This is a genomic window from Thauera sp. GDN1 (assembly GCF_029223545.1).
GTDB lineage: Bacteria > Pseudomonadota > Gammaproteobacteria > Burkholderiales > Rhodocyclaceae > Thauera.
Genome location: NZ_CP097870.1, coordinates 1517763 through 1741317, shown reverse-complemented (window position 1 = coordinate 1741317; position 223555 = coordinate 1517763). Strand labels below are relative to the sequence as shown.

Annotated in this window: 205 protein-coding genes, 8 tRNA genes, 1 pseudogene and 1 riboswitch (2 of these 215 only partly in view); of the genes and pseudogenes, 86 read left to right on the top strand and 128 right to left on the bottom strand. The window is 67.2% G+C overall.

Annotated elements, in window-relative coordinates; all coding sequences use genetic code 11:
- Positions 1-254: the 3' portion of an NADH:flavin oxidoreductase/NADH oxidase gene (locus CKCBHOJB_RS08000; RefSeq protein ID WP_281051442.1), read on the top strand. 844 nt of this gene lie to the left of the window's left edge; 254 of the gene's 1098 nt are visible here — the last part of the coding sequence; the start codon falls outside the window, past its left edge; the stop codon is at positions 252-254.
- Positions 255-619: 365 nt separating this feature from the next.
- On the top strand, positions 620-1807 hold the full coding sequence (locus CKCBHOJB_RS07995; RefSeq protein WP_281051441.1) for a GGDEF domain-containing protein: 1188 nt from the start codon (positions 620-622) through the stop codon (positions 1805-1807).
- 56 nt (positions 1808-1863) lie between these two features.
- Here CKCBHOJB_RS07995 and CKCBHOJB_RS07990 read toward each other — a convergent pair whose 3' ends face one another.
- Positions 1864-3054, bottom strand: coding sequence for a class I SAM-dependent methyltransferase (locus tag CKCBHOJB_RS07990; RefSeq protein WP_281051440.1), 1191 nt, complete (start codon positions 3052-3054; stop codon positions 1864-1866).
- A 102-nt stretch (positions 3055-3156) separates the two neighbouring features.
- The gene (locus CKCBHOJB_RS07985) at positions 3157-4626 is read right to left on the bottom strand and encodes a PLP-dependent aminotransferase family protein (RefSeq protein WP_281051439.1); all 1470 of its coding nucleotides are present in this window, start codon (positions 4624-4626) and stop codon (positions 3157-3159) included.
- 93 nt (positions 4627-4719) lie between these two features.
- On the opposite strand from CKCBHOJB_RS07985, the gene CKCBHOJB_RS07980 reads away from it, so the two are divergent.
- Positions 4720-5364: a pyridoxamine 5'-phosphate oxidase family protein gene (locus tag CKCBHOJB_RS07980; RefSeq protein ID WP_281051438.1), complete on the top strand. Its 645-nt coding sequence runs from the start codon at positions 4720-4722 to the stop codon at positions 5362-5364.
- Positions 5365-5403: 39 nt separating this feature from the next.
- Here the strand turns inward: CKCBHOJB_RS07980 and CKCBHOJB_RS07975 are convergent, their stop codons facing one another.
- The gene (locus CKCBHOJB_RS07975; protein WP_281051437.1) at positions 5404-5904 is read right to left on the bottom strand and encodes a hypothetical protein; all 501 of its coding nucleotides are present in this window, start codon (positions 5902-5904) and stop codon (positions 5404-5406) included.
- 254 nt (positions 5905-6158) lie between these two features.
- Between CKCBHOJB_RS07975 and CKCBHOJB_RS07970 the strand changes: the two genes are divergently transcribed.
- Entirely contained in the window at positions 6159-7430 is a 1272-nt protein-coding gene (locus CKCBHOJB_RS07970) for a bifunctional O-acetylhomoserine aminocarboxypropyltransferase/cysteine synthase (protein WP_281051436.1), read from the top strand.
- An 83-nt stretch (positions 7431-7513) separates the two neighbouring features.
- Positions 7514-7963: a D-aminoacyl-tRNA deacylase gene (gene dtd / locus CKCBHOJB_RS07965; protein WP_281051435.1), complete on the top strand. Its 450-nt coding sequence runs from the start codon at positions 7514-7516 to the stop codon at positions 7961-7963.
- Here dtd and CKCBHOJB_RS07960 read toward each other — a convergent pair whose 3' ends face one another.
- Positions 7964-8716, bottom strand: a complete 753-nt coding sequence (locus CKCBHOJB_RS07960; RefSeq protein WP_281051434.1) for a class I SAM-dependent methyltransferase — start codon at positions 8714-8716, stop codon at positions 7964-7966.
- A gap of 344 nt (positions 8717-9060) precedes the next feature.
- On the opposite strand from CKCBHOJB_RS07960, the gene gstA reads away from it, so the two are divergent.
- Positions 9061-9666: a glutathione transferase GstA gene (gene gstA, locus CKCBHOJB_RS07955; RefSeq protein WP_281051433.1), complete on the top strand. Its 606-nt coding sequence runs from the start codon at positions 9061-9063 to the stop codon at positions 9664-9666.
- A gap of 253 nt (positions 9667-9919) precedes the next feature.
- Here the strand turns inward: gstA and CKCBHOJB_RS07950 are convergent, their stop codons facing one another.
- Together CKCBHOJB_RS07950 and CKCBHOJB_RS07945 are read right to left on the bottom strand one after the other, a co-directional pair.
- Positions 9920-10468: a sterol desaturase family protein gene (locus tag CKCBHOJB_RS07950; RefSeq protein WP_281051432.1), complete on the bottom strand. Its 549-nt coding sequence runs from the start codon at positions 10466-10468 to the stop codon at positions 9920-9922.
- Positions 10461-10673, bottom strand: a complete 213-nt coding sequence (locus tag CKCBHOJB_RS07945) for a hypothetical protein (RefSeq protein WP_281051431.1) — start codon at positions 10671-10673, stop codon at positions 10461-10463. Before CKCBHOJB_RS07945 ends, CKCBHOJB_RS07950 begins: the two co-directional genes overlap by 8 nt.
- Before the next feature lie 195 nt (positions 10674-10868).
- On the opposite strand from CKCBHOJB_RS07945, the gene CKCBHOJB_RS07940 reads away from it, so the two are divergent.
- From CKCBHOJB_RS07940 to CKCBHOJB_RS07900, 9 genes are all read left to right on the top strand, one after another.
- Complete coding sequence (locus tag CKCBHOJB_RS07940; protein WP_281051430.1) at positions 10869-11429, top strand: SUF system Fe-S cluster assembly regulator; 561 nt, start codon at positions 10869-10871, stop codon at positions 11427-11429.
- Positions 11429-12904 carry a Fe-S cluster assembly protein SufB gene (sufB, locus tag CKCBHOJB_RS07935; protein ID WP_281051656.1) on the top strand — a complete coding sequence of 492 codons (1476 nt, stop codon included), beginning with the start codon at positions 11429-11431 and terminating at the stop codon, positions 12902-12904. Before CKCBHOJB_RS07940 ends, sufB begins: the two co-directional genes overlap by 1 nt.
- Positions 12905-12924: 20 nt before the next feature.
- Positions 12925-13713, top strand: coding sequence for a Fe-S cluster assembly ATPase SufC (gene sufC / locus CKCBHOJB_RS07930; RefSeq protein WP_281051429.1), 789 nt, complete (start codon positions 12925-12927; stop codon positions 13711-13713).
- Positions 13710-15098: a Fe-S cluster assembly protein SufD gene (gene sufD / locus CKCBHOJB_RS07925; RefSeq protein WP_281051428.1), complete on the top strand. Its 1389-nt coding sequence runs from the start codon at positions 13710-13712 to the stop codon at positions 15096-15098. The genes sufC and sufD overlap by 4 nt, the downstream gene beginning before the upstream one ends.
- A 20-nt stretch (positions 15099-15118) precedes the next feature.
- A complete protein-coding gene (locus CKCBHOJB_RS07920) occupies positions 15119-16366 on the top strand; it encodes a cysteine desulfurase (RefSeq protein WP_281051427.1) in 1248 nt (415 codons plus the stop codon).
- Positions 16363-16827 (top strand): Fe-S cluster assembly sulfur transfer protein SufU, encoded by a 465-nt coding sequence (sufU, locus tag CKCBHOJB_RS07915; RefSeq protein ID WP_281051426.1) that lies wholly within the window; start codon positions 16363-16365, stop codon positions 16825-16827. Before CKCBHOJB_RS07920 ends, sufU begins: the two co-directional genes overlap by 4 nt.
- A gap of 25 nt (positions 16828-16852) precedes the next feature.
- Entirely contained in the window at positions 16853-17422 is a 570-nt protein-coding gene (gene sufT / locus CKCBHOJB_RS07910) for a putative Fe-S cluster assembly protein SufT (protein ID WP_281051425.1), read from the top strand.
- A gap of 152 nt (positions 17423-17574) precedes the next feature.
- A complete protein-coding gene (locus tag CKCBHOJB_RS07905; protein WP_281051424.1) occupies positions 17575-18084 on the top strand; it encodes a DUF3617 family protein in 510 nt (169 codons plus the stop codon).
- Positions 18081-18272: a hypothetical protein gene (locus tag CKCBHOJB_RS07900; protein ID WP_281051423.1), complete on the top strand. Its 192-nt coding sequence runs from the start codon at positions 18081-18083 to the stop codon at positions 18270-18272. Before CKCBHOJB_RS07905 ends, CKCBHOJB_RS07900 begins: the two co-directional genes overlap by 4 nt.
- Positions 18273-18324: 52 nt before the next feature.
- Here CKCBHOJB_RS07900 and CKCBHOJB_RS07895 read toward each other — a convergent pair whose 3' ends face one another.
- Complete coding sequence (locus tag CKCBHOJB_RS07895) at positions 18325-22092, bottom strand: DUF748 domain-containing protein (RefSeq protein ID WP_281051422.1); 3768 nt, start codon at positions 22090-22092, stop codon at positions 18325-18327.
- A gap of 138 nt (positions 22093-22230) precedes the next feature.
- Between CKCBHOJB_RS07895 and CKCBHOJB_RS07890 the strand changes: the two genes are divergently transcribed.
- On the top strand, positions 22231-23484 hold the full coding sequence (locus CKCBHOJB_RS07890; RefSeq protein ID WP_281051655.1) for an NAD(P)/FAD-dependent oxidoreductase: 1254 nt from the start codon (positions 22231-22233) through the stop codon (positions 23482-23484).
- A 39-nt stretch (positions 23485-23523) separates the two neighbouring features.
- Here the strand turns inward: CKCBHOJB_RS07890 and CKCBHOJB_RS07885 are convergent, their stop codons facing one another.
- Both CKCBHOJB_RS07885 and CKCBHOJB_RS07880 read right to left on the bottom strand, forming a co-directional pair.
- Entirely contained in the window at positions 23524-24144 is a 621-nt protein-coding gene (locus tag CKCBHOJB_RS07885) for a hypothetical protein (protein WP_281051421.1), read from the bottom strand.
- 94 nt (positions 24145-24238) lie between these two features.
- Positions 24239-24751 (bottom strand): annotated as a pseudogene (locus CKCBHOJB_RS07880) (MFS transporter); the annotation flags it as partial.
- Positions 24752-24931: 180 nt separating this feature from the next.
- Between CKCBHOJB_RS07880 and CKCBHOJB_RS07875 the strand changes: the two are divergent.
- From CKCBHOJB_RS07875 to CKCBHOJB_RS07845, 7 genes are all read left to right on the top strand, one after another.
- Complete coding sequence (locus CKCBHOJB_RS07875; protein WP_281051654.1) at positions 24932-25387, top strand: hemerythrin domain-containing protein; 456 nt, start codon at positions 24932-24934, stop codon at positions 25385-25387.
- Positions 25384-25602 (top strand): DUF2249 domain-containing protein, encoded by a 219-nt coding sequence (locus CKCBHOJB_RS07870; RefSeq protein WP_281051420.1) that lies wholly within the window; start codon positions 25384-25386, stop codon positions 25600-25602. Before CKCBHOJB_RS07875 ends, CKCBHOJB_RS07870 begins: the two co-directional genes overlap by 4 nt.
- Positions 25599-26870: a hypothetical protein gene (locus CKCBHOJB_RS07865; protein ID WP_281051419.1), complete on the top strand. Its 1272-nt coding sequence runs from the start codon at positions 25599-25601 to the stop codon at positions 26868-26870. Before CKCBHOJB_RS07870 ends, CKCBHOJB_RS07865 begins: the two co-directional genes overlap by 4 nt.
- Before the next feature lie 69 nt (positions 26871-26939).
- Positions 26940-27016: transfer RNA gene (locus CKCBHOJB_RS07860), tRNA-Pro, on the top strand.
- 27 nt (positions 27017-27043) lie between these two features.
- A tRNA-Arg gene (locus CKCBHOJB_RS07855) sits at positions 27044-27120 on the top strand.
- 43 nt (positions 27121-27163) lie between these two features.
- Positions 27164-27239, top strand: a tRNA-His gene (locus CKCBHOJB_RS07850).
- Positions 27240-27545: 306 nt separating this feature from the next.
- A complete protein-coding gene (locus tag CKCBHOJB_RS07845) occupies positions 27546-27752 on the top strand; it encodes a hypothetical protein (protein WP_281051418.1) in 207 nt (68 codons plus the stop codon).
- A gap of 16 nt (positions 27753-27768) precedes the next feature.
- On the opposite strand, the gene CKCBHOJB_RS07840 is transcribed toward CKCBHOJB_RS07845, so the two are convergent.
- Positions 27769-28686, bottom strand: coding sequence for a LysR substrate-binding domain-containing protein (locus tag CKCBHOJB_RS07840; RefSeq protein WP_281051417.1), 918 nt, complete (start codon positions 28684-28686; stop codon positions 27769-27771).
- 93 nt (positions 28687-28779) lie between these two features.
- On the opposite strand from CKCBHOJB_RS07840, the gene CKCBHOJB_RS07835 reads away from it, so the two are divergent.
- Positions 28780-29721, top strand: coding sequence for an AEC family transporter (locus CKCBHOJB_RS07835; RefSeq protein ID WP_281051416.1), 942 nt, complete (start codon positions 28780-28782; stop codon positions 29719-29721).
- A 30-nt stretch (positions 29722-29751) separates the two neighbouring features.
- Entirely contained in the window at positions 29752-30960 is a 1209-nt protein-coding gene (locus CKCBHOJB_RS07830; protein WP_281051415.1) for a methyltransferase, read from the top strand.
- A 17-nt stretch (positions 30961-30977) separates the two neighbouring features.
- Here CKCBHOJB_RS07830 and CKCBHOJB_RS07825 read toward each other — a convergent pair whose 3' ends face one another.
- From CKCBHOJB_RS07825 to CKCBHOJB_RS07775, 11 genes are all read right to left on the bottom strand, one after another.
- Complete coding sequence (locus CKCBHOJB_RS07825) at positions 30978-32237, bottom strand: Hsp70 family protein (RefSeq protein WP_281051414.1); 1260 nt, start codon at positions 32235-32237, stop codon at positions 30978-30980.
- A gap of 269 nt (positions 32238-32506) precedes the next feature.
- Positions 32507-32956, bottom strand: a complete 450-nt coding sequence (locus CKCBHOJB_RS07820; protein ID WP_281051413.1) for a hemerythrin domain-containing protein — start codon at positions 32954-32956, stop codon at positions 32507-32509.
- A gap of 39 nt (positions 32957-32995) precedes the next feature.
- Positions 32996-33568, bottom strand: a complete 573-nt coding sequence (locus CKCBHOJB_RS07815; protein WP_281051412.1) for a hemerythrin domain-containing protein — start codon at positions 33566-33568, stop codon at positions 32996-32998.
- 31 nt (positions 33569-33599) lie between these two features.
- Entirely contained in the window at positions 33600-34313 is a 714-nt protein-coding gene (locus CKCBHOJB_RS07810; RefSeq protein ID WP_281051411.1) for an ABC transporter ATP-binding protein, read from the bottom strand.
- Positions 34306-35082 carry an ABC transporter ATP-binding protein gene (locus tag CKCBHOJB_RS07805; RefSeq protein ID WP_281051410.1) on the bottom strand — a complete coding sequence of 259 codons (777 nt, stop codon included), beginning with the start codon at positions 35080-35082 and terminating at the stop codon, positions 34306-34308. The genes CKCBHOJB_RS07810 and CKCBHOJB_RS07805 overlap by 8 nt, the downstream gene beginning before the upstream one ends.
- Entirely contained in the window at positions 35079-36044 is a 966-nt protein-coding gene (locus tag CKCBHOJB_RS07800) for a branched-chain amino acid ABC transporter permease (protein ID WP_281051409.1), read from the bottom strand. The genes CKCBHOJB_RS07805 and CKCBHOJB_RS07800 overlap by 4 nt, the downstream gene beginning before the upstream one ends.
- A gap of 4 nt (positions 36045-36048) precedes the next feature.
- Positions 36049-36915 carry a branched-chain amino acid ABC transporter permease gene (locus CKCBHOJB_RS07795; RefSeq protein ID WP_281051408.1) on the bottom strand — a complete coding sequence of 289 codons (867 nt, stop codon included), beginning with the start codon at positions 36913-36915 and terminating at the stop codon, positions 36049-36051.
- A 107-nt stretch (positions 36916-37022) separates the two neighbouring features.
- Positions 37023-38195 (bottom strand): ABC transporter substrate-binding protein, encoded by a 1173-nt coding sequence (locus tag CKCBHOJB_RS07790; protein ID WP_281051407.1) that lies wholly within the window; start codon positions 38193-38195, stop codon positions 37023-37025.
- Between the two features lie 122 nt (positions 38196-38317).
- A complete protein-coding gene (locus CKCBHOJB_RS07785; protein WP_281051406.1) occupies positions 38318-39247 on the bottom strand; it encodes a catechol 2,3-dioxygenase in 930 nt (309 codons plus the stop codon).
- Between the two features lie 127 nt (positions 39248-39374).
- Complete coding sequence (locus tag CKCBHOJB_RS07780; RefSeq protein WP_281051405.1) at positions 39375-39698, bottom strand: 2Fe-2S iron-sulfur cluster-binding protein; 324 nt, start codon at positions 39696-39698, stop codon at positions 39375-39377.
- 1 nt (position 39699) lies between these two features.
- Positions 39700-43242, bottom strand: a complete 3543-nt coding sequence (locus tag CKCBHOJB_RS07775; RefSeq protein WP_281051404.1) for an indolepyruvate ferredoxin oxidoreductase family protein — start codon at positions 43240-43242, stop codon at positions 39700-39702.
- A 278-nt stretch (positions 43243-43520) separates the two neighbouring features.
- Here CKCBHOJB_RS07775 and benA point away from each other — a divergent pair, with 278 nt between their 5' ends.
- From benA to CKCBHOJB_RS07745, 6 genes are all read left to right on the top strand, one after another.
- Positions 43521-44861: a benzoate 1,2-dioxygenase large subunit gene (benA, locus tag CKCBHOJB_RS07770; protein ID WP_281051403.1), complete on the top strand. Its 1341-nt coding sequence runs from the start codon at positions 43521-43523 to the stop codon at positions 44859-44861.
- A gap of 15 nt (positions 44862-44876) precedes the next feature.
- Positions 44877-45365 (top strand): benzoate 1,2-dioxygenase small subunit, encoded by a 489-nt coding sequence (gene benB, locus CKCBHOJB_RS07765; protein ID WP_281051402.1) that lies wholly within the window; start codon positions 44877-44879, stop codon positions 45363-45365.
- Between the two features lie 64 nt (positions 45366-45429).
- A complete protein-coding gene (gene benC, locus CKCBHOJB_RS07760) occupies positions 45430-46440 on the top strand; it encodes a benzoate 1,2-dioxygenase electron transfer component BenC (RefSeq protein ID WP_281051401.1) in 1011 nt (336 codons plus the stop codon).
- A gap of 27 nt (positions 46441-46467) precedes the next feature.
- Entirely contained in the window at positions 46468-47244 is a 777-nt protein-coding gene (locus tag CKCBHOJB_RS07755) for a 1,6-dihydroxycyclohexa-2,4-diene-1-carboxylate dehydrogenase (RefSeq protein WP_281051400.1), read from the top strand.
- 301 nt (positions 47245-47545) lie between these two features.
- Positions 47546-48520 carry an AraC family transcriptional regulator gene (locus CKCBHOJB_RS07750; RefSeq protein WP_281051399.1) on the top strand — a complete coding sequence of 325 codons (975 nt, stop codon included), beginning with the start codon at positions 47546-47548 and terminating at the stop codon, positions 48518-48520.
- A 126-nt stretch (positions 48521-48646) separates the two neighbouring features.
- On the top strand, positions 48647-49876 hold the full coding sequence (locus CKCBHOJB_RS07745) for a benzoate/H(+) symporter BenE family transporter (RefSeq protein WP_281051398.1): 1230 nt from the start codon (positions 48647-48649) through the stop codon (positions 49874-49876).
- Positions 49877-49930: 54 nt separating this feature from the next.
- On the opposite strand, the gene CKCBHOJB_RS07740 is transcribed toward CKCBHOJB_RS07745, so the two are convergent.
- From CKCBHOJB_RS07740 to CKCBHOJB_RS07715, 6 genes are all read right to left on the bottom strand, one after another.
- Positions 49931-50500: an antibiotic biosynthesis monooxygenase gene (locus tag CKCBHOJB_RS07740; protein ID WP_281051397.1), complete on the bottom strand. Its 570-nt coding sequence runs from the start codon at positions 50498-50500 to the stop codon at positions 49931-49933.
- A 228-nt stretch (positions 50501-50728) separates the two neighbouring features.
- Positions 50729-51655 (bottom strand): transporter, encoded by a 927-nt coding sequence (locus tag CKCBHOJB_RS07735; RefSeq protein ID WP_281051653.1) that lies wholly within the window; start codon positions 51653-51655, stop codon positions 50729-50731.
- A gap of 101 nt (positions 51656-51756) precedes the next feature.
- A complete protein-coding gene (locus tag CKCBHOJB_RS07730; protein WP_281051396.1) occupies positions 51757-51948 on the bottom strand; it encodes a 2-hydroxymuconate tautomerase in 192 nt (63 codons plus the stop codon).
- A 123-nt stretch (positions 51949-52071) separates the two neighbouring features.
- On the bottom strand, positions 52072-53103 hold the full coding sequence (dmpG, locus tag CKCBHOJB_RS07725; protein WP_281051395.1) for a 4-hydroxy-2-oxovalerate aldolase: 1032 nt from the start codon (positions 53101-53103) through the stop codon (positions 52072-52074).
- 26 nt (positions 53104-53129) lie between these two features.
- A complete protein-coding gene (locus tag CKCBHOJB_RS07720; RefSeq protein WP_281051394.1) occupies positions 53130-54053 on the bottom strand; it encodes an acetaldehyde dehydrogenase (acetylating) in 924 nt (307 codons plus the stop codon).
- Positions 54054-54178: 125 nt separating this feature from the next.
- Positions 54179-54616 carry a heme-binding protein gene (locus tag CKCBHOJB_RS07715; protein WP_281051393.1) on the bottom strand — a complete coding sequence of 146 codons (438 nt, stop codon included), beginning with the start codon at positions 54614-54616 and terminating at the stop codon, positions 54179-54181.
- Positions 54617-54777: 161 nt separating this feature from the next.
- On the opposite strand from CKCBHOJB_RS07715, the gene CKCBHOJB_RS07710 reads away from it, so the two are divergent.
- Positions 54778-55506: an FCD domain-containing protein gene (locus tag CKCBHOJB_RS07710; RefSeq protein WP_281051392.1), complete on the top strand. Its 729-nt coding sequence runs from the start codon at positions 54778-54780 to the stop codon at positions 55504-55506.
- 67 nt (positions 55507-55573) lie between these two features.
- On the opposite strand, the gene CKCBHOJB_RS07705 is transcribed toward CKCBHOJB_RS07710, so the two are convergent.
- The 7 genes from CKCBHOJB_RS07705 to CKCBHOJB_RS07675 form a co-directional block, all read right to left on the bottom strand.
- Positions 55574-56503, bottom strand: a complete 930-nt coding sequence (locus tag CKCBHOJB_RS07705; protein ID WP_281051391.1) for a catechol 2,3-dioxygenase — start codon at positions 56501-56503, stop codon at positions 55574-55576.
- 135 nt (positions 56504-56638) lie between these two features.
- Positions 56639-57694, bottom strand: a complete 1056-nt coding sequence (locus CKCBHOJB_RS07700) for a phenol 2-monooxygenase domain-containing protein (protein WP_281051390.1) — start codon at positions 57692-57694, stop codon at positions 56639-56641.
- A gap of 78 nt (positions 57695-57772) precedes the next feature.
- A complete protein-coding gene (locus CKCBHOJB_RS07695; protein WP_281051389.1) occupies positions 57773-58132 on the bottom strand; it encodes a phenol hydroxylase subunit P4 in 360 nt (119 codons plus the stop codon).
- A 62-nt stretch (positions 58133-58194) separates the two neighbouring features.
- Positions 58195-59748, bottom strand: a complete 1554-nt coding sequence (locus CKCBHOJB_RS07690) for an aromatic/alkene/methane monooxygenase hydroxylase/oxygenase subunit alpha (protein ID WP_281051388.1) — start codon at positions 59746-59748, stop codon at positions 58195-58197.
- 20 nt (positions 59749-59768) lie between these two features.
- Positions 59769-60038 (bottom strand): MmoB/DmpM family protein, encoded by a 270-nt coding sequence (locus CKCBHOJB_RS07685; protein WP_281051387.1) that lies wholly within the window; start codon positions 60036-60038, stop codon positions 59769-59771.
- Between the two features lie 12 nt (positions 60039-60050).
- Positions 60051-61046 carry an aromatic/alkene monooxygenase hydroxylase subunit beta gene (locus CKCBHOJB_RS07680; protein WP_281051386.1) on the bottom strand — a complete coding sequence of 332 codons (996 nt, stop codon included), beginning with the start codon at positions 61044-61046 and terminating at the stop codon, positions 60051-60053.
- A 32-nt stretch (positions 61047-61078) separates the two neighbouring features.
- Positions 61079-61345 (bottom strand): phenol hydroxylase subunit, encoded by a 267-nt coding sequence (locus CKCBHOJB_RS07675; RefSeq protein ID WP_281051385.1) that lies wholly within the window; start codon positions 61343-61345, stop codon positions 61079-61081.
- Positions 61346-61967: 622 nt separating this feature from the next.
- On the opposite strand from CKCBHOJB_RS07675, the gene CKCBHOJB_RS07670 reads away from it, so the two are divergent.
- Complete coding sequence (locus tag CKCBHOJB_RS07670; RefSeq protein ID WP_281051384.1) at positions 61968-63635, top strand: sigma-54-dependent Fis family transcriptional regulator; 1668 nt, start codon at positions 61968-61970, stop codon at positions 63633-63635.
- Positions 63636-63675: 40 nt separating this feature from the next.
- Complete coding sequence (codA, locus tag CKCBHOJB_RS07665) at positions 63676-64935, top strand: cytosine deaminase (protein WP_281051383.1); 1260 nt, start codon at positions 63676-63678, stop codon at positions 64933-64935.
- A gap of 140 nt (positions 64936-65075) precedes the next feature.
- Here codA and CKCBHOJB_RS07660 read toward each other — a convergent pair whose 3' ends face one another.
- Positions 65076-67070: an NUDIX domain-containing protein gene (locus CKCBHOJB_RS07660; RefSeq protein WP_281051382.1), complete on the bottom strand. Its 1995-nt coding sequence runs from the start codon at positions 67068-67070 to the stop codon at positions 65076-65078.
- Between the two features lie 122 nt (positions 67071-67192).
- Here CKCBHOJB_RS07660 and CKCBHOJB_RS07655 point away from each other — a divergent pair, with 122 nt between their 5' ends.
- On the top strand, positions 67193-68164 hold the full coding sequence (locus tag CKCBHOJB_RS07655) for a YafY family protein (protein ID WP_281051381.1): 972 nt from the start codon (positions 67193-67195) through the stop codon (positions 68162-68164).
- A gap of 84 nt (positions 68165-68248) precedes the next feature.
- Here the strand turns inward: CKCBHOJB_RS07655 and CKCBHOJB_RS07650 are convergent, their stop codons facing one another.
- From CKCBHOJB_RS07650 to CKCBHOJB_RS17975, 3 genes are all read right to left on the bottom strand, one after another.
- A complete protein-coding gene (locus CKCBHOJB_RS07650; RefSeq protein WP_281051380.1) occupies positions 68249-69046 on the bottom strand; it encodes an ASCH domain-containing protein in 798 nt (265 codons plus the stop codon).
- A 61-nt stretch (positions 69047-69107) separates the two neighbouring features.
- Positions 69108-69395 (bottom strand): hypothetical protein, encoded by a 288-nt coding sequence (locus CKCBHOJB_RS07645; protein ID WP_281051379.1) that lies wholly within the window; start codon positions 69393-69395, stop codon positions 69108-69110.
- A 49-nt stretch (positions 69396-69444) separates the two neighbouring features.
- Positions 69445-69546, bottom strand: coding sequence for a hypothetical protein (locus CKCBHOJB_RS17975; RefSeq protein ID WP_348634867.1), 102 nt, complete (start codon positions 69544-69546; stop codon positions 69445-69447).
- On the opposite strand from CKCBHOJB_RS17975, the gene CKCBHOJB_RS07640 reads away from it, so the two are divergent.
- Complete coding sequence (locus CKCBHOJB_RS07640) at positions 69521-69739, top strand: hypothetical protein (protein WP_281051378.1); 219 nt, start codon at positions 69521-69523, stop codon at positions 69737-69739. The genes CKCBHOJB_RS17975 and CKCBHOJB_RS07640 overlap by 26 nt on opposite strands.
- Before the next feature lie 13 nt (positions 69740-69752).
- Here CKCBHOJB_RS07640 and CKCBHOJB_RS07635 read toward each other — a convergent pair whose 3' ends face one another.
- The gene (locus CKCBHOJB_RS07635; RefSeq protein WP_281051377.1) at positions 69753-72233 is read right to left on the bottom strand and encodes a VIT and VWA domain-containing protein; all 2481 of its coding nucleotides are present in this window, start codon (positions 72231-72233) and stop codon (positions 69753-69755) included.
- On the bottom strand, positions 72230-72727 hold the full coding sequence (locus tag CKCBHOJB_RS07630) for a helix-turn-helix domain-containing protein (RefSeq protein ID WP_281051376.1): 498 nt from the start codon (positions 72725-72727) through the stop codon (positions 72230-72232). The genes CKCBHOJB_RS07635 and CKCBHOJB_RS07630 overlap by 4 nt, the downstream gene beginning before the upstream one ends.
- Positions 72728-72926: 199 nt before the next feature.
- On the opposite strand from CKCBHOJB_RS07630, the gene CKCBHOJB_RS07625 reads away from it, so the two are divergent.
- The 3 genes from CKCBHOJB_RS07625 (at position 72927) to CKCBHOJB_RS07615 (ending at position 75847) form a co-directional block, all read left to right on the top strand.
- On the top strand, positions 72927-73403 hold the full coding sequence (locus CKCBHOJB_RS07625; protein ID WP_281051375.1) for a TIGR02281 family clan AA aspartic protease: 477 nt from the start codon (positions 72927-72929) through the stop codon (positions 73401-73403).
- Positions 73404-73578: 175 nt separating this feature from the next.
- Positions 73579-73657: riboswitch (SAM riboswitch) on the top strand.
- Positions 73658-73837: 180 nt separating this feature from the next.
- Positions 73838-74005 (top strand): hypothetical protein, encoded by a 168-nt coding sequence (locus tag CKCBHOJB_RS07620; RefSeq protein ID WP_281051374.1) that lies wholly within the window; start codon positions 73838-73840, stop codon positions 74003-74005.
- Positions 74006-74275: 270 nt separating this feature from the next.
- Positions 74276-75847, top strand: coding sequence for a DNA cytosine methyltransferase (locus CKCBHOJB_RS07615; RefSeq protein WP_281051373.1), 1572 nt, complete (start codon positions 74276-74278; stop codon positions 75845-75847).
- A gap of 428 nt (positions 75848-76275) precedes the next feature.
- Here the strand turns inward: CKCBHOJB_RS07615 and CKCBHOJB_RS07610 are convergent, their stop codons facing one another.
- The 7 genes from CKCBHOJB_RS07610 to CKCBHOJB_RS07580 all read right to left on the bottom strand — a co-directional run bounded on the left by CKCBHOJB_RS07610 (position 76276) and on the right by CKCBHOJB_RS07580 (position 87995).
- Positions 76276-78054, bottom strand: a complete 1779-nt coding sequence (locus CKCBHOJB_RS07610; RefSeq protein ID WP_281051372.1) for an AIPR family protein — start codon at positions 78052-78054, stop codon at positions 76276-76278.
- Complete coding sequence (locus CKCBHOJB_RS07605) at positions 78051-79058, bottom strand: PD-(D/E)XK motif protein (RefSeq protein ID WP_281051371.1); 1008 nt, start codon at positions 79056-79058, stop codon at positions 78051-78053. The genes CKCBHOJB_RS07610 and CKCBHOJB_RS07605 overlap by 4 nt, the downstream gene beginning before the upstream one ends.
- Positions 79042-81927, bottom strand: coding sequence for a Z1 domain-containing protein (locus tag CKCBHOJB_RS07600; RefSeq protein WP_281051370.1), 2886 nt, complete (start codon positions 81925-81927; stop codon positions 79042-79044). The genes CKCBHOJB_RS07605 and CKCBHOJB_RS07600 overlap by 17 nt, the downstream gene beginning before the upstream one ends.
- Complete coding sequence (locus CKCBHOJB_RS07595) at positions 81924-83366, bottom strand: ATP-binding protein (RefSeq protein ID WP_281051369.1); 1443 nt, start codon at positions 83364-83366, stop codon at positions 81924-81926. The genes CKCBHOJB_RS07600 and CKCBHOJB_RS07595 overlap by 4 nt, the downstream gene beginning before the upstream one ends.
- Positions 83367-83449: 83 nt before the next feature.
- Complete coding sequence (locus tag CKCBHOJB_RS07590) at positions 83450-86137, bottom strand: sigma-70 family RNA polymerase sigma factor (RefSeq protein WP_281051368.1); 2688 nt, start codon at positions 86135-86137, stop codon at positions 83450-83452.
- 4 nt (positions 86138-86141) lie between these two features.
- Positions 86142-86825, bottom strand: coding sequence for a WYL domain-containing protein (locus CKCBHOJB_RS07585; RefSeq protein WP_281051367.1), 684 nt, complete (start codon positions 86823-86825; stop codon positions 86142-86144).
- Between the two features lie 273 nt (positions 86826-87098).
- Positions 87099-87995: a WYL domain-containing protein gene (locus CKCBHOJB_RS07580; RefSeq protein WP_281051366.1), complete on the bottom strand. Its 897-nt coding sequence runs from the start codon at positions 87993-87995 to the stop codon at positions 87099-87101.
- A gap of 119 nt (positions 87996-88114) precedes the next feature.
- Between CKCBHOJB_RS07580 and zorA the strand changes: the two genes are divergently transcribed.
- The 4 genes from zorA to CKCBHOJB_RS07560 are packed head-to-tail and all read left to right on the top strand — an operon-like array spanning position 88115 to position 95999.
- Positions 88115-90286: an anti-phage ZorAB system protein ZorA gene (zorA, locus tag CKCBHOJB_RS07575; RefSeq protein ID WP_281051365.1), complete on the top strand. Its 2172-nt coding sequence runs from the start codon at positions 88115-88117 to the stop codon at positions 90284-90286.
- Between the two features lie 6 nt (positions 90287-90292).
- Complete coding sequence (locus CKCBHOJB_RS07570) at positions 90293-91006, top strand: flagellar motor protein MotB (RefSeq protein WP_281051364.1); 714 nt, start codon at positions 90293-90295, stop codon at positions 91004-91006.
- On the top strand, positions 90991-92709 hold the full coding sequence (locus tag CKCBHOJB_RS07565) for an EH signature domain-containing protein (protein ID WP_281051363.1): 1719 nt from the start codon (positions 90991-90993) through the stop codon (positions 92707-92709). The genes CKCBHOJB_RS07570 and CKCBHOJB_RS07565 overlap by 16 nt, the downstream gene beginning before the upstream one ends.
- A 5-nt stretch (positions 92710-92714) precedes the next feature.
- Entirely contained in the window at positions 92715-95999 is a 3285-nt protein-coding gene (locus tag CKCBHOJB_RS07560) for a DEAD/DEAH box helicase (RefSeq protein WP_281051362.1), read from the top strand.
- A 76-nt stretch (positions 96000-96075) separates the two neighbouring features.
- Here the strand turns inward: CKCBHOJB_RS07560 and CKCBHOJB_RS07555 are convergent, their stop codons facing one another.
- The 5 genes from CKCBHOJB_RS07555 to CKCBHOJB_RS07535 form a co-directional block, all read right to left on the bottom strand.
- Positions 96076-97029, bottom strand: a complete 954-nt coding sequence (locus CKCBHOJB_RS07555) for an HNH endonuclease (RefSeq protein WP_281051361.1) — start codon at positions 97027-97029, stop codon at positions 96076-96078.
- Positions 97029-97415 (bottom strand): HIT family protein, encoded by a 387-nt coding sequence (locus tag CKCBHOJB_RS07550; RefSeq protein ID WP_281051359.1) that lies wholly within the window; start codon positions 97413-97415, stop codon positions 97029-97031. The genes CKCBHOJB_RS07555 and CKCBHOJB_RS07550 overlap by 1 nt, the downstream gene beginning before the upstream one ends.
- Positions 97416-97468: 53 nt before the next feature.
- Positions 97469-99094 carry a nuclease-related domain-containing DEAD/DEAH box helicase gene (locus CKCBHOJB_RS07545; protein ID WP_281051358.1) on the bottom strand — a complete coding sequence of 542 codons (1626 nt, stop codon included), beginning with the start codon at positions 99092-99094 and terminating at the stop codon, positions 97469-97471.
- A 133-nt stretch (positions 99095-99227) separates the two neighbouring features.
- Positions 99228-99321: transfer RNA gene (locus CKCBHOJB_RS07540), tRNA-Ser, on the bottom strand.
- 59 nt (positions 99322-99380) lie between these two features.
- Positions 99381-100613 carry an aspartate kinase gene (locus CKCBHOJB_RS07535; protein WP_281051357.1) on the bottom strand — a complete coding sequence of 411 codons (1233 nt, stop codon included), beginning with the start codon at positions 100611-100613 and terminating at the stop codon, positions 99381-99383.
- A 275-nt stretch (positions 100614-100888) separates the two neighbouring features.
- Between CKCBHOJB_RS07535 and CKCBHOJB_RS07530 the strand changes: the two genes are divergently transcribed.
- Complete coding sequence (locus CKCBHOJB_RS07530) at positions 100889-101182, top strand: helix-turn-helix domain-containing protein (protein ID WP_281051356.1); 294 nt, start codon at positions 100889-100891, stop codon at positions 101180-101182.
- A 17-nt stretch (positions 101183-101199) separates the two neighbouring features.
- Here CKCBHOJB_RS07530 and CKCBHOJB_RS07525 read toward each other — a convergent pair whose 3' ends face one another.
- Entirely contained in the window at positions 101200-102090 is an 891-nt protein-coding gene (locus CKCBHOJB_RS07525; RefSeq protein WP_281051355.1) for a radical SAM protein, read from the bottom strand.
- 87 nt (positions 102091-102177) lie between these two features.
- Here CKCBHOJB_RS07525 and queD point away from each other — a divergent pair, with 87 nt between their 5' ends.
- On the top strand, positions 102178-102621 hold the full coding sequence (gene queD, locus CKCBHOJB_RS07520) for a 6-carboxytetrahydropterin synthase QueD (protein WP_281051354.1): 444 nt from the start codon (positions 102178-102180) through the stop codon (positions 102619-102621).
- 52 nt (positions 102622-102673) lie between these two features.
- Here the strand turns inward: queD and CKCBHOJB_RS07515 are convergent, their stop codons facing one another.
- The 3 genes from CKCBHOJB_RS07515 to CKCBHOJB_RS07505 form a co-directional block, all read right to left on the bottom strand.
- Positions 102674-103306, bottom strand: coding sequence for a trimeric intracellular cation channel family protein (locus CKCBHOJB_RS07515; RefSeq protein ID WP_281051353.1), 633 nt, complete (start codon positions 103304-103306; stop codon positions 102674-102676).
- 149 nt (positions 103307-103455) lie between these two features.
- Positions 103456-104613, bottom strand: coding sequence for a M20 aminoacylase family protein (locus CKCBHOJB_RS07510; RefSeq protein ID WP_281051352.1), 1158 nt, complete (start codon positions 104611-104613; stop codon positions 103456-103458).
- Positions 104614-104712: 99 nt separating this feature from the next.
- Entirely contained in the window at positions 104713-106122 is a 1410-nt protein-coding gene (locus CKCBHOJB_RS07505; protein ID WP_281051652.1) for an MFS transporter, read from the bottom strand.
- Positions 106123-106381: 259 nt separating this feature from the next.
- Between CKCBHOJB_RS07505 and CKCBHOJB_RS07500 the strand changes: the two genes are divergently transcribed.
- Positions 106382-107272, top strand: coding sequence for a LysR substrate-binding domain-containing protein (locus CKCBHOJB_RS07500; protein ID WP_281051351.1), 891 nt, complete (start codon positions 106382-106384; stop codon positions 107270-107272).
- A gap of 31 nt (positions 107273-107303) precedes the next feature.
- On the opposite strand, the gene CKCBHOJB_RS07495 is transcribed toward CKCBHOJB_RS07500, so the two are convergent.
- From CKCBHOJB_RS07495 to CKCBHOJB_RS07470, 6 genes are all read right to left on the bottom strand, one after another.
- A complete protein-coding gene (locus tag CKCBHOJB_RS07495; RefSeq protein ID WP_281051350.1) occupies positions 107304-108473 on the bottom strand; it encodes a fatty acid desaturase in 1170 nt (389 codons plus the stop codon).
- A gap of 179 nt (positions 108474-108652) precedes the next feature.
- Complete coding sequence (locus tag CKCBHOJB_RS07490) at positions 108653-109213, bottom strand: phospholipase D family protein (protein WP_281051651.1); 561 nt, start codon at positions 109211-109213, stop codon at positions 108653-108655.
- Between the two features lie 43 nt (positions 109214-109256).
- On the bottom strand, positions 109257-110597 hold the full coding sequence (locus CKCBHOJB_RS07485) for an RsmB/NOP family class I SAM-dependent RNA methyltransferase (RefSeq protein ID WP_281051349.1): 1341 nt from the start codon (positions 110595-110597) through the stop codon (positions 109257-109259).
- Between the two features lies 1 nt (position 110598).
- On the bottom strand, positions 110599-111354 hold the full coding sequence (locus CKCBHOJB_RS07480; protein ID WP_281051348.1) for a DUF3108 domain-containing protein: 756 nt from the start codon (positions 111352-111354) through the stop codon (positions 110599-110601).
- Positions 111354-112019 (bottom strand): phosphoribosylglycinamide formyltransferase, encoded by a 666-nt coding sequence (gene purN, locus CKCBHOJB_RS07475; RefSeq protein WP_281051347.1) that lies wholly within the window; start codon positions 112017-112019, stop codon positions 111354-111356. The genes CKCBHOJB_RS07480 and purN overlap by 1 nt, the downstream gene beginning before the upstream one ends.
- A gap of 59 nt (positions 112020-112078) precedes the next feature.
- On the bottom strand, positions 112079-112819 hold the full coding sequence (locus CKCBHOJB_RS07470) for a hypothetical protein (protein WP_281051346.1): 741 nt from the start codon (positions 112817-112819) through the stop codon (positions 112079-112081).
- A gap of 133 nt (positions 112820-112952) precedes the next feature.
- Between CKCBHOJB_RS07470 and CKCBHOJB_RS07465 the strand changes: the two genes are divergently transcribed.
- Both CKCBHOJB_RS07465 and CKCBHOJB_RS07460 read left to right on the top strand, forming a co-directional pair.
- On the top strand, positions 112953-114158 hold the full coding sequence (locus CKCBHOJB_RS07465; RefSeq protein WP_281051345.1) for an MFS transporter: 1206 nt from the start codon (positions 112953-112955) through the stop codon (positions 114156-114158).
- Between the two features lie 25 nt (positions 114159-114183).
- A complete protein-coding gene (locus tag CKCBHOJB_RS07460; protein WP_281051344.1) occupies positions 114184-114420 on the top strand; it encodes a hypothetical protein in 237 nt (78 codons plus the stop codon).
- Positions 114421-114441: 21 nt separating this feature from the next.
- Here the strand turns inward: CKCBHOJB_RS07460 and CKCBHOJB_RS07455 are convergent, their stop codons facing one another.
- The 3 genes from CKCBHOJB_RS07455 to CKCBHOJB_RS07445 all read right to left on the bottom strand — a co-directional run bounded on the left by CKCBHOJB_RS07455 (position 114442) and on the right by CKCBHOJB_RS07445 (position 118195).
- A complete protein-coding gene (locus CKCBHOJB_RS07455) occupies positions 114442-115314 on the bottom strand; it encodes a UDP-2,3-diacylglucosamine diphosphatase (RefSeq protein ID WP_281051343.1) in 873 nt (290 codons plus the stop codon).
- Positions 115314-116546, bottom strand: a complete 1233-nt coding sequence (locus CKCBHOJB_RS07450; RefSeq protein ID WP_281051342.1) for a glycosyltransferase family 1 protein — start codon at positions 116544-116546, stop codon at positions 115314-115316. Before CKCBHOJB_RS07450 ends, CKCBHOJB_RS07455 begins: the two co-directional genes overlap by 1 nt.
- Before the next feature lie 89 nt (positions 116547-116635).
- Positions 116636-118195, bottom strand: a complete 1560-nt coding sequence (locus tag CKCBHOJB_RS07445; RefSeq protein WP_281051341.1) for a L,D-transpeptidase family protein — start codon at positions 118193-118195, stop codon at positions 116636-116638.
- Between the two features lie 148 nt (positions 118196-118343).
- Here CKCBHOJB_RS07445 and CKCBHOJB_RS07440 point away from each other — a divergent pair, with 148 nt between their 5' ends.
- Positions 118344-118910, top strand: a complete 567-nt coding sequence (locus CKCBHOJB_RS07440; RefSeq protein ID WP_281051340.1) for a DUF882 domain-containing protein — start codon at positions 118344-118346, stop codon at positions 118908-118910.
- Between the two features lie 13 nt (positions 118911-118923).
- Here the strand turns inward: CKCBHOJB_RS07440 and CKCBHOJB_RS07435 are convergent, their stop codons facing one another.
- Together CKCBHOJB_RS07435 and CKCBHOJB_RS07430 are read right to left on the bottom strand one after the other, a co-directional pair.
- Positions 118924-119292 carry a diacylglycerol kinase gene (locus CKCBHOJB_RS07435; RefSeq protein ID WP_281051339.1) on the bottom strand — a complete coding sequence of 123 codons (369 nt, stop codon included), beginning with the start codon at positions 119290-119292 and terminating at the stop codon, positions 118924-118926.
- Between the two features lie 65 nt (positions 119293-119357).
- Positions 119358-120611: a PQQ-dependent sugar dehydrogenase gene (locus CKCBHOJB_RS07430; protein WP_281051338.1), complete on the bottom strand. Its 1254-nt coding sequence runs from the start codon at positions 120609-120611 to the stop codon at positions 119358-119360.
- Positions 120612-120703: 92 nt separating this feature from the next.
- Between CKCBHOJB_RS07430 and CKCBHOJB_RS07425 the strand changes: the two genes are divergently transcribed.
- The 4 genes from CKCBHOJB_RS07425 to CKCBHOJB_RS07410 all read left to right on the top strand — a co-directional run bounded on the left by CKCBHOJB_RS07425 (position 120704) and on the right by CKCBHOJB_RS07410 (position 124051).
- Entirely contained in the window at positions 120704-121063 is a 360-nt protein-coding gene (locus CKCBHOJB_RS07425) for a VanZ family protein (protein WP_281051337.1), read from the top strand.
- 114 nt (positions 121064-121177) lie between these two features.
- Complete coding sequence (locus tag CKCBHOJB_RS07420; RefSeq protein WP_281051336.1) at positions 121178-123136, top strand: U32 family peptidase; 1959 nt, start codon at positions 121178-121180, stop codon at positions 123134-123136.
- A 155-nt stretch (positions 123137-123291) separates the two neighbouring features.
- Positions 123292-123561: a hypothetical protein gene (locus tag CKCBHOJB_RS07415; RefSeq protein WP_281051335.1), complete on the top strand. Its 270-nt coding sequence runs from the start codon at positions 123292-123294 to the stop codon at positions 123559-123561.
- 79 nt (positions 123562-123640) lie between these two features.
- On the top strand, positions 123641-124051 hold the full coding sequence (locus CKCBHOJB_RS07410; protein ID WP_281051334.1) for a thioredoxin family protein: 411 nt from the start codon (positions 123641-123643) through the stop codon (positions 124049-124051).
- Between the two features lie 10 nt (positions 124052-124061).
- Here the strand turns inward: CKCBHOJB_RS07410 and CKCBHOJB_RS07405 are convergent, their stop codons facing one another.
- The 4 genes from CKCBHOJB_RS07405 to CKCBHOJB_RS07390 all read right to left on the bottom strand — a co-directional run bounded on the left by CKCBHOJB_RS07405 (position 124062) and on the right by CKCBHOJB_RS07390 (position 129300).
- The gene (locus CKCBHOJB_RS07405; RefSeq protein WP_281051333.1) at positions 124062-125552 is read right to left on the bottom strand and encodes a type IV pili methyl-accepting chemotaxis transducer N-terminal domain-containing protein; all 1491 of its coding nucleotides are present in this window, start codon (positions 125550-125552) and stop codon (positions 124062-124064) included.
- Between the two features lie 83 nt (positions 125553-125635).
- The gene (locus tag CKCBHOJB_RS07400; protein ID WP_281051332.1) at positions 125636-127348 is read right to left on the bottom strand and encodes a nitrite reductase; all 1713 of its coding nucleotides are present in this window, start codon (positions 127346-127348) and stop codon (positions 125636-125638) included.
- 175 nt (positions 127349-127523) lie between these two features.
- Entirely contained in the window at positions 127524-128747 is a 1224-nt protein-coding gene (gene sstT, locus CKCBHOJB_RS07395; protein ID WP_281051331.1) for a serine/threonine transporter SstT, read from the bottom strand.
- Positions 128748-128823: 76 nt separating this feature from the next.
- The gene (locus CKCBHOJB_RS07390; protein ID WP_281051330.1) at positions 128824-129300 is read right to left on the bottom strand and encodes a CreA family protein; all 477 of its coding nucleotides are present in this window, start codon (positions 129298-129300) and stop codon (positions 128824-128826) included.
- Positions 129301-129550: 250 nt separating this feature from the next.
- Between CKCBHOJB_RS07390 and CKCBHOJB_RS07385 the strand changes: the two genes are divergently transcribed.
- Together CKCBHOJB_RS07385 and CKCBHOJB_RS07380 are read left to right on the top strand one after the other, a co-directional pair.
- On the top strand, positions 129551-130078 hold the full coding sequence (locus CKCBHOJB_RS07385) for a cytochrome c oxidase subunit 3 family protein (protein ID WP_281051650.1): 528 nt from the start codon (positions 129551-129553) through the stop codon (positions 130076-130078).
- 10 nt (positions 130079-130088) lie between these two features.
- On the top strand, positions 130089-130382 hold the full coding sequence (locus CKCBHOJB_RS07380; RefSeq protein WP_281051329.1) for a cytochrome C oxidase subunit IV family protein: 294 nt from the start codon (positions 130089-130091) through the stop codon (positions 130380-130382).
- A 13-nt stretch (positions 130383-130395) separates the two neighbouring features.
- On the opposite strand, the gene CKCBHOJB_RS07375 is transcribed toward CKCBHOJB_RS07380, so the two are convergent.
- A complete protein-coding gene (locus CKCBHOJB_RS07375) occupies positions 130396-130596 on the bottom strand; it encodes a SlyX family protein (protein WP_281051328.1) in 201 nt (66 codons plus the stop codon).
- Positions 130597-130670: 74 nt separating this feature from the next.
- Positions 130671-131771 carry a tRNA epoxyqueuosine(34) reductase QueG gene (queG, locus tag CKCBHOJB_RS07370; RefSeq protein WP_281051649.1) on the bottom strand — a complete coding sequence of 367 codons (1101 nt, stop codon included), beginning with the start codon at positions 131769-131771 and terminating at the stop codon, positions 130671-130673.
- A gap of 15 nt (positions 131772-131786) precedes the next feature.
- On the opposite strand from queG, the gene tsaE reads away from it, so the two are divergent.
- From tsaE to ispH, 7 genes are all read left to right on the top strand, one after another.
- Positions 131787-132317: a tRNA (adenosine(37)-N6)-threonylcarbamoyltransferase complex ATPase subunit type 1 TsaE gene (gene tsaE, locus CKCBHOJB_RS07365; protein ID WP_281051327.1), complete on the top strand. Its 531-nt coding sequence runs from the start codon at positions 131787-131789 to the stop codon at positions 132315-132317.
- On the top strand, positions 132257-133639 hold the full coding sequence (locus CKCBHOJB_RS07360) for an N-acetylmuramoyl-L-alanine amidase (protein ID WP_281051326.1): 1383 nt from the start codon (positions 132257-132259) through the stop codon (positions 133637-133639). The genes tsaE and CKCBHOJB_RS07360 overlap by 61 nt, the downstream gene beginning before the upstream one ends.
- An 81-nt stretch (positions 133640-133720) precedes the next feature.
- Positions 133721-134665 (top strand): bifunctional riboflavin kinase/FAD synthetase, encoded by a 945-nt coding sequence (locus CKCBHOJB_RS07355; protein ID WP_281051325.1) that lies wholly within the window; start codon positions 133721-133723, stop codon positions 134663-134665.
- Positions 134666-134722: 57 nt separating this feature from the next.
- Positions 134723-137539, top strand: a complete 2817-nt coding sequence (ileS, locus tag CKCBHOJB_RS07350) for an isoleucine--tRNA ligase (RefSeq protein WP_281051324.1) — start codon at positions 134723-134725, stop codon at positions 137537-137539.
- A gap of 61 nt (positions 137540-137600) precedes the next feature.
- Positions 137601-138089, top strand: a complete 489-nt coding sequence (gene lspA / locus CKCBHOJB_RS07345) for a signal peptidase II (RefSeq protein WP_281051648.1) — start codon at positions 137601-137603, stop codon at positions 138087-138089.
- Positions 138086-138514, top strand: coding sequence for an FKBP-type peptidyl-prolyl cis-trans isomerase (locus CKCBHOJB_RS07340; RefSeq protein WP_281051323.1), 429 nt, complete (start codon positions 138086-138088; stop codon positions 138512-138514). Before lspA ends, CKCBHOJB_RS07340 begins: the two co-directional genes overlap by 4 nt.
- A 32-nt stretch (positions 138515-138546) precedes the next feature.
- Positions 138547-139485 carry a 4-hydroxy-3-methylbut-2-enyl diphosphate reductase gene (ispH, locus tag CKCBHOJB_RS07335; RefSeq protein WP_281051322.1) on the top strand — a complete coding sequence of 313 codons (939 nt, stop codon included), beginning with the start codon at positions 138547-138549 and terminating at the stop codon, positions 139483-139485.
- Positions 139486-139634: 149 nt separating this feature from the next.
- Here the strand turns inward: ispH and CKCBHOJB_RS07330 are convergent, their stop codons facing one another.
- Positions 139635-140741: an aromatic ring-hydroxylating dioxygenase subunit alpha gene (locus CKCBHOJB_RS07330; RefSeq protein WP_281051321.1), complete on the bottom strand. Its 1107-nt coding sequence runs from the start codon at positions 140739-140741 to the stop codon at positions 139635-139637.
- Between the two features lie 125 nt (positions 140742-140866).
- Between CKCBHOJB_RS07330 and CKCBHOJB_RS07325 the strand changes: the two genes are divergently transcribed.
- From CKCBHOJB_RS07325 to mltF, 10 genes are all read left to right on the top strand, one after another.
- Positions 140867-141124 carry an exodeoxyribonuclease VII small subunit gene (locus CKCBHOJB_RS07325; protein WP_281051320.1) on the top strand — a complete coding sequence of 86 codons (258 nt, stop codon included), beginning with the start codon at positions 140867-140869 and terminating at the stop codon, positions 141122-141124.
- The gene (locus CKCBHOJB_RS07320; protein ID WP_281051319.1) at positions 141121-142029 is read left to right on the top strand and encodes a farnesyl diphosphate synthase; all 909 of its coding nucleotides are present in this window, start codon (positions 141121-141123) and stop codon (positions 142027-142029) included. The genes CKCBHOJB_RS07325 and CKCBHOJB_RS07320 overlap by 4 nt, the downstream gene beginning before the upstream one ends.
- Positions 142030-142068: 39 nt before the next feature.
- On the top strand, positions 142069-143925 hold the full coding sequence (dxs, locus tag CKCBHOJB_RS07315) for a 1-deoxy-D-xylulose-5-phosphate synthase (protein WP_281051318.1): 1857 nt from the start codon (positions 142069-142071) through the stop codon (positions 143923-143925).
- Positions 143926-144042: 117 nt separating this feature from the next.
- The gene (gene folE2 / locus CKCBHOJB_RS07310) at positions 144043-144849 is read left to right on the top strand and encodes a GTP cyclohydrolase FolE2 (protein ID WP_281051317.1); all 807 of its coding nucleotides are present in this window, start codon (positions 144043-144045) and stop codon (positions 144847-144849) included.
- A 164-nt stretch (positions 144850-145013) separates the two neighbouring features.
- Positions 145014-145367 (top strand): carboxymuconolactone decarboxylase family protein, encoded by a 354-nt coding sequence (locus CKCBHOJB_RS07305; protein WP_281051316.1) that lies wholly within the window; start codon positions 145014-145016, stop codon positions 145365-145367.
- Between the two features lie 119 nt (positions 145368-145486).
- Positions 145487-145576 (top strand) — tRNA-Ser (locus CKCBHOJB_RS07300).
- Between the two features lie 62 nt (positions 145577-145638).
- Positions 145639-145715, top strand: a tRNA-Arg gene (locus tag CKCBHOJB_RS07295).
- 41 nt (positions 145716-145756) lie between these two features.
- A tRNA-Arg gene (locus CKCBHOJB_RS07290) sits at positions 145757-145833 on the top strand.
- A gap of 111 nt (positions 145834-145944) precedes the next feature.
- Positions 145945-146961, top strand: a complete 1017-nt coding sequence (locus CKCBHOJB_RS07285; protein WP_281051315.1) for a DnaJ C-terminal domain-containing protein — start codon at positions 145945-145947, stop codon at positions 146959-146961.
- 74 nt (positions 146962-147035) lie between these two features.
- Positions 147036-148451: a membrane-bound lytic murein transglycosylase MltF gene (mltF, locus tag CKCBHOJB_RS07280; protein WP_281051314.1), complete on the top strand. Its 1416-nt coding sequence runs from the start codon at positions 147036-147038 to the stop codon at positions 148449-148451.
- 28 nt (positions 148452-148479) lie between these two features.
- Here mltF and serS read toward each other — a convergent pair whose 3' ends face one another.
- Entirely contained in the window at positions 148480-149772 is a 1293-nt protein-coding gene (gene serS / locus CKCBHOJB_RS07275) for a serine--tRNA ligase (protein WP_281051313.1), read from the bottom strand.
- A 262-nt stretch (positions 149773-150034) separates the two neighbouring features.
- On the opposite strand from serS, the gene CKCBHOJB_RS07270 reads away from it, so the two are divergent.
- Entirely contained in the window at positions 150035-150298 is a 264-nt protein-coding gene (locus tag CKCBHOJB_RS07270; RefSeq protein WP_281051312.1) for a hypothetical protein, read from the top strand.
- On the opposite strand, the gene CKCBHOJB_RS07265 is transcribed toward CKCBHOJB_RS07270, so the two are convergent.
- The 4 genes from CKCBHOJB_RS07265 to CKCBHOJB_RS07250 form a co-directional block, all read right to left on the bottom strand.
- Entirely contained in the window at positions 150270-151706 is a 1437-nt protein-coding gene (locus CKCBHOJB_RS07265) for a replication-associated recombination protein A (protein WP_281051311.1), read from the bottom strand. The genes CKCBHOJB_RS07270 and CKCBHOJB_RS07265 overlap by 29 nt on opposite strands.
- 12 nt (positions 151707-151718) lie before the next feature.
- A complete protein-coding gene (lolA, locus tag CKCBHOJB_RS07260) occupies positions 151719-152381 on the bottom strand; it encodes an outer membrane lipoprotein chaperone LolA (RefSeq protein WP_281051310.1) in 663 nt (220 codons plus the stop codon).
- The gene (locus tag CKCBHOJB_RS07255; RefSeq protein ID WP_281051309.1) at positions 152378-154669 is read right to left on the bottom strand and encodes a DNA translocase FtsK; all 2292 of its coding nucleotides are present in this window, start codon (positions 154667-154669) and stop codon (positions 152378-152380) included. Before CKCBHOJB_RS07255 ends, lolA begins: the two co-directional genes overlap by 4 nt.
- Positions 154670-154810: 141 nt before the next feature.
- Positions 154811-155482 (bottom strand): cyclic nucleotide-binding domain-containing protein, encoded by a 672-nt coding sequence (locus tag CKCBHOJB_RS07250; RefSeq protein ID WP_281051308.1) that lies wholly within the window; start codon positions 155480-155482, stop codon positions 154811-154813.
- 220 nt (positions 155483-155702) lie between these two features.
- Between CKCBHOJB_RS07250 and trxB the strand changes: the two genes are divergently transcribed.
- Both trxB and CKCBHOJB_RS07240 read left to right on the top strand, forming a co-directional pair.
- Positions 155703-156656: a thioredoxin-disulfide reductase gene (gene trxB / locus CKCBHOJB_RS07245; RefSeq protein WP_281051307.1), complete on the top strand. Its 954-nt coding sequence runs from the start codon at positions 155703-155705 to the stop codon at positions 156654-156656.
- 8 nt (positions 156657-156664) lie between these two features.
- Positions 156665-157753: a Smr/MutS family protein gene (locus CKCBHOJB_RS07240; RefSeq protein WP_281051306.1), complete on the top strand. Its 1089-nt coding sequence runs from the start codon at positions 156665-156667 to the stop codon at positions 157751-157753.
- 47 nt (positions 157754-157800) lie between these two features.
- Here CKCBHOJB_RS07240 and CKCBHOJB_RS07235 read toward each other — a convergent pair whose 3' ends face one another.
- The 20 genes from CKCBHOJB_RS07235 to tpiA all read right to left on the bottom strand — a co-directional run bounded on the left by CKCBHOJB_RS07235 (position 157801) and on the right by tpiA (position 176618).
- Entirely contained in the window at positions 157801-158139 is a 339-nt protein-coding gene (locus CKCBHOJB_RS07235; RefSeq protein ID WP_281051305.1) for a P-II family nitrogen regulator, read from the bottom strand.
- Positions 158140-158157: 18 nt separating this feature from the next.
- A complete protein-coding gene (locus CKCBHOJB_RS07230) occupies positions 158158-159786 on the bottom strand; it encodes an NAD+ synthase (protein WP_281051304.1) in 1629 nt (542 codons plus the stop codon).
- A 130-nt stretch (positions 159787-159916) separates the two neighbouring features.
- Positions 159917-160468, bottom strand: coding sequence for an NUDIX hydrolase (locus CKCBHOJB_RS07225; RefSeq protein ID WP_281051303.1), 552 nt, complete (start codon positions 160466-160468; stop codon positions 159917-159919).
- A gap of 161 nt (positions 160469-160629) precedes the next feature.
- Positions 160630-162099 carry an NADH-quinone oxidoreductase subunit NuoN gene (gene nuoN, locus CKCBHOJB_RS07220; protein WP_281051302.1) on the bottom strand — a complete coding sequence of 490 codons (1470 nt, stop codon included), beginning with the start codon at positions 162097-162099 and terminating at the stop codon, positions 160630-160632.
- A 50-nt stretch (positions 162100-162149) separates the two neighbouring features.
- Positions 162150-163631: an NADH-quinone oxidoreductase subunit M gene (locus CKCBHOJB_RS07215; protein ID WP_281051301.1), complete on the bottom strand. Its 1482-nt coding sequence runs from the start codon at positions 163629-163631 to the stop codon at positions 162150-162152.
- Positions 163632-163705: 74 nt separating this feature from the next.
- On the bottom strand, positions 163706-165727 hold the full coding sequence (gene nuoL, locus CKCBHOJB_RS07210; RefSeq protein ID WP_281051300.1) for an NADH-quinone oxidoreductase subunit L: 2022 nt from the start codon (positions 165725-165727) through the stop codon (positions 163706-163708).
- Between the two features lie 12 nt (positions 165728-165739).
- On the bottom strand, positions 165740-166045 hold the full coding sequence (nuoK, locus tag CKCBHOJB_RS07205; protein WP_281051299.1) for an NADH-quinone oxidoreductase subunit NuoK: 306 nt from the start codon (positions 166043-166045) through the stop codon (positions 165740-165742).
- 66 nt (positions 166046-166111) lie between these two features.
- Complete coding sequence (locus CKCBHOJB_RS07200) at positions 166112-166717, bottom strand: NADH-quinone oxidoreductase subunit J (RefSeq protein ID WP_281051298.1); 606 nt, start codon at positions 166715-166717, stop codon at positions 166112-166114.
- 33 nt (positions 166718-166750) lie between these two features.
- Positions 166751-167236: an NADH-quinone oxidoreductase subunit NuoI gene (gene nuoI / locus CKCBHOJB_RS07195; RefSeq protein ID WP_281051297.1), complete on the bottom strand. Its 486-nt coding sequence runs from the start codon at positions 167234-167236 to the stop codon at positions 166751-166753.
- 7 nt (positions 167237-167243) lie between these two features.
- Complete coding sequence (nuoH, locus tag CKCBHOJB_RS07190; protein WP_281051296.1) at positions 167244-168293, bottom strand: NADH-quinone oxidoreductase subunit NuoH; 1050 nt, start codon at positions 168291-168293, stop codon at positions 167244-167246.
- Positions 168293-170632: an NADH-quinone oxidoreductase subunit NuoG gene (gene nuoG, locus CKCBHOJB_RS07185; protein WP_281051295.1), complete on the bottom strand. Its 2340-nt coding sequence runs from the start codon at positions 170630-170632 to the stop codon at positions 168293-168295. Before nuoG ends, nuoH begins: the two co-directional genes overlap by 1 nt.
- Positions 170626-171930 (bottom strand): NADH-quinone oxidoreductase subunit NuoF, encoded by a 1305-nt coding sequence (gene nuoF, locus CKCBHOJB_RS07180; RefSeq protein WP_281051647.1) that lies wholly within the window; start codon positions 171928-171930, stop codon positions 170626-170628. Before nuoF ends, nuoG begins: the two co-directional genes overlap by 7 nt.
- 11 nt (positions 171931-171941) lie before the next feature.
- A complete protein-coding gene (nuoE, locus tag CKCBHOJB_RS07175) occupies positions 171942-172421 on the bottom strand; it encodes an NADH-quinone oxidoreductase subunit NuoE (RefSeq protein WP_281051293.1) in 480 nt (159 codons plus the stop codon).
- 94 nt (positions 172422-172515) lie between these two features.
- Positions 172516-173769 carry an NADH-quinone oxidoreductase subunit D gene (locus CKCBHOJB_RS07170; RefSeq protein ID WP_281051292.1) on the bottom strand — a complete coding sequence of 418 codons (1254 nt, stop codon included), beginning with the start codon at positions 173767-173769 and terminating at the stop codon, positions 172516-172518.
- Entirely contained in the window at positions 173762-174367 is a 606-nt protein-coding gene (locus tag CKCBHOJB_RS07165; protein WP_281051291.1) for an NADH-quinone oxidoreductase subunit C, read from the bottom strand. The genes CKCBHOJB_RS07170 and CKCBHOJB_RS07165 overlap by 8 nt, the downstream gene beginning before the upstream one ends.
- A gap of 14 nt (positions 174368-174381) precedes the next feature.
- A complete protein-coding gene (locus CKCBHOJB_RS07160; protein WP_002926530.1) occupies positions 174382-174858 on the bottom strand; it encodes an NADH-quinone oxidoreductase subunit B in 477 nt (158 codons plus the stop codon).
- Between the two features lie 3 nt (positions 174859-174861).
- Positions 174862-175236, bottom strand: coding sequence for an NADH-quinone oxidoreductase subunit A (gene ndhC / locus CKCBHOJB_RS07155; RefSeq protein ID WP_004363476.1), 375 nt, complete (start codon positions 175234-175236; stop codon positions 174862-174864).
- A gap of 110 nt (positions 175237-175346) precedes the next feature.
- A tRNA-Leu gene (locus CKCBHOJB_RS07150) sits at positions 175347-175431 on the bottom strand.
- Between the two features lie 65 nt (positions 175432-175496).
- Entirely contained in the window at positions 175497-175847 is a 351-nt protein-coding gene (gene secG / locus CKCBHOJB_RS07145; RefSeq protein ID WP_281051290.1) for a preprotein translocase subunit SecG, read from the bottom strand.
- Positions 175848-175880: 33 nt separating this feature from the next.
- The gene (tpiA, locus tag CKCBHOJB_RS07140; RefSeq protein WP_281051289.1) at positions 175881-176618 is read right to left on the bottom strand and encodes a triose-phosphate isomerase; all 738 of its coding nucleotides are present in this window, start codon (positions 176616-176618) and stop codon (positions 175881-175883) included.
- 184 nt (positions 176619-176802) lie between these two features.
- Between tpiA and CKCBHOJB_RS07135 the strand changes: the two genes are divergently transcribed.
- On the top strand, positions 176803-177039 hold the full coding sequence (locus CKCBHOJB_RS07135; RefSeq protein WP_281051288.1) for a DUF2789 domain-containing protein: 237 nt from the start codon (positions 176803-176805) through the stop codon (positions 177037-177039).
- A gap of 84 nt (positions 177040-177123) precedes the next feature.
- On the opposite strand, the gene pstB is transcribed toward CKCBHOJB_RS07135, so the two are convergent.
- From pstB to rlmE, 8 genes are all read right to left on the bottom strand, one after another.
- Positions 177124-177888: a phosphate ABC transporter ATP-binding protein PstB gene (pstB, locus tag CKCBHOJB_RS07130; RefSeq protein WP_281051287.1), complete on the bottom strand. Its 765-nt coding sequence runs from the start codon at positions 177886-177888 to the stop codon at positions 177124-177126.
- Positions 177889-177947: 59 nt separating this feature from the next.
- Complete coding sequence (pstA, locus tag CKCBHOJB_RS07125) at positions 177948-178790, bottom strand: phosphate ABC transporter permease PstA (RefSeq protein ID WP_281051286.1); 843 nt, start codon at positions 178788-178790, stop codon at positions 177948-177950.
- A gap of 12 nt (positions 178791-178802) precedes the next feature.
- Complete coding sequence (gene pstC / locus CKCBHOJB_RS07120; RefSeq protein ID WP_281051285.1) at positions 178803-179765, bottom strand: phosphate ABC transporter permease PstC; 963 nt, start codon at positions 179763-179765, stop codon at positions 178803-178805.
- A 114-nt stretch (positions 179766-179879) separates the two neighbouring features.
- Positions 179880-180920: a phosphate ABC transporter substrate-binding protein PstS gene (gene pstS / locus CKCBHOJB_RS07115; RefSeq protein WP_281051284.1), complete on the bottom strand. Its 1041-nt coding sequence runs from the start codon at positions 180918-180920 to the stop codon at positions 179880-179882.
- A 144-nt stretch (positions 180921-181064) separates the two neighbouring features.
- Positions 181065-182417, bottom strand: a complete 1353-nt coding sequence (gene glmM / locus CKCBHOJB_RS07110; protein ID WP_281051646.1) for a phosphoglucosamine mutase — start codon at positions 182415-182417, stop codon at positions 181065-181067.
- 102 nt (positions 182418-182519) lie between these two features.
- Positions 182520-183347: a dihydropteroate synthase gene (folP, locus tag CKCBHOJB_RS07105; RefSeq protein WP_281051283.1), complete on the bottom strand. Its 828-nt coding sequence runs from the start codon at positions 183345-183347 to the stop codon at positions 182520-182522.
- A gap of 154 nt (positions 183348-183501) precedes the next feature.
- Positions 183502-185394, bottom strand: coding sequence for an ATP-dependent zinc metalloprotease FtsH (gene ftsH, locus CKCBHOJB_RS07100; RefSeq protein ID WP_281051282.1), 1893 nt, complete (start codon positions 185392-185394; stop codon positions 183502-183504).
- Between the two features lie 121 nt (positions 185395-185515).
- Positions 185516-186139 carry a 23S rRNA (uridine(2552)-2'-O)-methyltransferase RlmE gene (gene rlmE, locus CKCBHOJB_RS07095; RefSeq protein WP_281051281.1) on the bottom strand — a complete coding sequence of 208 codons (624 nt, stop codon included), beginning with the start codon at positions 186137-186139 and terminating at the stop codon, positions 185516-185518.
- A gap of 89 nt (positions 186140-186228) precedes the next feature.
- Here rlmE and yhbY point away from each other — a divergent pair, with 89 nt between their 5' ends.
- A complete protein-coding gene (gene yhbY, locus CKCBHOJB_RS07090; RefSeq protein WP_281051280.1) occupies positions 186229-186690 on the top strand; it encodes a ribosome assembly RNA-binding protein YhbY in 462 nt (153 codons plus the stop codon).
- Between the two features lie 158 nt (positions 186691-186848).
- Here the strand turns inward: yhbY and greA are convergent, their stop codons facing one another.
- The 3 genes from greA to carA form a co-directional block, all read right to left on the bottom strand.
- Complete coding sequence (greA, locus tag CKCBHOJB_RS07085; protein ID WP_281051279.1) at positions 186849-187325, bottom strand: transcription elongation factor GreA; 477 nt, start codon at positions 187323-187325, stop codon at positions 186849-186851.
- Entirely contained in the window at positions 187322-190552 is a 3231-nt protein-coding gene (gene carB / locus CKCBHOJB_RS07080; protein ID WP_281051278.1) for a carbamoyl-phosphate synthase large subunit, read from the bottom strand. Before carB ends, greA begins: the two co-directional genes overlap by 4 nt.
- 91 nt (positions 190553-190643) lie before the next feature.
- Positions 190644-191792, bottom strand: a complete 1149-nt coding sequence (gene carA / locus CKCBHOJB_RS07075) for a glutamine-hydrolyzing carbamoyl-phosphate synthase small subunit (protein ID WP_281051277.1) — start codon at positions 191790-191792, stop codon at positions 190644-190646.
- 257 nt (positions 191793-192049) lie between these two features.
- Between carA and CKCBHOJB_RS07070 the strand changes: the two genes are divergently transcribed.
- Positions 192050-192541 carry a transposase gene (locus tag CKCBHOJB_RS07070; RefSeq protein WP_348634866.1) on the top strand — a complete coding sequence of 164 codons (492 nt, stop codon included), beginning with the start codon at positions 192050-192052 and terminating at the stop codon, positions 192539-192541.
- A gap of 281 nt (positions 192542-192822) precedes the next feature.
- On the opposite strand, the gene CKCBHOJB_RS07065 is transcribed toward CKCBHOJB_RS07070, so the two are convergent.
- The 3 genes from CKCBHOJB_RS07065 to CKCBHOJB_RS07055 form a co-directional block, all read right to left on the bottom strand.
- A complete protein-coding gene (locus tag CKCBHOJB_RS07065) occupies positions 192823-195330 on the bottom strand; it encodes a response regulator (RefSeq protein WP_281051276.1) in 2508 nt (835 codons plus the stop codon).
- A gap of 8 nt (positions 195331-195338) precedes the next feature.
- A complete protein-coding gene (gene dapB / locus CKCBHOJB_RS07060) occupies positions 195339-196145 on the bottom strand; it encodes a 4-hydroxy-tetrahydrodipicolinate reductase (protein WP_281051275.1) in 807 nt (268 codons plus the stop codon).
- A gap of 107 nt (positions 196146-196252) precedes the next feature.
- Positions 196253-196675 carry an outer membrane protein assembly factor BamE gene (locus CKCBHOJB_RS07055; RefSeq protein ID WP_281051274.1) on the bottom strand — a complete coding sequence of 141 codons (423 nt, stop codon included), beginning with the start codon at positions 196673-196675 and terminating at the stop codon, positions 196253-196255.
- A 162-nt stretch (positions 196676-196837) separates the two neighbouring features.
- On the opposite strand from CKCBHOJB_RS07055, the gene fur reads away from it, so the two are divergent.
- Positions 196838-197275, top strand: a complete 438-nt coding sequence (gene fur / locus CKCBHOJB_RS07050) for a ferric iron uptake transcriptional regulator (RefSeq protein ID WP_281051273.1) — start codon at positions 196838-196840, stop codon at positions 197273-197275.
- A 127-nt stretch (positions 197276-197402) separates the two neighbouring features.
- Here the strand turns inward: fur and recN are convergent, their stop codons facing one another.
- Both recN and CKCBHOJB_RS07040 read right to left on the bottom strand, forming a co-directional pair.
- The gene (gene recN, locus CKCBHOJB_RS07045; RefSeq protein ID WP_281051272.1) at positions 197403-199058 is read right to left on the bottom strand and encodes a DNA repair protein RecN; all 1656 of its coding nucleotides are present in this window, start codon (positions 199056-199058) and stop codon (positions 197403-197405) included.
- Positions 199059-199146: 88 nt separating this feature from the next.
- Entirely contained in the window at positions 199147-200028 is an 882-nt protein-coding gene (locus CKCBHOJB_RS07040; RefSeq protein ID WP_281051271.1) for an NAD kinase, read from the bottom strand.
- 110 nt (positions 200029-200138) lie between these two features.
- Here CKCBHOJB_RS07040 and hrcA point away from each other — a divergent pair, with 110 nt between their 5' ends.
- Both hrcA and hemH read left to right on the top strand, forming a co-directional pair.
- Complete coding sequence (gene hrcA / locus CKCBHOJB_RS07035; RefSeq protein WP_281051270.1) at positions 200139-201167, top strand: heat-inducible transcriptional repressor HrcA; 1029 nt, start codon at positions 200139-200141, stop codon at positions 201165-201167.
- Between the two features lie 40 nt (positions 201168-201207).
- Positions 201208-202305 carry a ferrochelatase gene (hemH, locus tag CKCBHOJB_RS07030; RefSeq protein ID WP_281051269.1) on the top strand — a complete coding sequence of 366 codons (1098 nt, stop codon included), beginning with the start codon at positions 201208-201210 and terminating at the stop codon, positions 202303-202305.
- A gap of 30 nt (positions 202306-202335) precedes the next feature.
- Here the strand turns inward: hemH and CKCBHOJB_RS07025 are convergent, their stop codons facing one another.
- Positions 202336-203700 carry a serine/threonine-protein kinase gene (locus tag CKCBHOJB_RS07025; RefSeq protein WP_281051268.1) on the bottom strand — a complete coding sequence of 455 codons (1365 nt, stop codon included), beginning with the start codon at positions 203698-203700 and terminating at the stop codon, positions 202336-202338.
- A 185-nt stretch (positions 203701-203885) separates the two neighbouring features.
- Between CKCBHOJB_RS07025 and CKCBHOJB_RS07020 the strand changes: the two genes are divergently transcribed.
- The 3 genes from CKCBHOJB_RS07020 (at position 203886) to ubiG (ending at position 206820) form a co-directional block, all read left to right on the top strand.
- Positions 203886-205205, top strand: a complete 1320-nt coding sequence (locus CKCBHOJB_RS07020; protein ID WP_281051267.1) for a TRZ/ATZ family hydrolase — start codon at positions 203886-203888, stop codon at positions 205203-205205.
- 100 nt (positions 205206-205305) lie between these two features.
- Positions 205306-206004 carry an OmpA family protein gene (locus CKCBHOJB_RS07015; protein ID WP_281051266.1) on the top strand — a complete coding sequence of 233 codons (699 nt, stop codon included), beginning with the start codon at positions 205306-205308 and terminating at the stop codon, positions 206002-206004.
- Between the two features lie 111 nt (positions 206005-206115).
- Positions 206116-206820 carry a bifunctional 2-polyprenyl-6-hydroxyphenol methylase/3-demethylubiquinol 3-O-methyltransferase UbiG gene (gene ubiG, locus CKCBHOJB_RS07010; RefSeq protein ID WP_281051265.1) on the top strand — a complete coding sequence of 235 codons (705 nt, stop codon included), beginning with the start codon at positions 206116-206118 and terminating at the stop codon, positions 206818-206820.
- Between the two features lie 129 nt (positions 206821-206949).
- On the opposite strand, the gene CKCBHOJB_RS07005 is transcribed toward ubiG, so the two are convergent.
- From CKCBHOJB_RS07005 to CKCBHOJB_RS06990, 4 genes are all read right to left on the bottom strand, one after another.
- Positions 206950-207621: an LUD domain-containing protein gene (locus CKCBHOJB_RS07005; RefSeq protein WP_281051264.1), complete on the bottom strand. Its 672-nt coding sequence runs from the start codon at positions 207619-207621 to the stop codon at positions 206950-206952.
- A 43-nt stretch (positions 207622-207664) separates the two neighbouring features.
- Complete coding sequence (locus tag CKCBHOJB_RS07000) at positions 207665-209104, bottom strand: LutB/LldF family L-lactate oxidation iron-sulfur protein (RefSeq protein ID WP_281051263.1); 1440 nt, start codon at positions 209102-209104, stop codon at positions 207665-207667.
- A complete protein-coding gene (locus tag CKCBHOJB_RS06995; RefSeq protein WP_281051262.1) occupies positions 209101-209934 on the bottom strand; it encodes a (Fe-S)-binding protein in 834 nt (277 codons plus the stop codon). The genes CKCBHOJB_RS07000 and CKCBHOJB_RS06995 overlap by 4 nt, the downstream gene beginning before the upstream one ends.
- Positions 209935-210043: 109 nt before the next feature.
- The gene (locus CKCBHOJB_RS06990; RefSeq protein ID WP_281051261.1) at positions 210044-211747 is read right to left on the bottom strand and encodes an L-lactate permease; all 1704 of its coding nucleotides are present in this window, start codon (positions 211745-211747) and stop codon (positions 210044-210046) included.
- A 316-nt stretch (positions 211748-212063) separates the two neighbouring features.
- Between CKCBHOJB_RS06990 and CKCBHOJB_RS06985 the strand changes: the two genes are divergently transcribed.
- Entirely contained in the window at positions 212064-212834 is a 771-nt protein-coding gene (locus tag CKCBHOJB_RS06985; RefSeq protein ID WP_281051260.1) for a GntR family transcriptional regulator, read from the top strand.
- Positions 212835-212868: 34 nt separating this feature from the next.
- On the opposite strand, the gene CKCBHOJB_RS06980 is transcribed toward CKCBHOJB_RS06985, so the two are convergent.
- The 5 genes from CKCBHOJB_RS06980 to CKCBHOJB_RS06960 all read right to left on the bottom strand — a co-directional run bounded on the left by CKCBHOJB_RS06980 (position 212869) and on the right by CKCBHOJB_RS06960 (position 219989).
- Positions 212869-214071, bottom strand: a complete 1203-nt coding sequence (locus CKCBHOJB_RS06980; protein ID WP_281051259.1) for a lytic murein transglycosylase — start codon at positions 214069-214071, stop codon at positions 212869-212871.
- A 55-nt stretch (positions 214072-214126) separates the two neighbouring features.
- Complete coding sequence (locus CKCBHOJB_RS06975) at positions 214127-216223, bottom strand: M1 family aminopeptidase (RefSeq protein WP_281051258.1); 2097 nt, start codon at positions 216221-216223, stop codon at positions 214127-214129.
- A 112-nt stretch (positions 216224-216335) separates the two neighbouring features.
- Positions 216336-217547, bottom strand: a complete 1212-nt coding sequence (locus CKCBHOJB_RS06970; RefSeq protein WP_281051257.1) for a ChaN family lipoprotein — start codon at positions 217545-217547, stop codon at positions 216336-216338.
- A gap of 88 nt (positions 217548-217635) precedes the next feature.
- Positions 217636-218367 (bottom strand): glycerophosphodiester phosphodiesterase, encoded by a 732-nt coding sequence (gene ugpQ / locus CKCBHOJB_RS06965; protein ID WP_281051256.1) that lies wholly within the window; start codon positions 218365-218367, stop codon positions 217636-217638.
- Between the two features lie 2 nt (positions 218368-218369).
- Positions 218370-219989, bottom strand: a complete 1620-nt coding sequence (locus CKCBHOJB_RS06960) for an NYN domain-containing protein (RefSeq protein ID WP_281051255.1) — start codon at positions 219987-219989, stop codon at positions 218370-218372.
- A gap of 166 nt (positions 219990-220155) precedes the next feature.
- On the opposite strand from CKCBHOJB_RS06960, the gene dksA reads away from it, so the two are divergent.
- Positions 220156-220581, top strand: a complete 426-nt coding sequence (dksA, locus tag CKCBHOJB_RS06955) for an RNA polymerase-binding protein DksA (RefSeq protein ID WP_281051254.1) — start codon at positions 220156-220158, stop codon at positions 220579-220581.
- A gap of 153 nt (positions 220582-220734) precedes the next feature.
- Here the strand turns inward: dksA and pnp are convergent, their stop codons facing one another.
- The 3 genes from pnp to truB form a co-directional block, all read right to left on the bottom strand.
- Positions 220735-222834 (bottom strand): polyribonucleotide nucleotidyltransferase, encoded by a 2100-nt coding sequence (gene pnp, locus CKCBHOJB_RS06950; RefSeq protein WP_281051253.1) that lies wholly within the window; start codon positions 222832-222834, stop codon positions 220735-220737.
- Between the two features lie 218 nt (positions 222835-223052).
- A complete protein-coding gene (rpsO, locus tag CKCBHOJB_RS06945) occupies positions 223053-223322 on the bottom strand; it encodes a 30S ribosomal protein S15 (protein ID WP_281051252.1) in 270 nt (89 codons plus the stop codon).
- Between the two features lie 77 nt (positions 223323-223399).
- A protein-coding gene (gene truB, locus CKCBHOJB_RS06940; RefSeq protein WP_281051251.1) for a tRNA pseudouridine(55) synthase TruB crosses the window boundary here: on the bottom strand, positions 223400-223555 show its end. Its footprint extends 831 nt past the window's final position; the window shows 156 of its 987 coding nt (coding positions 832-987); the start codon falls outside the window, past its right edge — the gene reads right to left on this strand; the stop codon is at positions 223400-223402.

Here is a 223555-nt window from a genome sequence, read left to right as displayed (position 1 = left end):
TCCTCGCCCCGATTGCAGCGCGCGTGCGTGCCGAGGCCGGACTCCCGGTCGCCTCGGCCTGGGGCATCGACGATCCGCAGATCGCCGACGGCACCGTGGCCAAGGGCCAGCTCGACGTGGTGATGATCGGCCGCGCCCACCTCGCCAACCCGCACTGGCCGATGCAGGCCGCGCGCGCCCTCGGCGTGGAGCGTCCGACCTGGGTGCTGCCGGCGCCGTACGCGCACTGGCTGGAGCGCTACGGCACGCGCTGAACCTTCATCCCGGCCGCCGCCTGACGGGGTCGGGGCGATCTCCGCCCCGGCCCCCTGTCGTTTGCCGCATCGCCGCCGGACACCGTCCTGCCGCGCGCAAGGCGGGACTCGATTCGGGCCAGGGTCCGACTAAAAATCCCGCTGCCGACGCCTTATTTAACACTTAAAATACATTCGTATGATTTAAGGTGTTTTTGTCGATCCAAGCCAATCCGGCCCATCTCCCTGGGACCGCACGCGATAGCAGATGATCGCCGCGCCGCCCGTCGGACGCTGGCGCGAAGGCAGAACGGAATCAGGGCGTCGCTCCGGGTCAGGGACGGGCCTCGATGACGAGCGACGCATCGAGGGAAAAAGGAAGCACAGTGCACAGCCCCACCCTGCTCATCATGGCGTCGATCCTGATGTGGATCGTCACGACGGTGCTCGCCGCGATGTGGTACTTCAACCGTCGGATTCCCGGCCCGCGCATCTGGGCACTGTCCTACCTGAGCGGCTTCGGGCTCTGCGTGCTGTTCCTGTCCCGCGACAGCCTGCCCGAGCCCGGGTTCGTGATCGCATCGCAGACCCTTTCCTTCCTGATCGCGTACCTCAATCTCGCCGGCGCGCGTGCCTACATCGGCCGCAGGCCTCTCCCCGCCCGTTACGCGCTGGCATTTGCCCTGTTCCTGGTCGCACTTGCCCTGTACTTCACGATCGAACAGCCGGCCCCGGGCGTCCGCTTCGCCGCGTCCAGCGTCACGACCGGCATCCTGTTCCTGCTCAGCGCCCGGACTCTGGCCGTCGGCGGCATCCACGACTACCCGGCGCGCTACCTCTTCGCACTCGCCAGCACCGGACACGGGCTCTTCCTGTTGCTGCGACCGCTGCTCTTCAGCCCGGGCAGCGCCGGACTGTTCGACGCCAACCACGTCCTGGCCGTCTCCGAGTTCGTCCTGCTCGAATCCATCGTCGCGTTGATCCTGCTCGCGCTGGGGGCACTGATGCTGGCCAACGAGCACAGCGCCACCGAACTTCGCCGCCTTGCCGAACTCGACTCGCTCACCAGCGTGTTCAACCGGCGCGCGTTCATGAACCTCTTCGCCAAGGCCCTCAGCCAGAGTCAGCGCAGCGGGCAGCCGGTCGCCGTCCTGCTCGTCGACCTGGATCATTTCAAGTCGATCAACGACACGCTCGGCCACAAGGGCGGCGACGACGCCCTACAGCATTTCGTGAGCACTGCAGCAGCCAGTCTGCGCAACGAGGATGTGATCGGCCGGATCGGCGGCGAAGAATTCGCGATCCTCCTCGCCGGCACCGGCCTCCGGGACGCACTCGCGACCGCCGAGCGCGTCAGGGCAGCGGTCGAAGGAAGCCCCCTGCCCGTCGACGACCGGGAAGCGGTCGGCCTCACGGTCAGCATCGGCGTCGGCCTCTCACGCAGGAACGCGACGGCCGAATCGATCCTCGAACGCGCGGACAAGGCGATGTACGAGGCCAAGCACAAGGGCCGCAACCGGGTGGAAATGCTGGACAGCGAAGAGCCCTTCCACCGGGTCGCATGCGCCGCCTAGCGAGGTGACGCTCGCGCCGCAGGCGCAAACCAGGACGGCGGCCTGCCCGCCGCCGCTCAACCCACCTGGCAGGCCAGGCCCTTCAGGTACTCGCCTTCCGGCACCGCCAGCCCGATCGGGTGATCGGGCGCCGCGGACAGGCGGTAGATGATGTGTGCATCGACGCCGGCATCGATGGCCGCGCCGGCGACGATCTTCTGGAACAGCTCCTGGCCGATGCCGCCCGAGCACGAGTAGCTCATCAGGATGCCGCCCGGGTTGAGCAGGCGGAATCCGAACAGGTTGATGTCCTTGTAGGCGCGCGCGGCGCGATCGGCATGCGCGGCAGAGGGCGCGAACTTGGGCGGGTCGAGCACGATCAGGTCGAACCTGCGGCCCTCGTCCTTGAGCGCGCGCAGCGCCTTGAACACGTCGGCCTCCAGCCATTCTGCGCGGCCGGCGTCGAGCTGAGGGTTGAGCGCGAGGTTGCGTCGCGCCGACTCCAGCGCCGGACCGGAGGAGTCGATCGACAGCACCGAGCTCGCCCCGCCGGCGAGCGCCTGCAGCGAGAAGCCGCCGGTGTAGCAGAAACAGTTGAGCACCGTGCGCCCGGTGGCGAGCTGCCCGGTGAGGCGCCGGTTGTCGCGCTGGTCGAGGTAGAAGCCGGTCTTGTGCCCGCCCTCGACATCCACCTCCATGCGCACGCCGTTCTCGACGATGGTGAGCCCGCCCGCAGGCAGTTCGCCATGCACGCAGCCGGTGCGCGACTCCAGGCCTTCGAGCCCGCGCACCTCGGAATCCGAACGTTCATACACCGCCGCGCAGCCGGTGGCCTGCACCAGCCCGGCGACGATGGCCTCGCGCCACTTGTCGGCACCGGCGCTGGTGAGCTGCAGCACCACCACGTCGCCGTAGCGGTCGGCGATCACGCCCGGCAGGCCGTCGGATTCGCCGTGGATCAGGCGCACGCCTTCCTGTCCGCGCAGCGCCGGGATCGCCGCCCGCCGCGCCACCGAGGCCGCCACCGCGCGCTTGAAGAAGGCATGATCGATCACCGCCTCCGCATCGAAGCTCCACACCCGCGCACGGATCTGGGAGTGCGGCGACCACGCCGCACGCGCGAGCGCCTTGCCCTCGGCCGTCATCACCGTCACCGTGTCGCCCGGGCGCGCCCGACCGTCGAGGCGCTCGACCGAACCGCCGAAGATCCAGGGATGGCGGCGGAACAGCGAGCGTTCCTTGCCGGGATTGAGGATGAGTTGGGCCATGAGGGATTCCGGGCGATAGCGTGGTGAGTCAGGCCGCGGAGTGTAACGGCTGAGGGTCGTCGGCCCCAAGGCCGCTGCCCGAGTTCGGCGATGAAGATGGGCTCACTTTCGCACCGGGCGCACACCACTGCCGACCCCGACTGCCCGCCTCAGCCGTGCCACCGCCCCCTCGATGGCGCCCTCGTCGAGATTGCCGTAGCCGAGCACCAGCCCGTTGCAGTGCGCCGGCGGCCGAGCGTATGCGGACAGGGCGCGCACGCCCAGCCCGAGCTGCGCGGCGCGCTCGACCACGGCCGTATCATCGAGTTCATCCGGCAGCCACATCACCAGATGGAGTCCGGCCTCGCCGCCCGACAGCACCAGACCGGGACCGAAGGACTGCAGCAGGGCGCCGCGCAGCGCGGCCTGGCGAGCGTTGTAGCGGGCGCGCATGCGCCGGATGTGGGTGGTGTAGTGCCCGCGCGCGATGAAGTCGGCGAGCGCGCGCTGCTCGATGCCCTGCCCGGCGCGGGTGGCGCGCGCCGCGGCGTGGATGAAGGCGTCCGCGATCTCGCGGGGCAGCACCAGGTAGCCCAGGCGCAGGCCCGGATACAGGGTCTTGCTGAAGGTGCCGGCATAGACCACCGGGGCATCCGCGTGCAGGCCGAACAGCGCGGGCGGCGCCGGGCCAGCGCGGCGGAACTCGCTGTCGTAGTCGTCCTCGAGGATCCAGGCGCCGGCCGCGCGGGCGCGCTCGATGAGCGCGAGCCGACGCGCCAGCGACATCACCCGCCCGGTGGGGTACTGGTGCGAGGGCGTGACCATGATCAGCCGCGGCCGGTGGCGCCGCCAGTCCTCAGCGGTGGGGGCCATCCCCTCGCAATCGATCGCGACGTCGTGCATCTGCAGACCGGCGAGGCCGAAGGCGACGCGGGCCGCGAGGTAGCCCGGATTTTCGGCCCACACGGTGTCGCCGTGATCGGCCAGCAGGCGGGCGCACAGGTCGAGTCCCGCCTGCGTGCCGCTCGTGATCAGGATCTGCGCGGCGTCCACGGCCAGGCCGCGCACACTCGTCAGGTGGGCTGCAATCGCCGCGCGCAGGCCCGGATCGCCACCGTGCACCGCATAGCCGAGCTGACGCCAGCCGGCGTCGCGCCACGCGCGTTCGAGGCAGGCACGCCAGGTGCGGAAGGGAAAGGCGCCGAAATCGGGCACGCCGGGCGAGAAGGGCAAGGCTTCGGCATCGCGCGCCGGCTCGCGCTGCAGCACCGCAACCGCACGCGCGGACAGGGTCGGAGAGGCCTCCCGTGCAGGGGACGCGGGCTGCGCAGCGCGCACTGCGGCGGGTAGCGGCGCCACCCGCGTCCCCTGGCGATCCGCGACCAGGCAGCCTTCGGCGACGAGCTGCTCGTAGGCGAACAGCACCGTGTTGCGCGCGATGCCGAGCGTCGCTGCGAGGCTGCGGCTGGCGGGCAGACGCGTGTCGGCCGGCAGCCGACCGGACAGGATGGCCTCGCGCAGGCGCAGGTACAGCACGCGCTGGCGCGGCACGGCCGCGGGCAGGGGCGGGGCGAGCAGCCAGTCGAGCTCCATCGTGGCTCCATTTGGGCGGGTTGCAGTGGCACTACGCAAGGTACCACCACGAACCTAGGATGGCGCGGTCGAAACCCTCGGAGCCACCAGGCCATGCCCCACCCCGCCCCCCCCGCCCCCTCCCCGCGCACCCGCGTCCGCCGCCTGCCCGAGCGCGCACACTACGACGCCGAAACCATCGCCGCCATCGTCGACGCGGCGATGATCTGCACCGTCGCCTGCCAGATCGACGGCGTGGTGCACGCCATCCCGACCATTCACTGGCGAGAGGGCGATCACCTCTACATCCACGGCGCCAGGGCCTCGCGCATGCTGAAGGCGCTGACCGCTGGCGAGGCCTGCGTGACCATCGCGCTCGCCGACGGCCTGGTGCTGGCGCGCTCGGCGATGCATCACTCGATGAACTATCGCTCGGTGGTGATCTACGGCCGCTTCGAGGCGGTGGGCGAGCCAGCGTACAAGCTCGCCAGCCTGCGCGCCTTCATCGACGGGCTCTACCCCGGGCGCTGGGACACGCTGCGCCCGATCAGCGACAAGGAGCTCAACGCCACCACCGTGCTGCGGATCGCGCTCGACGAGGCCTCGGCCAAGGTGCGCGACTGGGGCGTGAAGGACGACGAGGAAGACCTGGAGTGGCCGGTGTGGGCGGGGGTGATCCCGCTGCGCACGGTGACGGGCGCAGCGGAGATCGAGCACGACAGCGTGGGCCAGGCGGTGCCGCCGACCCGTTTCGGATAAGGGGAGAACCCGACGGCGAGCGGCTTGCGAGCTAGGCCATCACGGACGCCGCCGGGTGTTGCCGACGCGACCGCCGCCGGGGCGGCCACGGTAGGGGCGCCTGCGCTCGTCCTCGTCGTCGCGCTTGGGCTTGGGCATCAGCAGGTTCTTGCCGCCCTGCTGGGCCAGCCTGGCGTGATCTCGCAGCGCGGCCTCGAACTGCTCGGCGCCGATGCCGATTCCCGCGTGCTCGGCGGCCGGCTTGTACGCCGACAGGCGCTCGCGCACCAGGAACACGCGCTCGTCGGCCTCGGCCTTCTTCGGCAGGCCCTCGACCAGCTGCACGGCGGCCGGCGTCAGCGCGTACCCCTCGCCCACCGCGGTCAACAGGCCGTGGGTGACGAAGCGCTCGAAGGCGGTCGCCCACGCGGCGGGCGCGGTGACCGGAAAGCCCATGAACTCGGCGGCCGCGACGATATCGGCCAGCGCGGCGGGTCGCCTCTTCGCGGCGATCAGGGTCGCCAGCAGCAACTGCGCGTCGGTGTCGTGGATGGGATACATGGGTTTTGCCTGCCTCTCGGGTTGTGAAGCGCGCCATGATGCCTGAGGCGCGGCGATCCGGCGCGGGGGAAGCCGTCGTGCCCCGCAACAATCGTCCGCTCGGATTTCCTCGCAAGTCGCCGGACTCGCGTCATTACAGATCCCGAGCGCGTGCTTGCGGGGCTCGCCGCCAGCGATCCGCGGACCGGGCTGCCCGTATCCCGCCCGCGCTGGCTATACTCCCCCGCACTTTCAACGAAGGGGAGACCTCACCCATGAAGCTCGAAACCATCGCCGTGCACGGCGGCTATTCGCCCGATCCCACCACCAAGGCCGTCGCGGTGCCGATCTACCAGACCACCTCCTACGCCTTCGACGACACCCAGCACGGCGCGGACCTCTTCGACCTCAAGGTGCAGGGCAACATCTACACCCGCATCATGAACCCGACCACCGCGGTGCTCGAGCAGCGCGTGGCCGAACTCGAGGGCGGCATCGGCGCGCTCGCCGTGGCCTCGGGCATGTCGGCGATCACCTACGCCATCCAGACCATCGCCGAAGCCGGCGACAACATCGTCTCGGCGTCGACGCTGTACGGCGGCACCTACAACCTGTTCGCCCACACCCTGCCGCAGTTCGGCATCCAGGTGCGCTTCGCCGACTACCGCGACCCGGACAGCTTCGCCGCGCTGATCGACGAGCGCACCAAGGCGATCTTCTGCGAGTCGGTCGGCAACCCGCTCGGCAACGTCACCGACATCGGCCGCCTGGCCGAGATCGCGCACAAGGCCGGCGTGCCGCTGATCGTGGACAACACCGTGCCCTCGCCCTACCTGTGCCGCCCCTTCGAGCACGGTGCCGACATCGTGGTGCACGCGCTCACCAAGTATCTTGGCGGCCACGGCAACTCGATCGGCGGCGTGATCGTCGATTCGGGCAAGTTCCCCTGGGCCGAGCACAAGGCGCGCTTCAAGCGCCTGAACGAGCCGGACGTGTCCTACCACGGCGTGGTCTACACCGAAGCGCTGGGTGCCGCCGCCTTCATCGGCCGCGCCCGCGTGGTGCCGCTGCGCAACACCGGCGCGGCGATCTCGCCCTTCAACAGCTTCCTGATCCTGCAGGGCATCGAAACCCTGGCGCTGCGCATGGACCGCATCTGCACCAACACGATCAAGGTCGCCGAATACCTGAAGAAGCACGCCAAGGTCGAATGGGTGAACTACGCCGGCCTGCCCGACCACGCCGACCACGGCCTGGTGCAGAAGTACATGGGCGGGCGCGCCTCGGGCATCCTGTCGTTCGGCGTGAAGGGCGGGCTCGAAGCGGGCGGCCGCTTCCAGGACGCGTTGAAGCTGATCACCCGCCTGGTCAACATCGGCGACGCCAAGTCGCTCGCCTGCCACCCGGCCTCGACCACCCACCGCCAGCTGTCGCCGGCGGAACTGGCCAAGGCCGGCGTGTCGCCCGACATGGTGCGCCTGTCGATCGGCATCGAGCACATCGACGACATCATCGCCGACCTCGAGCAGGCGCTGGCCGCGGTCTGATGCAAGCCGCCGTCGCCCGCGCGACGGCCGCAATCGCTGTCGACGCCACCTGCGGGTGGCGTCTTTCTTGTGAAGGAGCCCGAATGCTCGCAGTGCTGCAACGCGTCTCCGAAGCGCGCGTGATCGTCGACGGCGAAACCGTCGGCGAGATCGGCCACGGCCTGCTCGCGCTGGTGTGCGCCGAGCGCGGCGACACAACGGCGGAGGCCGACAAGCTGCTCGCCAAGATGCTGAAGCTGCGCATCTTTCCCGACGATGCCGGCAAGATGAACCGCTCGGTGCAGGAGGTGGGAGGCGGCCTGCTCATCGTCAGCCAATTCACCCTCGCCGCCGACACCTCCGGCGGCAACCGGCCGAGCTTCACCGATGCTGCCAACCCGCAGACCGGCCAGGCGCTTTACGAGCACTTCATCGCCCGGGCGCGGGCCGCGCATCCCGTGGTCGAGAGCGGGCGCTTCGCCGCCGACATGAAGGTGCAGCTGGTCAACGACGGACCGGTGACGATTCCGTTGCGGATCGTGCCGCCCACCTGATCACTCGGCCCGCGGCATCAGCGCGAACACGCCCCAGCCCAGATATTCGCGCGTGTAGGCCGCATAGCGCTCGGGCTCCGAGCGCAGCTGGGCGCGAACCTCGTTCGCCAATTCGTCGTCGGCGTTGGCTTCAAGCCATCTGCGCATGGTGAGCCATTTGGCGGCCTCGTATCTGTCCCATCCGTCCTGATCGGCGAGCACCATCTCAACGACGTCGTAGCCGAGGCGGCCGAAAGACGCGAGCAGCTTCGGCAGCGTGAGAAAGTCGGAAATCGAGCCGGCGAGGCACCCCTTGGCGACCTCTTCCGTCGGCGGCAACTGCCGCCAGTAGGGTTCGCCGATCAGGATGATCCCGCCGGGGCGCAGGCTGCGCGCCAGAAGCGCGATCGTGCCGGCCACACCCCCGCCGATCCAGGTGGCGCCGACACAGGCGGCCACATCGGCCTTCTCGTCGGCGACATGGCCCGCGGCATCGCCATGGATGAAGCTGAGCTGATCGGCGACACCGAGCTCTGCGGCGCGGCGTTTCGCGTGCGCGGTGAATAGCCGGCTCATGTCGATGCCGGTGCCGACGATGCCGTGATCGCGCGCCCAGGTGCACAGCATCTCCCCCGAACCGCTACCGAGGTCGAGCACTCGCTCCCCCGCCTCCAGACGCAGCGCCGCGCCGAGCGTGGCGAGCTTTTCGGGTGTGATCGGGTTGTGGATGCGGTGGGCGCTTTCGGTGATGTTGAATATCCGCGGGATGTCCATCGCGAAGGGTCTCCTTGCCGGTGGGCTCGTTCAGGGCCAGGTCATGAAGCGGGATCTGGCCGATGTCGATTGAGGATAAACTCCTCGAGCCCAACCGGACCTTGGCCGCCCGCAAGGACTAAGAGTACTGGCAAATTCAGGACCGCAAGCCCCTCGAACGCTTCGACACCCCGGTCAAGGACGGCCTGCGTCACCCCGTCGAAGGCATGGGCAAACCCGAACCCCGAAGTAAGACCTCTCGGGCTTCTGGTCGCGACGCATCGACGACAAGCTGCACCCCACGCACGGCCGCAATGCAGCCGGTATGGCATCCCCCTCCACCATCAGACCACAGGAGAACTCCGATGAAGCTCTATCTCAAGCCCGGCGCGTGCTCGCTGTCGCCCCACATCGCGCTCGAGGAGTCCGGCCTCGACTACGAGACCGAAACCGTCGACCTGAAGACCAAGCGCACCGGCGCCGGCGAGGATTACAGCCGGATCAACCCCAAGGGCTACGTGCCCGCCCTGCTGCTCGACAACGGCGAGCTACTGACCGAAGGCCCGGCCATCGTGCAGTACATCGCCGACCAGGTGCCGGCGAAAAAGCTCGCCCCCGCCAACGGCACGATCGAGCGCTACCGCCTGCAGTCCTGGCTCAACTTCATCGCCACCGAACTGCACAAGTCGTGCAGCCCCTTCTTCAACCCGGCCGCAGGCGGGGACTGGAAGAAGGCCGCCGCTGCCAACCTCGAGCGCCGCCTCGGCCTTGTGAATGGCGAGCTGGAAGGCCGCTCCTTCCTGCTCGGCGAGGACTTCAGCGTCGCCGACGCCTACCTGTTCACCGTGCTGGGCTGGATGAAGTTCATCGAGATCGATCTGGCGCAGTGGCCCAATCTCGCCGCCTTCGTCGACCGCGTGGCCGCGCGTCCGGCAGTGCAGGCCGCGCTGAAGGCCGAAAAGCTGGCCTGATACGCGACGCCTCACCCCCCGCCCGCGGCGAGCCGCACGCGCCGCGGTGCGGTGCGGTGGCCATGAATGGTCAAGCCTACTCGGCGTCCTGCTCCGGCCGAAGCATTGTTCGCGGCTGCCGCCGCTCCCCCACCCCGAAGCTTGGCGCGACGTGCTGTGGGAGCGGCCCGCGGCCGCGAGAACGGCGGTCACGCACACGCTGATTTCACCGAACACCCACAAGCCGTTGGGCCCACGGGCCGTGTGCCTGCGTTCATCCGCGGATGCGAGGTGGTGCGGTGCCGAGCAGGCGATCCCAGAAGCCGCTCAGCGTCCCGAAGGCCCGCTGCGCGTCCTGCACGTGATGGAAACCGTGGTGCGCACGACGCACGCCAAGCCAGCCCCCGCTGCGCCCGCGATGGAGGCGATCATGGACCAGCTCCTGCACCAGCTCGCCCGCCAGCAGGCCCACGGACAGCGACGCACCGAACGCGACATTGCGTAACAGCAGTGCGGGTGCGACCAGCAGCACCAGCGCCAGGGGCACGCTGAATGCGAGTGGGATGCGGATCGGTTCGTCGGGCAGGCGATGGTGGTGCTCGTGCCAGGCCCTGAACGGCTCCAGCCCGTGCAGCACGAAGCGGTGCAGCAGGTACTCGAGCAGGGTCCACAGCGCGAAGCCGCCGGCCATCAGCACGAGCGCCAGCCACGCCGGCAGGCCGGTCTCCGCGAGCACATGGACGGCGACTGCGATGCCCGCACCCGCCACCGTCAGCGAGGCCGGATAGCCCAAGGCCACGCGGCCCGGATCCCCGTCAGCCACTGCCGTCTCCCGCGGGCGCCGCGCCTGTGCATGCCTCGCCCTCGATCTGCCACGCATACATCAGGCTGGCCTCAGAGAAGCTCAGCCCGGTTTCCGCGTCCCGCCACCAGCCCAGGCCGCGCGCGTCCGCGCCCTCGAAGCGCCAGCAGCGCAGTTCGCCGCTGCACAGGCGGATGGTGTAGCTGTGACCGGCACGCACCTGCATTGTCCCGTCTCTCCTGTCCTTTCCGGGCGGCGCGTTCGATGCGCCGTCGGGCCTCGTGTTCATGATAGCCGCTGCCATCGGGCACGGTGTCTGCCTGCCTGTGGGGCCACGAGGCGGGCCTCGACAGCACCGCTTGACTATACAGGACCATTTTAGTACTTTTAATACACATCGACAGCCGACAGGCAGACAGACATGTTGCGGATCAGCAAACTCACCGACTACGGCACCCTGATCCTCGCCCACATGGCGGGATCGCCGGAGCGCATGCACAGCGCCGCCGGCCTGGCCGATGCGCTCGGCCTCGGGCTGCCGACGGTCAGCAAGGTGCTCAAGACGCTCGGCCGCCATGCCCTGGTCAACAGCCAGCGCGGCGCGCACGGCGGCTATCTGCTCAGCCGCCCGCCGACGCAGATCAGCGTCGCCGACGTGATCGACGCGCTCGAGGACCAGCCCTTCGGCCTCACCGAATGCAGCGCCAGCACAGGCGTGTGCGGCATGGAAGGCGAATGCCGCATCCGCGACAACTGGCTGCGCATCAACGGCGTGGTGCGCCAGGCTCTGCAGTCGGTCACCGTGGCCGACATGGTACATCCGACAAGCGGCTCGCCCTTTGGAGCGCTGCGCCCCCCCAGCGGCCCCGACCCCGGTGGCGAGCCCGCTGCCCACCGCCTGCACGGCCCCGCAACCCTTGGCAGCCGCATGGCCGCCGCCTGCATCCCCGCCCCGCGCGCGGACGACCAGGAGATCCGATGATGAACGCCCCGACGCTTACCCCCTCCCCCACCTCCCGCAGCGACGCCCTCGGCGCATTCCTGGAACAGGATTACGTCGCCGGTTTCGTCACCACGCTCGAAACCGACACCGTGCCCAAGGGCCTGTCGGAGGACACCATCCGCCTGATCTCGGCACGCAAGGGCGAGCCTGACTGGCTGCTCGAGTGGCGCCTCGAAGCCTACCGCCACTGGCTGACCATGACGCCCCCGACCTGGGCCGCGGTGAGCTTCCCGGCGGTGGACTTCCAGGACATCGTCTACTACTCCGCACCCAAGTCGAAGAAGGACGGCCCCAAGAGCCTGGACGAGGTCGACCCCGAGCTGCTGCGCACCTTCGAGAAGCTCGGCGTGCCGCTGCACGAGCGCGCGCGCCTCGCCGGTGTGGCGGTGGATGCGGTGTTCGACTCGGTGAGCGTGGCGACGACCTTCAAGAAGGAACTGGGCGAGCACGGCATCGTGTTCTGTTCATTCTCGGAAGCGGTCAAGGAGCACCCGGACCTGGTGCGCCAGTACCTCGGCACGGTGGTGCCGCCGGGCGACAACTTCTACGCCGCGCTGAATTCCGCGGTGTTCTCCGACGGCTCCTTCGTCTTCATTCCCAAGGGCGTGAAGTGCCCGATGGAGCTCTCGACCTACTTCCGCATCAACGCCCGCGACACCGGACAGTTCGAGCGCACGCTGATCATCGCCGAGGAAGGCGCGTCGGTCAGCTACCTCGAGGGCTGTACCGCGCCGATGCGCGACGAGAACCAGCTCCATGCCGCGGTGGTCGAGCTGATCGCGCTCGACGACGCCAAGATCAAGTACTCCACCGTGCAGAACTGGTACCCGGGCGACAAGGACGGCAAGGGCGGCATCTACAACTTCGTCACCAAGCGCGGCGACTGCCGCGGCGCGCGCTCGCACATCTCCTGGACCCAGGTCGAGACCGGCTCGGCGATCACCTGGAAGTACCCGAGCGTGATCCTGCGCGGCGACGACTCGGTGGGCGACTTCCACTCGGTGGCGCTGACCAACAACCTGCAGCAGGCCGACACCGGCACCAAGATGATCCACATGGGGCGCAACACCCGCAGCACCATCCTCAGCAAGGGCATCTCCGCCGGTCGCGGCAGCAACACCTTCCGCGGCCTGGTCAAGGTCACGCCCAAGGCCGAGGGTGCGCGCAACTACACCCAGTGCGACTCGCTGCTGATCGGCGACCGCTGCGCGGCGCACACCTTCCCCACCATCGAGGTGCGCCACCCGGGCGCCCACGTCGAGCACGAGGCGACCACCTCGCGCATCGGCGAGGACCAGCTCTTCTACGCGATGCAGCGCGGCATCAGTGCCGAGGACGCGGTATCGATGATCGTCAATGGCTTCTGCCGCGAGGTGTTCAAGGAACTGCCGATGGAGTTCGCGGTGGAAGCGCAGAAATTGCTGGGCGTGAGCCTCGAAGGCAGCGTCGGCTAAGGACCCACTGGAGAATCAATATGCTGAAAATCAACAACCTGCACGCCTCGATCGACGGCAAGGCGATCCTCAAGGGCCTGGACCTGGAGGTCGCCGACGGCGAGGTGCACGCGATCATGGGCCCCAACGGCTCGGGCAAGAGCACGCTGGCCCAGGTGCTGGCCGGGCGCGACACCTTCACCGTCACCGACGGCAGCGTGGACTGGGACGGCGCCGACCTGCTCGCCCTGCCCGCCGAGGAGCGCGCCCGCGCCGGCCTCTTCCTCGCCTTCCAGTACCCGGTCGAGATTCCCGGCGTCTCCAACGCCTACTTCCTGAAGGCGGCGGTCAACGCCATCCGCCGCCACCGCGGCCTGCCCGAGTTCGATGCGATGGACTTCCTGTCGCGGGTGAAGGCCGAGATGAAGGCGGTGGGCATGAAGGAGGAATTCCTCTACCGCTCGGTGAACGAAGGCTTCTCCGGCGGCGAGAAGAAGCGCAACGAGGTGCTGCAGATGGCACTGCTCGAGCCCAGGCTCGCGGTGCTGGACGAGACCGACTCGGGGCTGGACATCGACGCGCTGAAGATCGTCGCCGAGGGCGTCAATCGCCTGCGCTCGCCCGAGCGCTCGATGATCGTCATCACCCACTACCAGCGCCTGCTCGACTACATCGTGCCCGACAAGGTGCACGTACTGTCGCAGGGCCGCATCGTGCGCTCGGGCGGACGCGAACTCGCACTGGAGCTGGAAGAGCACGGCTACGGCTGGATCGGGGCCGAAGGCACGCCGGGCACGCAGGCCGGCCACGGCACGGGAGCGCGGCCATGAGCGCAACCGACTTCTGGCTCGCCCGCCAGCGCGACACCGCCGCCGGCCTGCCCGGCGCGCAGCTTCCCTGGCTCGCCCGCCTGCGCGCGGACGCGATCGCCCGCTTCGCCGACGAAGGCTGGCCCACGATGCGGCGCGAGAACTGGCGCCACACCTCGCTCGCCTTCATGGAGCAGCAGGCACTGGGGGTACGCGAGGCGGCAGCGCCCGAGGCAATCGTGGCCGACCTGCGTGCGCGCTACCGGGCGGCGCAATCACCGGAGAACACTCGGGCGGAGGACACCGTGGTAGCGCGCTTGCCCGCCAACGACGACGCCCGTCCCGCCGACGGCCACTGGCTCGTCTTCGTCGACGGCCGCTTTGCCCCGGCGCTCTCGGCAATTGGCAGCCTGCCTTCCGGCGTGCGGGTCGGCAGCCTCGCCGACGCCCTCGCCGAGACCCCCGATGCGGTCGAGGCGGCCTTCGGCACGGCTGCGGACGGCGAAGCCCCCCAGGCGCTCAACACCGCCTTCGCCGCGGACGGCGCCTGGATCCGCCTGGCGCGCGGCAGCGTGGTCGAGGCGCCGATCCATCTCGTCTTCATCGCGGCGCGCGCTGCCGACCAGCACCTGCGCAACCTGATCGTGTCCGAGGCCGGCGCACAGGCGACCATCGTCGAGCACTACCCGGCCGGCGCCGCGGGCAGCACGCTGACCACCGCGGTCACCCGCATCCTCGCCGCACAGGACAGCCACCTCGTGCACCTGAAGCTGCAGGAGGAAGCGCCCGAGGCCATCCATCTCGCCGCCCTCTCGGCCGAGCAGGCGCGCGGCGCCGTGTTCGCCTCGCACTCGCTGTCCTTCGGCGCGCGCCTGGCGCGCAACGACATCCGCACCCGGCTCGACGGCGAAGGCGCCGAGGCGCTGTTGAACGGTCTTTATCACGCCGACGGCCGCCGCCATGTCGACCACCACACCCGCATCGACCACGCCCGCCCGCAGGGTACCAGCCGCGAGTTCTACCGCGGCCTGCTCGACGGCAGCGCGCGCGGCGTATTCACCGGCCGCATCCTGGTCGCCCAGGACGCCCAGCGCACCGACGCCATGCAGCGCTGCGACAACCTGCTGCTGTCCAGGCTGGCCGAAGCGGACGCCCGCCCCGAGCTGGAGATCTACGCCGACGACGTCAAGTGCGCGCACGGCGCCACCGTGGGCCAGCTCGACGAGGACGCCCTCTTCTACCTGCGCAGCCGCGGCATCGACAGCGCGCACGCGCGCCAGCTGCTGACCTACGCCTTCGCCGCCGAGGTGCTCGAGCGCATCGCCCACACCCCGCTGCGTGCGCTCGGCCGCGCCGCCCTGCTCGAACGCCTGCCCGGCGGCACCCGACTGGAGGAACTGCTGTGAACGCACCGCGCGAACCCGCCATGGATGCACCGCTCCTGGACCTCGCGGCCGACTTTCCGATCCTGGCGCGGCCGGTGAACGGCCGCCGCCTGGCCTATCTCGACAACGGCGCCACCACGCAGAAGCCGGCGGCGGTGATCGAGGCCGAGGCGCGCTTCTACCGCGAGTCCAACGCCAACATCCACCGCGGCGTGCACTGGCTGTCGCAACACGCCACCGCGCTCTACGACGACGCGCGCGCCACCGTGCAGCGCTTCCTCAATGCCGCGAGCGTCGACGAGATCGTGTTCACCCGCGGCACCACCGAGGCGATCAACCTGGTGGCGCAGAGCTGGGGCCGGCCGCGGCTCAGCGCCGGCGACGAGATCCTGCTGAGCACGATGGAACACCACTCCAACATCGTGCCCTGGCAGCTGGTGTGCGAGCAGACCGGCGCGGTGCTCAAGGTGATCCCGGTGAGCGACGAGGGCGAGCTCGACATGGAAGCCTTCGAAGGCCTGCTCGGCGAGCGCACCCGGCTGCTGGCGATCACCCACGTCTCCAACGCGCTCGGCACGGTGAATCCGGTGGCCGAGATGACCCGGCGCGCGCACGAGGTCGGCGCGGTGGTGCTGGTCGACGGCGCGCAGGCGGTCGCCCACCAGGCGGTCGACGTGCAGGCGATCGGCTGCGACTTCTACGCCTTCTCCGGCCACAAGCTCTATGCCCCGACCGGCATCGGCGCACTCTACGGCCGCGCCGAGCTGCTGCGCCACATGCCGCCCTGGCAGGGCGGCGGCGACATGATCCGCACCGTGGCCTTCGACAAGACCACCTTCGCCCCGCCGCCGCAGCGCTTCGAAGCCGGCACGCCCAACATCGCCGGCGCGATCGGCCTGGCGGCGGCGATCGACTACGTGCAGGGCGTGGGCATGGACCGCATCCAGGCCCACGAGCACGCACTGCTCGAATACGGCACCCGCGCGCTGCAGGCCATCCCCGGCGTACGCCTGGTCGGCACCGCGCGCGACAAGGCCGGCATCCTGTCCTTCCTGGTCGACGGCATCCACCCGCACGACCTCGGCACCATCCTCGACGCCGAAGGCGTGGCGATCCGCGCCGGCCACCACTGCGCGATGCCGCTGATGACGCGCTTCGGCATCCCGGGCACGGCGCGCGCCTCGCTCGCGCTGTACAACTGCGAGGCCGACATCGACGCGCTGGTCGCGGCCATCCACAAGGCCCAGGACCTGTTCGGCACCCGCCGCGGCACAGGGAGAGGCGCATGAACGACATGCAGGATTCGCTGCGCGAGCTGTACCAGGAAGTGATCTTCGATCACAACCGCAACCCGCGGAACTACCGCCCGCTGCCCGCCGCCAGCCACCACGCCGACGGCCACAACCCATTGTGCGGCGACCAGCTCACCGTGTATCTGCAGGTCGAGGACGGCATCGTGCGCGAGGCGAGCTTCGTCGGCCACGGCTGCGCGATCTCCACCGCCTCGGCCTCGCTGATGACCGAGGCGGTCAGGGGCAAGCCGGTCGAGGAGGTCGAGGCCCTGTTCCGCGACGTGCACGCGCTGCTCACCGGCACCCAGGACGCCGCAGCGCCGGCGCGCGACTTCGGCAAGCTGCAGGTGCTCGCCGGGGTGAAGGAATTCCCGGTGCGGGTGAAGTGCGCGACGCTCGCCTGGCACACGCTGCACAACGCACTGAGCGGCGAGCACGAGACCGCCCACACCGAATAGCACAGCCATCGAGGAGAACACCACCATGGGCGACCACTACGGCGAAACCGAATCCCGCGTGCTGCAGCGCGACTGCGCGGCGGTGAGCGTGCCCTGGGGCCGGCCGGAGACGCTGGAGGAAGGCAGCTACGCCCTCGTCACCCAGCGCCTCGGCGGCTCGATCACCGTGATGAGCGGGGGCAACCTGTACCGCATCGACGAGCGCAATGCCGACGCGCTCGGCCTCGAGCCGCAGCTCGCCGCCGCGCCGCCGGCGGCGCTGGTCGGCGAGCAGACCGCCGAGCGTGTCGAGCAGGCGGCCTGGGAGCAGCTGGCCACCTGCTACGACCCGGAGATCCCGATCGACATCGTCAATCTCGGCCTGATCTACGCCTGCACCGCCGAAGCGCAGGCGGATGGGCGCTTCCGCCTCGCAGTCAGCATGACCCTCACCGCCCCCGGCTGCGGCATGGGGACGCTGATCGCCGACGAGGCGCGCGAGAAGCTGCTGACCATCCCCGGCGTCGCCGAAGCCGAGGTGAATCTGGTGTGGGATCCGCCCTGGAGCCGCGAGATGATGAGCGAGGCGGCACGGCTGGAAATGGGGATGCTCTGAGGACGACATGCAGCCAGGCGCTTTTTTGCGCTTGCTCAAGGTGCGACAACTTGTCGCATCGGTAAGCTCGCGGAAGTACGATCGCAACATGGCACCCGGCGCTGCCGGCCCATGGTGAGACGTCCCACTCCCAACTTCTGCCGGAAACGTCCATGCGTGCCCTCCTTCCCGTCCTTCTCATCGCCGCCACTGCCACCGCCCACGCCACGACTACCCCGGCCGATGCACCGATCCGCATGCCCGGCCTGTGGCTGATGAACACGGGGCCCGGCGGCAACGCGGCGAACACCGCCAGCTTCCACATGTGCATCGGCAAGGTGGCCAGCGACGACGTGCTCGCCCATCCGGACAGCACCTTGTCGAACTGCCGCGACCAGCAGTGGAGCAAGGACGCCTACTACACCTACTACCGGGCGGTGTGCGACGCCAAGGGCAGCACCGCAACCGTCGAGGCCCGGTTCACCGGCGACTTCAAGTACAACTTCCACGGCGAAGTCGCGACGACCTACGCACCCGCAGTCGATGGCGTCACGCAGGCGAAGGCCGAGATCGACGGGCGCCGCCTCGCGCCCTGCCGCGGCGGCCTGCCCGAGGGCAAGTTCCTGATCAAGGGGAAGGACGGCGTCGGCAACCTGAACCTGGGCGAACCGATCCGCCAGTGAGCCTGCTCACGCACCGCCTCGGGAAGCTCGGCTTCCTGCGGCATCGACGTGCCGTCGAGCAGCACCAGCGGCACCCCGTACTGGCCGAGCGCGTTGCGGATCGCGTCGTCGAAGCGCAGCCCGGGCTCGATCGCGCGACGTCCATGAACACGCGCACGCGGCCGAAGCGCTCGGTCGGCTCATCGTAGAAAGCGCGACGGGGGCCGCAGCCCCCGTCGATCCAGTGCGTGCCGGAAGCACTCAGCGCAGCGAGAACTGCACCTGTCCGCCTTCGCCGAGCGCTTCGACCTTGGGCTCGAGCACGAAGATGCGCTCGCCGGGCACGCCGCCCTCGCCCGCCAGCCACTCGCGCACCGCCTGCGCGCGCTGCTGGGCGAGCGCGCGCAGTTCGGCGTCGCCGACCTTGACGTTGGCGCGCATCAACGCCTCCATCTCCGGCCCCGGGATGTCCTTGGCGAGGCCGATCAGGTTGCGCGGCTTCTTGAAGTCGGCGGCCTTGTAGGCCTTCTCGAGCAGCGCGGGATACTCCTCGGCCCCGACCTCGATCTCCTCGAGCGAGGGCGCGTCCTCGCCGCGGGCGATCATCGCCTTCAGCTTCTGCGCGCGCACCGCGTTGTCGAGTGCGGCCTGGCGCAGGCCGTCGAGGTCGGTCGCGGGATCGGCGCGGCCGGTGATGTCGAGCTTGAGCGTCGGACGGTCGATCAGCGCCTCGGCGAGCGTCTTCAGCTTCCCCTGCTGCGCCTCGCCCGGTCGCGCGCTGCCCGCGGCGAGCTCGAGCTGCGACAGTTCCTCACCGCTGCCGCCGAGCGCGGAGCCGAGCAGCGCGAAGGGCGAGGTGATGGCCTTGCCGATGAGGTTGAAGAACATCTTCAGCACCAGGCCGAAGATGCTGAACTCGGGGTCGTCGAGCGTGCCGCTGACCGGCAGGTGCAGGTCGATCTCACCGCGGCGGTTCTTCAGCAGCGACACCGCGAGTTGCACCGGCAGGTTCACCGCGTCCGGACTATCGACCTTGTCGCCGAAGGTGAGCTGGTCGAGGAAGATCTGGTTGGTCGCGGTGAGCTTGCGGTCCTCGATCTTGTAGTTCAGTTCGGCCGACAGCTTGCCCTTGGCGATGCCATAGCCGACGTACTTGCCGGAATAGCTCGACAGGCCGGTAAGCTCGAAGTCGGTGACCTTGGCGACGATGTCGAGGTGGGCGTCCTGACGGAAGGGGTTGAACTCGCCGACGATGCTGAGCGGCGCCGCCTTGTCCACCTTGCCGACAAGGTCGAGCTTGGCGATCGTGTCCGGCGAGGTCGAGAAGCCGGTGAGCGTACCCGCCAGGTCGGTGAGGTTGGCGTCGTAATTCGGACGGATGAAGCGGTCGCTGAAGGCGACGTTGCCGCGCTTGATCTCGACACGGTCGATGCGGATCGGCGGCGGCGGCGTGGTCGGCGGCGCGACCTCGACCGTGCGCTTGCCCTCCGCGGCAGGAGCCGGCTCGCCCATCGGGCTGGCTTCGCCGCCGAGCGCCACCGGCGCGGCCGCCTTCGGCGGCGGCGCAGGCGGCTCCTCGCCGCTGAGGCCGCCGATCTCGCGCAGGTTCAGCCGGCCCTGGTCGTCGAGGATCAGCCGCGTATAGAAATCATCGAGCGCGACGCGCTTGATGGCGAGCGCGAACGGCTCCAGGCGAGCATCGATGCCGCCCACGCGCAGGGTGCGCCAGCGCAGGAAATCGGTGGCGTTGAGGCGGTCGACCGAGGCGAAGTTGGCCACGCCGACGTCGCCGTTGAAGCGCGCGAGCACCTGGCCGCGACGCCCGGTCTGCAGGTTCAGCCGGCCCTGGGTGGTGACGTTGCCGCGCGAGATCGCGATCTTCGTCTGTTCGAGCACATAGGGCTGCAGCGGCAGCAGGTCGACGTTGCGCAGGTCGAGGCGCAGGTCGGCCTTCAGCGGCTCCAGCGTCAGCGGCCCGGTGGCCGCGATCTTCCCGCGCTTGTTGAAGCGCGAATCGAGCTTGAACTGCAGCGGGGCGCCCTTGGCGGTGGAGAAGCCATCGAGCTCGAAGTCGATGTTGTCCACGGTCGTGACCACCGGACGCCTGACACCGCGGTCCTCCAGACGCACCGACGCGGCCTTCAGCGCCAGCTTGTCGACTGCGATCACCCAGTCGCCGCCCTCCTTCGCCGCCTTGGCGCCGCGCGCGCCCTTGGCCGCGGGGGTCGGGGACGGCACCAGTGCCTTCACCAGGTCGAAGCTGCCATCCTTGAGGCGCACCGCGGAAACCTCGGCGCCCCTGAGATCCAGCCCGCCGACGCGGACGTTGCGGCCGGCGATATCGACCGTCGCCGAGCGCAGGTCGAGCGCCGGCACCTTGATCGCCGGCGCCTTGGCGCCCTTGAGCATCAGCGCGAAATCGCGCAGCGCGAGGGCCTCGGCGTTGAGCTCGATCTTCGGCTCACCCTTGTCGCCGAGCGTGACGCGGTACTGCAGCGCCCCGGTCAGCGCGCCATCGCTGATCGCGCCGCCCGGCAGGGCCTGGCTCAGGTAGGGCGCGTAGCGCGCGAGCTTGATGGCCTCGAACTGCAGGTTGCCCGAGAACTGGAAGGGCGACAGGCGCAGCACGTCCTCATGGACGAACTTCTCGCCGGCGTCGCTGACGTAGTCGAGCCGGATCTCGGCCGGGAGCTCGCCGACGTTGGCGAGGTCGCGCATGTCGAGGTTGATCGCCTCGATGCGGGCGCGGAAGGGTTCGGCGAGGGTGCGATCCTCGAGGCGGATCACGCCGTCGCGGATGCGCGCCAGCGCCAGCAGGAAGTCGGGCTGAGCGGAGCTGGACGCGGGCGCCGCAGCGGCTGCAGCCTCCGTGCCGGCCGCCGGCGCTTCGGGTTCTGTCGCTGCGCCCCCGGTCTTCGGCGCGGCCGCGGCCGGTGCCGGCTTCGCGGGCGCCTTCGCGGCGGCGGCCTTGTCCGGCGGCAGCAGCAGGTCCATGAGGTTCAGACCGCCGTCCTTCAGCATCACCAGGTCCACTTCCGGCTTCGCCAGGCGCAGGCGGGTGAAATGCCAGCGCCCGATCAGCGGCTGCACGTCGGCGAACTCGAGTTCGAGCTCGGCGACCTTCGCGACCGGCGCACCCGCCCGATCCTGCAGCTCGAGCTGGTCGATCTGCAGCGGGCCGCGCAGCGCGACCACCGGCGGCGCATCGGCCGGCTGGCTGAAGGACAGCTCGAGATTGGTGGTCAGCAGCGCCGAGGGCAGCTTGAAGCGCGGCTCGATCGGCAGGTAGGCCACCCAGGGCGCGAGGTCGAACTGCTTGAGGGCGACGTCGAGAATGGTCTCGTGCGTCTCGGCGAAGGGCTTGGTGCGGGCATTGAGCAGCAGCGGGTCGCCATTGAGCTTCGCGCTCAGCGAGGGCTGCACGAAGACATCGACCTTGACCGGCAGGTTGGAGACGAAGGGCACACCGAGGCCGATCTCGCTGAGCTCGTGGCGCAGGCCGCGCGGCTTGTCCTCGACCTCGATTTGGCCGCCGCTGATGCGGATGTTCCCCACCGAGAACTGCAGCGGGGCCGATTCCTCGGCCGGTGCGTCGCCACCGAGCGCCTTGATGCGCTCGACCACGTCGCTCCAGTTGTGCCGGCCGCCCTCCTCGAGCGCCAGCTTGACGCGCGGCGCTTCCAGCGCGAGCTCGTGGAGCACGATGCCCTTGCGCACGACCGACTCGATCTCGAGGTTGGCACGCAGCGCGTCGAAGGACAGCGCCTCGCCGCTGCCGTCCGCCGCCATGACCCGCAGGCCGCCGACCTCGGCGGTCAGCCGGAACGGGTTGATGAGAACGCGCTCGATGCTGACTTCGCGACCGAGGATCTCGCCGAGATACTTCTGTGCATAGTGCCGCGCCACAGGCGGCGTCGCGAGGTAGCCCACTGCCGACAGCGCCAGCAGCGTTCCCGCGGTCCACAGTGCCCGACGGACCCCCTTGCGCCGCGGCGGCACTGTGGTCGAGTCGGTCGTGGTATCAGACATAGGAAACTCCAAGGAGAAGATTCATTCTTATTATCCCGTCCGAGCACGGGCGCATCCGCATGCGCACGGGCTCGTGGATTGCCGCGTTGCGGCATAGGGCGTATTCTGCGCCGCTTTCCCCGTACAGGTAAGCACGTGATGCACGCCTTCGCGCCTGCCGCGCCGACGGGCGGCCGTCGTTTCGATGTCGTCATCATCGGCGCCGGCGCCGCCGGGATGATGTGCGCCGCCACCGCCGGCCAGCGCGGACGCAGCGTGCTGCTGGTGGACCACGCCACCCGCCTGGCCGAGAAGATCCGCATCTCGGGCGGCGGGCGCTGCAACTTCACCAACCGGCGCGTCGGACCCGAGAACTACCTCGGCCTCAATCCCCATTTCGTGCGCTCGGCGCTGTCGCGGTACACGGCGCGCGATTTTATCGAGCTCGTGCAGCGCCACGGCATCGATTTCCACGAAAGGGATTGGGGGCAGCTGTTCTGCGACGATTCCGCGCAACGGATCATCGACATGCTGCGCGCCGAATGCGAGGACGGCGGCGTGCAGTGGGCGATGCCGGCGACCGTGCATCAGGTCCGCCATCGCCCCGGCGACGGTGAGGGCGAGCGCTTCGCCATCGAGACCGACCGCGGGCACTTCGCCGCATCGAGCCTGGTGATCGCCAGCGGCGGCCTGGCGATCCCGAAGATCGGCGCCACACCCTTCGGCTACCGCATCGCCGAGCAGTTCGGCATCCCGGTCGTCGCGCCGCGGCCGGCGCTGGTCCCGCTCACGCTGCCGCCGGAGACGCTGGCGCGCCTCGCTCCGCTCGCCGGCATCTCGCTGGAAGTGGAAGCGCACTGCCGCGGGCCGGTGTTCCGCGAGGCGGCGCTGGTCACCCACCGCGGCCTCTCCGGACCGGCGATCCTGCAGGTGTCGAGCTACTGGCAGGCGCAGGCCTACCGCGACAAGGAAGAGGAAAAGGACTGGGAGCCGGTGCACCTCGACCTGCTGCCCGGCATCGATGCCGAATCCTGGCTGCTCGAACATGCGCACGACAAGGCCTTGCTACCCAACCTGCTCGCCGAGCGCCTGCCGCGCCGCTTCGCCCATGCCTGGTGCGAACTCCACGGGTGGACGAAGCCGGTGAACCAGTTCCGCCACGCCGAACTGCGCGCCATCGCCGCCAGCCTGGCCGACTGGGCGCTGACCCCGTCCGGCACCCAGGGCTATGCGAAGGCCGAGGTCACTCTCGGCGGAGTCGATACGCGGGCGCTGTCGTCTAAGACCATGGAAGCGCGCGGCGTGCCCGGCCTGCATTTCGTCGGCGAGGTCATGGACGTCACCGGGCATCTGGGCGGCTACAACTTCCAGTGGGCGTGGTCGTCGGGCGTCGCCTGCGGCCTGGCGGCCTGAGCGCGGCAACCGCCCTCGCGTATCTCGCCCGCGCAGCCCTCAGGCCGGCGCGTCGGGGTCGCGGCGCCGCCACAGCAGCGGCAGCAGACCGGCCACCTGGAGCAGGATCAGGCCGCCGAAGGCGTACTGCAGCGCGCCGACCATGTCGTGGCCGTGGGCGCACAGGGCATCGAGCGCGTGGCCGAGCCCCCACTGCACCGCGAATGCACCGGCGAAGGCCATCAGGTTCAGTGCCGTGCTGACCCGCCCGAACAGCGCCGGCGAAAAGGCGCGCGAGGCCGCCAGGTAGCTCTGCGAATTGACTGCGGAGAACAGGCCGAAGAGGAACCAGACGACCATCACCGGGCCGAGCGCGAACAGGATCGCGAGCTGGATCAGGATCAGGCAGACGTATCCGCCGCGCAGCAGGGACACCGGCTCCACTCCGCGCCGCGCCAGGCGCACGCCGAGCATCCCGATCGAAAGCTGCCCGACCAGCGTGCCCAGGTTCAGCACCACCAGCATGCCCGCGGCCTGCGGAAGGTCGAACCCGTTCACGTTCATCAGCCAGGGCACCGCCCACAGGCTCTGCAGCGCCATGAAGCCGCCGACGAAGGTGGCCGACGACGCGGCGTAACGCAGGAAGACGGGTGAAGCATAGATGCCGCCGACGACGCGCAAGGCCTCGCGCAGGGTGCCGCGCGGCGGGTCGACCGGCGTATCGGGCAGACTGCGGAAGATGGTGAATGCAGGCGAGCAGCGCCACCCCGGCGATGAGCCAGAATGCGCCGCGCCAGCCGAGGACGGGCAGCGCCGCCTCCAGCGGCGTGCTCGCGGTCAGCGCGCCGAGCGCACCGGCGGCCATGATGAAGCCGGTCATCGAACTCTGGCGCTCGCGCGGGTACCACAGCGCGAAGCCCTTCAAGGCCGCCATCAGGCAGGCCGACACGCCGAGGCCGATCAGCGCGCGCCCGAACCCGAGCGCCTGCAGCCCGTCGCCGAGCGCGAACATCACCGCGCCGATCGCGGTCAGCAGCAGCAGCAGCGCCTCGACCCGCCGCGGCCCGAAGCGGTCGAGCGCCATTCCCACCGGTATCTGCGCCAGGCCGAAGGCGAGGAAGTAGGTGCTGGTGAGCAGGCCCAGGTGCGCAGCGGAAAGGTCGAGCTCGGCCGTCAGCGCGGGCGAGATCACCGCATTGACCGTGCGCAGCAGGTAGGAAAGGTAATAGCCGAGCGCGAAAGGAAGGAAGATCCGTCCCCACCGGCCGGGCGCTTCGCTCGAATGCATCCGCGCGTATCCCATGGCGAACAAATGCGCATTGTGCCTGCCGGGCGCCGCCGCGGCGAGCGCGCACCGCCTGCCGTACGTCATCCGTCCGATCGCGCAGATTGTCGACTTGACTCGTATCAATGCCGTCCGGTCGGGCGCGCGGAGAATGCGTCCGACGAATTCCCCCCGGAGCGAAGCATGGCCTCTATCGCCGAACTGATGACGCACGACCACCGCAGTTGCGACCACGATTTCGCACGTGCCGAAACCCTGGCGAACAAGAAGGACTGGGAGGGCGCGGCGCTTGCGTTCGAGGCCTTCGCCAACGGCCTTGAGGCCCATTTCCGGGCCGAGGAAGAGGACCTCTTCCCGCGCTTCGAGGCAGTGACCGGCATGACCCAGGGGCCGACCCAGGTCATGCGCGGCGAACACGTCGAGATGCGCGCATCGCTGATGCAGCTGCGCGCGGCGCTGGCCAACCGCGACCTCGACGAGTTCGCGGGCGAGGCCGAGACCCTGCTGATCATGATGCAGCAGCACAACATGAAGGAAGAGAACATCCTCTATCCGATGTGCGACATGCGCCTTGGCGGCGAACGCGACGCCCTGGTGAATACGCTCGCCACCCGCCTCGCTCCGGAGCACGCAGCATGAATACCAGGACCGTCGATGCACGCGGCCTCGAGCCGCCGGAACCCTTCGAGCGCGCCATGGAGGCGCTCGCCGACCTGCAGGCCGGCGAGGAGTTCACCTTGCTGATCGACCGCATGCCGCACCCGCTGCTGCGCATGCTCGATCGCGACGGCTACCGTCACGAAGCCAGCTTCCGCGACGACGGCACGGTCGCGATCCTCATCGGCAGACCATGAGCAGTGCGAATCCGGGCCTGGCATACGAGGACACGCCTCCGCTCTCCGCACCGCTGCGTTTCTTCCTGACCGCGCCGCTGTTCGGCCTGGTCGCCGGTCTGGTGCTGCTGTTCGACGGCGACCTGCTCGCCTCCCGGTGGACGCCGGGCGCACTCGCGGTCGTCCACCTGTTCGCCGCCGGCTTCATGCTGCACGTGATGCTCGGCGCCCTGCTGCAGATCCTGCCGGTGGTGGCCGGCGCCGCCTTCCCTGCCCCGCTGCGCATCGCCGGGGTGACCCACGTGCTGCTCGGCCTCGGCGCCGCGGGCCTGGCCTTCGGGCTGGGCAGCGGCACGCCGTTCGCGATCATCGCCGGCGCGGTCCTGCTCGCCGCCGGCCTGGGCCTCTTCCTCGCCGCCAGCCTGCTGGGGCTGGCGCGCGCGGCCCCCGCACAGGGCGCCAGCCGGACACCCCGCGACCTGCGCCTCGCCCTCGGCGCGCTCGCGCTCACCACCGTGCTCGGCGTCGTGCTCGCTGTCGCACTCGGCCAGGGCCTGGCGCTGCCGATCGCACTGCCGACCCTGGTCGACCTGCACGCCATCTGGGCCTGGATGGGCTGGGGGGGGCTCCTGCTCGCGGCGACCAGCTGGGTGGTGGTGCCGATGTTCCAGATCACCCCGGCCTACCCGGCCGGTTTCACCCGCTCCTGGGCTCCGGCGACGCTGGTCGTGCTGGTGCTGTGGTCGGCGAGCCTCATCGCCGACATCGGCTGGCTCAAGCTCGGGCTCTCCGCGCTGCTGCTCGCGCTCGCCGGCGGCTTCGCGCTGCAGACCGTCAAGCTGCAGCGCAATTCGCGGCGCAGCACCCCGGACGCGCCCTTCCGCGCCTTCCGCCTGTCGATGATCGCCCTCCTCGGCAGCCTCGTCGCGCTGCTCGTGTCGCTGGTCCACGACGCGTCGCAATGGCCGATCCTGGCCGGCGTGCTGGTGCTGCACGGCACATTTGCCGGCGCCATCAGCGCGATGCTGTACAAGATCGTGCCCTTCCTGACCTGGCTCAACCTGACCCAGGCCCGGGTCCGTGCCCCGAACATGAAGAAGCTGCTCCCGGACGGCCCGATCCGCAAGCAGTTGCGGCTGCACGCCGCCGCCCTCGGCGCGCTGATCCTGGCCGTCCTGCTGCCGGCCATCACCCCGCTCGCCGGCCTGCTGGTCGCGGTGGAATTCGGCTGGCTGCTCGCCAACCTGCTGCGCGCGGTACGTGCATGGCATCAGGCGGCCAACGCCTGAAAGGCGCATGAACAAACGCGCGAAATACGTTTGACGCGACAAAAAGGACCCTGTATAGTTCGCGGCTCTCGGGGTGTAGCGCAGTCCGGTAGCGCGCTTGCTTTGGGAGCAAGATGTCGGGGGTTCGAATCCCTCCACCCCGACCAGCTCACACCCCGATTGCCCGCGGGAATCTGCCCGTAGCTCAATTGGATAGAGCACCGGCCTTCTAAGCCGGGGGTTGCAGGTTCGATCCCTGCCGGGCAGGCCAGGACAGGTTTCGAGGGCTTCGGTTTTGCCGGGGTCCTGTAGTGGCGGCATTAGCTCAGTTGGTAGAGCGTTGGATTGTGGCTCCAAAGGTCACCGGTTCGAAACCGGTATGTCGCCCCAAAAACAGCAAGGGCTGTGGATATTTATCCACAGCCCTTTTTGTTTGTGCAATCGCCCTGGATCGCCACCTGCTGACTGCGCCGCGAAGGCCGCCGGCACGGCACCTGCCTCATCCTTGAGCAACCGGCCACAGGGCTTCGCAGTTCCGGCCTTGCGCCACTTATCCACACCCTGACCCACAGCTCTTTCCCCAGCCGCTGGGGACAAGCGGCACACCCCCGCGGTCGCGAGCCGCCGCGCCGCCACCGGGTGCGCGGGCAGGCATCCTGTGCTACAAGTCGCTTCAGCCCTTTTGCCCCTGCCCTCATGTCCCGCCCCCTCTTGCTCGTCCTCCTCACGGTACTCGGCCTGCACGGCTGCGCGGTGGTCGCCGTGGCCGGCGCCGCGGTGACGGTCGCCGCGACCGCGGTCAGCGTGACGGCCACCGTGGTCGAGACCACCGTCGATGTCGCCGCCGCCGGCGTGGATGCGGTCGTCGGGGACGATGACGAAGAGGAAGACGCGGAAGACTGAGCGCCTGCCTCCGCGCTCACGGTTCGGCTCGGGCGGGTTGGCCGAAGCCTCGCGCCGCGAACGCGCGCGCGCAGTCCAGGAATCGCGCGAGACAGGGATTGGCGTTGCTCGCGGCCCAGATGACGCCCTGCTCGACGATGCGCGGCGTGGAGATCGGGCGGAACACCGCGCCCGGCAGGCGCATCCGGCTCATCGACTGCGGCACCAGCGAGACCCCCAGGCCTTCCGCCACCAGGTTGACGATCGTCTGCTGCAGGTGCGTTTCCAGCCGGATGCAGGGCTCGAAGCCGTGCTCGCGGCAGCATCCCGCCACCAGGGCGTGCAGCGCAGGGGCGGTGGTCGCCGGGAAGGTGATGAAGGGCTCGCCGGCGAGTTCGCCGACGTCGATCAGCGCCGCCGGCGCCAGGCGGTGGTCCGCCGGCAGCACCGCGCACAGCGGTTCCGCATGGATGCTGAGGTACTCGAGGCCCTCGGGGCGCTGCCACGGAAAGGCGATGCCGAGGTCGGCACGCCCGGAGAGCAGCGCCTCGTTCAGTTCGCGCGGCAGCACTTCGCTGAGCTGGATCTCCGCGTCCGGGTAGGCGTCGCCGTAGCGCTTGATCAGCGCGGGCAGAACGTTCCACGCCGCACTCATCGTGAACCCGACGCGCAGCACCCCGCGCTCGCCGCGCGCGGTGGCCTGGGTGGTGCGCACCGCCGCATCCAGCCCGTCGAGCACACGCACCGCCTGCTCGTGGAAATGTCTCCCGGCGGCGGTCAGCTCGACCTGGCGCGAGCTGCGCGCGAACAGGACCACGCCGAGCGCGTCCTCGAGTGCCGCGATCTGCCGGCTGAGCGGCGGCTGGGTGATGTACAGCTGCTCGGCCGCGCGTCCGAAATGCAGCGTTTCGGCCAGCGCCACGAAGTAACGCAACTGGCGCAGCTCGATCATCATTCATACCCCATCCGTATCGATCGAAGCAGAATATGGAATTGGACAGCATCGATCAACGTTCATACGCTGCACCGACCGTATCCGGAGCCGCGCATGTCCTCCATCATCAATGTCGTCCTGCCCGTGTTCGCCCTCATCCTGGCCGGCTACGTCTGCCGCCGCAGCGGGCGCCTGGGCGAGACCGCATCGGCCGAGATCAATCGCTTCGTGGTCTGGCTGGCGCTGCCCGCGCTGCTGTTCAAGGTCACCGCCACGGCGAGCTGGGAGCAGGTCTGGCAGCCCGGGTTCATCGCCTCGGTATGCGCGGGCTGCGTGCTGGTGTTCGCGGCCACGGTCGTCCACCGGCTGCGGAAATCGCGCCGCCTGGTCGACGCCAGCATCGACGGCCTGAGCGCCGCCTACGCCAACACCGGCTTCCTCGGCATCCCGCTGTGCGCGCTGGTGTTCGGCGAGGCCGGGCTGATGCCGGCGATCGTCGCCACCCTGATCGTCGCCTGCCTGCTGTTCGCGGTCGGGATCGTGCTGGTGGAGATCGGCCTGCAGCAGGAGAAGCATCCGCTGCGCGCGGTGCTCGAGGTGGGGCGCGCCCTGGCCGGCAATCCGCTGCTGATCGCGCCGGTGCTCGGTGCGTGCTGGGCGGCGAGCGGCGCATCCCTGCCGGCGCCGGCCGGGCAGTTCCTGGCGCTGCTCGGCGCCGCCGCCACGCCGTGCGCGCTGGTCTCGCTCGGCCTGTTCCTCGCCCAGCGCCACGAGGGCCGGCCCGAGGGCGCGAGCGGCCTGGTGGCCGCCAAGCTGCTGGTGCAGCCCCTGATCACCGCCTTCTTCGCCTTCGTCGTGTTCGAGCTGCCGCCGCTGTGGGCGGGCTCGGCCCTGCTGTTGAGCGCGCTGCCGACCGGCACCGGCCCCTTCATGTTGGCGAGCCTCTACGGTCGCGACGCGGCCCTGGTCTCGCGCGTGATCCTGCTCACCACGGTGGGATCGGTGATCACGGTCTCGGCCTGCCTGCACCTGATCGCCACGCAGGCGATGAGGTAAGCGCGAAGCGCAGCGGGTACCATCGCGGCGATGAACCTCCGCGCCCGCTTCCACGACCTGCAGTCGCTGCTGACCGCGCACGCCGCCCTGTGGCGGCCGTCGCCGTTTCACCTCGGGCGTCCGCCGTGGTGCGCCGAGCGGCCGGCGCTCGCCGCGGCACTCGAGGCGCTCGACGACGCCACGGTGGAGCACTTCGGCGATGACGCGGAGGCCTGCAGCGCCTGGCTCGCCACCCAGCTGCCCGAACTCGCCGACCTGGCTGCGGCGTGCAGGGTGGCGGACCTGCCCACGCGCGAACTGCCGGCCTGCGACGCACGCTTCGACGACGGCATACCGGGCCGCAAGCGCATGCAGATCGAGGCCTTCGCCCGCCACATCCCGGCCGCCACCACGGCGGTGCTGGAATGGTGCGCCGGCAAGGGCCACCTCGGGCGGCGCATGGCACTCGCCGATCGCGTCCCGGTGAGCTCGCTCGAGATCGACCCCGCGCTGTGTGCCGACGCCGTCCGCCTGGCCTCGCGTCAGGGCGTGGATCAGCACGTCGTGTGCGCGGACGTGCTGGACGAATCCGCCCGCAGCCACGTGCGCGGACGCGCGGTGCTCGCGCTGCACGCCTGCGGCGAACTCCACCGCAGCCTGGTGCGCCGCGCCGATCGGGACGGCGCCCAGGCCTACCGCATCGCGCCCTGCTGCTACCACCTGGGCACCGACGGCGTCTATCGGCCGCTGAGCCGCGACGCCCGGCTCGAACTCGATGCGTCGGCGCTGCGCCTGGCGGTGACCGAAACCGTGACCGCACCGCGCCACGACCGCCTCCGCCTCGCCCGCGACCAGGCCTGGAAGCTCGGTTTCATCGCACTGCGCAACGCCCTGGAGGGCGAGGCGCAGCGCCCGTTCCGTCCGGTGCCGGCGTCCTGGCTGACGGAAAGCTTCGAGACCTTCTGCCGCCGCCTCGCCGCCCGCGAGCAGGTGGTGCTGCCCGCGGACGTCGCGTGGCCGCACTGGGAGACGCTCGGCTGGCAACGCCGCGCCGCGGTGCGGCGCTTCGAGCTGGTGCGCCACGCCTTCCGCCGGCCGCTCGAGCTCTGGCTGGTGCTGGACATCGCCCTCGGGCTCGAGGAGCGCGGCTTCGCGGTCGAGATCGGGCGCTTCTGCGCGCGCGCGCTGACGCCGCGCAACCTGCTGGTGCTCGCCGAGCGTCGCGCCCCCGCCAGCGCTGCCGGCACGCGGGCGGCCTGAGCGATACCCCCCGGCACTCAGCCGTAACGCCGCGCCGCCTCCACCGCGAGGCCGGCGCCGATGCTGCCGTAGAGGTCACCCTCCACGGCGCGCGCGCCCGGCAGCTCCGCGGCGATGCGGGCGCGCAACTGCGGCACGCCGCTCGCGCCGCCGGTGAAGTAGATGCTGTCGATGCGTCCGCGCGCCACGCCGGCCTCCTGCAGCAGGCCGGCGACGCAGGCGCCCACACGCTCGACCAGGCCCTGGGTGGCCGCGGCGAAGGCATCGCGCGACAGATCCAGTCCCAGGCCGTCGGCCAGGCGATCCAGCACCATGCGCGTGAGGGGTGCGGCCGACAGCGCGACCTTGGCCTCCTCCACCTGCAGTGCCAGCCAGTGTCCCTCGCGCCGACTGACGAGACGGCACAGATGGTCGAGCGCCTCGCGCGCGCTGGCGTCGCGATAGATGTGCTGCAGGTCCGCCCAGGCCTGGCGGCTGTAGGCGAAGTTGATCGTGTGCCAGGAAGCGAGCTGGAAGTAGATGCTCGACGGCACCTCCGCGCCATTGCGCATGCGGCTGCGATAGCCCAGCAGGGGCATCACGCATTCGAGGCTCAGCGCGCGGTCGAAATCCGTGCCGCCGATGTGGATGCCGGCGTTGCCGAGCACGTCCTCGCGGCGATCGTCGTGGCGCGTGCGCTCGGGCGACAGGCGCACGATCGAGAAGTCCGCGGTGCCGCCACCGATGTCGGCGATCAGCACCAGTTCCTCGCGCGCGAGCGTGCGCTCGTAATGCAGCGCCGCGCCGATCGGCTCGAACTGGAAGCTCACCTCGCGGAAGCCCACCTGACGCGCGATCGCCTCCAGCGTGTCCTGCGCGCGCCGGTCGGCAACCGCATCGTCATCGACGAAATGCACCGGGCGACCGAACACCGCCTGATCGAACGTGCGCCCCGCCTCGTGCTCGGCGCGGCGCTTGAGTTCGGCGATGAAGTCCGCGAGCAGGTCGCGGAAGCGGAGCGCGCGGCCATGGACCTCGGTATGGCCGTCGATCAGGCTGGTGCCGAGCAGGCTCTTCAGCGCCCGCATCAGCCGCCCCTCGTAGCCGTCGAGGTATTCCGCCATCGCCGCACGGCCGAAACTGACCGAGTTCTCGTCGGCATTGAAGAACACCGCCGAGGGCAGCGTCGGACGGCCGTCCTCGAGCGCAAGCAGGGCCGAAGCGTTGGGGCGCAACCAGCCGACGGTGGAGTTCGAGGTGCCGAAGTCGATGCCGCAGGCACGGGGGAGATGGGACATGGGAGGCGCGGCGGAGCGGAACGGGGCGCACAGTCTACCCGAGCCCCCTCCCCCGGCACCACGTCATCGGCGCCGGCCCGGTCCGGCCGCGATCACCGTCGCGCCGCCGGTGCCGCGGCGATTCCCGCCGGAGGGCGGCACGGCAGTGCGCAAAAAAATGGCCCGCCGAAGCGGGCCAAACCCGAAATCACCCCCGCGCGATACGCGGGGGGCAACCACGACGCACCTCTTGATTTCGGGGAGGGAGATCTTGCCGGCAGGAAGCTCGATCAGGCGCAGGCCTTCGCCGTATCGCGCCGGAACACCAGCGGCGCACCGCCGTGCGAGCGCTTCACCATCCACGTCGCCAGCGCCGAATCCATGTAGTCGGCATGACCGGGAAACCAGTCCATCAGCGCCTGTGCCAGTTCGCGCACCAGGTCGACATTGCCCCCGGCGAGTTCCCGCTGCACCTCGCGCACCGAGGCGAGCACCTTGGTGTGCTCGTCGATGTGGCAGTCGGCCGCGGGAAAATCGGTGCCCTTCATCCAGCGGTCCTCCTGCTCGAAGTGCGCCACCGCGTGCGCGGCAAAGGCCGCCAGCGCCTGTTCGAGCGCGGCATCCGGGGCCGTCAGCAAGGTATCGACCAGGGTCACGAACTCGCGATGGGTGTCGTCCATCGCCGCGTGGCCCAGCAGATACCGGTCGTCCCAGTCGAATCCTGCCTGCATTTCAGTCATGTCCTGTTCGGGTGAAACCCGGGCCTGGGCCCGGGGGTGTCAGCCACCCAGCCCCACCGGGGCGGGTGCCATGTTCACGATGCGGGTGAACAGCGCCGAATACTCGCCTGCCGCCCCCTGCCACGGGTTGTCGTTGGCGAGGAAGGCGGCGTCGATCTCGGCCCAGTCCTCCGCCGTCAGGTGCGCCTTGGCGAGCGGGAAGATCAGGTGTTCTTCCGTGTTCATGTGCTGCCACTCGAACTCGATGTAGGCCTTGAGCGCGGCCTGGTAGGCCGCGAAGCCGGCATCGCCCTCGCGACGATAGGTGTCCAGCGCCGCGCGCAGGGCCGCGATGCGGGCGTCGCCCTGGCGGTGTTCTTCCTCCAGGCTTTCGATCAGCGGCAGCGCCTCGTCGCTGCGCAGGCGCAGCCTGGCGAACAGGCAGGCGTTCTCCTTCGGGTGGTGCACCTTCTCGGGCACCTTGTCGATGTACTCGATCATCGACGCCATCAGCTCGAAATCGGGCTTCAGCCTGCCGGCCTCGATCCCGCTCGCGAGTGCGCGCAGGCCGCTCAGCATCGCCGCCAGGGCGCGATGCTCGTCGCGGATGATGTCCAGGGATTTGTTGCTCATGCTTGGATTCCTTGCGAAAGCGGATCGGGACTCAGACGCCCAGATGCTTCTGGATCAGTTCGGGCCGGGCGCGGATCTCGTCGCTGCTGCCGTCGAACACCACCTGCCCCTTCACCAGGATCATCGCGCGGTCGCAGATGCTGGTGACCGCGCCGTGGTTCTTGTCGACGATCACGGTGGCGATCCCGGTCTTGCGGATCTCCTTGACGATGCGCCAGATCTCCATCGCGATCAGCGGCGCCAGGCCCTCGGTGGCCTCGTCGAGGATCAGCAGGTCGGGGTTGGTCATCAGCGCGCGGCCGATGGTGAGCATCTGCTGCTCGCCGCCCGACAGCTGCCAGCCGCCGTTGTTGATGCGCTCGCCCAGACGCGGGAAGGTCGCCATCACGCGATCGAAGGTCCATTCGCGGCGGCCGTCGATGCCGGCACGCGCCGACATGAGCAGGTTCTCGCGCACGGTCAGGCTCTTGAAGATGCCGCGGCCCTCGGGCACGTAGGCGATGCCCTGCTGCGCGGTCTGGTAGGTGCGCGCCTTGCTGTAGTCGTCACCGCGCACCAGCACACGGCCATGCTTCGGACGCACGATGCCGAGCATGCTCTTGATCAGCGTCGACTTGCCCATGCCGTTGCGGCCCATGAGGGCGATGCCCTCGCCTTCGCGGATGTTGAAGTCGATGCCGTGCAGGATGTGGCTCGCGCCGTAGTAGGTGTGGATCTCCTTGGCTTCGAGCAGCATGTTAGACATGGAAGCTGTCCTCCGTACCCAGATAGGCTTGCTGGACGGCCACGCTGGCCTTGATCTGCGCGGGCGGGCCGCACTCCAGCAGCTGCCCGTTGACCATCACCGTGATCATGTCGGCGACCGCGAACACCGCGTCCATGTCGTGTTCCACCAGCAGGATGCCGCGCGTCTGGCGCAGGCGCTTGAGCACCTCGACCATGCTGGCGGATTCCTCCGAACCCATGCCGGCGAGCAGCTCGTCGAGCAGCAGCACCTGCGCATCGGTGGCGAGCACCATGGCGATCTCGAGCTGGCGCTGCTCGCCATGGCTGAGCACGCCCGACACCCAGTCGACGCGCTTGCCCAGGCCGGCTTCCTCGATGCAGGCGCGCGCCTTCTCCAGCGCCCACTTCGCCTCCATCGCCTTGCTGAAGATGCGCCACGGCTGCTGGCGGCGCGACTGCGCGGCCAGGCGCACGTTCTCGAGCACCGAGAACTGCGGGAAGATGTTGGTGCGCTGGTAGCTGCGCCCGATCCCCACCTGCGAGCGCTGCGCCGCGGTGAGGCCGGTGATGTCCTTGCCCATGAAATGGATCCGGCCTTCGGACGGCGGCAGGTCACCCGACAGCATGTTGATGCAGGTCGACTTGCCGGCGCCGTTGGGGCCGAGCAGCACGTGGATCATGCCCCGCTCGAGGCTCACGCTGATGTCCTGGTTCGCCACCAGGCCGCCGAAGCGGCGGGTCAGCTTGTCGGCCTGCAGCAGGACTTCGTTCTTCGTCGTTGCGCTCATTTGGCCTCACCTCCCTGCAGGGCGCGCTTGATGCGGCCCGGAACACCGGCCAGGCCGCCCGGCAGGAACAGCACCACCGCGACGATCACGCCGCCCATCAGCAGCTGCCAGTACTTGGTGATGTCGGCGAACACCTCGCGCATCGCCTCGAAGGCGAAGGCACCGGCGATCGCGCCCACCAGGTTGCCCATGCCGCCGAGGATGACCATCAGCAGCACGTTGCCCGACTCGTGCCAGGACAACAGTTCCGGGGTCACGAAACCGAACAGCACGGCGTACAGGAAACCCGCCAGCCCGCCGAGCGCGCCGGCCAGCGTGAACGCGCCGAGCTTGTAGCGGAAGGTGAAGTAGCCGAGCGACTGCATGCGGTGCTCGTTGCTCTTGATGCCCACCAGCACGCGGCCGAAGGGCGACTGCAGCACGCGCGCCAGAAAGAGGTACACCAGCACCATCATCACGAGGATGAAATAGAACATGTGCGCTTCGTTCGTCAGGTCGAACGGCTCCCAGCCGAAGATCGCGGCCGAGGGCTTGTTGTTGAGGTACATGCCGTCCGAGCCGCCGCCCAGCGGGGTGTCGTGGAAGATGAAGTAGGCCATCTGGGCGAAGGCCAGCGTCACCATGATGAAATAGATGCCCTTGGTGCGCAGCACGAAGAGCCCGATCACGAAGGCGGCCAGCGCCGACAGCCCGATAGAGGCCGGCAGCACCAGCCACAGGTTGGCGGCTTCGTACTCGGGGCTCAGGATCGCCACCGCATAGGCGGCGATCCCGAAGTAGGCCGCGTGGCCGAAGCTGACCAGTCCGGTGAAGCCCACCAGCAGGTCCAGGCTCATGGCGAAGATCGCCATCACCAGCACCTTGCCGACGATCTCGATGTAGAAGGACTCGCCCGACAGCGGCACGCAGGCGATGATCGCGAGCGCCACGAGCTTGGGAATGAGGGAAGCGTGTGCGTTCATGGTCTCAGCCTTTCTTCAGGATGCCTTCGGGGCGCCACAGCAGGACCACGGCCATCACCACGTAGACGACGATGCCGGACAGCTCGGGGATCAGGACCTTGCCGAAGGTGTCGGCGAAGCCCACGATCAGCGCCGCGACCAGCGCGCCCCACACCGAGCCGATGCCGCCGATGACGACGATCACGAAGGAGATGATCAGCACGTGGCTGCCCATGTTCGGGAACACCGAGGAGATCGGCGCGGCCAGCATGCCGGCCAGGGCGGCCAGCGCCACGCCGAGTGCGAACACCACGCGGTAGATCATGTTGATGTTGATGCCGAGCGACTCGACCATGCCGCGGTCGTCGTTGCCGGCGCGGATCATCATGCCCAGGCGGGTGCGCTGGATGACGTAGTAGAGCGCGACCGCGAGCACGACGCACACCACCGAGATCGCCAGCCGGTAGACCGGGTAGCTCATGACGTCGGTGAGCTGGATCGAGGCGTCGAGGAAGGCGGGGATGGCCACGCCATGCACGTCGTCGCCGACCAGCAGGCTGCGCAGCTGCTCGAAGATCAGGATCAGGCCGTAGGTCAGCAGCACCTGCTCGAGGTGGTCGCGCTTGTACAGATGGGAAAACAGCGCCCACTCCAGGAAGGCGCCGAAGGCCAGCGCGAGCGGAATGCCGAGCGCGATCGCCAGCACCAGGCTGCCGGTGGCGCTGGTCAGCACGAAGGCCAGATAGGCGCCGATCATGTAGAAACTGCCGTGCGCCAGGTTGATGATGCCCATGATGCCGAACACCAGCGTCAGACCGCTTGCCACCAGGAACAGGAGCAAACCGTACTGCAGCGAGTTCAGCGTCTGGATCAGGAAGCTTGCGAAATCCATGACGTTCCCCCTCCCTGGCAGGCGCGCGCCTGCCGGGATGAATGCGGGTGCGAGAAGAGACGGGAGGCAGGGGCGACCGGGCCGGCCGCCCCTGCGGGGCGGTCGGCTTAGAGCTTGCAGCCGCGAGCCGGGTCCTCGAGGCCCTTGGAGACGACCTCGATCACCACGTTCTGGTCGCCCTTGACCTCGCGCAGGTAGATGTCCTGGACCGGGTTGTGCGCCTTCGACAGGGTGAAGGCGCCACGCGGGCTGTCGATCTTCGCCGCCTCGATGCCCTTGATGACTTCCGCCTGCTTGGACGGATCGCCACCGGCGGCCTTCAGGCCGGCCTCGTACATCTGCGCCGCGTCGTAGCCCTGCACCGCATAGACGTCGGGCTGGATCTTGAACATCTCGGCGTACTTGGTACGGAAGGCCTTGTCCTTGTCGGTCGCGAGGCCGTCGGCGTAGTGCAGCGTGGTCATCAGGCCTTCGCCGGCACCGCCCATGGCGGCGAGATTGCCGTCGGTGAGGAAGCCCGGGCCGTACAGCGGGATGCTGCTCTTGAGACCGGCGGCAGCGTAATCGCTGACGAACTTGGCCGCGCCCGCACCGGCGAAGAACACGAACACCGCATCGGGCTTGAGCGAGGCGATCTCGGTCAGGAAGGGCTGGAACTCGACGTTCGGGAACGGCAGGGTCATTTCCTTGACGACCTTGCCGCCGCCCTTCTCGAAGGCCTCCTTGAAGCCGGCGACCGACTCCTCGCCGAAGGAGTACTTCCAGGTCACGGTGGCGATGTTCTTCACGCCCTTCTTCGCCAGCGCCTCGCCCATCGCGTAGGACGGCTGCCAGGCCGAGAAGGAGGAGCGGAACACGTAGGGCGAGCACAGCGGACCGGTGAGGTCGTTGGCGCCGGCGTTGGGGACGATCATCAGCGTCTTGCTGTCGCGCGCGACCTTGGCCATCGCCAGCGCGACACCGGAGTGCACGGTGCCGACGAGCACGTCGACCTTGTCGCGCGACACCAGCTTCTTGGCGTTCTCGGTGGCCTTGGCGGGGTTGGACTCGTCGTCGACCACCGCGTATTCGACTTCGCGGCCGCCCAGCTTGCCGCCGTTCTCGGCGACGTACTGCTTGAAACCGTTGGTGATGGCGTTGCCGAGCGCGGCGTAGGTGCCGGTGTAGGGCAGCATCAGGCCGACCTTGACCTTGTCCTCGGCCTGGGCACCGCCGATGCCGGCGGTGACGAGCGCGAGGGTGAGCGCGAGATTGCCGGCGAATTTGAACGTCTGCTTCATGTTGTCTCTTCCTAAGTGGTGGAGTGGGTCGAATCTTTTTTATCTGCTGGCGTCCCGCCTGGGCAGGACGCTGGAGACCCTCGTCCGCGCCCGGCGCACAAGGCGCCGGGCGTCGGGGAGGATCAGGTCACGACGCTCAGGAAACGCTCGTTGAGCTTGCGGTCGTGGTAGAAGATCGCCGGGCCGACTTCCTCGAAGGTCCAGGTGATCGGGGCATGGTCCGGATAGCTCTCGTAGCCGCCGGCGAAGGTCTCGAAGCGGTTGCCCGAGGGGTCGAAGGCGTAGATCGTGGTGCCGCGGGTGATGCCGTGGCGGGTCGGGCCGATGTCGATCGACACGCGGTTCATCGACATGAGGTCGGCCGCGCGCAGCACCTGCTCCCAGCTGCCGAGCAGGAAGGACAGGTGGTGCAGCTTGCCCGGCTCCGGATGACAGACGAAGGCCAGGTCGTGGGCCTTGTGCGAGCACGAGATGAACGTCGCCAGCAGCGACTTGCCGTCTTCCATCAGCACGCGCTCGACGAGGTGGAAGCCGAGCACCTCGGTGAACAGCTTCAGGTTTTCCTCGAGGTTCGGGCCGTAGAGCAGGCAGTGGTCGAAGCGGTGCGGGGCGATGCCGTGCTCGGCCGCGGGAATCCACGGATCCGGGTTGGTGTAGGGCTGGCCATTGCCGACGTCGGTCTTGTCGGCGTACAGCTCCATGACGTGGCCGGTCGGGATGGTGAAGCGCACGCGCTCGCCGGTCTCCAGCAGCTCGCCGGCGGGGATGCGCTCGGTGGCGACGCCGTAGGCCTGCAGGTCCTTGTCGAGTTTCTCGAGGGTGGCCTTGTCCTTGACCTTGAAGCCGATCAGGTCCATGCCGGCACGGTCGGCCTGGCGCAGCACCACGCTGTTGTGATCGCGCTCGTCCCAGGCCTTGAAGTAAACCCGGCCCTGGGCGTCGCGGCCGGTCTCGACCAGACCCAGCACGTTCTTGTAAAACTCCACGCTCTCGTCCAGATCCAGCACGCGCAGCTGGATGTGGCCGGGGCGCATCACTCCGGTGGTTGCCATCTTCTATCTCCTCTTCGGGTCATGAACGGGGACCCGGGCGTGCTCACGCCCCGCGATCCCCGGGGTTGCTTATGCGGCGGGAATGCTCCCGCCTCTTGCTTCAACTGCCTTCGCTGCTGGTCCGGCCTCAGGCGCAGACGTTCTTCTTCATCTTGCCGAGCACCGCGAGGCGGATGTCCGACAGCGGCTTCACCCGGCAGGCGAGCACGATGCCGGCGGCTTCCTCCTCGGCGCTGACGTAGGCCCGGCTCATCACGCGCTTGCTGTATTCGCCGGCCTCGACGTGCACCTTGCACACGCCGCAGCCCCCGCCGCGGCACCCCACCGGGATGCCGCGCTTGCCGAGCCGCTCCATGCCGGCGAGCAGGGTTTCGTCCTCGCGGCAGCGGTACACCTCACCCGTCTCGGCGATGGTCACCTCATGGAACACCTTCGGCGCGGGGCTGTTCATGTCAGGCCACCTGCCGTTCCTGCTCCGCCTCGAGGAAAGCCTTCAGGCGCGCAGCCTGCAGCTCGCGGGCGGCGGCGAGGTTCTTCTCCTTGACGTGGCCGTAGCCGCGGATCTCGTCAGGCACGCTCGCCAGGGCCACCGCCGCGGCGTGGTTCACCGGGTTGAGCTTGGCGAGGATCTGGTCGAGGAGCTGGACGTATTCCTCGATCAGCTGGCGCTCGGTCTGACGCTCGGCGGTCTTGGCGAACACATCGAGCGCGCTGCCGCGGAAACGCTTCAGGCCGGCCAGGCGCTTGAAGGCCTTGAACATCCACTCGCCGTACTGCTTCTTCTGCGGGTGGCCGGTGACCGGGTCGGTCTTGGCCAGCAGCGGCGGCGCGAGGTTGTACTTGACCGAATAGCCGTGCGGGAACTGGGCATCCAGTTCGGCGAGGAAGGCCGGGTCGGTGTGCAGGCGGGCGACCTCGAACTCGTCCTTGTAGGCCATGAGCTTGTACAGGTAGCGGGCGGCCGCCTCGGCGAGCCTGGACGACGACACCGCCTTCTGCTCGCCTGCGACCACGCGCTTGATGACTTCCGCGTAGCGCTTGGCGTAGGCCTCGTCCTGGTATGCGATCAGCTCGGGCACACGGATCTCGACCAGGCGGCGGACTTCGCCGTCGGCGCCGATCGAATCGACGATCGCCTTCGCGGCCGCCGACAGTTGCGGCTTCTTGTGCAGCGTGACCACGGCACCGCCGGTCTTCTGGCGACCGACCTCGGCTTCGACGAAGGCGCGATCGACCACCGCCATGCGGCCCCAGCGGAAGGCCGCCAGGCTCATGTCGACCGCCACGCCCGACAGGCGGATGGCCTCTTCGATCGACTCCGCCTTGAGCGGGATGGTGCCGGCCTGGAAGGCCACGCCGACCATGAAGTTGTTGGTCGCCATCGCGTCGCCGAACAGGCCCGCGGCCAGCGCCTCGCCGTCGAGGAAGACGTTGTGCTCCTGGCGGGTGACGCGGTCGATGCCGGCGGTGAGGCCGTTGGTCGCCGGGAACAGCGCCTTGCGGTTGGTCACCATCTGCCCGGTCGGGGTCTGGGTGGTGGACACGACCGCGATGGTGCGTTCCGGATTGCACTTGTCGAGGTTCTTCGGATCGGTGGCGTTGAGGATGTCGAAGCCCAGATAGAGGTCGGCACGGCCGTCCGAGATCTTGTTCGAACCCTTGAACGGGGCGTGGGTGATCTTGATGTCGGAGATCACCGCGCCGCCCTTCTGCGCCAGACCGGTCTGGTCGAGGCCGATCACGTGCTTGCCTTCGAGGCGGGCAGCACGCGCCAGCGTCGCCACCACGGTCACCGAGCCGGTGCCGCCGATGCCCATGACGTGGATGCCGAAGCCCAGGCTGTCGTCCACCTTCTTGACCGGCGTCGGCAGCTCGCGCTCGAGCGCCGGGATGCGGCCCTTTTTCTTCTTGGGCGCGCCCTCGCTGGCCGGCGCCGGGTTCGGGGTGATGGTCAGGAAGGACGGGCAGAAGCCCTTCACGCAGCTGAAGTCCTTGTTGCACGAGGACTGGTGGATGCGGGTCTTGCGGCCGAACTCGGTCTGCACCGGCTCGACCGACATGCAGTTCGACTTCTCGCCGCAGTCGCCGCAGCCTTCGCACACGCGCTCGTTGATGACGGTGACCTCGGCCGGCTCGTCGGCCTTGCCGCGGCTGCGCGCACGGCGCAGTTCGGCGGCGCACTCCTGGTCGTGCAGCAGCACGGTACAGCCCGGAGTGGCGGCGAGGACCTTCTGCGCCTCGTCGAGGCGGTCGCGATGCCAGACCTCGGTGCCGCCGGGCAGCTGCACGCCGTTGAAGCGCGAGGGGTCGTCGGTGGTGACGATGATCTTCTTGACGCCGTTGGCGAGCAGGTCGGAGACCATGTTGGTCACCGGCACCTCGCCCTGGATGGCCTGGCCGCCGGTCATCGAGGTGTGGGCGTTGCGCAGCAGCTTGAAGGTGATGTTCACACCGGTCGAGGCCGCGTAGCGGATCGCCAGGCTGCCCGAGTGGGCGTAGGTGCCGTCACCCATGTTCTGGAAGATGTGCTCCGCCTCGGTGAAGGGCGCCATGCCGATCCACTGCGTGCCCTCGGCGCCCATGTGGGTGCCCATGACCACGTTGCGGCCCATCCACATCGCCATCGTGTGGCAGCCGATGCCCGCCGACACGATGCTGCCGTCCGGCGCCTGGGTGGAGGAGTTGTGCGGACAGCCCGAGCAGAACCAGGCGGTACGCACCGCGGTCGGCAGCTTGTTGCGCGAGTGGATCTCGTCCAGGCGCTTGAGCCAGTTCTCGGCCGATTCGATGCGGGTCTTGCGCGACAGGCGCTTCAGAAGCGCGCGCACGATGGTGTCGGACTCGAACTCGCCGTAGTGCGGCAGCAGCTCCTTCTCTTCCTCGTCGAACTTGCCGACGATGCGCGGCGCGTTGGCCATGCCGTAGAGGATCTGCTTGGCGAACATCTCGAGGAAGGGACGCTTTTCCTCGATGACGAAGATCTCTTCCAGACCCTGTGCGAACTCGCGCACGATGGTCGGTTCCATCGGGAACAGCATGCCCATCTTCAGGATGCGGATGCCGTAGCGACGCAGCGCCGCCTCGTCCAGGCCCATCTCGAGGAAGGCCTGGTTGAGGTCGTTGTAGGTCTTGCCGGCGGTGATGATGCCGATCCAGGCGTCGGGGTTGGGGAAGACGACGTTGTTCAGGTTGTTGGCGCGGGCGTAGCGCTTGGCCACCTCGAGACGGCGGGTGTACAGCGACTGCTCCATCTCCAGCGCCTCGACGCGCACGTTCATGCCCAGGTTCATGTTGGGCGTGAACAGCTTGCCGTCGAACTCGAGGTCGGGGGTGACGAAGTTCAGGCGATCGGGCGACACATTGGCGGTGCCGGTGCCGTCGGCGACGTTGGTGACGATCTTCATGCCCGCCCACAGGCCGGCCAGGCGCGACATCTGGTAGCCGTGCAGGCCGTAGTCGAGGATCTCCTGGACGTTGCCCGGGTACAGCGAGGGGATGCCGACGTGGTAGAGCATGGGTTCGGACTGCGAGCACAGCGAGGAGCTCTTGCAGCTCGGGTCGTCGCCGGCGATCGCCAGCACGCCGCCATTCTTGGCGATGCCGGTGTAGTTGGCGTGCTTGAGCGCGTCGCCGGAGCGGTCCACGCCCGGCGCCTTGCCGTACCATATGCCGGTGACGCCGTCGAACTTCTGCTTGCCGACGGTGTGCAGCATCTGCGTGCCCCACACCGCGGTGGCGGCGAGGTCCTCGTTGATGCCGTCGACGAAGTGGATGTGATGCTGCAGCAGCAGCTTCTGCTGCTTGATCAGCGCGGCGTCGAGCATGCCGACGGGGGAGCCGCGGTAGCCGGACACGAACATGCCGGTCTTGAGCCCGCGACGGGCGTCGGTGCGCACCTGGTCGAGCGTCAGGCGGACGATCGCATCGATACCGCCCAGGTGGATTTCGCCCTCTTCCTGGCTGAATGGAGTGACCACGTTCTTGCCGGATGACATGTCTGCCCTTCCCCTTTTATCTCTCTGCCCCGAAACGGGGTCCTTGTTGGTTTCTACCCCGGCCGCGCAAGGCGGCGCACCGGAATGATCTGGATCGCAGATTAGGGGCAGCAGACAGGCGGCAATATCCACTTCGTGCACGACCACTATCCGCTTTGTGCAGCAAAGACCGCACTGCAGAGAGTGGATAGCAGTCGTGCAAGAAGTGGATATTTCGCGCCCTTCGTCCTCCCTACGATGCGGGTTCCGCGCATCAGACAACACAGGAGACTCTGGCGATGATCACCTCGGAATATCTGGACTCACTGATTCAAAAGGACAAGGAACAGGGCCTGTTCCGCTGCAAGCGGGAGATGTTCACCAACAAGGAGCTGTTCGAGCTCGAGATGGAGCACATCTTCGAAGGCAACTGGATTTACCTCGCCCACGAGAGCCAGCTGCCCAAGATCAACGACTACTACACGACCAAGATCGGTCGTCAGCCGGTGTTCATCACCCGCAACAAGGACAACCAGCTCAACTGCTTCATCAACGCCTGCGCTCACCGCGGCGCGACGCTGGCCCGCTTCAAGCACGGCAACAAGGCCACCTACACCTGCCCGTTCCACGGCTGGACCTTCAACAACTCGGGCAAGCTCCTGAAGATCAAGGACCCGGGCGAGACCGGCTATCCGGCCAGCTTCAACTGCGACGGCTCGCACGACCTGAAGAAGATCGCGCGCTTCGAGTCCTACCGCGGTTTCCTGTTCGGCAGCCTGAACCCGGACGTGCAGTCGCTCGAGGACTACCTGGGCGAATCGAAGAAGATCATCGACATGGTCGTGGACCAGTCGCCCGAGGGCCTGGAAGTGCTGCGCGGCGCCTCGACCTACGTGTATGAAGGCAACTGGAAGCTGCAGGCCGAGAACGGCGCCGACGGCTACCACGTCACCGCCACGCACTGGAACTACGCCGCCACCCAGGCGCAGCGCAAGAGCCGTGACGCGGGCGACGACATCAAGGCGATGAGCGCCGGCGGCTGGGCCAAGAAGGGCGGCGGCTCGTACTCGTTCGAGAACGGCCACCTGCTGCTGTGGACGCGCTGGGACAACCCGGAAGACCGTCCGCTGATGGAACAGCGCGACCGCCTGGTGGCCGAGTTCGGCGAAGCCAAGGCCGACTGGATGATCGGCAACTCGCGCAACCTGTGCCTGTACCCGAACGTGTACCTGATGGACCAGTTCAGCTCGCAGATCCGCGTGTTCCGCCCGCTCGACGTCAATCGCACCGAAGTCACCATCTACTGCATCGCCCCCAAGGGCGAGTCTGCCGAAGCGCGTGCGCGCCGCATCCGCCAGTACGAGGACTTCTTCAACGCCTCGGGCATGGCCACGCCGGACGATCTCGAAGAATTCCGCGCCTGCCAGGAAGGCTTCGCCGGCAAGTACCTGGAATGGAACGACATGTCGCGCGGCGCCGAGCACTGGGTCGAAGGCCCGGACGAGGAAGCCGACAAGATCGATCTCAAGCCCATCCTGTCGGGCATCAAGACCGAGGACGAAGGCCTGTACGTCGCCCAGCACACCTACTGGCTGGAAGAGATTCGCAAGGCCGTCGCGGCCAAAGAACAGAACGCCTGAACGGAGACCCACGACATGAGCATTTCCTACGAGAACCTGTGCGCCTTCCTGTACCGCGAAGCCCGTTACCTGGACGAGCGCGACTGGGACAGCTGGCTGGCGATGTACGACGAGAACTGCACCTTCTGGATGCCGGCCTGGGACGATGACGGCGAGCTGACCGAAGACCCGCAGTCCGAGATCTCGCTGATCTGGTACGGCCGTCGTGCCGGCCTGGAAGACCGCGTGTTCCGCATCCGCACCGAGCGCTCGAGCGCGACCATCCCCGACACCCGCACGAACCACCACCTGAGCAACATCGAGGTGCTCGAGCAGGACGACAAGACGGTCAAGCTGCGTTTCAACTGGCACACCATGAGCGTGCGCTACAACCACACCGACCACTTCTGCGGCACCAGCTTCTACACCCTGGACGTGTCCGGTGCGAGCCCGATCATCAAGGACAAGAAGGTCGTCCTGAAGACCGACTACATCCGCCACGTCATCGACGTTTATCACATCTGACAACGAGGGCGGGGCGCCGCCCACCGCGGCCCCCGGCGACCCCGCCCCACCCGGAGAGACAACCATGACATTCAAGATCGCGCTGAACTTCGAGGACGGCGTAACCCGCTTCATCGACTGCAACGCCACCGAGACCGTGGCCGATGCGGCCTATCGCCAGGGCGTCAACGTGCCCATCGACTGCCGCGACGGCGCCTGTGGCGCGTGCAAGTGCAAGGCCGAATCCGGCCAGTACGAGCTCGGCTTCTACATCGACGACGCGATGAGCGAGGAAGAGGCCAAGCTCGGCTACGTCCTCACCTGCCAGATGCACCCCAAGAGCGACTGCGTGGTGAACATCCCCGCCTCGTCCGAAGTGTGCAAGATCAAGCACGCCACCCTCACCGCCACCGTGGCCGAAGTGCGCCAGCTGTCGCCGAGCACGCTCTCCCTGGTGATCGAGGGCGAAGGCATCGCCAAGCTCGCCTTCCTGCCCGGCCAGTACGCCAACCTCACCGTGCCCGGCACCGAACAGACGCGCGCCTACTCGTTCAGCTCGATGCCGGCCGCGGGCAAGGTCAGCTTCCTGATCCGCAACGTGCCCAACGGCCTGATGAGCGGCTACCTCACCGGCGCCGCGAAGGCTGGCGACACCATCAAGCTGGCCGGCCCGATCGGCAGCTTCTACCTGCGCGACGTCGCCCGCCCGGTGCTGATGCTCGCCGGCGGCACCGGCCTCGCGCCCTTCCTCGCCATGCTCGACAAGGTCGTCGCCGGCGGTGGCAGCGCGCACCCGATCCACCTCATCTACGGCGTCAACACCGACGCCGACGTGGTCGAGCTCGAGCGCCTGGATGCCTTCAAGGCCGCGCTGCCGAACTTCAGCTACGACGTGTGCGTGGTCGCCGACGACAGCAGCTGGCCGAAGAAGGGCTACGTCACCGCCCACATCGAGCCCACGCACCTCAACGAAGGCAACGTGGACATCTACCTGTGCGGCCCCCCGCCGATGGTCGAGGCCGTGGCCCACGACCTGCGCGAGCGCAAGGTCGAACCGAACAGCTTCCACTACGAGAAGTTCGCCGCCAGCGTCTGAGCGCTGCCCATCCCGTCAGGAGCGACAATGGCAAACCGTTTCAAGAAGAAAGTGGCCGTGATCACCGGTGCCGCACAGGGCATCGGCAAGCGCGTCGCCGAGAAGATGGCCAAGGAAAAGGGCACCCTGGTGCTGGTCGACCGCTCGGAGCTCGTTCACGAAGTGGCCAAGGAGCTGTCGGCGAAGGTCGAGGTGCTGAGCCTCACGGCCGACCTCGAGCAGTTCGCCGAGTGCCAGCGCGTCATGGATGCCGCAGTCGAGAAGTTCGGCCGCATCGACATCCTGATCAACAACGTCGGCGGCACGATCTGGACCAAGCCCTACGAGCACTACCAGGAGAACGAGATCGAGGCCGAGGTGCGGCGCTCGCTTTTCCCGACCCTGTGGTGCTGCCGTGCGGCCCTGCCCCACATGCTGGCGAACGGCAAGGGCTCGATCGTCAACGTGTCCTCGATCGCCACCCGCGGCGTCAACCGCGTGCCCTATGGCGCGGCCAAGGGCGGCGTCAATGCGCTCACCGCCTGCCTCGCCTTCGAGACCGCCGAGCGCGGCATCCGCGTCAATGCCACCGCGCCCGGTGCCACCGAGGCCCCGCCCCGCCTGGTGCCGCGCAACACGCAGGAGCAGAGCGAGCAGGAAAAGCTCTGGTACAAGCAGATCTACACCCAGTCGATCGACAGCAGCCTGATGAAGCGCTACGGCACGCTCGACGAGCAGGCCGATCCGATCCTGTTCCTCGCCTCCGACGACGCCGCCTACATCACCGGTACGATCGTGCCGGTCGGCGGCGGCGACCTGGGCTGATCCCCGCGTCCTCTCCCTCTCCTCGGACGCTCTGGCCGCACTGCAGCGATGCAGTGCGGCTTTTTTTCGTCCTTGGCACACAGGCGCCGGTCGACTATAAAAATAATTTCTTCATGCGTGTATAGACTTCCCTTTTCCCAAGCCATAAAATCGAGATTCCAATTTATCTCGATGATCGCGCCAGAAAAGAAGCCGACATCGAGCAAAAAATGCCAGCCTGCACCCCTGGCGGAGAGGAGAAGCCCATGAGCAAGGTACGTCGGATTCAAACGCACGCCACCGCAGCCCTGTGGAGGACCGCATGATGGCCTTCCAGTTCCTCGACGGTTCCAGCAAGGTCTTCGCCGCCGCCAACCCCTTCCAGGTGTCCGAATACGTACGCGAGAACGTGGGCACCCACAGCCTGCGCCTGTCCAACGGCGGCGCTGCCACCGCCTCGCTCAGCCACCGCCGCGCCGGCACCCTAGATCTGTGCCGCCTGCGCTACGGCGCCCAGGCGCGCATCGTCTCGGAGGGTCTCGGCGACATCTACCACGCCCAGTTCATCCTCCAGGGGCATTGCAGCTACCGGCTCGCCCACACCACGCTCGACCTGCCCGCAGGCCACGTGCTGGTGATCAACCCGGACGACCCGCTCGACCTCACCTACTCGGACGACTGCGAGAAGTTCATCCTCCGCATCCCGTCCTCGATGCTCGACGACACCTGTGCCGAGCACCGCTGGTTCAAGCCCAACGAGCGCATCAAGTTCAGCCCCGAGCCGCACAAGTTCGAGGACATCGACAGCCTGCTGCTGCTGTTGCGCCTGCTGTGCGCGGAGGCCGAGTCGAGCATGGCCACGCCGCAGCTGCTGCAGCACTACAACCGTGTGGTGACGACCAAGCTGATGGTGCTGCTCAAGCACAACGCCAGCATGGTCACGCCGACCCAGCATGCCCCGAACTTCGAGCGCCTGGTCAATTACATCGAGCGCAACATCAAGCTCGAGCTCGGCGCCGACCAGCTTGCCCAGTACGCCGGCCTGAGCCTGCGTTCGCTCTACATGCTGTTCGAGAAGAACGTACGGACGACGCCGAAGAACTTCGTGCGCCAGAAGAAGCTCGAGAAGGTGCACGCGGTCCTGAACGACCCCTGCCAGCCCTGTCCGAACGTCACCGCGGTGGCGCTCGAATACGGCTTCACCCACCTCGGGCGCTTCTCCGAGCTGTACAAATCCGCCTATGGCGTCCTGCCCTCGCAGTCGATGCGCTGCCGTCAGGCCCAGGCTGGACGCTGAAGGACGCGGCCCACGAAGGTTTTCGCCCCCGAACCGACGAGAACGCAGAAACCGCAGCGATGACTGCGGATGCCGTGGCACGGACTGCGCCCGGCCAGATTCTTTCCCCACGTTCCACCTTTCCCGATGATCGCCCACCTAGAACGCCCCCCCGCGTCGGCGCCCGGCTGGCGCCGCGTGCTTGCCGACATCGGCCCCGGTTATCTCGCCAACGGCCTGATCGGTTTCATCTTCTCCGCCACCGGCCCGGTCGCGATCATCCTCGCGGTGGGTTCGCGCGGCGGCCTGTCGCAGGCGGAACTGGCGTCCTGGGTGTTCGGCGTGTTCTTCGTGAACGGCCTGCTGACCCTGGCGATGAGCTGGCGCTACCGCATGCCGCTCGGCTTCGCATGGACCATTCCGGGCACCGTGCTGGTGGGCCCTGCGCTGCAGCACCTGAGCTTCGCCGAGGTCATCGGCGCCTTCTACGCCACCAGCGTCCTGGTGCTGCTGATGGGCCTGAGCGGCTGGGTCAAGCGCTTCATGCAGGCCCTGCCGATGCCGATCGTGATGGGCATGGTGGCGGGCGTGTTCCTGCGCTTCGGGCTCGACTTGGTGCGCGCGCTGCACGCCGACGTGGCCATCGCCGGGCCGATGGTGCTTGCCTTCCTGCTGCTGTCGGCCTCCCCCGCCATGGGGCGACGCCTCCCCCCGGTGATCGGCGCGCTGCTCGCCGGCGCGCTGGCGATCGCGGTGCTCGGGCGCATCGACGCCGGCACCCTGGGCAGCTTCGCCTTCGCCCAGCCGCTGGTGCAGGCCCCGGTGTGGTCGGTGGCGGCGCTGGTGGAACTGGTGGTGCCGCTGGCGATCACCGTGCTGGTGGTGCAGAACGGCCAGGGCGTAGCGGTGCTGAAGGCGGCCGGGCACGAGCCGCCGGTGAACACCATCGCTGCGGTATGCGGTATCGGCGCCGCCTTCAGCGCGGCGGTGGGCGCGGTGAGCACCTGCCTGACCGGCCCGACCAATGCATTGCTGACCTCCTCGGGCGAGCGCGAACGCCACTACATCGGCGCCCTGTGCTTCGGCACCTTCGGCGTGCTGTTCGGCCTGATGGCGCCCACCTTCACCGGCCTGATGCTGGCCGCCCCGCCCGAGTTCATCATGGTGCTGGGCGGACTGGCGATGCTGCGCGTGCTGCAGGGCGCCTTCCTGTCGTCCTTCGGCGGCAGGTTCTCGCTCGGCGCGCTGATCAGCATGCTGGTCACCGTGGCCGACATCAGCCTGCTCAACATCGGCGCGGCATTCTGGGGCCTGCTGGCCGGCTTCCTGGTGTCCTGGCTGATGGAAAAGGGCGACTTCGTCGCTGCCGCGAAGTGATCTCGACGTCGCAGACCCCGCCACGCGGGGCGCTGCGACGCGTATCGCGGCAACTCAGTGCTTGTGGCCCGGGTTCAGGAAACCGCGCAGCAAGCGCGTCAGGCGCGGCATCACCACCCAGGTCATCGTGATCACGATCAGCGCGGTCAGCAGCGCCGTGCGCGGCAGGAAGGGGATGGGCTGCAGCCAGGGCGCGACGAACCACAGGAAGAAGGACACCGTCGGGAAGATCCCCAGCCAGGTCACCAGCGCCATCCGCGCGCGCGGCGGATGCATGCTGGCAGGCACCACCGCCGGCTCGAACCAGGCCTCGAGCCCGCTCAGCTTGCGGAACTCGGGCTCGCCTTCGGCCACTTCCTTCATGCGCTCGAGCAGTTCGAGGCGGTCCTCGCTCATGTCCCAGGCCTGCAGCTCGGCCTCGGAGGCGAAGCGCACCACCAGCTGATACTCCTCACCCGGCGTCTCGGGCGGAATCATGTCGCCGCCCTGGAAGCCCTTGTGCTTGCGCATGCTGGCGAGCATCTCGCGCAGCATGACTTCGTACTCGGCCTCGCGCCCGGGGCGCGCGCGGCGGCGGGCGATGCGGGTGATGCGGGCGGGGCTTGATGCGGTGGGTGCATTCATCGGTGGGTCTCCTGTGGGAACACGTCGACGAAGCCAAGTTGAGCTCCATCACGCATGACCGACACTCTAACCTAAAAATCTCGAGATTTTTATCAATTATTTGCAGCGCCGGGTTCGCTGCGTTTATCCGGAAACGCATGCCTGCCCGGAAAAACGAAGACCCCGGCCGCCTGATGCGTCGAACCGGGGTCCCGAGCATGGCCTGAGTACGCCTGACGGCGCCAAGCCTTACAGCGGCATGATCAGCTTGAGGATGAACTTGTCGCCTTCGAAGCGGTTCTCGGCCTTGGTCTCGTGGTTCCACTGGGCGGTGAAGTGCACGCCCGACTTGGTCGTATAGCTGACCGTCGGGCCGACCGCGAACACCTGACCCTTGCGCCCCTCGGACCAGAAGCCGTCGAAAGCTTCGACGGTCCGACCGTCGATCTCGTCGTCCGTCGTCTGCTTCAGGTAGTAGCCGGACAGGCCGACACCCCAGGGGCCGAAGCGCTTGCCGACGAGATAGTCGAAGTGGAACTCGTCACCGGACTGGTAATCCATCTTGGGCCCGCCAGGGACCTGCCGAAAATCGCTGTTCTCGGTCTTGATGTTGTACATGAACTTGGCCGAGACCTCCCAGCCGGTGTCGCCCATGTAGGTGAAGGCGAACAGCGGCTCGAAGCTCCAGTAGTTGGCGCCGATGCTCTGCCGCGCATCGCCTTCCTTGTAGCGCCCGGTCGGCAGGTTGACGTCGAGACCGATCGCCCAGTGCCAGTTCTTCTGATGCCAGGAGACGATGAAGGGGTTGACGGTGATGTCACCGAGGCCATTGACCGACTTCGCGCCGCCCAGATCGACCTTCTGGTGCACCACCGGCACGATCACGTGCCAGCCCCAGTTGCCGCCGAGGATCTTGTGCTCAGTGGTCTGCACGAAGCGGAAGGCGTTGAACCAGGCGTCGACCTCGCCGGCCGGAGCCTTCTTGCCATTGCCATCGACGAGGTCGCCCCCGTAATAGCCGAAATAGTTGATGAAGTAGTTGCCCGGGGGCGGCACGGCGCCGCCCAGCCAGGTCTCGGCGCCGTTGGGGTACTGGTCGCCGCCTTCCTTGGCCTGCGCGCTGCCGATGCTCAGTGCTGCAAGCGCGACCGCGCCTGCGAGTTTGCGAATTTCCAAGCTCATGACTCCTCCTCGTTGATCGTGTTTTGAAGCGGCTGCTGTTCTTCCGTCGGCGGCCTCTGGCGGGCCGCTCGATACGACTGTCGACCGCAGGCGCCTCAGCGCCCCAGGTCCTTGGCCGGCACGCCGCCGATGCCCCAGTTGGTACTCGGCACCTCGCGGATGACGACCCGCACGGTCTGGACCGGCGCGCCCACGGCCTCGACCAGCGCCTGGGTGACCTTCTCGATCACGGCGCGCTTCTGGTCTTCGGTACGGCCCTCGATCATGGTGATTTCTGCCAGCGGCATGTTCTGCTCCTCCCTGTCATCGATAAGTTGGCGCCCTGCCCGATCGCACGACGCCGCTGTGTTGTTCACGGCCCAGATGTGCCACGCCCCCGCGGCATCGGCCAGCGGGGGCGCGGATCACAATCAGGCGGCCAGCCCCTTCGCGCGGGCCAGATTGAGCGCCGTATCCTCGATCATGTCTTCCTGGCCGCCGACCATGCCGCGGCGGCCCATCTCGACCAGGATCTCGCGCGCGGGCACGCCGTACTTCTTCTCGGCACGCTTGGCGAACAGCAGGAAGGAGCCATACACGCCGGCGTAGCCCAGCGTGAGCGCGTCGCGGTCGATGCGGATCGGGAAGTCCATGATCGGCACGACCAGGTCTTCGGCCACGTCCTGGATCTTGAACACATCCACGCCGGTCTCGATGCCCATCAGGTCGCACACCGCGATGAAGACTTCCAGCGGCGTGTTGCCCGCGCCGGCGCCGAGGCCCGCGGCCGCCGCGTCGATGCGGGTGGCACCGACTTCGAGCGCGGCGAGGCTGTTGGCCACGCCCATCGCCAGGTTGTGGTGGCCGTGGAAGCCGAGCTCGGTCTCGGGTTTCAGGGCCTCGCGCACCGCCGCCAGGCGCGCCTTGACGGTGTCGGGCAGCAGGTGGCCGGCCGAGTCGGTGACGTAGATGCAGTTGGCGCCGTAGCTCTCCATCAGCCTGGCCTGCTTGACCAGGCCTTCGGGGCTGTTCATGTGCGCCATCATCAGGAAGCCCACGGTGTCCATGCCGAGCTTGCGCGCCATGCCGATGTGCTGCTCGGAGACGTCCGCCTCGGTGCAGTGGGTGGCCACACGGATGGTGGACACGCCCAGCTCGTGCGCCATCTTCAGGTGATCGACGGTGCCGATGCCCGGCAGCAGCAGCGCCGAGACCTTGGCCTGCTTCATCAGCGGGATCACGGTGCCGAGGTATTCCTCGTCGCTGTGCGCCGGGAAGCCGTAGTTCACCGAGCTGCCGCCCAGCCCGTCGCCGTGGGTGACCTCGATCAGCGGCACGCCCGCCTCGTCCAGGCCGCAGGCGATGGTCTTCATCTGCTCGAGCGTCATCAGGTGGCGCTTGGGGTGCATGCCGTCCCGCAGGGTCATGTCGTGGACGGTGATCTTCTTGCCGCGAAGTTCCATGTTCATCTCCTTCGTCTGGTCGCCGCTCAGGCCACCATCGTGGCGCGGTTGGATTCGAGTTTCAGGCGCCCGGCGAGGATCTCCTCGGCGAACATCTCGGCGGTGCGCGCACCGGCCGCGGTCATGATGTCGAGGTTGCCGGCGTACTTGGGCAGGTAATCGCCCAGGCCTTCGACTTCCAGGAAGACCGAGACGCGGTTGCCGTCGAACACGGGACCGTTCACGAGCCGATAGCCGGGCACGTACTTCTGCACTTCCTTGATCATGGCGTGGATCGATTCGGTGATCGCCGCCTGGTCGGGCTCGGTCTCGGTGAGGCAGTGCACCGTGTCGCGCATGATCAGCGGGGGCTCGGCCGGGTTGAGGATGATGATGGCCTTGCCCTTCTTCGCACCGCCCACCTTCTCGACCGCGCCGGCGGTGGTGCGGGTGAATTCGTCGATGTTCTTGCGCGTGCCCGGGCCGGCACTCTTGGAGGACACGGTGGCGACGATCTCGCCGTAGGCCACCGGCTGCACGCGCGAGACCGCAGCGACCATCGGGATCGTGGCCTGGCCGCCGCAGGTGACCATGTTGACGTTCATCTCGCCCTTGCCGACGTGCTCGACGAGGTTCACCGGCGGCACGCAGAAGGGGCCGATGGCCGCGGGGGTGAGGTCGATCATCAGCACGCCCAGTTCATTGAGCTTGCGGCTGTTCTCGGCATGGACGTAGGCCGAGGTGGCATCGAAGGCGATCTGCACGCCGTCGGCCTTGACATGCGGCAGCAGGCCGTCGACGCCCTCGGCGGTGGTCTTGAGGCCCAGCTCGCGGGCACGCGCCAGGCCTTCCGAGCTGGCGTCGATGCCGACCATCCACACCGGCTCGAGCACCGGGCTACGCTTCAACTTGTACAGCAGGTCGGTGCCGATGTTGCCGGGGCCGATCAGCGCGCATTTGATCTTGTTCATGCCTGACTTCCTTCCTTTGGTCTTGAATCATTCCGGTGAATGCAGGTCGCGCGGCGGTCCGGGGAGAGGGAGAGGGGCGGACCGCCGCACGACTGCAATCGACAGGTTTCAGCTGTGCGAGGGGCTCAGCCCTCGACGTCATCGGCTCCGATCGCGAGCAGGCCTGCTCGCGCACAGATGCCGTCCTGTTCTTCAGAGGCGCCCGAGACGCCGATGCCACCCACGAGCTCGCCACCGACGCGGATCGGCAGGCCGCCACCGAACACGATCAGGCGCGGCTGGGCCGAAAACCCCAGCTTCATGCCCTCGTTGCCGGCGCACACATCCATCCACTTGCCGGTCGGAAAGCCGAAGCCACCCGCGGTGTAAGCCTTGTCGATCGCGATCGAGATCGACTGCGGGAACGCGCCGGGCATGCGCAGGAAGGCGACCAGGTTGCCGGCCGCATCGGCCACCGCCACGTTGATGCGGACGCCCAGGGACTCGGCCTGCCTGACCGCTGCCTCGACGGCGGCGTGGGCGGCTTCCCAGGCGACGGTGGATTGGGGCACGGCAACTTTCATGTCACGAACTCCTGTAATACGGCGCCGCTAGCGGCAACAAGACGAAGGTAAATCAGCTCTTTATCGACGTCAATACGTTTTCTCGAGATTTTTATCTAAAGCGTTTTATTCGCCGCTCAGCTAGAATTCCTCATCACCACCAAAGTTATCCGCACGCCATCATGAGCGAAACCGTCCTTGCCCCGCCCCGCGAAACCGTCGAGCCCAAGACGCTCGTGGAGGGCGCCTATCAGCGCCTGCGCCGCGACATCATCGAGGGCGTTCACCCGCCCGGCGAGAAGCTGCGCGTGGAGCACCTCAAGGACCAGTACGACGTCGGCGCCGGCACCCTGCGCGAGGCGCTGCTGCTGCTGGTCACCGATGCGCTCGTCGTCGCGCAGGGCCAGCGCGGGTTTCGCGTCGCCCCGATCTCGATCGAGGACTTCGAGGACATCACCCGCACCCGCATCCTGCTCGAGACCGAAGCCCTGCGGCAGTCGATCGCCCTCGGCGGCGAGGACTGGGAAGCCGGCATCGTCGCCGCCTTCCACCGCCTGTCGCGCGCCGAACAGAAGCTCGGCGACCAGGAGGATTACGCCCACACCGCTGCGGAAGACTGGGAGAAACGCAACCGCGCCTTCCACGATGCGCTGATCGCCGCCAGTCCGTCGCGCTGGATCCGTCACTTCCAGAACATCCTGTACCAGCAGTCCGAGCGCTACCGTCGCATCAGCCTGTTCCGCCGGCCGATCCCGCGCGACGTTCATGCCGAGCACGAGGCCCTGTTCGACGCGACCATGGCCCGCGACGCCGATCGCGCCACCGCTATCCTCGCCGAACACATCCTGCGCACGCTCGAATCGGTCCGCCACATGCCGACGGACTTCTTCGCCGCCCAGGCCAGGCGCTGACCGCGCGCCCGGGCCTTTCCGGGCAGCCACCGTCGCGGCCGGGATGCGGCCGCGACGGGTCAGCCACTCAGGACACCACGCTCAGGAAGCGCTCGTTGAGCTTGCGGTCGTGGTAGAAGATGCCGGCGCCGACCTCGTCCCAGGTCCACTTGACCGCCTTGTAATCCGGATAGGTGTCGTAGCCGCCGCAGAAGGTCTCGAAGCGGTTGCCCGACGGATCGAAGGCGTAGATGGTCGTGCCGCGGGTGATGCCGTGGCGGGTGGGGCCGATGTCGATCGAGATGCGGTTCATCGACATGATGTCGGCCGCACGCAGCACCTTTTCCCAGCTGTCGAGCTTGAACGAGATGTGGTGCAGCTTGCCCGGCTCGGGATGGCGCACGAAGGCGATGTCGTGGGCCTTGGTGGAGCACGACAGCCAGATCGCCAGGTCGGTCTTGCCGTCTTCCATGACTACGTGCTCGACGAGGTAGAAGCCGAGCACCTTCTCGAAGATCTCCTGCACCTTCTCGATGTCCGGGCCGTACAGCAGGCAGTGGTCCATGCGCGTCGGCGCGATGCCGCGCTCGGCGTCCGGGACCCAGGGATCCGGGTTGACGTAGGACTGCCCGTTGCCGACGTCGGTCTTCTCGGCGTAGAGCTCGATCAGGTGGCCCGAGGGCACTTCGAAACGCACGCGCTCGCCGGTCTCGAGCATCTCGCCGGCGGGGATGCGCTCGGTCTTGACGCCGAAGGCCTGCAGGTCGCCGTCCAGTTTGTCGAGCGTGGCCTTGTCGGCCACCTTGAACGCGAAGAAATCGACGCCCGCGGTGTCCGCCTGGCGGATCAGCACGCTGTTGTGCTCGCGCTCGTCCCAGGCCTTGAAATAGACCCGGCCCTGGCCGTCACGGCCGGTCTCGACCAGACCCAGAACGTTCTTGTAGAAGTTGATGCCCTCTTCGAGGTCAAGGACACGCATCGAGATGTGTCCCGGACGCAGTACGCCAGTCATAGCCATGTGAATGCTCCTCCTGCAGAACCCGGTCGGTATCTTCCGGTTCGGGTAGGTTGGAAAAATGAAACGGTAAAGCGATCGAACTCTATCGGGATCCCGGCCCTTCAATGCCGCAATCTCGAGATTTGTTGATATAAGTCAAATTCTCTTGAACAGCGGACTGCGGACCTGCTGGACATCGGCCGCGGAGAAGAACTTCTCCATGTAGATGTCGCGCTCGAAGAGGCGCCCCTGCATGAGCGTGGTGATGCAGGCATCGATCATCAGCGGCGGGCCGCACAGGTAGGCCTTGTGGCCGCGGAAATCGCCGTTGAAGTGCGCCGCTGCCGCGTCATGCACGTAGCCGCGGAACCCCGTCCAGCCCGAATCCGCCGGCTCGTCGGACAGCGCCGGCACATAGGTGAAGTTGGGGTAACGCTCGGCCAGCGCCAGGAACTCGTCGTGGTAGTACAGCTCGCCACGGTGGCGCTGGCCGTACACCAGGGTCATCGGCCGCGTGTCTCCCGCCTCGAGCAGGTCGAGGATCATCGAGCGCGGACTCGACAGCCCCGAGCCACCGGCCATGAACAGCAGGGCCTCGGGCGCCGACTTGCGCACGAAGAAGCGGCCGTAGGGACCGGACAGGCGCACGCGCTCGCCGACCTCGAGCTGCTCGTGGATCCAGGTGGTGCCGCGCCCGCCGGGGACGATGCGGATGTTGAGTTCCACTTCGCGCCCGGTCGAGGGCGGATTGGCCAGCGAGAAGGCCCGGCTGTACTCGCCGCCCTCGAGGAAGAAATTGACGTACTGCCCGGCCTGGAAGTGCATCGGCTCGTCGGTCTCGATGAAGACCGCCTTGATCGTCGGCGTCAGCGCCTCGATGCGGGTCACGGTGCCGGGGAAGTCGCGCACCGGAATCGACTCGGCATCGGGCTCCTCCTCGATCTCGGCCTCGATCGTCACGTCCGACTCCAGCCGCGCACAGCACGCCAGGGTCTTGCCCTCGTCGCGCTCGAAATCCATCAGCGCGAAGCTCGAGGCCTCGCCGTGATCCACCTCGCCGTCCACCACCTGCACCTTGCAGGTCGCACACAGGCCGTGGCAGCAGGCGTGGGGCAGCCACACCCCGGCGCGCAGGGCGGCATCGAGGATGGTCTGGCCGTCCTCGACCTCGATGGTCTGGCCGATCGGTTCAATCGTCAGTTCATAAGTCATGATGCGTTTCCGTTCTGTCCGTTGTCCGTCGTGCGGAGGTGGCGGGCCGCAGGCGCGGACCGCCACCCTTGCACTGGATCAGCTGCACGAGCCCTTGATGCCGTCGAGGCCGGGGGTGCGGAAGCGGATCACGTCCTTGTGCTTCAGTCCGTTCTCGGCCAGCGACTTGTCGAAGTCGGGCGCGAAGGGCTTGCCCGACTTGAACCACTCGGCCTTCGCCCAGTCGATCTGCGCGAAGTCGGGGTGGTAGCCGAAGGCGGCCTGCATCGGCCCGGCGACCACGTCGCCGAAGCGCATCGTCGGCGGGAACGGGAAGGCGAAGGGCGCGCAGAACAGCAGATGATCTTCCCAGCCGATGTAGAGCAGTCGAGCGCCGTGGAACTTGTCCTGGGTGTCGGCGGGGGCGAATTCGTACTTGGAAATGGCGGCTACAGCCATGTCGTGTCTCCTGGTGTCTTGTCGTCGGCCGCGGGCCGGGGCCGGCCCGCGGCACCGCTGGCTCAGATGTTCTTCGTCGCCTGGCCGCGCCATTCGGCGAAGTTCTTCTTGTCCTCGGAAATGTCGAAGTCGAGGTTGTCGCGACCGTGCTCGAGGTTGTAGTACTTCAGCACGGCGGCCAGCGGGTCGAAGCCCTCCACCGTCGGGTCGGTGCCCTCGGGGAAGCAGTTGCCCTGGTAGATCTGGTGCACCGGCAGCCAGGCCTGGACGTACTTCTCCGGCTCGTGCTCGAAGATCTCTTTGCAGTGATCCGAGCAGAAGTGGTACTTGTCGCCCTTGTAGTCGACCTCGCGGTAGCAGATCTTGGTCGGATCGCCCGGCTCGGTGAACAGCATCGGGATCTGGCAGGTCTGGCACAGCATGGGCAGCGTCTTGTTGTAGAAGCGGTTGCCCTTGGCGGCCTGCTCGCGCCAGAACTCGTAGCGCGGACGGTAGTGCTTGTCGAAGCTCTCGGGGTACTTGCTCGACAGCCACGCCATCTCGTCCTCGTCCGGCATCCAGGTGTGGAAGTTGGCGGCGGCGGCGTAGTTGTAGAAGGTGCTCCAGGCCTGGTGCGACAGGTGGTCCTTCTCGAGGGCGATCTGCTCGGCGCACTTGGGCATGGTGATGCCGTAGCGGGCGAGGTCCTTGAACAGCGCACCGCCGTTCTCCTCGAAGTACACCTCCCAGGCCTCCTTCCAGCTCATCGTGCGCTTGGGCAGCATGTAGTCCATCATCATCGCCACCAGGGTCAGCACGCGATAGCCGCGCCAGGTCCACTTGTCGATCCAGCGCTGCACGATCGGCACGTTGGCCGGGTCCTGCTCGAGGATGAACTTGATCACCTCCAGGCCCAGCGTCATGTGGCGGGCCTCGTCGGACTGCGCCGAGAAGCCGAAGGTCATCGTGCCCATGTCGCCGTTGTAGGCCGCGCCCGAGACGAAGGGCACGAACAGCAGGTTGGTCAGCACGTACTCGAACGAGAAGCCGATCGAGACCATGAACTCGAAGGGGCCGGCGGTGATGGCGTCGTCGAAGAAGGACTTCGGCACCGACAGGAACCACACGCGGTCGTGCATGTGGTGGAAGTCGTGCATGCCGTTGTAGTACTTGTTGTAGTTCGAGATCGCGTGCACCTGGGTCTGGGCATGGCGGATCTCGTCGAGCGACTGCATCAGGCAGGCGACGCGCGGGCCCGGGCCGGGGAAGGCACGGCCGGCGTGGGCGAAGCCGCGGTGGGCGACGTACTCGAGCGGGCTGATGCCGCTGATGAAGAGCTTGACCGTGTTGACGTAGCGCGCGTCGGTGACGTTGAGGTGGCCGTTGTTCTGGTTGAAGGCGTCGATGATCGCGTACAGCTTGCGCTCCTTCTCGGCCTGGTATTTCCAGTAGGCGTCCATGGTCAGGCGGAAGGGATCCTCCCACTTGTCCCAGTCGTGGATCTTGATCCCTTCGTAGGCGATGTACGGATAGATGTCCTCCATCTTCTGGTAGGACGGGGTCCAGTCCAGGCCACGGGTCATCACCGCATAGCGCTCTTTGAGGCCGAGCTTCTTCTTGGCTACTTGCATGTCCATTGTGTTGTCTCCTCGGGGTCTCAGGATTTCCAGAACAGGGTGATTTCGTCGTCGGTCTGATCGAGGTTGCCCGACATCGTGATCATGTTGACCTGCAGCTCCTGCAGGTCGTAGTCGCGGCCGATGAGCTCCTCGATGGTTTCGCGGCGGACGACCAGGCGGCCGTCGGCGTTGATCTTCACCATCGCGGGCTGCTCATCCACCACCGCCGAAGGGTTGTCCTGCAGGATCGCCTCGATGATCGGGCGGGTGTCTTCGTTGGTCTGCAACGCAAGGAATACGGTCGACATGTGGAAGCCTCCTCAGATGGCGACGCCGGCCTTGGCCATGCGCGCGTTGAATTGCTGGACGACTTCGGCCATCACCTCGTCGGTACGATCACCCAGGGCGATGCGCGCCACCGGGAGCAGGGCCGCGGCCGAACGATCGCGCCACTGGCTCAGCCAGCCGGCCATGACCTCCTTGTTCTCGGCCGATTCGGCGGCCGCGATCTTGACCGTGGCGTCGACCCACTTCCTGGTCTCGGCGAACCAGTCGGTCATGAACTGGGTGAGCATCGCCACCGCGGTGCCGCCCTTCGACGACAGCACGTCGTCGATGATGGTTTCATACACCAGCGGATAGAGCAGGCCATCGAGGGCGACGTTCTGCGCCACGAAGAGCTCGACCGGATCCTTGATCACGAAGGAATCCTCGACGTAGCGGCGCAGGCCCTGCCAGGTGTCGTCTTCCATCCACGCGCGCTTGGCCTCGTCCAGCGACTCGACGTCACCGAGCAGCAGGCCGACACGGGTGAGGTACTGGGCGATGCCGAGCTGGTCCATCGCCTGGTAGATGTGCGGCTGCGAGAAGCCGGTGCCGTAGCTGTAGGCACAGACGCTGGCGTTGTTCATGTTCGAACCCCAGGCCACGTGACGCAGCGGCAGCAGCAGCTGGAGCACGGTGTCGCGCACCGACTCCGGCAGCGTCGCCGCCAGGCCGCGGTTCTCGACGAAGTCGAAGTTGGCCTCAGCGGTGTCCTGCTGCTTGGCGCGCGCCAGGGTGTAGGCCCCGTAGTAGAACTGGCGCGGATCCTTGAACGCGTACCAGTCGGCCATCTTGATCGCGGTGCGCGAGGCGTCGTAGATGTCGTGCTCGGGATCCCAGGTCGGCCGGTAGTGGAAGTTCGCCGTCTGCTGCATGTCCAGCGTGCCTTCCTGGTAGCGGGACGCAGGCTTGTCCGCCCCGATGCGGCGGGCGATGTTGTCGAAGGTGTGCCGCAAGGGCTTGATGGTGACGGTGCGCAGATCGATCTGCATGGACGCTCCTCCTCTTGGTTATGTGGTCACGCTCAGCGGAAGCGCTGGTGCGTGGCTTGATGCAGGTTCCAGTTGAAGTCCTCGGCGCCTTCCTCCACCGGCCCCTCCTCCCGGGGTCCGAGGAAAGTGACGTCGTTGACCTGACAAAACGACTCGTAGGCCGCCGCCGGAAGCAGCATCTCGGCGTAGAGCTCGGGGTCGCCGATGGCGAACTCGAACTCCACGAATCCGTCGGGCCTGCGCTCGGTCAGGCGCACGAACTTTCGACTGAGGTCGATCGCAGGCGCTGCATGCTTCATGTCCTACCCTCCTTCGGTTTGATCAACACGGTCTAGCCGTCGAGGAGCTAATAACAAATTCCGTGCCAATCTCGCAGAACGGCCTTCACCTCCAGTATTTCCGCGCGGTCTCGAGATTTGACCCGGGACGGGATGGCATCCGCCACTTCACCAAATGATCAACCGATGCATTCTGATGATCATTTGATTCATTCCATTTATTGCCCTGCAGCAAACGGCCGCCGAATGTGGAACGGGCCGGGGATCTACATCCTCCGGCCCGTTTCATGCCCGGTCGGACCGAGCGCTCAGCGCCCGGGATCGTGCTCTGCGCGCAGCACGTTGTCGCTGTCGGCGCATGCGATCCGCTCGCCGCTGTCCTCGATCGTCACCGCAAATTTCTGTCCCATCCGTACACGCTCCTCCATCGATATGGTTGTCCTCGATCAGCATTTGATGCGCCTTGCCGACGATTTCCTGGATTCAGTACAAGAATTGTGCCAATCGTTTATTTTTCTCGAGATTTTCTCTATGATCGCCCTGCCCCACCCCCCAAAAGCGCAGCCTGCTCGGCTAAGCTTGGCGCTCGAGCTGGGAAACGACCCGCCGCAGAGCGGACGCGAAATGAATCTGGAGGAGCCCCTTGCCCACAATTCAATACCCGGAGAGCGCGGACCTGCGCAGCCTGCTGCGCTTTGCCGCCGAGGACGGGCACATCTGGCTGGGAGAGCACCGCATGCTGCTCCTGCACGCCGGCGCCATGTCCGAGCTGCGCAAGGAACTGATCGCCTCCGTCGGCCAGCAGCAGGCCCGTCGCATCCTCACCCGCATGGGCTTCGCCTCCGGCATGCGCGACGCCGAGCTGGCGCGCAAGACCCGTCGCGCATCCGATCCGGCCGATGCCTTCGTGGTCGGCCCGCAGCTGCACATGCTGGAGGGCTGCGCACGGGTCGAGCCGGTGCGCCTCGAATTCGGCGGACCGGGCAACGGCTTCTATGGCGAGTTCCTGTGGCACAACGCCTGGGAGGCCGAGGCGCATGTGCAGGCCTTCGGCGAAGTTGACCACCCGGTGTGCTGGATGATGATCGGCTACGCCTCGGGCTACACCAGCGCCTTCATGGGACGCTTCATCCTGTTCAAGGAAGTCGAATGCGCCGCGATGGGCCGCGACCACTGCCGCATCGTCGGCAGGCCGGCCGAGGACTGGCCCGACGCGGCCGAGCTCACGCCGTACTTCGAGGCCGACTCCATCGTCGGCCGTCTGCTCGAACTGCGCGACGAGATCGAGGCCATGCGCCACACGATCGCCAGCCCGCGGCGGACGCCCGACCTCATCGGCAACTCCGCCGCCTTCCTCCACGCCTACGACCTGATCGGCCGCGCCGCGGCGACCAACGTCTCGGTCCTGCTGCTCGGCGAGACCGGCGTCGGCAAGGAGCGCTTCGCGCGCACGCTGCACGAGACGAGCGCACGCAAGGACGCCCCCTTCGTCGCCGTCAACTGCGCGGCGCTGCCCGACGAGCTGATCGAATCCGAGCTCTTCGGCGTCGAACGCGGCGCCTTCACCGGCGCGCATGCGTCGCGGGCGGGCAAGTTCGAGCGCGCTCACGGCGGTACGCTTTTCCTCGACGAAGTCGGCGAGCTGCCGCTGCCGGCGCAGGCGAAACTGCTGCGCGTGCTGCAGGAAGGCGAGATCGAGCGCCTCGGCGACGAACGCACGCGCAAGGTCAATGTCCGCCTCGTCGCCGCCACCAACGTCGACCTGCAGAAGGCCGTCAATGCCAGCACCTTCCGGCGCGACCTGTTCTACCGCCTCAACGTGTATCCGGTGACGATTCCGCCGCTGCGCGAGCGCACCGGCGACATCCCCGCCCTCGTCGACGCCATGGTCCGCCGCTTCGAGACCCTGCACGGCAAGCGCATCGCGGGCATCAGCGACAAGGCCATGCACGCGCTCAAGCTCCATCCCTGGCCGGGCAACGTGCGCGAGCTGGAGAACGTGCTCGAGCGCGGCGTGATCCTTGCGCCGCAGAACGGCCTGATCGAAGTCGAGCACCTGTTCATGGGCGCCCTCGTCGAGCCGGCCCAGGAGCATGCACTCAGCGCCGACGGGGAACTGAAGGAGGCGCACAAGCCCGCACAGGACCTGGCGTCCGCGGTGCTGGCCTCGGGCGTCTCGCTCGAGGACTTCGAGCAGCGCCTGCTGAATCGTGCGGTGGAACAGGCGAACGGCAACCTCGCCGCCGCCGCCCGCCTTCTCGGCATGACCCGGCCGCAGCTCACCTACCGGATCAAGAAGCAGGCAGGATAAGCCGCATCACTCACCATCGACGCGAGCGCGAGGAACCTGAATGGACCACATCGTCAATGCTCGCCTGCGGGGACGCGACGGACTCTTCACGGTGCGCTGGGCCGACGACGCCTTCAGCGCGATCGAACCCCAGGCCGCTCTCGTCCCGCCGCCCCTGCCAGACAGCGAGGCGCTCGACGCCCACGGCAAGCTGCTCATCCCTCCGCTGGTCGAGCCGCACATTCACCTCGACGCCGCCCTCACGGCCGGCGAGCCACACTGGAACCTGAGCGGCACCCTGTTCGAAGGCATCGAACACTGGACCGAACGCAAGGCACTGGTCACCCGGGACGACACCAAGTCGCGTGCGCATCGCACCATTCGCATGCTGGCCGCGCACGGCATCCAGCACGTACGCACCCATGTCGACGTCACCGAGCCCGGCCTCGGCACGCTCCAGGCCATGCTGGAAGTGCGCGACGAGGCGCGCGCGCTGGTGGACCTGCAGATCGTCGCCTTCCCGCAGGAGGGGATCGAGTCCTTCGCCAACGGGCGCGCACTGATGACGGAGGCGGTGGCGATGGGCGCGGACGTGGTGGGCGGCATTCCGCACTTCGAGAACACGCGCGACCAGGGCGTGTCGTCCCTGCACTTCCTGATGGATCTGGCCGAACGCCACGACCGCCTCGTCGATGTGCACTGCGACGAAACCGACGACCCCCAGTCCCGCTTTCTCGAGGTTCTGGCCGAGATCACCCGGGTGAAGGGCTTGGGTCCGCGCGTCACCGCCAGCCACACCACGGCCATGGGCTCGTACGACAACGCCTACTGCTCCAAGCTCTTCCGGGTGCTCAAGCAGGCCGCGCTGAGCTTCGTAAGCTGCCCGACCGAAAGCATCCACCTGCAGGGGCGCTTCGACACCTACCCCAAACGCCGCGGCCTGACGCGCGTGCCGGAGCTCGACCGCGCCGGCCTGAACGTGTGCTTCGCACAGGACTCGATCGTCGACCCCTGGTATCCGCTCGGCAACGGCAACATCCTGCGCGTGCTCGACGCCGGACTCCACATCTGCCACATGCTCGGCTACGAGGACCTCCAGCACGCGCTGGACTTCGTCACCGATCACAGCGCGAGGGCAATGAGTCTCGGCGAGGGCTACGGCATCGAGGTCGGACGCCCGGCCAACCTGGTGCTGCTGTCGGCCGAGAGCGACTACGAGGTGTTGCGCACGCAGGCGCATGCGGAGCTCTCGATCCGCCATGGCCGGGTCGTCATGCGCAGGAGCACGAGCGAGGTGACGTGGGAGCAGGATGGCGCCTGAGCGGCGCCCCGTCGTCCTCCACAGAAAGCGGCGGGGAAAAAGAAGAAGCTCTTTTCCCCCGGGGGCTTACCTTCTACCGGCGAAGACGGATAGCTTCGAATCCTCGATGCGCGTTTTTGCCCGCATGCTCCCTTGCATCATCAGTTGCCAACAAGCACGTTCAACACATTGCCCCACTGCCCCCAATCGACCGCGAGGCCTTTTTTCTCGCGGGTCTTCAACGCCTTGAAGACCCGATCGCAAAACTCGGGATGCACCGTCACGGCGCGTAGCTGCGTCCATGGGTATGCATCGAGCTGCTTGAGGGCGCTGCGCCACGTTTCCGCCCAGGGGCGTTCGGGCGAATCGGGCATATCCTCGTCGTCGAGCAACGCCGCTTCATTGGTTTCTGCTCGGAACTGCCAGCCGCCGGCCGACTGAATGCCGTACAGCGTCAGCGAACCGCCTTCGGACCCCACCTCGACGATGACCTCCTTGCCCTGCGTTCCGGTGGCAACCGGTACCCAATCGAAGTCGCTCAAGGTCTTTGCACCAGACAACACCGTATTGGTGCCCAGCAGGACCGTCACCACGAACTGGTGGAGCGCGTTGAGTTGAACCAGCGCATCCTTCTCCCAGTTGGCGGCAGGGTCCTGCAGGAAGGCGTGCAGCATTGCCAACAGCTTGCCAAGCAAGGCATACATGCCATCGCTGATGATCTCGGCCAGGTCATCACCCTCGTCGCTGCCGGTCAGGTACTTCTTGATGTAGCGGCCCATCTGCTCGGTGCTGTGCCATCCCGGCATGCGGGTGTAGCCGGCATCATCATCCGTGAGTGCTGAGACGACCTTTCCCACCACGTGGACAAAGTCGTCCTCCGTCGCCTCATCGGCGATGGCGCGAATGGCGACATCGAACACTTCCTTGACCAGTGCAGTCACGACCTCCGGCGACCCGAGATATTTCGGCTGCATTGCCAGGGTCATCGCCTTGACGAACCCATCCACCTCAGGCTCATCCAAGGGCTCGAGCAGGTAGTACCGGATCATCTCCTCCAGTGCTTTCACGTCTTCATCGTCATCGGTGTTGTTGTACTCCCTCGGCTCCCGGTTCACGACCACGTCGGTCACATAGGCGCCGCCCTTGTGATCGAAGGCAAATCCCACGTCGTAGATCAGGATGCCGGTCCAGCTCCGGTGCATGCGCAGCCGGTCGCCGGTGAAGTAGAGGAACCACTTCTCCTCCATGACCGTAGGGAAGAATCCGCGCCGGATCCTCGCCATTTCGTCCGGGTCGAACCACAGTTTCGGGTAGAGCACGGTGTGGCGTTCGGGCATGGCCTTGAGGTCCTTCCAGTCTTCCGGCTGGACGTTCGGGTGCTCCTTGCAGGCGATCATCCCGGCCGCCTGCTCAGCCGCGTCCAGAATGGCCAGGTCCCGATCTCGACCGTCGACGTTCGGTGACTCACGAATCAGATCTCGCGCCTCGTCGAACCTCACCCAACGCAAACCAGCCGTCTGCCAGTTCGGCTTCGCCGGGGGATGCCTGGCATCCATCACGTAGTAGCAGGTGCTCGAGGACGAACCCTTGAACACGCCAGGAATGCCGATGCGGATTTCGGCCTCGTAGCCGGCCTTCTCGCGCACTGCGCGAATGGCGGCATCGCGCGCCGACTCGCCAGGCCTGGCTTCGGTCTTGGCAAAGGTCCACGCATATCCACCGTGGTGCTTGGTCGGCTCGCGCAACAGGACTCTCTGCCCGCCACTGACGACCACGCCGCCATAGCTGTCCGCCGTGGGCTCATTCTCAGAAAAGCTCGGGTCTGTCTGGAGTCGGTACAAGAGCTCCCAGACCTGGTGATACAGGCTGGCGCGCTTCGTCCCCTGCTTTTTGGCGACCTCCGACTTGAAATTGCCGTAGTCCAGCTTGTCGGCCATCCGGGCCATCGCGGCAGACACCTCGGCGCGGGGTGCGATCGCCCGGAAGCGGTAGTCGGTATCGTGACCTTCCTGGATCGGCCCGAGGCCGGGAAGGTAGCGTTGCTTGAGGGCGGCCAGGTCGTTGCGCACCCGGGAACGCACGGTCAGGGTGCCATTCCGCTTGTCGCCAGGCTTCTGGACGATACTGAAAAAACCAATCGGCGTGATGAGCCACATGATACGCCTCCATTGACGTAAGCTTACTTTCTTCATGCATCCAGGCTCATCTTGCCCGACGCGAGGCTAAGGCATTGCGCCCGCTTGGCATGCCCCGCTTCTTTACCCTTACCCCATGCGCCATGAACCGAAGCGAACGCTTCTACAAGATCGATCAGTTGCTATCCGCCCGGAAGGTGGTCACCCGACAGGCTTTGCTCGATGAACTGGAGATCTCCTGGGCGACCCTGAAGCGTGATCTCGCCTTCCTGAAGGACCGCTTCAACGCGCCGATCATCTACGACCGGGACGTCGGTGGCTATCGCTTCGCGGAGCCGAGCGTGGGCCCGAGTTACGAACTGCCCGGCTTGTGGTTCAGCGCCGACGAGACCTACGCGCTACTGACCATGCACCGACTGCTGTCGGACCTGGAACCGCGCCTGCTCGCTCCGCACGTTGCCCCGCTTCTCTCCCGGCTGGAGCACATCCTCGGTCAGCAGTGCCAGCGCTTCGAAGCGATCGCTCAGCGGATCCACCTCGCGCGAATCGGCAACCGAATCAAGGATGCCGAGCACTTCAGCGAGCTCTCGCGGGCGCTCCTGCAGCGGCGGCAAGTTCGCATCACCCACTATTCGCGCGAGCGCGACGAGCGGACGACAAGGATCGTCTCGCCGCAACGCCTCACCTTCTACCGCAACAACTGGTACCTGGAGGTCTGGTGCCATCGACGCGAGGCGCTGCGCCGGTTTTCGGTCGACGCGATCGAGTCGGTGGACACACTGGAAGACCGAACAATGGAGATGCCGCCAGAGGCCCTCGACGCTGCCTTTTCAAGCAGCTACGGCATCTATGGCGGACCTATGCTTCATCGCGCCGAACTACGTTTCTCACCTACGGCGGCACGCTGGGTGGCGCGCGAGGAGTGGCATCCCGACCAGGTCGGTGCATTCGATCCGGAAGGCCGCTACCGGCTCACCATCCCCTATGCCGACCCGACCGAGCTCGTCATGGACATCCTGCGCCATGGCCACCACGTCGAGGTACTCGCACCCGATGCCTTGCGGGCACGGGTACGTGACGAGATCACGCTGATGGCGCGGCACTACAGCGCATAAGGCGGACATCACCGGGCGGATTCACGTTGGCACTTGGCGCCGTGGCGATCGCCGGAAAGGCGCGCAGGAATGCCCGCGAAGGAATCAGACGGCCCCGGCACGCCTCACCAGAAACTCGCGTTCGCCAACCCGCATGAAGCGGACCGTGTCACCCGCACGGGAACCCGATCGCTCGAAAAAATCGCGGACCTGGGCACGTGCCCGCAGAATCATCTTGTCCCCAGCGACGTCGCACTCGATCGATGGCCCCGGCTCGAAGGTCACGCGGATCGCCTTGCCCAACTCGCTCTTGTTCGGCCCGCCGATGCAGTCACTGGGCAACAAGGACTCGGCGGTGCGCAAGTAGAAGTGGTTGTTTCGCAGGTTCCCTTCGGTCAGGCGAATGTCCACCCAGGGCCCCTCGGCCATATCCTGCGCTCTCATGCGGTCGCCCACCGCTCGAGCCTGCTGGGCCAAAGGCGCCTCCTTGATCGATACGGGCGACATCGAATCCGCCCGCCCGTGTTCCTCCTGAAACGTGGGCAGATCAACCCAGGTCACCGCGCCGCTCGGATGCCTGTATGGAATGGGATGCGCGAGGCACCGCACATCGCGCAGAACCCACGGCGTCGTCCACCGATTGGCGAACGCGTCCTCGATCCCCGAAACGGGTATCGCGTGGAATGCCTGCGTCGCGCGCAACTGCTCGAGGTCGAGGGGCGGCAGGCATTCGACGAGCTCCGCCGTGCCGTGGATGAGACCGGATCCCGCCTTGATCAGTGCAATGCGGCCTCGAATGCTGGTTGCCCTCGTACGCATCTCCCAGGTTTTCTTACCCGCCAGAATGTGGTCGATCCAGGGGGAACGGATGACGAGCCCTTTCATGATCTGTTTGCTTTCCATTGAAGAATGTTGGACAAGAAAGCCACGCCAAGGCAGCAAGCCAGGCGCGCCGTCGAAGAATTCACGCTGTAACGCCACCGAAGCTGCCATAGGGACCGAGTTCATCGGAGGCCAGCCACATCGCAAAACGCTGGCCCCAACCGCCGTTGTCCCAGTAGCACCGGCCCAAGTCCTTGAGCGCCTGCGCTGGATGCCGATCGTTGATCAGCGCATCGGCCACCGCGACCGTGCACACGGTGTCCTCGGTATAGAACGCGTTCGGGTGAAAGAAGGGTTCGAAGACCTTCGAGCGGTGGTTACGGAACTCGTAGACCGAACCGACGATGTCTCCGATGATGGCGCGGAGCATCTGTTGCTCCCTTCTGGGTGTGGTGCGGCGACAGTACCGCGCACCAGGCTCAGGGGGTGAGCCCCTCGCCCACATTCCGCTCCTCGAGAAAGCGCTCGACGAAGTACGTCGCGATGGCGTAACCGATGCCCCGGCTGCCCGAGTGCAGCATCACCCAGACTTGGTCGTACTCGTCGGCTGACCTCGATGAAGTGGTTGCCGCCTCCGAGCGTGCCCATCTGGTTCGCCCATTTGGAGAATTTGCCGAAGGCCTTGAGCAGTTGCGGGTGGCGCTCGGTCAGAGCCTTGAGGCCGGGCTCGAACGGGCATGGGGTCGTTCCTCGCAATTCCTTGTCGATGCGTGACACCTGCAATTGGCTAACCAAGCGGCATCGTCTCGTCCCGAAGATCAAAAACGCAGTCGGGCCAGCTCTCCGCCCGGAGCGTGCTTGCAAACACCTGCAGGCGAGCGACGATCGACGCAGCCGCTTGGTCATCCTGCCTGGGCTTCAGCGCCGCGCCCGGGGCCACGCGTTGTGCCAAGGCCTTGAGCCGACCCAGCGTGCCGGTGTCCGACAGCAGCGCTTCGTGCAGATCGCGCTGCGCCATCGCCTGGACGAAGCAGGCGACCACCCGGGCCTCCCCCTCCCCTTCAGCGAGCACGAACTCGAGCCAGTCGAGCACCGCCGCACCGAGACCGATTCGGCGCAGCTCGGCATAAGCTTGCGGCCATTCGGCCTGCGGGTGACTGCTCAGCCACTGTGTCAGGCCAAGGGGAGTGAGGCCTGTGTAATGCGGCTCGAGACACCAGTAACGAGGGTCGTCCCGGGGTGGCTGCCCGGCGTCCTGGTTCGAGCTTCGGCGCAGGAAAGCGGGGATGTCATAGGTCCCAGCCTTGTTGGCCGTATCGCCACGATCCGCACGCCGACCCGAGCGCAGCACCACGGGCGCATCGAAGGCATTGTCGAAGTCGAAATACGCACCGCTTACCGAAGCCAGTGAGCCATAGTGCTCCGGCGCCTCATTGACGCTGAGCGGCGCCATGCAGAGCTCGTCACAGGAGTCGAGACTGCCGAGGCCGCCAAAGCCGGCAGGCAGCATCGAAGGCACCTTCACGAGATCGGGCATGTCCGCCGGCTTGTCGGCTTCGGCACGCGTCTCGACGAGCAGGAAATGCGTCAGCGGGCTGACCAGCTGATACGCGACGGCCAGTTCGAGCGCCTGATGCGATTGGGCGCCCTCGGTCGCGAGCAGGGTTTCGATCTGCGCGGCAACGGCCATCCGGCTGAGTGCCGAATCATTCTCCGCAGCAGTCAGGCAGGCCTCGCCCAGCGACTCGGGGGCTACGGCGTGCATGCGCGTCCCGACCAGACGCACCGTCCCGTCCGGCACCTGCGCAAAGCGTGCCCACACGGTCACCGCGTCACCATCGAACACCGAGCCGGGTAGCGCGCTCATCCACAGGGGCTTCGCGCCGGCCGGCCACGCGAGTTCCAAGGACGCCATGCGCTGCGAGCGCAGGCGCGCAAACATGCGCAGGACGGCCGGTTCCACGGCCTCTCCGGGTGCGACGAAGTCACAGGCCCCGCCGGTCTCGTCGGCCAAGCGGCGCAGTACACTTTCGGCCGGTGCGCTGCCGATACCGACCACGAACACCCGGTGACCCAGCGCACGCGCCTTCGCCACCGTGCGCTCGATGGCGTGGATCTGTCCGTCCGTGATGAGCAGCAGATCGACCGGCGTGGCACCTTCCCCAGCGCCGGGGCTTGCCGCTGCGTCTCCGGCCAGGGCCAGCGTGGAATCCAGCGCCTTCTCCATCTCGGTGCCGCCCAGGTCAGCTTGCAACTGTGCCGCCCAGCGGTGCCCGGCCAACCGGGTCGCGGGGCTCGTGCGCCAAAGCGCGCGCGAGCGGTGCTCGACGGTGCTGCCGAACCGCGACAGCGAGAACCGCTCGCCCTCGCGCAGGCCAGCGACGATGGCCTGCAGCGCGCGACGTGCGGCGGCGATGCTGTCGCCCTGCATCGAGCCGGAGCAGTCCACCAGGATCTTTACCGCGAGCGGATGAACCGAAGCCGGCACGCGCGGGCAGAAGCTCGCCAGCACGGTGACCGCGCCCGACTGCACCGTGTCCTGCGCACACAGGGCGAGCGAATCCTGCACGACCTCATCGAGCACGAGGATGAAATCGCGATCGAGACAGCCACCGCGCGCAAGCGACACGACCATCGCCGTCGTCTCGCCCTCACCTTCGAGGCGCATCGACAGCGGATGGCTCGGCGAGCCGATTCGGGCCCGTGCGAGGGCGCCTTCGATGCGCAGGCTGAGCTCGAACGGATGCACCACCATCAGATCATGTTCGACCACCTGGTGCGGCTTCAAGCCGGCATCGGCGACCGGATCGCCATAACGAGGGGCGATCACGCTGGGCACCACCAGGCGCAGGCCATGCTGCTCGAACTGGAGCACCTGGGCATAACGAAGGCGGACCACACAGGACCCGCCAGGCGCCAGATTGCCCAGATTCAGGGTGTAGCTGGAATCAAAATTCTGCTCGAGCAGGATGGCAGTGTTGCCTTCGGCAATTGCATCCTCATAGCCCTGCTCGGCCTGCTTCTTCTCGACCACCGCACCGGACAGGAGGCGATCGCCGATCTCAACCTCGACCCCGAGCAGAACGGCCGCCCAGGGTAGCGGGAAGGTGTAGACGAGCTCGACATGACGGTCGAACGGGTTGGCAAAGCGCTGTTCGAGGCTCGCCTCGAACAGCGTGCCGCGCAAGCTGCCTTCAAAGCGGGCGCCCTTGAGGGTCATTGCCTCACCCGCGCGCGTCTCGAGTCGTGCCGATTGCTGCTTCATCATTGTTCTCTCGCCTGTCGTTCGTTCTTGTTCGTGTTCGCCCGATCCGCCGGCAAAGCACCGTCTTCTTCACCCCGCGCCGCCTTGAAGGCAGTCATCACGCCCTGGATGAACTGCCTCACCACCTCGGGACTCAGCCCGGCCCGCTGCGGATCGATCACCACCTCGACGCCCTCGGCCACCGCCAGATGGCTGCACACCGACACGCTGCCGATGGCGCGTTCGCGAGCGGGAACCGGCGGCGGGCCACCGTGCAGCAACTCGCGGATGCGCTCGAGGGACACCCCTGCCGCCGTCCACTTCTTGATCAGCAGCAGTTGCTCGAGGTGCTTGCTCCCGTAACGGGCCGCCCGGGTCTCGCCCTGCGGGCGGTCGACCAGGCCGATCTGCACGTAGTAACGCACCGTGCGGGGCGGCAAGTCGGCCAAAACGCAGAGATCGGCGAGCGGGTAGCTCGGCGCGGGGTTGTCGGGCGTAACTGTGCGAGCCGTATTCATGCAGTAATTTTATACACCGTTGCTGTTCATATACAACTACGAGAACGGACCGACGGACGCTTGATATCCTGTCGTCCGGATCGAGGAGCGGAACCCTCTGACCTCCCCTACGCACGAAGCTAAGTGAACGACACTCGAGCACCCCTGCCAAAAAACGATGAGCACTCCTTATCAAGCCACCCGCAGACTCGGACGGCGCATGGGCTTCCTGGCGACCCTGGCTTTCCTCGGATTCGGCTGGGTGACGTTCGATGGCGCGATCACGAAGCGCGAGGACCCCAACCACGCGCTGACCGTCGCGCCCGGCGTCGACGAGTGGGTGCTCCGCCGCAATCGCAGCGGACATTACTTCTCGCCCGGGCTCATCAATGGTCAACCTGTGCGCTTCCTGCTCGATACGGGCGCGACGCACACCTCCGTGCCGGCGCACCTGGCCCAAGCCCTCGGCCTGCGCCCAGGCGCCCCGTCGACGGTCTCGACGGCCAACGGAACGTTGACGGTTCGCGCAACCAGAATCGACGCCCTGGATATCGGGCCATTTCGCTTCGCGGGGGCGCCAGCGCACCTGAACCCCGGGATGCGCGATGATGATGTGCTGCTCGGCATGAGCGTGCTCAAGCACCTCGAGTTCACTCAGCGTGGTGATGTGCTCGTGCTCAGAAAACCCGCAGGGTAGTCCTTCCAGGTTTCGACGCCACCCCTGCTGAGTTCAGCGGGCCGTGGGCGTGGTTGTACTTTGATGGGCCATCAGCACCAAGACGAAGGACTCGGTCCGGCTGATCCGCCCCTGGCTGATTCACCCCTGGCTGATTCACCCCTGGGTTGACAGCCCGCGTCCGCGTCCGCTTTAATCCATCCATCGCGCCGATTTGAGAACACAGCTTGCGGGCGCGTAATAAATGCAGCTAAAGCGGCCACACAAGACCCGCTGAGCCTGCATGGCCAATGGGTCTTTTGCTTTTTGCAGCACCTCACGGGCGCCCAGCGCCCAACCGCCGGCATTAACGACAACTTGCCGGGGCGGATGACAAATACCGGCTAAAGCGTCACCGCCTCTTCGCCCCCGCGAGGCCGGTCACGCCGGCTCAACAGGGGGCGAGGAGCATCACCATGATCAGCACGCAATCCACGGGCGACCGGCGCCTGACCCCCAGCCAGCGCGAGGCGCTCGGCAAGTTCGTCCCCAATCCCTTCTCCCTGGCGCAGACCACCGCGCCCGTGCGCCAGCCGTCGAGCGAACCCCTGCCGATCCGCCCAAGTTGGCTCGGCTGGCGTTGAGCCGGGTCACACGAGGAGGACATCATCATGTGGCCCTGCGCAACCCGTGGCTCCCGCTCCATGGGCGACGTCAGCGAGATCAGCCCGGGTACGCTCGAGCTTGCAGCCATCTTTAAGACAAACAACTTACCTCCGGGTATCGAAGGCCTCTTACGAAGGGTAGAATCTCGGCGCGGTACGCTTTGGCCCCAGAAATTCCCATTGCATACACTGGCGCGCGAGTCGCGCCTTTTTCTTTTTTGACGACAGAAGTCCGACGACCGATAACGCATGGCCCAGCGCAGACCCATCCCCGTAATCGACCTTTTCGCAGGTCCTGGCGGCCTGGGCGAGGGTTTTTCATCGCTCTTGGACCAGGATCGCATTCCTCCCTTCGCCCTGAAGGTCTCGGCTGAGAAGGATGTGACGACTCATAAAACGCTCTCGCTCCGGGCCCTCTATCGCAAGTTTTCCCGAGGTCAGGCGCCCGACTGCTACTACGACCATATTCGCGGGGAACTCTCACGCGATGAGCTCTTCTCTCATCCCGACGCGGCCGAGGCGGGAGGAGAAGCCTTGGAGGAGGCGCGCAACTTCGAACTCGGAAAGGACGACCCGGAAGATCTCGACCGCCAGATCCAGACAGCTCTTGGCGGAGCAGACAACTGGGTCCTGATAGGCGGCCCCCCGTGCCAGGCGTACTCCATCGCCGGTCGTTCCCGCAGGGCGCGGGAGTCTCAGGAGAAGTTCGAGAGCGACGAAAAGCACTTCCTCTACCGGGAATATTTGCGAATCATTCGGAAGCACAAGCCGGCAGTGTTCATCATGGAGAATGTGAAGGGGATGCTCTCCTCGCAGCACGGTGGCTCGCCGATCTTCAGCAGGATCGTGGCTGACCTCTCCTCGCCCGGCGATGGGCTCGAGTATCAGATCCGCTCTCTGGTGAAGCCCGGCGTTGCAGCGGAGCTCGCCCCTCAGGACTTCGTCATCGAGGCGGAGTGTTTCGGCATTCCTCAGGGAAGACACAGAGTCATCCTGTTCGGAATTCGCTCGGACGTCGCACGATCGGTACCGGAACTGTCCTCGTCCCCCGAGATGTTCGTCCTGGGCAGCGAGAATCTGAAGGTAACCGTCCGAGAGGCACTATCCGGACTGCCGCCGTTGAGAAGCAAACTGTCGAAGGAGCCGGACGGACACGAGCAGTGGCTGTCCGCCCTGATGGGAACGGCTGAGGAACTCCGCTGGTATCAGTCCGAGGCCTTGAAGCCGGTCATGGACGAGATGCAAAGGGCTGTCTCGGATGCCCGGCTTCGGAAATCGACTGGCGGGCCATTCATACCTCACGACACGACGAACAACGAGATGCGGGCCAGACTGAGAAACTGGTATCTGGATGAACGTCTTGGCGGAGTAATTCAGCACGAAACGCGCTCCCACATGCGCTCGGACCTTCACCGCTACCTCTTCGCTGCGGCCTACGGGAGAGCCAAGGGCCTTTCACCAAAGATCGCCGACTTCCCCACGCCCCTGCTTCCGAAACACGACAACGTCATGTCGTATAACGTCCCATTTGCTGACCGGTTCCGGGTTCAGTTGGAAGGAAGCTGGTCATCCACGGTCGTCGCGCACATAGCCAAGGACGGGCACTACTTCATCCATCCAGATCCGTCGCAGTGCAGAAGTCTGACGGTTCGCGAGGCAGCCCGGCTTCAGACCTTCCAGGACAACTACTTCTTCGCTGGAAACCGAACCGAGCAATACACGCAGGTCGGTAATGCGGTCCCCCCGCTCCTGGCCCGCAAGATCGCTCGGGTCGTCTGGATGTTCATGGACGTATGGAACAGGAACCGAACTCTCCGATGAGTTCTGAACCTTCGATCCAGCTCGCAAAAAGCTCAGGAAGAGCATTCTGGCAGGCGGCCGAACGCGTCGCGCACTCCCAGACGACCAGCACCCTCCAGCCGGCAGACAGAAGGGCGTCTCGTGCACGCCGATCTCGCTCGATGTTGGCTGCGAGCTTGGCCTCCCAGAACGCTCGACGCGTAGCAGGCGTCGTGGCGTAACGACATCCCGGATGGGCATGCCAAAAGCAGCCGTGCACAAACACAGCGACTCGACGCCCCGGTAGCACTACGTCGGGACGTCCCGGGAGATCCTTCCGGTGCAGGCGAAATCTGAAGCCCGCCGCAAAGAGCGCCTTGCGAACGATTAACTCCGGCTTTGTGTTTCGCCCGCCAATGCCGCCCATCATTCGGCTTCTCGTCGCCGCGTCAACGACGTCGGTCATCGGATCAGCCCCGACGAACCTCGGGAACGTCCATGGACGGAGGCGAGAACGGCCGCGCGAACATCGCCTCCCTGCACTCGGGGCGCTTGGCCCACTCGGAGATCATCTTGCCGTTGGCTGTCTCGTGCAAACGCTCGTTCACCTCCCTCGCCCATATTTCGACCTGCTCGAGGAACTGGTACGAGACGCCCTGGTTGCGCCAGACCTTCTCGAGATCGAACGCGTCTCGGTAGGAGCGCGCGACGACGGCGACCGTGTAGGCGGCCACGTTTGCCAGGAACGCGGAGACCAGCGGACGAGCAGTCTTGTGGACAGCCTTGAAGACAAGAGCCTTAGCGACGAGCTCCTTGAAGTAAGTCGGGTCCGGCACGAGCGGGTTACCAGCCGCCTCTGCCCCGCCGAGTCCCGTCATAAAGTGGTCAAAGCATTTCTGCGTCCCGAGGCTAACGACATCCGGTCGGACTTCCCAAGCCATCATGTATTTCGCCAACTCCGTCTTGGTTATCTTGCGCGAAGCCGGCACGGACTCCTTCAGCGCCTTCAGGCGAGTCGGAGTCGTTCCCTCGCGCAACAGAAGGGTGTTGTAACTTCCCGCCGCCCGCTCATAGAACCAGCGGCCGACCCCGTCTGGGCAGTAGACAGTCAGGGACAGCCGCTCAACCTCCACGTGGAAGGGCTTGTTCGCCGAAAGGTCGGACTGCTTCACTGCAGTCTGGGAGTTCGCGTAGCGCGAGATGTCGGAGACGAGAGCCTCCTCTTTCGCCAGGTCCTCCTCCTTCATTACGATGATTTTCGCGGGTACGCGGACCTTGCTCAGGTCGGTCTCCGGATACTTCTTCTTCGCGAAGTAGATGGACGCCGTGGTCTGCCCCCCGTTTACGATCTGCATCCCGCGAAGCCAGACGATGCCGGGAGAGCCGTCCTCGGCCCGGGCGAGCTTCATCTCGTCGGCTACCAGAACAATGCCGTTGTTGAAGGCCATGAATCGCTCGGGCGCGCCGCGCAGCGTGCTCTGGATGCCGGCGTTAACGTGTCCCTTCTTGACGCTCAGGAAAGAGCGTACGTTGGCCTCCAGCAACCGGGGGCCGAACTTCTCGTATACGTAGCGCAAGGCGTCGCCGGGTACGGCGGTCAGTGCGTAGTCGTAATCGCCCGTCTCGCCGGGGACGAAGACGCACGGCAGCGGCGACCCTGAAACCTCGCTGAAGTCGACGACGAGTTCGTCTCGCGGCTTGCCCTCCGAACGGTGGCGGAAGAGGCGCTCGATGTCCATGACCTCGAGACGGACCGACTTGCCGCCGACGTCCCGGGCCTTGAAACTCTTCGACTTGGCTACCCCGTCCGTAAGGACGAAAACCCGAACCTGCTCGAGGCCGTCGTATATCTCCTGGATGGTGAGCGCGAGGGAGTGGGCGTCGCTGGACGGGTCCAGCTTGTCCGCGAGCCGCCCGGCCGCGCAGAGTTCAAGGAAGCGCACGCACTGCTGGGCCGCCGTCTTCGACTCTTGATCCTGAATGGGCGTCAAGGTCTCGACGCCATCGTAGAGACTGACGAAGAGGTCGAGTTGGTCTGCATCATCGGACATGGCGTAGCCGCTGAGTCGCAGGTTCGCGTTCCCGACCTTTCCCTGAAAATGGCAGACGACGGGTTCGAAGGTCATGCCCGCGTCCACAAGGTGCTGCATGACCACCTCGCAGAAAACCAGTTCGGCGAAGGGAGAACCCTCGCTCATCTGGGCCGCTATCTCTGCCCGCGTCTCAGCGAGAAAGTCGTCGAGGGTCATTCGATTGCTCCAAGTTGAAAGAGGACCTCGTCGAAGTCGTGCAGGAAGTCTCCTGCGTGGTCCAGATTGATTTCGTAGACGGCGCGAGTCACACCGGCCGGGACGACTCCCGGCGTGAGGCGCGGAAAGCCCTCGGACACCGAGAGCACTCGCCTATCCTTCGGCTCGAATCTTCGGGAATACTGGCCGGCGTGGTCATCGGAGTAGCCCGCGACCATGAGTCGCTCCCGCAGGAGGTCGGCCGCCCCAGGTTCGCCTTCGAGACGACGCTCGACCTCGGCGACCATCTCGGGAAGCGTCGCTCCGCCCTCGCCCGCCGCGAATCTGACGGCGGCGAGAAACAAGGGAGACGCGACGGCGTCGTCCAACTGCTCCAGCGAGCCGATCTTCACCGGGAAGCCCGACGAGGACATCGTCGCCTTCACCTCGATCGCCCCGTCCCCGAGGAGGAAGTCCTGAGGGGCGTCGTCCGGACCGACCCAGCCGCTCAGGACGTTCTCATGCGAGACCCCAGCGTCGAGAAGTAGCGCCATGAAGAAGAGTTCTCCTGCCAGCCCAAGCTCCGCCTCGGGGCTGAGAGGCCCCGTTCCGCGCGACATGAACTGCTGCCACATGCGCACTCTGCGCAGCATGGTTTTGAGAACGGAGACTTCTCCCTCGGGAGCGGCGGCATCCATGGCTCCCGCGACGTCGCCCACCATCTCCGCGAAGATCTCGGGACTGCCCGACTCCTTGCGGGACAGGGCTATCCAGGTCATGCCGTCGCCGAACGGGTCCGCCCGAACGACCTCGAACCCCTTGCCCTCGGGAAGATGGTCCGACGAGCTCGGACGAGCCGTCGGGAAACGAGCGAGCAGCGCCTCCTCGTTCCCCGGAAAGCGCCTGGCCGCCACTAGTTCGCAAGCCCCCGCGCGGGCCACGGGGATACCGCGCCAACCCGCCTCCGCTCCGCTTCCGGAGAGGGCCTCCCAAGCGGCGACGAACTCGTCAATCGGCCTGGGCATACTCGGTCTCCCAGAGAAGGTGATCCACCTCGTATTTCACGGTCGTCGTCGAGCGACTCGCGGGGAAGCTGACCCCGAAGCCGACTACGGGCGGAACGCCTTCGGGCAGTTCCGCGCCTTTCGGGTCGATGGGATACAGGAGCAGAAGACCGCGCTGGGGATGAGCGGGAACACCCTCGGCTCCCAGCCCGCGCACCTGACGCACCCAGACCCCTCCGGGGTATTTGGGCGGCTCCTTCCCGGTCTCTTCCGTTCCCCGCCCGGGGTCCTTCGCCCTATCCTCGAGGGTGAGTCGCATGGCGGCGAGCCAGGACTCCTCGTCCATATCGATCGCCTCGTCTCTGGGCGACAGCAGCCGCCCGATGGAGTAATGCTCAGTGTTAGCGTTCGGTTTGCGGGTGATCATGTGCTCAAGGGCGTACTTGCCGCAGAGTTCGAATGGGCCTCCATCGGCGCTTTCGTTCCCTCCGATCACCGCGACGGTCCACGAGGAGAGTTCGCCCTTTGCTGCCATCGCCTTCACGAAGTCGGCCAGCACCGCGCTGTTCACTCTGCGGGCCGCAGGATGCGTCAGATAGGTCGAGAAGAAGTCCGTGACGTGCTCGGCGGGCACGTCCTCCCATAAGAATCCCTTCCACTCCTGAGTTCCCGAGCCGCGCTTGCGGACGATGACGCCGCTCTCGGACGGCGCGCCGGCAGCCCCGAGCAGCCTCTCGGTCGCCGCGAGATTGCGCTCGACGATCGACGGGTCACGATGGAAGGCGACGGTCTCGAGCACCGATCCGCTGAACGAGACTTGCAGGGTCTTCGCGCTGCGCATCTTGATGGGCGACGTGACCATCAGAACGGGATGCGACTGCACCTTCATGCCGTATGTCTCGGGCGTCGCGTGGATCTTCGCCATGGTGTCGAACTCCTGGCGAAGCTCCTCGGCCGCGTCCGCGATGTGGCCGAACCACTCGACGAGGTCCGGGGTCGTGTAGAGACGGCAGAGGTCGAGATAGCCTGGGCGATAGCCGAACCAACGGCCCATCTGCATCAGGGTGTCGTACATCTTGGTGGAGCGGACGAAGTAGCTGACGCAGAGGCCTTCGAGCGTGAGGCCCCGGGCAAGCTTGTCGCCGCCGACGGCGATGACCTTCAGGCCGGTCTCCTCCCGCTCGGCGTAGTCCAGCACGTCGCCTGCCGAGCCGTTGATGGCCCTCACGCCGTTCGCCAGATCCTCGAGCACCTCGGGAAGGACCGCCTCGACGTCCTCCCAGTCGGGAAGATCGAACTCGCCAGCCGACTCGTCCATGGCCATCGCCACGGCGGTCGAGGTGGGCACGAAGTCGTCCTCCCAGAGCTCGCGCCACTCGGCCAGCAGCGCGTCCCTCTCGACCGCGCCGAATCCCCGCAGACGCACGCGGAAGCTCTTCACGAGGTTGTCCACCTGCCTGCGAACCTCCTCCTGTACGGCGGTGTAGCGCGTCACGTGAATCAGCATCGAGCAATGCCTCGAACCCTGCCCCCTGAGAATGCGCACCGCGCAGGAGAGCACGAAGGCCGAAATCGCCTCCCTGAGCGACGGCGGAACCTCGTCTCGTCCCTCGAACAGGGGCACGTGGGCCTTGTTGTGCCTCGGAGGCATCCAGCCCTCCTCGCCCGTGGCGTCAGTCTGGTCGTTCATCTCCCGGGTCAGAGGTAGTCCGCCGACCCTGCCCTCGGTCGAGCGAAGGCCGAAGACGCGGGCGGGGCCGACGTAGTTAGAGGGGGCCGAGATATTGACGATGAAGGACTGGGGGAAAAGGTCGGGCCCCTCCTCCTTCGTCGCCTTGCGGCGGTCTATGAAGACGTTCGCGAACGGCGTGGCGGTGTAGCCGACGTACGCCTTGCGGGCGAACGAGTGGAGGATCTTCCGGATGCGACTGTTGATGGCCTTCGGCTGATACTCGTCGTCCACGGTGCCGTCCTTGTTCACGATCTGATCCCCGGTATCCACCGAGGCGTGGTCGGCCTCGTCGTCGATCAGGAGCAGCGGGAAGCCCGAGACGAGAGGCCGTCCATCGGAGTCCTTGGCGTCAGCAACGTGGTTGCGAATCCATTTGAGCAGACGTTCGAGCACCGTCTTGTTCTTCTTGACGACGAAGAGCCACGGCCGCTGCTCCGGCGAGATGGCTAGGTGCTTCGCGACCTTTGTGTTGAAGTCCCCGTTGTCCGAGCGATTCGTCGCGCAATTGGGTCGAATCTCGGCGTCCCGGGCGTTCTCGCCGACGCCGATGTAGCGCACCACGTCGTTCTTCGCCGACGTCTCGTAGCCCAGGAATCCTTCTTCGAGGCGAATCTGGGTCTGCGAGCGCAGATTGTTGTGCAGGCCGGCGAGGACGATGATGATTTTGTAGCCCGCGTCGGCCGCCTTGCAGATCAGGCCCGTGTAGTTGCCTGTCTTGCCCGACTGGACGTGACCGACGACGAGTCCGCGACGATCCCAGGCGCCCTCTCGCAGAGGGTCTTCGAGCAGTTCGAGAATCTTGTTCGTCGCCTCGTCCAGCGCGTCCACCGCCTTGACCGACATCTTGCTTTCGAGGAAGTCGCGGTAGCGCTGCCAGTAACGCCAGTCCTTGCGACGGGAGGCTTTGAGCCAGTCCTTGTGGCCGGTCTTGTCGGAGAGCGTCGTAGCTCCGCCGATCCAGAGGCTGAACCGGCGGATGAGCTCGGCGACGGCCTCCTTCCTGTCGACGTCCTTGCCCGGATAGAGGTTGTCGGCGACGAAGTCGACCTTTTCTGCGATGAGGGTCGGGGTTACCGCGCCCTTCTCCATGTCCGCCGCGAGCGTCGTCTGGACGATGCTGACGAGACCCTGAAACACCTTGCTCTGCTCTTCCGTCACCCTGCATTTCCTTCGTCGGACTTCGTCGCCTCGGGAAGCGCGGCGACGAGTTTGGGATAGTTCTGAAATGGCTCCGTTGAGGACAGCGCGCGAACAGCCGCCTCCGGCGTCATGCCGCGCCGCCCGACCATGTCCCTGAACAGGGTCAGAAGAACCGTCCTGACGCCGTCCGGAGCCGTTTCCGGCTCGCCGGAGAAGCCCGTTCTGGGGGTGTCCTTGTTCTCGGCGGTGTCGAGCCAGATGCGCTGGATCGGCACAGTCTCCTCGACCACTCGAAGCATCGCCTTCACGAGGTCCTTTCGATCGCCGCAGGCGTCGATGACGGCGGTGACGGCGGGATGTCCCTCGTCTATGCGATAGCGGACGCCGCTGCGCAGATGCTCGACCCGCCAGGCCTGCTCGATCGGCACGCCGCCGGGACCCGGCGTAGGCGATCCTCTAAACGCGAAGACCTTTCGCGCCTTCTCACGGGTGTTCTCGGCCAGCCCCGTCAGCCAGGAGCGAACGAAGACGGGCGGCCTAGCTGTGGACTTCCTCACGTCGATCTTCCAGTCGGCGTCGGCGGAGTTCGGGATATCCACCCTGATCCGCGCCAGTCGATGCGACTCCTCGCGATTCCAGGCCCTTCCCCTACCGAGTCCGAGCCATCCTCCTGCCAGCAGCAGGCGCCTGTTTCGGTAGACGTAGAAGCCCTGCTGGGACGTCCAGCCCTCGGGACCGCCGGCCTTCGAAAAGTCGTCTTCGGAAAGCTTGTCCTTGTGGGGAAGCACGTGGCACTGCGCCTCTACGGTACCGGAAGGAGTCGAAATACGGGCGACGGGGGACTCCCACGGCTTGGCCGGATGCCCGGTCATGAAGGGGTCCCAAGGAGCCACAGCCCTGTCGTTAACGAAAAGCCGGAAGTCGGACCTGTGCCCCTCGATGAGACGATGGAAAACCATCGCGAGCCGCGACTCGACGTCAATGGCGAGCTCGGCGAAGTGGTCGAAGTTCGAACCGGCAGTGACCACGCGATCCATGCGCTCCCAGAGGACGAGGGTCCCCGAGCGCAGGGCCGAGAGAGGCTCCAGGAAGCGCTCGGAACCCTCGGCAGGCCCCTCGAACATGCGCCATCCGCCCTCCGGGTCCGAGGCTATGGCGTCGAGATCCCAGCGCAGGCAGACGATCTCCTGTCCCTCTCGCTTCGACGCAACGGTGAGGCTGCGACACTGCGAGAAGGACGCCGTCTTCAGACCGAGACCGAAACGCCCAAGGTCGGTCGGAGACCTCTCGTCCAGCGGGTTGATCGTCCCTAGCGTCATGGCCGCTTCCAGTTCCGGATCGCTCATGCCGCGCCCGTCGTCCAGAATCGAGATTCGGCTTTCAGACCCGCTCCACACGAAGCGCAGACGTGCCTGGGAGGCCCCAGCCGATATCGAATTGTCCACGACGTCAGCCAAGGCTGCAGCTGTCGAATAGCCTAGGCCCCTTAGAGCCTCCATCATCGCCCCGGCCTTTGGTGGAGCATGTCTCGTTCTATTTGTCATTTTGCGAACACGTCCCCCTGAAGCTTGCGAAAACCGGAGGCGAGCAACTTGCGCCCAAAGCCTCTGACCTTGGCAGGAGCACGGTACGGGGAAACGATCCTCAACTCGCCGCCATGCGCTCGGCGGTCGTCAACCTGGAGACCGAGCGCCCGCGCCTCATCTGCGAGTATCGAAGCCGGATCGTCATGGGAGATCAGTATCTTCGAATTTGGCTCAGCTACTTGAGAGAGCGCCCCATTCAAGCTCCGGACGGGCGTTACTTCCACGAACGCCCTGGCATCGAGTTTCGGCCCGGGCTCCTCGTCAGCAGATGTTTCACGGCAAATCAGATACTCACGAGCGACCGGCGACTGCCCGCAAGACGTGGAAGAATCGTCAGCCAAATATGATGTGACTGCTTTGTTGCTCCCCTTCTCGGCCTGCAAGGACCGCGACGTGGGCGCATACCTTTCGCCCATGAAGTGCCACAGGATCTCTCGCCTGTCCCGATTAGATAGTCTGCGCATCGCCTTGGATTCGATCTGGCGAATACGCTCGCGCGTCACTCCGAAATGCTGCCCGACCTCCTCGAGAGTCATCGCATCGTCGTCCGTGAGACCGAAGCGCAAAAAAATGACCTCCCGACTGCGCTCGTCTAGGTCCGCCAGCATTCCGAGGAGGGTCCTACGCAGCGACGCTATCTCGGCGACCTCGGCTGGGTCCCAAATCTTTTCGCCGAGGAGACCGTCCGCTCTCGACAGGCCCGAGTCAGGGTCGACTTCGTCCAAGGAGGCCACGTCCTCGAACATGGCGAGAAGCATCCGGGTCTTGGCAAGGGGCATGCCGATGCGTCGCGCGGTCTCAGACTCCAACTCTGGACGACCTAAACGGGCCTCTGCCAACTCCCGCTCACGCAGGACCTTTCGCGCCGTATCCTGAATGTGGGTCGGGGCCCTGACTACTCGGCCCGTATCAGCGATCGATCTTAAGACCCGCTGCCGAATCCACCAGGTCGCGTAGGTGGAGAACCGGAAACCCCTGCGCCAATCGTAGCGCTCGACAGCCTTCATCAAACCGATATTGGCCTCCTGAACGAGATCGTCGAAAGGAATGCCCGACCAGAGATGTTTCTTGGCGATGGACAGAGCGAGCCGGAGGTTGCAGAGAATCATGCGCTCCCGCGCCTTCGCCTGACGATCGAGAGCCTCGACGAAGTCGCACCCTGCCTGGTCTGCGCCGGCCTTGTCGGCCAGTTCCATTAGGAAGCCGCGCGTCAGCCTAGCCTCATCCAAGGCCTCAGTGGCCCTGCGAGCGTCGCCTCGGGCAGCTTCCACGGCGGCGACGGCGTTCACAAAGAAGGCGGCCTCCTTGTCGAGTTCGGATTCGTCATCCTCGTCGTCACCCGTTCCGAGCGAGCGCGAGAACGGTTCCTCGTCAGACGACGGCTCTGGTCCCGCGCTGAAGGACTCGGCTTCGGCCTCTCCTGCCGCGACACGAGCGGCGGCGTCGAACACGGCGGACAGGCCCTCGGGCCATGAGGCGAGAGCGGAAAGCGCCGCTCGACCAGCCTCCTCCATCTCTCTTCCTAGGGCGATTTCCTCCTCGGCCTCGAGAAGATCTCCGCGAATATCCTTCGCGTAGAACCTGAACGGGTCGTTGCGCCCCGAGGCGAGCTCCTCGGCGAATTCGGCGGCCTCCGTCAGAAGGCGCTCCTCCTCCATGGAGGGTTCCGACAGGAAGGGTTCGTCCGAGCCCGTCCATTCGACAACAGTCGCCCCGAGCTCTCCTGCCACGAGGGCGAGAAGCCTCTCAGCCTCCTCGTTGCGACTGCCGTCGGCGTTCGAGCAGACTTCGATCAGCTGGCCCTCCGAGACCATTCCCTCGCGCAGCGCGACGAGAAGAAGGTCTCTGACGGCCCCGCCGCCCTCGTCGCGAGCGAGCGGAGCGGCTCTGACAGGCAGGTGAAGATCGACGTCTCCCCAGTCCTCATCGCTGTCCACGACTTTGTGGCGCCCGATGGCCTCGTGAACCTGTCTAGCCGCCTCCGCGACAGTCTCGTCGCCCTCAGGGGCCGAAATCTCCTCTTCCGCCTCCCAGTCGTCGGCGAAGAGGTCGTTCAGCGGCTCGTCGTCCAGCGCGAGGATGGCCGGTTCGTTCGCGGACACGACTTCGGTGGTCGTGGCGCCCGAAATTTCGAACGGAACGGGGGGTGATTCCACGATCAGCTTAGGCGGCTGCTCATCGTCGACCGGCGAAACGACCTCAATAGTGTCTTCCGATACGGACGGGGCTTCGGTACCGAGCGTTTCGACCGTCTGATGCGTGGGCTCCGGCTCGACGTCCCGCACGCCCTCGACCTCATCTACGGTCAGCTCGGCGATCTCATCGACAGGTTCGTTCGAAGGTTCGGGCGCGGCGAGACGCGCCATGGCCTCGGTCAGAACAGCGATGGTCTCGGGGCACCCGCCTTTGACGGCGTGAGCCAGCGCGTCCATTCCGCTCTGGTCGGCCAACGTCGGGTTTGCCCCGGCGTCCAGGAGCAACCTGACCGCTCCCCTTCTCCGCCTGCCGGCCGCCAGGATCAGAGGCGTCGCGCCTGACCCGTCCCGCCCGTCGAGATCGTCGCCCCGCCGAATGTGCAGCTTGATCGCCGTCTCAACGCCCGAGATGGCCGCGAGACGAAGGAGCGGGTTGAGCTTCCTCATGGGGCTATCCACGGCCAGCATCCTTCGGAAGATAGCCCGGGGCGATGGACGCACTGTCCGCGCGCTCCAGCGCCGCGCGATTCCGCAGCCATCTGCGATACCCGGTTCCGCGCAGGGAATGGGCCTCGGAGCAGTCGACGCTCAATCTTCTCAGGACGTAGCCCGCCAGCGCGGCCTTGGCTCGAATTCGCCGAACCCCGTCCGTCATCGGATAGTCCAGAGCGGCAAGTTCCGGGCACGGAAGTGCGGGATGCGGAACGAGCTCCATCTCCACCTCGCGAGACCACTGGAGATCGTTGGCGAAACTCTCCTCAGGCAGCGGAGCATCCGGGAGGAAGCGAACGGAGCGGACGCGAGTCAGCACGAAGTCCCGGATCGAGGGGGATCTGCGGTCGAAGGCCCGAACGTGCCAGCACAGGCCGTTGTCGGTGAGCGCGAGAGGCACGATCTCCCGCTCGGTCGCCCCGCTCGTCGACGACACGTCGGAAATCGAGAGGACGCGCTGTCCGCTGATCGCTCGTGTAACCGCTGCCAGGACCTCGATGGCGGGCCGGTTCATCGGGGCGGGATACTCGCAGGGAACCAGACAGCTCGGGGCTCCTCCCTGCCCGTCCCCAAGGCCCTTGGCAAGGGCGGAAAGCGCCCGCTCCACGGAGTGCTCGAACAGGGGCCGAAAATCGTCGGTCACTCGGTAACCGACCAGTGACTCCGTTGGCGCTGAAGGAGCACGATGTGAAGACGAAGTTGAGCTACTCAATCGGCAAAGACCCCGCCTTGAGCGCCTCGTAGGTGTGCATGGAGAAGCACGAGTCCGCAACCTTGAGTTTCGCCCCGGCCTCGGGGTCTGTGTCAGATCGTCCTCGAACAGGCGACTTATGTTGTCGATGAGTTCCATCGCATTCCTTGTTCTTCTTGCGTCTGGCCGTGGATGTGTACGTTTTCGTCCGGTACGCCGACTTGCTCAGGATCCGAAACCGGGTGCCATCACCGCACTCTCGACGCCAGCCAGGACAGCAGGGTCCGCAAGCCGCAGATGGTGCCGCGCACAGTCGAGTTTGTGAGCCGACGAACAGTCGACCGCCCAACGCTGCAGTGCATATCCGGCGAGCGCCGCCGAGACGTTGAGGGTGAGAGATCCGTCGCGCATCCCGTAGTCGGCGATGACCGCCTCGGGATGCTTCAAACCGGGGTGCGGCACGAGGCGCAGATCGATACGCCGGTTCCATTGCTCATCGGCTTCGATGCGTTCGTGTGCCTCGGCAGCCTCGTCGAGCGGCCTCACCTTGGTAATGCGCGTCAGCACGAAATCCGAGAAACGCTTGCGCTGGCGGTCGTACGCGCGGACATGCCAGCGCAGGCCGTTATCAGCGAGAGCAACGGGAACGATGACCCGCTTCGCGGCGCCGGAGCTGAGCGACAGGTAGTGAATCTGCAACGCGCGGCCGGTGTGGATGGCACGCGTGATCTCACCGAGCTGGCCGAAATCCGGCTGCACAAGCTCCCCTGCCCCTTCGCACGGAATCGTGCGCGACACGGTCGGCCCCTGCCCGTCACCGAAGCCATAGAGCAGCCAGGAAAGCACGCGTTCTGCAGAGAACGGGAAGACGGGACAGAAGTGCGAGGTCGGGACATAAGCCTTGACGTAGCGGTCGTACGCGAGATTGTGAGGCGCACGTTCGCGGTAGGCATTCAGGTCGCGCGTTGCCGCCGCAGGCTTGATCGAGAACCGCGCCTCGAGGTCGCCTCGGCGCAGTTCACCGATGAAGAACGCCTTCAGCTCAAGATAGGCGAGGCGTTCGCGTTGGGAATGTGACAAGACAAGCGGCATCGGATCGCCTTCGGGTGAGAACTTTGTCATGGATGGTACCAGCGTCGCCCGAGGGTGAGCATCATTTTGATGCATACTATGCAGTGGATCACGCGAGATGAGTAATCGCAAAGAATCCGCCAACAACAACAAGCCCGATTGGACGCTCCATGCTCGAGTTGCTGAAGACGTATCTGCACGATGCCTTCATCGTGATTCTGGCCCTTTGCGGCCTTGTTTTCGTGTTGCGGTTTCTGCTCCCCGGGTTGCTCCTGTGGTTGCGACTGAGGGGCGCAGCAAGAGCCTTGAAGAGGCTCCGCCCGGCAAACAGCGAGACAATCACCGATCTCGACAAAATCGCAGCGGATGCGATGCGGACCCCTCGATTGCAGCATTGCTGGGCCGAATTCAGGGAGACGCTCCATCCGCAGAAGCAGGTCGACGAATACGGGCAGGAACAGGTGGTGCGCTGGCGGTCGACCTCGCTTGCGGATGTGTTCTTTACCGAACAGGCCCTTGTCGAAACACCACTGAAGACGGAGTTCTACAAGCACCTGCCCGGCATTCTCACCGGCATCGGGATCATCGGCACGTTCTCAGGGCTGATCTTCGGTCTGATGGATTTCCAGATCAGCGAGAACCCCAACGTCGTTCGATCGAGCCTGGCGACGCTGGTCCAGAGCGTTGGCCAAGCCTTCATTCTGTCCGGTAGTGCAATCGCGCTGGCAATGCTGACGACCTGGCTGGAGAAGTCCATCGTCACGCTGTGCTACCGGCAGGTGGAGGGTATCTGTCAGGGCGTGGACAGCCTCTTCGATGCCGGCGCCGGTGAGGAGTACCTGGCACGTCTGGTTAGCGCAGCAGAAGAGTCTGCAACGCAATCCGCGCAGATGAAGGATTCGTTGGTCACCGATCTCAAGCAGATCCTGACCGAGCTGACCGAGATGCAGATACAGGCGGCCGGCTCGCACAATCAGCAGCTTTCCACCGCCGTCGTCGGCGCGATCAACGAGAGCCTGAAGGAGCCGATGCAGCAGCTCAGCGCCGGGATGAATACCGTCGCCCGCGACCAGGGTACGGCCATCAATTCCCTGCTCACCGACGTGCTGTCGAGTTTCACTGCCAAGATCGATGACATGTTCGGCGCCCAGATGCGCGGCATGAACGACGCACTGGTCCAGACTTCAGCGGCGATCCAGGCCGCAGCGGGCAAGTTCGACCAGTTGGCTTCCGGTATCGAAAGTGCGGGCCAAGGCGCAACCGAGGCCATGCATCAGCGGCTGGAAGCGATGATGGCCGCCATGGAAGCTCGCCAGCAGGCCATGAACGACCGCATGGCCGAGTTCGTCGAGCAGCTGCGCGCCAGCCAGGAGAGCTCCCAGTCCGAGTCGGCGGCGAAGATGCAATCGATGCTCGCCGAGCTGGGCCAGAGCGTGAATTCCGTGGTGACGCAGCTCCAGGAGAATGCTGATCAGAACCGCATGCAGCAGGGCGAGCAACTCACCCAGCTCGCTTCCCGCATGGGTGAGTTCCTGGAGGGCATGGAACGGACCGTCACCTACTCCCAGGACAAGACGGCCAGCAAACTGCAAGGCATGTTGACTGCGCTGGGTGACCAGACGGGTCAATTGCTCGGCTCGCTCGATGCTCGCAACGCATCTGCGGTTGAGGCACAGCAGGAAGCGAGTGCCAACTTTGCGAAGGAAGCACAGGCGGCCGTATCCAGACTGGCAGAGCAGACCCAAACCCTGCTGTCGAGTGTCGAGGCTGCGACCACCGCAATGCGCGGCGCGATTGCAGACCTGGCCACGAGCAGCAAGGAGCACATCACTCAGATGAGCCGTGGCGCGGACACGCTGAATGCGGCTTCGACTCGCTTCAGTGGCGCGCTCAACGATTTTTCGGCGACCGCAGGCACCATCGGGGAAACAGGACGCCTGTTGTCGGATTCTGCACAGAAGCTGCAGGCGGTGGTTGCGCTCAGCAATCAAGCGCTCGACGGCCACCAGGCGGCCCAGGAGGCGTTTGCCAGCATGGTCGATGACCTTCGAGCAACCGTGGAAAACGCCAGCCGCGACGCGAGGATGACCTCGGAACTTGTGAGCAGACTGGAAGCCGCGAGCCAGAAGATCGCGAATGTCCAGGAGCAGGCTGAGCACTACCTCGAAAGCGTTAACGCAGTGCTCGAGGAGGCGCACCGGTCGTTTGCTGATTCCGTCAAGAGCACCCTACGCGAGGGGAATAAGGATTTCCACTTGGAGCTCGGGAAGGCCGTCGGCCTGTTGAGCGGCGCGATTCACGACTTGAGCGACACGCTCGATATGGTTCCGGCGCGGGGGTAAGCCACCATGCTCGGAATGCGCACCGCCTCGCGGCAGAGGCACCGGGAGGAAGGCGAGAAACCCTTCTGGATCTCCTTCTCGGACTTGATGTCGGCGCTCATGGTGCTGTTTCTGGTGGCCATGACCGTAGCCCTGCTGGCCATCACGAACGAGATCTCCGAGGCCGAGCGTGCCAAAGCGCAACGAGAGGCAGACATCGACGCCCTGATGGAACGGATCAGGGAGGTGGTGAGGGATTTCCCGGGCGTGACGGTTCGAGGACGATCGGTGGATTTCGGCGATCGAGCCCGCTTCGACACGAACAGCCATCGCCTGCTGGCGGAACAAGCCAAACTGTTGCGAGCCTTGGTGCCGCGCGTCCTCGAGGTCGCTCGCGACCCGCTGGGTGAAAGGTGGATCAAGCGCGTCGTGGTGGAGGGATTCGCGGATCAGCGCGGCACCTATCTGCACAACCTCAACCTCAGCATGCAGCGATCCCAGCGCGTGCTCTGCGTTCTGCTCGGCAAGCCAGAGAACGATGAGCCCCCGCTCTCCGACACCGATCGAATCAAGATTCGCGAGCTCTTCCTGGTGGGTGGCTCATCGTTCAATGCTCTGAAGGACACGCTCGAGGAAAGCCGGCGAATCGAGATGAAGCTGGAGTTTCTCGATCTGGAAGAGCTGCGCCCAACGCCTCGTGAACAACCGCTGGACGAGAACCCGCGATGCCCGCTGGACTGAAAGACCCGGTTCTGGATCTTCGCAATAGCCTCCGTGGTGCGCTGCACGACAGTTTCGTGGCGCCGGTCTGGGGCGCACCGGAGGTCATGCACCAGGCGCTGAAAGAGGTGAAGAAGCGCTTCGACTCTGCTGAGGCAAGCGTCTCGGAGAAGTCGATCGCGGCATCAGTGTGGGCGTTCCGACGCACGGGAGAACTCGAGTCGTTCCGTGATCTGAAATACACCTGCTACGGTCTCACTCTCAGGCAGGGCAAGGACGAGAGCACGCTGCTTGGCGACGAGAAGCTCTACCCTGCCCTGATCGACGAAGTGCATGGCGTCACGAAGGAACCGCGCAAGTTCCGGAAGTGCTACCAGGGGCTTCTCAACAGTTACCTCAACTTCCCGGCCGACGACAGCAGCACGGATGTCGAGAAGCGAAACTGGGAACATTTACAGAACTACCTTCGAAAGCAGCTTCGACTGATCCTAACCGTCGAGCCCGTTGCCAGCTGGATTCTTGTCCTTAAAGCCCACGAGAACCTGCTAAAGCCCAACCCGTGCAGGCGTTACGCCGAGGGACTGAGACAAGGCAAATGGGATGAGCTGGAGGAGCTTGCACAAGGCTTGGCCATTTCCAGCGCATCCTGGGTCTGGAAGGAGGCCGTCCTGGCACACGTCCAGGCGGTGGCTGACATTCGAGCGGATATCGCTTTCCGACAAGAGCTCGATCTCGCGCTGCATGCCCTCGAGGGTAAGCGCGTCCCCCTGGGCGATGAGCTGCGCAAGACCGGAACAGCAAGCCTGCTCCGTCGGTACGCAAGATGTAGCGACCATCCTCAACACGAGGCGCTGCTCGACCAGGCACTGCATTGTTTTGGCAAGCCGTGGTTGAACCGTACCGCATGGGACGCGTACGTTGGAGATGAGGATGCCCTGCGTCTGATCGACGGCTGGACCAAGACCGGGCTCATCCAGGACTTCTTTCAGCTCCTTGCCGACGATGGCGTCGCAGACCTGTCCCGCATGCGCTTCTGGCCGCAGTTCGTGCCCGTCATCAGCGACATCTGGTTTGCAATGGGCTCGTATGCACACGACAGCCGCGACCCCAAGTATTTGAAGCTGCGTCAGCGGATCGGACGTGAGCGCATTCTGAAGTTCGCCGGCTCGAGCTATACGAACAACGCATTCATCATGCGTATCGGCCCGTTCTACCTGATCGAGTTTGGCCAGAAAGGCCGTGCCGCCTACCTCATCCACGCCGATCGGTGGCGGGAGCCACTGACCCCGGGCGCCAGCGTGCAGCTCGCTGTTCATCGCCTCCAGTCGATGGGCGGTGAGCAGATGCGTCACTATCCGCTTCCCTGGGAAAAGACCTTCTGTAATGTGATCTGTCCCCGCATCGGCTGGTGGCCAGGGTCACCCCCACCCAAGTCGACCGTTCGGAGAACGGAATCCCTGGCGGGTCGCCCGATGGAATCGAAAAAGAAAAGCCCGAGTACGCAACGCGACACAGCTGCCGGGGCCGCGCACGACACCGAGGAAGATCCATTTTTTGCCGCACTGATGTCGAGGCTCGAAAGCTTTGGAATGAAAATTGAAGATCTTCGGCCCAGAGGGGGATGTCTTTGGGTCAGGGCAGACTCCAAAGACCTGGCTCTCAACCGCCTCCTGCTTGGGCAAGGCTTCACTTATTCCGGCGGCAACGGTTGGTGGAAAAAATAGATCTCATGGCCAAGGATTACTTATTCGTCAAGCCCCTGTTCTCACGCGAGGGCATGAGGTTTGCGCCCAGCAGCACGCCCGTCCAAGCATGGCTCGAGCAGCCCGAAGCGAGCACCGAGGATCCGGCACTTGCTGCCCTCCTTTCCCAACTTCGTGACGACGGCTTTGCCCGCATCGAGGGCGACGCGGTGGTTCTGGACTGGGATGCGGCCTACCGGCTTATTGCCGATCCGGATTATCGCCACGCCGACATCCTTCTTGGACTCCCTCCCCTTGTCGATCTAAGGCCCAAGCTAGTGAGCAAAGGGAGCCTTGCCGACCGAAGCTTCATGATTTCCCTGTCCGGTTGGTGCAATCCGAAGGGCACCCCCCTCAGCACACAACCCCAACTCACCGGCCCTGTCGTCAGCAGTGGCGGCATCGATGGACTGCTGCCACCGGAATCCTGGGCTGTCCTCGTGGAGTTGGCCCGATTTCATGCCCGCCCAATCGCGGAACGCACCCATGAGAGCAACCAGCAACATTGGTCGCAGCTACGCCACGTTGCCGTCGCAGCGGGCGCCGAGCTCTCGGACTTCTTGAAGAAAACCATTGTCCTCACGCCAGAGCACCTGGCAATACAGCTGAACCGCGTCACGGTTGGTGATTCGCCCGTGATCGAAGTCAGTCCGACGTTCGAGGATGCGCCACCCCGTTGGCTCGAAATCTTCGATCGTTTGGGTAGCGTGCCCGATCACTACGACATCCCGGACGGGTCCAGCCTCACGCAAGTGCTCATCACACCGGAGGTGCGGTCCGTCCTCACCGAGGTCAAGCGGATGCCGGGTCGGCGAGTTGCGGGTGAACGCGCAGAGGCGTTTGTTCGGAATCCGTTCGCGATACTCGGTCCTCATGCTTCACGGGTGATCGACCCCGAGGCGTTCGAGAGCGAACGTGAGAAGGCGGGGATCCGCATTGAGACCTTCCAGCCCTTCATCATCCGGAATGAGGCCGGTCAAATCGTCGCCGTCGACTTGAAGATTGACCGCGACGCTGCCGAGAACGCCGAAAGCGCTGTCGAGCGACTCGATACGCCCAAGATGCTTGATGACTTCGTCAGCCGTCTGCGCGAGCGGCTCAAGCGCGAAGCGCAATGTCTGCGCTGGCGGGGGCATGAGCTCGAGCTGCTTGGCGATGCTGCCCTGCATCTGGAGGCAATGCAGAAGGCGCTCGACGAATGGCTCGCACCGGAAAAGATCGAAGCCGCCGACGTACTCGACGCCAGCCGGTACTCCGATCGGATCGAGGGGTTTGGCGACGAGGAGCAATACGCGTCACCCTTCATCGCTCGTAAGAACGAAGACGAAGGATGGTTCCCCGAGAACCTAGAGATCGCCATCGTCTGGCCCACGTCAGCGGCTGACGGAGAAAACGCGGGGCGGACGCCGCAAACCATGACGCCCGAGCGCATCGCCGATTTCGAACGCGCAATCGCGAACGCACGGCAGAAGCTGTCGCCGACGGTCAAGGTTCCGGAAACCGGTTATGAAATGCCCATCCGGAAGGCAGAGGCCTTGCTCGGCGCGATCGTCAGCGAGACAGAAAAGATTCGGCGAGCCCCACGAGGGAAGCCCTTTGTCACGGCGCCAGGCGAAAAGACCAAGAGGATTCACCTCAAGCTCAAATCGAACATCAATCAAGTCGATTACGAGGAAAAGCGCAAGGACCGCTTGCGTCTCCCGGATGGGACTTCAGCCTTGTTGCCGAGCAGCCTACGTCCGGAGGTTTCGCTTCGCGACCACCAACTTGCGGGGGTCGCATGGCTTCAGAATCTCTGGGGGCACTCTCCCACGCAATGCAGAGGGGCACTCCTTGCCGACGACATGGGCTTGGGCAAGACGATCCAGCTTCTGACCTTCATCGCCCGTTGTCTGGAGGACCAGCCCGACCTTGAGCCTGTGCTGGTGGTCGCCCCGGTTGCACTCCTGGAGAACTGGCGCGAAGAGATCGACAAGTTCTTCCGACCCGGGTCCATGCCAGCCACGCTCCTATACGGCGAAACACTCGCTCAGTTGCGCGTGCCACAGGCGGCCATCGACGAGCAGTTGCGACAGAACGGCCTGACACGTTTGCTGCGAAGGGATTGGAGGGCCAACGCCCGCATCGTCCTGACGACGTACGAGACGCTTCGCGACCTCGAGTTTTCGCTCGCAGCCGAGCGATGGTCGATCATGGTTTGCGACGAAGCCCAGAAGATCAAGAATCCGAACGCCATGGTGACCCGGGCGGCGAAGAAGCAGAACGTGCGGTTCAAGATCGCATGCACCGGCACGCCGGTTGAAAACACGCTCACTGACCTTTGGTGCCTATTCGACTTCATCCAGCCAGGATTCCTTGGTTCGCTGTCCGAGTTCGGCCACTTGTATCGCAGACCGATCGAAGCCGAGACGGATGACGACAAGGAACGGATCGAGGAGCTTCGCGCGAAGATCTCCCTGCAGTTGCTACGGCGAACCAAGGCCGAGGTTGCGAAGGACCTGCCGGCGAAGCTCGAGCGGTGTCACAAGCTCGGCATTTCCGAGATGCAACTGCGCCATTACGGTCGCGTGATGGCCGAGCTCAAGAAGGCCGAAGGTGGCCGCAAGCACCTCGAGATGATCCAGGTTCTTCGCCGCGTGATTTCCGATCCCTTCGCCTTCGACGTCGCAGAGGCCGAGCGCGCGCCGGTCGAGCAAATCCTCGATCACAACCCGAAGATGCGCTGGCTGATCGATGTGCTTCGCGAAATCCGTGGCAAGCAGGAGAAGGTCATCGTTTTCTGCGAGTTCCGTGACCTTCAGCGGATGATCCAACGCTGCATCGGCAGACTTTTGGACGTGCACGCGGACATCGTGAACGGCGACACGTCAGCGTCAGCGAGCGATGCGAACAGCCGTCAGAAGCGGATCCGCCGCTTCCAGGAAGTACCCGGATTCGGCGTCATCGTCCTCTCCCCACTTGCCGTCGGGTTCGGCGTCAATATCCAGGCCGCCAACCACGTCATCCACTTCAGCCGCACCTGGAACCCCGCCAAGGAAGACCAGGCGACGGACCGCGCTTACCGAATCGGGCAGACACGAGATGTGCATGTGCATTACCCGATCGTGAGCGCATCGAACTTCAAGACATTCGATGAAAAGCTGCACGAGCTGCTGACGTGGAAGCGCTCCCTGTCCGATGACATGTTGAACGGAACTGGAGAACTGCGTGCCGCAGACTTCGGGGATATCCATGAGCTGATGACAGAGCGCATGGCGGCTCAGGCGAGTTAGTTGCGTCTTCGCCGATGCCGTGCCGTCCATGAAATTCAGATCCCCTGATAGAGCGTTGACGCTCTGCTGCACATAATCATTTCCCCAACCGCGACAGTCGCCACTCGATTGCCTCCCTCTTCGGATACATGCGCGCCTCGCGTGGCAGGAACAGCGACTTGCCCTCCAGCGCAGTCAGCGCGCGGTAGTCGGGAATGCGAGGATCAAGGAGCGGACTCACGCGCCAGCGGAAGTCCGTGTCCGGCGCGATGAGATAACGATCGAGCGCCCAGTGCATGTCGGGCGTCCGCGCCAGCCCATTGCGCGGGTCGTCGTCCCCAGTTTCGCTGAAAGGATGGATGTGCGCAGCCTCGACCATCGCCGCACCATCGCGCAGCACAAGACGCAATCCGGTTGCCGCGCAGCGAAAATCGTAGATCTCGGTCACGACACGCCTGAAGGCCGGATCGCGTACATAGCTCGGCACCGCCTCGGCCGCGATGAGCGCCGGACCGCTCGGGGCCCGGAGCAAACGCTCATAACGATTGATCTCCCGGGTTCGACCCACCACAGCGTCGAGGTCCTGGAGACCACGACCAAACCACGTCTCGGACAGGACGGCGCTCAGCGCATCGACGGCTGTCGGATCCTGAACCAGTTCGAACAACTCTGGATCGAGAAAGGCGTGGTCGATGTTTTCGGTCACCTGCCTTGACGTTCTCGCCGTGCCCATGCTGTCCAGCACGGACTCGCGCCCAGGCCTGGGTTGCAGGTGCCAGAAACTCTCGCCACCACCGCGCAAGCTCCCCGCGAGGTGGAAGAAGGGAAAGTAAGGATTGGGATGGTCGCCCGGACCCCGGACCGCGTTGAAGTACATCGTGTAGCGTTCGAGCAGCGGCGGTGCGTATTCGATGCAGTTCTCGGTGAGCGCCCCCCCGCGCGCCAGATCAAGCGCGGCGAGCAGCATGCAGATCTTGTGCGGGCTGGCACGGTCATGCGCCACATTGACCTTGAGCCGGCGGAATTGATCGGCGTAGGTGGCAAGACTCATCACTCGACCCAATACTTTGCTTTGGCAGGCAGCACCCAGCGCACGCCGCCGCGCGGATCCAGCGCATCGCCCCGGTAACGAGGAATGAGGTTCAGATGCAGGTGCGGGACGGTCTGCCCGGCAGCGGCACCGTCATTGATGCCGATATTGAAGCCGTCGGGCTGGAAGCTGAGATCGAGCTCTGCCTTCGCCTTTGCAAGCAGTTCGACCATGCAGGCGCGCTCTGCGTCGGTCAGCTCGAAGAAGGATCCGATGTGACGACGCGGGATGACCAAGGTATGTCCCGGCGACACCGGAAAGGCGTCGCGGATGACCAGCGCCTCGTCCGCCAAGAGCAGGATGCGCTCCGCAGGCAGCGCGCAGAAGGGGCAGCTCGCTTTGCTCATGCCCGAATCTTACTTCCATCGGGTACAAGCAGAAGGCACGAGGCATCGCGTACTCAGGCCAGCGCCTCACCCAGCGCCGCCTCCGCCGCCCGCGACACCACAACCTCGAGCGCCAGCTGCGCTCTCGTCATGCCCACGAACAAGCGCCTACGCGCCGCCTGGTCCAGTTGCTCGACGTCCACCTCCGTGAGCACTACGCCCATGGCGCTCTGCCCCTTGAACCGATGCACGGACTCGATCAGGAGCTCGCCCTCTGACCACACAGGCTCGCCGTCGGCGGTATATCGCCCCAGAAACCTCCGCAGCCCGAACGCCCCCAGCTTCGCCGCCTTGAGCAGTAGCGAGCGCCCGTGTCCACGCGCGCTCAGGACGACGATGTCGGCAAGCGGGATCCCGCGCTCGCGCAAGGCCTCCACCGCCGCCAGCGTCTCGCGGCGCAGGCCACGCTCGTCGTCGTAGGCGCGAAACGTCGGGAGCTCGCCCACGTAGGGGCTGCGCCCCTCAACCGCTGCTTCCGCCAGGCCCAACGCGTTGATCACATCGACGATGGCGCGCGGCGAACGGAAGTTGTCGTTGCAGCGCACGCTGACCGCGCCGTCGAGATCGAAGCCGTCGAGATCGTAAAGACGCTGCGCCTCGTCCTCGAGCAGAAAGAGTCGCCCGTCGCCTTTCAACTGCGGCAGCAGGCTCGCGACCCAGGCGGGGTCGAAGTCCTGCCCTTCATCGATGATCACAAGGTCGTACAGGGCCTCGAAGTTCTGTGCGTCGCAGCCGTAGCGCTCGACGACCGCCTGGAAGATGCCCGCTGCCGTGAAGTCCGGCTCACCCTGCGTACGCCGCCAGTGCTCCACACAGAGCTCGTGAAAACTCGAAACCCGCGTACGCGCGGCCGCGATGCGGCCGATGTGGTCAGCCAGGGTACGGTTGAAGCAGACGTAGAGGGCCCGCTGCCCTGCGGCCGCTGCATCGTCGAGCAGGCGGAGCGCAAGCTGCGTCTTGCCGGAACCTGCCGTCGCCTGGATGCGCACCACGCCGGATGGCGAGGCAATGCGCGGAACCCAGGTGGCAAGGCCGTCGGCAAGGCGACGGGTCGTCTGACGCACCTGGTCACCGAGCACCTGCAGGTCGATCGAGACTTTGAAGACGTTGCCCAGGAAGCGGCGGAGCGATTCCACGTCGCTACGACTCCCGCCGTGTTCGAGCAGCTCTCGCACACGGGTCCCAAGGTGCGCGTAGTCGTTCGCGTCGATGATGCGCTCACGTGGCATCGAGACGATGCGGGCCTCTTCCACCTGATAATCGGGAAGGACGACACAGCCCGTGACGTGCGCATGCAGGCCGGCCTCGGCAAGGCGGTTGAGCATGGCCGCATGCTGCACTCGGGTCTGGCGGGCGACATCGCGTTCGCGTTGCCCGTAGAGCTTGACGAGATTGCCGTCGATCAGCGCGAGCTCACCGGCCTTGACCTCGACCAGCAGCATGTTGCCGCTCGGGGCCAGGACGACGAGGTCGATCTCGCCGTGACGATCCGCGCCGTGATGCGCGGTCTGCCATGCGACGCTGTGGAAGACCTCGTACCCGTCTGGCAGCGACTGCTGCAGGCGATCGAGAACATCGAGTTCGCGGTAGAGACCAGAGTCGTGACGGAGCGTGTCCAACGCGGGGCAAATTTTCGCCATCGGTCCTGCATGTCGCCGAGTGGATAACGGTGACGATTCTCCCACAGCAAGAAGGGAAGTCGGCGCATCGCATCGCGCGAACCTGTGCCGCGTAGACGCAAAAAAGCCCCTTGAATTCAGGGGCTTATTGCTCTGGCGGAGACGGAGGGATTCGAACCCTCGATGCGAGTTTTAGCCCGCATGCTCCCTTAGCAGGGGAGTGCCTTCGACCTCTCGGCCACGTCTCCTTCAGGAAGGCGCGATCATAGCGAGTTCGCGCCTTTCGGTCAAACGTGATGAAGCGATTTTATGCAGCCGCGGCGTCGAGGCCGAAAGCCTTGTGCAGCGCGCGCACGGCGAGCTCGAGGTACTTGTCCTCGATGGCCACCGAGATCTTGATTTCCGAGGTCGAGATCATCTGGATGTTGATGCCTTCCTCGGCCAGGGTGCGGAACATCTGCGAGGCCACGCCCGGGTGCGAACGCATGCCGACGCCGACGATGGAGACCTTGCACATGGTGTTGTCGCTCTCGACCGCGCGCGCGCCTATGTGGGTGCGCACGCCTTCGAGCACCTTCAGCGCCTTGGCGAGGTCGCCACGGGCCACGGTGAAGGAGAAGTCGGTGGTGCCGTCGTGGCCGACGTTCTGGATGATCATGTCGACGTCGATGTTGGCGTCGGCGATCGGCCCCAGGATCTGGTAGGCGATGCCCGGCTTGTCGGGCACGCCGGTGACGGTGAGCTTGGCTTCGTCGCGCGAGAAGGCGATGCCGGAGATGACGGGTTGTTCCATGTTCTTGTCTTCCTCAACGGTGATGAGCGTGCCCTCGCCTTCGCGATCTTCGAAACTGGAGAGGACGCGCAGCTTGACCTTGTACTTGCCGGCGAATTCGACCGAGCGGATCTGCAGGACCTTCGAACCGAGGCTGGCCATTTCCAGCATCTCTTCGAAGGTGATGGTGTCGAGCTTACGGGCTTCGGGGACGATACGCGGGTCGGTGGTGTAGACACCGTCGACGTCGGTGTAGATCTGGCACTCGTCGGCCTTCAGCGCCGCGGCCAGCGCGACGCCGGTGGTGTCGGAACCGCCACGGCCGAGCGTGGTGATGTTGCCGTGCTCATCCACCCCCTGGAAGCCGGCGACGACGACGACCTTGCCTTCGTCGAGATCCTTGCGCATCGGCGCTTCGTCGATGTTGAGGATGCGCGCCTTGGTGTGCAGGGAGTCGGTCAGGATCCTGACCTGGCCACCGGTGTAGCTCTTGGCCGGCACGCCGATGTCCTCGAGTGCCATGCACAGCAGGCCGATGGTGACCTGCTCGCCGGTCGACACGACGACGTCGAGTTCGCGCGGGCTGGGATTGGTCGCCACCTCCTTCGTCAGCGCGATCAGACGGTTGGTCTCGCCGCTCATCGCCGACACCACGACCACCACCTGATGGCCCGCCGCGCGGAACTTCGCGACCTTGCGCGCGACGTTCTTGATGCGATCGGGGCTGCCCACCGAGGTGCCGCCGTACTTCTGAACTATCAGTGCCATTGTCGTATCCAAGTGCTAGTGGATAAAGCTCATGATTCTATCCAAAGGTTGGATTTTTTGCGCGCTTGGAACGGGACCTCATTGGTCGAAACGCAGTGATAACGATTTTCGTCAAAGTTTGACAAAATTGTTAAACTCACCACTGTATGTTGAAGGAATAGTAATCTATACTTCATTTGTCCTATGACCAAGGTCATAGGTAAAAATCAATGCAGTTCGGGAACCTCGACTCGCCGATCGACAGGCAGGTTCCGTCCAACGATGAGGATATTTCGATGAAAGCCACCGAGAAACTGGATGTACGTGAGATCCGCCGCAAGCTGGGACTGAACCAGTCGCAGTTCTGGTCCAAGATCGGCGTGACCCAAAGCGGCGGTTCGCGCTACGAGAGCGGACGCAACATTCCGCGCCCCGTGCAGGCGCTGCTCCGCCTGGTCCATGTCGAGCAGATCGACATCAATAAGGTCAAGCGCGACGACGTGGATGTGGCCGAGTACCTGAAGGCCACCAACCCCGAGCTCTACAAGACGCTGAAGAAGGAGGCCCGCGCCAAGCGCAAGGAGCGCTGAGCGCGTGGCGCGCACGATCAGGGGCTGACGCGTACCGTCAGCCCTTTTTTTCGCATGCGCGCGGCGATCGCCTCGAGCTCGTCCGCGGTGAGCGGCGTCAGCCGGACCGCCTCGGGCTGCATCGACTGGCGGGCGATGCCGTACAGCAGCACGCCCTGCAGCGCGCCGATACCGGCCGCCTCCAGCAGCCCGAGATAGGCGTCGAGTTCGGCTACCGACGGCGCCTCGCCATCCCAGCGGAACATGCAGGTCTGCACCCAGGTCGGGCACAGCTGCGCGCAACGCGCCAGGTTGCGCGCGACCGCACCAGGCTCCAGGCGCACGCCGTTGATGCGCTCGATGGTCTCGGCGGTTCCGCCATCGACCTTGAACCACACCTCGCCGCCCGCCTCGCCCAGCAGTCGCACCCCGTCCTGCACGCGCGCCTGCACCAGCAGGCTGCCGTTGGTGATCAGGCGCAGCGGCACGGCGGCCGACGACAGGCCGAACTCGTCGCGCAGGCGCGCGACCAGCGCCACCGCCTCGGGGAACACGCTCGCGCTGGTCGGCTCGCCATTGCCCGAGAACGCGATGTCGCGGATCACGCGCAGGCCTTCGGGCACGAAGCGCGCCATCCAGTCGCCGTGGATGAGGTCGCCGAGAAAGCCGCGCAGCTCGTCCTCGAGTCGCGCGAGATCGATCTCCGGCGCCTTGCCACGCACGAGACCGGGTACCTGGCAGTACGCGCAGTGCCAGTTGCAGGCGTTGTTGGGATTGAGGTTGATCCCCACCGACACGCCGCCTGCACGCCGGGACAGCACCGGATAGACGTAGGTCAGCCCGGCGAGGTCGCGGTCGTGGTTGCGGATGGTCAGCGCCACGGGCTGCGCCGCGGCCCCGCCGGCAGCGCGTTCAACAGAAGAATTCATCGTTTGCTCAGATACTTGCGGAAACCACCGAGACGGCCGACAGGCCTGCCGGTGGTATAATCCGCGACCATTTCAGAGAGAGCTTCCATGCGCATCACCCGCCGCCTCGAATTCGACGCCGGTCACCGGATCCCCGATCACGCCAGCCAGTGCCGCCATCTGCACGGCCACCGCTACGCCATCGAGGTCACCCTGTCCGGCGAGATCATCAAGGCCGACGGGCTGCCGGTCAACGGCATGGTGATGGATTTCGCCGACGTCAAACGCATCGCCAACGAGCTGGTGGTGAGCCAGTGGGACCACGCCTTTCTCGTCTATCGCGGCGACACGCTGGTCGCCGATTTCCTCGCCAGCGTGCCGGGGCACAAGACCGTGGTGCTCGACGTGGTGCCCACCGCCGAGAACCTCGCCGCCGAAGCCTTCCGCATCCTCGATCCGGCTTACCGCGACAGCTACGGCAACCACCTGCGTCTCGAGCGCGTGCGCCTGTACGAGACGCCCAACTGCTGGGCGGACGCGGTCCGCGCCTGAGCGAACCGGCCGCCGCGGCGGACCGGCCGGTCGCCGGCGACCAACGGCAAGCTCAGTCCTTCTGCGACGGCCAGGCGGGGAGTTTCCACCCGAATGCCACCGCCAGCAGGCGCGAGCCGGTGGCGACGACGATGCCGGCAAGCATGGACACCTGCGGGGCCATGTCGAGCATGTTCATGCCGAGAAACACCGCGCAACCGACGACCGCGCACAGCGTGTAGGGGCGATGGTCCTGGTAGACCTTCGGAATCTGGTTGCACAGCACGTCGCGCGACACGCCGCCGAACACGGCGGTGATCGCCCCCATCAGGACCGCCACCAGCGGCGGCATGCCGGCCGCTGTCGCGATCGAGGCGCCGGAGATGGCGAACAGCCCGAGGCCGCAGGCATCGGCGAACTCCATCGCGCTCTCGGTCAGTCGATGGCGGAAAGTCTTCAGCCACAGCGGCGCGGTCAGCGCCAGCGCGATCACCAGCCACACGTACTCGACGTTCTGCACCCAGAACAGCGGCCGGCGGTCGAGCAGTACGTCGCGCACCGTTCCGCCGCCGAAGGCGCTGACGAAGGCCACCGAGAACACGCCGACGATGTCCATGCGCTTGCGGATCGCCTCGAGCAGGCCGGACATGGCGAAGGCCAGCGTTCCGCCGACCTCGATCACCAGCAGGATCGTTTCGAACTTCATTCGTTCAGCACCGGGAATTCGATCGCGCCCTACGCGGCGCGGAGTGAGGGCACAGGCAAGGGATGGATGGGTGCGCAGCGGGGCCGATGCGCACGCAAAAAGCGGCACGCCCCGCAGCGCGAAGCGTGCCGCCCGTCCTTATACAGGACTTAGCGCAGGAAGTGCTCGGTCAGCGCCACCCAGTAGGCGGCGCCGACGGGCAGGTTGCGATCGTCGAAGTCGTACATGGGGTGATGCACCATCGGCGTGTCGCCATTGCCGATGAAGCAGTAGGTGCCCGGCTTGTGCTGGGCGTAGTACGCGAAGTCCTCGCTGCCCATGAACGTCGGGCCGGGCATCACCACCTGGTCCTCGCCCAGCAGGGCGCGCGCGACGTCCGCGCACTCGGCCGTCTGCGCCGCGTCATTGACGAGCACCGCTCCGGGCGCGCCTTCGCGGATCTCGTGGCCGACACCGAAGGACAGCGCCTGCGCCGCGGTGATCGCCTTGACCTTGTCGAGCACCAGCTTGCGCGTTTCCGGTGCGCTGCTGCGGATGCTCAGGCGCAGGGTCGCCGTCTGCGGAATGACGTTGCCCGCGTCGCCCGCCTGGAAGGCACCGATGGTGACCACCGCCGAGTCCTTGGCGCCGACGTTGCGCGACACTATGCTCTGCAGCGCCATCACCAGCGCGGCGCCCGCCACCACCGGGTCGATGCTCTTCTCGGGCATCGAGCCATGGCTGCCCTTGCCGGTGAGCACGATCTCCCAGTTGTCCACCGCGGCCATGATCGGCCCGGCGGTGAAGTACAGCTTGCCGCGCTCGAGCGTCGGCATGTTGTGCATGCCGAACACCGCGTCCATCGGAAAGCGGTCGAACAGGCCGTCCGCGATCATGGCGGGCGCCCCGCCCATGATCTCTTCGGCGGGCTGGAAGATCAGGTTGACCGTGCCGTTGAAGGCCCTTGTGCGCGCCAGATACTGCGCCGCGCCGAGCAGCATCGCGCTGTGGCCGTCGTGACCGCAGGTGTGGGACTTTCCGGGGATGGTGCTCTTGTGTGCGCCGTCGATCATCTCCTGCACCGCCAGCGCGTCGGTATCGACACGCAGGCCGATGGACTTCTTGCCGTCACCGCAGCGCATCCGGGCGACCACACCGGTCTTGCCCACGCCTTCGGTGACCTCGTAGCCCCACTCACGCAGCAGACCGGCGATGTAGCGGGCGGTGTTGTGTTCATCGAAAGCGATTTCCGGATGCTGGTGCAGATGATGCCGCCAGGCCTTCATGTGTTCCTGATCGGCCGAAAGTGCATTCAATAGCGCGTCCATGATGACTCCTGATCGAAACCTGAAACGTTCTGTAGGGACGCCCGGGTCCGGCGGGCCGAGCACGCTCGGCCCGGGCGTCGTTCTGCTGGATGCGGCCTCTCAGCGGACCTGCTTGGCGCCGGCCTTCGGGACGGTGAGCATGATCGACATGATCGCCACCGCCACCATGAAGACGTTGAACATCAGGGCGATGATCGCGGCCTCACGCACGGCCAGGTTGTCCTGACGGCCGACGAAGGTGATCACGCCTTCGAGCCAGGCGACGCTCTCCGGATTGGCGCTGAGCGCGGTGAAGATCGCTGCCGAGATCGCCACACCGAAGGCGGCGCCGAGCGACGAGGCCATCTTGTAGATCCCTGCACCCGAACCAGCCTGGGCAGCCGGCAGGCTGGACAGCGCGGCGTCGGTCGAGGGCGTTGCGTAGAAGGCGAGGCCGACACCGAAGAGGGTGTAGCCGATGATGGCCAGGATCTTGTAGTCGTCGAGCATCATGTTGGCCGGGGACAGCAGCACGATCGACAGACCGGTGATGAGGCAGCCCCAGATCATCGGCTTGCGGGCACCGAAGCGTTGCAGCAGCTTCTCACCGACACGGATGAAGGCGATGATCGCCACCGCGTAGCCGAGGGTCAGGCCGCCAGCCTGCTGGGCCGTCATGTCGCCGCCGAGCTGCACGAGTTGCAGCGAGACCAGCAGGGTGCCCGCCACGCCGTTGAGCAGGAAGTTGGAGATCGTGGCGCCGGTGTAGGTCGGGTTCTGGAACAGCTTGAAATCGACGAAAGGCTGGCCGGAGGTGGCTTCGATGCGGAAGAACAGCGAACCGAAGACGATCACGACGGCGATCAGGCCCATGATCAGCGGGCTGGTCCAGCCCATCTTGTTGCCCTGGGTCACGACGATCTGCAGCGCGACCATGGTGATCATGAAGGTCACCACGCCAGCCAGGTCGAACTTGTAGGCGCCCTTGGTCTCGGCCTTGCTTTCCGGGGTCCCCTTGATCATCAGCAGGCCGATGACGGCCACCACGATCGAGGCGAAGAAGATGTAGCGCCAGCCGATGTTGTCGGCCACCAGGCCGCCGAACAGCGAGCACACGCCCGAACCGCCCCAGGAGCCGATCGACCACAGGCTCACCGCACGCTGACGCGCCGGGCCGTCCCAGTAGGTCTTCACCAGCGCAAGGCTGGCCGGCATGATGCACGCCGCGGAAACGCCCTGCAGCGCGCGCCCGACCATCAGGAACGCGGTTGCCAGGCTGCCCTCGGGGGCCATCGCGATCAGCAGCGAACCGACGATGCTGAGGTAGAAGCCGATCTGGACGGTCTTGACGCGGCCGATGCGATCGGCCAGGCCGCCGATGACGACGATGAAGATGCCCGAGAACAGGGCCGTGATGGCGACCGCGATGTTCATCATGCTCGCATCGAGACCGAGGTCCCGCTGCATGTCCGGCGCGATGTTCAGGGTCGTCTGCGCGAACAGCCAGAACGTGATGACCCCTAGGATGATGCCGTAGAGAAGCTTGTCATTACCTTGATACGTTGAGGGTGTACCCGCAACGGCCGTCGTGGTGATCTCCTTAGTGCAGCGGGTTGATGGATGTTGACGCCGCCATCCTAGAGATTCCCCCACAGAAAATAAGGCATTCCGTTGTCCGCGGTGACCACCGGATCGAATCACCCGTCCCCGCGCGCGGATCAACTGGAAAGGCGGAAAGCAGGCGATACTGCGCACAACCGACAACCCAGGACGAACACCGGGTGACGCCATGAAAGACCATCAACTTCGAGCGCTGGTACAGGTCGCGGAGTGCAGCTCGATCCGCGCCGCGGCGCGGGCGATGAACCTCAGCCAGAGCGCCCTCACCAAGGCCCTGCGCGAACTCGAGGAGGACGTCGGCGCCGAGCTCCTGACCCGCAGCTACAAGGGCATCGAGTTCACCGCGGCCGGCTCGGTCCTCCTCACCCGCGCCCGGCTGGCGCTGTCGATCCTCGACAAGGCGGTGGAGGAAGTGCGGCTGCTGCATGGCGGCCCGGGTTCGCGGGTGGTCATCGCGGTCACGCCGATGGCCGGCGCGCTGGTGCTGCCGCGGGTGCTGCGCGAATACGAGCGCCTGCAGCCGAACACCGAAGTGCATCTGACCGAGGGGCTGCTCACCCAGGTGCTGCCCGACCTGATCGAAGGCCGGCTGGACTTCGCGATCGCGGTCGCCGACGCCGCCGACCTGCCCTACGAGATCGTGTTCGAGCCGCTGGGGCCGGCGGAAGCCGTGCTCGCAGCCCGCGAGGGCCACCCGCTGGCCGAAGCCACGACCTGGGCGGAGCTGAAGGATGCGAAATGGGTGATGAACCTCAGCCCCGGCAGCCTGGGCCGCAACCTGCTGAGCTGGCTGGGGCAGCAGGGCCTGCCGCCGCCCCGGCACATGATCCGCTGCGCCTCGACCATGCTGATGCTGGAGCTGATGCAGCGCACCGACTGCATCGGCATCGGGCCTGCGCGCCTGTTCGAGGACCGGCTGGTGGGCCACGGCATCCGCTGCATCGGCGTGAAGCCGCTCCCGCCGCCGATGAGCTTCGGCCTGCTGCGCCTGCGCGGGGTGCCGCTGTCGACCGCGGCAAAGCCGATGGCCACGCTGTTCGCGCGCTACCTGAGCGGCTGAGCGCCGGGCCGGCCGGCGCAGCCACCCGCGCTCACACCGCGTAGCGACGCAAGCGCTGGGAGAACTCCTGCAGCTGGCGGATGCCGCTCTGCTCGGCGCGCGCGATCCAGTCCTGCAACTGCGCCAGCAGCTGCTCGCGGCTGGCGTTCGAGCGCGCCCAGATGGCGGCGAGCTCCTCGCGCATCGACAGCACGGTGCTGAGCGCCGGGCTCTGCTTCACCACGACCTCGAGCTGCTGCTTCTGCTCGGCCTCCAGGCCGCCCGCTTCGCCCGACAGCACCCAGCGCCGCAGCGCGCGCACGTCCAACGTCGTGCCGTGCGCCGCCTTCAGCCGCCGCGCCTCCTCGGCGCACACCTTCTTGAGCGAATGCACGTAGCGCGTCATCACGTCGTAGCGATGGGTGACGATGGCCTGCAGGGTGTCGAAATCGGCCACCGCCTTGGCCTCGCCGAACTTCGGCTGCGGGATGGTCTTCTTGACCTTGGCGAGACCGAGCAGCTCGAGGATGCGGATGTACATCCAGCCGATGTCGAACTCGTACCACTTCGACGACAGCTTGGCCGAGGTCGCGAAGCTGTGGTGGTTGTTGTGCAGCTCCTCGCCGCCGATCAGGATGCCCCAGGGCGAGATGTTGCGCGAGGCATCGACGCAGTCGTAGTTGCGGTAGCCCCAGAAGTGGCCGATGCCGTTGATGACGCCGGCGGCCCAGAACGGGATCCACGCCATCTGCACCGCCCAGATGCTCAGGCCGATGGGACCGAAGGCGACGAGGTCGATGATCATCATGATCGACACGCCGAGCACGGAGTGGCGATACACGTTGCGCTCGAGCCAGTCGTCGGGCGTGCCGTGGCCGTAGCGCTGCAGGGTCTCCTGGTTCCTCGCCTCGGCGCGGTAGAGCTCCGCGCCCTGCCACAGCACCTTGCGGATGCCGCGCGTCTGCGGGCTGTGCGGATCTTCCTCGGTCTCGCACTTGGCGTGGTGCTTGCGGTGGATCGCCGCCCACTCCCGGGTCACCATGCCGGTGGTCAGCCACAGCCAGAAGCGGAAGAAATGGCTGGGAATCGGATGCAGGTCGAGCGCCCGGTGCGCCTGGTGGCGGTGCAGGAAGATCGTGACCGCGGCGATCGTGATGTGGGTGAGGACGAGGGCCACGACGACGTAGCCCCACCAGGGGAGATCGAAAAATCCGTTGAGCATGCGGATCGACACCTTCTATGAAGACAGCCCGGCGATTCTACGTCGAGCGGCAGCGCACAGCCGCCGCCACCGGCAGGCCGGCGACCGCTCGCGGAACCGGCACGGGCCACCCCGGGCAGGAAGGCACGCCCTGCTCGGACTCCTTGCGCTCGCGGACGTTCAACGCCGGGCCGACGATCTCAGGGCCGCCACGGCAGCGACTTCACCAGCTTGGCGTCGGCGCGGTGGCGCTGCCAGTTGTCGCGGTAGGCACGCGCAAGGGCGCAATGCTCGCGCACGATCAGCAGGTTCTCGGCGTTGCGGTTGTCCGCCGACCAGGTGAAGTTGTAGGAGCCGGTGAGCAGCGCACAGCCAGGCCCCTCCGCGTCTACGATCAGCACCTTGTTGTGGGCGGCGTTGTAGCGCGTCTCGAAGGCCACCGGCACGCCGCCGGCGAGCAGGCGCGGAATCGCGTTGCCCTTCTCGCGCCCGTTCATCTTCGCGTCGGCCAGCACTTCGACCTTCACCCCGCGCCGATGCGCCGCCACCATCGCGTCGGCGATGTTGCGGCTGGTGAACACGTAGGCATGCACCTTCAGGCTCTTGCGGGCGCTGCGGATGAGGTCGACGATCACGCGCTCGGTGTCGTCGCGCGGCGCGAAGGCGACCTCGATCTCGCCCTGCGCCGCAAAGCGCTGGCTCGCCGCCGCGGGCTGGGCGAACGCCATCGCCGTCACGAGCCCTGCGGCGCCGAGCAGCATCCGCTTGCCGACCCGCCCGAGCGCGCACCGCAACGCACTCGCCTCAGGCACGCTCCATCACCGCGGCGAAGAACCCATCGGTGTCGTGCACATGCGGCAGCAGGCGCAGACGCTCGCCGGTCTCCAGCGCCACGCCCTGCTTGTCCAGCACCTCCTGCGCCGACACCGGGCGGAACTCCGGATGGGCGGCGAGGAAGGCATCGACGATGGCGTCGTTCTCTTCCGCGAGCAGGCTGCAGGTCGCATAGACCAGGCGCCCGCCCGGGCGCACCAGCCTCGCCGCCGCGGCCAGGATCGCGCCCTGCTTGGCGACCATCTCCTCGACCGCCGCCGGCGACTGGCGCCACTTCAGGTCGGGATTGCGGCGCAGCGTGCCCAGGCCGGTGCATGGCGCATCGACCAGCACGCGGTCGGCCTTGCCGGCCAGGCGCTTGACCTTGGCGTCGTTCTCATGCGCGATCAGCACCGGGTGCACGTTCGACAGCCCGGCGCGCGCCATGCGCGGCTTGAGCTTGGCGAGGCGCTTGTCCGACACGTCGAAGGCGTAGAGCCGCCCGGTCGAGCGCATCATCGCCCCCAGCTGCAGGGTCTTGCCGCCGGCGCCGGCGCAGAAATCCACCACCAGCTCGCCGCGCCTGGGCTGCACCAGCAGGCCGAGCAGCTGGCTGCCCTCGTCCTGGACCTCGAAGCTGCCGTCGAGGAACAGCGGATGCTTCTGCAGCGCCGGCTTGCCGGCGAGGCGGATCGCCTGCGGCGACAGCTTGCCGGCCTCGGCGCCGATGCGGTCTTCCTGCAGGCGGGCGAGCAGCGCGTCGCGGTCGAGCTTGAGCAGGTTCGCCCGCAGGTCGAGCGGCGCCGCGCGGTTCAGGCCGTGCGCGAGCGCCAGCACCTCCGCCTCGCCCATCTGCGCGCACAGGCGCTCGGCCAGCCAGTCGGGCAGGTCGGCGCGTTCGGCCAGCGTAAGTTCGCCCGGCTCGGCAGCCTTGATCGACTCGACCCAGTCGCGCTCGGTGGCACTGACCAGGCCCTCGAAGTTGCGCATCGGCCAGCCCTCGCCGCGTGCGAACCAGGCCAGCAGCAGCATGCGCGGCGTGGCCTCGTCGCCGGCCAGGCGGCGCAGCCAGCGCAGGCGGCGCAGCACGCCGTACACCGCCTCGGCGATGAAGCCGCGGTCGCGATGGCCGAGTTCGCGGTTGTCGCGGAAGTGGCGCGACAGCACGGCGTCCGCGGGGTAATCGAAGGCCAGCACCGCACCCAGCGCCTGGGTGGCCTGGATGAAGATCGGACGGGACACGGCGCCCTCGGGCGCCTTGGGCTTGGCCGCAGGCGCGGATTTGCTCGCGGCGGGCTTGCCTGTGGTGGGTTTGCTTGTCTTGTTGTTCATGTCAGTTCTGTGTGGAGTTCCGTGCGGCCGGGGCCGCCGCGGCGGTTTCGCCGAGTTCGATGCGCGACGCGCGCTGGTCGAGCACGCCGCCCTTTTCGTCCGCGATGCGGATGCGCACCGGGAGCAGCCCGTGCTGCTGCGACAGCCAGATGTCGATGTCGAGCTCGCCCTGCTCGGCCCAGGCGTGCACGCGCAGCGTGCGCACCTCGCCGATGGCGAGCTTGAGCGTTTCCGCGCCCTTGGGTTCGAGGGTCGCCTGCTTCACGCTCTTGTTGGTCACCACGGTGAGCTTGACCGCCTTGCCGCTGTCGGCCACCCGCCGCGCCTGGTGCCACAGGCTGAGCAGGTCCTGGTCGCCGGGCTGGATGCTGCCGCTGCGGCGCTCGACACCGTCGCGGCGGATGCTCACCCGCGCCGCCTGCCAGTCGAACTCCGCACTCTCGAGCTTGCGCCCGCGCTGGTCGACGACGAAGCGCTCGGGGCGCATGCCGCCCGCGTCCACGCTGCCGACGCTGCGCTGCTCGTACTGCAGGCCGAACAGCCCCGCCAGGCCCTTGGCCTCGAGGCTCAGGCTCATCTCGTAGCGCGTGCCGGCGATGCGCCAGTCGTGACGCGCCTCGCCGATCTTGAAGCCCTGCGAGCCATAGTGCACGTCGAACTGGATGCTGCCGGCCGGCGGCGTCTTCGCGGTCGCCGCCATCGACGAGGTCGCCAGCATCGCGCACGTCAGGACGAACCCCGCCACGATCTTCCGCATCAGCGCCCTCCTCCTGTCGCGCCGTCGGGCGCCGGCGAGATCCACGCCACGCCGGCATCCACGCAGGCCTCGCGCACGACCGCACGGCCCCTGTCGTCGAAGCTCAGCCGATCCTCGGCGAACCAGCGCACCACCTGCGGGTAGATCACGTGCTCCTGCGCCAGCACGCGCGCCGCCAGCGTGGCCTCGTCGTCGTCGGCGCGCACCGGCACCACGGCCTGGACCACGATCGGGCCGTCGTCCAGCTCGGCGGTCACGAAATGCACCGTCGCGCCGTGCACCTTGACCCCCGCCTCCAGCGCGCGGCGATGGGTGTGCAGGCCGGGGAAGGCCGGCAGCAGCGAGGGATGGATGTTGAGCAGGCGGCCCTCGTAGCGGCGCACGAAGCCATCGGTCAGCACGCGCATGAAACCGGCGAGCACGACCAGGTCGGGCGCATGGGCGTCGATGCATTCGGCGAGCGCGGCATCGAAGCTGGCGCGGTCGGCATGCGCGGTGTGATCCACCACCGCGGTGGCGATGCCGTGCTCGCGCGCGAAGGCGAGCCCGCTCGCTGCCGGACGGTTGCTGATCACCGCCGCGATGCGCACGCCGGGAATGCGCGCGCGCACGATCGCCTCCATGTTGCTGCCGCGACCCGAGATGAGAATGACGATGGACTTCATGGAAGAACCGCAGGATTGTATGAGGTGCCGGGCGATGGCCACGCCCGCCAGGAACAGGATCAGTAAACGGGCAGGAAGACCGCCGTGGTGAGGTTCTGGACCACGCGCGTCACCGTGCGTTCGGTCTCTTCCTCGACGATGTCCGCCAGCGCATCGAGCAGCCCGATGACGCGACCGAACTCGCGCTCGAAGCTCAGGTTGCTGACCTCGCCGATCTCGTTCGATAGCAGCAGCAGGTTGCCCGCGGCGTCGCGCGCGCTCGCCAGCTTCCAGGCCACGATCTCGACGTTGCGGGCCGCATTGTAGAGGTGCTGGGGCTCGAGATCATCCAGCATGTAAAAAACTTCGCGGTCGCCGAGCGCCGACTGCACCATGCTCGCCAGGCCGACGATCAGCGCCTGCACGCGATCGCCGCGGAAATCCGGATGCAGTGCGACGTGCATGGCCTCGAGGTCGCGGCGGTAGCCGAGCGAGGCGAAACGCCAGCGGTGCTTCTGGTCGAAGATGCGCGACACCGCCGCCTCCGCGCTCGCCGAGCCGCCCTTGCGCCATTCCGCCGGGTTGCGCTTGTAGAGCTTGTCCGCCAGCCGGCGCAGGCTCGCGAACACGTGCTGCTGGTGCGTTTCGGCGACGCGGTTGATGTCGGTCTTGGCGAGCTGGCGCAGGTCGAAGCCGCCGCTTGCGCGTGCAGCGGGTCCGGTCCCGGGCACCGAGCAGCCGCCCAGCAGGATCCCCGCGCACAACAGGATCAGCGCCACACCGCCGGCGTGCCGACGCCCGGGACCTCCACTTTCGGTCATCCCCTGCCCTCCGCTGGTCGATGCACACCGGCGTCGATCATAACCGAGCCTGGCAGGGCAATCGCACCGGGCGCGGCGTATCATCCGGGCTATCCGAACCCTGCACGTCCAGCGCGGAACACGCACACCCCCCATGATCGGTCCCCACCTGCTTCCGCTGCTGCTGCTCTACGGCCTGATGTTGCCGGTCACCGGCATGGTGCCGGTGCTGCCCGACTTCACCGCCCAGCGCTTTCCCGGACTGGGCCAGTTCGCCAGCCATCTGTTCATGTCGGTGAACATGGTCGGCGCGCTGGTGGGCGCACCGCTCGCCGGCCTGCTGTCGGACCGGCTGGGCCGGCGCAAGGCGCTGGCGGTCGGCGCACTGGCGGTCAACGGCCTCACCCTGCTCGCCATCGCCTGGGCCTACAGCCGCGCCGACAGCTATGCCCTGCTCCTCGGCCTGCGCCTGGTCGAAGGCTTCGCCCACATGTCGGCGCTGTCGCTGCTGATGGCGCTGGGCGCGGATCACGCCGGCAAGGCCGGACTCGGCGCGCGCATGGGCGCGGTCGGCGCCGCCATCAGCCTGGGGGTGGCGACCGGGGCCCCGCTCGGCGGCTTCGTCGGCGGCATCGATCCGCTGTGGGTGCCGCTGGGCGGCGGGCTGCTGTCGCTGGCGCTGGCGGTTGCGGGCTTCGTCGGCCTCGCCGACGGATCGGCGGCACGTCCGCGCATGGCGGCGGCAGAGATCGTCGCCACGCTGAAGCGCCGCCGCCAGCTCCTCATCCCGCTCGCCTTCTCCTTCGCCGACCGGCTCACGGTCGGCTTCATCGTGTCCACGCTGTCGCTGTACCTCGGCCTGGTGATCGGCTTCGATGCGGGCCAGATCGGCCTGGCGATGGCGGCCTTCCTGATTCCCTTCTCGGTGCTGACCTGGCCGGCCGGCCACCTGTCGCGACACTGGGACCCGCTGCTGATGATGGTGGTCGGCAGCGTGCTGTATGGCGTCTTCCTCGCCGTGCTCGCCTTCCTGCCCGCCGAGCACATCGTCGTCGTGATGGCGACCGGCGGCCTGATCGCGGCGCTGATGTACGCCCCCTCGCTGGTGCTGGCCGCGCACTACGGCGGCGCCGACTGCCGCGCGAGCGCACTGGCGGCCTTCAACATGGCGGGATCGCTGGGTTTTGCCGCCGGGCCGGTGCTCAGCAGCGCCCTGCTGGCGGCCTTCGGGCTGTTCATGATGCGGCCCTACGCCCCGGTGTTCGTCATCATCGGCGCGATCGAGATCGTGCTCGCCGTGACGGTGCTGGTGCTGGTTCGCAACGGCCGCTTCGGCGACGTGCAGACCGCAAGCCCGTGACCACTCATCCGCAACCGCACCGACGATGAAACTGAGCCGCCTGTTCCGCCCCCACGACCGCCGCTTCTGGCTGATGATCCTGCTCAACCTGCTGTCCGCGGTCCTGGCCTGGGTGCTGCGCACCTACCCGCTGGTGCCGCTGGCGACCGCGGTGGTGGCGGTGTTCGCGCTCGGCAATGCGGCGCTCGGCATGTTCATCGCCTACGACCTGATCCGCGACGACGCGCCGGAGCCGGCGGACGGCGCGGGCCGCGGGCGATGAGGCGGAGGCCGCCGGTGGCGATCAGAGGTCGGGCGTGAGGTAGATGCGCTCGTCCTGCATCCGGGCCGTCCGCGCGGGCTGGTGCGCGGACCCGTCCTCGGGCTGGGCGAGCGCGGCGGAGACCGCCTGTGCGGGCAACACCTTGCCGACCGCCGCGCCGTGCACGCCCCAGTGCACCACCTCGATGCGGCCATCGTAGTGCTCGACGATGGCGCTGCAGGTATCGACCCAGTCGCCGCAGTTCAGGTAGCGGACCTTGCCGATGCGGCGGTCTGCGGCCCAGTGGATGTGGCCGCAGACCACGCCATCGACCCCGCGCTGCTGCGCCGCGTGGGCGACCGCGTCCTCGAAGTCGAAGATGAAGCTGACCGCCTTCTTGACCTTCTGCTTGGCGTAGCCGGCCAGCGACCAGTAGCCCGGCCGGCGCAGCGCGCGACGCACCCGCGACAGCACCAGGTTGATGCGCACCAGCGCGTTGTAGCCGACGTCGCCGAGCACCGCCACCCAACGGTGGTGGCGGGTGACCTGGTCGTACTCGTCGCCGTGCACCAGCCAGTAGCGCCTGCCGTCCAGGGTTTCGTGGATCCATTCCGATTCGACTCGGATGTCGCCGAAGGCGATGCCGGCGTACTCGCGCAGGGCCTCGTCGTGGTTGCCGGGGATGAAGAACACCTGGCAGCCGTGGCGGGCACGGCGCAGCACCTTCTGCACCACGGTGTTGTGGGCGCCGGCCCACTGCACGCTGCGGTTCATCGCCCAGAAGTCGATGATGTCGCCGAGCAGGTAGAGGTATTCGGATTCGTGCTCGCGCAGGAAGCCGAGCAGGCTCTCGGCCTGGCACGCGCGGGTGCCGAGATGGACGTCGGAGATGAAGATCGCGCGTACGGCCGGCATCAGCTTTCGGCCTCGCGGGTGCGCAGGCGGGCGCTCGCGGACGGCAGCGCCGTTGCGCCGCGCCAGGCGCGGATCAGAGCCTCGGCGAAGCTGTCGTTCACCCGCTCCCAGTCGATGGTCTCGGCGGTGCGGCGCGCCTCGCGCGCGAGCTCGGCACGCAGTCCGTCGGCCAGCCCGAGTTGCACCGCGCGCTCGACGAAGCCATGCTCGTCGCCGCAGCGCACCACGGCGCCGTTGCCGAGGTCGCGGATCACCTCCGCCGCGGCCGCGTACTCGTAGGCCAGCGGGCACACGCCGCTCGCCATCGCCTCCAGCGTGACGTTGCCGAAGGTCTCGGTCAGGCTGGGGAACAGGAACAGGTCGGCCGAGGCGTAGTGCGCGGCGAGGTCCTCGCCGTGGCGCATGCCGGCGAGCACGACGTCGGGGTGGGCGCGGGCGATGGCGTCACGCATCGGTCCGTCGCCGACGATGATCATGCGCGCATCCGGGCGCTCGCTGCGGAGGGCGGCGAAGGCGCGCAGGGTGAGGCCGAGGTTCTTCTCCGGCGCCAGCCGGCCGACGCTGATCACCGCCAGGCCGTCGGCCACCACGCCCCACTGCCGGCGCAGTTCGGCACTGCGGCGGGCGGGCGAATAGAGCGCGGTATCGACCCCACGCGAGATCACCTCGACGCCCTCGTAGCCCTGCGCGCCCAGCGCCACCGCGAGCTCCGCGGTCGGCACATAGGTCGCCGCGGTGCGGTTGTGGAAGCGGCGCAGGTAGGCCGCGACCGGCTGGCGCAGCCAGCCGAAGCCGTAATGGCCGCTGTAGTGGTCGAAATTGGTGTGGAAGTCGGAGGTGACCGGAATGCGCAGCTTGTTGGCGGCGGTGACCGCGGTCCACCCCAGCGGGCCCTCGGTGGCCACATGCACCAGGTCCGGACGCTGGCGCGACCATTCGCGGATCAACCGCGAGCGCGCGGGCAGGCCGAGCTTGAGGCCGTCGTAGCGCGGCAGCCTGAGGCCGCGCGACAGCACCTCCTCCAGCCTGTCCGAGCGCTGCGCGGTGTCCGCCGCGGTCTGCCGCGGCCGGATCAGCTGCACGCTGTGGCCCCGGCGGATCAGGCCGTCGACCATGCGCTTCAGCGTCATGGCCACGCCGTTGACCTCCGGCGGCCAGGTCTCGGTCACCAGCGCGATGCGCAGGCGCGGCGACTGGCAGAGCTCTTCGGTCGTGTAATCGAGCGTTCTCATGGCGCCGCAGCTTATGCAGCACACAAGACAGCGGCGTTAAGCCGGGATTGCCGGGAGGTTACCTGCGCCGAGGCCGAAGCACGGCGGCTTCAGCGCGTTAGCGCAGTGCGCGGCGCCGCCAGCGCGGCGAGGATGCCGCGGTCGTGGTCGTAGATGTCGTTGCGCAACTGCAGGCGGCCGTCGCCGTCGAGCCAGGCGGTGCTGTAGTGCAGCAGCACGGTGACCTCGCGCCCCACCGCCACCGTGCGGGTGCGCCCGCTGTCGAGGGCGGCCTCCAGCGCCTCCGCACTCCAGTTCACCGGATCGTCCAGCAGCAGGCGGGCGAGCTCCGTGGGCTTCTCCACCCGCACGCAGCCCGAGCTGAGCGCCCGTTCGGCACGGCGGAACAGCGAACGCGCGTTGGTGTCGTGCAGGTAGATCGCATACGGATTCGACAGCGAGAACTTGATGCGGCCGAGCGAACCGTCCGCGCCCGACTGCTGCACGATCATGTAGGGGAAACCGTGCTGGCGTGCCCCCGCCCAGTCGATCGTCGACGGATCCACCGCATGCCCGCTGCGATCGACGACGCGCAGGCGCTGGCTGGCGAGGTAACCCGGGTTGCGTGCCATGCGCGGGATCACGTCCTCGCGCAGGATGGTCGGCGGCACCACCCACTTCGGATTGAAGACCAGATTCACCACGCTGTCGCGCAGCGACGGCGTCCTGCGCGCGGGCTTGCCGACGATGACCTTCGATTCCCACACCGGCTGCCCGTCGAGGACCAGGTCGGCGTGATAACCGACGATGTCCACCAGCAAGCGGTCACCGCGCAGGTCGGCGGCGACCCAGCGCAGGCGCTCGAGGTTGGCGCGGATCTGCTCGACGCGCTGCGCCGGGCTGGTGTTCAGGGCGACCAGGGTCTGCGCGCCGACGATGCCGTCCGGCTCGAGGCCGTGGCGGGCCTGGAAGCGCTTGACCGCCTCGACCAGTGCCGGATCGTAGTGGTTGCTGCCGCCGGCCGCGTCGAGGCCGGCGTCGGACTCCACCAGCAGGCGCGCGCGCAGCGCCGGGATGCGCGTGCTGCGCTCGCCCGGGCGCAGCGTCGCCCCGGCCGGCACCTTGGGCCAGTCGCCCAGCATGGCCAGCGCCTGGTAATGGGCCAGTCCGCGCACCAGTTCGCGATAGAGCGGAAGATCGGGCGCATGCGCCTCGATCGCCGCGCGCAGATCGCCCGCCTGCACGACCGCCGCCAGTTCCCCCGCGTGCTCGTAGGGGTTCGGCGGCGGGGTGAAGTTCCACTCCCGATAGAGGGTGCGCGGATCGACCTTGCCGTGGCGCAGCTGGCGCAGGAGTTCGCCAAGGGTGTCGGTGAACAGCAGCTCGCGCTCGGCGCGCGTCGCCCCCGCGCCCGGCTCCGCCGCGGCTCGGCGCAGACGCTCGGGATCGAAGTCGCTCGCCGCCAGGCCATGGGCCTGAGCCGCTTCCACCGCCGCGATCAAGGCCTCGACGCGGGCGGGCTCGTCCCAGGCGGGCCGGTAGGCGCGGGCGAGGTAGAAGAGCGCGGTGGTCTCGTCGGTGGCGGGCGATCGCTCGCGCAGGCGCTGCTCGATCTGCAGGTCCGGCGCTGCATGAACCGGGGATGTCTCGACCGCCGCGGCCTGAACCACGACACCGCTTGTCGCCCCAGCCGCAGTCACGACGGATGGGAACGCGACACCGCCTGCCACCGCCAGCGTTACAAAACTTTTGCGCCAGACGCCGCCGGGGTCGAGTAGAATTTTTCGGTTAAGCAACTGTTCGGACAGGGTTTTATTCATGTCGAGATTTTTCCGAAACCACGCCGTCCCGCAGCGCCGCCTGTTCCTCAAGGGCCTTGCCACCTTGCCTCTGGGCCTTTCCGCCGGCGCCCTCCACGCTGCGCAGCACGACCGCCAGCTCGGCTTCCGCCACACGCATACCGACGAACGACTGACCCTCGCGTTCCGCAATCGTCACGGCTACATCGAGCCCGCCCTCCAGCGCATGAACTGGCTGCTGCGCGACTTCCGTACCGGCGAGTCTACACGCATGGACCCGCTTCTCTATGACATCATGCACGCTTTGCGCCTGGCATGCGGCGGCGACACCTTCGAGATCATCTCCGGCTACCGCTCGCCCGCCACCAACAGCATGCTGCGCAAGACCGGCGGCGGTGGCGTCGCCAAGCGCAGCCTGCACATGGACGGCAAGGCGATCGACATCCGCCTGATCGGCGTCGACACCGCGCGCCTGCGCGACGCGGCGCTCGCGCTCGGTGCGGGCGGCGTCGGCTACTACCCCGAGTCCGACTTCCTCCATATCGACACCGGCCCGGTCCGTAGCTGGGGGCCGAAGTCGGCCTGAGCCCGCCGCGGGCTCAGCCGAACAGCAGCAGCCCCCACACCACGGCAGCGTTGATCAGTGCGATGAGCACGGCGGCGCTGCCGATGTCCTTCGCGCGCTTGGCGAGCTGATGGCGCTCGAGCGACACACGGTCGACCGTCGCCTCGATCGCCGAGTTCACCAGCTCGACGATCAGCACCAGCAGCACGCTGCCGATCATCATCACGCGCTCCAGGGTCGAGTCGCCCAGCCACAACGCCAGCGGAAGCGCGACCAGGGCGAGCCAGGTCTCCTGGCGGAAGGCGTCCTCGTGCCGATAGGCGGCCGACAGCCCGTCCAGTGAATAGTGGAAGGCGTTCCAGATCCGGCGCAAACCGGTCTTGCCTTTGAAGGGGCTCTCCATCCTCGCGATTCCATCCGTGCTGAAAAGGGTGCGCGATGATGACACGAATCCGCCCCGCGGCCCGTTCACGCCGGATCCAGGCGCAGGATGCGGCCCTCGGTCTCGTCCACCAGCCAGAGGTGGCCGTCCGGCCCCTGGCGCACGTCGCGGATGCGGCGGCCGAGTTCGGTCAGGATGCGCTCCTCGTGCACCACGCGCTCGCCGTCGAGCACCAGGCGGGCGAGGAGCTGGAACTTCAGCGCGCCGACGAAGAGGTTGCCCTTCCACTGCGGGAACACGTCGCCGGTGTAGAAGGCCATGCCGGAGGGCGCGATCGAGGGGGTGAACTGAAGCACCGGCGGCTCCACCCCGGCGCGCGTCTCGCCCTCGCCGATCTTGCGCCCGGTGACGTACTCGCGGCCATAGGTGACCTCCGGCCAGCCGTAGTCGAGGCCGGCGCGGGTACGGTTGATCTCGTCCCCGCCCTGCGGGCCGTGCTCGTGGGTCCACAGCTCGCCGGTCTGCGGGTGCAGCGCGGCACCCTGCACGTTGCGGTGCCCCCAGGACCAGATCTCCGGCAGCGTCCCGGCATGCCCGACCAGCGGATTGTCCGCGGGCACGCTGCCGTCGAGCGCGATGCGCACGACCTTGCCGAGATGGCTGTCGAGCGCCTGCGCGCGCTCGCGCTGATGGAAACGGTCGCCCAGGGTGATGAACAGCGTGCCGTCGCGGGCGAACGCCAGGCGCGAGCCCCAGTGGTGGCTGCCCGACGGATCCTCGTTCTGCGCGAAGATGCGGCGCACGTCCTCCAGGCGCAGGCCGTCGGCATCGAGCCGGGCACGCGCCACCGCGGTGCGTGCGCCCTTCGCGGTGGGCTCGGCGTAGGAGAAGACGATCAGCCCGTCGGTGGCGAAGCTCGGGCTCAGGGCGACGTCGAGCAGGCCGCCCTGGCCGCGCGCATGGACCTCGGGCACGCCGGCGATCGGCGCCGAGACCTCCCCGTCCGTGCCGACGATGCGCAGGGTGCCGGGGCGCTCGGTGACCAGCATGCGACCGTCGGGCAGGAAGGCGAGCGACCACGGGTTCTGCAGCCCGCTCGCCACCTCGGTGACCTTGACGCTGCCCGCCTCGGTGCGCACGATCAGGTCCCGCGCCGCCACCGGCCCGGCCGCCACCGGCCCGGCCGCCAGCGTCGCGGCCAGCAGGCTGCCGGCCAGCAGCGCACGCAGACGAAGCCCGCGCAATGCGCTACGGCGGGGCGCGTCCACGACTTCATCGCCGCCGAAGGACGCGTGGAAAGGGCTGGCAGGTGTGGACGGCGGCGTGGTGATGGAACGCATGAGCTTTCTCCTCGATTCGGACCGGACGGGAACCTCCCCGGCCCCCGCCCGACCAACAGCACCATTCGAAATCAACGCTACTCGGACTCCGCATGCCTTCATCCGTTCGCAAACTGCTGCGCCTCGTCTTCGTCATCGCCCTGTTCGCGGTCTTCTGGCTCGCGCTGCTGCCGGCACCCGACGTGGCCAGGCTGGTGTCGTGGCAGGACAAGATCGAGCACGCAGTCCTGTTCGCCGCCCTCGCCCTGCTCGCCTTCGCCGGCTGGCCGCAACGGCCGCTGGCGATCGCGCTCGGTCTGCTGGCCTACGGCGCGGCGATGGAGATCGCGCAGTCCCGCACGGCCCACCGCTTCGGCGACCCCCTGGACTGGCTGGCGGACGCCGTCGGCCTGCTGGTGCTGCTGCCGCTCGCGCTGAAGCGCCGGGACGCGCGCGCCTCCGGCCGGCGCTAAGCAAGGTCTGCGCTTCTCGTACTCGCCTTCGAACGCCATCGCCCTCGTCACACCAGGGGCCGGTTTGATATCATCAAGCCCTTTTCCGTCAATCACTTGCGATCCCGCCGCGCCATGAGCAATCCCCGCCACACCCTCGAGCTCCTCGCCCCGGCCAAGACCGCCGATTTCGGCATCGAAGCCATCAACCACGGGGCGGACGCGGTGTACATCGGCGGACCGGCCTTCGGCGCCCGTTCCTCCGCGGACAACACGGTCGAGGACATCGCCCGCCTGGTGCAGCATGCTCACCGCTACCACGCCGAGGTCTTCGTCGCCACCAACACCATCCTCTTCGACCACGAGATCGAGCCCGCGCGCAAGCTCATCTGGCAACTGCACGACGCCGGGGTCGATGCCTTGATCGTCCAGGACATGGGCCTGCTCGAACTCGACCTGCCTCCGATCCAGCTCCACGCCAGCACCCAGACCGACATCCGCGACGCCAGCAAGGCGCGCTTCCTGCAGGACGTGGGCTTCTCGCAGATCGTGCTGGCGCGCGAGCTTTCGCTGGCCGATGTGAAGAAGATCGCCGCGGCCACCACCTGCCAGCTCGAATACTTCGTGCACGGCGCGCTGTGCGTGGCGTTCTCCGGCCAGTGCTACATCAGCCACGCCCACACCGGGCGCAGCGCCAACCGCGGCGAATGCTCGCAGGCCTGCCGCCTGCCCTACGACCTCAAGGACAAGGACGGGAACACCGTCGCCAGCCAGCAGCACATGCTGTCGATGAAGGACAACAACCAGAGCGCCAACCTGCGCGCGCTCGCGGCCGCAGGCGTGAGCTCGTTCAAGATCGAGGGCCGCTACAAGGACCTCTCCTACGTCAAGAACATCACCGCGCACTACCGCACGCTGCTCGACGAGATCATCGAGCATCCGGATGCCGACGGCCCCGCCTGGCGCCGCGCCTCGAGCGGGCGCACCACCTTCCTGTTCACTCCGCAGGCCGACAAGACCTTCAACCGCGGCTACACCGACTACTTCGCCAACGAGCGCCAGCACGGCATCGAGGCCTTCGAGTCGCCCAAGTTCGTCGGCGAGCCGATCGGCCGGGTGAAGAAGATCGACACCAAGGGGCGCAGGTTCTTCGACGTCGAGCGTGTAGCCCCCATCCACAACGCCGACGGCCTGACCTGGTACGACCCCAAGGGCGAACTCGTCGGGCTGCGAGTCAACCGCGCCGAGGCCGAGGGTGGCGGCGACGGCATCGACCGCATCTTCCCCGCCGAGCCCCTGCCGTCCGACCTGGTGCCCGGCACCTCGCTGTTCCGCAACCACGACCACGAGTTCGAACGCGCGCTGGCGAAGAAGTCGGCCGAGCGCCGCATCCGCGTCGATGCGCGTTTTGCCGCCACTGCCGACGGCTTCGCGCTGACGCTGACCGACGAGGACGGCGTCGCCGCCACCGCCACGCTCGCCGCCGCCTTCGAGCCGGCGCAGAACGCCGAACGCGCCCTCGCCACCCTGCGCGATCACCTCGGAAAGCTCGGCAGCACCATCTTCACCCTCGGCGAGATCACCCTCGACCTGCCCGCCGCGCCCTTCCTGCCCGCCGGCCAGCTCAACGGCCTGCGCCGCGACGCGGTGGAGCAACTCGAAGCCGCACGCCTGCAGGCCCACTCGCGCCCGCCGCGCGCCACCGCGGTCGAGCCGCCGGTCCCCTACCCGCAGGATGCGCTCAGCTACCTCGCCAACGTGTCGAACGACAAGGCGCGCGCGTTCTACGCCAGGCACGGCGTCAAGCTCATCGACGCCGCCTACGAGGAGAACCAGGAGACCGACGACGTCTCGCTGATGATCACCAAGCACTGCCTGCGCTACAGCTTCAACCTGTGCCCGAAGGAGGTGAAGGGCATCCGCCCCGACCCGATGCAGCTGGTCAATGGCGACGAGACGCTGACCCTGCGCTTCGACTGCAAGCGCTGCGAGATGCACGTGGTCGGCGCCTTGCGCCCGCATGTCGCAAAGATGCGCGACACGGTCGTGGCGCAGAAGGTGAGCTTCGTGCCGCGCGCCGCCGCCCGCGGCTGAGCGGGGGACGTGCGAGTCGAAACGCTCGCGTGAAGGCTGTGATCCGTATCACAAGCAGACGCTGATATGCCCTGCCATCTGCTCGGCAAAGGCGTAGATTGGGTGTCGACGGGAGTTGGATCCCGGCTCCCGTTCCCGGACAGCAGAGGCGCATCATGGACAACCAATCGCTCATCGTCGTCAATGGCCAGCGCCCGCGCTCGGCGGCGCACCATTACCACGGCACGATCGAGCAATCGATCCTCCGCGCCATCGATGCCGGCTACCATGTCGGCAGCACCGTGCGCATCGGCCAGGTGCCGGGCAGCGTGATCGGCTATAACATCTCGAACTTCGGCCGCTTCAGCGGCGCCTCCTACCCGCTGCTGGTCGAGACCGAGTACGGCATCGCCAAGTGCAGCATGCGGGAAGTCAGTCCGGCCTGATCCGCAGCGCGGTTGCGGCATGCGGGCCGGCACGACAGGGGCATCGCTGCGCACGCCGGTAGTCCCCTCAGGCCGCCCCATGCACGAAACACGCCCCTTGCTGACCCCCGTCTCCGCCCTCCCCGATCATCCCGACCTGCTCGCCTCGCCCCTCGTGGTGCTGGCGCTGTGTGCCGACTGGTGCGGCACCTGCCGCGACTTCCGGCAGGTGCTGCAGCAGCTTGCCGAGGCGCGGCGCGGCATCGTCTTCGCCTGGGCCGACATCGAGGACGATGCCGACCTGGTCGGCGACATCGACGTCGAGACCTTCCCCACCCTGGCGATCTTTCGCGGCGGCGTGACGCTGCACTTCGGCGCCAGCCTGCCGCAGGGCGACGTGGTCGCGCGCATGATCGACACCCTGGCCGGCCGCCCCCCGCGCGCAGCCGCCGGGCTACCCGCGGAGGTGGAGGCGCTCGCCCGCCTGCTCGGTGGCCAGGCGGCACGCTGAGCGCGCGGCCTCAGTGCCCGGAGGTCAGGCGCTCGTACAGCTTGACCGCGGTATCGACATGGCGCAGCAGGCGCATGCCCTTGGCCACCACCAGCCGGATGTGCTGGCTGCGGCGCATGCGCTCGGTCGACGGGGCGAACACGGCGTGCAACCGAGCCCACTGCGTGCCGACCTCGTCGAGTTGGGCGACGAGTTGCGGCAGCTCGGCGCCACTTCGGCGCAGCTCGGCCAGATTGTCGTCGAAGGCAGCGACCGAGGCCTCGATCTGGCGCTGCGCCTCCTCCGCCGCATCGGCGATGTCCTGGAACAGGAAGAACTTGACGATGCGCTGGGACAGCATGCGATTGCGCCCGGCGACATTGACGTAACGCCCGTGCGGCCCGCCATCGGCCGTCTGCGTCGCCAGCGTGGTCAGGGCGTCGGCGAGGACGACGATCTCCTCGCTTGCGCGCAGCACACGCCCGGCATCGGATTCGGGAGCGAACAAGGCCTCGCGGTAGCTCAGCCAGGCCGCGCCCAGCGCCTCGAGCGCGTGCGCCGGCTCGGGTTCGAGATTCGCACGCTGGAGCTGGGCGAGCGTGCGCTCGAATTCGGTGGTGCGCTGACGTAGCTGGATGGCGGACTCGGCAGGCGCGATGCCATGTTCGCCGAGCGCCCAGGCAATCGCCTGGCGCTGGGTCAGCAGGCGCAGGCGACCGCAATGGTTGATGAGCTTGCCGGCGGCGATGCGCTGCGGCTTGTCGTCCACATCGGTGCGGCGCAGCTTGCGCGCAAAGTTCAGGCGCTGCGGCGCGGCGCTCGGCGCGGTCTCGAGCAGGGCGGCGTTCTGGATGTGGATGCGGCTCTTGTCCACCACGATCACGCCCTTGTCGGCCAGTTCGCGCAGGCTGCGCGAGAAGGCTTCGGGAGTGATGCCCATGCGCGCGGCGAGGATCTTCTTCTTGGCCTTGAGCTCGACCGTGGTTTCGCCGGCGATCGGCAGTTCGCCGCCCGCGAGCTCGATCAGGTAGTCGAGGATGCGCTGGGCCCCGGTCAGGCCGGAGTGGTGGCCGGTAACGTCGAACTCGATCGCGCACTGGCGCTGGGCGAGGGCCTCGATCACGCCGGCGCTGAAGGCGATGTCCTGGCGCACGAGCTTGCGCAGCACGCGCACGTCGAGCGCGACCAGGATGCTCGGCGACACCGTCTCGCAGGCCGAGGCGTAGCGCTGCGCGCCGAACACCTCGCCGAGCGCGAGCACCCGCGGCGTGTGCACGAGTTCGATGATCTTGCGGGTCTCGCCGGCGAGCAGGCGGTAGCGCAGGACGCTGCCGTCGCACAGCATGAAGACCTCGCGCAGGGGATCGCCGGCATGGTACAGGGCGGTGCGCGCGGGCAGCTCGAGCAGCCGACCGGCGGCGCACAGCTCGTCCAGTTGGGCGGTGGCGAGGTCGGAAAACAGCGGGCAGCGCGACAGGAAGTCGCGCAGCACCTGGCGGCGGTTGAAGGGTCGTGCGCTCAATCGGAGAACCTCACGTCCGCTTCGGCCGCCGGAAACGGCGCGGCGGGAGGACGAATCCTCCCGCCGCAACCGCGCGAACAGTCTCAGTAGACGTCGTGCTGCGTGTTGTGGACGTTGAACTTGCCGGTCGGCGTGATCAGCTTCGGGTCGCGGATGACGGCCTTCAGCTTGCGCGTCTTGTCATCGACCACCACGATGGCCGACTCCTGATCCGCACCGTTCCAGACCGAGAACCATACCTCATCGCCGGCCTTGTTGTACTCCGGCTGCACGACGCGCTTCGGCCCTTCCTTGATGCCCGACCATTCGCCGATCGGGATCAGCTCGTAGCCCTTGTCGATGTTGTCGATGTCCCACACCGCGACCGACTGGCTCACCTTCTCCTCCGGGTTCAGCGTGGTATCGACCCACAGGTTCTTCGACTTCGGGTGGGTCTTCAGGAACAGCGAGCCGCCGCCCAGGCCCTTCAGCGTGCGCACCACCTTCCAGGCGTTGTCCGGATGCTTGACCGGATCGGTGCCGATCAGCGAGATGGTCTCGTCGCCGAGGTGGCCGGTGGCCCACACCGGACCGAACTGCGGATCGACGAAGTTGGCGCCGCGGCCCGGATGCGGGACCTTGCCGACGCTGACCAGCTTCTCGAGCTTGCCTTCCTTGGTGTCGATGACCGCGATCTTGTCCGAGGCGTTGGCCGCGTCCATGAAGTAGCGATGAGTGGACTCGAAGCCGCCGTCGTGCAGGAAGGGCGCCGCCTCGATCATCTTGAGCTTGAGGTTGTCGAGGTCGCGATAATCCACCGAATACACCATGCCGGTTTCCTTCACGTTGACGAAGAATTCCGGATTGAAGTGCGAGGAGATGATCGCCGCCACGCGCGGCTCGGGGTGGTAGGTCTGGGTATCGACGACCATGCCGCGGGTGGAGACGATCTTGCGCGGCTGCAGCGTGTCGCCGTCCATGATCACGAACTGGGGCGGCCAGTAGGTGCCGGCGATGGCGTACTTGTCTTCCCAGCCCTTGGCCTTGGAGCTTTCCACCGAACGCGCCTCGAGACCGACCTTGATCTCGGCGACGGTATCGGGTTTCTCCATCCACAGGTCGATCAGGTTGATCTTGGCGTCGCGACCGATGACGAACAGGTAGCGGCCGGAGGCCGACATGCGCGAGATGTGCACCGCGTAGCCGGTCTCGAGGATGCTGACGATCTGCTTGCTGTCACCGTCGATCAGGGCGATCTTGCCGGCGTCACGCAGCGTCACCGAGAACAGGTTCTCGAGCTTGAGGTCGTTCATCTTCTTGGTCGGGCGCTTGTCGACCGGGATGAGGACCTTCCACGAGGCTTCCATCTCCTTGAGGCCGTACTCGGGCGGGGCCGGCGGCGTCTGCTGGATGTAGCGCGCCATCAGATCGACCTCGTCATCGCTCAGCACGCCGGAGGTGCCCCAGTTCGGCATGCCGCCGGGCGAGCCGTACTTGATGAAGACCTTGAGGTACTCGAGACCCTTCTCGAGGGTGATGTCGGGGGTCAGTGCCTTGCCGGTCGCGCCCTTGCGCAGCACGCCGTGACAGCCGGCGCAGCGCTCGAAGAAGATGCGCTTGGCCTTCTCGAACTCGGGTTCGGACATCCGCGGCGCCAGCGGGTTGATGTCTTGGTGCATCGGCACGTCGGCCATCGGCGAACCGCCGGCCTGGTATTCCTTAAGCGCCTCGTCACCGTGTCCCTTCGGTGCTTCCGCGAACGCGGCCTGCATCGCCAGGGCCAGGACCGGGATCGCGGCAAGGCGGAGCCGCTTCATGAACGTCGCTGAACTCATTGTTTACCCACCCTCGTGTTTGAAAAGGTGAGGCACTTTCTTCAAGCCGTCCATAAAATAATTTGACAGATGTCAACACCCCGCCAAGCGCCTGATTTCGCGAGAATTCATCACACACGATGCTTGATCGCAATCAAGCACGGAGCGGCACGCAGACTCAGATCCGTTCCGCCGCACGGCAGGCGGCAGCGGTGAACAGCACGTCGGTCGAGGAATTCAGCGCGGTTTCCACCGAATCCTGCACCACGCCGATGATGAAGCCGATCGCCACCACCTGCATCGCGACGTCGGTCGGGATGCCGAACAGGTTGCACGCCATCGGAATCAGCAGCAGCGAGCCACCGGCCACGCCCGACGCACCGCAGGCACCGAGCGCCGACACGATCGACAGCAGCAGCGCGGTGGGCAGGTCGACCACGATGCCCAGCGTATGGGCCGCGGCCAGGCTCATCACCGCGATGGTGATCGCCGCGCCCGCCATGTTGATGGTGGCGCCGAGCGGGATCGAGATCGAATAGGTGTCCTTGTGCAGGCCGAGGCGGCGGCACAGCTCGAGGTTCACCGGAATGTTGGCCGCCGAGCTGCGGGTGAAGAAGGCGGTCACCGCACTCTCGCGCAGGCAGGTGAGCACCAGCGGGAACGGATTGCGCCGCGTCTTCCAGAACACCAGCAGCGGGTTGAGCACGAAGGCGACGAACAGCATGCTGCCGACGATCACCAGTAGCAGCCGGCCATAGCCGAGCAGCGCGCCGAGGCCCGACTCGGTCAGCGTGGCGCCGACCAGGCCGAAGATGCCGAGCGGGGCGAAGCGGATCACCACGCGCACGATCTTCGACACCGCCTCCGCCAGGTCGGCGAGCAGCGCCTGCATGCCCGGACCGGCGTGGCGCAGTGCGGCGCCGAGGCCGATCGCCCACGCCAGGATGCCGATGAAGTTGGCCTCCATCAGCGCCTTGACCGGGTTCGTCACCACGTTGAGCAGCAGGTTCTTCAACACCCCGACGATGCCGCCGGGCGGCGTGCCGGCGACCTGCGGCGCATCGAGCACCAGCATGGTCGGGAAGGCGAAGCTGGCGAGCACCGCCACCAGCGCGGCGCCGAAGGTGCCGGCAAGGTACAGCGTGATCACCGGGCGGATGTGGGTCTCGGTGCCGTGGCGATGCCCGGCCACGGCGGCGGTGACGAGCACGAACACCAGCACCGGCGCGACCGCCTTCAGCGCCGAGATGAAGATGTCGCCGAGCAGCGCGGTCGAGCGCGCGAGCTCGGGCGCGAAGAGCGCGACGGCGATGCCGCACACGAGGCCGATGGCGATCTGCACGACGAGACTGGTTCCGGACAGGAAACGGAGGGCGGGGTTGGCGGTTGCGGATGAACTCATGATTCGGGGCGAGAAAGGGAAAAAAGCGCGCCGCCCCCACCCGAGGGCGGGGCCGGCGGACGGACGCGGCGCCGGATCAGCGCAGCGGGATGGCGAGCGCGGCCGGCACCGGCACCGCGGTCACGTTGTTCTGGGGACTGCCGTCGATCAGCTTGTCGCTGTAGACGAGATAGACGAGCGTGTTGCGCTTCGCGTCGACCATGCGCACGATGCGGACCTTCTTGAACAGGATGGAGGCGCTCTGCGAGAACACTTCCTCCTGCTCCTTCAGCGGCCCGGTGAAGGAGATCTCGCCGACCTGGCGGCAGGCGACCGAGGCGTCGGCGGTGTCTTCGGCCAGGCCGAGCGTTCCCTTGATGCCGCCGGTGCGGGCACGCGACACATAGCACGCCACACCCTTGACCTTGGGGTCATCGAAGGCCTCGACCACCACCTGGTGGTTGCGGCCGATCAGCTTGAACGCGGTGTCGACATGGCCGACCGTCTCCGCCTGGACGAGCACGGGCGCAGCCGCAAGCAGCGACAGCAGCAGGCGGGGGAAAATCCTGGTCATGCGAGCCTCCTGAGCACGGGGGCGGCGATTATCGCACCGCGGGATGTCTTGCGGGCGACGATTACTGAGCAGAATCAAGGCACATCGCGCGCCGCGGCAGCACCATCGGGGGCATTCGAAGCTTCGCGCGGATCGAGAACCGGTCCGCCTGCCCATCGTGTCGATCGCCGTGCCCCTTCCTCCGTCCGCCGCGCCGCCCGCGCCGCCCGCCTCCCTCCCCGCCACCGGCCGCATCCCGGGCAGCAAGGCGATGTGGGTGGGCATCTTCTGCGAGATCACCGAGTTCGCGCTGCTGTTCGCGGTGTTCTTCGTCGCGCGCGCCCATCACCCCGAGGCCTTCCGCGCCGGTCCGGACCAGCTCTCGCTGCTCGCGGGCACCGGCTACACGCTGATGCTGCTGACCAGCGGCTGGTGCGTGGCGCGCGCGCTGCATGCGATGCGGCGCGCAGACAGGACCGCCTGCCTGCGCTGGATGCTCGCCGGATTCGTGTTCGGGCTGGGCTATCCGGCGATCAAGATCGTCGAGCTGCAGCGCAACTTCGCACTGGGGCTGGACGGCGATGCGGGCGTGTTCATCGTCAGCTACTACTACCTGACCTTCACCCATCTGGTGCACGTGTTCTGGGGCCTGCTCGGCATGCTGTGGGTGATCGCCCGCACCGGCTTCGGCGCCTACACGGCGGAGGAACACAGCGGGCTGGAAGCCTTCGCCTGCTACTGGCACGTCACCGACATGATCTGGCTGATGATCTTCCCGCTCTTCTACCTGCTCGGATGAGGGACCCCACATGAGCTCCGAACGCAGAATCGATCTTGCCTGGCTGATGCTGGTGCTGCTGAGCGTGGGCGGCGCCGGGATCGGCAGCAGCGACGGCAACGCCGTGCTGGTCGCGGTGGTGGTGTCGGTGGTGATGGCGATCAAGCTGCGCCTGGTGTGCACCTACTTCCTCGAACTGCACGAGGCCCATCCGCGCATCCGCCGCGCGGTGCTGACCTTCTGCCACGGCATGGCGATCCTGGTGATCCTCACCACCGCCTTCGGCGACACCCTCTCCCGCCTGACCGGTGCGCTGATCGGCTAGTCCCGGCTCCGTCTCACCAGTGCGGTGGGATCTCGTCTTCCGGGCGCAGCGGATTGCCGGGCTGGATGGTCTTCACCTGCTGCGCCAGTTGCCGCAGCTGCTCGCGCAGCATGTCGAGCTCCTGCTGCTGCCGCCACACCGTGCGATTGAGCTCGTCGAGCAGGTCCTCGGCGGCCATCAGCTTGGTTTCGAGGGTGACGATGCGGTCTTCCATGGGCGGGATTCCTGTGCCTGGCGGGTGGTTTGCGGACGGATCGCGGCGGGCTGCGAGCGCGGAGGCGACGGATTCTAGCCTGCCACCGCGCCCTGGCGCTCCAGCGCCCAGGCCACGTGCTCGCGCACCAGCGCGCTCTCGTCCCCGGCGCGCGCCAGCAGGGCCGCACGCACCGCCGCCGAAGGCGGGGCATTGCCCAGCGCCACCGCGATGTTGCGCAGCCAGCGCTCATGGCCGATGCGGTAGATCGGACTGCCGGCGGTGCGCTCGGCGAACTCGGCCTCGGTCCACGCGAACAGGTCGACGAGGCGCGCACTGTCCAGGCCGTGGCGCGGTGCGAAGTCCGGCTCGCGGCTGAGCTGCGCGAACCGGTTCCACGGGCACACGAGCTGGCAGTCGTCGCAGCCGTAGATGCGGTTGCCGAGCAGCGGACGCAGCTCGAGCGGAATCGGGCCGTGCAGCTCGATGGTCAGGTAGGAGATGCAGCGCCGCGCATCCACCTGGTAGGGCGCGACGATGGCGCCGGTGGGACAGGCGTCGATGCAGGCGGTGCAGCGTCCGCAATGCGGCTCGAGCGGCGCATCGACCGGCAGCGGCAGGTCGGTGAGGATCTCGCCGAGGAAGAACCACGACCCCGCCCTGCGGTCGAGCAGCAGCGTGTGCTTGCCGCGCCAGCCCAGGCCCTTGCGGCTGGCGTGCTCGACCTCCAGCACCGGCGCCGAGTCGGTGAACACCCGGTATTGATGCGGGACCTCGGCGGCAATGCGCTCGGCCAGCTTCTGCAGCCGGTTGCGCAGCACCTTGTGGTAGTCCCGACCGAGCGCATAGCGCGACACGTAGGCGCGCTCGGGGTCGTCCAGCACGGCGTGGGCCGGTGCCGCATCCGGCCAGTAGCCCATGCGTACGCTGATCACCCGCAGCGTGCCCGGCACCAGCTCGTCGGCACGGGCGCGCTTCATGCCATGGCGCGCCATATAATCCATCTCCCCGTGAAACCCGGCTTCGAGCCAGGCGGCCAGGCCCGACTCGGCATCCGCAAGGTCGATACCGCCCACGCCGACGGCATCGAAGCCGAGTTCCCGCCCCCACTGTCTGATCCGCGCAACAAGGCCTTCGCCATCGACGAGCGGCCTGTCCGCCCCCTCCGCCACGCGGTTTTCCGGGTCCGACGCCATCTGCTGGAGCATCCCATGATCGAATTGATTCAAGCCGCCGATGATAGCGGCGCCCGCCTGCAGGCGCACTTGGCGGACGAAAAGGACACGGAAACGCTGGGCACGACGCTGGCCGGAGTGCTGAGTCCGGGGCTGCGCATCTGGCTGCAGGGCAACCTCGGCATGGGCAAGACCACGCTCACGCGCGGGGTGCTTCGTGGCCTGGGTCACGAAGGCAAGGTGAAAAGTCCGACCTACACCTTGATTGAACCTTACGTCGTTTCTAGATTAGACTTATATCACTTTGATTTTTATCGCTTCAATTCGCCCGAAGAATACCTGGACGCAGGACTGGACGAATACTTCGCCGGTGAAGGCGTTTGCATCGTGGAGTGGCCCGACAAGGCGCTGCCCTATCTGCCTTCCCCCGACGTCGAGATTCGCCTCGAAGCCAGTGAAAACGGGCGGTTTGTGGAGATCGGCGGAAACACGGAAGCGGGGCGGACATGCGTGATCGGACTGGTGAAAGCATTTCGGGGCGCGAACCCGGCGCCCAAGGCGATCTGAATCCCCTCGAGGGCGCGCACGCGCCGCTGGGCGCGCCGCGCCTCGATCGTCGCCGCCTGCTCAAGTTCGCCGGCGCCTCGCTCGCACTGATGGTGAGCCCGATCGGCCATGCGGCTTCCGCAAGCCTGGTCGCGGTGCGCGTATGGCCCTCGTCCGAATACACCCGGATCACCCTTGAGGGCGCCTCGCAGCTGCGTTTCAGCCACATGCTGGTGCAGGACCCGGACCGCCTCGTGGTCGACCTCGAAGGCGTCGAGCTCAACAGCGTGCTCGAGTCGCTGCCCTCCAAGGTCCTCGACAGCGACCCCTACATCCGCCTGATCCGCGCCGGCCAGAACCGTCCGGGCGTGGTCCGCGTGGTCGTGGAACTGAAGTCGGTGGTGAATCCGCAGGTGTTCACGCTCGCCCCGGTCGGCGACTACGGCCACCGCTTGGTGCTCGACCTGCACCCGACCGTCGAGCACGATCCGCTGATGGCGCTGATCATGAAGGACTCGCCGATGGACGCCGCGATGGGCGACGATGGCAAGGACACCACGACCGTCGCCCGCAGCCAGCCCAGCCAGCCGGCGCCGCGCGAGCGGCGCAAGGAGCAGGCCGTCAATCGCCTGTACACCGTGGTGCTCGATGCCGGCCACGGCGGCGAGGACCCGGGCGCGATCGGTCGCGGGGGCAGCTACGAGAAGAACGTCACGCTGTCGATCGCCCGCCGCCTCAAGCGCAAGATCGACGCCGAGCCCGGCATGCGCGCGGTGCTGACCCGCGACGGCGACTATTTCGTGCCGCTGCACCAGCGCGTCACCCGCGCACGCCGGGTACGCGCCGACCTGTTCGTGTCGATCCACGCTGACGCCTTCGTCCGCCCCGAGGCCAACGGCAGCTCGGTGTATGTGCTGTCCGAGCGCGGCGCGTCCAGCTCCGCCGCACGCTGGCTGGCGCAGAAGGAAAACGACGCCGACCTGGTCGGCGGCGTGAACCTCGCGCGTCAGGACGGCCACATCGCACGCACCCTGCTCGACCTGTCGCAGACCGCCACGATCAACGACAGCTTCAAGCTCGGCCGCGCGATGCTGGGCGAACTCGGCAGCATCAACCGCCTGCACAAGCCCGAGGTCGAACAGGCCGGCTTCGCGGTGCTGCGCGCGCCCGACATCCCCTCGGTGCTGGTCGAGACTGCCTTCATCAGCAATCCGCTAGAAGAACGCCGCCTCAACGACGAGGCCTACCAGGACAAGATGGCCACCGCGCTGATGCGCGGCATCAAGCGCTACTTCCAGGAGCACGCACCGTCGGCGCCGACCCGGGTGGCACGCCTGGACTGAAGCCCGCGCGGCGCCCAAGCCATCGTGCAAAGCCCGCAGATGCGGGCTTTGTCGCTATAATTGCGCCTTTTTCAGGCGCTTATGCAGGTTCACCGCGGGATTCCCGAGCACGCCGACACGGCTGCGGTGCTCACCATCGGCAACTTCGATGGCGTGCATCTCGGCCACCAGGCGCTGCTTTCGCTGCTGACCGGAAAGGCCCGCGCTCTCGGCCTGCCGGCAGTGGTGCTCACCTTCGAGCCGCATCCGCGCGAATACTTCAGCCCCGCCGACGCCCCCGCCCGCCTCGCCTCGCTGCGCGAGAAGCTGCTGCTGCTCGACGCCGCGGGCGTGGACCGCACCTACATCTGCCGCTTCAACGCCCGCCTGGCCGCGCAGACGGCGGAAAGCTTCATCGCCGACACCCTGGTGCGCGGACTGCAGGTGCGCCACCTGTTCGTCGGTGACGACTTCTGCTTCGGCGCCCGCCGCCAGGGCAATTTCCAGATGCTGCGCGCGGCCGGCGAGCAGCACGGCTTCGGCGTGGAGTCGATGCCGACCCTCGACGTCGACGGCGAACGCGTCTCCAGCTCGGCGGTGCGCGAGGCGCTGGCCGAGGCCGACCTCGCCCACGCCGCGCGCCTGCTCGGCCGCCCCTACAGCATCGCCGGCCGCGTGTGCCACGGCGACAAGATCGGCCGCCAGCTCGGTTTCCCGACCGCCAACATCCAGATGAAGCATCGCCGCCCGGCACTGACCGGTGTCTATGCGGTCAGCGTCGAAGGCCTCGCCGGGCGCCGCGTCACCGGCGTCGCCAACATCGGCGTGCGCCCGACCGCCACCGCGCGCGGCCGCGCCCGCCTCGAAGTCCATCTCTTCGACTGGACGCAAAGCTGCTACGGTGCGCACATCCGCGTGCACTTCCTGCACAAGCTGCGCGAGGAGCGCAAGTTCGAGTCGCTCGACGCGCTGCGCGCGCAGATCGCGCTCGATGCGCAGGTCGCGCGCGACTGGTTCACCGCGCACCCAGCTTCCGAATCCGCCTGATCCTGCGCAGGCCCGCCCACCCGAATCGTACCGACCCAACCGACACCCGACTTCGCCATGGCCGACTACCGCAAGACGCTCAACCTGCCCGACACCCCCTTCCCGATGCGCGGCGACCTGCCCAAGCGCGAGCCGAACTGGATCGCCGACTGGCAGCAGAAAAAGCTCTACCAGCGCATCCGCAAGGCCAGCGCCGGCCGGCCCAAGTTCGTGCTCCACGACGGCCCGCCCTACGCCAACGGCAGCCTGCACATCGGCCACGCGCTGAACAAGATCCTCAAGGACATCATCGTGCGCTCGAAGACGCTCGCCGGCTTCGACGCGCCCTACGTGCCGGGCTGGGACTGCCACGGCCTGCCGATCGAGCACAAGGTCGAGGTCACCCACGGCAAGAACCTGCCCGCGGACAAGGTGCGCGAGCTGTGCCGGGCCTACGCCGCGGAGCAGATCGAGATCCAGAAGGCCGACTTCATCCGCCTCGGCGTGCTCGGCGACTGGGACAACCCCTACCGCACGATGGACTTCGCCAACGAGGCCAACGAGATCCGCGCGCTCGCCGAGATGACGAAGAACGGCTACGTGTTCAAGGGCCTGAAGCCGGTGAACTGGTGCTTCGACTGCGGCTCGGCGCTGGCCGAGGCCGAGGTCGAGTACGCCGACAAGGCCTCGCCGACCATCGACGTCGCCTTCCCGGTTTCTGCCGAACACGCGGGGAAGCTTGCCGCCGCCTTCGGCCTGGCCAAGCTCGACAAGCCCGCCGCCGCGGTGATCTGGACCACCACGCCGTGGACCATCCCCGCCAACCAGGCGCTCAACGCCCATCCCGAGTTCGATTACGCGCTGGTCGATGTTGGCGATCGCCTCCTGGTCCTGGCCAAGGACCTCGTCCAATCAGCGCTGCAGCGCTACCAGCTCGAGGGCACGATCGTCGCCACCGCCAAGGGCGCGGCGCTGGATCGCATCGAGTTCCGCCACCCCTTCTACGACCGCGTGTCGCCGGTGTATCTGGCCGAATACGTCGGCATCGACGCCGGCACCGGCATCGTGCACTCGTCCCCGGCGCATGGCGTGGATGACTTCAACTCGTGGCGCGCCTACGGCCGCAGCAACGAGGAGATCCTGTCGCTGGTGATGGGCGGTGGGGAATACGTGCCCGATCTGCCTTTCTTCGGCGGCATGAACATCTGGAAGGCCAACCCCGCCATCGTCGACAAGCTCGCCGAGGTCGGCACCCTGCTGTCGCACGGCAAGATCACCCACAGCTACATGCACTGCTGGCGCCACAAGACCCCGCTGGTCTATCGCGCCACCGCGCAGTGGTTCGTCGGCATGGACAAGGTCGCAGCCGACGGCTCGACGCTGCGCGAGCGTGCGCTGCGCGCGGTCGAGGCGACCAAGTTCTACCCGGCCTGGGGCCAGGCGCGCCTGCACGCGATGATCGCCAACCGCCCCGACTGGTGCATCTCGCGCCAGCGCAACTGGGGCGTGCCGATCCCCTTCTTCCTGCACAAGGAGACCGGCGAGCTGCATCCGCGCACGGTCGAGCTGATGGAAGCGGTCGCGCTGCGCGTGGAGAAGGAAGGCATCGAGGCCTGGTTCAAGCTCGATGCCACCGAGCTGCTCGGCGCCGAGGCCGCGCAGTACGACAAGATCAGCGACACGCTCGACGTCTGGTTCGACTCCGGCACCACGCACAAGCACGTGCTGCGCGGCTCGCACAACGACGGCCACCCGGAAGGCCCGCGCGCCGACATGTACCTGGAAGGCTCGGACCAGCACCGCGGCTGGTTCCACTCGTCGCTCCTGACCGGCTGCGCGATCGACGGCCACGCGCCCTACCGCAGCCTGCTCACCCACGGCTTCGCAGTGGATGGCGCCGGGCGCAAGATGAGCAAGTCGCTCGGCAACGTGGTCGTGCCGCAGGAGGTCACGGGCAAGCTCGGCGCCGAGATCCTGCGTCTGTGGGTGGCATCCACCGACTACTCGGGCGAGCTGTCGATCTCCAAGGAGATCCTCGACCGCGTGGTCGAGGTCTATCGCCGCGTGCGCAATACCCTGCGCTTCCTGCTCGCCAACACCGCCGACTTCGACATCGCCAAGGACGCGGTGCCGCTCGAGCAGTGGATGGATCTGGACCGCTACGCGCTCGCCTTCACCCGCCAGCTCGCGCAGCAGGCCGAAGCCGACTACGCGAAGATGGAATTCCACCGCGTGGTGCAGGCGCTGCAGGTGTTCTGTGCCGAAGACCTCGGCGCCTTCTACCTCGACATCCTCAAGGACCGCCTGTACACCACCGCCGCCGGCAGCCTGCCGCGCCGCGCCGCGCAGACCGCGCTGTGGCACATCACGCAGACGCTGTTGAAGCTGATGGCGCCGATCCTGTCCTTCACCGCCGAGGAAGCCTGGGCCATTCTCAATCCGGCAAAAGCCGGCGAGGAAGCCGACAGCGTGATGCTGCACACCTTCCACGCCCTGCCCGCGCAGGAGGGCGAAGCCGGCCTGATCGCGCGCTGGGAGAGCATCCGCGCGGTGCGCGCCGAGGGCCTCAAGGTCATCGAGGCGCTGCGTACCGAAGGCAAGGTCGGCGCCTCGCTGCAGGCCGAACTCGAACTCGCGCTCACCGCCGACAAGTTCGCCGCGATGGCCAGCCTGGGCGAGGACCTGCGCTTCGTCACCATGACCTCCGCGGCCACGCTGAGCGAAGTCGCCGGCGTCGAGGACGAGCGCATCGTCGCCACCCCGAGCGCGGCGCAGAAGTGCGAGCGCTGCTGGCACTACGTCGAATCGGTGGGCAGCCACGCCGAGCACCCGACCCTGTGCGGCCGCTGCGTGAGCAACCTGTTCGGCGAAGGCGAAACTCGCGCCCATGCCTGACGCGGCCCGCACGATGACGATGTCCCGCCCGACGCCCCAGGCGCGCAGCGCGCTGTCGCTGATGCTGCCCTGGCTGATCCTCGCCGTGGTGGTCGGCGTGCTCGACCAGCTCACCAAGCAGCTGGTGATGGCGAACCTGCAGCCCGGCCAGGTGATCACGATCACCGGCTTCTTCGACCTCGTGCTGGTGTTCAACACCGGCGCGGCGTTCAGCTTCCTCGCCGAACACGGCGGCTGGCAGCGCTGGTTCTTCACCGTGCTGGCGCTGGGCATCAGCGCCTGGCTGCTCACGCTGATGCACCACCACCGCCACGAGAAGCTGCTCCCGGCGGCCTTCGCGCTGATCATCGGCGGCGCGCTCGGCAACGTCTATGACCGCCTGGTGCACGGCGCGGTGGTCGACTTCCTGCACTTCCATTACGCCGGCTGGAGCTGGCCGGCATTCAACCTGGCCGACTCGGCCATCACCGTGGGCGTCGTGCTGATGCTGTGGGGCCAGATCTTCGGCGCCGCCAGCAAGGACCAGCCCCGACCGGGAGCACCATCTTGAGCGAAGCGATCCAGGCCAACAGCCTCGTCACCCTGCATTACCGCATCTCGCTGCCGAGCGGCCAGCCGCTGATCAGCACCTTCAACGCCACCCCCGCCACGCTACAGCTGGGCGCCGGCGAAATGCTGCCGGCGATGGAGAAGCTGCTGATCGGCCTGATGCCCGGCACCCACCACGTCTTCGAACTCGCGGCCGACGAGGCCTTCGGCCCCTACCGCGAGGAGCTGGTCGAGCGCGTCAAGCGCGAACACATGCCGGACGAGGAGATCGAAGCCATGAGCATCATGGAATTCACCGCCCCCGACGGCTCGCGCTACTCCGGCCTGGTGCGCGAGATCGACGCGCAGTCGGCGCTGATCGACTTCAACCACCCGCTCGCGGGCAAGGCGATCCGCTTCGAGGTGCAGGTGATCGGAATCTCCTGAGCACCACCGGCAACACCCCACAGAGACAAGCAATGAACGACAAGGAAATCCTCCTCGCCAATCCGCGCGGCTTCTGCGCCGGCGTCGAGCGCGCGATCGAGATCGTCGAGCGCGCGCTGCAGCGCTTCGGCGCGCCGATCTACGTGCGCCACGAGGTCGTGCACAACAAGTTCGTGGTGGACGACCTGCGCAACAAGGGCGCGATCTTCGTGGACGAGCTCGACGAGGTGCCCGCCGGCAACACGGTGATCTTCTCGGCTCACGGCGTCTCGCTGGCGGTGCGCGAGGAAGCCGAGCGCCGCGGCCTGCGCGTGTTCGACGCCACCTGCCCGCTGGTCACCAAGGTGCATATCGAGGTCGGCCGCATGCGCGACCAGGGCCGCGAGATCATCATGATCGGTCACAAGGGCCACCCCGAGGTCGAGGGGACGATGGGCCAGGTCAACACCGGCATCCATCTGGTCGAGACCCCCGAGGACGTCGCCGCACTGCAGGTCGCCGACCCTGACAAGCTCGCCTACGTGACCCAGACCACACTGTCGGTGGATGACGCCGCCACCATCGTCGATGCCTTGCGCACGCGCTTCCCCGACATCGTCGGCCCGAAGAAGGACGACATCTGCTACGCCACGCAGAATCGCCAGGACGCGGTCAAGTTCATGACCCCGCACGCCGACGTGGTGTTCGTGGTGGGCTCGAAGAACAGCTCCAACTCCAACCGCCTGCGCGAAGTCGCCGAACTGCGCGGCGTGCCGGCCTACCTGGTCGACAACGCCGCCGGCATCGATCCGGCCTGGGTGGAAGGAAGGCGCCGCATCGGCGTCACCGCGGGTGCCTCGGCGCCGGAAGTGCTGGTGGACGAGGTGATCGCGCGCTTGAAGGAACTCAGCGGCGGCCCGGTGCGCAACCTCGACGGCGTGCCGGAGAAGGTGACCTTCCCGCTGCCGAAGGAGCTGCAGGACGTGCGCTGAGGTGCGCGGACGCGCTGGACGAAAACAATCGCGGCATCCACCGCTCCCACACGGCTGGAAGCACCCTGTGGGAGCGGCCGATGCCGCGATGTCCTTCTGCCCGAGCCCGAAGCCAAATGCCCCGCAGCGCGCGCAGAGCCGCCCCGCATTCAGCCGCCGATGTGCGGCTCCATGATGCGCCGGTAGAACTCGTGGAAGTGCTGCATCCCGTCCTCGAACGGCGACTGGTAGGGGCCGACCTCGTTGCGCCCTTCCTTCATCAGCGCCAGCCGGCCGCGGTCCATGCGCTCGGCGATGTCGTCGTCCTCGATCGCCGTCTCCATGTACGCGGCCTGCTCGGCCTCGACGAACTCGCGCTCGAACTCGACGATGTCCTCGGGATAGTAGAACTCGACCACGTTGGTGGTCTTGTTCACATCGGTCGGGATCAGCGTGCTCACCACCAGCACGTGCGGGTACCACTCGACCATGATGTTCGGGTAGTAGGTGAGCCAGATCGCGCCGTGCTCCGGCTTCTTCTCGCCGTAGTAGTCGAGTACCGCCCGATGCCACTTGGCGTAGGTCGCCGAGCCCGGCTTGGCGAGCGAGGTGATGCCCACCTGCTGCACCGAGTACCAGTCGCCGAACTGCCAGGACAGGTCGTCGCAGGTCACGAAGTTGCCCAGGCCGGGGTGGAAGGGAACGACGTGGTAGTCCTCGAGATAGACCTCGATGAAGGTCTTCCAGTTGTAGTTGCACTGGTGGATCTCGACGCGGTCGAGCTTGTAACCGCTGAAGTCGAGCTCGCCCGCGACCTTCATGCCGGCGAGGTCGGCGGTGGCCGAGCGCGGCCCCTTGAACAGCAGGCCGTTCCAGTTCTCGAGCGCATCGCGCTTGAGTCCCAGGCAGGGCTTCTCGGCGAAATGCGGCGCGCCGATCAGCGCACCCTGCTGGTCGTAGGTCCACCGGTGCACCGGGCACACCACGTGCTCGGTGGTGCCGCTGCCCTGCAGCATGATCGCCTGGCGATGGCGGCAGACGTTGGACATCTGGTGCACGCCCGCCTCGGTGCGGAACAGCAGCTTGGAATGATCGAGCCACTCGAGCGAACGGTAGTTGCCGACCTCGGGCACCATCAGCTCATGGCCGACGTACCCCGGGCCGGCATCGAAGAGGAGCTTCTTCTCCACCTCGAAAACCTTCTCGTCGAAGTACCAGGAAACAGGCAGTTGGGAAACGGCCTGGGCCAGTTGAGCCTTGGAAGCGATGTCGGACATCCCCGAACCTCCTCTTGCGGACAAGAAATCCGGAAAAATAAACGAGTTAGTGTATGTCAGACCCCGTTTGACCGCCAGACCCGCATTCGGTTATTTTCCCGCTTTTGCCGCGCAGATATTCATCCATGCCCAAGTCGGCAACCCCTCCCAAGACATTCGAAGCGGCGATCTCCGAGCTCGAAGCCATCGTCCAGGAGATGGAGTCGGGCAACCTTCCGCTCGAAGACGCTCTCGCCCGCTACCAGCGCGGCGTCAACCTCCTCCGCCATTGCCAGGCCACGCTGAGCGCGGCGGAGCAGCGCATCAAGGTGCTCGAGGGCGAAGCCCTGGTGGACCTTCCCGTCGACGACGACGGACGCGACCAAGACAAGGCCGGCGCATGAACGACACCCGAACGCCCCTCTCCTTCACCGACTGGATGGCGCAGATCCAGCAGCGCACCGAGACCGCCCTCGCCGGCGTGCTGCCCGAGCCCACGATCGCGCCGCAGCGCCTGCACGAGGCGATGCGCTATGCCGTGCTCGGTGGCGGCAAGCGCGTGCGCCCGCTGCTCGCGCACGCCGCCGGCGAGCTGGCCGGCGCTTCCGCTGCGGACATCGACCGCGTCGCCTGTGCGGTCGAGCTGATCCACGCCTACTCGCTGGTGCACGACGACATGCCGTGCATGGACGACGATGTGCTGCGCCGCGGCAAGCCGACCGTGCATGTCGAGTACGACGAGGCCACCGCGCTGCTCGCCGGCGACGCCCTGCAGACGCTCGCCTTCCAGGTCCTGGCAGAGGCGCCGATCGGCGCCGATCCCGCCGCCCAGCTGGCGATGGTCGCGCACCTCGCGGTGGCGTCCGGTTCGCGCGGCATGGCCGGCGGCCAGGCCATCGACCTCGCCTCGGTGGGGATGCAGCTTGGGCGCGCGGAGCTCGAGTTCATGCACGTGCACAAGACCGGGGCGCTGATCCGCGCCGCAGTGCTGCTAGGCGCACGCGCGGGGCAGGCGCTCGGCGCGGACGAGCTGGCCCGCCTCGACCACTACGCCAAGGTGGTCGGACTGCTGTTCCAGGTCGTCGACGACATCCTCGACGCCGCGGCCGACACCGCGACCCTCGGCAAGACCGCCGGCAAGGACGCCGAGAACGACAAGCCGACCTACGTCAGCCTCCTCGGCCTCGCCGAGGCCCGCCAGCTGGCGGAGGACATGCTGGCGGACGCGAAGGCCACGCTGCGCCCCTTCGGCGCGCGCGCGCTGCGTCTGGAACAGCTCGCCGACTACGTCGTGCATCGCGCCTTCTGACCGACCGCGAAGAACAACGAACATAACGCCGGATCTTCCATGGCCCCCTACCCCCATCTGGAACGCATCGACTCGCCCGCCGAGCTGCGGGCGCTCGACCGCCGCGACCTCGCCCCCCTCGCCAACGAGCTGCGCGCCTTCCTGATCGAATCGGTCTCGAAGACCGGCGGCCACCTGTCGTCGAACCTGGGCACGGTCGAGCTCAGCATCGCGCTGCATTACGTCTTCAACACGCCCCACGACCGCATCGTCTGGGACGTGGGCCACCAGACCTACGGCCACAAGGTGCTCACCGGCCGGCGCAGCGCGATGTCGGGCCTGCGCCATTTCGGCGGCATCTCCGGCTTCCCGCGCCGCTGCGAGAGCGAGTACGACACCTTCGGCACTGCGCACTCATCCACTTCGATCTCGGCCGCGCTCGGCATGGCGGTCGCCGCCCGCGCGCGCAAGGAAGACCGCCACGCGATCGCGGTGATCGGCGACGGCGCGATGAGCGCCGGCATGGCCTTCGAGGCGCTCAACAACGCCGGCGACATCGAGGACATCAACCTGCTGGTGATCCTCAACGACAACGAGATGTCGATCTCGCCGCCGGTGGGCGCGCTCACCAAGATCCTCGCCCGCATGCTGTCCGGATCGACCTACAACACCGCCCGCCGCGTCGGCGAGAAGGTGCTCGGCATGGCACCGCCGGTGGCCGAACTCGCGCGCAAGGTCGAGGAATACGCCAAGGGCATGATCAGCCCGGGCACGCTGTTCGAGGAGTTCGGCTTCCACTACTACGGCCCGATCGACGGCCACGACCTCGACGCGCTGATCCCCACACTGCAGAACCTGAAGAAACTCGAGGGCCCGCAGTTCCTGCACGTGATCACCAAGAAGGGCCAGGGCTACAAGCTCGCCGAGGCCGACCCGATCCTCTACCACGGCGTATCGAAGTTCGACCACACCGCTGGCATCCAGGCCGGCAAGGGCGGCGGCAAGCTGACCTATACCCAGGTGTTCGGCGACTGGCTGTGCGACATGGCGAAGGCCGATGCGCGCATCGTCGGCATTACCCCGGCGATGCGCGAGGGCTCGGGCCTGGTGCGCTTCGCCCACGAATATCCGGATCGCTACTTCGACGTCGGCATCGCCGAGCAGCACGCGGTGACCTTCGCCGCCGGCATGGCGTGCGAGGGCTTCGTGCCGGTGGTGGCGATCTACTCCACCTTCCTGCAGCGCGCCTACGACCAGCTGATCCACGACGTGGCGCTGCAGAACCTGCAGGTGGTGTTCGCGATCGACCGCGGCGGCCTGGTGGGCGCGGACGGCGCCACCCACCACGGCGCCTTCGACCTGTCCTACCTCGCCTGCATCCCCAACATGGTGGTGATGGCGCCGGCGGACGAGAACGAATGCCGGCAGATGTTGTTCACCGCGGTGCAGCACCGCGGCCCGAGCGCGGTGCGCTATCCGCGCGGCGGCGGCACCGGCGTCACCCCGCAGGCGCAGATGCAGGCGCTGCCGATCGGCAAGGGCGAGGTCCTGCGCCGCGGCAGGCGCGTCGCCCTGCTCGCCTTCGGCAGCCTGGTGCCGGTCGCGGGCGAGATCGGCGAGGCGCTCGACGCCACCGTCGCCAACATGCGCTTCATCAAGCCGCTCGACGAGGCCCTGGTGGCGGAGCTCGCCGCCACCCACGAGCTGCTGGTGACCATCGAGGAGAACGCGGTGATCGGCGGCGCCGGCTCCGAAGTCGCGCGCGTGGTGGACGGCCTCGCGCAGCGCCCCCGGGTGCTGCGCCTGGGCCTGCCCGACCATTTCATCGACCACGGCGACCAGGCGCAGCTGCTCGCCTCCGCAGGCCTCGACAAGCCAGGCATCCTCGCCAGCATCCAGCGCGCACTGGAACTTTAAGCCCGACCTGCAAAGGTTGAGCATTTTTGTCGGGAAAGCTAAGATCAGGTCGCAGGTGCAATCCAGTTGCACCTGCGACCTTTTGCTTCTCCCCCGCCCCAGCCCAGAGAACCGTCCATGAACGCCCCCACCGATCTCGCCATCCCCGACGTCCAGAGCAGCGCCGACAGCCGGCGGATCGCCATCGACAAGGTCGGCATCAAGTCCATCCGCCATCCGATCAAGGTTGCCGACAAGGCGGGCGGCGTCCAGCACACGGTCGCCAGCTTCAACATGTACGTCGGGCTGCCCCACAACTTCAAGGGCACCCACATGTCGCGCTTCGTCGAGATCCTCAACGGCAACGAGCGCGAGATCTCGGTCGAGAACTTCGAGCCGATGCTGCGCTCGATGGTCGAGCGCCTGGAAGCCGAGACCGGCCACGTCGAGATGAGCTTCCCCTACTTCATCAACAAGACGGCGCCGGTGTCCGGCGTGCAGAGCCTGCTCGACTACGAGGTCTGCTTCATCGGCAGCATCCGCGAGGGCGGCGCCTACGAGTTCACGATGAAGGTGGTGGTACCGGTGACCAGCCTGTGTCCGTGCTCGAAGAAGATCTCCGAGTACGGCGCGCACAACCAGCGCTCGCACGTCACCGTCACCGCGGTGCTCAACGACCACCTGTGGATCGAGGAGATGGTTCAGCTCGTCGAGGCCCAGGCCTCGTGCGAGGTCTTCGGCCTGCTCAAGCGCCCCGACGAGAAGTGGGTCACCGAGCGTGCCTACGACAACCCCAAGTTCGTCGAGGACATGGTGCGCGACGTCGCCGCCCAGCTGCACCGCGAACCGCGCATCGATGCCTACGTGGTCGAATCGGAGAACTTCGAGTCGATCCACAACCACTCCGCCTACGCGCTGATCGAGCGCGACAAGCGCAAGGCCTGACGCCCCTCTGCGGTCGGGATCGCGGCGCTTCGTGCAAAGCGGGCGATTCCTGCCCTCGCGCGCCAGAACATTCATTCTGCGGATGAAGCCATCGAGGACGAGGATGGCAGATACGCTGGCTTTGGGATTAAGATAAGCGTTCCCTTAAATACGGAGTCGCCGCGATGTCCTCGAAGTCCTTCGTCCAGATCACCACCGACGTGTCCAAGGCGCTCGCCACCCTGCGCAAGGAAACCCCGGACACGATGCAGGGCTTCAGCGCGATGGCCAAGGGCGCGCTGCAGGACGGTGCGCTGAGCGAGCTGCAGAAGGAACTCATCGCCCTGGCGATCGCCGTGACCCAGCGCTGCGACGCCTGCGTCGGCTTCCACGTCAAGGCCCTGATCCGCCTCGGCGCCAGCCGCGAGCAGATCATGGAAACCCTGGGCGTGTGCACCTACATGGGTGGCGGCCCGGCCCTGATGTACGCTGCGGAGGCGGTACGCGCCTACGAGGAAATGCTGCCCAAGAGCGCATGATCGCTTTTGCGCCTTGGCCCGCCGCAGCGCTGGCGGGCTGGGCGCGCGGCACTCGCAAATGAGCTTCAAAAAAAGCGTTCACTTTTCCGGCAGATTCACTATAATGCCGACCTTCGAGCGGAGAGGTGGCAGAGTGGTCGAATGTACCTGACTCGAAATCAGGCGTAGGTGCGAGCCTACCGTGGGTTCGAATCCCACCCTCTCCGCCAAATAACACTTGAAGTTGCGGGAACAGCCGTTATAATCCCGCTCCTTCGCAGTGCAGCACGAAGCGCCCGTAGCTCATCTGGATAGAGTACCTGGCTACGAACCAGGGGGTAGGAGGTTCGAATCCTTCCGGGCGCGCCAAACAAGCCTTCCGATATCGGGCTCTAAACGAAATCGGCAACGCGCCCGTAGCTCATCTGGATAGAGTACCTGGCTACGAACCAGGGGGTAGGAGGTTCGAATCCTTCCGGGCGCGCCAGACAACACGGAAAAGCCTGGTCTTCGGACCAGGCTTTTTTGTTTTCGACCTCTGCAGCCGACGCGCGCGCTCGGTTAAGCTCAGGTTCTCGAGCGCTTCCCGAAACCGACGATGTCCGACGCCCATGCACTGCTAGGGCTGCAGCCCGGCGCCACGACGCAGCAGATCAAGCGCGCGTTCCGCAAGCTGGCCATGCAGTGGCACCCCGATCGCAATCCCGCCCCTGAGGCGGTGGAGCATTTCAAGCTGTTGCGCCAGGCCCACGACCGCCTGCTCGCCGCCCTCCTCGATGACGAGGAGGCGCGGGACGCCGATGAGGCCGAAGCTGCCGACTCCGCTGCAGCGTCGGCAAACACCCGCAGCCGCGGTCCGGACCGCTGGCAAACCCTGGAAATCAGCTTCGAGGACGCCTTCCTCGGCGCCACCCTGCCGGTATGCGTGCGCACCCCCCAGCCCTGCGGCCACTGCGGCGGCGGCGGCCTGGAGAAGCTCAGCGTCAGCCGCCTGTGCGAGCCCTGCCGCGGCTCCGGACGAATCAGCGGCGCGAAGGGTCTGGTTCGCTGTCCCGAGTGCGACGGCCGCGGCTACCGCAACACCCAGGCCTGCAGCCACTGCGCCGGCAGCGGGGAAGAAGTCGTCGAGCGCTGGCTGCAGGTGGTGGTCCCACCCGGGCTGATCGACGATGACGAATTGCGCCTGGCCGGCGAGGGTGAAGCCCATCCCGATGGCCGGCATCCGCGCGGGGACCTCCGCCTGCGCATCCGCCTGGCGCCCCACCCGATCTTCCGCCGCGAGGGCCGGAACCTCGTCATGCAGCGCCCGCTGAGTGCGCTCCGGATGCTCATTGGAGGCCCCTTGCGCATCCCGCATCCGGCCGGCCTGCGCACGATCGCGCTCGAGCCCGGGGTCGCGCACGCGCGCACGCTGCGCGTGGCCGGCGCCGGCTTCCCCGGCCGTGGACGGCGGACAGCCGGCGACCTGGTCATCGAGCTCGAGCCGATGCTGCCGCAGACACCCGACAAGCACCTGCACGCCCTGATCGAGCAGCTCGAACTCGCACTGGGAAACGACGCAGCGCGCCACTTCCCCGAGCTCGCACGCTGGGAGGCCGACTGGGTCGACGAATGAGGCGAGCCATCGTCCTGGGCTGCAGGCCAGCATCGCCCGGCAGCGGGCGCTCCGCGGCGCCGAATCGCGCCGTCATGAGCCGCGATTTCCCCCTTCGCCTGCTGCTGTCCATCCTCATCGCCCTGCTCCTGGCGGCGTGTTCGCCTACCACGGCGCCGCCGCTCGCCGATCATCGCCAGCTCGGCGAGTTGCGCGTCGCGACCCGCCACGACGCGATCTCCTATCGCAAGGATGGCGACGGAGAGGTCCGCGGCTTCGAATACGAACTCCTGCTCGCCCTCGGCGAACGCCTCGGCGTGCCGGTCCGCTTCGACACCTATCCCGACGCGACCCGCGCCCTCGATGCGGTGATCCAGGGGCGCGCCCACCTCGCCGCCGCCGGGCTGGGCCGCAACGACCGCCTGCCGGTGCGCTGGTCGGCGGCGCTGCGTGAAGTGGATTACGTCATTGCAGCCCGTGGCGATGGCACGCCGATTCGCAACGAGGGCGATCTCGCCGGACGGACGGTGAGTGCGCAACGCGGCTCGCTGGCCGCCCAGCACGCCACCGACATCCGCCGCCGGGTGCCGGGCCTCAACGTCCATTTCCCGGTGCGCGACGGCGAGGAGGACTTGCTTGCGAGGCTCGCCGCGGGCGAACTCGATCTGGTCGCCACCGACCGCCTGCATTACGCATTCGCCGCGCGCCTCCATCCCGACATCGACATCGCCTGGGAATTGCCGACACCATCGACGATCTCGTGGGCGACCTCGCTGCGCGACAGCGCCCTCGCGACCGAGGTCGACACCTTCATCGACGAGGCGAAGAAGAGCGGCATGCTGGTGCGCGTCGCCGATCGTCATTTCGGCCACATCCGCCGCCTCCGGGACGCCGACATCAAGGGCTTCCTCGACCGGGTGGGCGAGCGCCTGCCCCGCTACCGGCCCCACTTCGAGGAGGCGGAGGCGCGCACCGGCATCGACTGGCGCTATCTCGCCGCGGTCGCCTACCAGGAATCGCAATGGGACCCTAACGCCACCTCCTTCACCGGGGTGCGCGGGATGATGATGCTGACGTCCGAGACCGCCGACCGGCTCGGCGTCGCCAACCGCCTCGACGCCCGCGAGAGCATCCTCGGCGGTGCGCGTTACCTGGCGATGCTGGAGGACGATCTGCCGGCGGAAGTGCCCGAGCCGGACCGCTCGTGGATGGCCGCTGCAGCCTACAACCTGGGCATGGGGCACTTCAACGGCGCGCGCGCGATCGCACGCAGCCTGGGCAAGGACGAGCACGCCTGGTACGACATGAAGGGCGTGCTGCCCCTGCTGTCGCGACCGCAGTACGCCGCGCGGCTCAAATCCGGTCCGGCGCGCGGTGGCGAAGCGGTGATGATGGCCGAGAACGTGCGCAGCTACTACGACATCCTGCTGCGGCTGGAGCCGCCGCACGCCGCGCCGCTGACCGTGCCCGGCCTGCGCCTCGGACGGCGCGACGCCGGGCCCGGCGAGTGAGGCCCGACGCCGCGCCCGAGCTGCCGGGTCACAGCGGCGCTTCGAGCACCTCGACCCCGCCCATGTAGGGCACCAGCGCCTTCGGGATCACGATCGAGCCGTCGGCCTGCTGGTGGTTCTCCAGCACCGCGACCAGGGTGCGCCCCACCGCGAGGCCGGAGCCGTTGAGGGTGTGCACCAGCTCGTTCTTGCCCTGCGCGTTCTTGAAGCGGGCCTGCATGCGGCGCGCCTGGAAGGCCTCGCAGTTCGAGCAGCTCGAGATCTCGCGGTAGGTGTTCTGCGCCGGCAGCCAGACTTCCAGATCGTAGGTCCTGGCGGCCGAGAAACCCATGTCGCCGGTGCACAGCGTGATCACCCGGTAGGGCAGTTCCAGCTTCTGCAGGATGGCCTCGGCGTGGCCGACCATCTGCTCCAGCGCCTCATTGCTCTTCGACGGCTCGACGATCTGCACCATCTCGACCTTGTCGAACTGGTGCTGGCGGATCATGCCGCGCACGTCGCGCCCGCCGCTGCCGGCCTCGGAGCGGAAGCACGGACTGTGCGCGGTCAAGCGGATCGGCAGCGCGTCGAGCGCGAGCACGTCCTCGCGCACGCTGTTGGTCAGCGTGATCTCGGCGGTGGGGATCAGGTACTGCTCCAGCCCCTCCTCGTCGCCGCCGCGCAGCACCCAGAACAGGTCCTCCTTGAACTTGGGCAGCTGGCCGGTGCCGTAGAGCGCCGAGCCATTGACGATGTAGGGCGTGTAGCACTCGGTATAGCCGTGCTCGCGGGTGTGGGTGTCGAGCATGAACTGCGCCAGCGCGCGGTGCAGGCGCGCCACCGGACCGCGCAGGAAGGCGAAGCGCGAACCGGAAAGCTTGGCGCCGGTCTCGAAGTCGAGACCCAGCGGCGCGCCGAGGTCGACATGATCGCGCACCTCGAAGTCGTAGCTGCGCGGCGTGCCCCAGCGCCGCACCTCGACGTTGCCGGTTTCGTCCACGCCCACCGGCACGTCATCCTGCGGCAGGTTGGGCAGGGTGGCGAGGAAGGCATTGATGCGCTCGAGCAGCACCGGCAGCGCCTGCTCGCAAGCCTTCAGCTCGTCGCCGAGCTGGGCGACCTCGGCCATCACGCCCGAGGCATCCTCGCCCCTGCCCTTGAGCATGCCGATCTGCTTGGAGAGCGCGTTGCGGCGCGCCTGCAGTTCCTGGGTGCGGGTCTGAAGCTGCTTGCGCTCGTCTTCCAGGGCCTGGAAGGCGGCCGTGTCGAGCTGCAGGCCGCGGCTTGCGAGACGAGCGGCGACGGTATCGATCTGGGTGCGAAGGAGCTGGATGTCGAGCATCGGTGAGTTTTCCTGGAGCGTTTCGAATCAGTAACTTGCGACTGGAAGTTAAGGCCTCGTGCCAACGAGGGGACGCAAGCACGGGTTTGCAGAGGACTTTCGATACGCCGCTCACGCATGGCGCACTGCAAAAATTAACTTTTCCAATCAATAACTTGTACGGTTGACGTTACGTAAATTGACCTTGCAAAAGGTCGCTCGTCGATTATCCTTAGATGAGTCATGAAGCCGCGAAGACGGCACAACCTTGGAGGAGTACGGCATGCTATCCATTCGTGACTGCCTGGACTACTGCGACCTCACCGAGGAGGAGGTTTCGCTGATCGCCGAGCATGAGGACATCCCCGACGCGGCCGCAGCGCAGGTGTGTTGCGGCCTCGTGCAGACACCGGAGGGCGTCATGGTCCTGACCAACTTCATGCTCGACCTGATCGAACGCGCGAACGCGCGCGGCGATACCCGGAAGGCGGAGCGGGCAGCGTCGCTGTGCGCGAGGTTCATGAAGGATCATCCCCTCCCGCATTGAGACTCTCCTCGCCCGGCGTCCTTTTCTTCGTCGGGTCTTGACGCGAGGCCGGATCGCCTGACGGGTTCTGCCTCGCGTTTTGTTGGAAGGCCTCGCCGTTGCGCTGCTGGGCATTGCGATCGAGCACGCGCAGGTGGGTGAGCTTTTCGGCGATCCTGCCCTCCATGCCGCGCGGCGTCGGCTGGTACCAGCCGGGCGGCTGGATGCCATCAGGGAGGTAGTTCTCGCCGGCGGCATAGGCCTCGGGCTCGTCGTGCGCGTAGCGGTAGGCCTTGCCGTAATCGAGCGCCTTCATGAGCTTGGTGGGTGCGTTGCGCAGATGCAGCGGCACCGGCCGCGAGCCGTCGCTGGCGACGAAGGCGCGCGCGGCGTTGTAGGCCTTGTAGGCCGCGTTCGACTTCGCGGCGCAGGCCAGGAAGATCGTGACCTGCGCAAGCGCGAGTTCGCCCTCGGGCGAACCCAGCCGCTCGTAGGTCGCGCACGCGTTGAGCGCCATGTCCAGTGCGCGCGGATCGGCGAGACCGATGTCCTCCACCGCCATGCGTATCAGCCGGCGACCGAGATACAGCGGGTCGGCGCCACCATCGAGCATGCGGCACAGCCAGTACAGCGATGCGTCCGGATCCGATCCCCGCACCGACTTGTGCAGGGCCGAAATCTGGTCGTAGAAGGCTTCGCCGCCCTTGTCGAAACGGCGCAGGTTGCGCGACAGCGCCTGATCGACGAAGCCGGCAGTGACCGGATTCACCTTGGCGGTCTCGGCAGCCACCTGGATCTGTTCGATCAGGTTCATCAGGCGGCGCGCGTCGCCGTCGGCGAAGCCGATCAGGCGTTCGCGCGCATCCGCTTCGAAACCGAGCTCTGGACAGGAGATCGCATGCGCACGCTCGAACAGCTGCGCCATCGCCGCCGCATCGAGCGACTCCAGCACATACACCGCGGCACGCGACAAGAGCGCGGAATTGACCTCGAAGGACGGGTTCTCTGTGGTCGCGCCGATGAAGGTCACCAGACCCTGCTCGACATAGGGCAGGAAGGCATCCTGCTGCGCCTTGTTGAAGCGGTGCACCTCGTCGACGAACAGGATCGTGTGCCGCCCGCGCGCCTTGGCCACCTGCGCCTGCTGGATCGCCTCGCGGATCTCCTTGACCCCGGAGAACACCGCCGACAGCGCGCTGAAGTCGGCATCGAAGCCGCGCGCCATCAGCCGTGCAAGCGTGGTCTTGCCGACGCCCGGCGGCCCCCAAAGGATCATCGAGTGCGGCCGGCGCGACTCGAAGGCCAGGCGCAACGGCTTGCCCGGACCGAGCAGATGGGCCTGGCCGGCGACCTCGTCCAGTGTCTTCGGCCGCATGCGCTCGGCGAGCGGTACCTGCGGCGGATCGAGAGCCTCGAAAAGATCGCTCATGCGAACCTGGGCTCAGCGCGTGATGCCGGGCACGTCACCGATGATGTCGGCACCGGCCGGCGGCTTGAAGCTGAAGCGGTCGGCGGCGAGCGCCGGATTGGCACGCAGGCGGGTGAAGCGGATGACCGTCGTCTGGCCGAAATGGTCGCGCATCTCCATGCGCCGGAGCTGGCCATCGGCCAGGCCGATGCGCAGCGACTCGAAGCCGCTCTCGGTCTGCTTCGGGCGCGCCTCCGCCCAGGCCAGGCCGTCGTGCTCGCCACCGTCGGCGAGCTCGAAGCTGTCGTCGAGCGCACCGCTGCCGAACAGGATCGCTGCCGGCGTGGCGCCGAGCGCGTCGCCGATCTCGCGCACCGTGACCTGGTTCAGGTCCGGATCCCAGGACCACAGCACCTTGCCGTCACCGACCAGCTCCTGCCGGTAGGGACGGTCGTAAATCCAGTGAAAGCGGCCCGGGCGCGCGTAAGCGAAGCTGCCGGACGCCTCCTGGGGGCGGCGCCCCGACTGCGCGGTCACCACCTGTTCGAATTCGCCCTCGGCGCTGCGCGCGCCATCGACGAAGGCACGCAACTGGGCCACGCCGTCGGCGGCGACCGCCGTCAGCGCCGCCGCGGCCAGCGCGGCCCCCGCCAGCCCGCGCATCAGCACGGGCACTGCTTTACTGACCAGGCTCATTCACCCTCCTTGGCCGGAACGATGACTTCACGGTTGCCGTTGCTGCCCATCGGCGACACCAGGCCGGCGCGCTCCATCTGCTCGATCAGGCGCGCCGCGCGGTTGTAGCCGATGCGCAGATGACGCTGCACCAGCGAGATCGACGGCCGCCGCGTCTTGATGACGATCTCCACCGCCTGGTCGTAGAGCGCGTCCGACTCGCCGTCGCCGCCCTCCCCGCCGCCACCGAGCGCGGCGTCCAGGTCGTCCTCGGGGGTGGACAGGATGCCCTCGATGTAGTCCGGCGGGCCGAGCCGCTTCAGGTGGTCGACGACCTTGTGCACCTCGTCGTCGGCGACGAAGGCGCCGTGAACCCGGACCGGCAGGCCGGTGCCGGGGGCGAGATAGAGCATGTCGCCCATGCCGAGCAGGGTCTCGGCGCCCATCTGGTCGAGGATGGTGCGCGAGTCGATCTTGCTGGAGACCTGGAAGGCGATCCGCGTCGGCACGTTGGCCTTGATCAGGCCGGTGATCACGTCCACCGACGGGCGCTGGGTGGCGAGGATGAGGTGGATGCCGGCGGCGCGCGCCTTCTGCGCCAGGCGGGCGATCAGCTCCTCGACCTTCTTGCCGACCACCATCATCATGTCGGCAAGCTCGTCCACCACAACCACGATATACGGCAAGGGCTCGAGCGGCTCGGGGTTCTCGGGGCTGATCGAGAACGGATTGGTGAGCGGGGTCTCGGCCTTGCGCGCCTCCTGCACCGCCTTGTTGAAGCCGGCGAGGTTGCGCACGCCGACCGCGGCCATCAGCTTGTAGCGCTTGTCCATCTCGGTCACGCACCAGTTGAGCGCGTTGGCCGCATGCTTCATGTCGGTCACGACCGGCGCCAGCAGGTGCGGGATGCCCTCGTAGATCGACAGTTCGAGCATCTTCGGGTCGACCATGATCAGCCGCACGCGCTCGGGCTCGCTCTTGTAGATCAGCGACAGGATCATCGCGTTGATGCCCACCGACTTGCCCGAGCCGGTGGTGCCGGCCACCAGCAGGTGCGGCATCTTGGCGAGATCGGCGACCACCGGCTGACCGCCGATGTCCTTGCCGAGCACCACGGTGAGCGGCGAATGCGCGTCCTGGTACACCTTGGAGCCGACGATCTCCGACAGGCGCACCATCTGCCGCTTCGGATTGGGCAGCTCGAGCGCCATGCACGACTTGCCGGGCACGGTCTCGACGACGCGGATCGACACCAGCGACAGCGCACGCGCGAGGTCCTTGGCCAGATTGACCACCTGGCTGCCCTTGACCCCGGTGGCGGGCTCGATCTCGTAGCGGGTGATGACCGGGCCGGGGTAGGCGGCGAGCACCTTCACCTCGACGCCGAAGTCGGCGAGCTTGGTCTCGATCACGCGCGAGGTGAACTCCAGCGACTCGGGCGACGGCGGCTCGACGCCACCGCTGGCCGGATCGAGCAGGGACACCGGCGGGATCGCCCCTTCAGGCGCATCGGCGAACAGGGTCTGCTGACGCTCCTTCTCGACGCGCTCGGACTTCGGGACCGCCACTACCGCCGGCTCGATGCGCAGCGGCGCCGGCGCCTCCTTCTCGACCTTGCGCCGGCGGGTCTGCACCACCGCCTCGCGCTTGACGGCGATCTCGCGACCGGCCCGGCGATCCTGCCAGCGCATCCAGGCCTGCTGGATGCCGGTGACGCCCTGCTCCAGGCACAGGCCGATGCGCTCGACCACGGCCAGCCAGGACAGGCCGGTGAACAGCGACAGGCCCGATGCCATCAGCGCCAGCAGCATCAGCGTGCCGCCGGTGAAGCCGAAATAACGCTGGGTCAGCTGGCCGAGCTCCATGCCGAGCAGGCCGCCCGGCTCGAGCGGCACCGCCGCACCATGGGAATGGAAACGCAGGAATTCGAGCGCGCTGCTGGTCAGCAGCACGACGAAGAAGCCGATCATCACGAAGATGAAGGAGCGGTGGTCGAGCTCGAGCCGGTTCTTGAGGCGACGGAAGCCCCACAGCAGGCTGTAGCCGAGGAAGACCACCCACCACCACGAGGACAGGCCGAAGAGGTAGAGCAGCAGGTCCGCCAGCCAGGCGCCGAAGCGCCCGCCGGGGTTGGCGACGCGGGCCACGTCGGCCGCATGCGACCAGCCGGGATCGGCCTCGTTGTAGCCGACCAGCACGAGGCCGACGTACAGCGACATCACGCCCAGGATCAGCCAGCGTGCTTCCTGCAGCAGGAGCGAGATCTTTTCCGGCAGCGGCTGGGAACGGGAGGACGAGCGAGACAGCATTGCGTTGCGACCAGGCGGCCAGAGTGAAACAACCGCTGGATTATACGGGATCGGCCGCATCGACCGCGGCCGATGTTGCGCCTGCTCACAAAGCCGTCATGCGCTGCAGCCGGTGGCCCGCGGGCAACGCCCGTACGGGGCTCAGACGTCGCCGAGGCGCTCGCGCAGCAGGATACCGTCGGCACGCTCCTCGATCAGCCCCTGCTGGCCGAGGTCCTTCATGACCCGGCTGACCATCTCGCGCGAGGCGCCGATCATCTTGGCGATGTCCTGCTTGGAGATCTTGCGCACCACCACCGCCTCGCCGCCGACATCCTCGGACATCTCGATCAGCAGGCGGGCAACCCGGCCGTAGACGTCCATCAGCGCGAGGCTCTCGATCTTGCGGTCCGCGTTGCGCAGGCGCTCGGCGAGGTTGCACATGATGCGCCACGACACGTCGAAGCTGTCGTGCATGATGCGGCGGAAATCCTGCTTCGAGATCAGCACCAGATCGGCCGGCACCACCGCGATCACCGACGCCGAGCGCGGCCGCTCCTCGAACATCCCCATCTCTCCGAACAGCTCACCCTGGCCGAGGATGGACAGGATCACCTCGCGCCCATCCTCGTCGCTGACCACGACCTTCAGGCTGCCGGTCAGCACGAGATAGACATAGTCGGGTCGATCGCCGGCACACACCACGGATTGACCGCGGGGGAACCTGCGCATCATCGACACCCGGGCGATGTTGCCCAGGGCCTCGTCCGACAGGCCGTGGAACAGCGGAAACGTCTTCAGGGCGACGACGGAAACGGCGGTGGTCTGAGACATGCACACTCCGGCAAACACGAGGAAACAGATTGATGCGTCGATAAGCAGCACTGCAAGTGTAATCGAATGTGACGCCGACCATGATGACAGCGTGGAATCTGCGCCCGCCCCCCGCCGGGGGAGCCGCCGATTGTCGGCGCCAATCGGCGCCATCGCCGCGTGCGCGACGCCCCTCCGCTATAATTCGCGCCTTGTCCCGTTACGCGCTGGAATGCTCCTCATGACCACGAAACACGCCCGCCTGCTGATCCTCGGTTCCGGCCCCGCCGGCTACACCGCCGCCGTCTATGCCGCCCGCGCCAACCTGAATCCGGTGCTGATCACCGGCCTCGCCCAGGGTGGCCAGCTGATGACGACGACCGAGGTGGACAACTGGCCGGCCGACGCCGACGGTGTGATGGGCCCGGACCTGATGGCGCGCTTCCAGAAGCATGCCGAGCGCTTCAACACCGAGATGATCTTCGACCACATCCACACCGTGAAGCTGGCCGAGAAGCCCTTCCGCCTGGTCGGCGACAACGGCGAATACACCTGCGATGCGCTGATCATCTCCACCGGCGCCACCGCCAAGTACCTCGGCCTGCCCTCCGAGGAGAAATTCGCCGGCCGCGGCGTGTCGGCGTGCGCGACCTGCGACGGCTTCTTTTACCGCAACCAGGAGGTCGCCGTGATCGGCGGCGGCAACACCGCGGTCGAGGAAGCCCTCTACCTCGCCAACATCGCGAAGAAGGTCACCCTGGTGCACCGCCGCGAGAAGTTCCGCGCCGAGAAGATCATGATCGACAAGCTGATGGAGAAGGTCGCCGCGGGCAAGATCGAGCTGGCGCTCAACGCCACGCTCGACGAGGTGCTCGGCGACAACAGCGGCGTGACCGGCATGCGCATCAAGGACGTCAATACCGGCGCCGCCCGCGAAGTCGCGCTGCAGGGCGTGTTCATCGCCATCGGCCACAAGCCCAACACCGACATCTTCGAAGGCCAGCTCGAGATGGAAGGCGGCTACATCGTGACCCAGGGCGGACGCAACGGCAACGCGACCCAGACCAGCGTGCCGGGCGTGTTCGCCGCCGGCGACGTGCAGGACCACATCTACCGCCAGGCCGTGACCTCGGCCGGTACCGGCTGCATGGCCGCGCTCGACGCCGAGCGCTATCTCGACGCGCTGGGCAACTGAGCATCGCGATGGGGCGCCGCACGGCCAGGGCACAAGCCGGCGAGACCGCACGAGGCACCAGCCAGGCGGCCGACAAGGCGCCGGTGAACAATCCGTTCGCCGGCCTGCGCGCCCGCCTGCACGGCGCAAACGAGCAGGCGCCCGCCGCGCCCGCCCCGGCCAAGCGCATCCGCCACAAACTCGAGGAAGAGGCGCCGAACGCCGCCAAGGCCCCGAGCGAAGCGGCACTCGACGCCGCCGACCTCGAGCTGTTCCGCAAGGCCGCAGGCTCGGTGCTCCCGGTGCGCGGCGGCGACCGCGTCGAGATCGAACGCCCACGCCCCGCCCCCAAGCCGCGCGCCGCGCACGTCGACGATGAAGCGGCCGAGCCGGCGCGACCGGCGCGAAGCGAATCCGACCCGCTGCGCCTCGCCTACGAGGGCGTGATGCCGCTGTGCGACAGCGGGCGCGTCGAACTGGACACCGCTTTGCGCCACGCAATCCGTCAGCCCGGCACCGCACGCCCGGCGGCCGTCCAGCGTCCGGACGCGATCGTGCTGCCGCCGGACGCGGATCTCGCCGATCCGTCGGCGCTGTTCCGCAGCGTGATCGGCGATGCGCGACCGGTCGGCGACCGCAACCGGGTGGAACTGGAGCGCCCGCCGCCGCTGCCGGCGCCGATCAAGCGCGAGGCCGACGAGCGTGCGGCCCTGGACGAGTCCCTGGCGGCGCCGCTGACCTTCGAGGACCGCCTCGACATGGGCGAGGAAGCCGCCTTCCTCCGCCCCGGCCTGCCGCGCCGGGTGCTGACCGACCTGCGTCGCGGGCGCTGGGTGCTCCAGGGCCAGATCGACCTTCACGGCCTCACCCGCGACGAAGCGCGCGCGGCCCTGGCGCAGTTCCTGCACGACGCGCTCGCCCAGGGCAAGCGCTGCATCCGCGTGATCCACGGCAAGGGCCACGGCTCGCCGGGCAAGGTCTCGATCCTGAAGCAGCTATCGCGCGGCTGGCTCGCCCAGCGCGAGGAAATCCTGTGCTTCTGCCAGGCCGGTCCGCACGACGGCGGCGGCGGCGCACTGCTGGTGCTGTTGCGCGCGCAGAACGCCGCACAACGCTGAGCGTGATTCCCGGGCGCCGGCAGCGCGGCGCCGGGACGCGAAAAGGCTCAGATGGCCGCTTCGTTGGTCTCGCCGGTACGGATGCGGATCACCTGCTCCACCGGGCTGACGAAGATCTTGCCGTCACCGATCTTGCCGGTGTGCGCAGCCTTGACGATCGCCTCCACCGCCTGGTCCACCATGTCGTCCGCGAGCACCACCTCGACCTTGATCTTGGGCAGGAAGTCGACGACGTACTCGGCGCCGCGGTACAGCTCGGTGTGCCCCTTCTGGCGTCCGAAGCCCTTCACCTCGGTCACGGTGAGGCCGGTGATGCCGACCTCGGACAACCCCTCGCGCACCTCGTCCAGCTTGAACGGCTTGATGATCGCCTCGATCTTCTTCATCCACGTCTCTCCTTTGGTTCAGAACTCGTCCTGGTAACGGGATGTTATCGGATAACGCCAGTCCCTGCCGAAGCCGCGCTGCGTGACCCGGATGCCCACCGGGGCCTGGCGGCGCTTGTACTCGTTGCGCTTGAGCAGCGTCACGGTGCGCCGGACCTCGGCCTCCGGGAAGCCGGCGGCGATGATCTCGCGCGGCGACTGGTCGCGCTCCATGTAGGCCTCGATGATGGCGTCGAGCATGTCGTAGGGCGGCAGGCTGTCCTGGTCCTTCTGATCGGGCTTGAGCTCGGCCGAGGGCGGACGATCGATGATGTTCTGCGGAATCACCGGGCTCACCGTGTTGCGCCAGTTCGACAGGCGGAACACAAGGGTCTTGTAGAGGTCCTTGAGCACCGCGAAACCGCCCGCCATGTCGCCGTACAGGGTGGCGTAGCCGGTCGCCATCTCGCTCTTGTTGCCGGTGGTCAGCACGATCGCGCCGCTCTTGTTCGACAGCGCCATCAGGATCATGCCGCGGATGCGTGCCTGCAGGTTCTCCTCGGTGGTGTCGGCGGGCAGCCCGGCGAACTGGGGGGCGAGCAGGTCGGCGAAGACCTTCATCGCCGGCTCGATCGGGATCTCGTCGTAGCGCACGCCGAGGCGGCGCACCATCTCACGCGAATCGTCCAGGCTCATCTGCGCGGTGTACGGCGAAGGCATCATCACCGCACGCACCCGGTCCGCGCCGAGAGCGTCCACCGCGATCGCCAGCGTCAGCGCCGAGTCGATGCCGCCCGACAGGCCGATGATCGCGCCGGGAAAATGGTTCTTGCCGAGGTAGTCGCGCACCCCGACGCGGAGCGCCTCGTAGGCCTCGGCCTCCAGCGTGCGCGCCTGCGCCATGCCGCCGCCCAGCCAGGCGCCAGCCTCGTAGCGCAGCACCTCGACGCGCTCGACGAAGCTTTCGGCCTGGTAGCACAGCGCACCATCGCGATCGAGGGCGAAGGACGCGCCGTCGAACACCAGCTCGTCCTGGCCGCCGACCATGTTGCAATACAACACCGGCAGCCCGGTCTCGCGCACCCGGTCGCGCAGCACCTGCAGGCGTTGCACCTGCTTGTTCATGTGGTAGGGCGAGGCGTTGAGCGCCAGCAGCACCTGCGCGCCGGCGGCGAGCGCGGCCGCGGCCGGCGCGGGCTCCCATACGTCCGCACAGATGTTGACGCCGAAGCGCACGCCCCTGCATTCGAACACGCAGGCGGCATTCCCGGCCTCGAAGTAGCGCTCCTCGTCGAACACCTCGTAGTTCGGCAGCAGGCTCTTGTGATAGCGGGCGATCACCTTGCCTTCGCGCAGCACCGAGGCGGCGTTGTAGCGCTCGTAGCCGTCCTCGGCCGGATGACCGAGCACCACGACGATGCCCTGCGCGGCGGCGGCGATGCGTGCGGTCTCGCGGCTGCAGGCGCGATAGAAGTCCGGCCGCAGCAGCAGGTCCTCCGGGGGATAACCCGACAGCGCGAGCTCGGGCGTCAGCAGCAGGTCGGCGCCGGCGGCACGCGCCTCCCCGATGGCGGCGATGATCCGGTCGGCGTTGCCGGCCAGGTCCCCCACCGTCAGGTTGAGCTGTGCGACGGCGATCGAAACGGGAGAGTGTGGGTGTGCGTTCATGGGGCGAAACTATACCGCGTCGACGCCGCCGCGGAAGGCCGCATCCCGCGGCAGGGAGCGGACATGGGTTCGCCGCAACGCGCTGCGATGGCCGATGCGTCCGCCCCTGCCCGGCCCGCAAGCCGACCCTTCAGCGGATGAAGGGCAAGGCCCTGTAGAAGGCGGTGACGGTCTTGGCGTCGGTGATCTCGCCGCTGCGAATGCCGGCCTCGACCGCATCGACCGAAAGGTGCAGGACTTCGAGGAACTCCCCGTCGTCCCAGGCGTGGCCGACATGCCTCAGTTCGCGCGCCACGAAGATCTCGATGCGCTCGTCCGAGTAGCCGATGCAGGGATGCATCACCCCCACGTGCCGCCAGTCCCCGGCCTCGTAGCCGGTCTCCTCGCGCAGCTCGCGCACCGCGCACGCGAGGATGTCCTCGCCCGCATCGATCTTGCCGGCGGGCAGTTCGAGGAAGGCGCGCCCGAGCGGATAGCGGAACTGGCGCTCGAACAACAGCGAGCCATCGTCGAGCTGGGCCACCACGACCACGGCGCCGGGATGGCGGATGTACTCCCGCACGCTCTCGCCGCCGTCCGGCAGGCGCACGCGGTCGCGCCACACCTTCAGGAGCGCACCGTCGAAGACCTGTTCCGACTCGAGCGCCTGTTCGTGCAAGGGGTCGTCGTGCTTGCTGCTCATTCCTTCATCCTCTGCCCCACGATCCCGTGCGGGCCTCGCCTGATCCGACCCGCGCCGGCAAGGTTCGCGGGTGTCGGAAGTCACCGACCGGTTAACGGCAAACTGGCCATCGTGAACACGATGGCCAGTTTGCGGGAACTGCCTGTTGCCGTCCGACGCGCTCAGAGCGATCCGAGCAGCGCGTAGGCGCACACCGACATCAGCATCTGCGGCGCGAGACCCAGCGCGGCGATGGCGATGCCGTTCGCCGACAGCATCACGCGCACCTCGGCCGGCGCACTGATCGGCGAGGCATCGACCGGCTCGTCGAAGTACATCAGCTTGACCACGCGCAGGTAGTAGAACGCGCCGATCACCGACATCACCACCGCCAGCACGGCGAGCCAGAAGTAGCCTGCGGCAACCACCGCCTGCAGCACCGACAGCTTGGCGAAGAAGCCGATGAAGAAGGGCACGCCAGCCATCGAGAACATCACGAACAGCATCATCAGCGCGTACCAGGAGCTGCGCTTGTTGAGGCCCTTGAAGTCGTCGAGGTTCTCCGCTTCGAAACCGGCACGCGACAGCAGGATGACCATGCCGAATGACGCCAGGCTCATGATCACGTAGGACACGGCGTAGAACATCGCCGAGCTGTAGGCGTTGAGCGCGAAGTGGCGATCGCCCTCGACCACGCCGGCGAGCAGGCCGAGCAGCACGAAGCCCATGTGCGAGATACCGGAGTAGGCCAGCATGCGCTTGATGTTCTGCTGCGCGATCGCGGCCAGGTTGCCCAGCACGATCGAGGCTGCCGCCACCAGCATCAGCATCAGCTGCCATTCCTCGGCGATGTCGAACAGCGCCCAGATCAGCAGGCGGACCGCCATCGCGAACGCGGCCAGCTTGGGCGCGGTGGCGATGACCAGGGTCACCGCGGTCGGGGCGCCCTGATAGACGTCGGGCACCCACATGTGGAAGGGCACCACGCCGAGCTTGAAGCAGATGCCGGCGACCAGGAAGACGAGGCCGAACATCAGCACGGTCTGGTTCGCCGACTGGTTGTAGATCGCCTGGGCGATGGCCGAGAACTCGAGCGTGCCGGTCGCCCCATAGACCATCGACATGCCGTAAAGCAGCAGGCCCGAGGCCAGCGCGCCGAGGACGAAGTACTTCATCGCCGCCTCGGTCGAGCGCGCGGAATCGCGATCGAAGGCCACCATCGTGTACAGCGCCAGCGACATCATCTCGAGGCCGATATACATCGGCAGCATGTGGTTGGCGGTCACCATCACCATCATGCCCAGCGTCATCAGTAGCGCGAGCAGGTAGTACTCGGGCTTGTCGATCTTGCGATCGGCCATGTAGCCGCGGCCGTAGAGCAACGCGATGGCGGTGGAGAAGTAGATCATCAGCTTCAGGAAATCGCCCATCAGGTCGCTGATGAACAGATTGTTGAAGGTGTGCACCACCTCGCCTTCCATCGTGTAGATGGTGATGAAGGCCGCAGCGACCAGGGTCGCCTGCGTCAGGAAGTAGGACAGGTTGCGGGCGATGCTGCGCGCGAAGGTGCTCGCCAGCATGATCACCAGGGCCATGACGGCCACGAAGATCTCGGCCGCTGCGGGGTAGAAGTCGGGGACGACGAAATTCATCTTCTGACCAGTCCGTTAAGAGTCTCTCGGGCGCTTGCGCTGAATCGCGCTCAGAGCTTGCTCACGGCAACATGCCGCAGGAGTTCGTTGACCGAGGCGTGCATCACTTCGGTGAAGGGGAAGGGATACAGGCCCATCGCCAGCACGCAGGCGGCGAGGATCGCGAGGAAGGCGAACTCGCGACCGTTGATGTCCTCGAGCTCGGCGACGTGCTTGTTCGCGATCTTGCCGAACACGACGCGCTTGTACATCCACAGCGAGTAGGCCGCGCCCAGGATCAGGGTGGTTGCAGCCACGAAACCGATCCAGAAGTTGTACTGCACCGCGCCGAGCACGACCATGAACTCGCCGACGAAGCCGGAGGTGGCCGGCAGGCCGGAGTTGGCCATCGCGAACAGCATGAAGAACGCGGCGAACTTCGGCATGGTGTTCACCACCCCGCCGTAGTCGGCGATCTGGCGCGAATGCATGCGATCGTAGAGCACGCCGATGCACAGGAACATCGCACCCGACACGAAGCCGTGCGAGATCATCTGCACCAGCGCGCCTTCCACGCCGAGCGGGTTGAACATGAAGAAGCCCAGGGTCACGAAGCCCATGTGCGAGATCGACGAATAGGCGACAAGCTTCTTCATGTCGGCCTGCACCAGGGCGACGAAGCCGATGTACACCACCGCGATCAGCGACAGCGTGATCACCAGCGGCGCGAGCTGCTGCGCGGCGTCCGGCACGATCGGCAGCGAGAAGCGCAGGAAACCGTAGGCGCCGAGCTTCAGGGCGATCGCGGCCAGTACAACCGAACCGCCGGTGGGCGCCTCGACGTGGGCGTCGGGCAGCCAGGTGTGCACCGGCCACATCGGCACCTTGACGCCGAAGGCGATCAGGAAGGCGAGGAAGATCAGGATCTGCGGCTCGATCGGCAGCGGCAGCTGATGCCAGTCGAGGATGCTGAAGCTGCCGCCCGACTGCATGAACAGGTACAGCAGCGCGATCAGCATCAGCAGCGAGCCGAGCAGGGTGTAGAGGAAGAACTTGATCGCCGCATACACGCGGTTGGCGCCGCCCCAGATGCCGATGATCAGGTACAGCGGGATCAGCGAAGCCTCGAAGAAGACGTAGAACAGCACGCCGTCGAGTGCGGAAAAGATGCCGTTCATCAGGCCCGACATGATCAGGAAGGCGGCCATGTACTGCGCGACCTTGTCCTGGATGACCTGCCAGCCCGCCATCACCACGAGGATGGTGATGAAGGCGTTGAGGAGCACGAACAGCACCGACAGCCCATCGACCCCGAGGTGGTAGTTGATGTTGAAGCGCGGCACCCAGGAGGTCAGCTCGACGAACTGCATCGCGCTGGTCGTGGTGTCGAAGCCGGTGTAGAGCGGAATCGTCACGACGAAGGCAGCCACGGCGACCACGAAGGCGATCATGCGCGCCAGCGGGGCGTTGCGATCCGAGCCGGTCGCAAGCACCAGCAGGCCACCGAGAATCGGTACCCAGATCGCCAGACTGAGGAGAGGAATGTCCGTCATCGTTGCTTTCCGTTCAGTGCGCCGCACGCGGCGCGTTCGATCTTGTTATGTGTTTCCGTTGCCGCGTGCCCGACTCAACCCCGGTTGAACCAGTAGGTGAGCAGGATGAACACGCCGATGATCATCATGAAGGCGTACTGGTACAGGTGTCCGGTCTGGAACAGGCGCGACATCTGCGCAACCCAACCCACCAGCCTGGCCGTGCCATTGACCGCGACGCCGTCGATCAGGCCCTGGTCGCCCGCCTTCCACAGCCCCGTGCCGAGCGCGCGCGCGCCGCCGGCGAAGAAGATCTCGTTGAAGCGATCGAAGAAGTACTTGTTCTCGAGCAGGCTGTGGATCGGCTTGAAGGTGCGCTGGATCGCCGCCGGGATGTCCGGACGCTTCATGTAGAAGAACCAGGACAGCGCGACACCACCCATCGCCAGCCAGAACGGCGCGGTCTGCAGGCCGTGGATCGCCATCGCCACCGGACCGTGGTAGTTGGCCGCAAGCTCCTTGAGGCCGGCGTGGTTGTCGCCGACGAAGATCACGCCCTTGAACCACTCCCCGAACAGCATCGCGTCGATGGTGAAGAAGCCGATCAACACCGAGGGCACGGCCAGCAGCACCAGAGGCAGGGTCACGACCCAGGGCGACTCGTGCGGCTTCTGCCCCGGCGCCAGGCCGTGGTGATGATCCGCCGAAGGCTCCTCGTCGTCATGATCGCCGTGGTGTTCGTGATGCTCGTGCGCCTTGCCGAAGCGCTCCTCGCCGTGGAAGACCAGGAAGTACATGCGGAAGGAGTAGAACGCGGTCACGAACACGCCCAGCAGCACGCAGAACAGCGCATAGCCGGCACCCGGGATGGTCGAGGCATGCACCGCCTCGATGATCGAGTCCTTCGAGTAGAAGCCGGAGAAGAACGGGAAGCCGATCAGCGCCAGGGAACCGAGCAGCGAAGTGATCCAGGTGATCGGCATGTACTTGCGCAGGCCGCCCATGTTGCGCATGTCCTGGTCGTGGTGCATGCCGATGATCACAGAGCCGGCACCGAGGAACAGCAGGGCCTTGAAGAAGGCGTGCGTCATCAGGTGGAACACCGCCGCCGAGTAGGCCGACACGCCCAGCGCCACGGTCATGTAGCCGAGCTGCGACAGCGTCGAGTAGGCGACCACGCGCTTGATGTCGTTCTGCACGATGCCGAGGAAACCCATGAACAGCGCGGTGGTGGCGCCGATCACCAGCACGAAGGACAGTGCGGTGTCCGACAGCTCGAACAGCGGCGACATGCGCGCCACCATGAAGATGCCGGCGGTCACCATGGTCGCGGCGTGGATCAGCGCGGAAATCGGGGTCGGGCCTTCCATCGAATCGGGCAGCCACACGTGCAGCGGCACCTGGGCCGACTTGCCCATCGCGCCGATGAACAGGCAGATGCAGATCGCGGTCAGCAGCGGCCAGCCGGTCACCGCCATCTCCGTCACCGACAGCTCCTGCGCCTTGGCGAACACTTCCTGGTAGTTGAGGCTGCCGGTGTACGCGACGATCAGGCCGATGCCGAGTAGGAAGCCGAAGTCGCCCACGCGGTTGACCAGGAAGGCCTTCATGTTGGCGTAGATCGCGGTCGGGCGCTCGTACCAGAAGCCGATCAGCAGGTAGGACACCAGGCCAACCGCCTCCCAGCCGAAGAACAGCTGGAGGAAGTTGTTCGACATCACCAGCATCAGCATCGAGAAGGTGAACAGCGAGATGTAGCTGAAGAAGCGCTGGTAGCCGGGGTCCTCGGACATGTAGCCGATGGTGTAGATGTGTACCATCAGCGACACGAAGGTCACCACCAGCATCATCATCACGGTCAGCGAGTCGATCTGGAAGCCGACCTCGAAGTTGATGCCGCCCGCCTGCATCCAAGTATAGACCGTACCGTTGAAGGTGTTGCCCGCGGCGACGTCCTGATAGATCACCACCGACAGCGCGAACGCAACCGCCACGCCGAGGATGGTGACGACGTGCGCGCCCGCGCGCCCGATCTGCTTGCCGAAGAGGCCCGCGAGGATGGCGCCGGCCAGCGGCGCCAGCGGCACGAGGAGATAAAGAGTCTGCATGTCCATCATCGTGACGCTTCCTTAACCCTTGAGGCTGTCCAGGTCATCCACATGGATCGTGCGCATGGTGCGGAACATCACGATCAGAATCGCGAGGCCGATCGCCGATTCGGCGGCGGCCACGGTGAGGATGAAGAAAACGAAGACCTGGCCGGCGATGTCGCCCAGATAGTGCGAGAAGGCCACGAAGTTCATGTTGACCGACAGCAGCATCAGCTCGATGGCCATCAGCAGCACGATCAGGTTCTTCCGGTTGAGGAAGATCCCGACCACGCTGATCGCGAACAGGATCGCGCCCAGGATGAGGTAATGGGAAAGCGAAAGCATCTATGACCCCCTGATCGCGCCGGCTCGTCTGCCGACGCGGTGTTCTTTTCGTGTTCGCGCCAGCCGTCAGTCTTCTTTCTCGGCCTGCATCTTCACCAGCTCGACGCGGCCCTCGCGCTTCACCGCGACCTGCTCGGACGGCGGGATGGACTTCAGGCCCTTGCGCTTGCGCAGCGTCAGCGCCACCGCGGAGACCATCGCCACCAGCAGCACCAGCGAAGCGAGTTCGAACGGATAGACGTAGTCGGTGTAGAGCACGCGGCCCAGCTCGCGCGTGTTGCTGTAGGTGTCGGCCGCAGCCGGCGGGGCGGGCATGGCCTCGAGGCCGAAGTAAGAACCGCCCAGCACCATGACCATCTCGACCAGCATCAGGATGCCGACCAGCGCGCCGACCGGCAGGTAGCTCCAGAAGCCCTCGCGCAGGCGGTCGAGGTTGATGTCGAGCATCATCACGACGAAGAGGAACAGCACCATCACCGCGCCGACGTACACCATCACCAGGGTGACGGCGAGGAACTCGGCCTGCAGCAACAGCCAGATCCCGCCCGCGTTGAAGAAGGTGAGCACCAGGAACAACGCGGCATGCACCGGGTTCCGGGCAGTGATCACCCTCAGCGCCGCGAGCACCATGATCACGGCGAGAAAGTAGAAGACGAAGGTCTTGAATTCCATGTTCTTGACTCGTGGCGCCGAAGCGCCCTCCCCTTAGCGGTACTTGGCGTCCAGTTCGCGGTCTGCCGCGATCTGCGACTCGTAGCGATCACCCACCGCCAGCAGCATCTGCTTGGTGTAGTACAGGTCGCCGCGCTGCTCGCCGTGATACTCCAGCACACGGGTCTCGACGATCGCGTCCACCGGACAGGCTTCCTCGCAGAAGCCGCAGAAGATGCACTTGGTCAGGTCGATGTCGTAGCGCGTGGTGCGGCGCGAGCCGTCGTCACGCTGGTCCGACTCGATCGTGATCGCCATCGCGGGGCAGATCGCCTCGCACAGCTTGCAGGCGATGCAACGCTCCTCGCCGTTCGGATAGCGGCGCAGGGCGTGCAGCCCGCGGAAGCGGTTGCTCTGCGGCGTCTTCTCTTCCGGGAACTGGACGGTGATCTTGCGCTGAAAGAAATGCCGCCCGGTCAGGGCCATGCCCTTGACGAGTTCCTTCAGGAACAGACTGCCGATGTAATCCTTGGCACCCATGGTCTTCTCAACTCCAGATCGACAGCGGCGACATCATCCACACGGTCACCACGAACAGCCACACGAGCGTCACCGGGATGAACACCTTCCAGCCCAGGCGCATGATGTGGTCGTAGCGGAAGCGCGGGAAGGTGGCTCGCGCCCACAGGAACAGCAACAGGATGAACGCCGTCTTCAGCGCCAGCCAGTGGAAGCCGTCGGGCAGGAAGCCCACCGGCGACAACCAGCCACCGAGGAACAGGATCGAGGTCAGGATCGAGACCAGGATCATGTTCGCGTACTCGGCGAGGAAGAACAGCGCGAAGGTCATGCCCGAGTACTCGACCATGTGGCCCGCGACCACCTCGGCTTCACCCTCGACCACGTCGAAGGGCGCACGGTTGGTTTCGGCGATGCCCGAGATCACATAGACCACGAACATCGGGAACAGCGGAATCCAGTTCCACGACAGCACGCCTAGGCCCATGTCGGCGAAGCGGCCGTCGTTCTGCGACATCACGATGTCCGTGAGGTTGAGGCTGGACGAGATCAGCAGCACGCAGATCAGCGCGAAGCCCATCGACACCTCGTAGGACACCATCTGCGCCGCGGCGCGCATCGAACCCAGGAACGGATACTTGGAGTTCGACGCCCAGCCGGCGACGATGACGCCATAGACTTCCATCGAGGTGATGGCGAGCAGGAACAGCAGGCCGGCGTTGACGTCGGCCAGCACCAGGCCGTCGTCGAAGGGCACCACCGCCCACGCCGCCAGCGAGGGCGCGATCGCCAGGATCGGGCCGAGGATGAACAGGCCCTTGTTGGCGCCGCTCGGGACGATGATCTCCTTGAACAGCAGCTTCACGCCGTCGGCGATCGGCTGCAGCAGGCCCCAGGGACCGACGCGGTTGGGGCCGATGCGGACCTGCATGAAGCCGATCACCTTGCGCTCGGCGAGCGTCAGGTAGGCCACGCAGATCATCAGCGGGGCGATGATCGCGACGATCTTCACCAGCGTCCACACCGCCGGCCACGCGGCCCCGAACAAGTCGGCAACGGGTTGCAGCATCGCTTCCATTACGCACGCTCCACGCTGAGATCACCGCTCATTGCGCCAAGCGCAGCGGTCGAGGGATGTGCCGCGGCGACACGCACGCAGCCGGCGGCCAGCCCTTCGTCTGCCTGAACCACGAGTTCGACGCTCGCCCCGCCCTGGGCCACGCGCACCTTGTCACCCGCAGCCAGGCCGAGCGCGGTCAGCGTCGCCGGTGCGATGCGGGCGGTCGGTGCCGCGGCGTCGCGCGTCTTCTGCAGCGAGGGCGCACGCCGCACCAGCGGATCGGCGAAGTGGATCGGCACGTCGGCCACGCGCTCGAGCGCGCCGCCAGCACCGGTGGCCGGGGAAACGACCACGCCTTCGATACCGTTGTCGAGTGCGGCGGCCACGTCGCCCGCCAGCGCTTCCGCGCGCACCGCGTCGGAATCCGCCTGGCCGAAGCCTTCGAGCGCGAGCAGGTTGCCGAGCACGCGCAGCACCTTCCAGCCCGGACGCACTTCGCCGAGGGGCTTGGCCACCGCGGTGAAGCTCTGCGCACGGCCTTCGCAGTTTACGAAGGTGCCCGAGGTCTCGGTGAAGGGCGCGATCGGCAGCAGCACGTCCGCGACCTGGCGCAGCGCCGGCGAATCGAAGCTCGACAGCGCCACCACGAGCTGCGCGGGATCGAGCGCCGCCATCGCCGCCGCCGGATTGGCGAGGTCGAGATCGGGCTCGAGGTTCATGAGTACATAGGCCTTGCGCGGCTGCTCGATCATCGCCGCGGCGTTGAGGCCGCCCTCGCCCGGTACCGCCTCGGCGAGATAGCCACCGACGCTGTTGGCGGCCTCGCCGATGAAGCCGAAGCTGCCACCGGTCAGACGCGCGATCTCCTGCGCGAGCATCTGCAGTTCGGAGGCACGCGCATGCTGCGCGGCCAGATTGCCCAGCCACACCGCGACCTGGCGGCCGCTGGCGAGGCTCTGCGCGATCGCCAGCGCCTCGGCGCCCACGGTCTCGGGCAGCTTGCCGAGCAGCGCGACGCTGACCTCGGCGCCCTTCTCCTTGGCGAGCGCCACCACGACCTGACCGAGGGTGGCCACCATCGCCGACGGCGCCACCAGCGCGCGGTTGCGCACCGGGATCAGCCATTCCTCGGCATTGGGACCGATCGCGCTGACGTGCAGGCCCTTCTTGGCCGCCTGGCGCACGCGCTGCGCCAGCAGCGGCGCGTCCTTGCGCAGGAAGCTGCCGACCACGAGCAGGCGGGTGAGGTCCTTGACGCCGGCGATCGGCATGCCCAGCCACGGAGCGCCGGCACGCTTGCCGTCGGCGCGGAAGTCGGCCTGGCGCAGGCGGAAATCGACGTTCTCGCTGCCCAGCCCGCGCACGAGCTTCTGCAGCAGGTAGAGCTCCTCGACCGTCGAATGCGGCGAGGCGAGCGCGCCGATCGACGCGGGACCGTGATCACGGGCGATACCGCGCAGCCCGGTGGCGACGAACTCGAGCGCGGCCTGCCAGTCGACCTGCTTCCACTCCCCGCCTTGGCGGATCATCGGCGCTGTCAGGCGCTGCTCGCTGGCGAGCGCCTCATAGGAGAAGCGATCCTTGTCGGACAGCCAGCATTCGTTGACGTCCTCGTTCTCGAGCGGCAGCACGCGCTTCACGACGTCGTGCTTGGTCTGCACGATCAGGTTGGCGCCGAGCGAATCGTGCGGGCTCACCGACTTGCGCCGCGACAGCTCCCAGGTGCGGGCCGCGAAACGGAAGGGCTTCGAGGTCAGCGCGCCGACCGGGCACAGGTCGATGATGTTGCCCGACAGCTCGGAGTCGATGGTCTTCTCGATGAAGGGCATGATCTCCGCGTGCTCGCCGCGGAAGGCCTGACCGAGTTCCATCTCGCCGGCGATCTCGGCGGTGAAGCGGACGCAGCGCGTGCAGTTGATGCAGCGCGTCATGTCGGTGGAGACCAGCGCGCCGAGGTTCTTGTTGAACACGACGCGCTTTTCTTCCTGGTAGCGCGAGGCGGTCGAACCGTAGCCGACGGCGAGGTCCTGCAGCTGGCACTCGCCGCCCTGGTCGCAGATCGGGCAGTCGAGCGGGTGGTTGATGAGCAGGAACTCCATCACCCCCTTCTGCGCCTTGACGGCCAGATCGGAGTGGGTCCACACCTTCATGCCGTTGGTGACCGGCGTGGCACAGGCGGGCAGCGGCTTGGGCGCCTTCTCGACCTGCACCAGGCACATGCGGCAGTTGGCCGCGATGGACAGCTTCTTGTGGTAGCAGAAGTGCGGAATGTAGGACCCGGCAACCGCTGCAGCCTCGATCACGGTGCTGCCGTCGTTGACCTGGACCTGCTTGCCGTCGATTTCGATCTCTAGCATGACGGGCTCACGTAGATTTGACTGCCTGCGCGCTGGACTTCAGGCGGCACGAGGCACTTCTTGTTTTCGATGTGGTATTCGAACTCGCTGCCGAAGTGCTTGACGAAGCTCTGCACCGGCATCGAGGCGGCGTCGCCGAGGGCGCAGATCGTGCGACCCATGATGTTCGTCGTGACCGAGTTCAGCAGGTCGAGGTCGTCCGGACGGCCGAGGCCGTGCTCGATGCGATGCACCACGCGGTAAAGCCAGCCAGTCCCCTCACGGCACGGGGTGCATTGACCGCAGGATTCCTCGAAGTAGAAATAGGACAGGCGCTCCAGCGCCTTGACCATGCAGGTGGTCTCGTCCATGACGATGACCGCGCCCGAACCGAGCATCGACCCCGCCTTGGAGATCGAGTCGTAGTCCATGGTGCAGTCCATCATCACGCTGCCCGGCACGACCGGGGCGGACGAACCGCCGGGGATGACCGCCTTGATCTTGCGGCCGCCGCGCATGCCCCCCGCCATCTCGAGCAGCTCGGCGAACGGCGTGCCCAGCGGAATCTCGTAGTTGCCGGGGCGATTGACATGGCCCGACACCGAGAACAGCTTCATGCCGCCGTTGTTGGGCTTGCCGAGGTTCAGGAAGGCCTCGCCGCCCATGTTCATGATGAAGGGCACCGAGGCGAAGGTCTCGGTGTTGTTGATCGTGGTCGGCTTGCCGTAGAGGCCATAGCTCGCCGGGAACGGCGGCTTGAAGCGCGGCTGCCCCTTCTTGCCCTCGATCGATTCGAGCAGCGCGGTTTCCTCGCCACAGATGTACGCGCCGTAGCCGTGGTGGGCGAAGAGCTCGAAGGAGAAGTCGCTGCCGAGGATGTTCTGGCCGATGAAGCCGGCGGCACGCGCCTCGGCGAGCGCCTCCTCGAAGCGCGAATACACTTCGAAGATCTCGCCGTGGATGTAGTTGTAGCCGCGCGCAGCACCCATCGCGTAGGCGGCGATCACCATGCCCTCGATGACGCTGTGCGGGTTGTAGCGCAGGATGTCGCGGTCCTTGAAGGTGCCCGGCTCGCCCTCGTCGGAGTTGCACGCGAGGTACTTGTCGCCCGGGAAGGAGCGCGGCATGAAGCTCCACTTCAGGCCGGTGGGGAAGCCCGCACCGCCACGGCCGCGCAGCACCGAGGTCTTGAGCTCGGCGATGATCGCGTCCTGCGGGGTCTTGTCGGCGATGATCTTCTTCAGCGCCGAATAACCACCGCGGGCGACGTAGTCCTGGAGCCGCCAGGTGCGGTCGCCGTCACAACCGGCGAGGATCATTCCTTGCGTGCTCATTTCTTGTCCAGCTCGGCCAGCATCTGGTCGATCTTTTCGGTCGTCATCCAGCTGCACATGTGATGGTTGTTCACCAGCAGCACCGGGGCGTCGCCACAGGCGCCCATGCACTCGCCTTCCTTCAGCGTAAACTTGCCGTCGGGCGTGGTCTCGTTGAAGTCGATACCGAGCTTGTGCTTGAGGTAATCGCCCGCATGCACGCCGCCGGACAGAGCACAGGGCAGGTTCGTGCACACCGTGATCTTGTGACGGCCGACCGGCTCGAGGTCGTACATGTTGTAGAAGCTCGCGACCTCGTAGGCCGCGATCGCCGGCATGCCGAGATAGCGGGCGACGAACTCGATGAGTTCCTTGGGCAGCCAGCCCTTCTCGACCTGCGCGATCCGCAGCGCGGCCATGACCGCGGACTGCTTCTGATCGGGCGGATACTTGGCGATCTCTCGATCGATCTGTTGCAGCGATTCCTGGCTCAGCATGTCGTCTTGATCTTCCGGATAGCCTGCCGATTCTTGTTTGGTTCAGTGGCACCGCGAGGCGCCGCTTTACTGCTGCCGGCGAACCGGCTCCGCATCAGCGGTCGATCTCGCCGAACACCACGTCCATCGTGCCGATGATCGCGACCACGTCGGCGATCATGTGGCCGCGGGCGATGTCGTCCATCGCGGCGAGGTGCGCGAAGCCCGGCGCGCGCAGCTTCAGGCGGTAAGGCTTGTTCGCGCCGTCCGACACCGCATACACGCCGAACTCGCCCTTGGGGTGCTCGACCGCGGAATAGACCTCGCCCTTGGGGACGTGCATGCCTTCGGTGAAGAGCTTGAAGTGGTGGATCAGCTCTTCCATGTTGGTCTTCATCGCCTCGCGCGAAGGCGGCGCGACCTTGTGGTTGTCGGTGATGACCGGACCGGGGTTCTTGCGCAGCCAGTCGATGCACTGCTTGACGATGCGGTTGGACTGGCGCATCTCTTCCATGCGGCACAGGTAACGGTCGTAGCAGTCGCCGTTCTTGCCGACGGGGATGTCGAAATCCATGCGGTCGTAGACTTCGTAGGGCTGTTTCTTGCGCAGGTCCCAGGCGATGCCCGAGCCGCGCAGCATCGGACCGGTGAAGCCCCAGGCCAGCGCCTGCTCCGGCGACACCACGCCGATGCCGACGGTACGCTGCTTCCAGATCCGGTTGTCGGTCAGCAGGGTCTCGTATTCGTCGCAGTAGGTCGGGAAGCGGTTGGTGAAGTCCTCGAGGAAGTCCAGCATCGAGCCTTCGCGGGCGGCGTTGAGCTCGCGGACCGTCTTCTCGTTCTTGAACTTGTTGACCTCGTACTTCGGCATGCGGTCCGGCAGATCGCGATAGACGCCGCCCGGGCGATAGTACGCCGCGTGCATGCGCGCACCCGACACCGCCTCATAGACGTCCATCAGGTCTTCGCGTTCGCGGAAGGTGTACAGCACCATCGTCATCGCGCCGATGTCGAGCGCATGGGTGCCGATGTTGAGCAGGTGGTTCAGGATGCGGGTGATCTCGTCGAACATCACCCGGATGTACTGCGCGCGCTCCGGAACCTGCACGCCGAGCAGCTTCTCGATCGCCATGCAGTAGGCGTGCTCGTTGCACATCATCGACACGTAGTCGAGACGGTCCATGTAGGGCACGGACTGCACCCAGGTGCGGGTCTCGGCGAGCTTCTCGGTGCCGCGGTGCAGCAGGCCGATGTGCGGGTCGGCGCGCTCGACGACTTCGCCGTCGAGCTCGAGCACCAGGCGGAGCACGCCGTGCGCCGACGGGTGCTGCGGACCGAAGTTGATCGTGTAGTTGCGGATTTCAGCCATGGCCGACGTCCCCGTAGTTCTCTTCGCGCACGATGCGCGGCGTGTTCTCGCGCGGCTCGATGGTGACCGGCTGATAGACCACCCTGCCCTGCTCCGGGTCGTAACGCATCTCGACGTAGCCCGACACCGGGAAATCCTTGCGGAAGGGGTGACCGACGAAACCGTAGTCGGTCAGGATGCGGCGCAGGTCCGGATGGCCCGAATACATGATCCCGTACAGATCGAAGGACTCGCGCTCGTACCAGTTGGCGCTCGGCCAAACATCGACGAGCGAATCCACCACCGGGAACTCGTCGTCCTCGGCGAACACCTTCAGGCGCAGACGCCAGTTGTGCTTGACCGAGGTCAGGTGCGCCGCCGAAGCGAAGCGCTTGCCCTCCCAGGGCGCATTGCCGTAGGCGGAGTAATCGAGACCGGAGACGTCGATCAGCTGCTCGAAATGCAGCTCGGCGTGATCGCGCAACTGGCGCGCGACGCACAGGTAATCGGAGGCAGGAACCTCGATCGTCACCTCGCCGCGATCGACCACGAGCGAAGTGATCCGCTCACCGAAGACGTCGCGCAAGGTCTGGCTCAGGCGTTCAAGCTTGGCACTCATGTCTGGGACACCCGTCAGCGCGCAATCGTGTTCGTGCGCTTGATCTTGTTCTGAAGCTGGAGAATGCCGTAGATCAGCGCCTCGGCCGTCGGCGGACAGCCCGGCACATAGACGTCGACCGGCACGATGCGGTCGCAACCGCGCACGACCGAATAGGAGTAGTGGTAGTAGCCGCCACCGTTGGCACAGGAACCCATCGAGATGACCCAGCGCGGCTCGGACATCTGGTCGTAGACCTTGCGCAGCGCCGGCGCCATCTTGTTGCACAGCGTGCCGGCAACGATCATCAGGTCGGACTGGCGCGGACTCGGACGGAAGACCACGCCGAAACGGTCGAGGTCGTAGCGGGAACAGCCCGCATGGATCATTTCCACCGCACAGCAGGCCAGACCGAAGGTCATCGGCCACAACGAGCCGGTGCGCGTCCAGTTGATGACCGCATCGAGCGAGGTGGTGACGAACCCCTCGCGGAAGACGCCCTCAATGCTCATGCATTACTCCCAGTCGAGTGCGCCGTTTTTCCACTCGACGATATAGCCAATGACCAGAACCGCCAGAAAGACCATCACCGAGCCGAACACGAACCAGGCGATCTCGCCGGCGGCGATGAATTCCTGGAAGACCGTCGCCCACGGGAAAAGGAAGGCGATCTCGAGGTCGAACAGGATGAACAGAATGGCGATCAGGTAGTAGCGGACGTCGAACTTCATGCGGGCGTCTTCAAACGCCTCGAAGCCGCACTCGTAGGGAGAATTCTTTTCCGAATCGGGACGATAGGGGGCGATGAGGCGCCCGAGGATGACGGGCGCGAGGCCAAAACCCAGGCCGACGAGCATGAACATCAGGACGGGAAAATAATTTTCCAGCATGTCCGGAGACCCCCTAATTTGAAGTCATCGGCGTCAATGACGCGCCGCGATTATTGTTTTTTGCTCTGCTCTGCATGGAAACGCCCGCTTCCGCGGGCGTTCCCGGAATGTGGTGCCGACGATGAGACTCGAACTCATACGGCTTTCGCCACTACCCCCTCAAGATAGCGTGTCTACCAATTTCACCACGTCGGCGCTTCGTTCTGACAGCGCGATAATTATAAGTGTTTTCCCGCACTGCGCAAAGAGCTCGTTGCCAATTATTTCGGGATCGACTGGGCCGGCGAGGTGTCGATCGGCGCGGCCGGAACCGGGGTCGTCGCCGGCGCGGTCTGCACGCCTTCCATGACGCTGGAGGGGGCGGCGGGCTTGTTGCTGGCGAGGAAGCTCAGCCCCAGGCTGGTCAGGAAGAACACGGTGGCGAGCACCGCGGTCGTGCGGCTCAGGAAGTTCGCCGAACCCGACGCGCCGAACAGGCTGCCCGAGGAGCCGCTACCGAAAGCCGCACCCATGTCGGCCCCCTTGCCGTGCTGCACCAGCACAAGGCCGATCACGCCGAGGCCGACCAGCACATGAACGGTCAGCACGAGAGAAAAGAGATAGTCACCCATCATGAATCCTGAAAAAGACCAGAAATAGAAAACTCAGACGCCACCGGCCTCAGCGCGGCAGATGGCCATGAAGTCGGCGGCGACGAGCGAAGCCCCGCCGATCAGCCCGCCGTCGACGTCGGCGAGCGCGAACAGACCCGCCGCATTCTCGGGCTTGACGCTGCCGCCATAGAGGATGCGCACCGCGTCGGCCGCAACGCCCTGCTCCCGCAGCCAGCCCCGAATGCCCGCGTGCACGTCCTCGACCTGGGCGACGGTCGCCGAACGTCCGCTGCCGATCGCCCACACCGGCTCGTAGGCCAGCACCACGCGCGCCATCGCCACGCGGCCGAGCACTTCGAGCACGGCGCCGAGCTGGCGACCGATCACCGCCATCGCCCTGCCCTCGTCGCGCTCGACCAGAGTCTCGCCCACGCACACGATCGGAGTGAGCCCCGCCGCCAGGGCAGCATGCGCCTTGCGGCCGACGAGGAGATCGTCCTCGGCGAACAGCGCACGGCGCTCGGAGTGGCCGACGATCACGTATCGACAGCCGAACTCGGCGAGCATCGCCGCACTGACCTCGCCCGTGTAGGCGCCGGCCTCGAACTCGCTGACATCCTGCGCCCCGAGGACGAGCCCGGCGGGCCGCTCCTGCAGCTGCGCGAGATAGGGGAAAGGCACGCAAACCGCCATCTCCACGCCAGCCTCGACCACGAGCTCGTCGAGGAGCCTGCGATTGGCGGCCAGACAGCCATTCATCTTCCAGTTGCCGGCGACGAGCCTGGTCATGTATCGAATCGCGTCGTTGTGGATAAACCGCAGGATTATAGGGCGCCGAACGCACGCGCTGCAAATCGCCGCGTGCGCTCCACCCGCCTGCACCACCACTTTGCATGAACCCGGGGCGCGAACCATACTCGAACGGTCAGTCGGTATTGCGACTGCCCGACCTCGACTACGCAAGGAGACGACCATGGACATGCCGACACACCGCCTGGGCGAACTGTTCGCCCAGCTGGGACTGGGTAGCGACGCCGCCTCGATCGAGGCCTTCATCAGGACGCATTCGCCCCTGGCCGATACGGTGAAGATCGCCGACGCCCCGTTCTGGACGCCCGCGCAGGCGGCCTTCCTGCGCGAGAAGCTGAACGAGGATGCCGACTGGGCCGAACTCGTCGACCAGCTGAGCGCCGCCCTGCGCGGCGGCTGAATGCGCGACGGGCGCGGGCGGGGATCTCCCCCGTCCGCGCCCGTCGCGCCGCGCCCTGCCGAAGCAGCGGCCGATGGCCTTGCGTCAGCCGAAGCGACCGGTGATGTAGTCCTCGGTCTCGCGCTTCTTCGGCTTCACGAACAGCTCGTCGGTGACCCCGAACTCGACCATCTCGCCGAGGTACATGTAGGCGGTGTAGTCCGAGATGCGCGCCGCCTGCTGCATGTTGTGGGTGACGATGACGATCGTGAACTCGGTTTTCAGCTCGTCGATCAGCTCCTCGATGCGCGCGGTCGAGATCGGGTCGAGCGCCGAGGTCGGCTCGTCGAGCAGGATCACCTCGGGCTTCACCGCAATGCCGCGCGCGATGCACAGGCGCTGCTGCTGGCCGCCCGACAGGCTCATGCCGCTCTGCTTGAGCTTGTCCTTGACCTCGTCCCACAGCGCCGCCTTGCGCAGGGCCCACTCGACACGATCGTCCATGTCCTTGGCCGAGAGCTTCTCGTGCAGCTTCACACCGAAGGCGATGTTGTCGTAGATCGACATCGGAAACGGCGTCGGCTTCTGGAACACCATGCCGATCTTCGCGCGCAGCACGCTCACGTCGATGTCCGAGCCGAGCAGGTTGCGGCCGTCGAACAGCAGCTGGCCTTCGGCACGCTGCTCGGGATACAGGTCGTACATGCGGTTGATCGTGCGCAGCAGCGTGGACTTGCCGCAGCCCGAGGGGCCGATGAAGGCGGTGCACTTGTGGCGCGCCATCTTGAAGTTGATGTTCTTCAGCGCGTGGAACTTCCCGTAGTAGAAGTTGAAGTCCTTGAACTCGATTTGCGCGTCGGTGATTTCCATTCTCTTCTCCAATCCCGGCCGGCCGTCACGGCGGGCGCGGATTGCATGCGGCGAATGCCTTAGTTGATCTTCTCGGCGCGCAGGAAGACGCGCGCAATGATGTTGAGCACGAGCACGCCCATCGTGATCAGGAACACGCCGGCCCAGGCCAGCTCCTGCCAGTTGGTGAAGGGGCTCATGGCGAACTTGAAGATCGTGACCGGCAGGTTGGCCATCGGCTCGTTCAGGTTCAGCGTCCAGAACTGGTTGGACAACGCGGTAAACAGCAGCGGTGCGGTCTCGCCGGCGATGCGCGCCACCGCCAGCAGCACGCCGGTCAGCACGCCCGCACGCGCGGCGCGCAGCGTCACCTTCGAGATCACCACGCTCTTCGGCGCGCCGAGGGCGAAGGCCGCCTCACGCAGCGTGTTGGGGATCAGCTGCAGCATGTTCTCGGTGGTGCGCACCACCACCGGCAGCACGATCAGCGCGAGCGCGATGACGCCCGACCAGGCCGAGAACTTGCCGGTCTGCGCCACCACCACCGCGTACACGAAGAGGCCGATCACGATCGACGGCGCCGACAGCAGCAGGTCGTTGATGAAGCGGGTAACCGAGCCGAGCCAGTGGTGGCGCCCGTACTCGGCGAGGTACACGCCGGCCAGGATGCCGACCGGCGTGCCGAGCAGGGTCGCGAGCACCACCATGATCAGGCTGCCGACGATGGCGTTGAGCAGGCCCCCGGTCTCGGCGCCCGGCGGCGGCGTCATCTCGGTGAACAGGGTCAGCGAGAGCCCGGACAGGCCGAGGTCGAGCACGGTCCACAGGATCCAGGCGAGCCAGAACAGGCCGAAGGCCATGGCCGACAGCGACAGCGTCAGCGCCACCCGGTTGGTCAGTTTGCGTCTAGCGAGAAGGTTCATGTCGGTCCCCGGTCAGCTCTTCGTACCCTCGCCCTTGGCGAGACGCAGCAACAGCAGCTTGGACACCACCAGCACGATCAGGGTGATCACGAACAGGATCAGGCCCAGTTCCATCAGCGAGGAGGTATGCAGGCCGGGATCCGCTTCCGCGAACTCGTTGGCCAGCGCCGAGGTGATGCTGTTGCCCGGCGCGAACAGCGACGCCGAATCGAGGAAGTTGGTATTGCCGATCACGAAGGTCACCGCCATCGTCTCGCCCAGCGCGCGGCCGAGGCCGAGCATGACGCCGCCGATCACGCCGGTCTTGGTGTAGGGCAGCACCACGCCCCACATCACTTCCCAGGTCGTGCAGCCCACGCCGTAGGCGGACTCCTTGAGCATGGGCGGCGTGACTTCGAAGACGTCGCGCATCACCGAGGCGATGTACGGGATGATCATGATCGCGAGGATGATGCCCGCGCACAGCAGGCCGATGCCGAGCGGCGCACCGGCGAACAGCTTGCCGATCAGCGGCAGCTGGCCGAGCGTGGCCTGCAGCGCCGGCTGGATGTACTTGGCGAAGATCGGCGCGAACACCAGCAGGCCCCACATGCCGTAGACGATCGAGGGGATCGCCGCGAGCAGCTCGATCGCGGTGCCGAGCGGGCGGCGCAGCCAGGCCGGCGCCATCTCGGTGAGGAAGAGCGCGATGCCGAAGCTCACCGGCACGGCGATCAGCAGCGCGATCACCGAAGTGACGATGGTGCCGTAGATCGGGATCAGCGCCCCGAAGTCCTCCATCGGCGGATTCCACGCGTCCGAGAACAGGAAGCCGATGCCGAAGGCCTGGATGCTGGGCCAGGAGGCATAGACGAGCGCGAGGATGATCCCGGCGAGCAGAATCAGGGTAAGCCAGGCGAAGGATTTCGCCAGGGTGCCGAACAGCCTGTCGCCGAACTTCATCGACGCCGAGGACTTGAATCCGGTCGTTTGCATGGAGCCACCAGAAAGGGCGGCCGCATCTGCGCCGCCCCCCGCGGAAAGAGTGTGGCCAAGGGCCCCGCGGGCCCCTGGCTGTACGCTGGATCGAGCCACCTGCCCGGATCCGTATTACTTGGCGGAGAAGACCGGCTTGCCGGCGCCGTCCTTCATCTCGGCCCAGGAGGCACGGATCAGCTCGACCGTGGCCTTGGGCATCGGGATGTACTCGAGCTCGAGCGCCATGTCGGCACCATTGACGTAGGCCCAGTCGAAGAACTTCAGCGCCTCGGCGCCCTGTTCCGGCTTGTCCTGCACCTTGTGCATCAGGATGAAGGTGGCGCTGGTGATCGGCCACGACTTCGCACCCGGCTGGTTGGTCAGGATCTCGTAGAACGCGGACTTCGACCAGTCGGCGCCTTCGGCAGCGGCGGCGAAGCTCTCGTTGTTCGGCTCGACGAACTGGCCGTCCTTGTTCTGCATGATGGCGTGCGAGAGCTTGTTCTGCTTGGCGTAGGCGTACTCGACGTAGCCGATCGAGCCCGGCAGGCGCTGCACGAAGGCCGACACGCCCTCGTTGCCCTTGCCGCCCAGACCCACCGGCCACTGCACCGCGGTGCCTTCACCGATCTTTTCCTTCCACTCGGCGGAGACCTTCGACAGGTAGTTGGTGAACACGAAGGTGGTGCCCGAGCCGTCGGCGCGACGCACGACACCGATGTCCTGCTCGGGCAGCTTCAGACCGGGGTTCAGGGCGACGATCGCCGCATCGTTCCACTTGGTGATCTTGCCCTGGTAGATCTGGGCCAGCACCTCGCCGGTGAGCTTCATGTCACCCGGCTTGATGCCCTCGAGGTTCACCACCGGCACGACCGCGCCGATCGCCGTGGGGAACTGCTGCAGGCCGCCCTCGGCCAGCTTCTCGGGGGTCAGCGGCATGTCGGAGGCACCGAAATCCACCGTCTTGGCATTGATCTGGCGAATGCCGCCACCCGAGCCGATCGACTGGTAATTCACCCGGTTGCCGGACGCCTTCTGATAGGCATCGGCCCACTTCGCGTACAGCGGCGCCGGAAAGGAAGCGCCCGCGCCGGTGATGTCGGCCGCGTAGGCGGTGGTGCCGAAGAGGACCGTCGAGCAGGCGGCGAGAGCGAATTTGGTGGAGAAACGCATGTTGGACTACCTCGGGTTGGAAAACTGAGCCCGTAAGTTAGCAACGCTGTGTTACAGCAACGTTTCATGTCATCGAACCGGAAGATTTCTCCGGATCCGACGTGCGGGGCGGAACGCCCGACGGCGCCCCGCCCCGCCCGGTCCTCAGGCGAAGGCGTGCTGCACCGCGTCGGCGATCTCGCGTGCGAGCTGATCGACCAGCGCGCCGTCGCGGCCTTCCACCATCACCCGCAGCAGCGGCTCGGTACCCGAGGGACGCAGCAGCACCCGCCCGGCGTCGCCCAGCACCTGCTCGGCGCGGCGCTGTGCGCTGGCGATGCCGGCGTCCGCCCGCCAGTCGAAGCCGCCGGGCATGCGCACGTTGATCAGGCGCTGGGGGTAGAACACCAGGTCGGCGCAGGCATCGGCCAGCGACAGGCCGCGCTGCTTGAGCGCGGCCAGCACCTGCAGCGCGGACACGATGCCGTCGCCGGTAGTGTGGCGGTCGAGGCAGATGATGTGGCCGGAATTCTCGCCGCCGAGCTTCCAGCCACGCTCGTGCAGCTGCTCGAGCACGTAGCGGTCGCCGACCTTGGCGCGCGCGAAGGGAGCGCCCAGACGCGCGATCGCGTGCTCGAAGCCGAGGTTGCTCATCAGCGTGCCGACCACGCCGTCGAGGCGGCCCTCGGCATGGCGGGCGCAGGCGATCACGTACAGCAGCTTGTCGCCGTCGTAGATCTCGCCGCGGTGGTCGACCATCATCAGGCGGTCGGCGTCGCCATCGAGGGCGATGCCCAGGTCCGCGCCCTGAGCCAGCACCGCGGCCTTCAGGTTCTCGGGCCGCGTCGCTCCCACGCCGTCGTTGATGTTGAGGCCGTTGGGCTCGACCCCGACCGGCAGCACCTCGGCGCCGAGCTCGTGCAGCACCTTGGGCGCGATCTGGTAGGCCGCGCCGTGCGCGCAATCGACCGCGATGCGCAGGCCGCGCAGGTCGAGCTCGTTGGGGAAGGTGCTCTTGCAGAACTCGATGTAGCGCCCGGCCGCATCGTTGACGCGGCGCGCCTTGCCGAGGCGGGCGGCATCGACGCAGCCCATCGGCTCGTCGAGGCGGGCCTCGATCTCGAGCTCGACCGCATCCGGCAGCTTGGCCCCACCGGCGGAGAAGAACTTGATGCCGTTGTCGTAGAAGGGATTGTGCGAGGCGGAGATCACCACCCCCGCCTGCAGGCGCAGCGCGCGGGTCAGGTAGGCCACCGCCGGGGTCGGGATCGGCCCGGCCAGCATCACGTCCACGCCGGCGGCGGCGAAACCCGCCTCCAGCGCCGCCTCGAGCATGTAGCCCGAGATCCGCGTGTCCTTGCCGATCAGCACCGTTGGGTGCTCGCCAGCCCGCAGCTTCTCGCGCGCCACCAGGGTGACGCCGGCCGCGTAGCCGAGCTTCATCACGAACTCGGGCGTGATCGGCGCATCGCCGACCTTGCCCCGAACGCCATCGGTGCCGAAATACTTCCGCGCCATCATCACTCCGCGAGCTTCAAAAACCGGAATTATGACACCGCCCGCCCCACTGGGAGCGGCGGCAGCCGCGAAAGCGACCCCGCCCGCGGCCGGGCCGACCGATCACGCGTCGAGAGTGGCCTGCCACACCTTGAGCGCATCGACCGTGGCGGCGACGTCATGCACGCGCACGATGCCGGCGCCGCGCTGCACGGCGATCAGCGCGGCGGCCACGCTGCCGGCCAGGCGCTCGCCGACCTCGCGGCCGGTCACCGCACCGATCATCGACTTGCGCGACATGCCCGCCAGCACCGGCAGCCCGCCCGCGGTGAAGCGCGCCAGCTCGCGCAGCAGGGTGTAGTTGTGCACGGTGCGCTTGCCGAAGCCGAAGCCGGGATCGAGCACCAGGCGCTCGCGCGCCACGCCCGCGGCCTGCAGCGCCGCCACGCGCTCGTCGAGGAAGCTCATCACCTCGCCGACCACGTCCTCGTAGCGCGGATCCTGCTGCATCGTGCGCGGCTCGCCTTTCATGTGCATCACGCACAGCCCCGACTCGCCGGCCGCCACCGCTTCGATCGCACCCGGCGCACGGAAGGCGTTGATGTCGTTGATCATGTCCGCGCCCGCCGCCAGCGCCGCGCGCATCACCGCCGGCTTCACGGTGTCGATCGACAGCGGCACGTTCCAGGCCCGCGCCTGCTCGACGAAACGCACCACGCGCTCGAGTTCCTGCGCCTCCGGCACCGAGTCGGAACCGGGCCGCGAGGACTCGGCCCCGATGTCGAGCATTTCCGCGCCCTGCTCCAGCGCCTTTTCCGCACGGCCGAGCGCGGCACGGACATCGCCGTGCAGGCCGTCGCCGGAAAAGGAGTCGTCGGTCAGGTTGATGATCGCCATCACCCGCGGCTGGGCGAGATCGAGACGGAAACGGCCGCACTGGATAACAGACATTCGAAAACCTCGGTTGGAACGCGTCCGCGCAAGCTCGGCGCCCGGCAGCGGAGGCAAGGGGAAGAAAACGGGCCGCGGAACCCGGCACCGCCCGGAAACGAAACGGGCCGGCTAAGGCCGGCCCGTCTGGCAATACGTGAAGCGAAGATCCGCCTCAGGCAGCCGGTGCCGCCGCGGTCGGCGCTGCACCGGGCGCGTCGTCCTTCGGACGCGGGCTCGGCGTACCTGCCGGCTTGGGCGGGCGCGGCGGACGGCCGTCCATGATGTCGTTCACCTGATCGGCATCGATGGTTTCCCACTCGAGCAGCGCCTTGGTCATGGTCTCGACCTTGTCGCGGTTCTCCTCGAGCAGGCGGCGAGCCAGCGAGTACTGCCGGTCGATGATGCTGCGGATCTCGGCGTCGACCTTCTGCATCGTCGCCTCGGACACGTTGCGGTGGGTGGTGACCTGGCGGCCGAGGAAGATCTCGCCTTCCTCCTCGCCATACACCATCGGGCCGAGCGTGTCGGACATGCCCCACTGCGTCACCATGCGGCGCGCCAGGTCGGTGGCGCGGGCGAAGTCGTTGGAGGCGCCGGTGGTCATCTGCTTCATGAACAGCTCTTCGGCGATGCGGCCGCCGAACAGCACCGCGATGGTCTGCAGCAGGCGATCGCGGTCCTGGCTGTAGCGATCCTCGGTCGGCAGCTGCATGGTCACGCCCAGCGCACGACCGCGCGGGATGATGGTGACCTTGTGCACCGGGTCGGTCTTGTCGAGCAGGCGCGCGACCACCGCGTGGCCGGACTCGTGGTAGGCGGTGTTGCGGCGCTCCTCCTCGGGCATGACCACCGAGCGGCGCTCGGCGCCCATCATGATCTTGTCCTTGGCGCGTTCGAAGTCGTCCATGTCCACCAGGCGCTTGTTGGCGCGTGCGGCGAACAGCGCTGCCTCGTTGACCAGGTTGGCGAGGTCGGCACCGGCGAAGCCGGGCGTGCCGCGGGCCAGCACCTGCGGGTCGACGTCGGGCGCGATCGGCACCTTGCGCATGTGCACCTTGAGGATCTGCTCGCGGCCGCGGATGTCGGGCAGCGCGACCACCACCTGGCGGTCGAAGCGGCCCGGACGCAGCAGCGCGGGGTCGAGCACGTCGGGGCGGTTGGTCGCGGCGATCACGATCACGCCGGTCTGGCCCTCGAAGCCGTCCATCTCGACCAGCAGCTGGTTCAGCGTCTGCTCGCGTTCGTCGTTGCCGCCGCCGAGGCCGGCGCCACGCTGGCGGCCGACCGCGTCGATCTCGTCGATGAAGATGATGCACGGCGCCTGCTTCTTGGCCTGCTCGAACATGTCGCGCACGCGCGCGGCGCCGACGCCGACGAACATCTCGACGAAGTCGGAACCGGAGATCGAGAAGAACGGCACCTTGGCCTCGCCGGCGATCGCCTTGGCGAGCAAGGTCTTGCCGGTACCCGGCGAGCCCACCATCAGCACGCCCTTCGGGATGCGACCGCCGAGCTTCTGGAACTTGGACGGGTCACGCAGGAACTCGACCAGTTCGAAGACCTCTTCCTTGGCCTCGTCGCAGCCGGCGACGTCGGCGAAGGTGATCGAGTTCGCCGACTCGTCGAGCATGCGCGCCTTGCTCTTGCCGAACGAGAACGCCCCGCCCTTGCCGCCGCCCTGCATCTGGCGCATGAAGAAGACCCACACCCCGATCAGCAGCAGCATCGGGAACCAGGACACGAACACGCTGGCGAGGAAGGACTGCTCCTCCTCCGGCTTGCTGGCGTTGATCTGGACGCCGTAGCGCATCAGGTCGGACACCATCCAGATGTCCTGCACGCCCGGCGTATACACGGTGATCGAGCGCCCTTCCTGGGTCGTCGCCTTCAGCACCCGGCCGTCGATGGTCGCGCGCGCGATCTTGCCGGCCTTGGCCTCCTCCAGGAACTGGGAGTACTCCATGGTGTTGGCAGGCGCCTGTCGCGCGTTGAACTGGTTGAATACGGTCATCAGCACGACGCCGATCACCATCCAGATCGCGAGATTCTTGAAGAGATTGTTCAACTGTCTGTTCCTCGAAAGCCTTTGTGGCCTGTACGCGACTGACCGATTCTAGTGGTGAACGTTCCCACGGGCAAACCAATGGACCGGATTAGCGCGGCTAATCGCGCCCCCCGGTGCCCCCTCAGGCGCGGCGCGGGCCCTTGGCGACGAGATAGACCTCGGCGCTGCGATCGCGCGAGGCCTTGGGCTTGCGCACCTGCACCGAGGTGAACGCGGCATCCAGTTGCTTCCTGTATTCCATGAAGCCCTCGCCCTGGAAGACCTTGATCACGAACTGCCCGCCCGGCTTCAGGTGGCGGACCGCGAAATCCAGCGCCAGCTCGCACAGGTGGATGGAGCGCGCCTGGTCGACCGTCGCCACCCCGGTCAGGTTCGGCGCCATGTCGGACAGGACCACGTCGACGCGGGCGCCCTCGAGCCGCGCCTCGAGCGCCTCGAGCACGCTGTCCTCGGTGAAGTCGCCGAGCAGGAAATCCACCCCGGCCACCGCTTCCATCGGCAGCAGGTCGAGCGCGAACACCCGCCCCTTCGGCCCGCAGCGCTTGACCGCGACCTGGCACCACGAGCCCGGCGCCGCGCCGAGGTCGACCACCACCGCGCCCGGCTTGAGCAGATGGTCGCGCTCGTCGATCTCGAGCAGCTTGTAAGCCGCGCGCGCGCGATAGCCCTCGGCCTGGGCGCGCTGCACCCAGGGGTCGTTCACATGGTCGTGCACCCAGGCACGACTGGTCTTGTTCTTCTTCATCCGCTCGTCCGCCTTTCCTTTATCGGCCACCCGCCCCTGCGCACGGGTTAGAATCCGCGTCCCAGGCTTCAAGTATCCAGAGAATCTCAATGACCGAGCTCACCCCGGCCCAGCGCCGCGACCTGCGCGCCCGCGCCCATCACCTCAACCCCGTGGTCACGATCGCCGGCAATGGCCTCACGCCGAACGTCGTCGCCGAGATCGAGCGCTCGCTGCAGGCCCACGAGCTCATCAAGGTCAAGGTCCAGGGCGCCGAACGCGAACAGCGCGACGTCCTGATGCAGGAACTGTGCGCCGCCCTCGACGCCGCCGCGGTCCAGCACATCGGCAACATCCTCGTCGTCTGGCGCGAACGCCGCGAAGAGGACAAGCCCGCCGCCGCGCCGGAGAAGAAGCCGGTGCGCGCCGCCACCGCCAAGTCCGCCGCCGCATTCGCGGCCGCCGCGCGCCGTGCCGCGCTCGCCAAGGCCAGCGCCGAATCCCGCCGCTCCCCCGCGCGCAGCCCGGCAGCGCGCAGCCGCGGCCCCGGCAGCGGCACGCGCGGGCGCTGAAACGCCCGGCGCCCGGAAAGCACAAGGCGGTGCAGCGCACCGCCTTTTTTGTTTCGCTGTGGGAGCGGCGGAAGCCGCGATGCCGACGCCCGGCTCACTCACCGGGGCAGTCCGGACCACCGCCTTTCGCGGCTTCCGCCGCTCCCACGGCCCTGGACTCAGATGTAGCGGACGTCGATCACCTCGTACTCGCGCACGCCGCCCGGGGCCTGGACCTCGGCGATGTCGCCCGCGTACTTGCCGATCAGCGCGCGCGCGATCGGCGAGCTGATCGAGATCTTGTTGGCCTTGATGTCGGCCTCGTCGTCGCCGACGATCTGGTAGGTCACGATCTGGCCCGAGTCCATGTCCTCGAGTTCGACGGTGGCGCCGAACACGCAGCGGCCGTCGGCGTCGAGCAGCTTGGGATCGATGATCTGGGCGTTGGCCAGCTTGGCCTCGACCTCCATGATCCGGCCCTCGATGAAGCCCTGGCGATCCTTGGCCGCCTCGTACTCGGCGTTCTCCGACAGGTCGCCGTGCGAGCGCGCCTCGGCGATCGCGGCGATCACGTTGGGGCGCTCGACGGTTTTCAGGCGGTGAAGCTCGGCGCGCAGCTTCTCGGCGCCGGCCACGGTAAGCGGAGTCTTGTTCATGCTTGCTGATTCAGTTCCTGGTGCAGCGACTGCACGGAATAGACCTCGAGCCCGCCCGCCAGGTGACGCATGCCCATGCACGCGGCGCGCGCGCCCTCGATGGTGGTGAAGATCGACAGCTTGGCCGCCAGCGCGCTGGTGCGGATCGAGCGCGAGTCGGTGATGGCCTGGCGCTTCTCTTCCACCGTGTTGATGACCATCGCGATTTCCTCGTTCTTGATCATGTCCACGATGTGCGGGCGGCCCTCATTGACCTTGTTGACCACGGCCACCGGGATGCCGGCGGCCTCGATCACCGAGGCTGTGCCGCGGGTGGCGACCAGGGTGAAGCCGAGGTCGTGCAGCTCGCGCGCCACTTCCACCGCGACCGGACGGTCGCTGGGCTTGACGCTGATGAACACCGTGCCGGAAGTCGGCAGCTTGACGCCGGCGCCGATCTGGCTCTTGACGAAGGCTTCGGCGAAGCTGCGGCCCACGCCCATGACCTCGCCGGTCGACTTCATCTCCGGCCCGAGGATGGTATCCACGCCCGGGAACTTCACGAACGGGAACACCGCTTCCTTGACCGAGTAGTACGGCGGCACGATCTCGCCGGTCACGCCCTGGCTTTCCAGGCTCTGGCCGGCCATGCAGCGCGCGGCGACCTTGGCCAGCGGCAGCGAGCAGGCCTTGGAAACGAAGGGCACGGTACGCGAGGCGCGCGGGTTCACTTCCAGCACATAGACGACGGCGTTGTCGCCCTCGCCCTGGATCGCGAACTGCACGTTCATCAGGCCGACGACGTTGAGCGCGCGCGCCATCGCCTCGGTCTGGCGGCGCAGCTCGTCCTGCAGCGCGGCCGACAGCGTGTAGGGCGGCAGCGAGCAGGCGGAGTCGCCCGAGTGCACGCCGGCCTGTTCGATGTGCTCCATGATGCCGCCGATCATCACCTGCTTGCCGTCGGACAGCGCATCGACGTCCACCTCGGTGGCGTCGTTGAGGAAGCGGTCGAGCAGCACCGGCGACTCGTTCGAGACCTTGACCGCCTCGCGCATGTAGCGCTCGAGGTCCTTCTGCTCATGCACGATTTCCATCGCGCGGCCGCCGAGCACGTAGGACGGGCGCACCACCAGCGGGTAGCCGATCTCGGCCGCCAGGCGCACGGCCTCTTCCGGCGTGCGCGCGGTGCGGTTGGGCGGCTGGCGCAAGCCGAGGTCGTTGAGCAGCTTCTGGAAGCGCTCGCGGTCCTCGGCGGCGTCGATCATGTCCGGGCTGGTGCCGATGATCGGCACGCCATTGTCCTGCAGCGCCTGGGCGCGCTTGAGCGGGGTCTGGCCGCCGAACTGCACGATCACGCCGACCGGCTTCTCGATGTGCACGATCTCGAGCAGGTCCTCGAGCGTGATCGGCTCGAAGTACAGGCGGTCCGAGGTGTCGTAGTCGGTCGACACGGTCTCGGGGTTGCAGTTGACCATGATGGTCTCGTAGCCGTCCTCGCGCAGGGCGAGCGCGGCATGGACGCAGCAGTAGTCGAACTCGATACCCTGGCCGATGCGGTTCGGACCGCCGCCGAGCACCATGATCTTCTTCTTGTCGGTCGGGTGCGCCTCGCACTCTTCCTCGTAGCACGAGTACATGTAGGCGGTGGAGGTGGCGAACTCGGCCGCACAGGTATCGACGCGCTTGAACACCGGGCGCACGCCCAGCGTGTGGCGGTGCAGGCGCACCGCGGTCTCGTCGGCGTTGAGCAGCTTGGCCAGGCGGCGGTCGGAGAAGCCCTTCTTCTTCAGCTCGCGCAGCTCGGCGGCCTGCAGCGCCTTCAGCGAGCGGCCGGCGAGCGCCTTCTCGGACAGCACGATGTCCTCGATCTGGGCGAGGAACCAGGGGTCGATCTTGGTCAGGTTATGCACCTGCTCCAGCGTCATGCCCTCGCGGAAGGCCTGGCCGACGTACCAGATGCGCTGCGGGCCGGCGCTGGAGAGCTCGTGCTCGAGGTCGGCGCTGTCGGCCTCGATCTCGTCCAGGCCGTAGGCACCCACTTCCAGGCCGCGCAGGGCCTTCTGGAAGGACTCCTGGAAGCTGCGGCCCATGGCCATGACCTCGCCCACCGACTTCATCTGCGTGGTCAGGCGGTCGTTGGCCTGCGGGAACTTCTCGAACGCGAAGCGCGGGATCTTGGTGACGACGTAGTCGATCGAGGGCTCGAAGGACGCCGGGGTCGCGCCGCCGGTGATGTCGTTCTTGAGCTCGTCCAGCGTGTAGCCCACCGCCAGCTTGGCCGCGACCTTGGCGATCGGGAAGCCGGTGGCCTTGGAGGCCAGCGCCGACGAACGCGACACGCGCGGGTTCATCTCGATGACGATCATGCGACCGTCCTTGGGGTTGATGGCGAACTGCACGTTCGAACCACCGGTATCCACCCCGATCTCGCGCAGCACCGCGATCGAGGCGTTGCGCATGATCTGGTATTCCTTGTCGGTCAGCGTCTGCGACGGGGCGACGGTGATCGAGTCGCCGGTGTGCACGCCCATCGGATCCAGGTTCTCGATCGAGCACACGATGATGCAGTTGTCGGCGCGGTCGCGCACGACTTCCATCTCGTATTCCTTCCAGCCCAGCAGCGACTCCTCGATCAGCAGCTCGTTGGTCGGGCTGGCCTCGAGACCGCGCTTGCAGATCTCCTGGAACTCTTCCATGTTGTAGGCGATGCCGCCGCCGGTGCCGCCGAGCGTGAAGCTCGGGCGGATGATCACCGGGAAGCCGATGCCGCCCTGCACCTGCAGCGCCTCTTCCATGCTGTGGGCGATGCCCGAGCGCGCGGAGCCGAGGCCGATCTTGGTCATCGCGTCCTTGAACTTCAGGCGGTCCTCGGCCTTGTCGATCGCCTCTTCCGACGCGCCGATCAGCTCGACGCCGTACTTGGCGAGCACGCCGTGGCGGCCGAGGTCGAGCGCGCAGTTGAGCGCGGTCTGGCCGCCCATGGTCGGCAGGATCGCGTCCGGGCGCTCCTTGTCGATGATGCGCTCGACCACCTGCCAGGTGATCGGCTCGATGTAGGTGACGTCGGCCGTCTCCGGGTCGGTCATGATCGTCGCCGGGTTCGAGTTGACCAGGATGACGCGGTAACCTTCCTCGCGCAGGGCCTTGCAGGCCTGGGCGCCGGAATAGTCGAACTCGCAGGCCTGGCCGATGATGATCGGGCCGGCGCCGATGATCAGGATGCTCTTTATGTCTGTACGTTTCGGCATTGTCTTGCCTCGATGATTCCTCGACGCCGCGCCGGGTGCGCGCGCGTCCGATACCGGTGCGGCAGGCCGCGGCCTGCCGGGCACCGTCGAATTACTTGGCCTGGGCGGCTTCCATCAGACCGATGAAACGGTCGAACAGGTAGGCGACGTCGTGCGGGCCGGGGCTCGCTTCCGGGTGGCCCTGGAAGGAGAAGGCCGGCACGTCGGTGCGCGCGATGCCCTGGTTGGTGCCGTCGAACAGCGACTGGTGGGTCACGCGCAGGTTCGCCGGCATGGTCGAGGGATCGACCGCGAAGCCGTGGTTCTGGCTGGTGATCAGCACCTTGCCGCTGTCGAGATCCTTGACCGGATGGTTGGCGCCATGGTGGCCGGTCGGCATCTTCATGGTCTTCGCGCCGGACGCGAGCGCGAGCAACTGATGGCCGAGGCAGATGCCGAAGGTCGGCATGCGCGCGGCGACGATCTCGCGGATCGCGTCGATCGCGTAATCGCAGGGCTCGGGGTCGCCGGGGCCGTTGGACAGGAACACGCCGTCCGGATCGAGCGCCAGCACCTCGGCGGCGCTCGTCTGCGCCGGCACCACGGTCAGCCGGCAACCGCGCTCGGCGAGCATGCGCAGGATGTTGTACTTGACGCCGTAGTCGTAGGCGACGACGTGGAAGCGGCCATCGGCGCGGTCGGTGTAGCCACCCTCCAGCGCCCACTCGCCCTGCTTCCACTCGTAGCGTTCGCTGGCGCTGACGACCTTGGCCAGGTCCATGCCGGCCAGGCCCGGGAAGGCGCGCGCCTGGGCCACCGCGGCCTCGGCGCCGAGCGTCTCGCCCGCCGCGGCGGTGACGATGCAGCCCGCCTGGGCGCCTTTCTCGCGCAGCACGCGGGTCAGCTTGCGGGTGTCGAGCCCGGCGATGGCGACCACGTTCTCGGCCTTGAGGTAGGCATCGAGGCGCTGGCCCATGCGGAAGTTGGAGGGCAGGATCGGCAGGTCGCGAATCACCAGACCTGCGGCATGCACCCGGTCGGACTCGACGTCCTCTGCGTTCACACCGGTGTTGCCGATGTGCGGATAGGTCAGCGTGACGATCTGGCGGCAGTAGCTCGGGTCGGTCAGGATTTCCTGATAACCCGACATGGAAGTGTTGAACACCACCTCGCCGACCGTGCTGCCAACCGCGCCGATACCCTTGCCGTGGAAGATCGTTCCGTCGGCAAGCGCAAGAAGGGCGGACGGGAATGCACTCACGAGAAGCTCCTGGAATCAGCTTGAAGACTTGCAGGCACGCGACCGCGCGCCCGATATGTACAAAAAGCGGGACGGGCCTCCGGGCCGATCCCGCTTACTAAACGCCGGAATTGTATATTTTCGGGCGGTTCAAGGCAAATCGCGCCGGGGCGGGCGGCACATCGCGGCTTCCGCCGCTCCCACAGCGGGGCGGCGCGTCCCAGTGGGATCTGTGGGAGCGGCGGAAGCCGCGATCATAGCGCCCCGGCCCCACCCCAATTCCCAAACCCCGCGCCCGGATCTATGCTTTAAGCATTAATCCGCATTCGCACACCCTCCGCACCGGCCGTTTCTCTGAAACCGGGCGGATCTATCTGCTCACCACCGCGACCCACCAGCGGATCGCCCTCTTCCTCGACTTTCGCATCGCGCGGCGGGTCATTCAGGAGCTGCGGAAAACCGAAGCTCTCGGTCGCTGCAGAACCCTCGCCTACGTGCTGATGCCGGACCATCTGCACTGGCTGATCGAGCTTGGCGACAGCGATCTTTCCGCACTGATCTGCCGCTTCAAGGCCAGCGCCGCCGCAGCGGTGAATCGCGAGCTGGCGACGCCCGGCACGCCGCGCTGGCAAGACGGCTTTCACGACCACGCCATCCGTCGCGACGAGGACCTCGTCGCCCTGGCGCGATACGTCGTGGCAAACCCGCTGCGGGCCGGGATCGTGTCGCGCGTGGGCGACTATCCTCACTGGGACGCGGTTTGGCTTTGAGCGCAGCGCCGGGCTAGCGAGCGCAGCTGCGGCCGCTTGTAAAAGGAGGGGTGGGGAGTGTAATGCGAGGATCGCGGCTTCCGCCGCTCCCACAGAAACCCCAGCGCGCCACGCCTCCTCCTGTGGGAGAGGCGACAGCCGCGATCCCCCCTACCCCATGGAAACCGCGACCCCTCCAAGCCATGGAAACAGCGATCGCCACGCGTCCCACCGTGGGAGCGGCGGAAGCCGCGATCGCTCTAGCCGGTGGAAGCCACGACCGCCAGATCCACCAACAGCCCCTACACCCCGTCGGTGACCTCACCCTGCAGCGCCTGGGCGAGCAGCTTGATCTCGTTGACCAGCATCTGCGCCTGGGTCGTGGCGGCCTGCGGGTCCTTGGCGAGGGCGAGTTCTTCCAGCCGGCGCGCGCCGTCGACGGCGCGGCGGGCGCAGAAGAAGCCCATCGAGCCTTTCAGCGAATGTCCGACCTCGGCCAGGGCGGCGTAGTCGAGGCGGGCCGCGGCGGCGCGCAGCTCGCCGATGCGGCGTTCGTGGTCGCGGAGGAACATGCGGACGAGCTGCTGCACCAGGGCCTCGTCGCCGTCGAACATCGCCCGCGCCTCGTCGAGCGAGACGATCTGGCGCCGCCCCTCCTCGCCCAGGTCGAGCAGGCTGAGGTCGCTGTCGAACTCGGCTTCCTCGGCGCCGGAGCGGGTGACGCGCTCGATCGCGGCGAACAGGGTCTGGGCGACGATCGGCTTGGAGACGTAGTCGTCCATGCCGGCTTCGAGGCAGCGCTGGCGGTCGCCCTGCATGGCGTGGGCGGTCATGGCGATGATCGGGATCGGCTTCCACTCGCCCTGCATGACCCAGCTGTGGCGGGCCTCGCGCGCGCGGATGGCCTGGGTGGCCTCGATGCCGCCCATGACCGGCATCTGCACGTCCATGAACACGAGGTCGAACCGGCCGCGACCGAGGACGTCGAGTGCCTCCTCGCCGTTGTTGGCGAGGGTGACGGTGTGCCCGGCACGCTCGAGCAGGCGCTGGGCGACGGTCTGGTTGACCGGGTTGTCCTCGACCACGAGGATGCGCAGGGCCGCGCTCGCTTCCGCGTCGGCGCCCTCGTCCAGCGTCACCGATTCGAGCTTGAAGGGCGGCGGCTCGGCTTCCTCGCTCGCCGGCAGCGCGCCATTGCGCGCCATGCGCAGCACATCGACGAGGTCGTCGAAGGCGAAGGGCTTGGCGAGGCGGAACTGCAACCCGAGCTCGGCGCAGCGCGCGGCCTCGTTACGCTGGGAGTGGCTCGCCAGCATCATGACCATGCGGTCGAGCCGGGGATCGGCGTCGGCGAAGCGTTGCGCGAGCGCGAAGCCGCCCGGCTCGGGCAGGTCGGCATCCATCAGCAGGAAATGGAAGGGGTCGGCGCCGTCGCGCACGGCGGCCAGCGCGGCGACCACGTCCTCGCCGCGGGTGGCGAGCGTCGAGCGCATGCCGACGCGCTCGAGCCCGCGGCACAGCACCTGCCCGAAGGCGCGGTTGCGCGCCGCCACCAACACCTTCGCCCCGGCCAGCGCCGCGGCGTTGCGCGGACGGGCTTCGGCGACGGTGCCGAAGGGCAGCGTGAAGCTGAAGGTGCTGCCCGCGCCGGGGGTGCTGTCCACGTGGATCTGCCCGCGCATCAGCTCGACGATGTGATGCGAGATGGCCAGGCCGAGGCCGGTGCCGCCGTACTTGCGGGTGGTCGAGGTGTCGGCCTGGGCGAAGGCGCCGAAGATCGTCTGCAGCTTGTCGGCGGCGATCCCGCAGCCGGTGTCGCGCACCGCGAAGGCGAGGGTGACCTGGCCCTGGTCGCGCGCCGCGCAGCGCACCTCGACCTCGACCTCGCCGCGCTCGGTGAACTTGACCGCATTGCCGATCAGGTTAGTGAGCACCTGGCGCAGGCGGGTGGGATCGCCGCGCAACACCGCCGGCACATCGGGCGCGATGTCGTGGAACAGCTCCACGCCCTTCTGGCTGGCGCGCAGCGCGAGCGTGCGGCAGGTCTCGGAGACGACCGCGCCGATCGAGAAGTCGATGTCCTCGAGACTCAGGCGCCCGGCCTCGATGCGCGAGAAGTCGAGGATGTCGTTGATGATCGTGAGCAGCGCCTCGGCCGAGGAGCGCACGGTCTGCAGGTAGTCGCGCTGCTCGCCGGCGAGGGCGGTGGAGTCGAGCAGCAGATCGGTCATGCCGATGATGCCGTTCATCGGCGTGCGGATCTCGTGGCTCATGTTGGCGAGGAAGTCGCCCTTGGCCCTGCTCGCCGCCTCGGCCGCCTCCTTGGCCTCGAGGAGCTCGAGTTCGCGCAGCTTGCGCTCGGTGATGTCGCGGTAGGTGCCGTCGATCCGGCCGCCGCCCGCCGCGCGCTCGTCCGCCGCGCCGCGCAGTTCCACCCAGTGCCAGCCCTCGTCGGCGGCGCGGACCCGCAGCTCGGCGCAGAACTCGGGCGAGTCGCCGCGCAGGTAGGCGTGCAGCGCCTCCTCCAGCCGCGCACGATCGTCCATGTCGACGAGGTCGATCCATGCGACGCCGTGGTCCGCCGGATAGCCGAGCAGGGCGCGCCAGCGTCCGTCGGGATGGATCCGGCCGCGGCGGGGGTCGTAGCTCCACACCCCCGCGCCGGTGTTGCGGGCGAGCAGATCGAGATGGCGCCGGGCCTGGGCGAGCGCCAGGCGCAGGGCATCGGTGTCGCCCCCGGCAGAAGCGCCCGCCTCCGCGCTGGACGCGGACATCGGCTGCGGGACGCTGGCGCCGGCGGACGGGTTCATCGCACGGCTCAGCGCAGGCCGAGGACGTCCTGCATGTCGAACAGGCCCTTGCCGCGCCCGGCCAGGAAGCGCGCCGCGCGCATCGAACCCAGCGCGTACGGCATGCGGCTGCCCGACTTGTGGGTGATCTCGATGCGCTCTCCGATGCCGGCGAAGAGCACGGTGTGGTCGCCGACCACGTCGCCGCCGCGGATGGTCGAGAAGCCGATGGTCTCGGGCTTGCGCTCGCCGGTGTGGCCTTCGCGGCCGTAGATCGCGCACGCGTCGAGGTCGCGCCCGAGTTCGCGCGCGACCACCTCGCCCATGCGCAGCGCGGTGCCGGACGGAGCGTCGACCTTGAAGCGGTGATGGGCCTCGATGACCTCGACGTCGTAGCCTTCGGCCAGGATGCGCGCGGCGACTTCGAGCAGGCGGAACACGGCATTGACGCCGACCGCCATGTTGGGCGCGAACACCACCGGGATGTCGCGCGCGGCCTCGGCGATCGTCGCCTTGCCGGCGGCGTCGAAGCCGGTGGTGCCGATCACCATGGCCTTGCCGAGCTCGCGCGCCAGCGCCAGATGCACCAGCGTGCCCTCGGGGCGGGTGAAGTCGATCACGCAGTCGGCGGCGGCGATGGCCACGGCCGCGTCGTCGCCGATCGCGACCCCGGTGTGCGTGCCGGCGAGCTCGCCCGCGTCGCGGCCGATGAAGGGGGTGCCGGGACGATCGAAGGCGGACGCGAGCACGACGCCGTCTTCCTTCAGGGCGGCCTCGATCAGCATCCTGCCCATGCGGCCGGATGCACCGGCGATTGCGACTCGAACCTCGGACATCGGAATGGTTTCCTGAAAAAGCAAGGCCGGCGCGAGGCCGGACCGTTCATGGGGGTGCGGGACTGCGACGACGCGGGCCGCTCGGCCTCGCTGGCCAGTCCCGGCGTTCAGTCTTCCTCGAGCGGCGGGATCTCGACCACGCGGCTGCGCGACTGTGCGGCCACGGCGGCGGCCTCGCCCGTCTCGCCGCCCTGCGCCACCGCGACGTCGCCTTCCACGCGGTCGAGCACGTCGCCGTCGAAATACAGCGAGATCACGCGCTGTTGCACGTCGCCGCGACCGGGACGGAAGCGATAGACGTAGTCCCAGCGGTCCTTGCGGAACACGTCGACGACGAGCGGCGAACCCAGCACGTAACGCACCTGGTCGCGCGTCATGCCGCGACGGAGCTGGGAGAGCATTTCCTGGTCGACGTAATTGCCCTGGCGGATGTCGATCCGGTAGGGATCGACCACACCGACGACGGAATCGAAGGAACAGCCGGCGACGAGTCCGGAGGCGACGAGGGCCGCAGCGAGATAGGAGCGCATGAAGTGGACGGGACCTGGCGCGACGGGGTCGCAGTTCTCAGAAAGGGGTAAAAAATATAACATAGGCCGGGTTCGCCGGGCGCCTGACACAACGCCTCCCCAGCACCGCCGCGCGCGGCCGGCACCGGCGACGGACCGTTTTTCCATCTCATCCAGGCCCCCATGTCCGACAACTCCAAGAACCTGAAAAGCATCGGTCTCAAGGCGACCTATCCGCGCCTGAAGATCCTCGACCTCTTTCAGAGCTCTGAACAGCGCCACCTCACCGCCGAGGACGTCTACCGCGCGCTGATGAACGAGGGCATGGACATCGGCCTGGCCACGGTCTACCGCGTGCTGACCCAGTTCGAACAGGCCGGCCTGCTCGAACGCCACTATTTCGAGTCCGGCAAGGCGGTGTTCGAGCTCAACGAGGGCGGCCACCACGACCACCTGGTGTGCATGCAGTGCGGCAAGGTCGAGGAGTTCTTCGACGCCGAGATCGAGCGCCGCCAGAACAAGATCGCCGAGGAGCGCGGCTTCGCCATCCGCGACCACGCGCTCTACATCTACGCCGACTGCACCCGCGAGAACTGTCCGAACCGCGAAAGCGGGGAATGACCGGCGCGGGGCACTGTGGGAGCGGCGGCAGCCGCGAACCCCCGCGGCCCTGCACCCCCTGCACCTCTTCGCGGCTGCCGCCGCTCCCACGGGGAGTTTCCGGGGGGAGTCGCAGCGGGCTGCAGACTCAGCGCTGACCGAGCATCTCCGCGGCGTGCTCGCGCGTGGTGGCGGTGATGTTGACGCCGCCCAGCATGCGGGCGATCTCCTCGGTGCGCGCCGCGTCGTCGAGCGGCGTGACCTCGCTGACCGTTTCCCCGCCCTGCTCGCGCTTGGCGATCCGCCACTGCCAGTCGGCGCACGCAGCGACCTGGGGCAGATGGGTGACGCACAGCACCTGGCGGTCGCGCCCGAGGCGGGCGAGCAGCTTGCCGACGATCTCGGCCACCCGGCCGCCGATGCCGACGTCGACCTCGTCGAACACCAGCGTGGGCACCGCGGTGTCGCGGCTGGCCATGACCTGGATGGCGAGGCCGATGCGCGACAGCTCGCCGCCCGAGGCCACCTTGGCCAGGCTGCGCAGCGGCTGGCCGGGGTTGGCGGCGACGCGGAACTCGACGCTTTCCACACCCGTGGCCGAGGGCTCGCAGGCTTCGAGCGCGACCTCGAAGCGGCCGCCGGCCATCGCCAGCGTCTGCATCGCCTCGGTGATCTCCTCCGAGAGCCGGCGCGCGGCCGGCGCACGCATGGCGGACAGTTTCGCGGCCGACCCGGCGAAGGCCTTCTCCGCGGCGGCCGCGGCGGCCGCGAGGCGGGCCGGGTCGGCGCTCGCCTCCAGCGCCTCCAGGCGCTCGCGCCACTGGCAGAGGAGTTCGGGCAGGGCCTCGGGGGCGACGCGATGCTTGCGCGCAGCGTCCATGACGGTCGCGATGCGCTGCTCGAGCTCGGCCAGGCGCTGCGGATCGAGGTCGAGGCGATCACGGTAGCGACGCAGCGCGTACAGCGCCTCGTCGGCCTGGATCGCGGCGGCGCCGAGCAGCTCGCGCGCGTCGGCGAGTCCGGGATCGTAGTCGGCCAGCGCCGCGATGCGCGCATCCAGATGGCGCAGCACGGTGCATACCGCCAGGTCGCCCTCGCCGAGCGCGGCCAGGGTCTCGTCGGCGCCTTCGATCAGGCTCGCCGCATGGGCGAGGCGGCTGTGCTCGGCGTTGAGCTCCTGCCAGGCCTCGGGGTCGAAACCGAGGTCGTCGAGCTCCTTCAGCTGCCAGGCCAGCAGCTCGCGCTCGCGCGCCGAGCTGGCCGAATCGGCCTCGGCCTCGCGCTGCAGGCGCAGCAGGCGCTGCCATTCGCGATGCAGGCGGGCGACCTCGGCGGCGAGCGGCGCCGCACCGGCCTGGACGTCGACCAGCGTGCGCTGCGCGTCGGCGCGCAGCAGCGCGTGGTGGGCGTGCTGGCCGTGGATGTCGGCGAGCCATTCGCCCGCGCTGCGCAGCTGCGCCAGGGTGACCGCGCTGCCGTTGATCCACGCCCGGCTGCGCCCGCCGGCGTCGATCGTGCGGCGCAGGATCACCATGCCCTCCTCCGCCGGCAGCTCCTGCTCCGCGAGCCAGGCCGCCAGCGCGCCGTCGGCCGGCACGTCGAACTCGGCGGCGACGTCGGCGCGCTCGCGTCCGCTGCGCACCATGCCGGCCTCGCCGCGGCCGCCGAGCACCAGCCCGAGCGCGTCGAGCAGGATGGACTTGCCGGCCCCGGTCTCGCCGGTGAGCACGCCGAAGCCGGCGTCGAACTCGAGTTCGAGCCGATCGACGATAACGAAGTCACGAATGGTCAGGCTGCGGAGCATGGCGGGGACGGATCGGGAAGGAATCGGGGACGAACGGGGTTCGGAAGCGTGGCGCGGGCACGGCGTGGGCGACGGGATCGCCCGGCGCTCACACCCGCGGCGTCGCGCTCCAGTGCAGTTTCTGGCGCAGCATCGCGAAGTAGCTGTAGCCCTGCGGATGCAGCAGGCGCAGCGAACGCGGCGAGCGCTTGAGCCGCACGCAGTCGCCGGCGCGCAGGTCGAAGCGCGTCTGGCCGTCGAAATGCACGCGCGCATCCTGCGGCGGCAGCATCACGATCTCGATCGTGCACGAATCCGGCAGCGTGATCGGGCGCGCGGTCAGCGCGTGCGGACACAGCGGCACGAGCGCGATGCCGCCGACGCTCGGATGCAGGATGGGGCCGTTGGCCGACAGCGCATAGGCGGTGGAACCGGTGGGTGTCGATACGATCATTCCGTCGGAACGCTGCGCATAGACGAACTCTCCGTCGATCAGCAACTCGAATTCGATCATGCGCCCCAGATCGCCCTTGTTCACCACCACGTCGTTGAGGGCGAGGGTATGAAACACGCGCTCGCCGCCGCGCAACACCTCGGCATCGAGCATGAAGCGGTTCTCTTCGGTGTAGGCGCCGTCGAGCATCTCGGTCAGGCGCACCGTGGCGTCGCTGCGCGAGATGTCGGTGAGAAAGCCGAGGCGACCGAGGTTGACGCCGACCAGCGGCACCCCGTGCTCCACCAGCCTGCGCGCGGTGTGCAGCATGCTGCCGTCGCCGCCGATCACCACCGCGAGGTCGGCCTCGACGCCGATGTGCTCGTAGCTCGCGACCGGGAAGTCGTGCGCCCCGCCGATCGCGCTCGCCGTGCCCTGCTCGATCAGCACCGACAGGTTGCGGTCGCGCAGATGACGGGCGATCGACAGCACCGATTCGGCGACGTCGGGGCTCTGGTATTTGCCGATGAGGGCGATCGTGCGGAATGTGGTCTTCATGAGCGCCGATTTAACCACAATCGCCGGCCGGCTTGTCGTGCCCGCCGGCCCCGGACGGCTGGCAAGCGCCGGCGCGCTTTCTTACAATCCGGGCTATATTGCTGCCTGCCATGAATTCCCTCGACGCCCGCTCCCAGATCCTGCTCAAGACCCTGATCGAACGCTACATCGCCGACGGCCAGCCGGTCGGATCGCGCGCGCTGTCGCGCTACTCCGGCCTGGAGCTGTCACCGGCCACGGTGCGCAACGTGATGAGCGACCTCGAGGAGATGGGCTTCATCGCGAGCCCGCACACCTCGGCCGGCCGCATCCCGACCGCGCGCGGCTACCGCTTCTTCGTCGATTCGCTGCTGACCATGCAGCCGCTGGAAAGCGCACGCGTGCAGGCGCTGCAGGGCCAGCTCATGCCGGACCAGCCGCAGCGCCTGATCAACTCGGCCTCGCACCTGCTGTCGGAACTGACCCAGTTCGCCGGCGTGGTGGTCGCGCCGCGCAAGGACGCGGTGCGCATCCGCCAGTTCGAGTTCATCAGCCTGGCCGAGAACCGCATCCTGCTGATCATCGTCACCACCGCCGGCGACGTGCAGAACCGCATCCTGCTCACCCGCCGCGCCTACAGCGCGAGCGAGCTGAACGGCGCAGCCAGCTACCTCAACGAGCACTTCGCCGGCCTGTCCTTCGACGACATCCGCCGCCGCCTCACCGAGGAACTGCGCCAGTTGCGCAGCGACATGACCGAGCTGATGACGGCCACCGTCGATGCCGGTGCGCAGGCCGCCGAGGAGACCGCGACCCACTACGTGATCTCGGGCGAGACCAACCTGCTCGACGTCGAGGACCTGTCGTCCAACATGTCGCGGCTGCGCGAGCTGTTCAAGCTCTTCGAGCAGCGCACCGGGCTGATGCAACTGCTCGACATCTCCAACAAGGCCGAGGGCGTGCAGATCTTCATCGGCGGCGAATCGGGCCTCGCGCCGCTCGACGGCTGCAGCGTGGTCACCGCGCCCTACGAGGTCGATGGCCGGATCGTCGGCTCGCTGGGCGTGATCGGCCCCACCCGCATGGCCTACGACCGGGTGATCCCGATCGTAGACATCACCGCGCGCCTGCTGTCGAACGCCCTCTCCTCCCGGCACTGAGGGCAGCGGCGGGCCGCGCCCACCCCCAACAAGGATTCGAATGTCTCGCTACTGGACCGAACCGCCGTTCAAGCACGGCAGCCCTGCCCGCACGGGCGTCCTCCTGGTCAACCTCGGCACGCCGGCGGCGCCGACCGCGGCCGCGCTGCGCCCCTACCTGAAGCAGTTCCTGTCCGACCCGCGCGTGGTGGAGATCCCGCGCCTGGTGTGGTGGCCGATCCTCAACGGCATCATCCTCAACACCCGCCCCGCGGCCTCGGCCAAGAAGTACGCGAGCGTGTGGATGGACGAGGGCTCGCCGCTCAAGGTCCATACCGAACGCCAGACCAAGCTGCTGGCCGGCTACCTGGCCAAGGCCGGGCACGACGACCTCGACATCGACTACGCGATGCGCTACGGCGCGCCCTCGATCCCCGACGTGCTCAATGCCATGCGCGCGCGCGGCTGCACCCGCATCCTGGTGCTGCCGCTCTACCCGCAGTATTCGGCGAGCACCTCGGCGACGGTGGTCGACGAGGTCGGCCGCTGCCTGGCGCACTGGCGCAACCAGCCCGAGATCCGCTTCGTGCGCAACTTCCACGACCACCCCGGCTACATCGCCGCACTGGTACAGAGCGTGCGCGCGCACTGGATGGTCAATGGCGAGCCCGAACGCCTGCTGCTGAGCTTCCACGGCGTGCCGCGGCGCTCGCTCGAGCTCGGCGATCCCTACCACTGCGAGTGCCACAAGACCGGCCGCCTGGTGGCCGAAGGGCTGGGCATCGAGCCCGAGCGCGTGCTGGTGACCTTCCAGTCGCGCTTCGGCAAGGCCGAGTGGCTCAAGCCCTATACCCAGCCGACGCTGGAAGCGCTGGCGGCACAGGGAATCAGGCGCGTGGACGTTATGTGCCCCGGCTTCGTCGCCGACTGCCTGGAGACGCTCGAGGAGATCGCGATGGAGTGCAAGGAGGCCTTCCTGGAAAAGGGCGGCAAGACCTTCCACTACATCCCCTGCCTGAACGAGCGCGACGCGTGGATCAACGCGCTGGTCGACATCGCCCGCGCCCACCTCGGCAACTGGCTCGACATCGCGCCAGCGAGCGAGACCGCCCGCGCCGCCACCGCCGAGCGCGCCCGCAGGCTGGGGGCGACGCAGTAGGCCCTCGCCGACCCGCGTGCCCCGCGGCACTCAGTCGCCGAGCAGCTGCATCTCCATTGCGGCGGACGCCGTCTGCTGCGCGCGCACGGCCGCCGGCCCCTGCTCGGCGAGCTGGCGCGACATCGCCGCCAGGCGGCGCACGACGACCGTGGAGATCTGCCGCCGGAAGCGCTCGAGCACTTCCTCGCTGGCGAGCGCGAGCGCGGCCGGATTGACCTCGAGGTAGCCGAGCGGCTCGAGCGACACCACCGTCACCATGTGCCTGTGGTCGATGTGGTCGAGCCAGGCCTGCACGCCGAACACCTCGCCGGGCCCGAGCTCCATGACCCGCCGCCCCTCGCAGGAGATCTCCACCCGCCCCTCGAGCACGATGCCGAAGCGCTGATCGATGTCGCCCTCGCGCATCAGCGCCACCTCGCTGTCGACGTTGCGCCACGCACAGATGCGCATGACCTCCCACAGGTCGACGTCCTCGAACTCGGTGAAGAAGGCCAGGCGCCGCAGCTTGGCGAAGCGCGCGGCGTCCGGCGGCACGTAGTGCTCGTCGAGGATCTGGTAGCGCACCGCGGCGAGATCCTTGGCGAACTCGGCACCGTTGCGGTAGCGCGAATAGAGATCCTTCTCCAGCGCCTTGCGGATCACCGCGTCCATCTGCTCGGGCACGTCGGGATTGAGCTGCGACACCGAGGGCGGATCGGCGTTGATGATCTTGTACATCAGCTGCGCCGGATTGCTGGCGCGGAACGGCAGGCGGCCGGTGAGCATGTGGAAGAGCAGCACGCCCAGCGAGTACAGGTCGGTCTTCTGGTTGAGCGGATAGCCCTTGATCTGCTCCGGACTCATGTAGGCCGGCGAGCCCACGCCCATGATGAAGGTGGAGTCGGTGTCCATCTTCTTGCTGATGTTGAGCGCGAGGCCGAAGTCGGTGATCTTCACGTTGTCCTCGTCATCGACGAGGATGTTTGCCGGCTTGATGTCGCGATGGACGATGCCCTGGCGGAAGGCATGATCGAGCGCCATGCAGCACTTGAAGACGATACCGATCGTGCGATGCACCGGCAGCAGATGCTCGAAGCTGCAGTAGCGCTCCAGCGAGCCGCCGGGAAAGTACTCCATGACCACGTAGGCCTGCTCGGGCTGGATGCTGGCGTCGAGGATGCGGATGATGTTGGGGTGATCGAGGCGCCCCGACACCACCTGCTCGGCCTTCAGCAGCTTGATCACGCGCCGGTTCCACTTCGCCTCGTCGCGGGCACGGTCGTCGAAGCGCACGTGCTTGAGCGCCACCGGCTCGGGATGGTCGGGACTCTCGGCGAGATAGACCACCGCCGTCGCCCCGCGGCCGATCTCCCTGATGATCCTGTACTTGCCGATGCGGTCGGGTCTTCCGTTCATTCGTTTCCGGGACGCGCGCAACGCCGATGCTTGACGAATGCGCTGATTGTTGCACGAACGCGCACCCGGCGGCGAGCGCCACGCGGCGCCGTCGGGGCGCGAATTGTCCGCCCCGGGCCCGCATGCTTAAATCGGGCTCCCGGCGGCGCGCGCGAGCGTGCCCGCGCCCCATCGGAGAACGCCTCTTGAGTGAAACCGTCGACCTCGTCATCCGCGCGCGCTGGATCGTTCCGGTCGAGCCCGCCGGGCTCGTGCTCGAGCACCACGCGGTCGCCGTCCGCGACGGCCGCATCGTCGACGTGCTGCCGTACGCGCAGGCCGGTGCGCGCTACGCCGCAGCCCGCACCGTCGACCTGCCCAGCCACCTGCTGATGCCGGGCATGGTGAACCTGCATGTGCACGCCGCGATGAACCTGATGCGCGGCATCGCCGACGACATGCCGCTGATGCGCTGGCTGCAGGAAGCGATCTGGCCCACCGAGGCGCGCCACGTGTCCGCGGCCTTCGTGCGCGACGGCACGCGGCTCGCCGCCGCCGAGATGCTGCGCGGCGGCGTCACCACCTGCAACGACATGTACTTCCACCCCGAGGCCGCCGCCGAAGCCTTCGCCGAGATGGGCATGCGCGCGGTCGTCGGGCTGGTGATGCTGGAGTTCCCCACACCCTTCGCCAGCGACGCCGACGACTACCTGCGCAAGGGCCTGGCCGCGCGGGACAGGTGGCAGGGACATCCGCTGATCGGTTTCTCGATCGCGCCGCACGCCCCCTACACCGTTTCCGATGCGAGCTTCGGGCGCGCGCTGGCGATCGCGGACGAGCTCTCGCTGCCCATCCATATCCATGTGCACGAGACCGCGCACGAGATCGCCGAATCGGTGGCGGCACACGGCAAGCGTCCGCTCTCCAGGCTGGCGAGCCTCGGCGTGCTCGGCGAGAATCTGATCGGGGTGCACGCCGTGCACCTCGACGACGACGACGTGGAACTGCTCGCCCGCCACGCCTGCAGCGTCGCGCACTGCCCGACCTCCAACATGAAGCTCGCCAGCGGCATCGCCCCGGTACCGAAGCTGCAGGCCGCCGGCGTGCGCGTCGGTCTCGGCACCGACGGCGCGGCGAGCAACAACCGCCTCGACCTGATGCAGGAGATGCGCCACGCCGCGCTGCTCGCCAAGGTCGGCAGCGGCGACGCCAGCGCGCTGCCGGTCCATGCCGCGCTGCGCATGGCGACCCTGGACGGCGCGCGCGCGCTCGGGATGGACGACCGCATCGGCTCGATCGAGCGCGGCAAGCTCGCCGACCTGTGCGCGGTCGACCTCGGCGCGCTCGACTGCCAGCCCTGTTTCGATCCGGTGTCGCATGTCGTCCACGTCGCCGGGCGCGAGCACGTGTCGCACGTGTGGGTAAACGGAGAAACCCGCGTGGACAAAGGCATCCCGCTGTTGCATATTAACGACAGCGAATTGCTGCGGCTCGCGTCGGTGTGGCAAACTAGGCTCCGTAATTGAACTGGATATACTGGTGCAATCCGATGCGAAGGCAGCGATCCTGCGTGTCTTCATTTCGTTCAGTGGCAATTCCGGCGACTCGCCCTTCAAAGAGGAAACCATGATCAAACAAACCAAGAAGCAGATGCTCATGCTGGCCGCCATCGCCTCGATCGGCCTGTCCGCCCCCAGCGCTTTCGCGCAGGTCAACGACGTCGTCGTTGCTGGCCAGGGTGAAATCCCGTACGTGATCGACGCCCGCAACGTCGTTGCCCGCAGCGGTACCGGCCTGTGCTGGCGCACCGGCTACTGGAGCCCGGCTGCCGCCTCGACCGCCATGGCTGGCGAGTTCCCGGTCGGTTGCGCTTGCGACTCCGACATCGTCCCGGCCGACAAGTGCACCAAGCCTGTCGCCGCCGCTGCTCCGGCTCCGAAGCCCACCGCCGACAAGGTCAAGCTCTCCGCCGACGCCCTGTTCGACTTCGACAAGGCCGTCCTGAAGCCGGAAGGCAAGACCAAGCTGAACGAACTGGCTGCCAAGGCCAAGTCGCTGAAGCTGGAAGTGATCCTCGCCGTCGGCCACACCGACCGCATCGGCTCGACCGCCTACAACCAGCGTCTGTCCGAGCGCCGCGCCGCTGCGGTCAAGACCTACCTGGTCTCGCAGGGCGTCGATGCCAACCGCGTCTACACCGAAGGCAAGGGCGAAACCCAGCCGGTCACCGGCAACAAGTGCGACAACGTCCGTGGCCGCGCCGCGCAGATCTCCTGCCTGCAGCCGGACCGTCGCGTCGAAGTGGAAGTCATCGGCTCCAAGTAATTCCGGATCCGTTCCACCAAAAGCCCTGCCTCGGCGGGGCTTTTTCATTTCTGCCGGGCAGATGCAATGCCCGAATTCCAGCGAGGGCGCGCTAGCGCTATCCTTCCAGTCATGAATACGCTCAATGCCGATCCCGCCGAACTGCAGAAGTTCAGCAACCTCGCCCACCGCTGGTGGGACCCCGCCTCCGAATTCAAACCCCTGCACGAGATCAACCCGCTGCGCCTGGGCTGGATCGACGGCAAGGCCGCGCTCGCCGGCAAGAAGGTGCTCGACGTCGGCTGCGGCGGCGGCATCCTCGCCGAGGGCATGGCTGCGCTCGGCGCCGACGTCACCGGCATCGACCTGTCGGAGAAGGCGCTCAGCGTCGCCCGCCTGCACCTGTTCGAGAGCGGCCACAAGGTGGATTACCGCCTGGTCAGCGCCGAGGCCCTCGCCGAGGAGTCGCCGGCAGCCTTCGACGTCGTGACCTGCATGGAGATGCTCGAGCACGTGCCGGACCCGGCGAGCACGGTGGCGGCCTGCGCCCGCCTGGTCAAGCCCGGCGGCCACGTCTTCCTGTCAACGCTGAACCGCAACCCCAAGTCCTACCTGTTCGCGATCATCGGCGCCGAATACCTGCTCAAGCTGCTGCCGGCGGGGACGCACGAGTACGCAAAGTTCATCAAGCCTTCCGAGCTGACGCGCTTCTGCCGCAACGCGCGGCTCGACATCCAGGACATCGTCGGCCTGAGCTACAACCCGCTGAGCCGCATCTACAGCCTCGGCCGCGATACCGACGTCAATTACATGATTCACACTCGCCGGGAAGCCTGATCCCGGCCGCGGGACGGCGCGCGCCCGTCGCCCCGAAAACGCCGCCGCCGGCAAGCCCCCGCATGGACGGGGCGCTTGCCGGCGGCGGCGTTGACCTTTCTGCCGGCGTCTGGCGCCGGCCGGTACGCGTCAGGCGTCCTCGAGGATCAGCACCAGCAGTTCCTTCGGCCCGTGGGCGCCGTAGGCCAGCGTCTGCTGGATGTCCGCCGTCTTCGATGGTCCCGACACCAGCAGCGCGTTGGTCGGCAGGCCGGCGGCCCATCGGTGCTCGTGCATGAACTCGTGGAAGTTGTCGCGGACCTCGCTCGCCTTCAGCAGCGCGATGTGGAAGGGCGGCACCAGGCTCATCAGCCGCGGCTCCTGCGGCGTGGGCCACAGCACCAGGCTGCCGGTGGCGGCGATGCCGCCCAGCGTGCCGGTGAGGCTCGCCGGGGTGTGGAAGAAGAGCTCGTCCTTCCACGCCTCCACCGGGCGGTCGTAGGCCTTCAGCCGCAGCGCGCTGCCGGTCAGCGCGAGATGGCCGGCGAACTGCTGGCCGTGCGCGGTCGCTGGCGAGATCAGCAGTTCGTCGATGTTGCGCGCCGACAGCGCCTCGACCACGCGCGCCGGCCACTCGGCGCTGGTGGTGAGCAGCGTCTCGCCGTGCACCGCCTCCAGCATCTGGCGCAGGCGTGCGATGCGCGTCTCGTCGCCGTAGCGCCACGGCTCGGTCAGCAGGCCGACGTCGTAGTCGTCGGCGACCGGCGTCGTGCCCTGCAGGCTGGCGCGCAGCTTGCCGAGGATTCGTTCTTTCGCGTTCATCCGGTGTTCGCTCCTCATTTCGCTCATTTCGCTCATTGGTCGCTCATTGATCGCCGAGATGCTCGCGGGCGAGCTCGTGCAGCGTGCGCGCGGCGGGTTTCGGCGCGCTGCGGTGTTCGGTCCACGGGCCGATGTTCGCGGGCATCAGGCCGCGCAGGCGGGTACCGGCGTACATCGCCGCGCGATACAGCCCGGGCGAGGTGTTGAGCTTGCGCCACGCCTTCCAGATCATCGTTTCCTTCTTCGAGTACTTCGCGCCCTGGCCGCGCATGTGATGAGGCTCGGCCGCGGGCGGGCGCACCGCCTCCTCGCGCAAGCGGCGCAGCAGCGACGGGATGGGGATCTTCACCGGGCACACCTCGCCGCAGGCGCCGCACATCGACGACGCCGTGGGCAGGTCGCGGGTGGTCTCCAGCCCCAGCATGTGCGGGGTGATGATCTTGCCGATCGGCCCCGGGTAGACCGTGCCATAGGCGTGGCCGCCGATGCGGGTGTAGACCGGGCAGTGGTTCATGCACGCCCCGCAGCGGATGCAGTTCAGCGTCTGGCGCAGTTCGCCGTCGGCGAAGGCCTGGCTGCGGCCATTGTCGAGCAGCACGAGATGCACTTCCTGCGGGCCGTCGAGTTCGTCCGCCTTGCGCGGGCTGGAGATCATGTTCACGTAGGTGGTGATCGCCTGGCCGGTCGCCGAGCGCGTCAGCAACGACAGCAGCGGGATCACGTCGCGCAGGTTCTCGACCACCTTCTCGATGCCGGTCACCGCGATATGCACCGGGGGCACCGTGGTCGACATGCGGCCGTTGCCCTCGTTCTCGACCAGCAGCAGGGTGCCGGTCTCGGCGATCGCGAAGTTCACGCCGGAGACGCCGATGTCGGCCTCGAAGAACTTGCGGCGCAGGGTCTCGCGGCCGATCTGGATCAGGCGATCGACGTCCTCGGTGTAATCGACGTCGAGCTTGTCGTGGAACAGCTGGGCGACCTGGCCGGCATTGAGGTGGATCGCCGGCATGATGATGTGGGCGGGCTTCTCCTCGCGCAGCTGGACGATGAATTCGCCCATGTCGGATTCGAGGCAGTCCACGCCGCGATCGCCGAGGTAATGGTTCATCTCCATTTCCTCGGACACCATCGACTTGCCCTTGATGATCTTCTTCGCCGCGTGGCGCTCGACGATGCCATGCACGATGGCGTTGGCCTCCTCGACCGTCTCCGCCCAGTGCACCCTGACGCCGTTGCGGCTCAGGTTGGCGTCGAGGCGTTCGAGCAGCTCGGGCAGCTTGGACAGCGCCCGCGCCCGCACCCGGTTGCCGAAGGCGCGCAGGCGCTCGAGCTCGTCGCCGTCGGGAAACTGGCTGCGGCGCTTGTCCATCAGGAAGTCCATCGCGCCGCGGAAGTTGCGCCGCAGCTGCGGATCGGCGAGCGCCTCGCGCGCGTTGCGCTTGAACGTGATCGGCTGCGCGGGGGTTTGTGCCGGATTGCTCATTTGGTACCTCCCTGGGCGGCGGACGAGGTCCGGCGCAGCAGGAAGCTGGCCAGGTGCTCGCCGCGCAGCGCGTCGCCCTGCTTCTCGAAGCAGCCGTTGATGTTGAGCAGGCAGCCGCAGTCGGCGCTGACCACCTCGGCCGCGCCCGAGCCCTTGAGCGCCGCGGTCTTGTCCCTGACCATCGCGCCCGAGATGTCGGGCATGCGCACGCTGAAGCTGCCGCCGAAGCCGCAGCACTCGCTCTCGTGGTCGTGATCGACGCGCTCCACCCCCGCCAGCTGCGCGAGCAGCGCACGACCGTGGAGATGGGTGTTCATCTCGCGACGGGCCGAACAGGAGGTATGCAGCGCGACCTTCACCGGCGCGCCGCCATCCTCGAGACGAACCTTGCACACTTCGAGCAGGAACTCGGCCAGCTCGAAGGTGCGCTCGGCCAGCGACTCGACCTGCTCGAGCGTTTCCGGCTCGTCCTTGAACAGCTCGAAGTAGTGATGGCGGAACATGCCCGCACAGGAGCCGGACGGCACCACCACCGGCCATTCGCCGGCGAACAGCGCCAGCTGCGCACGCGCGACCTCGCGCGCCTCGTCGGTATAGCCGGAAGTGTAGGCCGGCTGGCCGCAGCAGCTCTGCGCCTGCGGGAAATGCACCCTGACGCCCTCGCGCTCGAGCAGGCGGATCGCGTCCATGCCGGCGCCGGGGAAGAAGACATCGACCACGCAGGTCCCGAACAGATACACGTCGGCGGGCTTGGCGGGATAGGCGCGCCCGGACTCGAGCGGCGGTGCGACGCGCGTCGCATTGGCGGGTGCGGATGGCAGGTGGCTCATTCGCTTCGACTCCGTATTTCGATGTTCTTGAATGTGCGGCAGCCGCGGGATGAGCGCGGCTGCCGCAAAATGCGCGCGGGCGGGAGGGACTGCGCCTCCCGCCCGGCTCTCAGTTCGCCGCGGCGAGCAGCGGGTCGCTGACGCCGAGCACGTAGATGGCGATCATCGCGATCGTGCCGGTCATCAGCACGTAGTACACCGTCGGCCAGAAGGTCTTGCGCAGGATCGCGCCTTCGCGGCCGAGCAGGCCCACGGTCGCCGATGCGGCGACCACGTTGTGGATCGCCACCATGTTGCCGGCGGCCGCACCGATCGCCTGAATCGCAACGACCAGCGCGCCCGAGATCCCGAGCGAGGTCGCGACGCCGAACTGGAACTGGCTCAGCATCATGTTGCTGACCGTGTTCGAGCCGGCGATGAAGGCACCGAGCGCACCCACCGAAGGCGCCAGCAGCGGATAGACGTTGCCCACGCTGTCGGCCACCCACTTGGCCATCGCGATCGGCATGCTCGGCAGGTCGGCGGCGTTGACGCCGGAGTTGATCAGGATGCGCACCATCGGCACGGTGAAGAGGAGCACGAAGCCGGCGCCGAGCAGCACGCGCGAGGACTCGCCCACCGCCTTGACCAGCGAGCGGGCATGCATGCCGTGCAGGAACACGGTGATCAGCACCACCGCGACCAGGATGCCGCCGGGCAGGTAGAGCGGCTGGAAGTCGGCCTTGATGCCCTTCTCGCCGAGGATGTCGGCGAACACGATCACCACCGACTTCATCGCTCCGCCGATCTCGGGGAACACGCGACTCAGCACCAGCAGCGCACCCACCAGCACGTAGGGCAGCCAGGCGCGGAGGATGCTGATCGGCTGGTGGTGCGGCAGCTGGTCGAGCTTCATCTCGATGCTGCCCATCCACTCGCTCGGCCACTCCTTAGGATCGGCGAAGTCCCAGGTCTTCGTCGGCACCAGGAAGCCGACGCGCGCCGCCGAGGTCACGATCGCCAGGCCGACCAGGCCACCGAGCAGCGACGGAAACTCGGGTCCGAGGAACACGCCGGTGAAGGCGTAGGGCACGGTGAAGGCCAACCCGGAGAAGATCGCGAACGGCAGCACTTCGAGACCGGCCTTCCAGCTCTTGTCCTTGCCGAAGAAGCGGGTCAGCAGCATCACCATGATCAGCGGCATCACGGTGCCGACCATGGCGTGGATCATCGCCACGTTGCTGGTGATGAGCTGCAGGAAGGCTTCCCAGCTCGAGCCATTGGCGGCCAGCTGGGCGCCGATCGTGGCGGTATCCAGGCCGCTATTGACGCCGATGATGATGGGCGTGCCGACCGCGCCAAAGGATACCGGCGTGCTCTGCACCAGCATGCCGAGCAGCACCGCGGCCAGCGCCGGGAAGCCGATCGCCACCAGCAGCGGCGCGGCGATCGCCGCCGGCGTGCCGAAGCCCGAGGCGCCCTCGATGAAGCAGCCGAACAGCCAGGCGATGATGATGGCCTGGATGCGGCGGTCGGGGCTGATCGTGGCGAAGCCGGCGCGGATGGCGGTGATGCCGCCCGAGTACTTCAGCGTGTTCAGCAGCAGGATGGCGCCGAAGATGATCCACAGCACCCCGATCGTGATCACCAGCCCCTGCAGGGTCGAGGCGAGCACGCGGTTCAGGCTCATGTCCCACACCCACAGGCCGATGCCGGCGGTGAGGAAATAGACGACCGGCATCGCGCGCTTGGCGGGCCAGCGCAGGCCCACCAGCAGCACCGCCGCAAGCAGGATCGGAGAGAACGCGAGGAAGGCAAGCATACCCGGCTGCATCGCTTATGCCCCCGCTCGGTTCGCCGCACGCGCGTCGCGCACGGTCAGGCAGACAACACTCTTCATCACCACTCCCCCATTGGATCGGGATCAACCCGGATTTCGCACATAATTGGTCTTACCACTTAACCAATTTCTGCACTAGACTAGGGGAGGCAAAACGGCCTGTCAATGAAAAGAATCAGATTCATCGATGAGACCATAACCGCACATGGCCGATCGCCGCCGAGGTGCGCCGCGGACTTGTTCCGCACGCCCGAGCGGGCTAGATTCGCCCCCCTGAGTTCGTACCACGATGAAGAAGGACGCCCCTCGCATGAAACCCACGCCGCTGCAGCCGCGCCGCCTGTCCGACAGCATCGTCGAGCGCATCGAGACGCTGATCCTCGAGGGCAGCCTGCAACCGGGCGAGCGCCTGCCGGCCGAGCGCGCCCTGGCCGACGAGTTCGGCGTGTCGCGGCCGTCGGTGCGCGAGGCGATCCAGAAGCTGGTCGCGCGCGGCCTGCTGGTCAGCCGCCATGGCGGCGGCACCTTCGTCAACGCCGCCCTCGGCGCCTCGTTCCGCGACCCGATGCTGGACCTGCTCGAGCATCGTCCCGAGGCCCAGCGCGACCTGATCGAGTTCCGCCACACGCTGGAAGGCGCCTGCGCCTATTACGCCGCGCTGCGCGCCACCGAACCCGACCGCGCGCGCCTGAAGGCGGCCTTCGAGCGCGTGCAGGACTGCTATCTGCAGCAGGGCCGGATCAGCCGCGCCGAAGAAGGCCGCGTCGACGCCATGTTCCACCTCGCGATCGCCGAGGCCAGCCACAACGCGGTGCTGCTGCACACCATCCGCAGCCTGTTCGAGCTGCTCGAACACAACGTGGTGACCAACATCGGCGGCATGCTTCCGCTCGGCAGCAGCGTGCGCGACAAGTTGCTGGCGCAGCACCAGGCGCTCTACGACGCGATCGTCGGCGGACGCGCCGACGACGCCCGCCGGCACGCCTCCGAGCACCTCGATTACGTGCAGGAGGTGCTCAACGACAGCCGCGACGAGGCCAGGCGCATCGAACGCGCCCAGCGCCGACGCGAACCGGCCTGACCCGGGCGCGCGCGGCCTGCGCCCCTGGGCCGCTTCAGCGCGCGGCCGCGCGCAGGGCCTGCAGCGCGCGCTGGCCGGCGCGGCCGTCGGCCTCCAGCCCCAGCTTCGCCTGCTCGAGCTTGAGCGCGTCGCGGGTGCGCGCGCCGATCATGCCGTCGGCCTCGCCGATGTCGTGTCCGCGCGCGATCAGCAGTTGCTGCAGCTCGCGCCGCTCGGCACGCGACAGGCCGGGATCATCGGTGGGCCACGGGGCGGCGAAGGGCGCGCCACCGCGCAGGCGATCGGAAAGATGGGCGATCGCCAGACCGTAGCTCTCGGCGGCGTTGTACGAGTACAGCGCATCGAAATTGCGGGTGACCAGGAAAGCCGGACCGTCCTTGCCCGCGGGCAGCAGCAGGCCGGCCGGCGTCGCCGCCGCCGGCAACGCCCGTCCATCGACGCGCTCGACGCCGCGCGCAGCCCACTCCGACACCGGGCGCTTGTTGCGCCGACCGGCGTCCGCAGGCGCCGCCCCCGCCGCCAGGCGAACCTCGAACCCCCAGGGCAGATCACTGTTCCAGCCGGCGCGCTTGAGGAAGTTGGCGGTCGAGGCGAGCGCGTCCGGCACGCTGTCGACCAGGTCGCGCCGGCCGTCGCCGTCGAAATCCACCGCCAGGCGCATGAAGGTCGATGGCATGAACTGGGTGTGGCCGAAGGCGCCCGCCCACGAACCGGTCAGGCGCTCGGGGGCGACGTGGCCCTCCTGGACGATCTTCAGCGTGGTGAAGAACTCGCCGCGGAAGAAGCTCTGGCGGCGGCCGAAGCAGGACAGCGTGGACAGCGAGCTCAGCAGCGGACGGCTGCCGAAGTTGCGCCCGTAGTTGCTCTCCACGCCCCACACCGCCACTACCGTCTCCGCGTCGACGCCATAGCGGCGCTCCACCTCGGCGAGCACGTCCTTCCACTGCGCCAGCATCGCGCGCCCGTCGCTCACACGCTCCTCGTCCACCAGCGCGGCGAGGTAGTCCCAGATCGGGGTGACGAACTCGGGCTGGGCGTCGAGGAAGCCGATCACCGCCATGTCGGGCGCGAGCTGCGCGGTGTAGGTATCGAAGGTCTCGGCACGCACCCCCTGGGCGGCGGCCTCGCCACGCAGCCCGGCGAGGCAGGCCGCGAACGCGGCCTCGTCGGCCGTGGCGGGAAGGGACAGGGACGAGACCGCGACGGCGGCAGCGAGCACGAAGGGACGTGGAGACATGGGCGTTCCGGTGTTCGATGGTGATCGGGCGCGCCAGTCTAGCACCGCGCTGCGATCAACCGGGCGCAGCCGGACGCTCCACCACGACCGCGCGCCCGGGTGCGTCCCAGACCCCACGCGCCCGCACGCGGGCGCCATCGAACACCAGCCAGCTCTGGCTGCCGTAATGCGGCAACGGGCGCTGCACGGCGCGCAGCGCCGCGGCGTCGTTCACGGAAACCACCGCCAGCACCGGCCCGCTCTTGTTCGGGGCTGTCCATACCCGCGCCGTGCCGCCCGCGGGCAGGCCCACGGGAGAGGATGGCAGGCCGGCACGCTCCAGCACCGCAGCCACCGCGCCCTCGCTGCCGGCAAGCAGGACCGGCCCGCCTTCGCCACGCAGGGCCTCGAATCCCGCCTGCCTGGGCGCACGCTCGAACAGTCGGGCGGCGAGCGCCTGCGCCGCCTCCGCGATCTCGGTGGCCTCCGCCGCACCCCCTGCCCCGCCGCCCTCCACCAGCGCGTCGGCGATCATCAGTCGCGGCGCGGTCGCGACGATCCACTGGCGCAGGATCGGTGGCAGCTGGGACGCATCGGGCAGGCGCCAGACACGCAGCTCCGGATCGAGCCACGCCTCCTCGGGGACGAAGTCGAGCGTCAGATCGACCACGGCGCGCGCGCCGTCGATGTCCACCCAGCGCGTCTCATGTCTGCCGGCGGCAGTCAGCAGTACGGGCACACGGACGGCATGCGCCGGCACGGGCTGGGCGAACACCAGGCGCAGGCGATGCTCCGCGGCTGCGCCCGCACCTTGCGCACCCTCCGCGCCGCGCCCGGTGCGCGGCATTTCGGGCGCCGGCAGCATCGCCGCCCGCTCCAGTCTCAGCGCCGGACCGCCCGCCAGCGTGAGCCACTGCTGGAAGAAGCCCTCTAGCGAACGCCCCGACGCCTCCTCGAAGGCGCGCTGCAGCTCCGCCCAGCCGGCGACGCGGAAACGCTCGCGCGCCCAGAACGCACGGATGCCGCGCGCGAAGGCCTCCTCGCCGATCAGGTCGCGCAGCATCACGAACACCATCGCCGCCTTGCCGTAACGCACCGCGGCCGCGGCGCCGTGGGTGCGCGAGCGGAAATCGGCCAGCGCCTGATGGCTGCCCGCCGGCAGCGCGGCGAAGTCGCGCAGCCAGCCGAGGCGCATCTCGTGCGCGGCGGCGGCGGACTCGGCCTCCTTGTAGGCATAGTCGGCCATGAAGGTGGTGAGACCTTCCGACCAGTTGCCGCGGGCGTAATCGACCATCACCCCGTTGCCCCACCAGTTGTGCAGGATCTCGTGACCGAGCGAGGTGGCGCGGATGAAGGGCAGGCGCAGCACCTCCTCGCCGATGTAGGTCAGCGTCGGCATGCCGAAACCGGTCGGCAGCGGGCTGGCGACGACCGAGAACTCGGTGAAGGGGTAGGCGCCGATCTGCGTGGCGTAGCGTTCGATGTAGCGCTGGCTGTCGGCCAGGTAGGCATCGGCCAGCCCTTCCGCCTCGTCGAGCGCGGCGGGGAAGTAGGTGCGCAGCCGCAGCGGGCGGCCGTCGGCCTGCACCGCCATGCGTTCGCGCACGCGCCACGGCCCGGCCATCAGGTCGATGCCGTCGGTGGGGCGGTCGAAGACGAAGCGCGCGCGGTAGGGATCGGCCGGCGTCGCGGGCAGGCGCTCTTCCTCCAGCCGCCCGGCCGCCAGCGCGGTCTGGCCGCCCTTCACGCTCAGCTGCAGGCGATAGGAGAACAGCGCGGCCGGGCGCGGATACCAGCCCGCGCCGGCCGGCAGGTAGCTTCCCGCCGTCGAGGCCATCGGCGGCATGCCCTGGAGCACGCCGCGGTGGTCGCGCTCGCGCTCGAGCGCAGGCAGCGTGCCGGCGTAGCGCAGCTTCAGCCTTGCCCCTTCCGGCACCTCGACCCGCCATGCGCGCCAGGCCTCGCGCTGCCCCGCCGGCCGCAGCCGCACCGGGCGCCCATCGACCGCCGCCTCCTGCGGCTGCAGCGACTCGTGGAGCACGAAGCCGAAGTCGCGCTCGGCCGGCCGCAGCACCGCCTCGACCTCCAGCCTGCGCGAGGCCGGATCGAGGACGACGTCGAGCTCGAGCTCGGGATCGGACGCCGCCGCGGCAGTGCCCGCGAACACCAACATGGCGGCGAGGGCGTGCAGCAGGACGGCGAACCCGGAGCGCGCGCCGCGCCTTCCGGGGCCTGTCGGCCCCTTCCCCTCCGGCCACATGGCCGAGGATCCCGGACGCCGCATCTCAGCGCTCGGGCGGGAAGCGCACCACCACCTCCAGCGCCTGGTCGCCGCGCCGGATCTTGAGCGGTAGCCAGGTCCCGGCCGGCTGGCCGCGGACCGCGGCGACGAGGTGCAGCGGGCGCTTGACCGGCGCGCCGGCCGCCTCGGTGACGATGTCGTCGGTCTTCAGCCCGCTGCGCTCGGCCAGGCTGCCGCGGGTGATCTCGGCGATGCGCACGCCGTTCGCATGCTCCTCGAGCGCAACGCCCAGTCGCGGCGGGGGCGGCGCACTCATGCGCGCGACCGGAACCGCGAACACCGCATCGGCGAGGCCGGCGCCGAGTTCCGCACATCCGGTATCGGCGCCCACCGGCATCAGCTGGCCGATGCCCTCCTCGCCCAGCGCGCGCAACTGATGCGCGACCCCGTGGCCGAAGCGCACGTGGCCGTTGCCCATGATGGCGACCGCGAGCGGCAGCTGCCCGTCGGCGCCGGCATGGCGCTGGCGGCCCGCGAGCAGGGCTTCGGCCATCGCGCGATCCCAGGCGAGCTGCGAATCGACGAAGTTGCGGAAGCCTGCCTCGCTGCGCGCGGCCGCGGCGGTCGGCTTTCCACGCGCCGCCGCATGCTGGCCGTGGATCTCGAACAGGAAGTCCTCGTAGGCCGGCAGCGCTGCGGCGGCCTGCCCTACACCCTCGCGCTCGGCCTCCGGCACGCCCGCCCAGCCCTGGTCGGCGATCGCCCGCGTCAGCTTCGCATCGACGTTCAGCGCCAGCATCGGGATGCGATTGAGGCGCGCGAAGTGGAACAGCGGCAGGTAGAGTTCGGCCGGCATGCTCCACACCTTGCCCCACTCGCTCTGGGCGAGGAACTCGGCTTCGGTCAGCTCACCCGCCACCCAGCGGTCGAGCACCGGCTGCACCCGGCGCGGGAACATCTCGAAGCCGATCACCATGTGCGGGCGCTGGGCATGCAGCGCCGCCAGCGTCTGCAACTGCCAGCGGTGATGGTCCATGTCGTCGTGCTGCTCGCCGAGCAGCACCACCGCGCGCTGCGCCATGGCGGCGAGCAGCGTGCCGCCTTCGATCGGCTGCGGGCCCGCGCCATCGGCCCGGGCCCAGGTGCCGGGCACCAGGCACTGCGCGGCGGCGGCCTCGGCCGACCGCGGCATGGCGAGGGAGGTGATCAGGCTGCAGGCGAGCGCGAGGGCGCCGAGGCTCGAACGTGAGGACATGATGATCCTGCGGACGAAAGGAAAAAGGGACTAGCGGTAGAGCATGCGCGCCGCGGCGAGTTCCGGTCGCCACGCCGGGCGGGCGCGCTCAGGGGCGGAAATGATCGACGCGGTCGGTGATGAGCCCATCCAGCCCGAGGCCGAGCAGGCGCGCGGCCTCGGCATCGTCGTTGACCGTGTATGCGAGCCGGTGCAGGCCGGCGGCACTCGCCGCGGCCGCCGTTTCCGCGCTCCACGCCCGCTGCTCGGCCACGATGGCGATGCAGTCCAGGCGCTGCGCGCTCTCGAGCCAGCCGTCGGCGAAGCGTTCCAGCAGCAGCCCGCGCGGTAGCTGCGGCGCCGCCTCGGCCGCAGCCGCCAGCGCCTCGGGGGCGAAGGAGCTCAGCAGGGGCGGTGGCGTGCCGACCCAGCGCCGGGCGATCTCCACCGCCACGACCTCGCCGGTGCGCTGCGCATCGCCGGGGGCGGGCTTGAGCTCGACGTTCAGCGCGCACCGATGATGCATGCAGAAGGCGAGGATCGCGTCCAGCGTGGGCAGGCGTTCGCCCGCGTACCGGGGCGAGTGCCAGGCGCCCGCGTCCAGGCGCGCAAGCTCGGCCCAGTTCCGCGCCAGCGCCTCGCCGACACCGTCGGTCGTGCGCTCCAGGCTGTCGTCATGGAGCAGGAAGGCCCGTCCGTCCGCGCTCAGACGCACATCGCACTCGAACATGCGGTAGCCGTGCGCATGCCCGAGGGCGAAGGCGGCGAGCGTGTTCTCCGGGGCCAGTCGCCCGGCCCCGCGGTGGGCGATCCAGCGCGGGTAGGGCCAGGCGGTGGCCATCCTCACTCGGCGGACTCGGCCTTGGGCTTGCGCGGGCGACGGGTGCGCGGCGCGGCCTTGCGGGCGGGTTCGCCGTGTTGTGCATCGGCCGTCGCGGGCGCACCGCCCTCGACCGCTGCCACCACAGCGGCAGGAGCCGCCTCGGCGCTGGCACCGCGGCCGCGCTTGGCGGGCTTCGCAGCCCTTCCAGCCCCGCCGCCCCGCGTCTCCGCCGCCGCCGTCGCTTCCACCGCGGTGCCGGCCGCGTGCTCGGCCGGCTGCGTCCGCTTGCGGGCCGGGCGCGCGGCTCCCCGCCCGGCGCGGGTCGCATCGCCCTGCTCCGCCTGCGCGGTCTCGCTGGTCGTCGGCGGCGTGCTCTCGGGCACCGAAGGCTCCTGCGTCGCCTCAACGTGCACCGGCGTGAGCTCCGCTTCGCCCTTCGCCGCCGCTCGACGCCCGCGACTGCGTCCGGACTTCGACGGCTTCCCGGCCTGCCCGCCGGCTCCACCGGGTTCGGGCTGCGGCATGGCGGACGACTCGACGGTCACGCTCTCGGTTGCACTGGCTGCGTGTGCCGACGCCTCGGCTTCCGCGGCCTCAGCGACCTGCTCAAGCATCGCTGCTGCGTGCGCGGCCTCTTCGGCCGGCACGCCGGCCTCTGCAGCACGCGCACCGCGACGACGCGATCCACGTCCGCCCTCGCGCCCCGTGCGCACCGCCGGCTCGGCCTCGACGGGTTCGTTCGCCTGCACGCTCACCGCGGCGGGCTCGACGCTTGCAACCTCCCGCACCACGACGACCGGTTCGCTCACCATCGTACCCGGCGCCGGACGCGTCACGTAGGTGCCCGATTTCTCGTCCCGTCCCAGCTCGAGCAGGCCGCGGCTCTGCGCCTCCTCCAGCAGGTTGCCGAAGGCGCGGAAGCCGAAGTAGCTCTCGTTGAAATCCGGCTTGCGACGCTTGATCGCCTCCTTGAGCATCGACGACCAGATCTTGCCGCTCTCACCGCGCTCTGCGAGCAGCGCCTCGAAGGTCTCCACCGCGATGTCGATGGCCTTGCCGCGCCGCGCCTCGAGCTCTTCGCGCCGTGCCTTGTCCTCCTCGGTGGAGCGCTTGACCGCCGGCGGATTGTCGCGCGCCTCACGCTTGGCGGCGGCGCGCTGGCTGTCGCGGACCAGGTCGTCGTAGAAGATGAACTCGTCGCAATTGGCGATCAACAGGTCGGACGTCGATTGCTTGACCCCGACGCCGATGACCTGCTTGGCGTTCTCGCGCAGCTTGGAGACCAGCGGTGAGAAGTCCGAGTCGCCGCTGATGATGACGAAGGTGTCGACATGCGATTTCGTGTAGCAGAGATCGAGCGCATCGACGACGAGGCGGATGTCCGCAGAATTCTTGCCGGACTGGCGGACGTGCGGAATCTCGATCAGCTCGAAGTTGGCCTCGTGCATCGCGGCCTTGAAGCTCTTGTAGCGCTCCCAGTCGCAATAGGCCTTCTTGACCACGATGCTGCCCTTGAGCAGCAGGCGCTCGAGCACGCGCTTGATGTCGAACTTCTCGTACTTGGCGTCCCGCACGCCGAGGGCGACGTTCTCGAAATCGCAGAACAACGCCATGCTGACGCTGTCGGAAGAAGAAGCCATGGAATTCTCCGTTTCGGACCAGTGGCGATGGTAAGCCCTGCCCATCAACTACACCAGAAGACCGCGCACAGGACGAGCACCTCCGGGCGCCTCGGCTTGCCGCCTCAGGCCGATTCTGCTATTAAGTCGGCTCCCTTCATCAACACCAACAAACGGAAGCTGATCCATGGCCGACGAAACCCTGCACAAGCAATTCCCGCCCTACGTACCCGCAGCCGGCGAGGAATACATGAGCGAGAAGCAGCTGGGCCACTTCCGCGAGATCCTCAACTCGCTCAAGGGCGAACTGGCTGACGACATCGAGCGCACCGTGCACACCATGCAGGACGAGGCCACGGTGTTCGCCGACCCCAACGACCGCGCCAGCCAGGAGTCCGACATCGCGCTCGAGCTGCGCAACCGCGACCGCGAGCGCAAGCTGATCAAGAAGATCGACGAGGCGATCGGCCGCATCGAGGCGGGCGAGTACGGCTACTGCGACAGCTGCGGCGTCGAGATCGGCCTCAAGCGCCTGGAGGCGCGCCCGACCGCGACGATGTGCATCGACTGCAAGACGCTCGAGGAAATGCGCGAACGCCAGGTCGCGAAGTAATCCGGTCTCGCACCAAACGGACGAAGGGGCGCCGCGGCGCCCCTTTTTGCTGTCCTGACCGATCGGCTTCGGTCCCGCCGGCGAACATGAAAAAGGACGCTTGCGCGTCCTTTTTCGTTGAGCGTCGAGACCGCGGGATCACCCCGCCGCCGTTCAGCCGGCGTTTTCGTTCAGCAGCGCCTTCATGCTCAGGCGGATCTTGCCGCGCTCGTCGGTCTCGAGGACCTTGACGCGCACGGCCTGGCCTTCCTTCACGTAGTCGGCGACGTTGTTCACGCGCTCGTTGGCGATCTGCGACACGTGCAGCAGGCCGTCGCGGCCCGGCATGATGTTCACGATGGCGCCGAAGTCGAGCAGGCGCACGACCGTTCCCTCGTAGACCTTGCCCACCTCGACCTCGGCGGTGATGGCCTCGATCTTCGCCTTGGCGGCCTGGGCGCCCTCGGCGCTGACCGACGAGATGGTGATCGCGCCGTCGTCCTCGATCTCGATCACGGTGCCGGTCTCTTCCTGCAGCGCGCGGATCACCGCACCGCCCTTGCCGATCACGTCGCGGATCTTCTCCGGGTTGATCTTCATGTTGATCATGCGCGGCGCGTATTCCGACACCTCGCCACGGCTGGAGGACAGCGAGCGCTTCATCAGGCCGAGGATGTGCAGGCGGCCTTCCTTCGCCTGTTCCAGCGCGGCGTGCATGATCTCCTTGGTGATGCCCTGGATCTTGATGTCCATCTGCAGGCCGGTGATGCCGTTCTCGGTTCCCGCGACCTTGAAGTCCATGTCGCCGAGGTGGTCCTCGTCGCCCAGGATGTCGGTCAGCACCGCGAAGCGGTTGCCGTCCTTGATCAGGCCCATGGCGATACCGGCGACGTGGTCCTTCAGCGGCACGCCGGCGTCCATCATGGCGAGCGAGCCGCCGCACACCGAGGCCATCGACGACGAGCCGTTGGATTCGGTGATCTCGGACACCACGCGCACGGTGTAGGAGAACTCTTCCGGCTTGGGCAGCATCGCGACCAGCGAGCGCTTGGCCAAGCGGCCGTGGCCGACCTCGCGGCGCTTGGTCACGCCGAAGCGGCCGGTCTCGCCGGTGCAGAAGGGCGGGAAGTTGTAGTGGAGCAGGAAGCGCTCCTTGTACTCGCCGGCGATGGCGTCGATGATCTGCTCGTCACGGCCGGTGCCCAGGGTGGCGACCACCAGGGCCTGGGTCTCGCCGCGGGTGAACAGCGCCGAGCCGTGGGTGCGCGGCAGCACGCCGGTGCGGATCTCGATCGGGCGCACCGTGCGGGTGTCGCGACCGTCGATGCGCGGCTCGCCGTTGAGGATGCGGCTGCGGACGATGCCCGACTCGAGGTTGAAGAAGATGTCCTTGAGCTCGTTGACCGAGGGCGCATTCTCGACGCCTTCGGTGAGCTGGCCGATCACGCGCTTGCGGATCTCCGACAGGCGGGCCGAGCGCTCCTGCTTGCTGGTGATGCGGAAGGCTTCTTCCATCTCGGCCTTGGCGAGCTCGCCGACCTTGGCGATCAGCGGCTCGTTGGCGGGCGGCGCCTGCCAGTCCCACTCGGGCTTGCCGGCGACTTCGACCAGCTCGTTGATGGCCTTGATCGCGGTCTGCATCTGCTCGTGGCCGAACACCACGGCGCCCAGCATGACGTCCTCGGGCAGCTCCTGGGCTTCGGACTCGACCATCAGCACGGCGGTCTGGGTGCCGGCGACGACCAGGTTCATCGCGCTGGACTGCAGCTCGGTGGCGGTCGGGTTGAGGATGTACTGGCCGTCGAGATAACCGACGCGCGCGGCACCGACCGGGCCGTTGAAGGGCAGGCCGGAGATCGCGAGCGCGGCCGAGGCGCCGATCATCGCCGGGATGTCGGAGTCGATCTCGGGGTTCAGCGACAGCACGGTGACGATGACCTGGACTTCGTTCATGAAGCCATCGGGGAAGAGCGGGCGGATCGGGCGGTCGATCAGGCGCGAGGTGAGGATTTCCTTCTCGCTCGGGCGACCTTCGCGCTTGAAGAAGCCACCGGGGATGCGGCCCGCGGCGTAGAACTTCTCGACGTAGTCGACGGTGAGCGGGAAGAAGTCCTGGCCCGGGCGGGCTTCCTTGGCGCCGACCACGGTGGCCAGCACCACGGTCTCGTCCATGTTCACGATGACGGCGCCACCGGCCTGGCGAGCAACCTCGCCGGTTTCCAGGGTGACGGTGTGGGCGCCGTAGGCGAAGGTTTTCTTGATTGCGGTAGGCAAGTTCGTATTCCTTATTCTTTCGGTGGAGGCAGCGAACTACAACTGCTTGCGGCGGCCCGACCGAATGGGGGCCGGGCCGCCGCGGCAAGACGGTCGCGACGGAGCGCGCGAACGCGGGGGACGAATAGCAAAAAGCCGGCGCGGCCGCAGGGGCACGCACCGGCTTTGCTGGCTTACTTCGCCCTGATCGGCGCTGTCGGATTCGTCACGGGCGGCAATTACTTGCGCAGGCCCAGACGCTCGATCAGATTGCGGTAGCTATCGGCGTTGCGGCCCTTCAGGTAGTCCAGCAGCTTGCGGCGCTGGCTGACCATCTTCAGGAGGCCGCGGCGGGAGTGGTGATCCTTCGCATGCTCCTTGAAGTGGGGGGCGAGCCCGTTGATGCGGGCGGTCAGGAGCGCGATCTGGACTTCCGGGGAACCGGTGTCGCCCTGGGCGCGCTGGAAGTCGGAGACGATCTTCGACTTGGATGCGTTATCAAGAGCCATGTGTGTCTTTACTCGTGTGTTCTGCCAATCAGAAGCGGCGGATTATACCCAAAGCCGCGCCAACAACTCAATCAAAATCATGCGCATGGCGCCTCGGCGAGGCCACCGGTGGCGATCAGGCGGCGCGCGGCGAGGCGTCCGTCGTCCTGCCATTGCGCCAGCCCCAGAAAGCCCGCGGGTCCGTATGCGCGCACCCGCTCGCCGGGGCAGGCGCCGGGCAGCGCCAGCGTACG

Coding starts and splice junctions, on each gene's coding strand:
- CKCBHOJB_RS07990 (WP_281051440.1), bottom strand. CDS start 3,054: ATGGCCCAACTCATCCTCAATCCCGGCAAGGAACGCTCGCTGTTCCGC.
- CKCBHOJB_RS07985 (WP_281051439.1), bottom strand. CDS start 4,626: ATGGAGCTCGACTGGCTGCTCGCCCCGCCCCTGCCCGCGGCCGTGCCG.
- CKCBHOJB_RS07980 (WP_281051438.1), top strand. CDS start 4,720: ATGCCCCACCCCGCCCCCCCCGCCCCCTCCCCGCGCACCCGCGTCCGC.
- CKCBHOJB_RS07975 (WP_281051437.1), bottom strand. CDS start 5,904: ATGTATCCCATCCACGACACCGACGCGCAGTTGCTGCTGGCGACCCTG.
- CKCBHOJB_RS07970 (WP_281051436.1), top strand. CDS start 6,159: ATGAAGCTCGAAACCATCGCCGTGCACGGCGGCTATTCGCCCGATCCC.
- dtd (WP_281051435.1), top strand. CDS start 7,514: ATGCTCGCAGTGCTGCAACGCGTCTCCGAAGCGCGCGTGATCGTCGAC.
- CKCBHOJB_RS07960 (WP_281051434.1), bottom strand. CDS start 8,716: ATGGACATCCCGCGGATATTCAACATCACCGAAAGCGCCCACCGCATC.
- gstA (WP_281051433.1), top strand. CDS start 9,061: ATGAAGCTCTATCTCAAGCCCGGCGCGTGCTCGCTGTCGCCCCACATC.
- CKCBHOJB_RS07945 (WP_281051431.1), bottom strand. CDS start 10,673: ATGCAGGTGCGTGCCGGTCACAGCTACACCATCCGCCTGTGCAGCGGC.
- CKCBHOJB_RS07940 (WP_281051430.1), top strand. CDS start 10,869: ATGTTGCGGATCAGCAAACTCACCGACTACGGCACCCTGATCCTCGCC.
- sufB (WP_281051656.1), top strand. CDS start 11,429: ATGAACGCCCCGACGCTTACCCCCTCCCCCACCTCCCGCAGCGACGCC.
- sufC (WP_281051429.1), top strand. CDS start 12,925: ATGCTGAAAATCAACAACCTGCACGCCTCGATCGACGGCAAGGCGATC.
- sufD (WP_281051428.1), top strand. CDS start 13,710: ATGAGCGCAACCGACTTCTGGCTCGCCCGCCAGCGCGACACCGCCGCC.
- CKCBHOJB_RS07920 (WP_281051427.1), top strand. CDS start 15,119: ATGGATGCACCGCTCCTGGACCTCGCGGCCGACTTTCCGATCCTGGCG.
- sufU (WP_281051426.1), top strand. CDS start 16,363: ATGAACGACATGCAGGATTCGCTGCGCGAGCTGTACCAGGAAGTGATC.
- sufT (WP_281051425.1), top strand. CDS start 16,853: ATGGGCGACCACTACGGCGAAACCGAATCCCGCGTGCTGCAGCGCGAC.
- CKCBHOJB_RS07905 (WP_281051424.1), top strand. CDS start 17,575: ATGCGTGCCCTCCTTCCCGTCCTTCTCATCGCCGCCACTGCCACCGCC.
- CKCBHOJB_RS07895 (WP_281051422.1), bottom strand. CDS start 22,092: ATGTCTGATACCACGACCGACTCGACCACAGTGCCGCCGCGGCGCAAG.
- CKCBHOJB_RS07890 (WP_281051655.1), top strand. CDS start 22,231: ATGCACGCCTTCGCGCCTGCCGCGCCGACGGGCGGCCGTCGTTTCGAT.
- CKCBHOJB_RS07875 (WP_281051654.1), top strand. CDS start 24,932: ATGGCCTCTATCGCCGAACTGATGACGCACGACCACCGCAGTTGCGAC.
- CKCBHOJB_RS07870 (WP_281051420.1), top strand. CDS start 25,384: ATGAATACCAGGACCGTCGATGCACGCGGCCTCGAGCCGCCGGAACCC.
- CKCBHOJB_RS07865 (WP_281051419.1), top strand. CDS start 25,599: ATGAGCAGTGCGAATCCGGGCCTGGCATACGAGGACACGCCTCCGCTC.
- CKCBHOJB_RS07845 (WP_281051418.1), top strand. CDS start 27,546: ATGTCCCGCCCCCTCTTGCTCGTCCTCCTCACGGTACTCGGCCTGCAC.
- CKCBHOJB_RS07840 (WP_281051417.1), bottom strand. CDS start 28,686: ATGATGATCGAGCTGCGCCAGTTGCGTTACTTCGTGGCGCTGGCCGAA.
- CKCBHOJB_RS07835 (WP_281051416.1), top strand. CDS start 28,780: ATGTCCTCCATCATCAATGTCGTCCTGCCCGTGTTCGCCCTCATCCTG.
- CKCBHOJB_RS07830 (WP_281051415.1), top strand. CDS start 29,752: ATGAACCTCCGCGCCCGCTTCCACGACCTGCAGTCGCTGCTGACCGCG.
- CKCBHOJB_RS07825 (WP_281051414.1), bottom strand. CDS start 32,237: ATGTCCCATCTCCCCCGTGCCTGCGGCATCGACTTCGGCACCTCGAAC.
- CKCBHOJB_RS07820 (WP_281051413.1), bottom strand. CDS start 32,956: ATGACTGAAATGCAGGCAGGATTCGACTGGGACGACCGGTATCTGCTG.
- CKCBHOJB_RS07815 (WP_281051412.1), bottom strand. CDS start 33,568: ATGAGCAACAAATCCCTGGACATCATCCGCGACGAGCATCGCGCCCTG.
- CKCBHOJB_RS07810 (WP_281051411.1), bottom strand. CDS start 34,313: ATGTCTAACATGCTGCTCGAAGCCAAGGAGATCCACACCTACTACGGC.
- CKCBHOJB_RS07805 (WP_281051410.1), bottom strand. CDS start 35,082: ATGAGCGCAACGACGAAGAACGAAGTCCTGCTGCAGGCCGACAAGCTG.
- CKCBHOJB_RS07800 (WP_281051409.1), bottom strand. CDS start 36,044: ATGAACGCACACGCTTCCCTCATTCCCAAGCTCGTGGCGCTCGCGATC.
- CKCBHOJB_RS07795 (WP_281051408.1), bottom strand. CDS start 36,915: ATGGATTTCGCAAGCTTCCTGATCCAGACGCTGAACTCGCTGCAGTAC.
- CKCBHOJB_RS07790 (WP_281051407.1), bottom strand. CDS start 38,195: ATGAAGCAGACGTTCAAATTCGCCGGCAATCTCGCGCTCACCCTCGCG.
- CKCBHOJB_RS07785 (WP_281051406.1), bottom strand. CDS start 39,247: ATGGCAACCACCGGAGTGATGCGCCCCGGCCACATCCAGCTGCGCGTG.
- CKCBHOJB_RS07780 (WP_281051405.1), bottom strand. CDS start 39,698: ATGAACAGCCCCGCGCCGAAGGTGTTCCATGAGGTGACCATCGCCGAG.
- CKCBHOJB_RS07775 (WP_281051404.1), bottom strand. CDS start 43,242: ATGTCATCCGGCAAGAACGTGGTCACTCCATTCAGCCAGGAAGAGGGC.
- benA (WP_281051403.1), top strand. CDS start 43,521: ATGATCACCTCGGAATATCTGGACTCACTGATTCAAAAGGACAAGGAA.
- benB (WP_281051402.1), top strand. CDS start 44,877: ATGAGCATTTCCTACGAGAACCTGTGCGCCTTCCTGTACCGCGAAGCC.
- benC (WP_281051401.1), top strand. CDS start 45,430: ATGACATTCAAGATCGCGCTGAACTTCGAGGACGGCGTAACCCGCTTC.
- CKCBHOJB_RS07755 (WP_281051400.1), top strand. CDS start 46,468: ATGGCAAACCGTTTCAAGAAGAAAGTGGCCGTGATCACCGGTGCCGCA.
- CKCBHOJB_RS07750 (WP_281051399.1), top strand. CDS start 47,546: ATGATGGCCTTCCAGTTCCTCGACGGTTCCAGCAAGGTCTTCGCCGCC.
- CKCBHOJB_RS07745 (WP_281051398.1), top strand. CDS start 48,647: ATGATCGCCCACCTAGAACGCCCCCCCGCGTCGGCGCCCGGCTGGCGC.
- CKCBHOJB_RS07740 (WP_281051397.1), bottom strand. CDS start 50,500: ATGAATGCACCCACCGCATCAAGCCCCGCCCGCATCACCCGCATCGCC.
- CKCBHOJB_RS07730 (WP_281051396.1), bottom strand. CDS start 51,948: ATGCCGCTGGCAGAAATCACCATGATCGAGGGCCGTACCGAAGACCAG.
- dmpG (WP_281051395.1), bottom strand. CDS start 53,103: ATGGAACTTCGCGGCAAGAAGATCACCGTCCACGACATGACCCTGCGG.
- CKCBHOJB_RS07720 (WP_281051394.1), bottom strand. CDS start 54,053: ATGAACAAGATCAAATGCGCGCTGATCGGCCCCGGCAACATCGGCACC.
- CKCBHOJB_RS07715 (WP_281051393.1), bottom strand. CDS start 54,616: ATGAAAGTTGCCGTGCCCCAATCCACCGTCGCCTGGGAAGCCGCCCAC.
- CKCBHOJB_RS07710 (WP_281051392.1), top strand. CDS start 54,778: ATGAGCGAAACCGTCCTTGCCCCGCCCCGCGAAACCGTCGAGCCCAAG.
- CKCBHOJB_RS07705 (WP_281051391.1), bottom strand. CDS start 56,503: ATGGCTATGACTGGCGTACTGCGTCCGGGACACATCTCGATGCGTGTC.
- CKCBHOJB_RS07700 (WP_281051390.1), bottom strand. CDS start 57,694: ATGACTTATGAACTGACGATTGAACCGATCGGCCAGACCATCGAGGTC.
- CKCBHOJB_RS07695 (WP_281051389.1), bottom strand. CDS start 58,132: ATGGCTGTAGCCGCCATTTCCAAGTACGAATTCGCCCCCGCCGACACC.
- CKCBHOJB_RS07690 (WP_281051388.1), bottom strand. CDS start 59,748: ATGGACATGCAAGTAGCCAAGAAGAAGCTCGGCCTCAAAGAGCGCTAT.
- CKCBHOJB_RS07685 (WP_281051387.1), bottom strand. CDS start 60,038: ATGTCGACCGTATTCCTTGCGTTGCAGACCAACGAAGACACCCGCCCG.
- CKCBHOJB_RS07680 (WP_281051386.1), bottom strand. CDS start 61,046: ATGCAGATCGATCTGCGCACCGTCACCATCAAGCCCTTGCGGCACACC.
- CKCBHOJB_RS07675 (WP_281051385.1), bottom strand. CDS start 61,345: ATGAAGCATGCAGCGCCTGCGATCGACCTCAGTCGAAAGTTCGTGCGC.
- codA (WP_281051383.1), top strand. CDS start 63,676: ATGGACCACATCGTCAATGCTCGCCTGCGGGGACGCGACGGACTCTTC.
- CKCBHOJB_RS07660 (WP_281051382.1), bottom strand. CDS start 67,070: ATGTGGCTCATCACGCCGATTGGTTTTTTCAGTATCGTCCAGAAGCCT.
- CKCBHOJB_RS07655 (WP_281051381.1), top strand. CDS start 67,193: ATGAACCGAAGCGAACGCTTCTACAAGATCGATCAGTTGCTATCCGCC.
- CKCBHOJB_RS07650 (WP_281051380.1), bottom strand. CDS start 69,046: ATGGAAAGCAAACAGATCATGAAAGGGCTCGTCATCCGTTCCCCCTGG.
- CKCBHOJB_RS07645 (WP_281051379.1), bottom strand. CDS start 69,395: ATGCTCCGCGCCATCATCGGAGACATCGTCGGTTCGGTCTACGAGTTC.
- CKCBHOJB_RS07640 (WP_281051378.1), top strand. CDS start 69,521: ATGCCCCGGCTGCCCGAGTGCAGCATCACCCAGACTTGGTCGTACTCG.
- CKCBHOJB_RS17975 (WP_348634867.1), bottom strand. CDS start 69,546: ATGCTGCACTCGGGCAGCCGGGGCATCGGTTACGCCATCGCGACGTAC.
- CKCBHOJB_RS07635 (WP_281051377.1), bottom strand. CDS start 72,233: ATGATGAAGCAGCAATCGGCACGACTCGAGACGCGCGCGGGTGAGGCA.
- CKCBHOJB_RS07630 (WP_281051376.1), bottom strand. CDS start 72,727: ATGAATACGGCTCGCACAGTTACGCCCGACAACCCCGCGCCGAGCTAC.
- CKCBHOJB_RS07625 (WP_281051375.1), top strand. CDS start 72,927: ATGGGCTTCCTGGCGACCCTGGCTTTCCTCGGATTCGGCTGGGTGACG.
- CKCBHOJB_RS07620 (WP_281051374.1), top strand. CDS start 73,838: ATGATCAGCACGCAATCCACGGGCGACCGGCGCCTGACCCCCAGCCAG.
- CKCBHOJB_RS07615 (WP_281051373.1), top strand. CDS start 74,276: ATGGCCCAGCGCAGACCCATCCCCGTAATCGACCTTTTCGCAGGTCCT.
- CKCBHOJB_RS07610 (WP_281051372.1), bottom strand. CDS start 78,054: ATGACCCTCGACGACTTTCTCGCTGAGACGCGGGCAGAGATAGCGGCC.
- CKCBHOJB_RS07605 (WP_281051371.1), bottom strand. CDS start 79,058: ATGCCCAGGCCGATTGACGAGTTCGTCGCCGCTTGGGAGGCCCTCTCC.
- CKCBHOJB_RS07590 (WP_281051368.1), bottom strand. CDS start 86,137: ATGAGGAAGCTCAACCCGCTCCTTCGTCTCGCGGCCATCTCGGGCGTT.
- CKCBHOJB_RS07580 (WP_281051366.1), bottom strand. CDS start 87,995: ATGACAAAGTTCTCACCCGAAGGCGATCCGATGCCGCTTGTCTTGTCA.
- zorA (WP_281051365.1), top strand. CDS start 88,115: ATGCTCGAGTTGCTGAAGACGTATCTGCACGATGCCTTCATCGTGATT.
- CKCBHOJB_RS07570 (WP_281051364.1), top strand. CDS start 90,293: ATGCTCGGAATGCGCACCGCCTCGCGGCAGAGGCACCGGGAGGAAGGC.
- CKCBHOJB_RS07565 (WP_281051363.1), top strand. CDS start 90,991: ATGCCCGCTGGACTGAAAGACCCGGTTCTGGATCTTCGCAATAGCCTC.
- CKCBHOJB_RS07560 (WP_281051362.1), top strand. CDS start 92,715: ATGGCCAAGGATTACTTATTCGTCAAGCCCCTGTTCTCACGCGAGGGC.
- CKCBHOJB_RS07555 (WP_281051361.1), bottom strand. CDS start 97,029: ATGAGTCTTGCCACCTACGCCGATCAATTCCGCCGGCTCAAGGTCAAT.
- CKCBHOJB_RS07550 (WP_281051359.1), bottom strand. CDS start 97,415: ATGAGCAAAGCGAGCTGCCCCTTCTGCGCGCTGCCTGCGGAGCGCATC.
- CKCBHOJB_RS07545 (WP_281051358.1), bottom strand. CDS start 99,094: ATGGCGAAAATTTGCCCCGCGTTGGACACGCTCCGTCACGACTCTGGT.
- CKCBHOJB_RS07535 (WP_281051357.1), bottom strand. CDS start 100,613: ATGGCACTGATAGTTCAGAAGTACGGCGGCACCTCGGTGGGCAGCCCC.
- CKCBHOJB_RS07530 (WP_281051356.1), top strand. CDS start 100,889: ATGAAAGCCACCGAGAAACTGGATGTACGTGAGATCCGCCGCAAGCTG.
- CKCBHOJB_RS07525 (WP_281051355.1), bottom strand. CDS start 102,090: ATGAATTCTTCTGTTGAACGCGCTGCCGGCGGGGCCGCGGCGCAGCCC.
- queD (WP_281051354.1), top strand. CDS start 102,178: ATGCGCATCACCCGCCGCCTCGAATTCGACGCCGGTCACCGGATCCCC.
- CKCBHOJB_RS07515 (WP_281051353.1), bottom strand. CDS start 103,306: ATGAAGTTCGAAACGATCCTGCTGGTGATCGAGGTCGGCGGAACGCTG.
- CKCBHOJB_RS07510 (WP_281051352.1), bottom strand. CDS start 104,613: ATGGACGCGCTATTGAATGCACTTTCGGCCGATCAGGAACACATGAAG.
- CKCBHOJB_RS07500 (WP_281051351.1), top strand. CDS start 106,382: ATGAAAGACCATCAACTTCGAGCGCTGGTACAGGTCGCGGAGTGCAGC.
- CKCBHOJB_RS07495 (WP_281051350.1), bottom strand. CDS start 108,473: ATGCTCAACGGATTTTTCGATCTCCCCTGGTGGGGCTACGTCGTCGTG.
- CKCBHOJB_RS07490 (WP_281051651.1), bottom strand. CDS start 109,213: ATGCTGCTCGGCGCCGCAGGGCTCGTGACGGCGATGGCGTTCGCCCAG.
- CKCBHOJB_RS07485 (WP_281051349.1), bottom strand. CDS start 110,597: ATGAACAACAAGACAAGCAAACCCACCACAGGCAAGCCCGCCGCGAGC.
- CKCBHOJB_RS07480 (WP_281051348.1), bottom strand. CDS start 111,354: ATGCGGAAGATCGTGGCGGGGTTCGTCCTGACGTGCGCGATGCTGGCG.
- purN (WP_281051347.1), bottom strand. CDS start 112,019: ATGAAGTCCATCGTCATTCTCATCTCGGGTCGCGGCAGCAACATGGAG.
- CKCBHOJB_RS07470 (WP_281051346.1), bottom strand. CDS start 112,819: ATGACCGAAAGTGGAGGTCCCGGGCGTCGGCACGCCGGCGGTGTGGCG.
- CKCBHOJB_RS07465 (WP_281051345.1), top strand. CDS start 112,953: ATGATCGGTCCCCACCTGCTTCCGCTGCTGCTGCTCTACGGCCTGATG.
- CKCBHOJB_RS07460 (WP_281051344.1), top strand. CDS start 114,184: ATGAAACTGAGCCGCCTGTTCCGCCCCCACGACCGCCGCTTCTGGCTG.
- CKCBHOJB_RS07455 (WP_281051343.1), bottom strand. CDS start 115,314: ATGCCGGCCGTACGCGCGATCTTCATCTCCGACGTCCATCTCGGCACC.
- CKCBHOJB_RS07450 (WP_281051342.1), bottom strand. CDS start 116,546: ATGAGAACGCTCGATTACACGACCGAAGAGCTCTGCCAGTCGCCGCGC.
- CKCBHOJB_RS07440 (WP_281051340.1), top strand. CDS start 118,344: ATGTCGAGATTTTTCCGAAACCACGCCGTCCCGCAGCGCCGCCTGTTC.
- CKCBHOJB_RS07435 (WP_281051339.1), bottom strand. CDS start 119,292: ATGGAGAGCCCCTTCAAAGGCAAGACCGGTTTGCGCCGGATCTGGAAC.
- CKCBHOJB_RS07430 (WP_281051338.1), bottom strand. CDS start 120,611: ATGCGTTCCATCACCACGCCGCCGTCCACACCTGCCAGCCCTTTCCAC.
- CKCBHOJB_RS07425 (WP_281051337.1), top strand. CDS start 120,704: ATGCCTTCATCCGTTCGCAAACTGCTGCGCCTCGTCTTCGTCATCGCC.
- CKCBHOJB_RS07420 (WP_281051336.1), top strand. CDS start 121,178: ATGAGCAATCCCCGCCACACCCTCGAGCTCCTCGCCCCGGCCAAGACC.
- CKCBHOJB_RS07415 (WP_281051335.1), top strand. CDS start 123,292: ATGGACAACCAATCGCTCATCGTCGTCAATGGCCAGCGCCCGCGCTCG.
- CKCBHOJB_RS07410 (WP_281051334.1), top strand. CDS start 123,641: ATGCACGAAACACGCCCCTTGCTGACCCCCGTCTCCGCCCTCCCCGAT.
- CKCBHOJB_RS07400 (WP_281051332.1), bottom strand. CDS start 127,348: ATGAAGCGGCTCCGCCTTGCCGCGATCCCGGTCCTGGCCCTGGCGATG.
- sstT (WP_281051331.1), bottom strand. CDS start 128,747: ATGAGTTCATCCGCAACCGCCAACCCCGCCCTCCGTTTCCTGTCCGGA.
- CKCBHOJB_RS07390 (WP_281051330.1), bottom strand. CDS start 129,300: ATGACCAGGATTTTCCCCCGCCTGCTGCTGTCGCTGCTTGCGGCTGCG.
- CKCBHOJB_RS07385 (WP_281051650.1), top strand. CDS start 129,551: ATGTGGGTGGGCATCTTCTGCGAGATCACCGAGTTCGCGCTGCTGTTC.
- CKCBHOJB_RS07380 (WP_281051329.1), top strand. CDS start 130,089: ATGAGCTCCGAACGCAGAATCGATCTTGCCTGGCTGATGCTGGTGCTG.
- CKCBHOJB_RS07375 (WP_281051328.1), bottom strand. CDS start 130,596: ATGGAAGACCGCATCGTCACCCTCGAAACCAAGCTGATGGCCGCCGAG.
- queG (WP_281051649.1), bottom strand. CDS start 131,771: ATGGCGTCGGACCCGGAAAACCGCGTGGCGGAGGGGGCGGACAGGCCG.
- tsaE (WP_281051327.1), top strand. CDS start 131,787: ATGATCGAATTGATTCAAGCCGCCGATGATAGCGGCGCCCGCCTGCAG.
- CKCBHOJB_RS07360 (WP_281051326.1), top strand. CDS start 132,257: ATGCGTGATCGGACTGGTGAAAGCATTTCGGGGCGCGAACCCGGCGCC.
- CKCBHOJB_RS07355 (WP_281051325.1), top strand. CDS start 133,721: ATGCAGGTTCACCGCGGGATTCCCGAGCACGCCGACACGGCTGCGGTG.
- ileS (WP_281051324.1), top strand. CDS start 134,723: ATGGCCGACTACCGCAAGACGCTCAACCTGCCCGACACCCCCTTCCCG.
- lspA (WP_281051648.1), top strand. CDS start 137,601: ATGCTGCCCTGGCTGATCCTCGCCGTGGTGGTCGGCGTGCTCGACCAG.
- ispH (WP_281051322.1), top strand. CDS start 138,547: ATGAACGACAAGGAAATCCTCCTCGCCAATCCGCGCGGCTTCTGCGCC.
- CKCBHOJB_RS07330 (WP_281051321.1), bottom strand. CDS start 140,741: ATGTCCGACATCGCTTCCAAGGCTCAACTGGCCCAGGCCGTTTCCCAA.
- CKCBHOJB_RS07325 (WP_281051320.1), top strand. CDS start 140,867: ATGCCCAAGTCGGCAACCCCTCCCAAGACATTCGAAGCGGCGATCTCC.
- CKCBHOJB_RS07320 (WP_281051319.1), top strand. CDS start 141,121: ATGAACGACACCCGAACGCCCCTCTCCTTCACCGACTGGATGGCGCAG.
- dxs (WP_281051318.1), top strand. CDS start 142,069: ATGGCCCCCTACCCCCATCTGGAACGCATCGACTCGCCCGCCGAGCTG.
- folE2 (WP_281051317.1), top strand. CDS start 144,043: ATGAACGCCCCCACCGATCTCGCCATCCCCGACGTCCAGAGCAGCGCC.
- CKCBHOJB_RS07305 (WP_281051316.1), top strand. CDS start 145,014: ATGTCCTCGAAGTCCTTCGTCCAGATCACCACCGACGTGTCCAAGGCG.
- CKCBHOJB_RS07285 (WP_281051315.1), top strand. CDS start 145,945: ATGTCCGACGCCCATGCACTGCTAGGGCTGCAGCCCGGCGCCACGACG.
- mltF (WP_281051314.1), top strand. CDS start 147,036: ATGAGCCGCGATTTCCCCCTTCGCCTGCTGCTGTCCATCCTCATCGCC.
- serS (WP_281051313.1), bottom strand. CDS start 149,772: ATGCTCGACATCCAGCTCCTTCGCACCCAGATCGATACCGTCGCCGCT.
- CKCBHOJB_RS07270 (WP_281051312.1), top strand. CDS start 150,035: ATGCTATCCATTCGTGACTGCCTGGACTACTGCGACCTCACCGAGGAG.
- CKCBHOJB_RS07265 (WP_281051311.1), bottom strand. CDS start 151,706: ATGAGCGATCTTTTCGAGGCTCTCGATCCGCCGCAGGTACCGCTCGCC.
- lolA (WP_281051310.1), bottom strand. CDS start 152,381: ATGAGCCTGGTCAGTAAAGCAGTGCCCGTGCTGATGCGCGGGCTGGCG.
- CKCBHOJB_RS07255 (WP_281051309.1), bottom strand. CDS start 154,669: ATGCTGTCTCGCTCGTCCTCCCGTTCCCAGCCGCTGCCGGAAAAGATC.
- CKCBHOJB_RS07250 (WP_281051308.1), bottom strand. CDS start 155,482: ATGTCTCAGACCACCGCCGTTTCCGTCGTCGCCCTGAAGACGTTTCCG.
- trxB (WP_281051307.1), top strand. CDS start 155,703: ATGACCACGAAACACGCCCGCCTGCTGATCCTCGGTTCCGGCCCCGCC.
- CKCBHOJB_RS07240 (WP_281051306.1), top strand. CDS start 156,665: ATGGGGCGCCGCACGGCCAGGGCACAAGCCGGCGAGACCGCACGAGGC.
- CKCBHOJB_RS07235 (WP_281051305.1), bottom strand. CDS start 158,139: ATGAAGAAGATCGAGGCGATCATCAAGCCGTTCAAGCTGGACGAGGTG.
- CKCBHOJB_RS07230 (WP_281051304.1), bottom strand. CDS start 159,786: ATGAACGCACACCCACACTCTCCCGTTTCGATCGCCGTCGCACAGCTC.
- CKCBHOJB_RS07225 (WP_281051303.1), bottom strand. CDS start 160,468: ATGAGCAGCAAGCACGACGACCCCTTGCACGAACAGGCGCTCGAGTCG.
- nuoN (WP_281051302.1), bottom strand. CDS start 162,099: ATGAATTTCGTCGTCCCCGACTTCTACCCCGCAGCGGCCGAGATCTTC.
- CKCBHOJB_RS07215 (WP_281051301.1), bottom strand. CDS start 163,631: ATGACGGACATTCCTCTCCTCAGTCTGGCGATCTGGGTACCGATTCTC.
- nuoL (WP_281051300.1), bottom strand. CDS start 165,727: ATGATGGACATGCAGACTCTTTATCTCCTCGTGCCGCTGGCGCCGCTG.
- nuoK (WP_281051299.1), bottom strand. CDS start 166,045: ATGCTTTCGCTTTCCCATTACCTCATCCTGGGCGCGATCCTGTTCGCG.
- CKCBHOJB_RS07200 (WP_281051298.1), bottom strand. CDS start 166,717: ATGGAATTCAAGACCTTCGTCTTCTACTTTCTCGCCGTGATCATGGTG.
- nuoI (WP_281051297.1), bottom strand. CDS start 167,236: ATGGGTGCCAAGGATTACATCGGCAGTCTGTTCCTGAAGGAACTCGTC.
- nuoH (WP_281051296.1), bottom strand. CDS start 168,293: ATGGAAGCGATGCTGCAACCCGTTGCCGACTTGTTCGGGGCCGCGTGG.
- nuoG (WP_281051295.1), bottom strand. CDS start 170,632: ATGCTAGAGATCGAAATCGACGGCAAGCAGGTCCAGGTCAACGACGGC.
- nuoF (WP_281051647.1), bottom strand. CDS start 171,930: ATGATCCTCGCCGGTTGTGACGGCGACCGCACCTGGCGGCTCCAGGAC.
- nuoE (WP_281051293.1), bottom strand. CDS start 172,421: ATGCTGAGCCAGGAATCGCTGCAACAGATCGATCGAGAGATCGCCAAG.
- CKCBHOJB_RS07170 (WP_281051292.1), bottom strand. CDS start 173,769: ATGGCTGAAATCCGCAACTACACGATCAACTTCGGTCCGCAGCACCCG.
- CKCBHOJB_RS07165 (WP_281051291.1), bottom strand. CDS start 174,367: ATGAGTGCCAAGCTTGAACGCCTGAGCCAGACCTTGCGCGACGTCTTC.
- CKCBHOJB_RS07160 (WP_002926530.1), bottom strand. CDS start 174,858: ATGAGCATTGAGGGCGTCTTCCGCGAGGGGTTCGTCACCACCTCGCTC.
- ndhC (WP_004363476.1), bottom strand. CDS start 175,236: ATGCTGGAAAATTATTTTCCCGTCCTGATGTTCATGCTCGTCGGCCTG.
- secG (WP_281051290.1), bottom strand. CDS start 175,847: ATGGGTGACTATCTCTTTTCTCTCGTGCTGACCGTTCATGTGCTGGTC.
- tpiA (WP_281051289.1), bottom strand. CDS start 176,618: ATGACCAGGCTCGTCGCCGGCAACTGGAAGATGAATGGCTGTCTGGCC.
- CKCBHOJB_RS07135 (WP_281051288.1), top strand. CDS start 176,803: ATGGACATGCCGACACACCGCCTGGGCGAACTGTTCGCCCAGCTGGGA.
- pstB (WP_281051287.1), bottom strand. CDS start 177,888: ATGGAAATCACCGACGCGCAAATCGAGTTCAAGGACTTCAACTTCTAC.
- pstA (WP_281051286.1), bottom strand. CDS start 178,790: ATGAACCTTCTCGCTAGACGCAAACTGACCAACCGGGTGGCGCTGACG.
- pstC (WP_281051285.1), bottom strand. CDS start 179,765: ATGCAAACGACCGGATTCAAGTCCTCGGCGTCGATGAAGTTCGGCGAC.
- pstS (WP_281051284.1), bottom strand. CDS start 180,920: ATGCGTTTCTCCACCAAATTCGCTCTCGCCGCCTGCTCGACGGTCCTC.
- glmM (WP_281051646.1), bottom strand. CDS start 182,417: ATGGCGCGGAAGTATTTCGGCACCGATGGCGTTCGGGGCAAGGTCGGC.
- folP (WP_281051283.1), bottom strand. CDS start 183,347: ATGTCTGTTATCCAGTGCGGCCGTTTCCGTCTCGATCTCGCCCAGCCG.
- rlmE (WP_281051281.1), bottom strand. CDS start 186,139: ATGAAGAAGAACAAGACCAGTCGTGCCTGGGTGCACGACCATGTGAAC.
- yhbY (WP_281051280.1), top strand. CDS start 186,229: ATGACCGAGCTCACCCCGGCCCAGCGCCGCGACCTGCGCGCCCGCGCC.
- greA (WP_281051279.1), bottom strand. CDS start 187,325: ATGAACAAGACTCCGCTTACCGTGGCCGGCGCCGAGAAGCTGCGCGCC.
- carB (WP_281051278.1), bottom strand. CDS start 190,552: ATGCCGAAACGTACAGACATAAAGAGCATCCTGATCATCGGCGCCGGC.
- CKCBHOJB_RS07065 (WP_281051276.1), bottom strand. CDS start 195,330: ATGAACCCGTCCGCCGGCGCCAGCGTCCCGCAGCCGATGTCCGCGTCC.
- dapB (WP_281051275.1), bottom strand. CDS start 196,145: ATGTCCGAGGTTCGAGTCGCAATCGCCGGTGCATCCGGCCGCATGGGC.
- CKCBHOJB_RS07055 (WP_281051274.1), bottom strand. CDS start 196,675: ATGCGCTCCTATCTCGCTGCGGCCCTCGTCGCCTCCGGACTCGTCGCC.
- fur (WP_281051273.1), top strand. CDS start 196,838: ATGTCCGACAACTCCAAGAACCTGAAAAGCATCGGTCTCAAGGCGACC.
- recN (WP_281051272.1), bottom strand. CDS start 199,058: ATGCTCCGCAGCCTGACCATTCGTGACTTCGTTATCGTCGATCGGCTC.
- CKCBHOJB_RS07040 (WP_281051271.1), bottom strand. CDS start 200,028: ATGAAGACCACATTCCGCACGATCGCCCTCATCGGCAAATACCAGAGC.
- hrcA (WP_281051270.1), top strand. CDS start 200,139: ATGAATTCCCTCGACGCCCGCTCCCAGATCCTGCTCAAGACCCTGATC.
- hemH (WP_281051269.1), top strand. CDS start 201,208: ATGTCTCGCTACTGGACCGAACCGCCGTTCAAGCACGGCAGCCCTGCC.
- CKCBHOJB_RS07025 (WP_281051268.1), bottom strand. CDS start 203,700: ATGAACGGAAGACCCGACCGCATCGGCAAGTACAGGATCATCAGGGAG.
- CKCBHOJB_RS07015 (WP_281051266.1), top strand. CDS start 205,306: ATGATCAAACAAACCAAGAAGCAGATGCTCATGCTGGCCGCCATCGCC.
- ubiG (WP_281051265.1), top strand. CDS start 206,116: ATGAATACGCTCAATGCCGATCCCGCCGAACTGCAGAAGTTCAGCAAC.
- CKCBHOJB_RS07005 (WP_281051264.1), bottom strand. CDS start 207,621: ATGAACGCGAAAGAACGAATCCTCGGCAAGCTGCGCGCCAGCCTGCAG.
- CKCBHOJB_RS07000 (WP_281051263.1), bottom strand. CDS start 209,104: ATGAGCAATCCGGCACAAACCCCCGCGCAGCCGATCACGTTCAAGCGC.
- CKCBHOJB_RS06995 (WP_281051262.1), bottom strand. CDS start 209,934: ATGAGCCACCTGCCATCCGCACCCGCCAATGCGACGCGCGTCGCACCG.
- CKCBHOJB_RS06990 (WP_281051261.1), bottom strand. CDS start 211,747: ATGCAGCCGGGTATGCTTGCCTTCCTCGCGTTCTCTCCGATCCTGCTT.
- CKCBHOJB_RS06985 (WP_281051260.1), top strand. CDS start 212,064: ATGAAACCCACGCCGCTGCAGCCGCGCCGCCTGTCCGACAGCATCGTC.
- CKCBHOJB_RS06980 (WP_281051259.1), bottom strand. CDS start 214,071: ATGTCTCCACGTCCCTTCGTGCTCGCTGCCGCCGTCGCGGTCTCGTCC.
- CKCBHOJB_RS06975 (WP_281051258.1), bottom strand. CDS start 216,223: ATGTTGGTGTTCGCGGGCACTGCCGCGGCGGCGTCCGATCCCGAGCTC.
- CKCBHOJB_RS06970 (WP_281051257.1), bottom strand. CDS start 217,547: ATGTCCTCACGTTCGAGCCTCGGCGCCCTCGCGCTCGCCTGCAGCCTG.
- ugpQ (WP_281051256.1), bottom strand. CDS start 218,367: ATGGCCACCGCCTGGCCCTACCCGCGCTGGATCGCCCACCGCGGGGCC.
- CKCBHOJB_RS06960 (WP_281051255.1), bottom strand. CDS start 219,989: ATGGCTTCTTCTTCCGACAGCGTCAGCATGGCGTTGTTCTGCGATTTC.
- dksA (WP_281051254.1), top strand. CDS start 220,156: ATGGCCGACGAAACCCTGCACAAGCAATTCCCGCCCTACGTACCCGCA.
- rpsO (WP_281051252.1), bottom strand. CDS start 223,322: ATGGCTCTTGATAACGCATCCAAGTCGAAGATCGTCTCCGACTTCCAG.